General features: G+C 50.3%; 181 protein-coding genes, 1 tRNA gene, 5 pseudogenes and 1 riboswitch. Of the genes and pseudogenes, 74 read left to right on the plus strand and 113 right to left on the minus strand.

Features of this window, described 5'->3' with window-relative positions:
- Positions 1-124 precede the first annotated feature (124 nt).
- The gene (locus tag HZB62_06615) at positions 125-367 is read right to left on the minus strand and encodes a hypothetical protein (GenBank protein ID MBI5074824.1); all 243 of its coding nucleotides are present in this window, start codon (positions 365-367) and stop codon (positions 125-127) included.
- Between the two features lie 249 nt (positions 368-616).
- On the opposite strand from HZB62_06615, the gene HZB62_06620 reads away from it, so the two are divergent.
- From HZB62_06620 to HZB62_06650, 7 genes are all read left to right on the plus strand, one after another.
- Positions 617-853: a type II toxin-antitoxin system VapB family antitoxin gene (locus HZB62_06620; GenBank protein MBI5074825.1), complete on the plus strand. Its 237-nt coding sequence runs from the start codon at positions 617-619 to the stop codon at positions 851-853.
- Positions 828-1,220 (plus strand): PIN domain-containing protein, encoded by a 393-nt coding sequence (locus tag HZB62_06625; GenBank protein ID MBI5074826.1) that lies wholly within the window; start codon positions 828-830, stop codon positions 1,218-1,220. Before HZB62_06620 ends, HZB62_06625 begins: the two co-directional genes overlap by 26 nt.
- A 98-nt stretch (positions 1,221-1,318) precedes the next feature.
- Positions 1,319-2,248: a diguanylate cyclase gene (locus tag HZB62_06630; protein MBI5074827.1), complete on the plus strand. Its 930-nt coding sequence runs from the start codon at positions 1,319-1,321 to the stop codon at positions 2,246-2,248.
- 178 nt (positions 2,249-2,426) lie between these two features.
- Complete coding sequence (locus tag HZB62_06635; GenBank protein ID MBI5074828.1) at positions 2,427-3,548, plus strand: efflux RND transporter periplasmic adaptor subunit; 1,122 nt, start codon at positions 2,427-2,429, stop codon at positions 3,546-3,548.
- Positions 3,549-3,562: 14 nt separating this feature from the next.
- The gene (locus HZB62_06640; GenBank protein ID MBI5074829.1) at positions 3,563-6,658 is read left to right on the plus strand and encodes an efflux RND transporter permease subunit; all 3,096 of its coding nucleotides are present in this window, start codon (positions 3,563-3,565) and stop codon (positions 6,656-6,658) included.
- A gap of 62 nt (positions 6,659-6,720) precedes the next feature.
- On the plus strand, positions 6,721-7,686 hold the full coding sequence (gene rfaE1, locus HZB62_06645; protein MBI5074830.1) for a D-glycero-beta-D-manno-heptose-7-phosphate kinase: 966 nt from the start codon (positions 6,721-6,723) through the stop codon (positions 7,684-7,686).
- Entirely contained in the window at positions 7,686-8,795 is a 1,110-nt protein-coding gene (locus tag HZB62_06650) for a hypothetical protein (protein MBI5074831.1), read from the plus strand. Before rfaE1 ends, HZB62_06650 begins: the two co-directional genes overlap by 1 nt.
- 337 nt (positions 8,796-9,132) lie before the next feature.
- Here HZB62_06650 and HZB62_06655 read toward each other — a convergent pair whose 3' ends face one another.
- Complete coding sequence (locus HZB62_06655) at positions 9,133-11,064, minus strand: hypothetical protein (GenBank protein ID MBI5074832.1); 1,932 nt, start codon at positions 11,062-11,064, stop codon at positions 9,133-9,135.
- Between the two features lie 219 nt (positions 11,065-11,283).
- On the opposite strand from HZB62_06655, the gene HZB62_06660 reads away from it, so the two are divergent.
- The gene (locus HZB62_06660) at positions 11,284-11,547 is read left to right on the plus strand and encodes a hypothetical protein (GenBank protein ID MBI5074833.1); all 264 of its coding nucleotides are present in this window, start codon (positions 11,284-11,286) and stop codon (positions 11,545-11,547) included.
- A complete protein-coding gene (locus HZB62_06665; protein ID MBI5074834.1) occupies positions 11,537-11,902 on the plus strand; it encodes a hypothetical protein in 366 nt (121 codons plus the stop codon). Before HZB62_06660 ends, HZB62_06665 begins: the two co-directional genes overlap by 11 nt.
- Positions 11,903-12,515: 613 nt before the next feature.
- Here HZB62_06665 and hisF read toward each other — a convergent pair.
- A complete protein-coding gene (gene hisF / locus HZB62_06670; protein MBI5074835.1) occupies positions 12,516-13,448 on the minus strand; it encodes an imidazole glycerol phosphate synthase subunit HisF in 933 nt (310 codons plus the stop codon).
- A gap of 96 nt (positions 13,449-13,544) precedes the next feature.
- Positions 13,545-14,273, minus strand: coding sequence for a 1-(5-phosphoribosyl)-5-[(5-phosphoribosylamino)methylideneamino]imidazole-4-carboxamide isomerase (gene hisA / locus HZB62_06675; protein ID MBI5074836.1), 729 nt, complete (start codon positions 14,271-14,273; stop codon positions 13,545-13,547).
- A gap of 90 nt (positions 14,274-14,363) precedes the next feature.
- Between hisA and HZB62_06680 the strand changes: the two genes are divergently transcribed.
- Both HZB62_06680 and HZB62_06685 read left to right on the plus strand, forming a co-directional pair.
- A complete protein-coding gene (locus tag HZB62_06680; protein MBI5074837.1) occupies positions 14,364-15,128 on the plus strand; it encodes a DUF3108 domain-containing protein in 765 nt (254 codons plus the stop codon).
- Positions 15,129-15,218: 90 nt separating this feature from the next.
- Positions 15,219-16,937 carry an ATP-binding cassette domain-containing protein gene (locus tag HZB62_06685; protein MBI5074838.1) on the plus strand — a complete coding sequence of 573 codons (1,719 nt, stop codon included), beginning with the start codon at positions 15,219-15,221 and terminating at the stop codon, positions 16,935-16,937.
- Between the two features lie 75 nt (positions 16,938-17,012).
- On the opposite strand, the gene HZB62_06690 is transcribed toward HZB62_06685, so the two are convergent.
- On the minus strand, positions 17,013-18,149 hold the full coding sequence (locus HZB62_06690) for a glycosyltransferase family 4 protein (GenBank protein ID MBI5074839.1): 1,137 nt from the start codon (positions 18,147-18,149) through the stop codon (positions 17,013-17,015).
- Positions 18,150-18,253: 104 nt separating this feature from the next.
- Between HZB62_06690 and HZB62_06695 the strand changes: the two genes are divergently transcribed.
- Positions 18,254-20,146, plus strand: coding sequence for a sulfatase-like hydrolase/transferase (locus tag HZB62_06695; GenBank protein MBI5074840.1), 1,893 nt, complete (start codon positions 18,254-18,256; stop codon positions 20,144-20,146).
- A gap of 30 nt (positions 20,147-20,176) precedes the next feature.
- Here HZB62_06695 and HZB62_06700 read toward each other — a convergent pair whose 3' ends face one another.
- Genes HZB62_06700 through mqnE form a run of 8 tightly spaced genes read right to left on the minus strand, consistent with a single transcriptional unit; the run spans position 20,177 to position 28,078 of the window.
- Entirely contained in the window at positions 20,177-21,166 is a 990-nt protein-coding gene (locus HZB62_06700) for a glycosyltransferase family 4 protein (GenBank protein ID MBI5074841.1), read from the minus strand.
- A gap of 3 nt (positions 21,167-21,169) precedes the next feature.
- Positions 21,170-22,168, minus strand: coding sequence for a class I SAM-dependent methyltransferase (locus HZB62_06705; protein ID MBI5074842.1), 999 nt, complete (start codon positions 22,166-22,168; stop codon positions 21,170-21,172).
- Between the two features lie 29 nt (positions 22,169-22,197).
- Positions 22,198-22,968, minus strand: a complete 771-nt coding sequence (locus HZB62_06710; GenBank protein MBI5074843.1) for a glycosyltransferase family 2 protein — start codon at positions 22,966-22,968, stop codon at positions 22,198-22,200.
- Positions 22,958-24,082 (minus strand): O-antigen ligase family protein, encoded by a 1,125-nt coding sequence (locus HZB62_06715; GenBank protein MBI5074844.1) that lies wholly within the window; start codon positions 24,080-24,082, stop codon positions 22,958-22,960. Before HZB62_06715 ends, HZB62_06710 begins: the two co-directional genes overlap by 11 nt.
- A 34-nt stretch (positions 24,083-24,116) precedes the next feature.
- The gene (locus tag HZB62_06720; protein MBI5074845.1) at positions 24,117-24,905 is read right to left on the minus strand and encodes a glycosyltransferase family 2 protein; all 789 of its coding nucleotides are present in this window, start codon (positions 24,903-24,905) and stop codon (positions 24,117-24,119) included.
- Positions 24,906-25,853: an FAD-dependent oxidoreductase gene (locus tag HZB62_06725; GenBank protein MBI5074846.1), complete on the minus strand. Its 948-nt coding sequence runs from the start codon at positions 25,851-25,853 to the stop codon at positions 24,906-24,908.
- 9 nt (positions 25,854-25,862) lie between these two features.
- A complete protein-coding gene (gene mqnC / locus HZB62_06730; protein MBI5074847.1) occupies positions 25,863-26,972 on the minus strand; it encodes a dehypoxanthine futalosine cyclase in 1,110 nt (369 codons plus the stop codon).
- Positions 26,972-28,078 (minus strand): aminofutalosine synthase MqnE, encoded by a 1,107-nt coding sequence (mqnE, locus tag HZB62_06735; protein MBI5074848.1) that lies wholly within the window; start codon positions 28,076-28,078, stop codon positions 26,972-26,974. Before mqnE ends, mqnC begins: the two co-directional genes overlap by 1 nt.
- A 172-nt stretch (positions 28,079-28,250) precedes the next feature.
- Here mqnE and rpsF point away from each other — a divergent pair, with 172 nt between their 5' ends.
- The 10 genes from rpsF to HZB62_06785 all read left to right on the plus strand — a co-directional run bounded on the left by rpsF (position 28,251) and on the right by HZB62_06785 (position 34,950).
- Entirely contained in the window at positions 28,251-28,640 is a 390-nt protein-coding gene (gene rpsF, locus HZB62_06740; GenBank protein ID MBI5074849.1) for a 30S ribosomal protein S6, read from the plus strand.
- The gene (gene ssb / locus HZB62_06745) at positions 28,641-29,039 is read left to right on the plus strand and encodes a single-stranded DNA-binding protein (protein ID MBI5074850.1); all 399 of its coding nucleotides are present in this window, start codon (positions 28,641-28,643) and stop codon (positions 29,037-29,039) included.
- Between the two features lie 32 nt (positions 29,040-29,071).
- Positions 29,072-29,302: a 30S ribosomal protein S18 gene (locus tag HZB62_06750; protein ID MBI5074851.1), complete on the plus strand. Its 231-nt coding sequence runs from the start codon at positions 29,072-29,074 to the stop codon at positions 29,300-29,302.
- A 1-nt stretch (position 29,303) separates the two neighbouring features.
- The gene (locus tag HZB62_06755) at positions 29,304-29,585 is read left to right on the plus strand and encodes a DUF507 family protein (protein MBI5074852.1); all 282 of its coding nucleotides are present in this window, start codon (positions 29,304-29,306) and stop codon (positions 29,583-29,585) included.
- Positions 29,582-29,869 (plus strand): DUF507 family protein, encoded by a 288-nt coding sequence (locus tag HZB62_06760; GenBank protein MBI5074853.1) that lies wholly within the window; start codon positions 29,582-29,584, stop codon positions 29,867-29,869. The genes HZB62_06755 and HZB62_06760 overlap by 4 nt, the downstream gene beginning before the upstream one ends.
- Positions 29,803-31,833 (plus strand): diguanylate cyclase, encoded by a 2,031-nt coding sequence (locus HZB62_06765; protein MBI5074854.1) that lies wholly within the window; start codon positions 29,803-29,805, stop codon positions 31,831-31,833. The genes HZB62_06760 and HZB62_06765 overlap by 67 nt, the downstream gene beginning before the upstream one ends.
- A gap of 4 nt (positions 31,834-31,837) precedes the next feature.
- Positions 31,838-32,146 (plus strand): HNH endonuclease, encoded by a 309-nt coding sequence (locus HZB62_06770; GenBank protein ID MBI5074855.1) that lies wholly within the window; start codon positions 31,838-31,840, stop codon positions 32,144-32,146.
- A gap of 62 nt (positions 32,147-32,208) precedes the next feature.
- Positions 32,209-33,672 carry an OFA family MFS transporter gene (locus tag HZB62_06775; protein MBI5074856.1) on the plus strand — a complete coding sequence of 488 codons (1,464 nt, stop codon included), beginning with the start codon at positions 32,209-32,211 and terminating at the stop codon, positions 33,670-33,672.
- Between the two features lie 78 nt (positions 33,673-33,750).
- Positions 33,751-34,449, plus strand: coding sequence for a tRNA (5-methylaminomethyl-2-thiouridine)(34)-methyltransferase MnmD (mnmD, locus tag HZB62_06780; protein MBI5074857.1), 699 nt, complete (start codon positions 33,751-33,753; stop codon positions 34,447-34,449).
- A 321-nt stretch (positions 34,450-34,770) separates the two neighbouring features.
- Positions 34,771-34,950, plus strand: coding sequence for a hypothetical protein (locus HZB62_06785; GenBank protein ID MBI5074858.1), 180 nt, complete (start codon positions 34,771-34,773; stop codon positions 34,948-34,950).
- A gap of 135 nt (positions 34,951-35,085) precedes the next feature.
- On the opposite strand, the gene HZB62_06790 is transcribed toward HZB62_06785, so the two are convergent.
- From HZB62_06790 to HZB62_06810, 5 genes are all read right to left on the minus strand, one after another.
- Positions 35,086-35,421: a hypothetical protein gene (locus HZB62_06790; GenBank protein MBI5074859.1), complete on the minus strand. Its 336-nt coding sequence runs from the start codon at positions 35,419-35,421 to the stop codon at positions 35,086-35,088.
- A gap of 184 nt (positions 35,422-35,605) precedes the next feature.
- Entirely contained in the window at positions 35,606-35,806 is a 201-nt protein-coding gene (locus tag HZB62_06795) for a hypothetical protein (protein MBI5074860.1), read from the minus strand.
- Between the two features lie 209 nt (positions 35,807-36,015).
- Positions 36,016-36,228, minus strand: a complete 213-nt coding sequence (locus HZB62_06800; protein ID MBI5074861.1) for a dodecin domain-containing protein — start codon at positions 36,226-36,228, stop codon at positions 36,016-36,018.
- A 139-nt stretch (positions 36,229-36,367) separates the two neighbouring features.
- Positions 36,368-36,916, minus strand: a complete 549-nt coding sequence (locus HZB62_06805) for a hypothetical protein (protein MBI5074862.1) — start codon at positions 36,914-36,916, stop codon at positions 36,368-36,370.
- Between the two features lie 490 nt (positions 36,917-37,406).
- Positions 37,407-37,491 (minus strand) — tRNA-Leu (locus tag HZB62_06810).
- A gap of 132 nt (positions 37,492-37,623) precedes the next feature.
- Between HZB62_06810 and wbaP the strand changes: the two genes are divergently transcribed.
- From wbaP to HZB62_06835, 5 genes are all read left to right on the plus strand, one after another.
- Entirely contained in the window at positions 37,624-39,060 is a 1,437-nt protein-coding gene (gene wbaP, locus HZB62_06815) for an undecaprenyl-phosphate galactose phosphotransferase WbaP (GenBank protein ID MBI5074863.1), read from the plus strand.
- 120 nt (positions 39,061-39,180) lie between these two features.
- Positions 39,181-41,535, plus strand: coding sequence for a glycosyltransferase (locus HZB62_06820; protein MBI5074864.1), 2,355 nt, complete (start codon positions 39,181-39,183; stop codon positions 41,533-41,535).
- Positions 41,535-42,776, plus strand: a complete 1,242-nt coding sequence (locus HZB62_06825) for a glycosyltransferase family 4 protein (GenBank protein ID MBI5074865.1) — start codon at positions 41,535-41,537, stop codon at positions 42,774-42,776. Before HZB62_06820 ends, HZB62_06825 begins: the two co-directional genes overlap by 1 nt.
- A 15-nt stretch (positions 42,777-42,791) precedes the next feature.
- The gene (locus tag HZB62_06830; GenBank protein MBI5074866.1) at positions 42,792-43,778 is read left to right on the plus strand and encodes a glycosyltransferase family 2 protein; all 987 of its coding nucleotides are present in this window, start codon (positions 42,792-42,794) and stop codon (positions 43,776-43,778) included.
- A gap of 213 nt (positions 43,779-43,991) precedes the next feature.
- Positions 43,992-45,812, plus strand: a complete 1,821-nt coding sequence (locus HZB62_06835; protein MBI5074867.1) for a hypothetical protein — start codon at positions 43,992-43,994, stop codon at positions 45,810-45,812.
- Between the two features lie 516 nt (positions 45,813-46,328).
- On the opposite strand, the gene HZB62_06840 is transcribed toward HZB62_06835, so the two are convergent.
- The gene (locus HZB62_06840) at positions 46,329-46,478 is read right to left on the minus strand and encodes a hypothetical protein (GenBank protein ID MBI5074868.1); all 150 of its coding nucleotides are present in this window, start codon (positions 46,476-46,478) and stop codon (positions 46,329-46,331) included.
- 51 nt (positions 46,479-46,529) lie between these two features.
- Here HZB62_06840 and HZB62_06845 point away from each other — a divergent pair, with 51 nt between their 5' ends.
- Together HZB62_06845 and HZB62_06850 are read left to right on the plus strand one after the other, a co-directional pair.
- The gene (locus tag HZB62_06845) at positions 46,530-47,417 is read left to right on the plus strand and encodes a hypothetical protein (protein MBI5074869.1); all 888 of its coding nucleotides are present in this window, start codon (positions 46,530-46,532) and stop codon (positions 47,415-47,417) included.
- A gap of 263 nt (positions 47,418-47,680) precedes the next feature.
- Positions 47,681-49,528 (plus strand): hypothetical protein, encoded by a 1,848-nt coding sequence (locus HZB62_06850; protein MBI5074870.1) that lies wholly within the window; start codon positions 47,681-47,683, stop codon positions 49,526-49,528.
- Between the two features lie 153 nt (positions 49,529-49,681).
- On the opposite strand, the gene HZB62_06855 is transcribed toward HZB62_06850, so the two are convergent.
- The 16 genes from HZB62_06855 to HZB62_06930 all read right to left on the minus strand — a co-directional run bounded on the left by HZB62_06855 (position 49,682) and on the right by HZB62_06930 (position 67,041).
- Entirely contained in the window at positions 49,682-50,629 is a 948-nt protein-coding gene (locus HZB62_06855; protein ID MBI5074871.1) for a GNAT family N-acetyltransferase, read from the minus strand.
- A 46-nt stretch (positions 50,630-50,675) separates the two neighbouring features.
- Positions 50,676-51,464 carry a methyltransferase domain-containing protein gene (locus HZB62_06860; protein ID MBI5074872.1) on the minus strand — a complete coding sequence of 263 codons (789 nt, stop codon included), beginning with the start codon at positions 51,462-51,464 and terminating at the stop codon, positions 50,676-50,678.
- A gap of 90 nt (positions 51,465-51,554) precedes the next feature.
- A complete protein-coding gene (locus tag HZB62_06865; GenBank protein ID MBI5074873.1) occupies positions 51,555-52,721 on the minus strand; it encodes an ABC transporter ATP-binding protein in 1,167 nt (388 codons plus the stop codon).
- Between the two features lies 1 nt (position 52,722).
- Positions 52,723-53,490, minus strand: coding sequence for an ABC transporter permease (locus HZB62_06870; GenBank protein MBI5074874.1), 768 nt, complete (start codon positions 53,488-53,490; stop codon positions 52,723-52,725).
- Between the two features lie 73 nt (positions 53,491-53,563).
- Positions 53,564-54,562 carry a PIG-L family deacetylase gene (locus HZB62_06875; protein MBI5074875.1) on the minus strand — a complete coding sequence of 333 codons (999 nt, stop codon included), beginning with the start codon at positions 54,560-54,562 and terminating at the stop codon, positions 53,564-53,566.
- Positions 54,523-55,623 carry a glycosyltransferase family 4 protein gene (locus HZB62_06880; protein MBI5074876.1) on the minus strand — a complete coding sequence of 367 codons (1,101 nt, stop codon included), beginning with the start codon at positions 55,621-55,623 and terminating at the stop codon, positions 54,523-54,525. The genes HZB62_06875 and HZB62_06880 overlap by 40 nt, the downstream gene beginning before the upstream one ends.
- Before the next feature lie 42 nt (positions 55,624-55,665).
- Complete coding sequence (locus HZB62_06885; protein MBI5074877.1) at positions 55,666-56,205, minus strand: hypothetical protein; 540 nt, start codon at positions 56,203-56,205, stop codon at positions 55,666-55,668.
- Position 56,206: 1 nt separating this feature from the next.
- Positions 56,207-56,758, minus strand: coding sequence for a hypothetical protein (locus HZB62_06890; protein MBI5074878.1), 552 nt, complete (start codon positions 56,756-56,758; stop codon positions 56,207-56,209).
- The gene (pilM, locus tag HZB62_06895; GenBank protein MBI5074879.1) at positions 56,745-58,286 is read right to left on the minus strand and encodes a pilus assembly protein PilM; all 1,542 of its coding nucleotides are present in this window, start codon (positions 58,284-58,286) and stop codon (positions 56,745-56,747) included. The genes HZB62_06890 and pilM overlap by 14 nt, the downstream gene beginning before the upstream one ends.
- Complete coding sequence (locus tag HZB62_06900; protein MBI5074880.1) at positions 58,283-59,284, minus strand: general secretion pathway protein GspK; 1,002 nt, start codon at positions 59,282-59,284, stop codon at positions 58,283-58,285. Before HZB62_06900 ends, pilM begins: the two co-directional genes overlap by 4 nt.
- 3 nt (positions 59,285-59,287) lie before the next feature.
- The gene (locus tag HZB62_06905) at positions 59,288-60,034 is read right to left on the minus strand and encodes a prepilin-type N-terminal cleavage/methylation domain-containing protein (GenBank protein ID MBI5074881.1); all 747 of its coding nucleotides are present in this window, start codon (positions 60,032-60,034) and stop codon (positions 59,288-59,290) included.
- Positions 60,031-60,450 (minus strand): prepilin-type N-terminal cleavage/methylation domain-containing protein, encoded by a 420-nt coding sequence (locus HZB62_06910; GenBank protein MBI5074882.1) that lies wholly within the window; start codon positions 60,448-60,450, stop codon positions 60,031-60,033. The genes HZB62_06905 and HZB62_06910 overlap by 4 nt, the downstream gene beginning before the upstream one ends.
- Positions 60,451-60,888 (minus strand): prepilin-type N-terminal cleavage/methylation domain-containing protein, encoded by a 438-nt coding sequence (locus tag HZB62_06915; protein MBI5074883.1) that lies wholly within the window; start codon positions 60,886-60,888, stop codon positions 60,451-60,453. It abuts the gene before it with no gap.
- Between the two features lie 17 nt (positions 60,889-60,905).
- On the minus strand, positions 60,906-62,099 hold the full coding sequence (locus tag HZB62_06920; GenBank protein ID MBI5074884.1) for a type II secretion system F family protein: 1,194 nt from the start codon (positions 62,097-62,099) through the stop codon (positions 60,906-60,908).
- Complete coding sequence (gene gspE, locus HZB62_06925; GenBank protein MBI5074885.1) at positions 62,100-63,641, minus strand: type II secretion system ATPase GspE; 1,542 nt, start codon at positions 63,639-63,641, stop codon at positions 62,100-62,102.
- Between the two features lie 175 nt (positions 63,642-63,816).
- Positions 63,817-67,041 (minus strand): carboxypeptidase regulatory-like domain-containing protein, encoded by a 3,225-nt coding sequence (locus HZB62_06930; protein MBI5074886.1) that lies wholly within the window; start codon positions 67,039-67,041, stop codon positions 63,817-63,819.
- 333 nt (positions 67,042-67,374) lie between these two features.
- Here HZB62_06930 and HZB62_06935 point away from each other — a divergent pair, with 333 nt between their 5' ends.
- Positions 67,375-68,094, plus strand: coding sequence for a serine/threonine-protein phosphatase (locus tag HZB62_06935; protein ID MBI5074887.1), 720 nt, complete (start codon positions 67,375-67,377; stop codon positions 68,092-68,094).
- Between the two features lie 3 nt (positions 68,095-68,097).
- Positions 68,098-70,077 carry a tetratricopeptide repeat protein gene (locus tag HZB62_06940; GenBank protein MBI5074888.1) on the plus strand — a complete coding sequence of 660 codons (1,980 nt, stop codon included), beginning with the start codon at positions 68,098-68,100 and terminating at the stop codon, positions 70,075-70,077.
- Between the two features lie 41 nt (positions 70,078-70,118).
- Here HZB62_06940 and HZB62_06945 read toward each other — a convergent pair whose 3' ends face one another.
- Positions 70,119-70,379 carry a hypothetical protein gene (locus HZB62_06945; GenBank protein MBI5074889.1) on the minus strand — a complete coding sequence of 87 codons (261 nt, stop codon included), beginning with the start codon at positions 70,377-70,379 and terminating at the stop codon, positions 70,119-70,121.
- Between the two features lie 315 nt (positions 70,380-70,694).
- Here HZB62_06945 and HZB62_06950 point away from each other — a divergent pair, with 315 nt between their 5' ends.
- The 3 genes and pseudogenes from HZB62_06950 (at position 70,695) to HZB62_06960 (ending at position 75,757) form a co-directional block, all read left to right on the plus strand.
- A complete protein-coding gene (locus HZB62_06950) occupies positions 70,695-71,804 on the plus strand; it encodes a glutamate synthase (GenBank protein ID MBI5074890.1) in 1,110 nt (369 codons plus the stop codon).
- Positions 71,783-73,353, plus strand: a pseudogene (locus HZB62_06955) (4Fe-4S binding protein). The gene HZB62_06950 and the pseudogene HZB62_06955 overlap by 22 nt, the downstream one beginning before the upstream one ends.
- Positions 73,343-75,757, plus strand: coding sequence for an FAD-dependent oxidoreductase (locus HZB62_06960; GenBank protein MBI5074891.1), 2,415 nt, complete (start codon positions 73,343-73,345; stop codon positions 75,755-75,757). Before HZB62_06955 ends, HZB62_06960 begins: the two are co-directional and overlap by 11 nt.
- Positions 75,758-75,852: 95 nt before the next feature.
- Here the strand turns inward: HZB62_06960 and HZB62_06965 are convergent, their stop codons facing one another.
- Together HZB62_06965 and HZB62_06970 are read right to left on the minus strand one after the other, a co-directional pair.
- On the minus strand, positions 75,853-76,395 hold the full coding sequence (locus HZB62_06965) for a hypothetical protein (protein ID MBI5074892.1): 543 nt from the start codon (positions 76,393-76,395) through the stop codon (positions 75,853-75,855).
- A gap of 192 nt (positions 76,396-76,587) precedes the next feature.
- On the minus strand, positions 76,588-77,148 hold the full coding sequence (locus tag HZB62_06970) for a hypothetical protein (GenBank protein MBI5074893.1): 561 nt from the start codon (positions 77,146-77,148) through the stop codon (positions 76,588-76,590).
- Positions 77,149-77,297: 149 nt separating this feature from the next.
- On the opposite strand from HZB62_06970, the gene HZB62_06975 reads away from it, so the two are divergent.
- Together HZB62_06975 and HZB62_06980 are read left to right on the plus strand one after the other, a co-directional pair.
- Positions 77,298-77,633, plus strand: a complete 336-nt coding sequence (locus HZB62_06975; GenBank protein MBI5074894.1) for a hypothetical protein — start codon at positions 77,298-77,300, stop codon at positions 77,631-77,633.
- A gap of 17 nt (positions 77,634-77,650) precedes the next feature.
- The gene (locus HZB62_06980; GenBank protein MBI5074895.1) at positions 77,651-80,956 is read left to right on the plus strand and encodes an AsmA-like C-terminal domain-containing protein; all 3,306 of its coding nucleotides are present in this window, start codon (positions 77,651-77,653) and stop codon (positions 80,954-80,956) included.
- 72 nt (positions 80,957-81,028) lie between these two features.
- Here HZB62_06980 and HZB62_06985 read toward each other — a convergent pair whose 3' ends face one another.
- The gene (locus HZB62_06985) at positions 81,029-81,871 is read right to left on the minus strand and encodes an RNA methyltransferase (GenBank protein ID MBI5074896.1); all 843 of its coding nucleotides are present in this window, start codon (positions 81,869-81,871) and stop codon (positions 81,029-81,031) included.
- A 75-nt stretch (positions 81,872-81,946) separates the two neighbouring features.
- On the opposite strand from HZB62_06985, the gene HZB62_06990 reads away from it, so the two are divergent.
- From HZB62_06990 to HZB62_07010, 5 genes are all read left to right on the plus strand, one after another.
- Positions 81,947-83,677, plus strand: a complete 1,731-nt coding sequence (locus tag HZB62_06990; protein ID MBI5074897.1) for an NAD+ synthase — start codon at positions 81,947-81,949, stop codon at positions 83,675-83,677.
- A 160-nt stretch (positions 83,678-83,837) separates the two neighbouring features.
- On the plus strand, positions 83,838-84,089 hold the full coding sequence (locus tag HZB62_06995) for a hypothetical protein (protein ID MBI5074898.1): 252 nt from the start codon (positions 83,838-83,840) through the stop codon (positions 84,087-84,089).
- Between the two features lie 43 nt (positions 84,090-84,132).
- Positions 84,133-84,969 carry a 16S rRNA (cytidine(1402)-2'-O)-methyltransferase gene (rsmI, locus tag HZB62_07000; protein MBI5074899.1) on the plus strand — a complete coding sequence of 279 codons (837 nt, stop codon included), beginning with the start codon at positions 84,133-84,135 and terminating at the stop codon, positions 84,967-84,969.
- A 14-nt stretch (positions 84,970-84,983) separates the two neighbouring features.
- The gene (locus HZB62_07005) at positions 84,984-86,102 is read left to right on the plus strand and encodes a DUF362 domain-containing protein (GenBank protein MBI5074900.1); all 1,119 of its coding nucleotides are present in this window, start codon (positions 84,984-84,986) and stop codon (positions 86,100-86,102) included.
- A 160-nt stretch (positions 86,103-86,262) separates the two neighbouring features.
- Positions 86,263-86,931 (plus strand): Crp/Fnr family transcriptional regulator, encoded by a 669-nt coding sequence (locus HZB62_07010; GenBank protein MBI5074901.1) that lies wholly within the window; start codon positions 86,263-86,265, stop codon positions 86,929-86,931.
- Positions 86,932-87,086: 155 nt separating this feature from the next.
- On the opposite strand, the gene HZB62_07015 is transcribed toward HZB62_07010, so the two are convergent.
- Positions 87,087-87,503, minus strand: a complete 417-nt coding sequence (locus HZB62_07015) for a hypothetical protein (GenBank protein MBI5074902.1) — start codon at positions 87,501-87,503, stop codon at positions 87,087-87,089.
- A gap of 213 nt (positions 87,504-87,716) precedes the next feature.
- Between HZB62_07015 and HZB62_07020 the strand changes: the two genes are divergently transcribed.
- The 5 genes from HZB62_07020 to HZB62_07040 all read left to right on the plus strand — a co-directional run bounded on the left by HZB62_07020 (position 87,717) and on the right by HZB62_07040 (position 90,806).
- Positions 87,717-87,932 (plus strand): DUF1858 domain-containing protein, encoded by a 216-nt coding sequence (locus tag HZB62_07020; GenBank protein ID MBI5074903.1) that lies wholly within the window; start codon positions 87,717-87,719, stop codon positions 87,930-87,932.
- A gap of 206 nt (positions 87,933-88,138) precedes the next feature.
- Positions 88,139-88,984: a deoxyribonuclease IV gene (locus HZB62_07025; protein ID MBI5074904.1), complete on the plus strand. Its 846-nt coding sequence runs from the start codon at positions 88,139-88,141 to the stop codon at positions 88,982-88,984.
- 69 nt (positions 88,985-89,053) lie between these two features.
- Entirely contained in the window at positions 89,054-89,278 is a 225-nt protein-coding gene (locus HZB62_07030; GenBank protein ID MBI5074905.1) for a sulfurtransferase TusA family protein, read from the plus strand.
- 11 nt (positions 89,279-89,289) lie between these two features.
- Positions 89,290-89,829: a DsrE/DsrF/DrsH-like family protein gene (locus HZB62_07035; GenBank protein MBI5074906.1), complete on the plus strand. Its 540-nt coding sequence runs from the start codon at positions 89,290-89,292 to the stop codon at positions 89,827-89,829.
- A gap of 416 nt (positions 89,830-90,245) precedes the next feature.
- Entirely contained in the window at positions 90,246-90,806 is a 561-nt protein-coding gene (locus HZB62_07040; GenBank protein ID MBI5074907.1) for a winged helix-turn-helix transcriptional regulator, read from the plus strand.
- A 255-nt stretch (positions 90,807-91,061) separates the two neighbouring features.
- On the opposite strand, the gene HZB62_07045 is transcribed toward HZB62_07040, so the two are convergent.
- Positions 91,062-91,949: a UDP-3-O-acyl-N-acetylglucosamine deacetylase gene (locus tag HZB62_07045; protein MBI5074908.1), complete on the minus strand. Its 888-nt coding sequence runs from the start codon at positions 91,947-91,949 to the stop codon at positions 91,062-91,064.
- Between the two features lie 129 nt (positions 91,950-92,078).
- Positions 92,079-93,464, minus strand: coding sequence for a TldD/PmbA family protein (locus tag HZB62_07050; protein MBI5074909.1), 1,386 nt, complete (start codon positions 93,462-93,464; stop codon positions 92,079-92,081).
- Between the two features lie 91 nt (positions 93,465-93,555).
- Here HZB62_07050 and mtnP point away from each other — a divergent pair, with 91 nt between their 5' ends.
- The 9 genes from mtnP (at position 93,556) to HZB62_07095 (ending at position 103,675) form a co-directional block, all read left to right on the plus strand.
- Positions 93,556-94,347, plus strand: a complete 792-nt coding sequence (gene mtnP / locus HZB62_07055; protein ID MBI5074910.1) for an S-methyl-5'-thioadenosine phosphorylase — start codon at positions 93,556-93,558, stop codon at positions 94,345-94,347.
- A 15-nt stretch (positions 94,348-94,362) separates the two neighbouring features.
- A complete protein-coding gene (locus HZB62_07060; protein ID MBI5074911.1) occupies positions 94,363-95,736 on the plus strand; it encodes a sigma-54-dependent Fis family transcriptional regulator in 1,374 nt (457 codons plus the stop codon).
- 243 nt (positions 95,737-95,979) lie between these two features.
- Positions 95,980-96,735, plus strand: coding sequence for a YebC/PmpR family DNA-binding transcriptional regulator (locus tag HZB62_07065; protein MBI5074912.1), 756 nt, complete (start codon positions 95,980-95,982; stop codon positions 96,733-96,735).
- A gap of 72 nt (positions 96,736-96,807) precedes the next feature.
- Entirely contained in the window at positions 96,808-97,437 is a 630-nt protein-coding gene (locus tag HZB62_07070) for a DUF502 domain-containing protein (protein MBI5074913.1), read from the plus strand.
- Complete coding sequence (glmU, locus tag HZB62_07075; protein MBI5074914.1) at positions 97,434-98,825, plus strand: bifunctional UDP-N-acetylglucosamine diphosphorylase/glucosamine-1-phosphate N-acetyltransferase GlmU; 1,392 nt, start codon at positions 97,434-97,436, stop codon at positions 98,823-98,825. Before HZB62_07070 ends, glmU begins: the two co-directional genes overlap by 4 nt.
- 51 nt (positions 98,826-98,876) lie before the next feature.
- Complete coding sequence (gene glmS / locus HZB62_07080; GenBank protein MBI5074915.1) at positions 98,877-100,703, plus strand: glutamine--fructose-6-phosphate transaminase (isomerizing); 1,827 nt, start codon at positions 98,877-98,879, stop codon at positions 100,701-100,703.
- Positions 100,704-100,796: 93 nt separating this feature from the next.
- On the plus strand, positions 100,797-102,893 hold the full coding sequence (locus HZB62_07085) for a UvrD-helicase domain-containing protein (protein MBI5074916.1): 2,097 nt from the start codon (positions 100,797-100,799) through the stop codon (positions 102,891-102,893).
- 4 nt (positions 102,894-102,897) lie between these two features.
- Positions 102,898-103,176 (plus strand): Asp-tRNA(Asn)/Glu-tRNA(Gln) amidotransferase subunit GatC, encoded by a 279-nt coding sequence (gatC, locus tag HZB62_07090; GenBank protein ID MBI5074917.1) that lies wholly within the window; start codon positions 102,898-102,900, stop codon positions 103,174-103,176.
- A 139-nt stretch (positions 103,177-103,315) separates the two neighbouring features.
- Positions 103,316-103,675: an aspartate 1-decarboxylase gene (locus tag HZB62_07095; protein MBI5074918.1), complete on the plus strand. Its 360-nt coding sequence runs from the start codon at positions 103,316-103,318 to the stop codon at positions 103,673-103,675.
- 83 nt (positions 103,676-103,758) lie between these two features.
- Here HZB62_07095 and HZB62_07100 read toward each other — a convergent pair whose 3' ends face one another.
- Positions 103,759-105,195, minus strand: coding sequence for a DegQ family serine endoprotease (locus HZB62_07100; GenBank protein MBI5074919.1), 1,437 nt, complete (start codon positions 105,193-105,195; stop codon positions 103,759-103,761).
- Between the two features lie 317 nt (positions 105,196-105,512).
- Between HZB62_07100 and HZB62_07105 the strand changes: the two genes are divergently transcribed.
- Positions 105,513-106,613, plus strand: a complete 1,101-nt coding sequence (locus tag HZB62_07105; protein MBI5074920.1) for a VacJ family lipoprotein — start codon at positions 105,513-105,515, stop codon at positions 106,611-106,613.
- Between the two features lie 11 nt (positions 106,614-106,624).
- On the opposite strand, the gene HZB62_07110 is transcribed toward HZB62_07105, so the two are convergent.
- Genes HZB62_07110 through HZB62_07125 form a run of 4 tightly spaced genes read right to left on the minus strand, consistent with a single transcriptional unit; the run spans position 106,625 to position 109,240 of the window.
- On the minus strand, positions 106,625-107,233 hold the full coding sequence (locus tag HZB62_07110) for an ABC transporter substrate-binding protein (protein ID MBI5074921.1): 609 nt from the start codon (positions 107,231-107,233) through the stop codon (positions 106,625-106,627).
- Positions 107,234-107,238: 5 nt separating this feature from the next.
- Positions 107,239-107,679 (minus strand): outer membrane lipid asymmetry maintenance protein MlaD, encoded by a 441-nt coding sequence (mlaD, locus tag HZB62_07115; protein MBI5074922.1) that lies wholly within the window; start codon positions 107,677-107,679, stop codon positions 107,239-107,241.
- 11 nt (positions 107,680-107,690) lie between these two features.
- Entirely contained in the window at positions 107,691-108,440 is a 750-nt protein-coding gene (locus HZB62_07120) for an ATP-binding cassette domain-containing protein (protein ID MBI5074923.1), read from the minus strand.
- Positions 108,441-108,469: 29 nt separating this feature from the next.
- Complete coding sequence (locus HZB62_07125) at positions 108,470-109,240, minus strand: ABC transporter permease (protein ID MBI5074924.1); 771 nt, start codon at positions 109,238-109,240, stop codon at positions 108,470-108,472.
- Between the two features lie 177 nt (positions 109,241-109,417).
- Between HZB62_07125 and larB the strand changes: the two genes are divergently transcribed.
- Positions 109,418-110,155, plus strand: coding sequence for a nickel pincer cofactor biosynthesis protein LarB (gene larB, locus HZB62_07130; GenBank protein ID MBI5074925.1), 738 nt, complete (start codon positions 109,418-109,420; stop codon positions 110,153-110,155).
- A 272-nt stretch (positions 110,156-110,427) separates the two neighbouring features.
- Here larB and HZB62_07135 read toward each other — a convergent pair whose 3' ends face one another.
- Positions 110,428-110,790: a cupin domain-containing protein gene (locus HZB62_07135; protein MBI5074926.1), complete on the minus strand. Its 363-nt coding sequence runs from the start codon at positions 110,788-110,790 to the stop codon at positions 110,428-110,430.
- A 246-nt stretch (positions 110,791-111,036) separates the two neighbouring features.
- A riboswitch (TPP riboswitch) is annotated at positions 111,037-111,148 on the plus strand.
- A 40-nt stretch (positions 111,149-111,188) separates the two neighbouring features.
- Here HZB62_07135 and thiS point away from each other — a divergent pair.
- The 7 genes from thiS (at position 111,189) to hrpB (ending at position 120,785) form a co-directional block, all read left to right on the plus strand.
- The gene (gene thiS, locus HZB62_07140; GenBank protein MBI5074927.1) at positions 111,189-111,389 is read left to right on the plus strand and encodes a sulfur carrier protein ThiS; all 201 of its coding nucleotides are present in this window, start codon (positions 111,189-111,191) and stop codon (positions 111,387-111,389) included.
- A 258-nt stretch (positions 111,390-111,647) separates the two neighbouring features.
- Entirely contained in the window at positions 111,648-112,418 is a 771-nt protein-coding gene (locus HZB62_07145) for a thiazole synthase (protein MBI5074928.1), read from the plus strand.
- Positions 112,419-112,588: 170 nt separating this feature from the next.
- A complete protein-coding gene (gene thiE / locus HZB62_07150; protein ID MBI5074929.1) occupies positions 112,589-113,215 on the plus strand; it encodes a thiamine phosphate synthase in 627 nt (208 codons plus the stop codon).
- Positions 113,212-114,498: a phosphomethylpyrimidine synthase ThiC gene (gene thiC, locus HZB62_07155; protein ID MBI5074930.1), complete on the plus strand. Its 1,287-nt coding sequence runs from the start codon at positions 113,212-113,214 to the stop codon at positions 114,496-114,498. The genes thiE and thiC overlap by 4 nt, the downstream gene beginning before the upstream one ends.
- A 42-nt stretch (positions 114,499-114,540) precedes the next feature.
- Positions 114,541-115,164 (plus strand): nucleoside monophosphate kinase, encoded by a 624-nt coding sequence (locus tag HZB62_07160; GenBank protein ID MBI5074931.1) that lies wholly within the window; start codon positions 114,541-114,543, stop codon positions 115,162-115,164.
- Between the two features lie 89 nt (positions 115,165-115,253).
- Complete coding sequence (locus HZB62_07165) at positions 115,254-118,235, plus strand: ChaN family lipoprotein (GenBank protein ID MBI5074932.1); 2,982 nt, start codon at positions 115,254-115,256, stop codon at positions 118,233-118,235.
- A 24-nt stretch (positions 118,236-118,259) separates the two neighbouring features.
- Positions 118,260-120,785 carry an ATP-dependent helicase HrpB gene (gene hrpB / locus HZB62_07170; GenBank protein ID MBI5074933.1) on the plus strand — a complete coding sequence of 842 codons (2,526 nt, stop codon included), beginning with the start codon at positions 118,260-118,262 and terminating at the stop codon, positions 120,783-120,785.
- A gap of 43 nt (positions 120,786-120,828) precedes the next feature.
- On the opposite strand, the gene HZB62_07175 is transcribed toward hrpB, so the two are convergent.
- A complete protein-coding gene (locus tag HZB62_07175) occupies positions 120,829-121,095 on the minus strand; it encodes a hypothetical protein (GenBank protein MBI5074934.1) in 267 nt (88 codons plus the stop codon).
- Between the two features lie 46 nt (positions 121,096-121,141).
- Positions 121,142-122,596: a DUF853 family protein gene (locus HZB62_07180; protein MBI5074935.1), complete on the minus strand. Its 1,455-nt coding sequence runs from the start codon at positions 122,594-122,596 to the stop codon at positions 121,142-121,144.
- Between the two features lie 209 nt (positions 122,597-122,805).
- On the opposite strand from HZB62_07180, the gene HZB62_07185 reads away from it, so the two are divergent.
- The 4 genes from HZB62_07185 to HZB62_07200 all read left to right on the plus strand — a co-directional run bounded on the left by HZB62_07185 (position 122,806) and on the right by HZB62_07200 (position 127,128).
- Entirely contained in the window at positions 122,806-124,032 is a 1,227-nt protein-coding gene (locus tag HZB62_07185; protein MBI5074936.1) for an ankyrin repeat domain-containing protein, read from the plus strand.
- A gap of 77 nt (positions 124,033-124,109) precedes the next feature.
- Positions 124,110-124,490 (plus strand): hypothetical protein, encoded by a 381-nt coding sequence (locus HZB62_07190; protein ID MBI5074937.1) that lies wholly within the window; start codon positions 124,110-124,112, stop codon positions 124,488-124,490.
- Between the two features lie 509 nt (positions 124,491-124,999).
- Positions 125,000-126,172: a hypothetical protein gene (locus HZB62_07195; GenBank protein ID MBI5074938.1), complete on the plus strand. Its 1,173-nt coding sequence runs from the start codon at positions 125,000-125,002 to the stop codon at positions 126,170-126,172.
- A gap of 170 nt (positions 126,173-126,342) precedes the next feature.
- Complete coding sequence (locus HZB62_07200) at positions 126,343-127,128, plus strand: dienelactone hydrolase family protein (protein ID MBI5074939.1); 786 nt, start codon at positions 126,343-126,345, stop codon at positions 127,126-127,128.
- Positions 127,129-127,277: 149 nt separating this feature from the next.
- Here HZB62_07200 and HZB62_07205 read toward each other — a convergent pair whose 3' ends face one another.
- Together HZB62_07205 and HZB62_07210 are read right to left on the minus strand one after the other, a co-directional pair.
- Complete coding sequence (locus HZB62_07205; GenBank protein ID MBI5074940.1) at positions 127,278-128,792, minus strand: radical SAM protein; 1,515 nt, start codon at positions 128,790-128,792, stop codon at positions 127,278-127,280.
- Positions 128,793-128,810: 18 nt separating this feature from the next.
- Positions 128,811-129,551 (minus strand): diguanylate cyclase, encoded by a 741-nt coding sequence (locus HZB62_07210; GenBank protein ID MBI5074941.1) that lies wholly within the window; start codon positions 129,549-129,551, stop codon positions 128,811-128,813.
- Positions 129,552-129,653: 102 nt separating this feature from the next.
- Here HZB62_07210 and HZB62_07215 point away from each other — a divergent pair, with 102 nt between their 5' ends.
- Positions 129,654-130,334 (plus strand): PilZ domain-containing protein, encoded by a 681-nt coding sequence (locus HZB62_07215; GenBank protein MBI5074942.1) that lies wholly within the window; start codon positions 129,654-129,656, stop codon positions 130,332-130,334.
- A gap of 15 nt (positions 130,335-130,349) precedes the next feature.
- On the opposite strand, the gene HZB62_07220 is transcribed toward HZB62_07215, so the two are convergent.
- The 8 genes from HZB62_07220 to HZB62_07255 form a co-directional block, all read right to left on the minus strand.
- Positions 130,350-131,006, minus strand: a complete 657-nt coding sequence (locus HZB62_07220) for a YceH family protein (GenBank protein ID MBI5074943.1) — start codon at positions 131,004-131,006, stop codon at positions 130,350-130,352.
- 38 nt (positions 131,007-131,044) lie between these two features.
- Positions 131,045-133,312, minus strand: coding sequence for an RNA-binding transcriptional accessory protein (locus HZB62_07225; GenBank protein MBI5074944.1), 2,268 nt, complete (start codon positions 133,310-133,312; stop codon positions 131,045-131,047).
- A gap of 27 nt (positions 133,313-133,339) precedes the next feature.
- Positions 133,340-135,307, minus strand: a complete 1,968-nt coding sequence (locus tag HZB62_07230) for a UvrD-helicase domain-containing protein (protein MBI5074945.1) — start codon at positions 135,305-135,307, stop codon at positions 133,340-133,342.
- 229 nt (positions 135,308-135,536) lie between these two features.
- Entirely contained in the window at positions 135,537-136,205 is a 669-nt protein-coding gene (locus tag HZB62_07235; GenBank protein ID MBI5074946.1) for a glycerophosphodiester phosphodiesterase, read from the minus strand.
- A 2-nt stretch (positions 136,206-136,207) separates the two neighbouring features.
- Positions 136,208-136,954, minus strand: a complete 747-nt coding sequence (locus tag HZB62_07240) for a DUF1499 domain-containing protein (GenBank protein ID MBI5074947.1) — start codon at positions 136,952-136,954, stop codon at positions 136,208-136,210.
- Positions 136,955-136,994: 40 nt separating this feature from the next.
- Positions 136,995-137,360: a hypothetical protein gene (locus HZB62_07245; protein MBI5074948.1), complete on the minus strand. Its 366-nt coding sequence runs from the start codon at positions 137,358-137,360 to the stop codon at positions 136,995-136,997.
- A 46-nt stretch (positions 137,361-137,406) separates the two neighbouring features.
- Positions 137,407-138,261 (minus strand): prohibitin family protein, encoded by an 855-nt coding sequence (locus tag HZB62_07250; GenBank protein MBI5074949.1) that lies wholly within the window; start codon positions 138,259-138,261, stop codon positions 137,407-137,409.
- Positions 138,262-138,377: 116 nt separating this feature from the next.
- The gene (locus tag HZB62_07255; protein MBI5074950.1) at positions 138,378-138,761 is read right to left on the minus strand and encodes a hypothetical protein; all 384 of its coding nucleotides are present in this window, start codon (positions 138,759-138,761) and stop codon (positions 138,378-138,380) included.
- Between the two features lie 139 nt (positions 138,762-138,900).
- Between HZB62_07255 and HZB62_07260 the strand changes: the two genes are divergently transcribed.
- On the plus strand, positions 138,901-139,128 hold the full coding sequence (locus tag HZB62_07260; GenBank protein ID MBI5074951.1) for a hypothetical protein: 228 nt from the start codon (positions 138,901-138,903) through the stop codon (positions 139,126-139,128).
- 73 nt (positions 139,129-139,201) lie between these two features.
- Here the strand turns inward: HZB62_07260 and HZB62_07265 are convergent, their stop codons facing one another.
- The 5 genes from HZB62_07265 to HZB62_07285 form a co-directional block, all read right to left on the minus strand.
- On the minus strand, positions 139,202-139,588 hold the full coding sequence (locus tag HZB62_07265; GenBank protein MBI5074952.1) for a DsrE family protein: 387 nt from the start codon (positions 139,586-139,588) through the stop codon (positions 139,202-139,204).
- Positions 139,589-139,776: 188 nt separating this feature from the next.
- Positions 139,777-141,141 (minus strand): DEAD/DEAH box helicase, encoded by a 1,365-nt coding sequence (locus HZB62_07270; protein MBI5074953.1) that lies wholly within the window; start codon positions 141,139-141,141, stop codon positions 139,777-139,779.
- A gap of 100 nt (positions 141,142-141,241) precedes the next feature.
- A complete protein-coding gene (locus HZB62_07275) occupies positions 141,242-142,483 on the minus strand; it encodes an SPOR domain-containing protein (GenBank protein ID MBI5074954.1) in 1,242 nt (413 codons plus the stop codon).
- A gap of 58 nt (positions 142,484-142,541) precedes the next feature.
- A complete protein-coding gene (locus HZB62_07280; protein ID MBI5074955.1) occupies positions 142,542-143,570 on the minus strand; it encodes a rod shape-determining protein in 1,029 nt (342 codons plus the stop codon).
- Positions 143,554-144,564, minus strand: a complete 1,011-nt coding sequence (locus HZB62_07285; protein ID MBI5074956.1) for an N-acetylmuramoyl-L-alanine amidase — start codon at positions 144,562-144,564, stop codon at positions 143,554-143,556. Before HZB62_07285 ends, HZB62_07280 begins: the two co-directional genes overlap by 17 nt.
- A gap of 149 nt (positions 144,565-144,713) precedes the next feature.
- Between HZB62_07285 and HZB62_07290 the strand changes: the two genes are divergently transcribed.
- Both HZB62_07290 and HZB62_07295 read left to right on the plus strand, forming a co-directional pair.
- Positions 144,714-145,184 (plus strand): DUF4149 domain-containing protein, encoded by a 471-nt coding sequence (locus HZB62_07290; GenBank protein ID MBI5074957.1) that lies wholly within the window; start codon positions 144,714-144,716, stop codon positions 145,182-145,184.
- Positions 145,185-145,188: 4 nt separating this feature from the next.
- Positions 145,189-147,156: a DUF2207 domain-containing protein gene (locus HZB62_07295; GenBank protein ID MBI5074958.1), complete on the plus strand. Its 1,968-nt coding sequence runs from the start codon at positions 145,189-145,191 to the stop codon at positions 147,154-147,156.
- Between the two features lie 41 nt (positions 147,157-147,197).
- Here HZB62_07295 and HZB62_07300 read toward each other — a convergent pair whose 3' ends face one another.
- Positions 147,198-148,010: an RluA family pseudouridine synthase gene (locus HZB62_07300; GenBank protein ID MBI5074959.1), complete on the minus strand. Its 813-nt coding sequence runs from the start codon at positions 148,008-148,010 to the stop codon at positions 147,198-147,200.
- 162 nt (positions 148,011-148,172) lie between these two features.
- On the opposite strand from HZB62_07300, the gene HZB62_07305 reads away from it, so the two are divergent.
- On the plus strand, positions 148,173-149,789 hold the full coding sequence (locus HZB62_07305) for an AAA family ATPase (GenBank protein MBI5074960.1): 1,617 nt from the start codon (positions 148,173-148,175) through the stop codon (positions 149,787-149,789).
- A gap of 2 nt (positions 149,790-149,791) precedes the next feature.
- Positions 149,792-150,538, plus strand: coding sequence for a general secretion pathway protein GspB (locus HZB62_07310; protein MBI5074961.1), 747 nt, complete (start codon positions 149,792-149,794; stop codon positions 150,536-150,538).
- Between the two features lie 134 nt (positions 150,539-150,672).
- Here HZB62_07310 and HZB62_07315 read toward each other — a convergent pair whose 3' ends face one another.
- The 47 genes and pseudogenes from HZB62_07315 to HZB62_07545 form a co-directional block, all read right to left on the minus strand.
- Positions 150,673-151,746, minus strand: coding sequence for an undecaprenyl/decaprenyl-phosphate alpha-N-acetylglucosaminyl 1-phosphate transferase (locus tag HZB62_07315; GenBank protein ID MBI5074962.1), 1,074 nt, complete (start codon positions 151,744-151,746; stop codon positions 150,673-150,675).
- Between the two features lie 52 nt (positions 151,747-151,798).
- Complete coding sequence (locus tag HZB62_07320) at positions 151,799-153,151, minus strand: phosphomannomutase (protein MBI5074963.1); 1,353 nt, start codon at positions 153,149-153,151, stop codon at positions 151,799-151,801.
- Positions 153,152-153,342: 191 nt separating this feature from the next.
- Entirely contained in the window at positions 153,343-154,215 is an 873-nt protein-coding gene (locus tag HZB62_07325) for a mannose-1-phosphate guanylyltransferase/mannose-6-phosphate isomerase (protein MBI5074964.1), read from the minus strand.
- Positions 154,152-154,883 (minus strand): NTP transferase domain-containing protein, encoded by a 732-nt coding sequence (locus tag HZB62_07330; protein MBI5074965.1) that lies wholly within the window; start codon positions 154,881-154,883, stop codon positions 154,152-154,154. The genes HZB62_07325 and HZB62_07330 overlap by 64 nt, the downstream gene beginning before the upstream one ends.
- Before the next feature lie 132 nt (positions 154,884-155,015).
- On the minus strand, positions 155,016-156,128 hold the full coding sequence (locus HZB62_07335; protein MBI5074966.1) for a GDP-L-fucose synthase: 1,113 nt from the start codon (positions 156,126-156,128) through the stop codon (positions 155,016-155,018).
- 98 nt (positions 156,129-156,226) lie between these two features.
- A complete protein-coding gene (locus tag HZB62_07340) occupies positions 156,227-156,601 on the minus strand; it encodes a four helix bundle protein (protein ID MBI5074967.1) in 375 nt (124 codons plus the stop codon).
- Between the two features lie 127 nt (positions 156,602-156,728).
- Positions 156,729-157,904 carry a GDP-mannose 4,6-dehydratase gene (gene gmd, locus HZB62_07345; protein ID MBI5074968.1) on the minus strand — a complete coding sequence of 392 codons (1,176 nt, stop codon included), beginning with the start codon at positions 157,902-157,904 and terminating at the stop codon, positions 156,729-156,731.
- Between the two features lie 233 nt (positions 157,905-158,137).
- Positions 158,138-159,481 (minus strand): nucleotide sugar dehydrogenase, encoded by a 1,344-nt coding sequence (locus HZB62_07350; GenBank protein MBI5074969.1) that lies wholly within the window; start codon positions 159,479-159,481, stop codon positions 158,138-158,140.
- Positions 159,465-159,920: a type II toxin-antitoxin system VapC family toxin gene (locus tag HZB62_07355; GenBank protein MBI5074970.1), complete on the minus strand. Its 456-nt coding sequence runs from the start codon at positions 159,918-159,920 to the stop codon at positions 159,465-159,467. The genes HZB62_07350 and HZB62_07355 overlap by 17 nt, the downstream gene beginning before the upstream one ends.
- The gene (locus HZB62_07360; GenBank protein MBI5074971.1) at positions 159,911-160,192 is read right to left on the minus strand and encodes a type II toxin-antitoxin system Phd/YefM family antitoxin; all 282 of its coding nucleotides are present in this window, start codon (positions 160,190-160,192) and stop codon (positions 159,911-159,913) included. Before HZB62_07360 ends, HZB62_07355 begins: the two co-directional genes overlap by 10 nt.
- A gap of 511 nt (positions 160,193-160,703) precedes the next feature.
- Positions 160,704-161,597: a nucleotidyltransferase family protein gene (locus tag HZB62_07365; GenBank protein ID MBI5074972.1), complete on the minus strand. Its 894-nt coding sequence runs from the start codon at positions 161,595-161,597 to the stop codon at positions 160,704-160,706.
- A complete protein-coding gene (locus HZB62_07370; GenBank protein ID MBI5074973.1) occupies positions 161,594-161,884 on the minus strand; it encodes a hypothetical protein in 291 nt (96 codons plus the stop codon). Before HZB62_07370 ends, HZB62_07365 begins: the two co-directional genes overlap by 4 nt.
- Positions 161,881-162,309, minus strand: a complete 429-nt coding sequence (locus HZB62_07375; GenBank protein ID MBI5074974.1) for a type II toxin-antitoxin system VapC family toxin — start codon at positions 162,307-162,309, stop codon at positions 161,881-161,883. The genes HZB62_07370 and HZB62_07375 overlap by 4 nt, the downstream gene beginning before the upstream one ends.
- Positions 162,309-162,551: a hypothetical protein gene (locus HZB62_07380; GenBank protein MBI5074975.1), complete on the minus strand. Its 243-nt coding sequence runs from the start codon at positions 162,549-162,551 to the stop codon at positions 162,309-162,311. The genes HZB62_07375 and HZB62_07380 overlap by 1 nt, the downstream gene beginning before the upstream one ends.
- Positions 162,552-162,744: 193 nt before the next feature.
- Positions 162,745-162,960, minus strand: a pseudogene (locus HZB62_07385) (type II toxin-antitoxin system HicA family toxin).
- A complete protein-coding gene (locus tag HZB62_07390) occupies positions 162,961-163,179 on the minus strand; it encodes a type II toxin-antitoxin system HicB family antitoxin (protein ID MBI5074976.1) in 219 nt (72 codons plus the stop codon).
- Positions 163,180-163,307: 128 nt separating this feature from the next.
- Positions 163,308-163,454 (minus strand): annotated as a pseudogene (locus tag HZB62_07395) (WecB/TagA/CpsF family glycosyltransferase).
- A complete protein-coding gene (locus HZB62_07400; protein ID MBI5074977.1) occupies positions 163,414-163,677 on the minus strand; it encodes a putative toxin-antitoxin system toxin component, PIN family in 264 nt (87 codons plus the stop codon). Before HZB62_07400 ends, HZB62_07395 begins: the two are co-directional and overlap by 41 nt.
- A 13-nt stretch (positions 163,678-163,690) precedes the next feature.
- On the minus strand, positions 163,691-163,933 hold the full coding sequence (locus HZB62_07405) for a type II toxin-antitoxin system Phd/YefM family antitoxin (protein MBI5074978.1): 243 nt from the start codon (positions 163,931-163,933) through the stop codon (positions 163,691-163,693).
- A 617-nt stretch (positions 163,934-164,550) separates the two neighbouring features.
- Positions 164,551-165,720: an ATP-binding protein gene (locus HZB62_07410; protein ID MBI5074979.1), complete on the minus strand. Its 1,170-nt coding sequence runs from the start codon at positions 165,718-165,720 to the stop codon at positions 164,551-164,553.
- A gap of 401 nt (positions 165,721-166,121) precedes the next feature.
- Positions 166,122-166,769, minus strand: a complete 648-nt coding sequence (locus HZB62_07415; protein MBI5074980.1) for a transposase — start codon at positions 166,767-166,769, stop codon at positions 166,122-166,124.
- Positions 166,770-166,900: 131 nt separating this feature from the next.
- Positions 166,901-168,103, minus strand: a complete 1,203-nt coding sequence (locus HZB62_07420) for an ATP-binding protein (protein MBI5074981.1) — start codon at positions 168,101-168,103, stop codon at positions 166,901-166,903.
- Between the two features lie 290 nt (positions 168,104-168,393).
- Complete coding sequence (locus HZB62_07425) at positions 168,394-168,621, minus strand: hypothetical protein (GenBank protein ID MBI5074982.1); 228 nt, start codon at positions 168,619-168,621, stop codon at positions 168,394-168,396.
- Between the two features lie 354 nt (positions 168,622-168,975).
- Positions 168,976-169,314, minus strand: coding sequence for a DUF5615 family PIN-like protein (locus HZB62_07430; protein ID MBI5074983.1), 339 nt, complete (start codon positions 169,312-169,314; stop codon positions 168,976-168,978).
- Positions 169,315-169,339: 25 nt separating this feature from the next.
- A complete protein-coding gene (locus HZB62_07435; GenBank protein ID MBI5074984.1) occupies positions 169,340-169,570 on the minus strand; it encodes a DUF433 domain-containing protein in 231 nt (76 codons plus the stop codon).
- Between the two features lie 209 nt (positions 169,571-169,779).
- Positions 169,780-170,052, minus strand: a pseudogene (locus tag HZB62_07440) (WecB/TagA/CpsF family glycosyltransferase).
- Positions 170,053-170,147: 95 nt separating this feature from the next.
- Positions 170,148-170,441: a hypothetical protein gene (locus HZB62_07445; protein ID MBI5074985.1), complete on the minus strand. Its 294-nt coding sequence runs from the start codon at positions 170,439-170,441 to the stop codon at positions 170,148-170,150.
- A gap of 229 nt (positions 170,442-170,670) precedes the next feature.
- Positions 170,671-171,804 carry a nucleotidyltransferase family protein gene (locus HZB62_07450; GenBank protein ID MBI5074986.1) on the minus strand — a complete coding sequence of 378 codons (1,134 nt, stop codon included), beginning with the start codon at positions 171,802-171,804 and terminating at the stop codon, positions 170,671-170,673.
- A 115-nt stretch (positions 171,805-171,919) separates the two neighbouring features.
- Entirely contained in the window at positions 171,920-172,198 is a 279-nt protein-coding gene (locus tag HZB62_07455; GenBank protein ID MBI5074987.1) for a hypothetical protein, read from the minus strand.
- A complete protein-coding gene (locus HZB62_07460; GenBank protein MBI5074988.1) occupies positions 172,180-174,069 on the minus strand; it encodes a polysaccharide biosynthesis protein in 1,890 nt (629 codons plus the stop codon). The genes HZB62_07455 and HZB62_07460 overlap by 19 nt, the downstream gene beginning before the upstream one ends.
- A 267-nt stretch (positions 174,070-174,336) precedes the next feature.
- Positions 174,337-174,684, minus strand: a complete 348-nt coding sequence (vanZ, locus tag HZB62_07465; GenBank protein ID MBI5074989.1) for a VanZ family protein — start codon at positions 174,682-174,684, stop codon at positions 174,337-174,339.
- A gap of 143 nt (positions 174,685-174,827) precedes the next feature.
- Positions 174,828-175,064, minus strand: a pseudogene (locus HZB62_07470) (sugar transferase).
- A gap of 51 nt (positions 175,065-175,115) precedes the next feature.
- Complete coding sequence (locus HZB62_07475) at positions 175,116-176,252, minus strand: aminotransferase class I/II-fold pyridoxal phosphate-dependent enzyme (protein ID MBI5074990.1); 1,137 nt, start codon at positions 176,250-176,252, stop codon at positions 175,116-175,118.
- Positions 176,242-176,655 carry an acyltransferase gene (locus tag HZB62_07480; GenBank protein MBI5074991.1) on the minus strand — a complete coding sequence of 138 codons (414 nt, stop codon included), beginning with the start codon at positions 176,653-176,655 and terminating at the stop codon, positions 176,242-176,244. Before HZB62_07480 ends, HZB62_07475 begins: the two co-directional genes overlap by 11 nt.
- Positions 176,652-177,272 carry a sugar transferase gene (locus tag HZB62_07485; protein MBI5074992.1) on the minus strand — a complete coding sequence of 207 codons (621 nt, stop codon included), beginning with the start codon at positions 177,270-177,272 and terminating at the stop codon, positions 176,652-176,654. The genes HZB62_07480 and HZB62_07485 overlap by 4 nt, the downstream gene beginning before the upstream one ends.
- Positions 177,247-178,296, minus strand: a complete 1,050-nt coding sequence (locus HZB62_07490) for a glycosyltransferase family 4 protein (protein MBI5074993.1) — start codon at positions 178,294-178,296, stop codon at positions 177,247-177,249. Before HZB62_07490 ends, HZB62_07485 begins: the two co-directional genes overlap by 26 nt.
- A 106-nt stretch (positions 178,297-178,402) precedes the next feature.
- Positions 178,403-180,514 (minus strand): hypothetical protein, encoded by a 2,112-nt coding sequence (locus tag HZB62_07495; GenBank protein ID MBI5074994.1) that lies wholly within the window; start codon positions 180,512-180,514, stop codon positions 178,403-178,405.
- Positions 180,515-180,539: 25 nt separating this feature from the next.
- Positions 180,540-181,427 carry a glycosyltransferase family 2 protein gene (locus HZB62_07500; GenBank protein MBI5074995.1) on the minus strand — a complete coding sequence of 296 codons (888 nt, stop codon included), beginning with the start codon at positions 181,425-181,427 and terminating at the stop codon, positions 180,540-180,542.
- A 54-nt stretch (positions 181,428-181,481) separates the two neighbouring features.
- On the minus strand, positions 181,482-182,567 hold the full coding sequence (locus HZB62_07505; protein MBI5074996.1) for an EpsG family protein: 1,086 nt from the start codon (positions 182,565-182,567) through the stop codon (positions 181,482-181,484).
- A 49-nt stretch (positions 182,568-182,616) separates the two neighbouring features.
- A complete protein-coding gene (locus tag HZB62_07510; protein MBI5074997.1) occupies positions 182,617-183,804 on the minus strand; it encodes a glycosyltransferase in 1,188 nt (395 codons plus the stop codon).
- A gap of 19 nt (positions 183,805-183,823) precedes the next feature.
- Positions 183,824-185,713 carry an asparagine synthase (glutamine-hydrolyzing) gene (gene asnB / locus HZB62_07515; GenBank protein MBI5074998.1) on the minus strand — a complete coding sequence of 630 codons (1,890 nt, stop codon included), beginning with the start codon at positions 185,711-185,713 and terminating at the stop codon, positions 183,824-183,826.
- A 65-nt stretch (positions 185,714-185,778) separates the two neighbouring features.
- Positions 185,779-186,618: an FkbM family methyltransferase gene (locus tag HZB62_07520; GenBank protein ID MBI5074999.1), complete on the minus strand. Its 840-nt coding sequence runs from the start codon at positions 186,616-186,618 to the stop codon at positions 185,779-185,781.
- Positions 186,615-187,634, minus strand: coding sequence for a glycosyltransferase family 2 protein (locus HZB62_07525; protein MBI5075000.1), 1,020 nt, complete (start codon positions 187,632-187,634; stop codon positions 186,615-186,617). The genes HZB62_07520 and HZB62_07525 overlap by 4 nt, the downstream gene beginning before the upstream one ends.
- Positions 187,634-188,644 carry a polysaccharide pyruvyl transferase family protein gene (locus HZB62_07530; protein MBI5075001.1) on the minus strand — a complete coding sequence of 337 codons (1,011 nt, stop codon included), beginning with the start codon at positions 188,642-188,644 and terminating at the stop codon, positions 187,634-187,636. Before HZB62_07530 ends, HZB62_07525 begins: the two co-directional genes overlap by 1 nt.
- 105 nt (positions 188,645-188,749) lie before the next feature.
- A complete protein-coding gene (locus tag HZB62_07535; protein ID MBI5075002.1) occupies positions 188,750-189,796 on the minus strand; it encodes a class I SAM-dependent methyltransferase in 1,047 nt (348 codons plus the stop codon).
- A gap of 48 nt (positions 189,797-189,844) precedes the next feature.
- Positions 189,845-191,386 carry a polysaccharide biosynthesis C-terminal domain-containing protein gene (locus tag HZB62_07540; protein MBI5075003.1) on the minus strand — a complete coding sequence of 514 codons (1,542 nt, stop codon included), beginning with the start codon at positions 191,384-191,386 and terminating at the stop codon, positions 189,845-189,847.
- 159 nt (positions 191,387-191,545) lie between these two features.
- A partial coding sequence (locus HZB62_07545; protein MBI5075004.1) for a fibronectin type III domain-containing protein occupies positions 191,546-193,130 on the minus strand: 1,585 nt, incomplete at its 5' end.

The following is a 193,130-nucleotide window of genomic DNA, read 5'->3' on the forward strand; positions in this document are numbered from 1 at the left end:
CCGAGCATTGAAGGGTTATGGGTTATTGCAGAATGTTTACGAAGAAAAACAGTTTGTCGACGGGATTATGAAATGCGAATCGAAGGTGCTTGAAAGGATGGCCGCCTGATGGCTTTTTACACACCTATTGACAAGACCTCAAATTTCTCCATTGAAACGCTTGCTCCTTAAGCATTTGTTTTAGGATTTTTTGCCTGGCTTCATCGATTCTTTTCTGCTTTTTGCCCTTAAACCACTCTATGGCAAAGTTCCCGATGAGGGTTAGAACGGAACCCACAATAGCCCCGATGAAACCGACAAGAGCAATCCAAAACTTTGTGTCATTAACAACCTTTGTAGCAATCAGAGACAATTCTTGCTCAGTCATTCATCTTCCCATGCTGCGCGCTGCATAGTTATTACTACACGGCCCAATATTTTTCGAATTCATGATGAACTATATCACATTAAATGCTCTGAAAACAGAAAACCAAAAAAAAGCCCCGAAATCAAAAGGCTGGAGTAGGACTGATTCGGATGAGAAGAGGTTCTAACATAAATTCTGGGGCACATAAACCTTTCTTGACAGGCATATAAATAACGCATACAATAAAAGCATATCAAGGAGGTGTATGATATGCGTGCGACATTAAACATACCAGATGACCTTGTTGCTGAAGTTCAGAAGCTTTCAGGAGAAAAATCCAAGACCAAGGCTATTGTGACTGCCATGGAAGAGTTTGTCAGGGATAAAAAGATCAAGAAACTGCTCTCCCTGAGAGGAAAGATACAGATCGAGGACGTTACAAAAGAGCTTGATGAGCTTGAGTTGAAGGAGATGGAAGATAATGATAAAAGATGGCGTAATAGTTGATACGTCTGTTCTGATTGATTTTTTGAAAAATACAGAGCCGAATGCCGGGGCAGTTGAAACTCTCATTACTGCAAAACGAGTTTTCACAACCGGAATAATTATGGCTGAGTTGTTGCAGGGGATCAAGTCTGCAAAAGAAGAGGGGTATGTTACCGAGCTTCTTGACGGCATTCCCGCAATCGAGGTGAACTCTGCCACCTGGGTCAACGCCGGCAAGCTGGCTTGTTCTCTGCGCCGCAAGGGGCTTACGCTACCTCTTACCGATGTTGCCATTGCTGCCGTCGCCATCGAACATAACCTCTCGGTCTTTACTCTCGACAAACACTTTGAGCAGATACCGGGAGTTCAGATTTATAACGCTTCATAGCCTTAATGCTGGTGGGGAGGTCTTGTAAGCTTAACGCATAGTTTGATAGTCGGATTCACAAAAATGTCTGAGACAATAAAAAGCTTTTGGAGGTTTGATTGATTCCGTCAAGAATACTTCTCGTAGAGGATAGTGAGATACAGGGAACGATTACCAGGAAGACCCTTGAAAAAACAGGCTATGAAGTAATTTGGGCCAAAGACGGTATCTCTGCGCTTAAGGCTGTCGTAACAGCTTCCCCGGATGTTGTGCTTCTGGACCTTAACCTCCCTGATATGAGCGGCACAGAGATCTGCCAATGGATGAAGCACAACAATAATGTAAAAGGCATCCCGATCATCATGCTCACTGAAAAAAGCTCGCTGGATGAAAAGATCTCCGGCATCGAGGCGGGCGCTGACGACTATCTTCCAAAACCATACAACGCTGCCGAACTCAATGCCAGGATATATGCCTCGCTGAGGACCAAGGCGCTTCAGGATGAGTTAAGACACAAAAATAAACAACTCAGCGAGCTCCTGGCAAAGGTGGAGGCCCTTTCCGTCACAGACCCTTTGACCGGGCTTTATAACCGAAGACAGATTGATTCCACGCTTGATACTGAATTTAAAAGGATGGCGAGACACGAATTTTCCGTTACATGTCTATTATTAGACATCGACCATTTCAAGTCAGTCAATGACAATTGTGGTCATGATGCTGGAGACTCGGTCCTTAGAGAGATTGCGCAAATACTCAGAAGCAGTATCAGGGAAGTAGATACCGCTGGGAGGTGGGGAGGCGAGGAGTTTGTTGTTATACTGCCTCATACGGACAAGCCTCAGGGAATGATAGTCGCAGAGAGAATATTGGGGAAGGTGTCTTCATATGTATTTGCCGACATCCCTAAGCGAAACATTACCGTAAGTATAGGTCTTGCTGTCTCAAGCTCCTTGATTGACACAACTGATAAAATAATTCATGCAGCCGATATGGCCCTTTACGCAGCAAAAAGGGAAGGCCGAAATAGGGTGAGGACCGATTTATAATGAGAAATTAAGGCATTTGACATATGCGCCAAAGAATAACAGTCTGAGCAAGACTGACCGGCAGTATAAAATACCCCAGTCATTACCTATATTGAGAAAATCGCTATGACGTGCTAATCTTTTAAATGTCGAAAAATAATATTCTCCTGCATAAAGTGTCAGCCGAGGTGAACTCCCCATGAAAAAGCGCATTATTTTCGCCGCCATCGGCCTGGCTATTCTCATTGTCATACTGGGAGGCATCAAGACCTTCCAGATCAGGGCTATGATCGACCAGGGCAAGAAGTTCGTCCCTCCGCCCGAGACCGTAACAACCGCGTCAGTAAAGTCTGAGACCTGGGATACTGCTCTGACCGCTATCGGCACGCTGAATGCCGTGCAGGGGGTTACCGTGGCTGCTGAACTGTCAGGTAAAGTGGTCAGGGTCGAGTTCGAGCCGGGCACCAGAGTGAAGAAGGGTGACATGCTGCTCCGCCAGGACACTACGTTCGAAGAAGCGCAGCTTCCGGGTGCGCTCGGCCAGGTAAATTTGTATGTCACAAATCTTGAAAGAGCGGATCAGCTGTTCACGAAGGGGCTCATCTCAAGGGCAGACCGCGATATGGCGGTCGCAAATGCAGAGCAGGCGCGGGCCCAGGCTGAGACCATCCGTGCCACTATAGGCAAGAAGACGATCCGTGCCCCGTTCAGCGGCCATATCGGTATCCGTCAGGTGAATCTGGGCCAGCTCCTCCGCGAGGGCGATCCGATCGCCACGCTGCAGTCACTTGATCCCCTGTATGTTGATTTTACGCTGCCGCAGCAGCAGGTCGCACAGATACGCCAGGGCCTGCCGGTGCGGGTTACCGGCGATGCACTGCCGGACGTGACGATCGAGGGCCGGATAACGACCATAAATCCGAAGATTGATGTTGAGACCCGCAGCATAAAGGTGCAGGCAACCGTCTCAAACCGCATGGATAAACTTCGACCCGGGATGTTCGTTAATCTGTCTGTCGGACTGCCTGCGCGTCAGAAGGTAATGACCATCCCTGCAACAGCAGTTATGTACGCTCCGTACAGCGACTCGGTCTTTGTGGTCGAGGAGAACAAGGATGGCAAGGGCGGCAGGACGCTACGCCAGCAGTTCGTTCGGCTTGGAGAAAAGCGCGGCGACTTTGCAGCGGTCACCAGCGGGCTCAAGGAAGGCGAGACCATCGTCAGCACCGGCGTTTTCAAGCTGCGCAACGGCCAGTCAGTGGTGGTTGACAACAAGCTCGCACCTGACTTTCAGCAGGCGCCCAAACCTGAGAACAACTGACCAGTGTCCTGTCAATGAATATCACTGATCTGTTTATCCGCCGCCCGGTCCTTGCCCTGGTGCTGAACCTTCTTATCATCATTGCAGGCCTTCAGGCGATCCGCACACTTAATGTCCGCCAGTATCCGCGCAGCGAAAACGCAGCGGTGACAGTTACTACAGTGTATATTGGTGCCAGTGCCGACCTCGTGCGCGGCTTTGTCACAACACCGTTGGAGCGGGCAATTGCTGCAGCAGATGGCATCGAGTATATGGAGTCGCAGAGCAGTCTCGGCCAGTCAATCATAAAAGTGAGGCTCAAGCTCAACTACGATGCAACCAAGGCCCTTGCAGAGATCAGTTCCAAGGTCGATCAGGTCCGACGCGACCTTCCCCCTGAGGCTGAGGTGCCGGTCATCAACATCGAGTCTGCAGACAGCCAGTTCGCCTCTGCATACCTCAGTTTCACCTCTGACATGCTCAAGCAGAACGAAATTACCGAATATCTGGTGCGTATTGTCCAGCCCCGTTTATCAGCGATCGAAGGTGTGCAGCGTGCAGATATCCTCGGCGCCCGTACTTTTGCAATGCGTATCTGGCTCAAGCCGGAGCGGATGGCAGCGCTGAACATCAGCCCGGCACAGGTGCGGCAGGCATTAGCGGTCAATAACTTCCTGTCAGCGCTCGGCCAGAGCAAGGGCTCGTTCATCCAGGTCAATATGACCGCTAACACCAACCTGAGCACAGTGGATGAGTTCAGGAACCTGGCAGTGCGGGAGCAGAATGGCAGCATCGTACGTCTGGGGGAGATCGCAGACGTACAGCTTGGGGCCGAGAACTATGATGCTGAAGTGCGTTTTTCAGGACAGGCCGCGGTCTTCATGGGCATCTGGCCTCTTCCCAATGCGAACTCCCTGGATGTTATCAAGCGTGTGCGGGCAGAGATGGATGCCATGCAGCGCGACCTGCCGAGCGGCATGAAGGCAGTTATTGCCTATGATGCAACCAACTATATAACGAACGCCATCCAGGAGGTGCTTAAGACCCTTGGCGACACGCTGCTGATCGTAGTGGTTGTCATCTTTCTCTTCCTCGGCTCTTTCCGGTCGGTCTTTATCCCGGTCATTGCGATCCCGATCTCCCTGATCGGCGCTGTCTTCCTGATGCAGTTCTTCGGCTTTACGGTCAATCTGCTTACGCTTCTGGCGGTGGTCCTGTCTGTCGGTCTGGTCGTTGACGACGCCATCGTGGTGGTCGAAAACGTGGAGCGCCATCTTGGCGAGGGCAGATCACCCCTTGATGCAGCCCTGATCGGAGCGCGTGAACTGGTCGGGCCGATCATCGCCATGACCATCACCCTGGCAGCGGTATATCTTCCGATCGGTCTGCAGGGCGGATTGACCGGTTCTCTTTTTCGTGAATTCGCCTTTACCCTGGCAGGTGCTGTCACCATCTCAGGGATCGTTGCCCTGACCCTGTCACCGCTCATGTCTGCCCGGCTGCTCAAGCCCGAAGTCAGCGAACACGGATTGGCAGGCCGCATCTCCCGCGGCTTTAACCGCCTCAAAAATGCGTACGGCAGGCGGCTTGACGCAACCCTGAACGCACGGCCTGCAGTGTATGCGGTCTGGATCGTTGTTTCGCTGCTGACCGTGCCGATGTTCATCATGTCTGCACGGGAGTTGGCCCCGACCGAAGACCAGGGGGTCATCTTCGGCATCCTGGACGCATCGGCCAATTCGACCCTGGACCAGAACAGCCGGTACGCAGCCGCAGTAAATGAGGCGTTCATGAGTGTGCCCGAGACCGACTTTACCTTTCAGATCACCTTTCCCAGTTCCGGGTTCGGCGGCATGGTCACCAGGCCGTGGGACAAACGTAAACGCAACGTCTTTCAGATCATGCCGGAAGTACAGCAGAAACTCCAGGCCATACCGGGTATTCAGATATTTCCGCTGACACCGCCTGCGCTCCCTGGCGGCGGCCAGTTCCCGGTCGAGTTTATCCTGGCATCGACTGCCGAAACCGGCCAGATCCTCGACTTTGCCCGTCAGTTGCAGATGAAGGCAATGCAGAGCAACATGTTCGCTTTTCCGCCGGTGATCGATGTGAAGATCGACCAGCCCCAATCCGAGTTCGTCATAGACCGCGATAAGGTGGCGGCACTCGGACTCAATCTGGCACAGATCGGCACAGACCTGGGCGGTATGGTCGGCGGCGGGTTTGTCAACCGGTTCGATATAGCCGGACGCAGCTATAAGGTCATACCGCAGATACAGCGCATCGGCCGCCTTAACCCTGAACAGCTCCAGAATATCCATGTCACCGGTCCCAATGGAAATCTGATCCCGCTCAGCACCATTGCCACGCTGCGGGATTCGGTCGTGCCGCGCTCGCTTAACCGTTTCCAGCAGCTCAATGCGGTGAAGATCAGCGGTGTAGCGATCCGGCCTTTGGACGAGGCCCTGCGCTTTCTGGAGGATGAGTCAGCCAGGATACTGCCGAAGGGATATGTGCTCGACTACACCGGCGAGTCGCGCCAGCTGCGCACTGAGGGGAACAAATTCCTGTCTGCCTTCGGACTGGCCGTCATCCTCATATTCCTGGTGCTGGCTGCCCAGTTCAACAGCTTCCGCGACCCCTTTGTGATCCTGGCAGGTTCTGTGCCGCTCGCCATGTTCGGCGCCCTGATCTTCACCTTCCTGAAGATACCTGACCCGAACACCCCTTTCTGGACCCACGGCTGGACAACAACGCTCAATATCTACTCGCAGGTCGGACTGGTCACCCTGGTCGGACTGGTATCAAAGAACGGCATACTGATCGTGCAGTTTGCCAATCAGCTTCAGCTGAAGGGACACACCAAACTTGAGGCAGTGCGTGAGGCATCCATGACCCGTCTGCGGCCGATCCTTATGACCACTGCAGCTACTATTGCCGGTCATTTTCCTCTGACACTGGTCACGGGGGCAGGTGCTGCTGCCCGTAACTCGATCGGTCTGGTGCTGGTGGGCGGCATGTTTGTCGGCACGCTCTTCACCCTCTTTGTTGTCCCCTCGATCTATATGCTGATAGCGCGTGACCACAGCAAAGACCTCAAGTCAGAAACAGTCATATCTGCAGCTCCTTAACAACCCTGCTTTGTTTCCCTCAAGTTCATTTTTCTCATCTGCCTCAGGTATCATAAAGAACCATGAATATTCAGAAGATCGTTAAAGATTTCAGGAAGAGAAAGATCCTGGTCATCGGCGACATTATCCTTGACCATTACATCCTGGGCAGAGTGAACAGGATATCTCCTGAGGCGCCGGTGCCGGTTGTAGAGGTAACAAAGGAGAATTTACTTCTTGGCGGCGCTGCGAACGTTGCGAACAATATTGTTTCGTTGGGCGCACATGCTGCAGTGATCGGCATCAATGGAGATGATATCGCAGGAGAGGCGCTGAAGAGCATCCTGCTCCAGAAGGGTGTTGACTGCGCCGGTCTTTTTACTGAGAATAGGCCGACAACGGTCAAGACACGCGTCATAGCCCATAACCAGCAGGTGGTCAGGTTCGATCGCGAGGACAGCAAGTATGTGGACGGCAGGATATTGAAAGGCATCCTGTCTCATATCCACAGCATTGTCAATGACTTTGACGCGGTGATCATATCTGACTATAAAAAGGGCATGATTACGGCAGATCTGGTCAGGGGCATCCTGAAAAAGACAAAACCGAAGAATATATTCGTTGCGGTCGACCCCAAGGTCGGCCATTTTGATTTTTATAAGGGCGTGTCGCTCATTACGCCGAATCTCATGGAGGCTGCGCTCGGCGCAGGCATGGAGATTACTGACGACAGATCGCTGAACAAGGCAGGCCAGGCCCTTCTGAAGAAGCTGTCGCTCAGAGCTGCGCTTATTACAAGAGGCGAACAGGGCATGAGCCTTTTTGAAAAGAAGAAGGTTACCCACATCCCGACCGTTGCGCGGAAGGTCTATGACGTTACCGGCGCAGGCGACACGGTCATATCTGCGTTCACTCTTGCCACTGCATCAGGCGCAAGCCTTGAAGATTCTGCGGTGATCGCCAATCATGCAGCAGGCATTGTTGTCGGTGAGGTCGGCACTGCCGTTGCCACCCCTGAACAACTTTTAGCAGTAATGGGTAATGGGTAATGGGTAATGGGTTAAAAAAAAATGGCAAGTCTGTTACGCATCACCCATCACTCATTACGCATCACCCCTCACGTCCTGTAAAAGCCATTGCCCTGTACTCAGGCGGTCTTGACAGTACGCTCGCGATCCTGGCGGTAATGAAGCAGGGGGTCGAGGTGAAGGCTGTTACTTTTTTGAACCATTTCGGCTGCGACATTACCGACAAGTCGTCCTGCTCTAAAAATCCCTTTGCTGCAGCGCAGCAGTTCGGGTTTGAGGTGAAGCTCTGCCATCTTTCCGACAAGTTTATCGATATTGTAAAAAATCCGAAGTTCGGCCATGGCAAGAACATGAACCCCTGCATGGACTGCAGGATATTGATGCTCAGGGAAGCCAAAGAGTTCATGGATATGGTCAACGCGGACTTTATCATCACCGGTGAGGTGCTGGGACAGAGGCCCATGAGCCAGCGCAGGGATGCCCTTGATATCATAGACAGGGAGACAGGCCTGCGCGGCCGTATCCTGAGGCCGCTTACCGCAAAACTGCTGAAGCCTACCATTGCCGAACAGGAGGGGCTTGTGAACCGCGAGCTGCTCTACGGCTTCGGCGGCCGCACGAGAAAACCCCAGATGGCGCTTGCTGCTGAATTCGGTCTGGTTGATTATCCTTTGCCTGCGAGCGGCTGCCTTCTGACAGAGCCGAACTATTCTTATCGTCTGAGCGAATCGCTCGCCCATGACAGGGATCCGTCTCTTGACGACCTGAACCTGCTTCGTGTTGGCAGACATTTCAGATTATCAGATACCTGCAAGGTAATTGTAGGAAGGGATGAAGGGGAGAACAACGCCATTCTTCTGATCCTTGGAGAAAAGGGTACCTTCCTGAAGGCACAGGACCATGCCAGTCCGATTACGGTGATCAGGGGAGAGGCAGACGATGAGATGATCGGAATAGCAGCATCCTTATGTGCACGCTATTCAGATGGCAAACATCTTTCTGAGGTTAAGGTGAAGATATGGAACGGAGACGATGTCCGGTATCTCATGGTGCCGCCTGCTGACCAGGCCACGATAGATCAATACAAGATAGAACGCAAAGACAAGAGTAAGGTGCCGCAGAAGGCGTAAGTTATTTGAAGCATATCTTTGCATGAATGCGAGGTTATGCTTCAATGGATTTGGGAATCTTTAACTGCGTTGCCTTCTTTCGGACATTCACAGGTGCACTTGCTTTCTGTAAGTCTACGCCTCTTGAAATCACTCAACGATGCGCATTTTACCTCCAAACTAACACGTATCAGGCTTTTAAGCTATCGCGCCTTTCCAAATGAAACATGTTTAATGACATGGTGCAAATGGCACCGACAAAGTGTGAAAGTGGATGAGGGAAATCTGTATACTTCCAATTGCAGCGAGAACCAGATAAAAACTATACTACGCTGCCCTCTCTGAATACTCGCTGCAATTAATGCACAGGATCTGATTGGATAACGGTGCCATTATCCCCCACGGCCACAAAGGTGCCATTGCAATAGGTCACCCCATCCAAGGTCACCCCATTCAAAAAACCAGTTGAACCATTTGTGCCCAAGTCTCTGGACGTCCACGTTACTCCGTCAGGGGAGGTGTAGATCGGACTTAAAAAGCTGGAGGCATCACGTCCCACTGCCACAAAAGTGCCACTACCATATGTTACTCCCCTAAAATAATTAGTTGAACCAGTTGTGCCCAAATTTCTGGGTGTCCACGTTATTCCGTCAGGGGAGGTGAGGAAAGGGCTTGCGAGACTAGAGCTAGAAGAACCCACGGCCACAAAGGTGCCATTGCCATAGGCAATACTCAACAAAGAATCTTGTGCCATTCCCCCGGTTCTGGGTATCCACGCTACTGCGTCGGTGGAGGTGAGGATAATCGGCCTTATAACGTTAGAGATATCATACCCCACGGCAACAAAGGTGCCGTTGCCATAGGTTACCCCAGTCAAGACACCAGCGGCACCAGTTGTTCCGGAGTTACTGGATGTCCACGTTACTCCGTCAGAGGAGGTGAGGACGGTGCCAGAATCCCCCACTGCGACAAAGGTGCCGTTGCCATAAGTCACCCCCTTCAGGATAACAGTTGTTCCGGAGTTACTGGATATCCACGCTACTCCGTCAGAGGAGGTGAGGACGGTGCCAGAATCCCCCACTGCGACAAAGGTGCCGTTGCCATAAGTCACCCCCTTCAAGATAACAGTTGTTCCCGAGTTCCTGGATATCAAAGTTATTCCATCAGAGGAGGTGAGGATGGTGTTCCCCACGGCCACAAAGATGCCGTTGCCACAGGCAACACTCAACAAAAAATCAGTCCTTCCCACGGTTCTGGATGTCCATATCACTCCATCAGGGGAGGTGAAGATCGTGCCATGATCCTCCACGGCGACAAAGATGCCGTTGCCATAGGCCACACTCACCGAAGCACTAAAATCAATATGCGAGTCTCCGGATGTCCACGTTACTCCGTCAGGAGAGGTGAGGATGGTGCCATCTTCGCCCACTGCAATAAAGATACTGTTTCCAAAGGTCACCCCCTTTAAAAAACGAGTTCTTGAGCCACTGGACGTCCACGTGACGCCATCACGGGAGGTGAAGATGGTGCCAGAAGTCGTCACAGGGACCCTATGCCCCCCCACTGCGACAAAGGTGCCGTTACCATAGGCCACACTCACCAAGAAATCCGTTGTTCCAGAGTTACTGGATGTCCACGTTACACCATCAGGGGAGGTGAGCATGGTGAAATTACCACCGAATCTCTCCGCCTGTCCTCCCGCCCCCACCGCGACAAAGGTGCCGTTGCCATAAGTCACCCCATTCAGGATAGCAGTTGTTCCGGAGTTACTGGATGTCCACGTAATTCCATCAGGGGAGGTGAGGATGGTGCCGACAGACCCCACTGCGACAAAGATGCCGTTGCCATAAGTCACCCCATTCAAGATAACAGTTGTTCCGGAGTTCCTGGATATCCACGTAATTCCATCAGGGGAGGTGAGGATGGTGCCGACAGACCCCACGGCGACAAAGGTGCCATTGCCATAGGTTACACTCACCAAAATATCCGTCGTTTTCGAGTTTCTGGATGTCCACGCTACTCCATCAGGGGAGGTGAGGATGGTGCCGACAGACCCCACTGCGACAAAGATGCCGTTGCCATAGGTTACCCCGACAAGGGAATTGCCTTGCGGTAAAGGATATCGCCAGTGCCATGAGTCGAGTGGTGAGGCAAGTGAAGGTGGAGCGACTGGTGGAGGTGGAGTGACTGACTCACTGCTTCCGCCACCCCCGCAACTTGCCATAAGAAGAGAAAAGCAGAGCATAAATACTGTAGTGGAAAAAAATAATAAATCCCGTTTCTGTAACATTTGTCCCCCAAGTGCCTCATTATAGCACACGGATCTTTTCAACGAAACAATAGTTGTTGCCAATTATCGCACATAGTAGGCACCATTTTATCGCTTCTTGACACCTCTTTTATGTCTGCCTGATAAAATTTGCTGCCAAGTAAAATAATGTTGCCCGATCACGCTGGTTGGTATACAATACCAACCATGAAGGCACGTCTTATCCTGCACACAAAGGAAATGAAAGATGACGAGATCGTAGAGATCAAACTCTGGCAGGTGCCAGTAACGCCGGATAAACCAAATGGGGTGAAGATATCACTTATATATGTGAAGGCCGGGAAACGACTTGTCTGTTATGACAATGCAGAGGGCAAGGGGTATCATCGGCATTTTCTCGAGGCAGAGTCGCCGTATAGGTTTCACGATATCTGGAAATTGCTGAATGATTTCAAGAAAGACGTTACACGGATAAGAGGAAGGAGATGGGACGATGAAAGTTAAAACGATACATATTGAGGTGAAGAGTCTGGACAGCGCATTAAAGGAGGCCGGTGAGGTCTTTGAAAAGATTGCACAGGGCAAGGTCGTGAAGAAAAAAGATGCCATTTATTTCAGCAATCTCAAAGAGATGCGGCGGGCGCTTACGGAGAAAAGGCTGGAACTGCTCCATATCGTGAAGAAGCAAAAACCGTCTTCGGTGTATGAACTGTCAAAGATGCTGCACCGCGATCTCAAGAATGTGCTCCAGGATGTCGAATATCTGCGTGAGCTCGGAGTCCTTGAGGTGGAAGAGACGAATGACAGGAAAATCCCCAAGGTGGAGTATGACAAGATAGCACTTGAAGTGGCGGTTTAGCTTTAATAGGTTCGGAAATCCTTAACTGCGTGTTACGTTCTTTCGGACATTCACAGTTGCACTTGTTTCTTAGCACAATAATTTAATGAAAAAAAGCTTTAATGTGATTGTTAAGAACTTGCAGGGCATCGCTTTTCCAGCATACTGCATTGTATGCGGACGACCGCATAATAATCAGCATGGCACGATAGAAGTTACTCCGCGTGGTGCCTACTGGCATCATCTTATCTCTTCTATTGACGACATATCCTCAAAGAGACATGTGATATCTGTGCCTGGACATCCTAAATGTTTGAGATCGGTGCGACAGTCTTTTTGGATCCGCTGGCTTTTCATAATTTCGATTATTATTCCTACTACTATTTACGGTGCAGCAAAAGATTGGAGTAGATTTCACATATTAGGAATCGATTTGATAATCGCGTCGCCCTTTATTGTCTGGCATCTCGCAAATCCTCTGCCGATCGAATACACTCATATGAGCGGCAAATATATTTTTTCATTTACAGATAGATATTATGCTGAGCGTTTTGCCACATTAAATAACTCGAAAATCGAGGAGCGACGCTAACGACTCAATCAACCCGACGCGGATTAAATGGAGAAAATTCTTTTAGAGTCTTATCGGTACGTTTCGTTCCCTGAGGTATTCCTTTGCTTCGTGTACCGAGTATTCCCTGAAGTGAAAGATCGAGGCTGCGAGTGCTGCATCTGCCTTCCCTGCAGTAAGACCCTCATAAATATGTTCAAGGTTGCCGACGCCGCCTGAGGCGATCACCGGTATCGAGACCGCCTCGGAAATGGTCCGGGTCAGCTCGATATCATACCCGTCTTTTGTGCCGTCCTTGTCCATGGAGGTGAGCATGAATTCTCCTGCGCCAAGCTCTTCCATCTTCTTCGCCCATTTCACAGCATTGATCAGCTTCATCTGACGGCCGCCATGGGTCGAGATCGCCCAGGATAATGTCTGGTCGCTTTCTTTCAAATCCCCCCAACCCCCCTTTTCTAAAGTGGGGCTTTCTGAAGTTCCCCTCTTTGACAAAGAGGGGCGAGGGGAGATTTTTCCAGTGATATCGAGGATGACATCTTTCAGCGATGCATCATTAAACCAGTCTTCACCGGTTGCCTTGGCCATATTGTCAGCGACCCTTTTTGCATCGATCGCAACGACAATGCACTGGCTGCCGAACTTCTCTGCAGCGCGGCTGATGAAATGCGGGTCTTTCACTGCGGTCGTGTTGATAGAAACCTTGTCACAGCCTGAATTGAGCAGGTTGCGTATGTCCTCAATGGTCTTGATCCCGCCGCCGACTGTCAGAGGCATGAATACGTCCTCAGCGGTCTTTTCGACAATATCAAGGATGATCTTCCTTTTTTCGTGGGAAGCGGTTATGTCGAGGAATATGAGTTCGTCAGCGCCCTGTTCGTCATAGAACTTTGCGTTTTCGACCGGGTCTCCGGCATCACGCAAGTTGACGAAGCTCACGCCCTTGACCACGCGGCCGTCCTTGACATCGAGACAGGGGATGATGCGTTTAGCTAACATGGGAGAGACCGTAATGGGTGATGAGTAATGAGTGATGGGTGAAAGGTGAAATGAAAAATGGCAAAATAAAATGCATGATCTTTTGCGGATAATTGGTCATTGCGTATTTTGTTCCGTCAGTTTTATTGCTTCTTTAAGGTCGAGGGAACCGGCATAGATTGCCTTTCCGGTGATAGCGCCCCAGAGGTTCGGGATCTTCAGAAGGTTGCGAATGTCATCTATATTTGCGATGCCTCCTGATGCAATGACCGGGATAGTTACGGTCCTTGCCATCTCTTCCTGTGCCTGGATATTCGGACCTGTGAGCATGCCGTCGCGGGCGATGTCAGTATAAATAATGCCTCCCACGCCGACGGTCTCGACCCGCTTTGCCAACTCGATCGCATCAATGCTGCTCACCTCTTCCCACCCCTTCACCGCCACCTTGCCGTCCTTGGCATCAATACCGATGAAGATCTTGCCGGGAAACTGTTTGCATGCCTCCATGAAGAAGGAGGGGTCTTCTATGGCTGATGTGCCTATGATCACCCGGTTGATGCCGGCCGAAATAAGCCGGTCTACAGTAACAATATCCCTGATGCCGCCGCCGACCTCGATGATCATTTTGACACTCTTTCTGATCTCCATGATCTTGCTGAGGTTCTGCTGGCTGCCGGTAAAAGCGCCGTCAAGGTCTACGACATGGAGTACTTTTGCACCCATGGCCTCCCATTTTTTTGCCGTGCCTGCGGCATCGCGGGAATAGACCGTGACAGCCTCTTTCCGCCCCTGTTCGAGCCTTACGCAGACGCCGTCCTTCAAATCTATTGCAGGAATAATAAGCATGTATTACTATACCAAAAACCTTTTTTAAATTATAGTGTTAACCAATCCATGGATACCATGAAGAGAAAATCAGAATATACAGCGGCAGGGATGCCGTTTTCCCGGAACAGTGCTGCGGCAGGTATAGTTCTGGCTGCCGGTGTTCTCTGCCTGATACTGTTGCTGCCTGCTGTTTCGCCGGCTTTTACCGTTCCCGAAAAGCTCATCTTTGATCTCAGCTGGACGGGCGTGAAGGCAGGGACTGCCGTACTTGAGGCAGTGGATGAAAAAGAGACGATACGACTGATCTCTACCGCAAACTCTGCTGCGTGGGTCTCGGTATTCTACACGGTTGACGACAGGGTGGACTCGGTGCTCGCCAAGGGCAAGTCCCAGGTATTCATCGGACAGACCAGGAACTTCAGGCTGAAGATCAGGGAGGGTAAGCACAGAAGAGACAAGGAGATCGTTTTCGACCATAGTAGGCATACAGCCCTGTACATCGATCATCTTGATAAGGACAGAGAACGGAAAGAGCAGACTGTTCACGAAAATGTATTTGACCCTCTGTCGGTCCTCTACTATGTGAGGACCCTGAAGCTTGAGGTCGGAAAACCGGCCTATGTGGATATCTTTGACAGCAGTAAACTCTGGAATGTCGAGGTCCAGGTGCTCAGAAAGGAAAAGATCAGCACGATCCTCGGCGAAGTGGAGACTATAGTCATCAAGCCCCTGATGAGATCAGAAGGCATCTTCAACCGCAAGGGAGAGATGCTTATCTGGCTGACCGACGACCAGAAGAGGATCCCGGTCAAAATGCAGACCAAGGTCGCTGTCGGGTCCATTACAGCCACACTGGCCGGAGGGCGTTATTGATCGGTTTGTGGTAAGAGCAGTTCTGAATTCTCTGCATAGAAAGTTTGACGTGAGGGCGATGGCCCGCCGCTGACCATAGGGAGATATTTTTTGTCGGAAGATTATAAAAAAATTGTTCAGCTCGTAAAACCGTATTGGCGCAGGGTTGCCCTTGCCGGGATAATCAGCGTCATAGTATCGGGACTCAACGCATCTCTTGCCTGGCTGGTAAAGCCTATGATGGATGATATCCTGATCAAAAAGAACACGACGCTGCTCTGGCTGCTCCCTGCGGCAATATTCCTTATCTTTGTGCTGAGAGGGATGTTCCTTTTTTTTCACGAATATCTCATGAAATCTGCGGCACAGAAGATGGTAATGAACCTCAGAAATACCCTGTATGCTCATATCCTGGACCTGCCGATAGGGTATTTCGGCAAAACGTCGAGCGGAGAACTTATCTCAAGGACAATAAACGATACCTCTATCCTGCAGGGAGTCATATCGCTTACGGTCAAGGACCTGTTCATCGAGAGCACCACGGTGATCGCGCTTTCCGCTGTCGCTTTCTGGCGGAGATGGGACCTGACGCTCATTGCGCTCCTGGTCCTGCCGTCCGCTTTTTATATCGTTGGGCGGCTGGGGAAAAGAATAAAACTTATCAGCCGGCGCACCCAGGAAAAAATATCTATTATTACGGCATTCCTGAACGAGAGTTTTTCAGGCATCAAGATCATAAAGGCGTTTTCCCGTCAGTCTGATGATCAGGAGCGCTTCGAACGTATAAACAAGGATTTCTACCGGGAAAACATGCGCGCGACCAGGGTCTCTGAATTTGCTGCCCTGATCATGGAAGCGGTTGGCGGGATAGGGATCGGGTTTGTCATCTGGTATGGCGGCAGACTTATTACCGGCAATGTCATTACGATCGGGGACTTCACCTCATTCCTGACCGCTATTTTTCTGGTCTATACGCCCGCAAAGAGACTTGCCAAGGTCAGCGTAGGCATACAGCAGACGCGCGGTCCGCTGGAAAGGATATATTCTTTGCTGGCGGAGAAAAAGGAACCGGAAGGCTTTGTTGAACTGAAGCCGATCTCAAAAGAGATCGAGTTCAGAGGGGTTTCTTTTCAATACCCTTCAGCCAAACAGGAGGCGCTGCGGCATATAGACCTGCATATAAAAAAGGGCGACGTGCTTGCCATAGTCGGAAAGAGTGGCGGCGGCAAGACCACTCTTATTAATCTGCTGCCCCGGTTTTACGTGCCGACAGAAGGAGCTATTTTTATTGACGGCACGGATATATCTTCTGCCACGCTTCATTCATTGAGGAGCCAGTTCGGCATCGTAAGTCAGGAAGTGATACTTTTTGATGACACTATTTTTGCCAATATAGCATATGGAAAACCCGGTGCAGTCATGGCAGAGGTGATAGCCGCGTCAAAGGCTGCTTATGCGCATGACTTTATTATGGAGCTTCCTCAGGGGTACGATACCATGATCGGTGAAAGGGGGGTGAGGCTTTCCGGAGGGCAGCGCCAGAGACTCTCGATCGCCCGGGCCATACTCAGTAACCCGCCTGTTCTCATACTCGATGAAGCGACCTCGTCCCTTGACACCTCGTCGGAGATGATGGTGCAGAAGGCTCTTGAGAATCTCATGGAGAACAGGACGACCTTTGTGATCGCACACCGGCTTTCCACCGTGAAAAGAGCGGACAGGATAATTGTTCTGGACAAGGGCATGATCGTCGAGTCCGGGACCCATCAGGAGCTCTTTGAACAGAACGGGATATACCGGGACCTGTATGACCTCCAGTTCAGCCGATAGCGGTTGGGTACAAAGAAAAACGGGCTGGGAAATGCCGGACAGGAGCAGACAGGTCAGAGAACAGAGCTGCTGTTTTCAGTGAGGCGCTTCTGCTGAAAGGCACCCGTCGACTATCTTGCCTAACTGTCCGTCGAACTCAAGATGTCTTACTGATCCTCTGATCTCTGCCTTTGACAGGTGTTTCTGCATGGCAGTACTCATGGCTTCAGCAACAGACCCGATCTTCTTCAGATCTTTGATCACTGTGCCCGCTCCCTTTTGAATGACCTCGGAACAGCCGTTTGCATTGCTGGTCACGGTATAGAGCCCCATTGCCAATGCCTCCAGAGAGGCGTTGGAGAACGGATCGTAGATGGTCGGCAGGACAAAGGCGTCGGCTGACTGAAAATAGGGAATGACATTCTTTTGCGGTCCGCAGAAATTGACCCTTGCTGAAAGTCCAAGCCTGTTCGCCAGCCTTCGGTACCGCTGCTCATGTTTGTCTTTTCCCACGATGATCAGCCCTGTCTTCTCAGGGAGCATTGTCAGTGCTTCTATCGCCTTTGCGACTCCCTTCCGCTCATACCCGCTCCCCACATGAAGGAAGTAAAACATATCGTCGCGCAGCGAGAGCTCTCTGCGCAGCGTATCCCTTTCTCCGAGCGCCTGCTCGAAGACCCCGGAGAACTCAGCCCATTCCACCCCATTGTGTACAACGGTGATTTTTCCGGCTGCGGCAGGATAATACCTGAGCATATCGTCGCGCACAAGAAATGAGTTGCAAAAGATCCTTTTCAGGGTATCTGAAACAAAAGCTTTCTTTTCCATCCGGAGCATCATCCGGTGAAAGGGGTTGATGCGAAAGCTGAGGCACCTGAGGGGGGAGGTTTCAGCGCATCTTCTGTCGAGCCATCCCGCATGGCAGCCACCCCCGGCACGAAGGTGTGTCTGATAATCCGTACGGTCCATGCCGAGCACACAATCGTATCCGGTGGTTTTAAAGTGCCTGTTGGCCGAGGCGTTGAACGAAAGAAGCCTGAGCAGGTTATTGTGTTTAAACTGTTTCAACGTCACCCAGTTGACATTCGAGGAGGTCATCTCCCATCGTGCAGGTTCTGCGGTGACAACATCGACAGTAACATCTCTCTGCACAAAGGCATTGATCAGGCGCGTGGTATATTTCTCCCCGCCGCCAAATGGGGTATAGTTACTTTTGATTATTGCAACCCGCACAGGGTGTTCACCAGACAGGACTGAATATGATATTTCGGCCCGTGCTTTTTAGTATAATAACGCATGCGTAAGCGTAACATTTTCCTTCCTCTAAGAACAGAAAAATGAAAAAGCATCGTATCTCTCCGCTGTTCTTTTTCTCCCTGTTCCCTGTTGTGGCGGCTAACACGGTCCTCTCAATGGGTATCTCTTACCCGCTGTTCGCCTTTGGGGCGAAGAACAGCACTCTGTTTGGGCTGGCGGCCGGCCTTGTATCATTTGCAGGTCACTATTTCCTGCTCAATCTTGCTGCCGGAATGATCATACTGCTGCTGACCAGCTTCCTCCCCCGGAAGATAATGCTTGCTCTCAGGATAGTGCTCTTTGCCCTCTTGCAGACACTCCTTCTCGTGGATACGAAACTTTATTCCATCTTTCGCTACCATGCAAATTCACTTGTACTCAATGTGATCACTACTGAAGGGGTAAGGGATTCCGTGGTGCTTGGAAGCGGTACGATAGCAATGCTTGTTCTCTGGATCGCGGTGATCCTATCTGCGGAGTTCATCACGAACGTATATGTCGCAGGGTACTACAGAACCATGGCTCCGGTCATGCTTGCCCGGGCGATAAGGATCTCACGGGCGGCCTTTATTGTCGGTCTGCTGTTCGTTGCGGCTGATAAGGGGCTTTATGCCTATGGTGACCTTTACAACATAACCGGCATTACCGGCAACGCCAAGCTTTACCCCTTGTATCAGCCCCTGACCATAAGGAAATTTGCCTCCAGGGTCCTTCATATGCAGGTCAACCGGGAGGAAGGGTTTGCGTTTTCACCCTCTGCCACATCCCTGAATTATCCCCGGAAGCAGCCTGTCTTTGATCCGGGCAGCGGCCATAAGTACAATATTGTCATTATTGTACTCGACGGTCTCCGCTTCGATATGCTTGATGCAGGGGTCATGCCCAACCTCTCTGCTTTCGCAAATGAGAACATCGTATATGCCGAACACTACAGCGGAGGGAACGGCACGCGGTTCGGCATGTTTTCGCTGCTGTACGGGATCCATGGGTCATACTGGCACACGTTCCTTGCCCAGCGCAGGTCCCCGGTACTCCTGGATACCCTGCAGGACAGGGGATATGATTTCACCATCCTCTCGAGCACACGACTGTCATTCCCTGAATTCAGAAAGACCGCTTTTATCAGGATCCCCGACCATATAAAGGATACCTATAAGGCTGAGACCGCCATACCGGAACGTGATGAGCTGTTGACAAGGGACTTTGAGGATTATCTCGGGTCCAGGGATCTTCAGCGGCCGTTCTTCGCCTTCCTTTACTATAATTCCTCCCATGAGCCGTTTGTCTTTCCGGATGAATTCACAAGGTTCAGTCCGGTCATCAGGGGAGAGATAAACTATTTCAGTGATATGGAGAGGTCAAAGGTCCCGCTGCTCAGGAACATGTACAAAAACGCTGTCTTCTATGAGGATCATCTCCTGGGGAAGGTCATCAGGTCTTTGAAAGAGAAACGCCTGCTGGACAATACGATCGTCGTTGTTACCGGCGATCATGGAGAGGAGTTCTTCGAAAACGGCTTTTGGGGACATACGTCATCTTTTGATGACTACCAGCTGAAGACAGCCTTTGTCATGCATTACCCGGGTATCGGCCGCCGTACCGTTCAGAGGATCACCTCACATCATGATCTGGTGCCGACACTGATGGAGTCCCTTGGATGCGTCTCTCCTCCCGGGGAATACTCCCACGGATTTTCTCTTCTGCGGGATGAAAGCCATGCCTATATCACGGCGGCAAATTGGGATACTGCTGTCATGATCGACAAAGAGGTCAAGATCGTCTACTCGACCGAGATGTACAATATGGGTTCCTTTACCGTGCATGCCAAGGGGGACTATGCAGTTGTCAGCGCCCCGGCTGAGCTGCTGAGGCAAAAGAATGCCCAGCTGCTTGATGTCCTGGTGAGGATGTCGGAATTTTACAAAAAAATGTAGGGGGCAGACCCGGGGCAGAGGGTTATTCCCTTATTTACCCGGCATGCTGAGCAGCAGGTCTGCAAGGTTCTTGCCGATCACTTCGACAGAATAATGTGTTTCTGCTTTTATCCTGGCATTTCTCCCCAATTCGATCCTTTGCTCTTTGTTTTCCAGTAAAGACCGTATGGCGTCATGGAAACCTTCCGGAGCCGGTACTACAAGCCCCTCCTTGCCATGCCCGACGACGTCCCTGTTGATGCCGACATCCGAGACAACCGGCGGCACCCCTGCCGCCATATACTGCAGCGCCTTGTAAGCACACTTGCCTTCGCTCCACTTATTCAGGGGAAGCGGCATGACGCCGATGTCAAAAAGGGAGATCTCTTTTTCCTGCGTTTCAAGATCCCAGGGCACGAAGTCGACCTGCACGCCCGGGATCTGCACGGTATCACTGCAGATCACTCTCAGCCGAAACCTGCAGCTGCAGGCCAGTCTTTGAAATGTTTCTGACAGCATTGCCAGATGGCGAAGGTTCCCTTTCCCGCCTACCCAGCCGATAACGATATCCCTGTTTCCGCCGGCATGATCTCTCACAGGAGTTCCGCGGGTCTCTACGGATGAAGGCAGTACGAGCACATGGTTATTGTACTTATCGGCATAGTCGGCCAGCACCCTGTTGCCGGCAATGACCATGTCCGCTGCTTTGGCGATACTTCCGAATTTTGTCCGTCTTGACCTGCTTTCAAATGACGCGTGCGAATCATCCCGGTAATAAATGGCGTCATCAAAGTCAAAAATAAGCAGTCTGGAAAAAGACCTGAGCAGTTTTAGTTCGATGGGTGAGGGCAGCTTCTTCTGGAGATATACGATATCGAATTTTCTGAGGTCCCTCCAGAGGAGTATCTTATCGGAGAGGCCTTTCGGATAGACCTTGGCTTCGGCGCAGATCCCTGCTTTTCGTATCTCGGGAAGGAGGTTGGAGACCCTGATCCTGCTGCTCGGCATCTCCATTTCCTGACAGAGAAATAAGACATTCATCTGTCAGATCTCCTTTTTTGATGCAATAACGGTCATTCTGCTCGTTCTGCCTGCTGCCGACAGTATGCAGATCAGCCATTTAAAGAAAGGCTTAAAGATCCCTTTGGTCAGATACTTCAGCCAGGACAGGCGTTTTTTTTCATCCAGGGCATTATCGAGACTCTTGATAAAGTCCCTGTCCGTCCTGTGGTGCAGGATCCCCTGCAGCGTAAAGCCGTATGTGACCAGATACTTCGAAATCGTCCTGGGTGAAAAATGATATACATGGTTAGGCAGGTGGAGACCGTAGAAAAAACCTCTAAAAAGTCTGGCCTCGGCCCCCGAGATATCCGGCAATACCAATATGAGCCTGCCGGAGGGCTTTAACCATCTGTTTATTTTCCTGAGGGCTTCTGCAGGCGAAAAGACGTGTTCGAGGACCATTCTCATGACAACGACATCAAACGAATTTTCTTCAAAGGACACACTATCCAGATCCTGACATATCAGATCGATATCAAACACCTTCTTGCAGGCAGCCGCCGCTTCGCTGCTCATTTCTATGCCCTGCACGTTCCATCCCATGCTCTTCATGCCATGCAGGAATTTTCCGTATGAACTGCCGATCTCAAGCAGTGCCCCGTTCGGGACATAATCCGGTATCGCTTCAATGGCGAACTTATGTCTTTTGATCAGATAATAAGGGAGCAGAAGAGCCCTGCGAAAAGGCGAACTTTTTTTTGCGCCGGGATAACCCCTGAAATACTGCAGCATTGACCTGTAGCTTCCGCTCAGGACCTTCATCGGCTCAAGGTCCTTTTCGGTGAATACATAATAAGAGGTGGACGCAGGATAGAAAGCAGACATCTCCGTTCTGTTGGGCCGGGGATTGGTATAGATCAAACCGCACGCCCTGCATTGGACAACGGAAAATATCCCCTCAATCCTGTTGATATGATCCCTGGCCCTCAGATAGGGCTGACAGTCGAAGCTCCCGCACAGATCACATGAAACCGTTTCCATCAGGGCATATTTCCGTTGGTCCCGACAGCTCAGCCGGCAGCGGTATGATCGCGCTGCAGCTCAAGGAGTTTGGCATACTTCAGGAAGGAACCTCCCGCCCTGGTGATTGCAATGACAAAACCGTCAAGGCCGTCGAGAAAACCCCGCTTTAGGATATAGACCTGAATGAACATTGTGGCCCCATGCAGGAATGGAGTAAAAGCATTCACGCGCCTGCCTGCATCAAAGAGTTCTTTTGCCATGTCCGTAGATCTTCCCTCCATGATCTTAAGCATGTCAGAATAAGAACCAAAGCTGAAATGTTCAATCGGTGCATGGGTCAAGGCCAGCGTGCCACTGGTGGCCCAAATGCCGTGGGTTATGGATCTGTAGCGCCCTTTGCTCTTTTTGACGAGACGTATTATTCTGTCCGGCCACCAACCGCAGTGTTTGATCCATCTGCCATGGAAGTAGTTCTTTCTCGGAAAGCTGTATGCGTCCGCACCCTGGTCATTGTCCAGGAGTCTTCTGATCTCAGCCTTTGTCTCCTCAGGGATTCTTTCATCAGCATCAACGATAAGGACCCATTCATGGCTGCATTTATCTATGGCGCTGTTCTTTTGGGGACCGTCACCCTTCCAGTCTTCTACAAATACCCTGCAGCCGAGATCAGTTGCTATCGCAACCGTTCTGTCGGAGCTCCGGGAGTCGACAACTACTATTTCATCGGCAAAGGAGACGCTTCTCAGGCAGTCCGGAAGATTCTTCTCCTCGTTCTTTGTGATGATCGCAACAGAAAGAGGGATTTTTTCAGGATACATGTAATGCCTCGGATCGTCCGGCAAACAGAGAAAGGGCTGTAGCCGTTGCAAAGGTGAGTACCTGGGTATCGCTCAGGCTTCCGATGATGAAAACTGCGGTAAACGCGAATACAGAGAATCCCGGCATTGAATGCCGGCCTTGCCAGCCTTTTTTCAGCAGGAGATAGAGAAGGTAACAGAAGGCTGCCAGCCCAACTATGCCATAACTCACCATCATGTGGAGAAAACTGTTATGGGGATGGTCATGAAAGGGAAGCGAGGGGTCTTCCTTGTAGCTTTCCCATGATCTCCTGAAGCCGCCGGTGCCGATACCGGTCAATGGGTTTTTCCTTATCTCGGATACGGCGATCCCCCACATCTGGAACCGCAGCCCCAGAGAGGTATTACTATTACCCGCGCGGTAATGAACAATATCTTCCTTGGCCTGTATAAAACGCGAACGTATGACAGGGGAAACAAACAGAAGGGATGCAGCAATGATACTGACCGCAATTATTTTTATGATATGCTTTTGCCCTATGATGTTGTACACGACAAAAGGGGACAATATTATCAGGGAGATATAGCCGCTCCGCCCGCCGACGTATCCGATGGTGAAGAGATACTGGAGCATGAGCGACGCGTACAGCAGGCGCTCTCTTGTTGATTTCGATTTCAGGACGCCGAAAGACGCAATGAGTATTCCGGTCGTAAGGAGCAGGGAATAGGTGATATGCGGCGAACTTCCTCCGAGAAGACCGGTTGCAAGCCCTTTCCTGAGAGAAAGTATCCCTGCGAACTGCAGCACTGAGATGACACTGTTGACCGAAAGTCCGGCGAGAAACATCCTGATGATCAGGTCAGGCTGCCGCTCTTTATCCGGGAGAGAAGCAAGGGCTATTGCGTACAGCCAGTAGTGGGTTTTCAGGGCGATAGGGAGTCCGTATGAGGGCACGGGGGAGTAGAGGAGTCCGATCCATGGGACACTCACGATTATTATGACAGGAAGCATCAGGTCAGATCTGGAGAAGGCCTGTATGCCGGCGAGAAATTTTCCGGACAAGACCCAGACGATAAGGACAAAGGCACCACAAATGACCGTTGGAGATGTCGCCAGCGGGAGGGAAAAGAACATGCCCGAGTATCCTGCCCGGAGCAGCGTCTCGGGATCAATTTTTCTTAAAAATGCCATTTTCACAAAAGTATATATCCGCGTTGATCGTATCGTCCAGAAGTTTTTTATTCAGGTCTCCTACGGTTTTGTTTGTCGGATGCCAGAGATGAAAGCAGATGGCGCTGAAGGGAGAGATTTTCTTTGCCAGACCGTATCTGATAAATCTGCAGGCAAGATCAGAGTCTTCATTTCCCCATCCGACATAATTTTCATTGAAGCCGTTTACGGCCATTACATCCTTTCTGAAAAAACTCATGTTGCATGATTTAATCCCTACGAGCTTTTTATTCCTGACCGACATTGAATAAGGAAGGCGTATCAGATGGTGGATATTGGAAAGTTTGCCGGTCGCGGCCAATTTCAATAACATCAGAAAAGAATTGGCCTGATGATGGTCGAAATATTCCATGGACTCTTTATTGACAAGGACCCTTTTGCCCTGGATGAAATATCCTTCTTCAGCAAGGGAAAGGTGATCCAATACAAAGTTCCTATCAACCACGCAGTCGCCGTCCAGAAGGATAATATAATCGCCGGAAGACCGGGCTATACCCGAGTTGCGGATCTTTCCTGCCCGGAAGCCTTTATTTTCCTGCCAGACATGCAGCAGCGGGAAACTGAACAGGGCGGATGATCTTTGGATCAGCTCCGCGGTATCTTTCCCTGAACCGTCGTCAGCGATAATGATCTCATCAGGAGGTTTTATTTGGCAGAGAAAACCATCGAGCACCTTCTTTAAGTACGCAGGACTGTTATAGGTCGATACGATAACGGATACTTTCAATCATTTGCCCCAGTCGAGCCTGGTCTTCGTCCTGTTATGCAGGAATTTTTCTGCGGAAAGGGCTGCCTTTGCACCGTCTGACACGGCTGCTACCACCTGGCGCACTTCAGTGCATATGACATCGCCGGCAGCGAATACGCCTGAGAGGGATGTTTCCATCATCCTGTTCGTATCGATGCATTCCTCTTCCGTAAGGGGCACAGCACCATACAGAAAATCTACGATAGGCTTGCTGCCCTGAATATAGACAAATACGCCTGCCATGGCGAGCTGGAGCTCCTTTTTATCGGCATCAACAAGGTTGATCTTTTCGACCGTGTCTCTGCCTTCGATGGATGTGACCGTATGGCTGAGAAGAACCTTCAGATTTTGAGCTTCAAGGGCAGGGTGATCTTCGACCTTCAGTTTTGGTGTGGGCGAGATGAGATAAACCGTCTCCGCAAAGCGGGTAAGGTACCCTGCTTCCTTGACTGCCTCTTCTGAACTGCCGATGACGCAGACGGTCCTGCCTTTGAAAAAGGCGGCATCGCAGACAGCACAGTAACTTACCCCCCTGCCCAGGAACTCCGCCTCTCCCTTGATCGCAGGCTTTCTGCCCATTGAACCTGTTGCAATGATCACACTCCTGCCCTTATATCCTCCTTCCATGGTGAAGACTTCCTTGATCTCGCTGCCGAGATTCACACCTATGACCTGAGCTTCCACGTATTCTGCGCCGAACCTGATTGCCTGGTCCCTGAAAAGATCGAGCAGTTGCCTCCCCGAAACAGGACCCGGCACGCCCGGATAGTTTTCGATATGGCCGGTGTACGCAAGTGCGCCGGCGGTCTTTGATTTGTCCAGAACAACTGTCCTGAGTTTGGACCGCGACGCATACTGGGCTGCAGCAAGGCCTGCCGGCCCGCCGCCTATGATCAGAACGTCATATATATTCTCTGTGTCAGACATGGGTCCTCCCTACAAAAGTCTCAAAATATTGTAATACGTATCCCGCTGGGCAGGGACAAAGCCGGCCGAGCGGATGGCGCTGATGATGTCATGCATGGTGACCGCATAGCTCACGCCGGTAGCGGCCACGACATTCTCCTCGATCATGGTCGAACCGAAGTCATTCGCACCAAAACGGAGGGCTACCTGAGCCATTTTCAAGCCCTGGGTCACCCACGAGGCCTGGATGTTCTCGACGTTGTCGAGATAGATCCTTGAAAGCGCCAGCACCCTGAGATAGTCAACAGCTGTTGCTGCATGAAAAGTTGACTTTTGAGTTTTGAGTTTTTTCACGGCTGACGGCTGATTACTGACGGCTGATTGCTGATTCAATTCCGTATTGCCCGGCTGGAATGACCAGGGTATGAAGGCCGTAAATCCGCCTGTTCTGTCCTGAAGCTGCCTGACGGCATCAAGGTGGGTAATGATGTCCTCAGGTGTCTCGATACTGCCGAACATCATGGTCGCTGTTGTCCTCATGCCAAGCCTGTGCGCTGCTTCCATCACCTCGAGCCAGCGCGAGGACTTGATCTTCCTGGGGCTCAGCACCTCCCGCACGCGGTCAGAAAGTATCTCTGCGCCGCCGCCGGGGATCGAGTCCAGACCTGCAGACCTCAGTATCCCGAGAGTTTCCCTTATGGTCAGGTCTGATGCATCTGCGATATAGCAGATCTCCGGCGGTGAAAAGCCGTGGATATTGATATCGAACCGATCCTTGATAGAAGAAAGAAGATCAGTGTAATAAAAAATATCGAGTGCCGGGTGGAGGCCGCCCTGGATAAGTATCTGTGTGCCGCCGAGCTCGACCGTCTCTTCGATCTTCCTGAATATGGTATCCGTGTCAAGCAGATAGGCATCCGCATCATCTTCATCCTTCCAGAATGCGCAGAAGGTGCACTTATTAATGCAGATATTTGTGTAGTTGATGTTCCTGTCTACAACAAAGGTGCAGATCTTATCAGGATGGAGCGTTCTCCTGATAGTATCCGCCCACATGCCCAGGCCAAGCAGGTCGGCATTTTTGAATAAGGCAAGCGCCTCTTTACCGCTTATCCGGCTGTTGATCCGTTGTGTCGTCATCAGTATGTCCTGACCGCCTTATAAAATGAATCCCGCTCTACAGCTGTTTTGCCTGCCTTCTGTATCAGGTTCACCAGCTGTTCTGCCGTGAGCTTTTCACCGGCCAGTCCCCCCGCCGAATGGGTGATCTTCTCCTCAACGATTGTGCCGTCAATATCGTCAGCCCCGAACAGGAGAGCAAGCTGGGAGATCTTTTCTCCCAGCATGATCCAGTAGGCCTTGATATGAGCAAAATTATCGAGGAAGATGCGGCTCACTGCTGCTGTCCTGAGATCGTCGATGCCGGAGGTATAGCTGCCCTTGATCTCCGTATTTTTGGGGTGATAGGCAAGGGGGATGAACGCCTGGAAGCCCTTTGTCCTGTCCTGCAGACCTCTCAGGCGCGAGAGATGATCGACCCTGTCAGCAAGGTCTTCAACATGTCCATAGAGCATGGTCGCATTCGTCCTGATGCCGACCCGGTGGGCTGCTTCCATCACCTCGATCCAGCGGTCACCCGGGATCTTTTCCGGACAGAGCCGGTTCCGTATGCCTTCTCTGAAGATCTCTGCGCCGCCGCCCGGCATGGAGCCGAGCCCGTTCTTTTTCAGGGCGGTAAGCGTATCGTGAAGAGAACGTCCGCTGATCTTCGAGAAATAATCGATCTCCACTGCAGTGAATGCCTTGATATGGAGCCTTGGAAAATGTTTTTTTATGGCAGAGATCATGTTGAGATAATGCTCAAAGGGCCATTCAGGATGAAGGCCGCCAACGATATGGACCTCGGAAATGCCGAAAACAGCCTGCCTGCCTGCCGGCTTGCCCGCCCGCCCGCCAGTTTGCCCTTCGCCAATCTTCTTGATTATTTCATCTATGGTGAGCTCGTATGCGCCCTCCTGCCCCTGAGACCTGCTGAATGCGCAGAACTTGCAGCGGTTCACGCAGATGTTTGTCGGGTTGATATGCCTGTTCCGGATGAAATAGGCCTTGCTTCCGTTTTTCTTTCCGGCCACATGAGATGCGAGAGCGCCGAGGGTGAAGATGTCGTCGGTCTCGAAAAGGCGCAGAGCGTCCTCTTCGGTGATGCGTTTGCCTGCGAGGACTTTTTCCCGTATTCCGGAGAGCATGGAACATTATAAATCAAAACACCGGTCAAAGACCAAAAGGCTCTCGGCCAGGACTGCTTTTATTGACCTGCTGTTGTGGCCTATGGTATAACAATTAGCTCCTTGCTCTTCCCTTGGGGAAGGGCTTTAATCTCCCGGTCTGCGGGAGAACAATCCATAAGGAGGTGTTTGCATGAACATCTACGAGAACGTCGTCATCCTCAACGCCTCACTCTCTGATGAAGAGATCAATGCTGCTGTTACAAAGATTAAGGACGTGGTCGCAAATTCCGGCGGTGAGACAATCAAGGCAGATCTCTGGGGCAGAAAAAAACTTGCCTATGAGATAAAGAAGCAGCAGAAGGGCTTCTACGTGCTTTTTATCTTCAAGACCCCGGCTGCCTCGATCAGAAAGCTCGAAGAACTTTACAAGGTCTATGATTCGGTCATTAAATTCATGGTGATCAAGCTCGGGCCAAAGCAGGTCAAGGCACTGGAAGCTGCGCAGGCTGCGGCGGAGGCTGCTGCCCAGGCGGCTGCGCAGGCTGCTGCAGAGGCAGAGCAGGCACCGAAAGAGGCTTAAATGTTCAATAAGGTCATACTCATAGGCAATCTTACGAAGGACCCTGAGCTCAGATATACTCCGAAGGGAACGCCGGTATGCACCTTGAGGCTTGCCTCCACTACAAGATACAAGTCCGGCGACAGCATGAAGGATGACACGTTGTTCATCAATGTTGTCGTATGGGGCAAGCAGGGCGAGACCGCGGCCCAGTACCTTGCCAAAGGCAAGTCTGTCCTTGTTGAAGGAAGACTGCAGGAGCAGCGCTGGGAGACTGACGGCCAGCAGAAGTCCCGGTTTGAGGTCGTTGCGCAGGGAGTCCGCTTCCTCAGCAAGAAGGATGAAGGAGGCTCTCACGACAGCGGTGCTTCCGATGACTTTGCCCCCCCTGACGAGACAACGGACCTTGAGCCGTTCTAAAAAATAACGATCGAATAAAAAAAGGAGATACTATGGCAGCACCACAGAAAAGATTTCAGAGAAGAAAGTTCTGCAGGTTTTGCTCCGAGAAGGTGGATTTCGTAGATTACAAGGACATCAAGTTCCTCAGAGGCTACCTCACGGAGAGAGGAAAGATACTTACCCGCCGCATGACCGGAACGTGTGCGCTCCACCAGCGGGTGCTGAGTGAAGCGATCATGAGGGCAAGAAGCATTGCTCTCATCTCTTTTATCGAGAGATAAGATGCGCATACCGAAATCATGGGTTCCGATCATGGCAAAAAAGATCATTGACAACCTTATTGCCGGACAGATGATCACGCCGAAAATCCCTGTAGAGAAGCTCATTGAACAGGCGGACGCGATCATTCTTGCGGAACTCATGATTGAGGACAGGCTGAACAACGAGGTGCGGGAGCTCCTGAAGAAGCACGAGACGGATATCGAGCGCAACCGGATGGACTACCGCAAGCTTTTTGAGCTTACCAAACAGAAATTGGTAAAGGAAAGGAATCTGGTCCTATGATGCTCTCTGAAGACAAGGTCTCGCATCTCAGCCATATCCTTCTGAACAAGCTTTATGATCTGGACATCATCGATATGGATGAGGATGAGGAAGCGACCGTCAGGAAGGAGATCAAGCGCACGATCGTGGGCGAGCTCAAGATCGGCGAGGAGATCGACCAGATCGTCAGGAAGAAGCTTCTGTCATTCTCAAAGAAACTCGTAGAAGGTAGCGCTGAATGGGAAGTTCTCTACAACAAATATTTCCGGGAAGAGGAGACAAAAAAGGGAAGAGCTACTGGCTGAGGGGAGCATCTGTTCTTCTGCTCGTTGCCTCCTGGGCCGGCCTGCTGCTTAATTATCCTGTCCAATTTCCCCGAATCTGGTTTCCGTTCACTGCAGTTACCCTTATTGCCTGCGGTGCGTTGCATCTGCTTTCGGGAAGGCGTGAATATGCGATAGAGTTCCTCTACGCTATCCTTCTCATTCTTGCCGGCATAATAGATATCTCGGCCTTTTTGTGGCTCAAGCTTGCCTATTTCCCCTTTATCATCGCCATGACCAGATTTTACCGCATGAACGTCATCATTCCTCTTGCGGTTCTTGTACCCTTCAATGCGTTAAGGTCATTTACGATAACCAGGGAAAACATTGCAGGGGAAGCGGCATTCTCTTTTTTTTTGATCCTCACGTCTGTCGTTGCCTCGTTTATGTTCAGGGTACTGCGCAGTGAAAAGGAGAAGGCGGTCAACGAGCTGGCGAAGATCACGACCGGCGCACGCGAGAGGACGCAGGACACCGAGATGGAGTCCCTCGGCAGCGATGAGCTTATCTCCCACTACTTTGCGTCGAAGATAAGGGCAAACGAGGAGATCCAGGAGCTGCTCCATGCGATAAAGCATGCAGTGTTCGCTGATGCTGCATACTTTTTCGAGTCACACGGCGATACCATTTCCCTGCGGTGCTCCACAGACGACAAGGGGAAGGTGATCATTACCGGCAAGGGAGTACTGGCGACCTGCCTGAGGGAACGCAAGCCTTTTCTGTCCGGCGAAGTTGATGAAAAGAATATCGAGGTCGGCTACATCAAGGACGCCAGGATCCTTTCGCTCATTGCGGTACCGGTTATGGAGGGCTCCACGCCGGTAGGACTTCTTACGGTCGACTCCTCTCGGTACCATGCCTTCAACGAGCCCGGGCAGATGACCGTTAAAATGTTTTCCGGCCAGATCGCAAAGATACTGGAGCGCGAGAGAGTTTACACGATTATCAAGCATGACATCACGGCGCTCAGGATCATCAAGGAGTTCAGCTCAAGTCTTGCCGCATCGATCCATTATGACGATGTGGTCAATAAGCTGTGCCACTATTCCCGGCAGGCGTTTTCCGGAGCCCCGTTCTTTTTTGAGCATGGCATGCAGGGTTTTCAGGCAAAGCAGTTCCCGGGTGAAATCTCCGGAGCGCCGAAAGAGATAGACTTCCGGGGGACTCTGGCAGGCCTTGCTATAGAGAACAGACATAAGGAGTATGTCAGCGACATCAGGCAGTTTGTGATGAAGGTGCTGCCTCCCCAGTTCAGAACAGAAGATGCGCGCTCGGTGATCGCGGTGCCGCTTTTTTTTGAAGGCGACCTGATCGGTATTTTCGGGATGCTGTCAACACAGAAAGAATTTCTTGACAGCAGACAGATCAGTCTTGTCGAGGTGATGTGCAACCAGGCGGCGACGTCGATCGCCAATGCCAAGATGCATGCGGAGATCGAGCGGATGGCGACAACAGACGGTCTTACCGGCCTGTACAACCACAGGGTCTTCCAGCAGAAACTGACCGAGGAACTCAAGCGGTCTGAGCGGCATGAAACGCCGCTTTCCCTGCTGCTGACTGACATAGATTTTTTCAAAAAGGTAAACGACACGTACGGCCATCCTGTGGGAGACCTTGTGCTCAGGGGCGTTTCAAAGATCCTGCTGCATGAGATCCGGGACATCGATATCGCAGCGCGGTACGGCGGCGAGGAGTTCGTTGTGATCCTGCCGGGCACGGACAGCGTCGGCGCAAAGAACATTGCGGAGAGGCTGAGAAAGGCGATCATGGCAGAGACGTTTTCTTCTGACAACAGGACCCTGAAGGTCACGACGAGCATCGGTATTGCTACCGTGCCTGCTGATGCGCGGACCAAGGAAGAGCTGATAGAGAGAACAGACCAGGCACTTTATCATGCTAAGCATAATGGCAGAAATCAGAGCGTGAACTGGGAGATGATCCGATAACCGTATGGACTATTTTATCTCCGAAGTGAGCGATGCTGAGATCAAAAAAGAGCGGGCCAAAGCGCGCGAAATGAGGCATTCCCCGTGGTGGAAGAGGAGGCTTGCAGAGGGCCGCTGCTATTATTGCAGCCAGCCGTTTCCTGTACAGGAACTGACCATGGACCATATTGTGCCGCTCGTGAGAGGCGGCAGGTCGACCAAAGGGAATTGCGTGCCTGCCTGCAAGGAATGCAATAATAAGAAGAAGCATATGCTGCCCATTGAATGGGAGGAGTATCTCACTGCCATGCAGCAGGGCGAAGAATTGGAATAGGGCATGATGCAAGACGATCGCTTTGTTATCCCTGCCCCATGATCAGTCTTACGCAATACATTATGATAACAGGAAAAGATACCGTGCAGAATAAAGGATGGACCGTAACGCTTGCAGGCATAGGCATCAACCTTGCTCTCGGCGTACTCTACGCCTGGAGCGTTATCAAAAAGGCGATACCGTCAGAGTGGGGCTGGTCTGACGCGGACAAGGCGCTTCCGTACTCGATCGCCTGCATTGTCTTTGCGCTGGTGATGGTGCCGGCCGGAAGACTGCAGGACCGGGTCGGGCCGCGGTGGGTCGCAACTGCGGGCGGCCTCCTGACCGGGATAGGCTGCATTATCGCGTCCTATGCCGTTACCGTGCTCTGGTTCGTGATCGGCTTCGGGATCTTCGCCGGTGCCGGCATCGGTCTGGGATATGCATCTGCCACCCCGCCTGCGGTCAAGTGGTTCTCTGCACGCAAGACCGGTCTTATCGCCGGCCTCGTGGTCGCAGGCTTCGGCCTTGCCTCGGTCTACATCTCGCCTGTTGCGAACTACCTCACCGGCTTCAGCCTCACCGGCCAGCCGCTTCCTGAAGTGGTGGAGCTGGCGCGGGCTAAGGATCTGGCCGACAGGGAATACGAGAAGGCGCGGACAGAGCTGGCAACGACCCAGGCCGAGTTCGGCGGATTGGACATTGCGCATGTCGTATCAGACCTTACTGACAAGGATATTGCCCGCAAGGATGCAGCAGCTCAGCTGCTTGCTCTGAAGGAGCGCAATATCCACCGGACGCTGCTCTTTTTCGGCGTCGGCTTCCTGATCGTGGTCACACTGCTTGCCCAGTTTCTGATCGCGCCTCCGGCAGGGTATCAGCCCCCTGATGCCGGACCCGGTGCTGCGAAGGCTGCTGCTGCCGCCGCAATAAATCTTGGGCCGGGTGAAATTCTGCGGACGCCGCTCTTTTACCTCCTTTGGACCATGTACGCCTTTGCTGCAGGCGCCGGCCTTATGATCATCGGCAACATCACCACGATTGCGAAGCTCGGCAAGATCGAGGCAGGCTTCATCCTTGTTGCCCTGCTTGCGATCGGCAATGCCGCAGGCCGGATCATCGCCGGGATGCTCTCTGACCGGATCGGACGCCTCTGGACCATGTGCATCATCTTCCTGTTCCAGGCCGGTCTGATGATGGTGCTCCGCACAGGACTGGGCAATATGACCGCCTTTGTTGTTGTCTCGATGCTCCTGGGATTCAATTACGGCGCCTGCCTCTCGGTCTTTCCCTCAGCAGTAAAGGACAACTTCGGTCTCAGGAACTTCGGTATAAACTACGGCCTTGTCTTTACGGCCTGGGGTGTCGGCGGCTTCATCTTCCCGCTTGTTGCCGGCAGGCTGTTCGAGACGGCAAAGAAGAGTACAGGCACCGGTAGTTATAATGAGGCCTATCTGATAGCTGCCGTGGTGCTGGTGCTTGCTGCAGTGCTGACCTTTGCTGCGCGGACGATCGAGAAGAGGCACAAGGACCGCTTTGCACGGTGAGGGCGGAATACTCTGCATCCGCTGCAGAGGTGCTGTTGTCAGCGGACTGACCGGGTTGACTTCCGGGGATTCATAACCATGCAGATCCCTCCCTATCTTCTGAATGAACATTATGACGACCGCTATTTCGATGTGGTCAGTGCCATTGAAGAAGCAAAGCATATCTTCTTTCAGGGCTGCAGCCTCCTTGATGCCTTTTCAGCCATGGGGCCGGGCAGCAGGGAATTCAGGATAGGTGAAACAGGCTTCGGCGCAGGCCGTGTCCTGATCGCCCTGATGGACTTTCTGGAGAGCAGCGCCTTGAAGGATCTGTCCATAACGTACAACTCCGTTGAACTGCATCCGATCTCTGCTGAACGGATGGCCTCGATCCTCGAACCGTTCAGGCCCCAGGTCGGCCCGCTCATAGACCTGCTTGTCCGGACCTATGGCTGCCTTGAAACCACCAGATCGGGCTGGCACCAGATGCAGGTCACGCGGTCTTTCGGCATCCTGACCCTTAATCTCTGGATCGGCGAGGCGCTTGAAATGGTCCAGGCACTTGCTGCGCCCTGTGACGCATGGTTTCTCGACGGCCACGGGCCGAAGAAGAACCCTTTCATCTGGCGGCCTGAGCTTCTCCTGGCGATCGGAGAGAAAAGCGTGTCAGGCGGTGCCTGTGCCACCTATACAGTCGCCGGAGCGGTGAGGCGGGGACTTATGGCCGCAGGTTTTGCCGTTGAGCAGGTCCCCGGTTTCGGCGGGAAAAAAGCAGTGCTCAGGGGTATAAAGCAGTAGTTCAGAGATGGTCCCATGGCGGCCGGGATCGATAGACCTCCGTGCCCGCTGGCAAAGATGGCTGACCTTAACCCTCAATATGTAATAATTAGTTAAACTGCAATCCCAATATCAATTTGACAAGCAGGGATCTCCCTGTTACTGTTTAGCTGAATAAAGGTTTCCGAATTATTATTTATCAGGGGGAGTATTATGAAAAAAAGAAAACAGGTTGTCTCAGCTGCTCTGGTCTTTCTGTTCCTGACATTGGCCGCCCTTGTCCATGCCGAAGAAATAAAGGTCAGATTGAATGTGCCTACGGTATTTTGAGCATCAGCTGCAATGACGGCAAGTTTTGCCGTGGAGGCCCTTGCAGGGGTAAAGAAAGTTGATGATGATCAGGAGAAGCGTACGCTCACCATTATTTTTGATGACAGCAAGGTTACGGTTGAGGCAATTAAAGAAGCATTAATAAAAGCCGATCACAGAGTTGAGGGTAATGGTGAAATATTGTCAAAGTGACCAATAGGAGCATCGAACAGTAAGAAGTCAGTATCTGCCACCGGTCCCTGAACAGCTCTCGAGCATCTTCTCCTGGACCCCGGCCTCGCGGGTTGCGGGCCGCGACGTGCAGCGTATGTTCTGTCCTGTCATTATCTAAGCAGGGAACCAGCCGTACCCGCCTCTGCCGAGCAGACGGGTGAGTCCGATGAAGATCACATACCATCCGACCAGGAGGACCAGAAGGTCGAGCACCAGCCACAAAAGAGCAGACCATTTGAGGGAGAACCGGTACCTGGTATCCTTCTCAAAGAAGAACATATCCAGAAAGCCGGCGGCAGGATGGGCAGCGATGAAGAGGCCGAGCATAACGCCGGTGATCCCGTCACCCTTGGCCGTTCCGGTCAGGGTCTGAAAATAATAGAGCAGACCGCTGTACGCGATCCCCAGCGCAGACGCAGCAAGCATCATGATCATGCGTCTTCTGTTCATAGCGCCTCCTGCCTGATTTCCGTGTGTCTCACCGTCAGTCCGTTCCCCGTGATTCAGTCTATCACATGTTCAGTCGGGACAGGGTTGAAGAGTCCGGGGCAGGTGACGGGCGATTCTGATCTGCTTGAGATCAAAAAGTATCAAGGGTCAAGGTCCTGCCCCCCGAGGGATTTTGAGGCACTTTTTATAATTTAAGATCCAGGGCGCATCTTAAACGAAAACCGCAGAAACGCCCAAAAGTGACAAAGGCCACACCGCCTATCCAGATGACCACGCCGAGGACATGTATTGCAGTAAGAGCTGAAATAAGCATGGCAACCTCCCTTTCCTGCTGCATCTGACGTTCTCTCACAGCAGCTTCAGCAAGTTCGGCGAAACCTGCCAAATACCCTGATGCATTTCAGGGACTTGCTCAAACTTTCGTTACAATCAAAGGTGCAGCTCTGTAATGCGTAATGCGTGAAGAGTAAACTGTAATCGCCCTCCGGAGCGGGTCCGCCGGGGCGGATGAATCGTGAAGGTTCTCAGAATTGCATAAGCAGGGATGCCAGGGTGACACCCCTGCTTATGACGGATAATCGCTCTCAGGCCCTATTACTTATCGTGATACTTGAACGAGAGCTTTACTTTTGCCCGGTAAGCCTTTATCTTTCCGTCCTCGATATGCATATCGAGCTTCTCAACCTCAGCAACGCGCAGGTCCTTTAACGTCTTGGATGCCATCTTGACCGCAGCAGTTGCAGCTTTTTCCCATGATTCCGTACTTGTTCCTACCAGCTCAATGACCTTGTAAACACTTTCAGGCATGGTCTGCTCCTTCCGGCACATCTCCCCTGAGGAGGCGGGGTGCGCCCGGTTGCGTATTTATCGCGGCGGCAAGGCCGCCGTTGAAAGGCCGTAAGGCGTAAAGCGTGAGTCGTGAATCGTAGGGCGTAAGCAGTTCAGATCATTTGGCCACCGGCGCAGCAGGGTAGTATTTTTTTATATCTGTCAGGATATCCTGCTTCAGTTTTTCGAGCTCTTTTTTGAAGGTATCGCTGGCCAGTACTCGTCTGGACAATGCATCGACCCTTGTGGAGATCGTGTCATGCATAAGCTCCCCAACCTGGGCCGTCTGCTGATTGATCGATGTCTGGGTCTCATTGATGGAAGTCTGAGTATTGATCGTGGCCTCAATAAGCCGTTCCATCTGAGCGTTGTTGTCCGCCAGCTTCTGATCAATGGATTCAAGGAAAATGAGCAGTTGATCGAGCTTGTCTGCTGTCTGTCTGGCGGAGATCGCAGTCAGCTGAGACGGATCTGCCATCTGTCCTTCGCAGTACCCGGGCCTGCCGGGATCGGTCGACGGCACCCATCTGCCGATGCAGATTATCGATCCGGAGCCGCCGCGGACGACGGTATAGCCGCCGATCTCCTGGGTTTGGGACTGGGCTGACGAAGCGCAGATGATAATGAGCGCAAAACAAACTGTAGCAATACCGATGATCCTCTTCACGATCCCTCCTGCATTGCAATAATTTGACTCTGAAGTCAACTCCTCTTTCAGCTTCATTTATAACATACAACAGGCAATTAGTCATTATGTTTAGTTCAGCATGTCAAACCATAGTTCATTCTGCTGCTCATGGCTTTCTGAAATGGGGCCGGGAAGTGGGACCAGCCTGCATTATCTTGATAAGACCGCATGGAGACGTGCCATAATAGAAAGTATGCAAAGAGCTTCTTCACCTGCTGCGTTGTCTGTGCAGAGGGCAGATCAGATATCTGCTCCGGAAGTTACGATATGGTGTATCCATTTCGAGTGCTATAAATACCTCAGGGTCTGCAATAGATGCCGTGTCCGGATCAAGTGCGGGAATTATCTGGATTACTGGTCCCCGCGTTTTGATTTTTGATTTTTTGCGCTTCCAAAACAGCTGCAGGCCTTCACCGTGAAGCAGGTCTGAAGATTATGCCGGGAAACACGCAACCCCTTGATTTTAAAGTGGTGCGGAAGAGGGGAGTTGAACCCCTACGGATTGCTCCACTGGATCCTAAGTCCAGCGCGTCTGCCAGTTCCGCCACTCCCGCATGATTAATTGTAAGAGAATTTTTTGCATGAGGTCAAATATCCCGCTGTCTGACAGGGCTTTCAGCTGTCTTTATAAAATAAATTATTCATTGTATGATAAGCGATCATGCATAAGATGAGCGCTGCTATTATTGAAAAATAGAATCAGAAAAATTGGCGAATTACTGGCACTCACGCTTGCTGATACCGGCGCCGTTCTTCTCGTTTTTGAACTGGCGGTATCGATCAGAAAAGTCTTGCCTCTTCTCTTTCATTCCAGCTTTCCGGATGATGCGCCGATTGCCGGCCCCTTGCGTCTGTGGTGGATATTTGTGGTCTGGATATTCTTCTTCTATTATGAAGGTCTCTATACACGGATGTTTTCCTACTGGGATGAGATCAGGATCTTATGGAGGGTTTCATTCCTTTCAACGATAGGGATTTTTACCATTGCTTCAGTTGGCAAAATAAGCGATGAAATATCCCGGACCGTTATTGTCCTTATGGGCCTGCTGGCGGTTGTGTTGCTGCCTTTGATACGAATGACCGCAAAAAAAGCACTGAGAAGATCTGGTCTCCTGAAGAGAAGGGTTCTGATCCTCGGCGCCGGCAAAACAGGAAGGCTTATGCTGAAAGCGCTGATGAGAGAGCCGAATTATGGCTATACCATTATTGGTTTTGTGGACGATGACCCCGAAAAATGCGGCAAGATGATAGAAGGCATAAAAATCCATAGAGGCGTGGACAAGGTAATGCATTACATAAACCGGTGCAGCATTGAAGATATTTTTATTGCCATGCCGGGCGTGGGCAAAGAACGGCTTCAGACGCTGATAAACAAGCTGCAGCATAAGGTTAAGAATATTCTGTTTGTGCCTGATATATTCGGCATTGCAGTATTGGGAACGCATTTGCGGCATTTTTTCTATGAAGAGGCCTTTGCCTTTGAGATGAATAATAACCTCTACCGGCCGGTCAATATCCTGCTAAAGAAATGTTTTGACCTGGTTATCAGCTTCGTGCTGCTGCCCCTGCTCTTTTTCCCCATGATGGTATTGATCGTTCTTATCCATCTCGATTCAAAAGGGCCGGCCATATTTTCTCAGGAAAGGGTCGGGAAAAACGGAAGAACGTTCAGATGTTATAAGTTCAGAACGATGTATGCCGATGCCGAAGAACGGTTAAAGGATCTTCTGGAAAATAATCCTGCAAGAAAGAATGAGTGGATTACTTTCTGGAAGCTCAGGGACGACCCGAGAATTACCCGCGTTGGGAAATTTTTGAGAAAGACATCACTGGACGAACTGCCGCAGATAGTGAATGTTCTCAAAGGTGAAATGAGCTTTGTTGGGCCGCGGCCGGTGACCGTGGATGAAATACAGGAGTATTATAAAGAAGCTGCTGATATATGCTATAGTGTGCTTCCCGGTATAACAGGCTTATGGCAGGTCTCCGGACGCAGCAATACGGTCTATGATTACCGGATCGCCATGGATTTATGGTACGTAAAAAATTGGCAATTATGGCTGGATATTGTTATCTTGTTCAAGACCGTAAGAATAGTATTGCAAAGGGAAGGAGCTTATTGACCGGGCACTTGGGGCGCGGTATAGGACATGCGGATGGCTGTCTTTTCTGTAAGTCCCTGCAGGGCTGTTGATTTCCCAAATCTCAGTTCATAAAGAGAGAAAAAATGAAAGGTTATACGCGTGATGAAGGCTAAAGACGTGCTCGTCTCCATAATCGTCAGGACAAAAGACCGGCCCGGGCTTCTGAGGAGGGCGCTCATGAGCGTTGCTGCCCAGACCTACAGGCCTGTGGAAGTTGTCCTGGTGAATGATGGCGGCTGCGACCTTGACATCGCTGAGATTAAGGATATCCTTGACGACGTCTCGCTCAACTATATCCGCCTTGAGAAGAACATGGGGAGGGCGCATGCAGGTAATGTAGGCATTGAAAACGCAAAGGGACGATACGTGGGCTTTCTGGATGATGATGACGAGCTTTTTCCTGAGCACGTTTCTGTACTCGAATCTTTTCTGTCGAAGGGGTCCTACAAGGTCGCCTATACTGATTCTTTAATGTCATATAGAGAATACGACGCGGACTTTAGGGACTTCAGGCTCATAAAAGAGGAATTGGTTTTTTCGCAGGATTTTGATGCAGACATGCTGCTTTTTGAAAATTACATCCCTCTCATGTGCCTGCTCTTCGAAACCGGAGTTTTGTCCATTTCAGGTGGCTTTGCTGCAGAATTAGATCTGTATGAGGACTGGGACTTTCTTGTGAGGATCGCACGGGAAGCCTCTTTTTGCCATATACCCAGGATTACCGCATATTACATCCAGTGGAATCCGGAATTGCAGATAGCTCAGGGGAATCAGGACATTTCTTTTCTGGACATGTCTTATCTCAAGGTACTGTCACGGCATTGGGACCAAATCACGATCCATCAGGTGCAGAGCTATGTCCATGAAGCTGTGGCTGCCAGGATGCTGCTGAAAGACTATAGAAAGGAATGTGATCCGCTCGTGCGCGGAATCGACAAACTTGAATCTGAACTGAGGGAAAAAAAGAGTCTCGTGACTGATCTTCAAATTGATCTGAGGGATAGGGATGTCCTCATCAAGGCAATGACTGAGACACTTGGATGGAGGCTTCTTGATAAATACCGGCTTACGCGCAAAAAATTATTCTCTTTCGTGCCGCAACAGATGAAGAATCAGCTTGTTCAGGGGATCAGCGTGCTGAGGAAGCAGGGACTGAAGGCGGTTTTGCGGAAGGCAAACAAAAAATTGCTGTTTAATAAATCCATTAAACAGACGATGAAGCCTATCAGAATATCCGAACTGTCTGTTCTCACTATTGGCAACCCTGTAATTGAAGACCCTCTGAAGGCAAAGGTATCTGTTATTATTCCCACAAAAAATGCAGGGGATGAATTCGATTATACGCTGAGAAGAATCATGCAGCAGGAAGGCATTGAAGACATAGAGTTGATTATTATTGATTCGGGTTCGCAGGACAGCACTCTGGAGATAAGCAGGCGATATACGAAAAATGTATTTCAGATCTTTCCCGAGGAATTTCACCATGGGGAGACGAGAAATATCGGGGCCGGTAAGGCGGGAGGCGAATTCCTTGTTTTTACGGTCCAGGATGCGATTCCGGTCGGGACCCAGTGGTTATATAAACTTATCCATCCGATACTCGCCGGGCAAGCGTCTGCTGTAACGGTCAGGCAGATCCCCCGCTCTGATGCGGACCTTTTCGCCAGTTGGTCAATCTGGGGATACAACCTCTATCTCGGATACGACAATGACCGTTTCGCCGATGACTCGCTGTTCAAGAAATTTGACGATCTTGATCTGAAGGCAAAAAGAACCATGGCAGGTCTCGACAATGTCTGCCTGGGAGTCAAAAAAGAGGTCTTTGACAGGTACCGTTTTACAAAAAGCTATGGGGAAGATCTTGACCTTGGGGTGCGTCTTATTCAGGACGGTCACGTCTTGATGTTTCAGTCCTCCAATGCGGTCATCCATTCACATACGAAGCCGTCACTTTATCTATTTAAAAGGTATTATGTCGATACCATCTCATTGCTGAATACTTTAGGGGTCAGCCGGAGGAGTCTTCCGAAGGAATCCATTCTGGGCGCGGCGAGTTATCTGTATTGCTCGGTGAAAATGGCCGTTGCCAAAATGCAACATGAAAAGGAATACACGACCTCTCCCGAGATGCTCGTCCGTTCATTTGTGAGCAGTCTGAAAGACGGAATCACGGTTTTTGACCGTTCGTGGATGTCTCTGCAAGGGGACCCGTCTCTGGATGAATATTTCTCCCGCATTGTTCCGGAAGATCGCCAGGATATCATCGCTGAGATGTTTGGGGCACTGACGGGAGACATTATGAGTTTTGCCGACTTCATAAAAAACGTCGAGGCCATCAAGGATATTGAAGGAGATTTTATGGGCGGTATCTACAAGTTTTTCAGCACAAGCGCAGGTACTTATCTCGGCGCGAACAGTAACGACAGAATAGATTCATTCTTCAGGGGGATTTAATGAGGATTCTTCTGGGTGTGCATCAATTTTTTCCTGATCACTATACCGGGACCGAACGGTATGTCCTGAATCTCGCAAAGCAACTTCAGAGGATGGGGCACTATGTAAAAGTACTGACGTACGCCTTCAGAGACAAGGGTGAATTCAGGGAGGATACGGCAACAAAATTGCTTTATAAGGAATACTCCTATGAGGGGGTTCCGGTGATTGCCATAAGACACCGGGACCAGCCTGATGATCTGGTCTTTGTTTTCGATTTCCTCGATATGCAGCTTTATCGTATGGTCAAAACTATTTTTGAATCGAAGAAGTTCGACCTTTACCATTGTGCGCATCCCCTTCGGATCGACGCGTCCATCAAGGCAGCGGCGGATGCCGGCGTTCGCGTTGTATTGATGGTGACGGATTACTTCCTGATGTGCCCTATGGGGATCATGCTCCGTTCGGACAACACGCTCTGTGACGGGCCTGACCATGGTCGGAACTGTCTTAAGTATTGTTTTACGCAGGTCAGTGAAAAAAGGATGAAGGACCGGATTGCGCGTGCTGAAGCTCTGCTTCAGAGTTGCGATCAACTGCTTTCCCCTTCCAAGTTTCTTATCGGGTTGTTTAATATTGCCCAGTTCATACCGGTTGAGCGGTTTATACTTTCCAGACATGGATTTGATTACCAGAAAAAGAAAAAATACTTTTCCAAAGAGCCGGGCGAGGTTATTACATTCGGGTATATCGGTACTGTCCAGTATCACAAGGGAGTCCATGTGATGGTGGAGGGGTTTAAAGCAGCCAATTGTCGCAATACCCGTCTTAAGGTGTGGGGTGGATGTTTTCATGAGGAGGCATATCAGAAGACCGTCATGAAGATTGCCGGGAATGATCCGCGTATTGAGTTCAAAGGATCCTACAACTTTAATGATATCGAAACTATTCTGGAGGAGATTGATGTTGTTATTGTCCCTTCCATCTGGTATGAAAACGCGCCCCTGACCATATCTACGAGCCTTGCTTACGGCATACCGGTTATCACCTCTGACATCGGGGGCATGAGCGAGGCTGTGGAGGATGGAAGGACAGGTCTGACCTTCCGGGTGGGGGATCCGCTCGATCTCGCCGAGAAGATCAGATTGCTTGCTGACAATCCGGATATGATTTCCGGTTTCAAGGAACAGATACAGTATCCGATCAGGGTAGAAGATGAAGCTTTCAATACCGAACTGGTTTATAAAAAGCTGGTTTGCTAGGCACCGGCGATTTATTTGAAGACTGTTTCCCTTATCATCGTCAATTACAATGGTCTGCATTTGCTGAAGGAATGTCTTGCGTCGCTCCGCCTTCAGACCTTCAGGGATTTTGAAATTATTGTTGTTGATAATGCATCCCGGGATGGGTCAGCAGAATATATTGCAGCGAACTTTCCGGAGGTAAAACTTGTTGTACTCCCCCGGAACATCGGTTTTGGCGGAGCCAACAATGAGGGACTGAAACAGGCGGAAGGGGAATTTATCGCACTGCTCAATAATGACGCTGAAGCAGACAGGGATTGGCTGAGAAAGCTTGCAGATGCGATTGCAGGGAACCCGGCTGTCGGCATCTGTGCTTCTAAAATGCTCGTTTACGGGACGCAGATAATTGATAGCGCCGGTGATGGATTTGCAACGAACCTGAAGGGATTCAAGCGAGGGGAAGGTCTGTCTGCAGACCAATACTCTCAGGAAGAATTTGTCTTTGGAGCGTGTGCCGGGGCCGCCCTGTACCGGAAAAAGATGCTGGATGAAATCGGTTTTTTCGACGAGAGTTTCTTTCTGCTCCATGAAGATACTGACCTGAACCTGCGCGCCCAGCTTGCGGGATGGAAGGTCCTCTATGTCCCTTCAGCGCTTGTGCATCATAAGGTCAGGTCATCAATCGGAACCATGAGTGATCTGGCAGTTTATTATACGCTCCGCAACAGTGAACTGGTCAGGCTCAAGAATGTTCCTGCTTGTCTGTTTTTCAGATGTTCCCCTGCCTGCATTATTGGAATGATTGCAGATTTTTTATTTTTTGCGGTAAGATATCGCAAAGTAAAGCTCTATATGCAGGCGAAGTCTGACGTTCTGAAAAACCTGCGTCTTATCGGTGGTTCGAGAAAAAAAATAATGCAATTAAAAAAAGCAGATATATCCTATTTGCATCGCATGATGACACCGGTCTGGAGCAAAGAGTTCTTTCGTCAAAAAGCCGGAAAGCTTTTTGGGCGGTAATGTGATGGAGAGCAGCAGGCCATTGCCTGCCTGTCAGGAATCTTTAGTCGTGCCTACAGGCATTATGTTTGAACGAGGTGTTTTATGTATAAAAAATTGAGCACGAGTTTGTTTGCTGTAATTGCCGTCCTGGCGTTGTTTAATGTCAGTTTATCGATTGCCGCCGGGATTGAGTTAACTCCCGGACCAGGGGCGTTGGGCAGTGGACAACAGATGACCGTCCCCAAATCTCCGTCGGAGCCTCAACAAACATTGACTGCACCTTCAAAGGTCACAGTCGCTGAAGCCGCCGTTATACAGGGCAATGTCAGTTTTAACTTTGATGACGCGGATATTTTTGAGGTTGCAAAGACAGTTTTTGGTGATGTGCTCAGGGTGAACTATATTATAGATTCCAGAGTTACGGGAAGAGTCAACTTCAGGACCGTTACTCCAATAGCGAAGAGTGATGTGCTGTCTGTAATGGAAGTTATTTTCAGGTTGAGCGGTATAGGATTCCTTGTTGAAGAGGGACTTTATCGGATTGTCCCCATAAATGAAGTCTCCAGGGAGCTTGTCTTCAGCCAGGTCGGCAAAGAGCCTGGCAATGTGGCAATGGAGCTTTTTACCTTTAAGAACCTGAACCTGAAGGATTCCATGAAGGATATAGAGAATGCCTTAGGTTTATCGGTTAAAGGAGGTAAGATCAGGGTCCTTCCGATATACAGGCTGAATGCCCTTCTCGTTGTGGCTTCTACAAAGGAGCAGCTTGATTATGTCAGGAAATGGGTGACCACGTTCGATCAGATCTTCAACGGCGCAAAACCCAAGGTATATGTTTACCCTGTTCAAAACAGCAAGGCCGCTAATGTCGCAACCTTGCTTCAGGAAATATTTCTCGGGGTCAAGGCACCGGGGCAGACCTCATCGAGTTCAAAAAACGTGCAACAGGCATCCAGGTCTTCATCGGAGCCGGCAAAGCCGCAGACCTCAGCGGGCGGGAATGTACAGTCTCCAGCTCAGTCGCCCCCTGCTCTTTCGATGACGCCATCGGGCGGGGAATCGCTTGTCTCCGAGGTTACCAGAATATTTCCTGATGAGATTGCGAATTCAATAATTATATTGGCAACGCCTGAGGACTATGAACTGATTTCCGAGACCATCATGAAAATCGATGTTGTGCCCCGGCAGGTGATGATAGAGGCGCTGGTTGCAGAGATCAAACTGACGGACGACATGACGTTTGGCCTGGCATGGTCCTTAAAGACCGACCTTAAAATAAATCGGGACATCAATCTCGACGGTAACCTGGGGTTTAATTCGTCTAAATTATCAAAACTGGATGTCTCAAGCCTTGCAGGCTTTGCTTTTGCGGGAGTGGATTCCGCAGGTGTTGTACGGACGCTGCTTGAAAGTCTTGCCTCAGACGCAAAGGTCAAGGTTCTTGCCTCGCCCCATATTCTTGTGTCGGATAACCGCGAGGCAAAGATACAGGTCGGCGACCAGGTCCCGATCGCAACGTCACAAACAAATGTTGCAGGGACGACTGATATACAGACGACCATACAGTATAAAGACACGGGAATAATATTGAAGGTGAAGCCTCAGATCAACGAAGGTGGGCTGGTGGCGCTTGACGTATCTCAGGAGGTCTCAAATTTTTCGACACAGAAGATACTGGGAAGTGACCAGGTGGTGATAAGCAAGAGAGAGGCTGCCACGAATCTTGTCATACAGGATGGACAGACAATAGTGATTGGAGGACTCATAAGGGAGGATAGTTCTAAATCAAGAGACGGGATACCCTTTCTCAGCAAAATTCCTCTGCTGGGGTATCTTTTCGGCAGTACCTCAGACAAATATACAAGTACCGAGCTTGTTATTCTGATTACCCCTCGTGTTATCAGGAACCAGGCGGAGGCAGCGCGGGTTTCCTCAGATTATATGCGGAAGGCGAAAAAGACCAGGCAAGAAATAGATCGGTTTAGATCGACGAACGAGAGTGACGGGGAAAACAGTGCAATCGAAAAGCAGGACGCTCCGGATGTCCGCTGAAGCAGGCGCTACGTTTAAGTATTGCAGAAAAAACACAGGTTAAGATTAATAAGATACACAGGAGCATATGTCCCGGACAATATTATCTTCTAAAATCACAATGTTTAACAAAGAAAAAGTGCGGCATGGTTATTGCAAGTTGGATGATTTACATGTTACTAAGAATGACAGCAGAAGGGGTTGTAATTGCGCTTGACAAAGAGAGATCCTTTCATTAGAATACAGGCTAATTATGCATCATTGGCAAAAATGTCATTGAATCTTTTGGAAATTCTTTCTATGCGGGAGGTGAGCGAAAAACGGGTAGGATGCTTTTTGCAGGGGCCGAAATGAAAAGAAGTCAGATACTACTTTATTAAGGGGGGTGATACATCAGAGGAGAGCAGGCGCTGGAAAGTTATTCTGTTTCAGACGGCCGAGGAATTTAGGCATAATATTCTTAGTGTTAGACTAAGAGAAATCGAAATTAAACTTAGGAGGTTTTTATCAATGAAGAAAGTATTTGTATTAATGGTTTTAGTCCTGGTGATGCTTTTCGGCGTCAACCAGAAAGCAGATGCCGCTTCTAACATGCTTGAGGCCGTGAAGGTTGGCGGCGGTTGGGTGAGCGTCGTGTCCTACATCAATACCCACACCCCACCTGCCGGCGGCTCGGTATTCATTCATGCAACTCATCAGTCAAAGAACCCAAATAACCTTACTGATGCTTGCTTGCACTTGGATGGACGTAGCGCTACAACGGTTAATGACCTCACCACCACCGTGCTTTCATTAACTGGCGGCGGCGTTGGATCCGTATTCCCTGTAGCGGATACTGTCGGCAGTGCTCTTATCAACCCGTCGACCATGCCTGCACCAGGAATTGCTGAGGGCTTTTTGATCCTTGAGAACTACAACAGCGCTGGCGTATTGGGTGCTGATGGTACTCTCACATCTGAGGCTATAGTCTTCAACCTTGCATCTGGCTTCCTGTATGGCCAGAGAGCATTAACCGTGAGCCACGCTGTTGCTTCTCCGGGTGGAACCACGACTATTGATGCTCCTGGCTGCGGCGTATGTAACTACCTGCCTGGAACACCAGCAGGTTATGTATATGCTGTTGCTGACAACGGTACTGCTGGAACCTTGACCAGATTTGCGTTCCTGCCGCCGGCGACTGCTACAACCGGCGCATACGTAATCGCAATCAACAGGCCTGGCACTGCCGAGGCTGCTGACTCTGCAACCACCACGAACCTCGTTGCAGCTGGCTTTAATGCCAGGATCGGTCTTGAAGCTAGAATGGATTTTACTCAGAGCTATGCGCTTGGCGTATATGACAGACTTGAGAACTTTAGAAGTCTGACACAGGTTAACGATATTGTCTGCCTTGCCCAGCTCTCACCTGCACAGCTGACAGGCTCTGTCGTGCCTACCTTCATCGATAACGGTGGATGGATGAACCTCGCACCAAGATGCAGAGAGAATGACGGCGCAATTCAGCTCTGTGACGTTGATGGTGCAGGTACCGAGCTTGGTGATGCAGCTATCATTTACAAGGTGGAGACCGCAGCCGGTTACGGTATGGCCATAACACCTGCACATCAGCAGTGGTTTGTAAAGTAACATAGCACTCTGTAGGCTTTTCTTTAAGCCTGTTACCCCTCCCCATATCGGGGAGGGGTAATTTATTTAAGAAGGCAGTCAAGTAACTCAGCCCGCCATAGTTCTGAAATTATCGAAGTCAATTCAGGCTATATTATGTAGTAAAAATTGAGCAACTCAGTGCGTAATATTAGAAACGCTTCCCTATCTATGTATCGTTTGAGCAAAGGTGAATTTGACCTATTACGCGATTATATTTACTTATAATAGAAGGAGACCTCTTCATGTTGAAAAAGCTGTTTTTAGCTGTTGTGTTCCTTTCCCTTGTTGCATCCTGCGTTAAAAAACCATCCATATCGGCCTTAGACATGCCCTCATCAGATACATCTTCATTAGATGCGCCTTCAGTGGTGCATTCTGACTTTAGTCCCGAGAAATATATGCTTGTAAAAGAGCTGAGTGCAAAAGGTAAGGCGGTTTTTTTCTATCAGGACCAGGATGGTTATATGCATTATCACAACGGCAAGAAAGACAGAATTATAAACAGGGAGATCATGGACAAGTACAAGAAGATGGGCGCTGTTCCCATGGGCATGTCATACGGCTATGACGGGAAGTACGTCTACTTTTCCCAACCATTGAGGTGGGGACCCAAGAAGCTCATCTTCATCAAACTTGAGCAGGACGGAAGCGTGGTCTATACAAAGGAATTGTCTGCACTGGAGCAGGTGTTAAGACCTGCATCCATGGCCTTTGACGGGAAGGGGGGCGTCCTCTTGTCGTGGCTTGACGAGACCCCTCCCCTTATGAATGCAGTCTACAAGCTTATTAAGGAGGACAACTTTTCGGAGCAGGAGGCGCTTATATCCTACCAGGATAAGGCAGTACTTTTTGCCCAGTCCGTCCATACAGATAAAGGCTTAGCCGTGGTTTATTCGACGACGAGTACAGCGGGATATACAACAGGAAGCACAATGGGAAACACAGTCGGAAGTACAGCGGGCATCACAATGGGAAGTGCAACGGAAAAATCAGAGCGAAGAGGGGAGATAAGGGTAAGATTTCTCTCGGACGGCTCTGAAAAATTGCTTTACTCCGGCAAGTTGTATGACGCAGACCTGATAGAAGGCAAGGGCGTCTTTCTTTTAAGACCTTACGAACAGTCATTGAACATAAAGCTTATTACCTTCAACACCGCCTTTGACAGGATAAAGGAACACACGATAGAAAAGCCGAAGGAGCTTGGAGAGGCGTTCTCCCTCTTCAGCAACGGAGGCTTTTCCGGAGGAGAGCCCTTTGTTCTTGGCGCTGGCTCGCCGCCACTGAGCGTGGAAGTTGAAGGTCGTTCCCTTCCTCAGAAGCCGAATCTCTTCTATTCATACGCAGGCAAAAACTTTGAGAGGTTCGGGGGACAAATGCCATTCATGTTCTCAAGCGAGCTCCCCTCTTTTGACAGCTCAGAAAAATATACGGTTGTCGCCTACATGGACAGGAGAATAGTAACTCCCACTGTCATGGTGGCGGTATTTAGCAGCGGAGGAATGCTCGTAAAGAAGGATGTTATCATAGAGAAGCCGGGGGTCAGCACGGGCAGTCCGAGAGTGGCCCATCTTGGAGGAGACGTTTTCAGGGTCTTTTACCCTGTTGAGGATAAAGGAGAGAAAGTTTGGATATACAGAGCAAAGGATATAAAGGCTGACAGCATCGAGAGCCTCTACGAACTTCCTTCCGGAAAGGACAAGATGAGGCTGCTGACAGAGTCGGTCGAGACCTTCTCGAATTGCAGGAAGAATAATGATTACGGGTGCGTTTATGATTTGCTTGACCCTGCTTACAGATCCCAAAAATCGAAGGCCATACACGCGGAGATGATGAAGAGTATTGGCGCAACTATCATGGACTTCAAGTTCGAAAACTGCAAGATACTTGCGGACTCAGTTTTTGCCGCATGCGATGGCTACATTAAAGCGAAGCTGCCCGAAGAGATGAGGGGTGATAAGTTTACAAATCGCCTAAGGGAAAACGAGAGGATTGTAGAGCAGGAGATAAAAGGAGACCTATGGGTCTTCATAGATGGAACGTGGTACTACGTGCTCAATATGCCCATGCTCGGGTATGCCCTTCAGTGGTAAGCACCTGGCAGAATTCTTCGAGCCAGCGGGCTTCTCAGTAGTTTTTTTATGGCACTGAAGTAAGGAGTATGACGAAGGGGACGGCCTCCCGGCCGTCCCTGGATCTAACAGACCGAGCAGTCTCTCACCGCGCAAACTGTAATATCATCCGGACTACAGAAAATCTGTGTCGCCCATGGTATAGAAAAACTGATCTTTTATCTCGTCTTTCTTAAGCCATGCCGGATGTGTTGTTCTGGGGATACAGGTACCAGATTTGCGCACAGTGAAACCGAGTTGTTTGAGGCTTTTATTGAGGTATTCCGGATGCCAAAGCCGGAGGTTCCTGCATCCGGATACGACGGCATAATTTTCGGTTTTTTGAAATAATGCGGCAAGCTGCTGAAGCGGGCAGAGGAAATCAACAAGCAGAAGATCCTCTCCATCTTTTCTGAGGAGCACAAAACCAATCAGTTTTTGCTGCCAGCGCCTCCTTATACCCCATAGCTCATATGTAAAAAATGGATGCTCTTTATAGCGCCATTTCAGGTAGCTCCTGTTTCTGATAACGGCAAGGTTAAAGCGGTTCTTCAGGGAATCCCAGAGTGCGTCAATTCTTTCATCATCAAAATGCAGCGGAAATAATTTATAGAGAAAGCGCACAGGATTGTTGATGGGCTTCACTTCTTTGACAGACTCCCAGACATCTTCGACTTTTTCATACACACCCAGTATTTCCGGCAGGCGCATGGCGCGCTCATTAGGAAAGCCATATCCGAGCATAAAGCCGTCCTGGGCGGAAGCATCAGGCAGCAGCTCGGCGATTTTTTTGAAGAGCTTGGTGCCGCGGTATGACGGATGCACCATGACGTCACCAATTGCCATGCCGAACATTTCCCTGCTGTTGTGTACCATCTGTTGAGGCATGCCGCCGTAGTGGGCGATTACAGCCCCATGGACGTCTACGGCAACAGAGGCATATACGCGCGGCTTTCCGATGACATATTTCCACTGCCATTCAGCAAGAGACATCTCCCTGCCGAATATCTCCCTGAAAAGTTTGACGATACCATGCTCATCTCCCTTTTCATAAAGGCGTACTGTTAAAGACTCTCCCGGCATGCAGATTCCTCACAGGGTAAAGATAACATAATCTCTCAGGCGCGTGTCAGGAGCCCTGAAATAGAAATACCTCGTATCCCAATATATTATTTTCAAACATTGCGGTGTGCGTCTTCCAGCCTTCAATCAAAGACTCTATTTCCTGTCTTGCATTGCCCCTGATCGGAGAAAATTCGCTGATAAGGGAATCTTTATGATTAATAATATTCTTTAGCGCGATGTGCCTTGTCTTCATTACCTTAAGGGTAATATCTTTATTGAATCTAATACCAAAACCGTATTCATGGGCAATACTCTCAATCTCCTTTTTTTCATGGAAAGAATTACCAGCTGAATTTTCACGCCGGATTTCATCACATATCAAAATAAAGCCCCCTTTGTTCAAAAGCTCTTTACTGTGCGAAAAAAGAAATCTAATATCTTTTATATATTGAGCGGACTCCTGGAAAAGAATCAGGTCGAACAGTTCAGCGCTCTGGTAATCTTCGAATGAGGAGATTACGAGTTGAGACTTACATTCTCCGTATTTAACCTTTGCCATTTCCATGAGTTTCGTATCAGGAGAGATGCCGATTACACTATAACCTGCTGCTGCCAGGTCACAGGTTGTCCTGCCCAATCCGCAGCCGGAATCAAGAATCCTTTTCACCCCATCAGGTATTAAGGATTTCATCAGGGAGGCCAAATTTTCCTGGGCATCTTTTAATTGACGTGTGTCGTCTTCCCAAAGCCCATAATGCATATAGTCTATCAGGCCCGTACGATCAATTATGTAAGCATAATAACAGAAAGGAAATTCAAGAGTTTTTATGAGTTCCGTAAATTGATTATTCATCTGGAAATAACATTACAGCAAGTCAGGTTTTTAGTCAACGACTCTATAAAAGCCTTCTCCTGTCTCTGCCCGGGAAAAATCACATGCATCTCAGATCGTCCACTTGTAGGGTATATTGATGAATCCCATTTCCACACTTTCTTTCGGGACGGTAAATGGATCTGAGACCTTCATATCAAAGACATGAACAAATTGGTCGTCCATTGCATAAAGCTCGATAAAAAAAGTGCCTTCCTTTAACTGCAGAGCGGGGAAACAGAGATTGATTTCCCGGTTTCCGTATAAAGGATCGTAATCCTTCGTTCCTATCCCGATGATGTCAATCCCATCTATTCTCTTTAGTATCGCCGCTACATGATAGGATTGGGAGCTGTCCCGGGCCTCGATTTCAATTACGATATTCAGGTCATCACCGCATCTCACGGTCGGAAAAGGCGTAACAACGACGTTACGGATCAATACCAGGGAGGATGATGAAGACTCCACCGCAGTTGTTGCCTCTGCTGTTTCACTCCGATTCAGCGCCTCTTTTTTCAGCTGATACGTTTCGTAAGCCTGTGTGACCGCATGGGGAGTGCCATGCATCGTAACTGAGCCGTTCTTCAGCCAAATGACCCTGTCACACAACCTGTTGATATAGTACATATTGTGAGAGCAGAAGACGATTGTCTTCCCCTGCTTTTTAAACGCAAGGATCTTCTCCGCGCTCTTCTTTTGGAAATAGAGATCCCCCACAGAGAGCGCTTCGTCAACAACAAGTATGTCCGGATCCACTGCCATGGCAACAGAAAAGGCGAGCCGCACATGCATCCCCGAAGAATAGGTCTTAATGGGATAATTGATATGCTTACCTATGCCGGCAAAAGAGATTATATTTTCAATCCTCTGCTTCATTTCCGAAGAGGATATGCCGAGAAGGGAACCGTAAAAGTATATATTCTCAATGCCGGTAAACTCGGGATGAAATCCTGAACCGAGTTCAAGCAACGACGAAACCCTCCCCTGAACATGAACTTCGCCTTCTGTCTGTTTAAGGGTCTTCGATAGTATTTTCAGGAGAGTAGACTTTCCGGCCCCGTTTTCTCCGATAATGCCGAAGGTCTCTCCTTGCTTCACGTCAATATTAATCCTGTCAAGGGTGACGAATTCGTCGTGATACTGCTTGCGGAAGAGCATCTCTTTAAGCCTGTCTATCGGCTTCGCATATAATTTGTAAGCCTTTATGAGATCTTTTGTGGTTATTACGGAAATTTCCATGTTAGAGTATGTCTGCAAAGCCTTCGTTCAGTTTATTAAATACCCTTATGCCGAGGAACAAAAACAATCCGGAAACAAAGACCATCCCTCCCATATGCCACAGACCCGGCAAAGATCTCTCGAAAATTATTATGTGATAGGCTTCAATATATAGGGTGACAGGGTTCAGATATGCAAGGCTTCTGAATTTATCAGGAATGGCGTCAAGACTATAGATCACAGGGGATAAAAAGAACATCCCCTGGAGCAGATACCCTATAACCTGCTGGAGGTCTCTCACATAGGGAATAACTGCCGCCATGAGCATACCTGCTCCTAAAGAAAACAGAAGCTGGAGCAAGAGCACAGGAATTATGAAAAACAGGTGGAAGTGTGATAACCCGGAAACAGTATAGATTATGATAAAAAAGATAACCCCGATCATGTTGTGCAGATAACCCGAGAGTGTTACTGATATGGGCAGGACGATATTCGTGAAGGGGACCTTTTTCACCAGTTCGGCATTCTCGATGATCACCGTCCCTGATCTCAGAATTCCATCAGGAATGGAGAGCCAAAAAAAATAGGTCGACAGAAGATAATAGATGTAGGGAATCTGGGCATTGGAATAAGGTCTCACCCGCATTATTGTCGAAAAAACAAACCAGTAAAGGAGTATCTGGAATATCGGCATGGCAACAGTCCAGAGAAGCCCCAGGCCTGAACCGGCATATCTGACTTTTATGTCCTTAACAACGAAGTACTTAAGAAGGTTAAAGCGTGTTGACATAATAAGCCTTAAGTATACTTTATTTATACCGTGAATATCTACGCGCGATACTCTGTTTTACTAACAGAGGTGTTCAATCACTCTTGAGATAACTTACCAATTTTTTGTAATACACCCGGGACCGTGCTCCCTCAGGAAAGAGGGCATCTCTCAGCCGGTAGTATCTCTTTGCCAATTTCCAGAACAGACTTTTCTCCCTCTGTTGCCGTTCGCTCTCATATTGTTCCTTTTGGGACAGCAATGCGCTTATTTCCGCATTCTTCTCTCCTAATTCGAACAGAAGCGTGTCCAGAGTCTTCAATCTCGGCAAAAAAGACTTCTGCGGATCAGTAAAGTAAAAATCATAGGTAATCCAGCTTAACATTGTATTTCTGGATAATGGTTTGGTGATAAACCAGAATGCTTCAAAAAACCCTGTCTCCCGGGCAAAGAGCATTCTGAAACGTGCAAGGCCTTTCACTGCCTCACAATATAGATCAGGATTATTTTGCAGGCTCTGCCTGTATAAGGTCATGGCTCTTTCTTTCTGAGGCATTGTTTTCGAAATATTTACGAGGAGATTGAATCGTATCGGCTGATAGACTTCATAGAAGGCGATGCCGGCATTATGTCGTTCCTCAAGAAATCTTAAAGCTATACCGGCAACCGCAATATGGTCTTTGTGATGATCCAGCGGAGATGGTGCAAAGATGATGTCAGGAAGAAATTCTCTGGTCAATGTGTCGACTTTCGACCATATTTCAGTGGTGAAGGCATCCAACCTACCATCCGGAAAGTCCCAAAACTGTACCTCTCCTATGCCGAGCACCTTTGATGCCTGCATTGCCTCCTGCTTGCGTATTTCCATTAATGCCCGGTTGCTGATGTCAGAAGACAGCTCATTGGCGTTAGAAATAACTACTAAGCGGATATCAGCACCTTGTAACGCATAGAGTGCAATAGTACCCCCGCATCCGATAGTCTCATCGTCGGGATGAGGGGCAAGAATCAGGACGCGTTTTGCCTCAGGCGGATCTGAGTAAGTGAGCGATGTCATGTCAATTGTAAGACCGCTGCCATTTTCTCTTGCCACAATTCGATGGTGTACTGTTGTTCAACAGTTTCACGCGACTCCGCTCCTATTCTGCATCTCCATTCTTCGTTTGCCCTTAGCAGTTTTATTTTATCAAGAGCGGAAGCAGCCAACCGTTCTGATCCTTCAGAAAAATCAGGGAGCAGGAGTTCCCGAAACGGTTCGCACTTATAGATAGTCTTGGCTACACCGACATTTGTTGTAATAACGGGAAGTTCGCACGCCATTGCTTCAATAATAACATATCCAAATGCCTCATACCTTGAGGGGAAAAGCATGAAGTCGGAAGCAGAATAGACCTGGGTCAATTTCTCATGGTCCATCTCCTCAAGCACGAGGATATTGCTGCTGGCGGGCAAGATATTTCTGTCACTGCCGGTGCCCATCACTAAGACCCAGAATGTTTCAGGGTCGGCTGCTATGACTTTTTCCAGCACGGACGCTCCCTTGGTTTCATCCCATCTTCCAACATAAAGACCGACAAAGGAATCCTCGGGGATGCCGAAGGATCTTCTGGCCCTCTGTTTATTCAATTTTCTGAAGGTGCCTGTGTCAATACCATGCGGAATGAGTTCGATGTCCTTAAAATTGTAATAATCCCTTAATTCATCCCGAACGCTCTCACTTACGGCAATGTTCAATCTTCCGAATCCGCTTGTTGCTTCACAGAATTCTCCGCATAACAGCTTCCATTCGAGATAGACAGAATAGGGGATTACATTCAGTAGTTTCTCTGCAAATGCGGCATGGGTTGAGTGAAAAATGTTCAGAGTTCTCACTCTGGGGGGGAAATACCCGAACCCGTAAAAGGAGTTTGCAATTATGACATCATATTCAAGGTCGAATTTGAACATTTCCCTGCCCAAATGATAGAGCTTGCCAATGAAATTATTATGAAAACCGGGATCTTCTTTGATCATGCCAGTGTGATAAATATCAACCGAGGCATTATTTTTAATCAGAAAATTGATGAGCTGAATCGTATATGTCTCAATTCCGCCTTTAAAGACAGAAGGGTCAAATGCCGTAATTATTGCTACTTTATACTGTGGAATGCTCATGGTAACGATACCTTTTGCAGAATTGAGAGAGACGTAACGATTCTATGATTTCTTTACCCTTTTGGGTTTTGATGGGTCTTTGACCGAGACCTCAATCCTCTCCTCTCCTCTGACCATCACAACCCTGTCAGTGAAGACCTCGGTCAACATATAGCCGCTCAGGCTTTTGCCCTGGGATACGGTATGCTGCCTTTTCCCCCTCCCGGGGGTAGACTGCGGGGACTTTAGATCGTCCATAAAGGCGAGTTTCAGTGTGTCTGAGATCAAGGTTCCGTACAGCACAAAATCGGCTTTAGGGACTGCCTGCGCTTCTGTTGCCGTAAGAGGTATTTTTCTTTCCGGGTGAAAAACGTTCTGCTCTGTTATCGTCACAAAGTCAAAAGGCGAAGGTGTCTTTGTCAGATCAGCTCTGTTTTCGGCGCCGAATTCAGGCTTTTCCTGTTTAACGGCAACCGGAGGCGCGTACTGATTGTCCTTGTTCAATAATGGAAGCAGCTTATAGCCGACAAGAAAAATGAGTATCCCTGTCAGTATTATATTCAGCAGATTGATATGGGAAAGCAAATGTCTTGCCCTGCTCATTTCATTTAGCGCCGGTTAATGCAGATATATCTATTTTTACCAACAGGTCTTTCGGACTGATGGGGTTTTTCACCCTTGTTTCAAGCTCTTTTACAACGAGATATGGAGTGCGTGTTTCTATTGAATATAAGATCTCGCTGAGGACATGAGTATCGGGCATTACAGCATCCAGACTAACGGTTATAACTTTATACTTGCCCAGGTCTTCGGGTCGGCCTACCCTTTGACTCGATATCGCACCTCCCTTCTCAACAACGATCCCTGTGACAATTTCCTGAAGAGTTGCTGCAGCGAGGGAAGGAGTCTGTCCTTCGATCAGTTTGGAAGCATCTGACTTGCTTTCGGTTTTTAATAAGCTGATCTGCTTTTCTATCATGGGTTTTTCTGCTATCAGGGCCATGTACTTCTGCATCAGTTTAAGCTTGATCTCCTGTTCTTCTTTTACAGAAGCCTTGTCAGTTCTTATGCCCTGATAGCCATACTTGTACGCAACCATGAAGACCAGGATGAGCATCAGCGGGACCGCAAAAAAAAGTGTCTTATTTCTTTTCATTATTTATTTTTTCACCGGTGCTGTTATTGAGGTCTTCCAACTCCATCTTTATATTGAACCGCTCGGCATTCATTCTCTGATCCCTGATAGTTGGAGACGAAAACTCCACCTTTCTGAAATATTTTGAGGCCTCTAATTTAGGCAAAAGCTCGGTTGCTGTGCCTGCATACCCTTCGATTTCGACTGATGTTGTCGTGAGCCTTACCCTTGATAGCCAGGCTGTTTTGGGGAGTGTCGAGGTAAGTTCTTTTATGATGTTCAGTGTCATAATCCGGTCATGCTTGAAATTCTGTATGGAGGAAATATCTGAACGGAGAGATTCAGCTTCCTTTATTAAATCTTCGACTTTTCTTGCCTCTTCTTTTTTTGCGGCGATTTTTTCGGATATTTCCTGAAGCTTCCTTTTCTCTATCTTGAGGGGCGCAATCCTATATCCCCCCAGGACTGTCATGATTATCAGCAACAGCAGTATCGTCAGGGCGTAGGGGACTTTTTGTTTTTCATGACACCCTTTCTTCAGCAGATTTATCTCCTCAGTCTTCTTCCCTAAGGATTGCAATACACTTCCGACTGCGGCCCAGGGCACATCGTTCAGTGGTTGCGGCAAGCGCAGACCAATGTCTGTTTCCTCCAGAAATCTGAGCGGCATACCCACCTTTGCCTTGAGCATCTCTTTAAAGACAGGGTTATTATCTCTTAACAATGCAATAATTTCAGGGGCGCTGTTTCTGCCCTTAGACGACTGAAGCAAGGACGTAATCTCTGCACAGAGTATCGTAACCTTTGCTGTTTCATCACTCCCCGTGAACGTACCCGAAAAATTGTGTGCCGGCAGGCCATTGCTGAAAAGAGCTCCCTCGTAACTGCTCTTTCCTGCTTCCAGAAAAAGGAAGTCCGATTTATCAGCTCTATGGCTGTATAAGGTGCCGATTGCAGACAGATTTACGGTGATCCTGTCCACAACATAACCGCCTTCCTTCAGAACATCCAGATATGGCTTAAGCTGGTCGGTTTTTACTGCCATGAGCAGTATGGATAACCGTTCCCCCTTGTCTTCAACTACCCGAAAATCAAAAAAAGCCTCTTCAGCAGCAAAGGGAGTCAGCCGATCGAGTTCATAGGCTATTACCTCGTTGAGATTATCTTTCACCGTTGAGGGGAGGTCTACAGTTCTGACAATCGTCCATTCCTTCGGGATGCTGAGGGTTATACCTGACTTTGGGAGGTCAAATTCGCTGAATGCCAATGACAGGGAAGACAACAGTTCTTCCGGTTGCGGGTAGTGGTCTTCTGTATACAGGTATTTCTTTATTCTTTTAATGCGAATTGCTGAAAGAACACGAGTCCCGTACGCCAGAGAAACATTTCCTCTCTGTAAGGCAACTGAGATTTCTTTCAGGGGAAAGATACGGTCGTCTGCAGGACTCAAGGTGAGCACCTTCAGGATGGCATCCCATATTCCGGACAGTTTAGCTCCCTGCCTGGGAGGGACGATGAGTATATTCCTGATATTTTTCATATGGCTCATGGTGCACTATCGGCAGGACTTTTATAGTAATTGTATTTGAATCTATTATTACCATCAAGAGTGATCGTGGCCCGGAGAGGATAACCGGCACGCTCTGTGCCAATAAATCCGGCTGATTCAATGGTAAATGAAATGGCCTGCATCAGGCCAATATAACGTGATGCCAGAGAATAGTTATTTCCGAGAACTCCCTGGATATCCTGTATCTCCCTGGTCTCCCTGACAGCAAGCAGAGCATCAGCAAGCTCAGGAGTTATTCCGGGTATAGCCAATAAGACCTCTTTAGGTGCGGCATTTATATTGATCTGTTTCGCTCCTGAATGGACCGTAAGAAAATCAATTATTCCCTTTTTTCCCCGATCTCCATAAAGTATCTCAGGGGTCATACCTTTGATCAGAAGAAGCTCCTCCAGGGTTTCAAAGTAAGCATTTTTTGCCTTATACGGGTTTGGTAAAGACATATAATAGTCATCTTCTGCACCATGCAGCCGGTGAAGGTTGTCCGGATCCTTCCAGTCCATGATTGAATCCACAATAGTCTCTGTGTGATCGGCGTTTACGCCGAGATTTAGCAATAAAGTTTTTAATATTAACTCAGGCGTTGTATTTATGTCTACCTTGCCGCTTTCGTTCACAATGCTGATCGTGTAGTACCCATTGTCGGTTAATAGCTTGTACCGTCTGCCGTCTGTTCTCCAAACCTCGCTTCCTGCTATTACCGTTGGTGCATTCCTGTTTTCATTCAGATAAAATAACTCGGCTATCCCTCTTTCTATTCCGGCTTCAGCAAGGAATTTCTTTTCGACTGTCTGCCTGAAGGACAGGGCGGCATAGGCTTCTGTCCGTGCCATATACGAAAACGAAAAAACAATAACGGTCAAAATGGTCAGAACCCAAAGCACCATGAGCAATGCAATGCCTCGCTCTGTCCCCGAAGCCGCTCCTGTCCAGTCACGGGTTCCTGACTGAATGACTGTATTGAGACGTATCTTCCGCACGCTCTACTTTCCTTTTTTTTCAGATATGCCTTGCTTGTCAATAGCCCGGTTTGGCATAGTCTGCGATAGTGTTCCGGCTGTCCTCAGCGGTATGATCATCGAAATATCCTTCTCTCCGTAAAGAAGATGCAGTTTTATTTTTCCGGGGATATTCGCCATATCTGTCCAGGCTTCCACCCATCTCCCCTCTTCCTCCGTAGGGTCCTTGAAAAAATACTCGAAATGTATTGCATCAGCTGAGCGGAACAGTTTTGATTCCCTATTGCCGGTCATGCCTATAATATTCTCGGATATTGATAATAACTGTTTCCCTGTATCATCCGACTCGACCTTGTATCTGACCAGTACATACCCCTTCTGGCCTCCCCACAGGGAATAGTTGGTGGCAAGCTGCAGCGAACCCCTGTTCCCCTGAAAATAGTATTTTCTTTCACCCTGTTCCTCGTAAGAAAGCGGGATCTGGGACTGGATCTGCGAGTCGATGATAGTAAAAGATGCCCGTATCCTTTCAAGGTGGTCGATCCTTTTTTCTCCAGCGCTGACCGTGCGCAGGCCAAGCCGCATGGCACCTGTCGCAATTAAGGCGATGGCCCCTATCATAACAAGCGAGATAAGCAGTTCAAGAAGCGTGAACCCACGGGAATCATTACACAGCAGAAGATATCTTTTCTGACAACCCGTGCCCGGGCCGGCCGGTTTTATCCCGGGAATAGGGTAATTAGCTTTCCACATATTCAGCTGAGGGCTCATATCTGTTTCTTCACCATCTTCAGGGTTTTGAGGTTAAAAGTCCTTTCTTTTGAGCCCTTAGACCAGAAGACCGTCAGGCTGATCTCAAGCAGTTCAATCTGAAGATTTTTCGTCCTGTCACTTTCAGTCCTTCTCACAACAGCATCTATTCGGTAGCCATTCCCCGTTGACTCAGTCCAGACGCGCTCTGCCAGGGTCTCGCTATCGAGGATCTCTCTCATCTTTGATTCTGCCAGGATAACGGCATGGGATATATCATCCGACTTCACTATCCCTTTCAGATTTGCCGAGAAGAGTTCAAAAATAGCAGCTAATGCAATGCTCAGCAGTACCAGGGCAACAAGTACTTCGAGAAGGGTAAATCCTCTGTCAGTACTGCTGAATACAGGATATCTTTTTTGTCTGTTGGGTTTCATCTATCGAATTATCACGGCACCTGCAACAGGGTCTATATCTATTCGTGCCACCCTGGCGTTATTCCAGAGAATGACTGTTCCGCCTTCGGTGCTCCCTGTCGCCTGGAAGGCGATAGGGTAGCTGCCGCGTGTAAGTTCACCTGCCAGCGGGTCTATTATTTTGAAGAATATTCCGGATGGCAGGGTTTTTCCGGTCTGTCCTTCCATGCCATAGCTCTTTGCGTCCATATTTATTATGACGATCTGCTTTTCTCCGTTACGCTGTGCAAGATGTTTAGCCTGCCGCATGGTGGCTGCAATTTCTCTTGCCGTTGCATTAAATCTGCCGGTCGGGAGTGTATTTGCAAAAAAAACCGAAGAGAGGCCAAGCATGAGCGTAATCAGGAAGAGCACAATTATCAGTTCAAGCAGTGTAAAGCCGGTTCTGTCGAGTTTCATGCCTTATTGCCGGGCATTTATAACGGCAGGTCAGTCATGCTGAATATGCCCATCAGCATCGAAAGAACGATGAATCCTATGATCAGCCCCATGCCCAGGATCAGTGCCGGTTCGAGAAATCCTATGAACCTTTTCATGGCAGTTTTGAGACCCTTTTCGTATGTGGATGCGACCTTCAGCAGCATTGTATCGAGTTGACCCGTCTCCTCGCCTACCTTTATCATGGACAGGGCAAGGGGAGGAAAAACATTTGCATTGGATAATGGCCCTGCTATACCCTTGCCCTCTTTTGCGCCTTTTGTAACCGCATCGATTGTCAAGGCTATGACCTGGTTATTAATGATATCCTTTGCGTTTTTCAATGCCTGAAGAAGGGGCACCCCGCTTTTTAAAAGTGTGCCGAGGGTCCTGGTAAACCTTGCTGTTTCAAGCTTGACGATTACGTCTCCGATGAGTCTTAGCTTGAAAGCATCCCATCTGTGCCTGCCATCCGCAGACCGCATGTAGTTTCTGAAGGCAACCCATCCTGCCACGGCTGACAAGAGGATTATCCACCAGTATGATTTCATGATAATGCTGAATTTGATAAGAGCCCGAGTTGGCAGCGGCAGGGATGCGCCCATTTCGCTGAATATGATCGAGAATTTTGGAAGGACATAGACCAGAAGAATGATTATCGAGAACCCGCCTGTAATAAGCAGGATAGCCGGATAGATCATTGCAGAAAAAATATGTTCCTTGAGCTCTCTTGAGGATTCAAGGAACTCATTCAATTTATCCAGGACGACGTCCAGTACACCGCCGACTTCGCCTGCCCTTATCATGTTTATATACAGTTTTGAGAACATTTTGGGATGTTTCTGCAGGGCATCAGAAAAGGAACTGCCCTCCCTGATCGATTTGAGGATAGACTGGATGACGACTTTCATCTCTTTGCCTTCAGATATCTCAGCGAGCATATTAAGGGATCTGTCAATCGGCAAGCCTGCACTCAACAGTGCGGAAAGCTCTGTAGTGAATGTCAGCATATCGCCCTTTGACGACCTGAACGATAACTTTCTTTTGGTGCCTTCGGATGAGGCGCCGATTTTTAAGGGGATAATACCTGAGTTTTTCAGCCTGTTAATTGCAGTCGGTTCATCAGCAGCTTCTATTACACCTTCAACAATTTGGCCGTCCGGGGTGGTGGCCCTGTACGAAAAAATGGGCACTTATGTCTCCTGTGTTACCCTGAGTACTTCGCTCAGGGTAGTGATCCCCGCCCTGATTTTTTCAGCGCCATCTTCCAGAAGGGTCTTCATCCCATGCTGTCTGGCCATAGCTCTTATCTGATTTGAATCAGCATTTTTCAACCCAAGTTTTCGGATGTCGTCGTCAATAATCAGGAGTTCAAATATGCCGGCCCTGCCGAAATAGCCGGTATGAGCACACTGCTCACACCCTGCGCCTCTGTACAGTGAAGTCTCCCTCTCGATCCCGAGTTTCAAGAGCTCTTCTCTGTCAGCGGTTGAAGGGTCTGTCTCCTTGCAGGAAGGGCATATTAGCCTTACGAGTCTCTGCGCAAGCACCCCCCTGATTGTAGATGACAGAAGAAAACTTTCAACACCCATATCAAGGAGCCTCGTGAGAGCGCTCGGTGCATCATTTGTATGCAGGGACGAAAATACCATATGACCGGTCAATGCTGACTGGATGGCGATTTCGGCAGTTTCGAGATCTCTGATCTCGCCTATCATAATGATGTCAGGGTCCTGCCTGACAATATGTCTGAGCGTATTCGAAAAATTAAGGCCTATCTGCGGTTTGACCTGGATCTGATTGATTCCCTTGAGTTGATATTCAACCGGGTCCTCAACCGTGATTATTTTTTTTTCGGGTGAATTGATCTTATCCAGAGCTCCATAGAGAGTAGTCGTCTTCCCGCTTCCCGTAGGGCCGGTTACCAGGATGATCCCATTGGGCTTTCCGATCAGCTGCTGAAATTGTATGAGCATCTTTGGCGGAAAACCGAGAAGTGCCAGGTCTATTGTTATGCCTTCTTTGTGAAGAATTCTCATGACAACGCTTTCACCATGAAGGATCGGTATGGTGGATACCCTAAGATCCACCTCTTTTTCTCCCACCTTAAGTCGTATGCGTCCGTCCTGCGGCAGCCTTCTTTCCGCAATATTCAATTTTGCCATGATCTTGATCCTTGAAATGATTGCGGCCTGCAGTTTCTTGGGGGTGGATTCTGCATCGTGCAATACGCCATCGATGCGGTACCTGACCTTTAATTCATCATCGAACGGTTCTATATGGATATCGCTTGCGCGTCCCTCGACCGCTCTGGTTATTAGAAGGTTCACAAGCCGTATGATGGGGGCCTCTGAAGCAAGATCCTTCAGATGTCCGATATCCTCTTCATCTTCCCTGACGAACTCGAACCCCTTTTCCCCCATATCTTCCACAATCTTGTTTATATCCTGCGATTCCTGACCATAGAATTTGGCTATATATTCACCAAGGGCCCTGCGGTCAGCCGCAAAGACCCGGATTTCTGCAGACGTTGCGACCCTGAGGGCATCTATGGTCTCCCGGTCATCAGGGTCTGCCATTGCCACTTTCAGCACGTTTTGCTTCAATTCCAGGGGAATAACCATGTTTTCGCGAATAAAGCGGGGAGATATGGCAATAAGCACGAACGGCACTTTTGGGAGGTCTTCACTGTTAATAAATGGTCTTTTTAAGGCAGAATCTGCTGTGGTCAACATGTTGAAAATTATAACATACGGGTAGTTTTTTTACCAAAATCGGGGTCGTTCCATAGGGATTTCACGACCATGCTAAACCAAGAAATTTCTTCTCAATATCTCTGCGCGAAAGATAAGGCCGCACAAGCCCAAATCTGTGCCCTATTTATGCATGTGGCACATTACTTCAAACGAACTAATTGCCAGTAAAGTTCTGACCTGTGACATTGGCTCCGCTGACAGTGACTGCCCTGTTGACAGGAGTAAACGTATTTCCAGGCTTAGCTGGAGTGACCGTATAGTTGCCATTTGCAAGTCCCGTGAAAGAGTAATTGCCTGATGCATTGGTAGTTATAGTGCCACTGGCGGCCCCGGATAAGGTCATCGTAACACCGGACAACGGACCGCCTCCAGGACCAATGCCTCCCGAAGTTGCCACACTCCCGGAGATGGAATAGGTCGCTGCTGAGGCCTGGGCAGTAAAGTTCTGACCTGTGACATTGGCTCCGCTGACAGTGACTGCCCTGTTGACAGGAGTGAAAGTATATCCGGCAAGACCTGGCGTAACCGTATAGCTGCCATTTGCAAGTCCCGTGAAAGAGTAATTGCCTGATGCGTCGGTTGTTGTGGTGCCACTGGAGGCTCCAGAGAGTGTAATCGCAACACCGGACAACGGGCTGACGCCGAGCGTTACTGTGCCTGAGATTGAGTAGCTCCCAGGAACGGCAGCCTGGGCAGTAAAGTTCTGGCCTGTTACATTGGCGCTGCTGATTGTGACAGCCCTGTTGACAGGCGTGAAGGTATATCCGGTTCTGGATGGAGCAACGGTATAGCTGCCATTTGCGAGGCCAGAGAATGTGTAATTACCCGATGCGTCGGTTGTTGTTGTGCCACTGGAGGCTCCGGAGAGTGTCATCGTTACGCCGGACAACGGGCTGCCCGATCCCCCACCTGGACCAATGCCCCCACCTGAAGTTGCCACATTCCCGGAGATGGAGTAGTTCCCTGGGACGACAGTCTGAGCAGTAAAGTCTTGGCCTGTAACATTGGCACTGCTGATTGTGACTGCCCTGTTTGTCGGAGTGAAGGTATATCCGGCAAGACCCGGCGTGACTATATAGTTGCCATTGGCAAGACCGGAGAACGAGTAGTTGCCAGACGCATTGGTTGTAGTGGTGCTGCTTGCAGCCCCGGATAGGGTCATGGTGACCCCGGACAGGGGATTGCCGCCTGAGGTGACCGTGCCGGAGATGGAATAGGTCGCTGCTGAGGCCTGGGCAGTAAAGTTCTGACCGGACACATTGGCGCTGCTGATTGTGACTGCCCTGTTTGTCGGAGTGAAGGTATATCCGGCAAGACCTGGCGTGACTGCATAGTTACCATTGGCGAGGCCAGTGAACGTGTAATTGCCTGAGGCATTAGTAGTTGTGGTGCCACTGGAGGCTCCGGAGAGTGTTATAGAAACTCCGGACAAAGGACTACCACCGGAAGTGACCGTGCCGGAGATGGAATAGGTCGCTGTTGAGGCCTGGGCAGTAAAGTTCTGACCTGTGACATTGGCTCCGCTGACAGTGACTGCCCTGTTGACAGGAGTAAACGTATTTCCAGGCTTAGCTGGAGTGACCGTATAGTTGCCAGTTGCAAGTCCCGTGAAAGAGTAATTGCCTGATGCATTGGTAGTTGTAGTGCCACTGGCGGCCCCGGATAAGGTCATCGTAACACCAGACAACGGACCGCCTCCAGGACCAATGCCTCCCGAAGTTGCCACACTCCCGGAGATGGAATAGGTCGCTGTTGAGGCCTGGGCAGTAAAGTTCTGACCTGTGACATTGGCTCCGCTGACAGTGACTGCCCTGTTGACAGGAGTGAAAGTATATCCGGTTCTGGATGGAGTAACCGTGTAGTTACCGTTAGCAAGTCCGGAGAACGAGTAGTTGCCGGATGCGTCGGTTGTCGTGCTGCTGCTTGCAGCCCCGGACAGGGTCATAGTGACGCCGGACAGGGGATTGCCGCCCAAGGTGACTGTGCCTGAGATTGAGTAGGTTACTACCGCGCCTGCTGTTGCAGCAAGGAGATTAATGCGGGGTTTGGTGATAAAATTTCTTGAATCAGTAACCAATACCCCTGTGCCTGTCATGCGCTGGACAGTCTGGTCTGGAGTGTCTGAAGGAAAGGCTCCTGCTCCTTTCAATACCGCAATAGACCCGGCAATATGGGGTGTTGCCTGCGAAGTGCCATACATTATCCACCCTCCGGCAGTAATATCAGCACCCGGCGCCAGTATGGTCAGGAAGTTGGAGCTGTTCGAAAAACAGGTCACTTTGTCAGGAGCCGTGGTTGAGTCAGTACAGCCCGAATAGCCGACCCCCCCAATATTACCGTCATAAACTGCGCCTACCGAGACTGCAGCAGGCACACACGCAGGAGAAGATATACCGTCAATATATGAATCATTGCCTGATGCGATAGCCGCAAGAATCCCTGCTGCCTTCGCATTGTTGATCGGTGGAGCAAAGACATCATCCGGACAGGGCGCAGGGTTATTGGCCCCATCACCAAGACTCAGGTTCATGGCCACAATGTTATACGCTGACTTCTTCGCAATAACCCAGTTGATGGCAGCAATAATGTCCGAATCCCATCCTGAGCTGCCGGTGAAAACATCAAGCCCTATGATTTTTGTATCAGGTGCAACACCCGCCACAATGCCTGAAACATTACTTCCGTGACCGTTATCATCGAGCACCCCGTCGCTGGGTGCAAAATCATGAACACAGGCAACCTTGCAGCCTGCAGGGGCTGCAGGTGGCGCTGCCAAGCAATTCCCACCTGGACAGCAGTCAGCAGGCGGTGTTGTGCCGCAGGAACCTGGGGAGTTATTAAAAGCAGAGTGCAGATAATTTACGCCAGTATCAAGAACTGCTACTGCTGTGTTGCCACCCTTTAGGCCTAAGGCAGCTACCTGAGGCTGATTGATAAAAGGAAGACTTGACGTGAGAACCGGATACTTTACTCCATTAGGAAAAATCTTCAGCACACCAGGTTGGGACAGCAGTCTCTGCATGCTATTGAGGGAGTCCACTCGCATAAATACCATCGGAAGATGACTGTAGTCTGTTATGACCTCCTGCTCTCCAACAGGCAGAATACCCATGATTTCTTGCTTCAGGACTTCATATCTTGCCTTCTTCACCTCAAGTATCTCACTTGTGTCATGACTGGAGCCGATAGCTGATCGCATTGTTGCTGCTTCATTCTGAACAGCAATATCGTCGAAAAGAACTATGATCTCCTCGGACTGTCCTGCGGCCACAGCCTCAAGGACCTCAAGAGGAGCCTTGTCAATACCTGCAGCTTGAGCATATGCCCTGGTTACGTTAAACAACGTAACAATTGCCACCAGATACACCAAAAACTTCATATACAATCTATCATTTACCGATATAATCATTTCAAGAACCTCCTACTTTACTTATTTAGTATAGTAATCACTAAGAGAATTAAGCAAACTTTTTGCTGCGTCTGTAACACGCTGCCTGAAGGTACATGAAACAGCCGGAAATCGACGGACTTTTTCTCCATGGGGCATATTATTACCACAATTAGGAGCAGCTTTAATCCGGAGACAATATTCTGCGAAATCTCCTGTGTGATACAATTACAGATAATGCGCGAAAAGTGGCAATGCTGGCTGGTTTGGTGAGTGATAGTGATCGCGGCTCAAAATAACACAAGTCAGAAAAGGTCATGCAAGGTGAAGGTAGCCTGGAAGACAGCGTTGGGGCATGTCAGAGAGAACAATGAAGATGCCGTCCTGGTCGATGAACAGCATCGCATCTTTCTGCTTGCAGACGGCATGGGCGGACACAATGCCGGAGAAGTTGCAAGCGATATCGCGGTAAAAGAGGCACATGCCTTTATCCTGAAAGAAATAGAGCAGGCAGGGGATGAACGTGCGGTGCTGGCTGTCATGGAAGAGGCTTTGTACCGGGCGCACCGCGCTGTTCAGGCCAAGGCAGCATCCGATGAGGCGCTCTATGGCATGGGAACAACGCTTGTTGAACTGTATATCAGAGACGGAAATGCATTTGTCTGTCATGCCGGTGACAGCAGGGCCTATCTGTTTCGGGACACATTACGGAGAATTACCAGGGACCATACCTTCAGCGATGCGTATGCCGAACATGGTCCCCGGAAGGGTGAAAAGGTTCCCCAGCGCATGTGGCATGCTCTTACGCAGGCGGTTGGACCTCGTGCATGTCCTGTCCCGGACACAAAAACTGTAGCACTGCTTCGCGCGGATATTCTGCTTCTCTGCTCTGATGGACTGACAGACATGCTGGGTGATGACGATATTCAGGATATCCTGTCAGTGCATAACGGGGAGATGAGCAGTGTGGTGGATGCCCTGGTCCGCAGTGCAAATAATAAAGGTGGCAAGGATAACATATCTCTGATTGCGGTGATGCAATAATCCATGACTGATCCAATAAAGGGCGAGACTGCCGTACCGGAAGCGGTCATCATCGCCTGCAGCAGTTGTCAGGTAAAAAACAGGGTTCTCAGATCAAGACTGCCGGAACAGCCGAAGTGCGGAAAATGCGGGTCTTTGTTGAACTCTGGCCTAAAGCCTCCCACCGGCAGATCTGAGCCGCGGTCTGCCGAAAAACCCCGATTCGGGCAAGATCGGGAAAGCCCTGTTTGTTCCGGGGAACGAAGCTATAAGGTCGATGACGTGATCGGTGGAAGATATCAGGTCCAGGAAATATGCGGCGGCGAAGGCAAGAGCGCCATGGGCATTGTCTATGTCTGTTACGACTGTGAGCACCAGAGGTCGCTGGCACTGAAGACATTGCAGAACAGATATCTTGACTCAAAAAAAACCATGGATAATTTCAAGAAAGAGGCGCTCGCCTGGATATATCTTGAAAAACATCCCTATATCGTCAGGGCATACTGGGCCCGCGAGATCGATCACCATATGTTCATCGGCTGCGAGTACATATCTCCTGACGGGTTGGGCAGAAATACGATCACGCCATATCTGAAGAGCCCGTTCTCTCTTAAGCAGACATTGAAATGGGCGATCCAGTTCTGTTACGGCATGGAATATGCCTGCTCAAAGGGTGTCACACCTCACCGTGACATAAAGCCGGATAATATCATGATAACTATGGACGGCGATGTGAAGATCACGGATTTTGGTCTTGTCGGACTATGGAACAAGGCTGAGCAGACAGAGGAGATCAGGGATCTGATACAGAAGAACCAGAAAGGGCTGACATTCCTTTCGACCTATAACAACAGGATAGTTGCCGGTTCGCCTCCGTGGATGGCTCCGGAACAGTTTTACGGCGTTTCTGAGGTGAAAAGTGATATCTACAGCTTCGGCATCATTCTTTTTCAAATGGTGAATAACGGAAAACTCCCCTTTGAACCGCGGAAAGGCGATACCTGGAGGCATGCTCATAAGGACTATCCGATACCGAAAATACCCGGAAAAGGAGAGGTTCTTGCCGACGTTATCACAACGTGTCTGCAGAAGAGACGTGATAAACGGTATGAAGATTTTCGTTCCCTGAGGATGGACCTTGAGAAGATATTTCATCGGGAGATCACAAAGAGAACAGGAGAAAAACCTCCGCCACCGCCCCATATTGAGGATCTTAAAGATGGCGAGCTTATCAATAAGGGCATGTCGCTGACCAATCTTGGCCTTGTTGAAGAAGGGATCAGGAACTACAGAGAAAGCATTCGGCTGAACCCAAAAAATGCGGATGCACACTATAATCTTGGCAATGCATTAGCACAGAAGGGTCTTTTTAAGGAGGCGATCATCTCTTATCGCGAGGCTCTCCGCATTGATAGTGATCTGAATGCTGCGCATTTTAATCTCGGGATCGCCTTGTTCAATAGCGGGCATATAGACGCGGCAATAACGGAATACAAAGAGGCATTACGATCCAATCCCGATTTTGATGCAGCCTATGTGAATCTTGGCGTTGCGCTGTATAAAAAAGGCTTGACCGATCAGGCAATTGCTGCGTACAAAGAAGCGGTCAGGATCAATCCGTACTTTTCCGAGGCTTATTATAAACTCGGCATTACCTATCTTGCAAAAAATGATCTTGACGATGCGATACAGTCGTTCAGGGATGCGGTGAGAATTGCTCCCCAATATGCTGATGCCCATAACAATCTCGGCACAGCCTATATGAGGAAGGGGCAGACCGATGAGGCCGTCATTGCGTATGGAAAAGCTGTTGTGAAAAAAGCCGGCTTTGCAGATGCCTATCACAATCTGGGCAGCGCCTTTATCAGAAAAAATATGTATCGTGAGGCATTAGGCGCATATGAGGAGTTTGTCAGGTATTCGCGTCCGCAGGACAACCGTCGGGACAAGGCAAAGGAAATGATCGGGAAATTGCGTGATCACCTGCAGAAAGGCCAGGGGTGATCGAACAGCCTGACAGAATACAATGAAGGGGTCGCCTGTTCTTAGGGTAATGCCTTCCAGGTTATATTGGAATCGCTATCCGGCCAGGTGCACCATGCCCGGTACTGCTTACCCTGGCTTTCCCATATTACATAGGCTGTACCGTCAAAGGAACATTCTGATCTAATGATCTTGCCCCTGGTCTGCAGGATATGGTGTTTCAGCCTGTCTATGGGGTGCTCAAAGGATATGGACGCAAACTGGTCCATTGTATCTCTTTCATTTTCGAAGTTTTCGACTGCCTTAGGCTTGCCGCTCATCATGTCCCCCTATCATAATTAGATACGTTATTTGTCCCGTATTACGATACAATATTTCGTCCATCCCGGGCCAGTCTGAGACAAATGGCAGCAATCTTCCAGAGTTTTGAATTACCCGCATCAAAGTATATGTCAGCCTTCTGCCGGAACGCCGCGGTGCGCTGGCCGGTAATGCCTAAACTTTCCTTGAAATGAAAATCAGCACTTTTATATAATAACAGACGGCATGCGGCTAACGTATGGGCGTCTTATGCCAGAGTATGGGCAGAGACGCTTTTTTTGCCTATTCTTAAAGAACAGAAGGTAGAGGTAACAGATATGTGCAGACTTGCCGCGATTACATCAAAAGAATACATCTCGCCCATGGAGCCTGTCCTTGCCCTTGAGACCATGAAAGAGGGACATGACGGATCAGGTCTCGGTTTGACGCTCAAGGATCTTGGGGGTGAGTTCGAGAAGCTGAAGAAGTATCCGGTCCTTTCGGGCATCTGTTCCCGGGACGGCAGGAAGGTCCTTGACGACTATATGAAGAGACAGGGCTTCAAGCTCAAACATGAGTGGAAGCCGAAGACGCGTCCCGTGGACGATATCATCAGCCGCGGCCATTATTTTGCCCGTGCCTATGATTACCCTGAGGCTTGCAGGAACAAGCCTGTAAAGGACAAGGAAGAACTCCTGATGTGTACGCGGCTTGCCCTGCGGAGGCTGGGAGAGTCAGACGGCTCCATCTTCGCCTTCTCTTTTTATCCTGATGTGATCACGATCAAGGAGGTCGGTGACCCGCTTCAGGTCGCAGAATTCTTCGGTCTTGACAGAGACAGTCTTAAGGCAAAGATCATCTTTGCCCAGGGAAGGCAGAACACCAATTATGCGATCTATCTCTATGCCTGTCACCCTTTCTTCATCCAGGGGTATTGTTCCATGACCAATGGCGAGAATACGGCATTTGTGCCGATCAGGGAATACCTTTCGAGCAGGGGTTTCGCCGGGTACACAGGATACAACAGCGACAGCGAGGTCTTTACCCACATCCTTCACTACACGGTGAGGCAGCTCGGGTTTCCGCTCCATTATTACAAGGATGTCATAACCCCTCTCAAATCGGCAGAGATCGTAAAAAGATCCGACGCTGATGCGGTGGGGCTGATGAAGCAGTCCATGCGGCAGCTCTGTATTGACGGCCCCAACATGGTGATCGGGTTTACACCTGACAACAGGGTATTCATGGTGCAGGATTCGAAGAAGCTCAGGCCGGGTGTTGTGGGCGGCATGAAGGGCAGATACGCCCTCATGTCGGAAGAATGCGGCGTTGACAGCGCTGTGCCGAAAAGGGACAGGACAAAGGATATTTTCCCGATGAAATACGATATGGTGATCATTTCACCGGATGCACAGGAGGTGAAGGTATGGAACCAGCTGCACGGTTAGACAATAATCATAAACTCTCGCTCAGGGAGTTCCCCTATATCATCCGCTGGAGGGATGACCCCCTCTGCCGACGCCGTCTTCTGTTCGGCAGGTTGTCCAGATGGTCGAGCAGGTGAAGGATATGGAACGCTACTGCACAGGCTGCGGTTCCTGCACACTGGTATGCCCGAACGAGGCGATCGAGCCGGAGCTTAATCCCCAGTCCAAGTTCCTCCACTATAAGAACAAGGGCGGTGATGGATATAAACGGGGCGGAAGAAGGAACGATCCGGCTGTATCAACGCTTGACAGGCTGAAGTTCACCAGGATATCGATGCTCACTGACCCTGCGCTTGATGCGGGAAGGCATGAGTTCCGGATCAGGACATTGTTAGGCCGGGTCATGTCGCCCGAACAGATGCCGCTTTCGGTGGTTGGCGACAGGCTCCGGATGGACAAGAAGAGCGATATCTTTATCCCGCCGGTCCGGGAGATATACCCGATCATGATCGGCTCCATGTCTATCGGCGCGCTTTCCCCGCCTATGTGGGAAGGCCTTGCCATGGGAGTGGCATACCTCAATGAAGTCGAGGGAATGCCTGTTGTGATGTGCTCGGGAGAGGGCGGTATGCCGCCACGGCTGCTCAGATCCCGCTATCTTAAATATTTCATAATCCAGATAGCCTCGGGCTATTTCGGCTGGGACGAGATCGTCAGATCGATCCCGCATATGATCGAAGACCCTGCTGCCATTGAGATCAAATACGGTCAGGGAGCAAAGCCCGGGGACGGCGGTCTGCTGATGGCAGCGAAGGTGCTGAAGCTGATCTCGAAGATCCGCGGCGTGCCCCAGTTCGTTGACCTTGCATCGCCTCCGACTCATCAGACGAAATACTCGATCGAAGAGGCGGTCGCAAAGATGATCCAGTCCATGTCCATGGCCTGGGGCTTCAGGGTGCCGGTCTATCCGAAGATCTCAGGGTCCAAGACCGCAAAGGCAGTCCTGAATAATCTTGCAAGGAACCCCTTTGCCGCAGGACTCTGCATTGATGGTGAGGACGGCGGTACAGGCGCAGCATACAATGTTTCGATGGACAAGATGGGACATCCGATCGCATCGAACATCAGGGAGTGCTACCTTGACCTGGTAAAGCAGGGCAAGCAGAACGAACTGCCGCTTATTGCAGCAGGTGGTGTCGGCAAGAAGGGTAATCTCGCGGCAAATGCGGCCGCGCTGATCATGCTTGGCGCATCAGGCGTGGCGATCGGAAAATACATTATGCAGGCTGCAGCAGATTGCTTTGGCGATGAATACAACCGTTGCAACCTCTGCAATGTCGGCAAATGCCCGCGCGGTATCACGACGCAGGACCCGAAGCTGTACCGGCGGCTTGATCCAGACAAGGTGGCAGAGCGCGTTGTTGAGGTTTTTAAGGCAGCAGACACTGAGCTGAAGAAGATCTTTGCTCCCCTGGGGAGATCGACAGAGCTGCCTATCGGCATGTCAGACGGCTTGAGCGTTGACGACAAAGCAATTGCAGAGAGGTTGGGAATAAGCTATGCGTGCTAAAGGCGGCAAGAAGTTAACAGTAATGAGTAATGAGAAGAAAAACACAAAGAAAAAAGATTCTTTACCCATCACCCATCACCCATCACCCTTTACCATTAAGGGTAATGTCAGCGGCAATCGTGTTCCTTCCCGGATACTTGAGGAACAGATCCAGGAGGCTGTGAAGAGCGGTGTTCGCGAGCTGCGCGTGATCGCTGAGGGTCAGCATGGCATTGGCGGCCGCATCTGGCCGAAAGGCGAGACCATAAAGATCACGGTTGAAGGTACGGCAGGCCAGAGGATCGGCAGCATGGGCATGGATGGGACCGAGATCCTGGTTAAAGGCAGCGCTTCTGATGATGCAGGCTGGATAAACTGCGGTGCAAAGATCACGGTGCTCGGCGATGTTACGAACGGCGCGTTCAATGCTGCTGCGCAGGGCATTCTTTATGTGCAGGGCGGCGGCGGTGCGCGCTGCGACACCATGACCAAACGCAATCCGCGCTTTGAACCTCCGCAGTCCTGGTATTTCAGGAATGTCGGGGACTCCTTTGCAGAGTTCAAGGCAGGGGGCATTGCAGTAGTCTGCGGCGTAAATTCCCGGAATCCCGAGAACATATTAGGATACCGTCCCTGTGTCGGCATGGTCGGCGGCACTATCTATTTCCGCGGCCCGATCCAGGGTTACAGCGAAAAGGATGTGAAGCTTCTTGACCTTACTGAGCAGGACTGGGAATGGCTGACGACGAACATGAAGCCCTATCTCGAAGCGATCGACCGGACTTCTCATTACGAAGAGCTCACCAGCTCTGTTTCAGACTGGAAAAAGCTCATGGCTTACACGCCTCAGGAGAAGAGGGCGAAAAAGCCGCTTAAGATGTCCACGGTCGACTTCCGCAAGAACAACTGGGAAAAGGCTGTTGGCCAGGGAGGGATCTTTGCCGAATACCTTGACCATGACCTTACCCTGCTTCCTTACATTACGACCGGCAGAGAAAGAAGAAACAAGCCGATCTGGGCGAATGAGAAATATAACCCTCCCTGTGCCTATGCATGCCCAACGCTCATTCCTTCGCACAAAAGGGCAACGCTTATCAGGCAGGGTCTGCTTCAGGAATCTCTGGACCTGGTGCTCAGATACAGCCCGCTTCCTGCAACGGTCTGCGGCCAGATATGTCCGAACCTCTGTATGACAGGCTGCACCAGAGGCCTCATTGACAAGCCTCTTGCGATCGATAAGCTCGGCAGTCTTGCCCTTGATCTGCCTGCTCCGAAAAAGGAGAAGCCGACCAATCATAAAATAGCGGTCATCGGCGGCGGGCCCGGCGGACTCAGCGCTGCCTGGCAGCTTGCCCTTAAGGGACATAGCGTAGATCTTTATGAGGCATCAGGAAAGCTCGGCGGAAAGATCGAACATTGCATACCGCGGGAGCGTCTGCCGCACCAGATCCTTGAGAAAGAGCTGTCGAGGTTCAGCGAGCTTGGGGTAAAGGTTCAGCTTAATGCCGAGATCGACCGGAAGAAATACGGTGAGATCTACAAGGAGCATGAGATCGTGATCGTTGCTGTTGGAGCACAGAAGGGCCGGATGATCCCATTCCCCGGTTCCGATCATGTGGCTACTGCGTACGATTTTCTGAAGGAGACGAACAGCGGCAAGATCCACGACCTCAAAGGCAAGAAAGTCGTGGTGATCGGTGCCGGTAATGTAGGTATGGACGTGGCGTCCGAGGCGTACAACTTCGGCGCAGAGTCGGTCATTGCAGTTGATATCCAGAAGCCTGCTGCATTCGGCAAGGAGATGGAAGCTGCAACGTCAAAAGGCACGCAGATCCTGTACCCGAAGATCACCGAACGGTACGATCATGCAGGGAAGATGATCTATTTCAAGGACGGTTCTTCTCTTGACGCGGATGTGGTGATCATCTCTGTCGGCGATGTGCCGGTGCTCGATTTCCTCCCTTCCGACGTCCATACAGAGCGCGGCTGGATCGCGGTCAACAACATCAACCAGACCTCCGACGTAAAGGTCTTTGCTATCGGCGATGTAACCGGCCTTGGGCTGGTGACCCACGCGATCGGCCAGGGAAGACTTGTTGCAGAGACCGTGCATTATCAGCTCATGCATGCACCGCGCGCGCCGGAGATCAAGCAGGTCATTTCGTATGAAAAGATCAAGCGGGAATACTATGAGGCAAGCACCGGAGACTTCACGGTCGAGAAAGAAGGGCATAAATGTCTGTCCTGTGCGTCCTGCCGTGACTGTCACATGTGCGAGGCGACCTGCTACTGGGGTGCTATCAGCCGGAATGAGCTTGAAGGCGGGGCGTTTGAGTATGTGGTTGATGAGGAAAAATGCATCGGCTGCGGATTCTGCGCAGGTATCTGCCCGACCGGGGTCTGGGAGATGATAGAGAACGTATAAACAGTATCTTCATGATGATTAAAAGGGCCTGCAAACTTGCAGGCCCTTTTTTTATTGTTGATCGTGATGAGGAGCAGGCCGGTCTTCAGAAAACCCTACTTCATCTTTCTCGGGTTAACGCCGAAGGTGATTGCGCCAATCACCTTGCTGCCGTCCTTTACGGGGACTGAGACCTGTACGATCTCCTCGCTGATACTTTTGTCGAAATTGACTTCGGAAATATGGATCGCCCCTTTTCCACCCTTGTAGGACTCAATGAATTTGTCTTCGTCGCCCTGCCAGTAATCAGATGTCTTGTTGGTCATGCAGACGTTAGCTCCCTGATTATCCATCGCAAATATCTCGACGATCTGCGGCAAGGTCTTTGTTATCTCTTTCAGACGTTTAGCACATTCAGAGTCCATAAGACTCCTCATGAAGTCGTTAACACCGGATACAGCCATCCATTTATTATCTGCTTCCTGGATCTGAGATAGGGTCTTGCCCCTGGCATTTTCTTCTTTCACGGCGGCTACGATTACCGCGTCTGTTCCGTATTTCGCAAGCGTTGCGGCGAGATCAACTACCTTCTGCGGTGCTTTGTCGCCGGCGAATGCGCAGGTCACAGAAACGGAAAACCAGATAGCACAGAGCAGCATTGCAGTCTTCTTCATGGCATGTTCCTCCCTTTTTTGCTATGGATATTCATGTAATACCAGACAAATTTATGATACTCCCTGTGGTGCGGATTTGTATAGATATGCTATGGTTGCTGCCATCAGTGAGGCGATGAAGGAGAGAAGGCTGACATAACGGTCAACCATGGAGGGGACTGAGGGGCTATTTTATTTTCAGAAAAGTTTGCTGACCGGCTTTTCTCTGCCCAGAATTCGACAGATCGCCTGGGCAAGATCTTTTTCAACAGAGAAGGCTCCTTCGATATGCAGTTCAAGGATAAAATCGATCTTGTCGATCAGGCGCTTCATGTTCTTGATGCATCCGGTGATCTGTATGATCTGGACGTTCTTCATGTCCAGCAGCCTGCTGATCTGGGCGTACTCTGCGTCGCTCCTGCCATAAACCTCATCAATGATCAGGATGACCGGCTGGGTGATCGTTAAAAACCCCTCTATGTCCTCGATGATCCTGATGTCTTTCTTTAATGAATTGATATACGTGAGGTATTTTTCATAGCTTCCCGGCCGCATCTTGCCCTCATAGTCAAGAGGGTTTCCCAGGTAATAGACATTGGTCGCATCTTTTACCGCCTGTACCGTGTTTGTGATCTTGCCGACACCCTCGACACCGCAGATAAGGATATTCTTGCCCTGAGCGATCGCCTTCCGTATGTTTTCGATGTTGTTTCCGGTGAAGGAATTCTGGACCGGATGTTGTGTATTTTCTTTCTTCATATATCAGGTTATAAAGGATTGGCTACATTTTAGCATATTAGCTATCCTGATATCGGGCGTATGGATGTCATATCAGCACCGTGGCCGGAGAACGTTCTATAATAAAAAAAGCAGCGATAGACAACTGAGCGATGGAAGGATGACACAACATGGATGACGTAAAGAGAATCCGCTACTACCACTTTATTGCAGGGGTGCTTGCGAATCAGCAGAATGACACTCTATGCAGTGACTGCAAGGCATTTACAAACAGTGTGCAGCATGTCCGGGAAGGCGTGGCTGAGTTTCTTGATGTCCAAGCAGCCGAACTGCCGGCCCTTTCGGAACAGGACTCGGCCATGCTTGCCGACATCAGGACGATGCTTGCCGATCTTCATCCTGTGCCGGACGCTGTCGGTCAGAAGAAGGCAGGAAACTGCAATCTGCCGCAGGGCGTCTGTTTTGTGAAATCCTCGAAGGCACTTATCGAAAGGGTCTGCTCCTGATCAAATGAGAAACGGTTATGCTTTCCATCAGCAGTAAGAAGCTTCTCAGGCGGCTGTACATAGCAGCAGGGTTGATCCTGCTCATCGGTGCTGTTGCCGCATTTCTTCTGCCGCGCTTCATCAGCAGGGAAATGGTCCGGGAGAAGATCGTGTACATCCTCTCTCAGAGCATCGCCGGCACAGTCACTTTTCAAGAAGCGGATATATCCGTGTTTCCCCTTCCGCGCGTCATTATCCGGAATGCGGGCCTGACCATTCCGGATAAGGTGAGCGGAACGATCAGGACCGTCACGATCTTTCCTGCGCTGAGACCTCTTTTCCGCGGAGAAGTGAGACTTGCAAAGATGCAGATAGATGAACCGTCTTTTACCCTCCGTATCCCTGCCGAAAGAGATGATAAGATAGAGACTCTTGATGAGATAGTCGTCTTGATGCGTTCGCTGACCCTCGGTGCGCCGGATATCAGGCTCAGCATTAACCATGGGGGCATTGTTCTTGAGAAGCCTGGCCGCTCTCCGGTTTCTGTGAAGGATATCTGGCTGCGCGCAGAGCTTACAAACACGAAAGACGAAGTTGTACTCACCATCGACAGACTGAGCAGCACAGACCCCGGCATGTTCCTGTCCGGAGCATTCAGGGTCAACCCTTCTGCAAATATGATCGGCCTTGAGGCAAAGGGAAAGGGTCTTGATATCCCTTCTGTGAGACACGCGACCCTTGCCTTTGCAGATGATGTCCCGGTGCTGCTGGAGATCTTTGATATCCTGAGAGGAGGCACCGTAGAGCAGATCTCTTTTGTGAGCAGCGGCAGTGCCCTTGCTGACCTGGGGAAAGCGGCGAACATGAAGATCAAAGGAAGACTGAATAAGGGTGCCGTTATGCTTTCCCGGCTCGGTCTTGATTTCAGGGATGTCAGCGGAAACTGCGATATAACAGAAGGCATTCTCCAGGGCAGTGAGCTCAGGGGTGAGCTTATGCATTCGCGGATAAGCGACGGCAAGCTCAGGATCGGCCTGAAAGGAAAGGATGCGCCATTTCAGGCTGATGCAGCTGTCTCTGCAGATATGAAGGACGTTCATGCTGTTCTGAACCGCGTAGTAAAGGATCCCGAATTTCATCAGGAACTTGGTCATATACGGACAATGGACGGCAAGGCAGAAGGAAGACTTGCTCTGGGCGAAAGTCTGGCATCAGTCAGGGCAAAGGTGGATATTACAAAACTGAAATTTTCTGTCAACTATGACAGGGTTCCCTTGCCCATAGCAGTTCACCAGGGAGGCTTTTCCTATGATGATACGGGAGTTGCTGTGAAGGACCTGGCGGGAACGATAGGAACGTCTGCTTTTTCCGGGTTGGCTGCAGGGCTGCAGACCGGAGACAGGGCTTTTCTCAGGATCCTCTCAGGGAAGGGGACCATTAATGCTGCAGAGGTGCATCGCTGGCTTTCGTCTTATGAGAAACTGAAGGCCCTGCCCGGCAAAATAACCTCTGTCAGCGGCAGGTTTAATCTGTCTTCCCTGGCCTTTCAGGGGCTGGTTATGAATTCGCAGAACTGGGATCTCACACTGTCTGGTACAGCCGAAAAACTGATGATTACTACTCCGCTTTTACCGGGCTCCCTGACCGTGAACAGCAGCAAGTTTGCCCTCAAGACCGGTCAGCTCACTTTTTCCGGTGCCGGTGTCAGATTTCTCGATGCCTCTCCGCTGATATCAGGTTCTCTCAATACATCGCTTGAGAATGTGAGAAAGGCCGATATCAGGCTTTCAGGGATGGTCGGTCCAAAGGCATTGCAATGGATAAAAACTGCCTTCAGTATTCCTGAATACATAAGGACCGACCAGACCATTGCCGTTTCAGATGCGCATCTGACATGGCAGGAAAAGGGGGAGACAGCATTTCAGGGTGCAATGAGGACAGAGACCGGGCAGGCTGTCGTGATAGAGCTTGCAAAGGGTCTGGACCGCCTGACGATCAGCAGACTCGAACTGTCAGATGCAGTATCAAAAGCATCGTTCAGCATTGATCTTCAGGAAAAGAAAAAGCAGCTGAGCTTCAAGGGCAGACTTGATACGTCTACTGCAGCCAGGATCATTACCACGCCGCAGATACAGGGCGGCATGGTGCAGGGCGATATTTCTGTCGGGTTCAGCGAGAGGGGCTCATCGGATATCATCGCCCAGGGCAGGCTCCGGGGCGAAAAGATCGTTCTGCCGTGGAAAAAGGATCTGTCGGTCATGATCGATTCAGTGGCATTAAACGCTGACAGGGGCAGCATTATCGTAGACTCTGCCCGCATCAGGCTCGGCGAACATGCTGTCTTTCTGAAGGGGAATGCAACGCCAGAGGCGGGCGGCGTGGTTGTTGACCTGGATATATCTTCTGATCGTATTGTATGGGATACTGTCATGAGGTCGGAGGGTGACAGCTCCAGGGAGCGGCTGCAATCAGAAAAGAAGAAAAAGCCGTTGAATGTTCAGGGTGTTGTCAGGCTGAAGGCTGAGAGGTTAGATTACCAGGGATTTTTGATTGCACCGTTCAGTGCGGACGTTACGCTGAATACGGGAAGAACGGATGTCAAGATAGGCAAATCCCGGGTCTGCGGCGTAGCGACGATCGGGGATATCAGCATTTCATCTGATAAGGCGGACCCGGAAATAGGCATTGACCTGCATTTCGACGCATCAGATCAGGAATTGAAGCCGACTGTCACCTGCCTCTCCGGGGGAAGGAGCGACGCCACGGGGCGGTTTGCGCTCAACGGCCATCTGAAGGGCCGCGGCAGGGTTGAGGATCTCAAGAAGCTCGTCGAAGGGAAGGTCGAACTGATCGCAAAAAAGGGGATCATTTATCGCTACAAGACACTGGATACGGTCCTTGATTTTCTTAACAGGGGCGAGGAGCTCAGCGGACAGATGCCAGACCTTGATAAAAGCGATCTCTCCTATGAATTGCTCAAGGTCACTGCTTCAGTCGGCAAAGGGTCCCTTGTTGTCGAGGAGGCCATTATTGACAGCGCGCTTATTGAAGTTGTTGCCCAGGGCTCGCTGAATCTCATGGATAACCAGCTTGATCTGAACGTCATGGTAGCTCCGCTGAGACAGATGAACAAGTTGATCGGAAAGACCCCTATCATCGGTGATCTGTTGGGCGATTCAGTGATCTCAGTGCCTGTTAAGGTTACGGGAACCCCGGCCGAGCCGAAGGTAACATATCTCTCGCCCTCAGCGATTGCTTCCAGCCTTGCGGGCATGATGAAACGCACCTTGAACCTGCCGGTGAGCATACTGTCCCCCCTGTTTCCAAAGGCAAGGCAGGAGTAAGAGGCTGAACCTTGCCGGAACTCACGGGGTTCATGGAAAGTCAGCTTAAGGCACGGCTATCATCCGACTGCGTTAGTTCTTTGCCTTCTTCTCTATCTGGCTAAGGATGCCGTGCAGCATATTCAACTCCCAGTCTGTGAGGCCTGCGCGGGCGATGAAGTGCTTCAGGTTCTGCATGATCTTTGCCTCGATATCCCGGTCACCGCGCGGAATGTATTCAAGCAGTTTCAGTATTTCTGCCATGCGATCGTAGAGTGTATGTATCTCTTCGTAACTGACGAGCTGTGTACCGAACTCCCCTGATTCCATCATCCTTGGCGACGGTTTCTTCCTGCTGTTTCTCGTTCTGCTTTTTTCTGCCAACCCCTGATCCCCAACCCCTGACTCCTGACTTTCATATCCCGCCTTCAAAAGCTCATAGGCAACGATCAATACAGCCTGCGCAAGGTTCAGCGATCTGTGCTCTTTGCTCGTCGGGATCGTGAGCAGGAGACCGCATTCGTCAACCTCTTCGTTAAGGAGTCCCTTGGCTTCTCTGCCGAAAAGTATAGCGACCTTGCCTGCCTTTGCCCTCTCAATGATCTTTTTTGCCCCCTGCTCAAGCGGAAGGATCATGCCCCTGCGCTTGCCGGTCCTCCTGCTGGTGCCGACCACAATCGCCTTGTCCGCTATCGCGCTCCTGAAATCGGGATATGATCGTGCTGTTTCCAGAACATCAAGGGCATTGCAGGCGAACCAGCGGGCCTCATCCGTAAGCTGTGAAGGAGGGTTCACCATGCAGAGGTTCATAAAACCCATATTTTTTATCGCACGGGCAGAAGCGCCGATGTTGCCCGATTCCTTTGGTTCGACAAGAACAAAGGAGACATTGTCTTTCCAGTTTACCATACAGTAGTTTATCAATTTTCTGGCCATATTTTCAGGGATTCCGATTCTTTACAAAGGCTCTGCTATGCTTTATTATGTACCCATGCTGCAAGGGATTTTTGCATGAAAACGCTTCGCATTGCGCTCGCTCAGATGAACTCAACGGTCGGCGACCTGAAGGGTAATTCCCGCAAGATCATCTCCTTTATCGGGAAGGCAAAGAAGCAGAAGGCTGATGTTATTGCCTTTCCCGAGCTTGCGATAACCGGGTACCCGCCGGAAGACCTTCTTCTTAAACCTCAATTTATTGCCGACAACAAGGAAGCGCTCAAAAAGATCATCAGTAAAACAACAGGCATTGCCGCTGTCATAGGTTTTGTCGACAGCTTGAATAGCAACCTGTATAACGCTGCTGCGGTAATAGCAGACGGCAGGATGAAGGACAGTTATCACAAGATCCTGCTGCCGAACTACGGTGTCTTTGATGAGGTCCGCTATTTCAGGCCGGGGAGCCGTTTCCCGCTTTATACGCTTAATGGCATCAAGGCAGGTATAAACATCTGCGAGGACATATGGCACAGGAACGGTCCTGCCCTGACTCAGTCAAGGGCAGGTGCGGATATTATTATTAACATCAATGCATCTCCGTATGAGATGGGGAAACCGGCGATAAGAGAAAAGATCCTTGAAGAGCGGTCGCGCGAAAACAGGGTCTTCATTGCATATCTGAATGCTGTGGGCGGTCAGGACGAGCTTGTCTTCGATGGCTGCAGCATGGTCTATGATTACGAGGGCAGATTGATCGCCCGGGCAGCACAGTTCGAAGAGGCCATGCTGCTGCTCGATATCGATGTGAGCAGAGAGCAGAGATATCGAAAGGACCTTCTGCCTGTGGATACTGGGCAGACGGGACCCCCTCGCTCTATCAGGAAGATCAGCATTGCTCTCCCTGACCATGCAGCGAGAAAGTCTTTACCCTTGCCGCTGACAGAATCATTCAAGGAAAGGGAAGAAGAGGTTTATCAGGCGCTGGTATTGGGCACTGCTGACTATGTGAGGAAGAACGGGTTTAAGGGCGTTGTGATCGGCATGAGCGGCGGCATCGACTCATCGCTTGTTGCGGCCATAGCAGTTGATGCGATTGGCAGCGAGAACGTGACCGGCATATTCATGCCTTCGCCCTATACCTCAAAGGAGAGCAGAGAAGACGCTGAACAGCTCGCGAAGAACCTCGGCATTAAGCTCAAAGATCTTCCGATCAGAGGGATCATGGCAAGCTACATGAAGGTTCTGGACCCTCACTTCAAGGGCAGGGGAAGGGATACCACGGAAGAGAACCTCCAGGCGCGCATACGCGGCAATCTGCTTATGGCGCTCTCGAACAAGTTCGGCTGGCTGGTGCTGACCACAGGCAATAAATCAGAGATGAGCGTAGGGTACGCAACGCTCTATGGTGATATGGCGGGCGGATTTGCGGTGATCAAGGATGTCCCAAAAACCCTGGTATATGATATCTGCAGGTGGCGCAATGCAGTTAACAAGCAAAAGATCATTCCGGAGAGGGTCCAGGTAAAGGAGCCAACTGCAGAGCTGAAGCCGAACCAGAAGGACACAGACTCGCTCCCTCCGTATGATCAGCTTGATCCGGTGCTTAAGGCATACATCGAATATGAACTCAGTTTTGATCATATCCTTGATCTCGGCGTATCCCAGGAGCAGACAAAACGGGTCATAGGCATGGTTGACAGAAGTGAGTACAAAAGAAGGCAGTCTCCTCCCGGCATCAAGATAACAGCGCGGGCCTTTGGACGGGACTGGCGGTTTCCGATAACGAACAGGTACAGGAGTTACTGATGCGTCTGGCGCAAAGAAGTTCAAAAGCATGAAGATATTGGCTAATAAATCCCTCCTATCCTCTCCCCATTCGGGGACAGGCCTTTGCCAAAGGGAGGTATCATGCCCCTCTTTGGCAAAGAGGGGTGAGGGGAGATTTTTTAAGTGTGTAAATTTACTTGTGACCCTATTGCTAAACATGACTGTGGTGGTGGGTTTTCTGTCCTTTGCCCTGCTTTCCCACGCATCTGAAAAGGATGCGTTTGTTTTCAAAAAGCAGCCTGAACTTCAGCAGATCAAGCCGAAAAAACCGGTAAAGATTAAGCTCAGGCGGTCGCCGAAGGACGAGTACACCTGGGAGCTTAGCGGCGATGATGCTGACGAGATCGTAAAGGCCGACAGAAGACTGCGGAAAATGCTTAATCTGAAGTGAACAGAATGCGCATTGCCCTCCCTTATGCCTCTGTCCTCCCCGGATGCCCTTATTCGATATGAAAGGCACGCTCTACATCGTCTCGACACCTATCGGCAACCTTGAGGATATTACGCTGCGTGCCTTGCGCATCCTCAAAGAGGTTGACCTCATTGCAGCAGAGGATACCCGTCATTCGCTTAAATTGCTGAACCACTTTAATATCAGGAAACCGCTTGTCAGCTACTGGGGAGAGAAAGAGAAGGTCAAGGCTGAAGAAACGCTCCAGCGACTGAAGGACGGCCAGTCTGTTGCCCTTATATCGGATGCCGGCACGCCCGGCATTTCAGACCCTGGAACCGTGCTCATAGGAAAGGCGATTGAAGAGGGCATAAGGGTTGTTCCTGTTCCGGGACCGTCTGCAGTAATAACAGCGCTCTCTCTTTCAGGATTTTCGACTGAGGAATTCACCTTCTGCGGTTTTCTTCCTGCAAAGGAAACACAGAGGAGAAAGGCGCTTGAACAGGTCAGCCTTGAACAGCGCACGCTTGTATTCTACGAGGCCCCGCATCGGATCCTTGAGACGATCGCAGACATTGCGGAGATGATGGGAGAGCGAAAGGTCGTTGTGATCAGAGAGCTGACCAAGCTCCATGAAGAGGTCTTCCGCGGCACGGTTCCTGCAGTTCTGGATGGCCTGGAGCATTCGACCATTGCCGGAGAATATGTGATCATTCTTGAAGGAAGGCCTGAAAAAGGGGAGCTGCATATGGATGACGCCCTGAAAGAGGTCAGAGAATTGATGAGAAAAGGGCTGGGTAGAAAGGAATCAGTGAAGAAGATCGCAGAGGCATATGGGTTCAGCAAGAAAGAACTGTACGACAGAAGTCTTGAAGGCTAAAGAGGAGATCGATAATGGCAAAGGTTTATTTTGCATCGGCACGGGCCAGAAAATGGAAATATGATGACAGCATGCCGGGGAAACTTGAGCACCTCCTGAAAGAGATAGGTCTGATGAACTATTTCAGTCCAGAAGAATGGATCGCGGTGAAGACACACTTTGGCTCAGAGGGCGCTCACCGGATCGTGAGGCCTGTTTTTCTCAGAAAGGTTGTTGATGCGCTCAAGCGGATCGGCGCAAAACCCTTTGTTACGGACACGGTTCGGATAAAAGGGCTGGACTATCTTGAGGTGGCAAACCAGAACGGCATCAATCATCTGAGTGTCGGAGCCCCTCTTGTGATCGCTGACGGCCTGTACGGCAATGACAGCATCATGGTCAAGGCTGGCGAGATTCTTGGCCAGATAGCGGTGGCATCGCTGGTCCATGATGTGCCTGCCATGGTCGTCTGCTCCCACGTTAAGGGCCATATCAACGCCGGGTACGCAGGAGCCATAAAGAACCTTGCCATGGGAGGCGTGAGCAGTTCGCATCGCACCTGCGGCTGGAAATGCGGTAGAGGGGCAATGCATACAATCGGCGAAGGGGAACTGGTCTGGGACTCTGACAAATGCGAACTCTGTCTTCAGTGCAAGGAAGTCTGCCCGCTTGATGCCATTACCTTCAAGGATGACGAGATCGTCTGGAACCGCGACATCTGCTGGAGGTGCGGAAGGTGTGAGAGGGTCTGCCAAAATGAGTCGCTGACCCTGCCTGGTGATGACCAGCGGTTTATGCGCTCGCTGGCTGAGGCTGCAAAGGCGGTAATTGGAACGTTTGAACCGAGGAAGATCATCTATATCAACTTTTTGACCGAGATTCAGCCTGAGTGCGATTGCATGCCATCTGCAGACGTCCCGGTAATCCAGGATTTAGGTATCCTGATATCTGAGGATCTGGTGGCAATAGAGCAGGCAAGCATTGATATGCTGTTACATGCAGGGCCGCTTGAGCAGTCCCTTGCTGCTGACCGGAACCTTCAGAAGGGTGACGATATATTCATGAAACTGCATGCCAAGCCCTATATACTGCAGGTGGAGGAGGCTGAAAGGCTCGGCCTTGGGTCACGGCAATACGAATTGGCAGAAATCTGATAAAAAAATGCTGCTGTCCGTGGAATATGGACAGCAGCTTAGGGGAGGTAACGAGGCGCTTACTGATTATATGTAACCAGAATAGTACTGACTTGTCAAGAAAAATATACAGGCTGACTGTTAATTATAATTTTAGAAAAAAGCACGGAGGTGATCTGCCATGTTTGATATCAAAAAAGTTTCCATTTTCAATACGTTAAGCGCTGAGGAGGTGAGAGAGCTATCCCGATACCTTCTGTCCGAGACCTTTGCAAAGAAAGAGTCGATATTCTCTGAGGGTGACCCTTCAGAGTGGCTCTACATTGTAAAAACAGGCAAGGCCAAGATCACCAAGCTGTCGAATGAAGGCAAGGAGATCATCCTTGAGATCATTTCGCCTTATGAGATGTTCGGGGGCATTGCGGTTGTTCGTGGATTCCCCTACCCGGCGAATGCTGTTGCGATGGAAGACAGCGAGATGCTGAAGATCTCTCGGAAGAACCTTCTTTCCCTCATGGATAAATTGCCGAATCTTATGTACTGCATGGCAATGAATATTGGGGACAGGATTAAGGACACTCATGAAACCCTGAAAAGCATTGCCCTTGAAAAGGTCGAATCGAGGATCGCATCGCTCCTGATCAAGCTATCCGAAAAATCGGGAGAGAAGGTTGCCGAAGGCGTTGCAATTAACATGAAGCTGACCAAGCAGGATATTGCAGAGATGGTCGGTACAACCGTCGAGACATCCATAAGGACCATGAGCAAGCTTGCCAAGGCAGGTCTGGTTGTTTCAAAGTCCGGGAAGATCGTCATCAGGGACCTCGAAAAACTGAGATCCCTGACCTGATTGCATCTATAGTGCTTCCTCTCTCACTCTTTGTAACAGATGTGATAAGAATTTTCTTTGAACAAATCTCCCCTCGCCCCTCTTTGCCAAAGAGGGGTTACGAATGCCTCCCTTTAGCAAAGGGAGGTTAGGAGGGATTTAAGGATTACCCCTCCTTATCTCTGGGGCGGCGGTGCGGCAGGCAGCAGGGTTGCCAGCATGTTGTAGAAGAAGATGCCGATCGAAAAGGCATGGGCAATGCCTGCAAGCGTTGCGATCGTGATGTAGCTCGATGTTGGGCTCAGCACATTCATCGTGTAGAAGAGCAGCATCACGATAAGGCTCGCATTGGCTATCCAGAACTGCAGTTCTGCAAGCCTGGGCGACTTGAGAAACTTGCCTGCGAACTTCGGCAGGATATGGTAGCCGACACCGTAGATCATCATCGATACCCAACCCAGCATGTTCAGGTGCGAGTGCACGAATTTGAAAGAAAGCGCCCGCGGATGATGAAGCATCACAATGCCCAGTATTGTCGAAACCGCAAGGTACATGATGCTCATGATGATGAAGTTTTTTACGAATCTGTCCATATTCCCTCCTCAGGATACTGTTATGATTTCTGCTTACATCATAAAACAGAATGAACAGGGTGTCTATGATGAACGTCATACGTCAATGATCATGCTCTTCAATACATCCTTATAAACCGGCGGTGCCCATATGATGAAGGTCATAGTATCCGTCTGTATCATGAGGTAGAATAAAAAACAGAAAAGCGAATAATTTCCAGGGAGGATAACGAAATGGCAACAACGGATAAGAAGATAGTGACAAAGGAAACTCTTATAGGAGATGTTATCAGGGATGTGCCGGGAGCAAAGGACATCATACAGAAGTATTTCGGCGGCGGGTGCTTCACCTGCCCTGGCATCAACGTGGAGTCGCTTTCGTTCGGCGCCATGATGCACAATCTTGACCCGGACAAGATCGTCAAAGAAATTAACGAACTGGAGGGATGACCATGGCGCAATGTTTTGTCTGCAATGCTACTGATAAGGAACGGGTGCTTCTGCCGTGCCTGCATGAGGGAAGCCAGAAGTATGTATGCGTAAGATGCCTGCCTGTGCTGATCCACGGCGGCCACTAATCAAAAAGGCAGGAACGCGTACCTGCAGGAGCCCTTTGGTTTATCATCAGAGGGCTTTTTTTGTTATGCTATGCCATCATGGAGCGACGAATCGGCGTTCATGTTTCTATTGCCGGCGGCATTGATAAAGGCCTCGAAAGAGCCAGGGACCTTGGATGCTCAACCGTTCAGTTTTTTTCGCACAACCCGCGCGGATGGGGAATTGGCATCAGAGATCCCATCGAGATCACGAGGTTCAGAACCTTAAAGAAACAGTTTGACATCCAGCCTGTCTTCATTCATACCTCGTATCTGATCAATCTCGCATCTGCCCAAAGAGACCTGCAAAGAAGATCCGTTGCCATGATCAGGTCAGAACTGGATATAGCAGACGCGATCGCTGCTGAATACGTGGTGCTTCACACCGGAAGCGCTTCAGGTGATCTGCCTGATGCCGCCCGCGTGAGGGCAGTGGAAGCGCTGAAACAGGTAGCTGAACAGGGCAGATGGAAGGCAGGACTTCTGCTCGAAAATACGGCCGGCGAGCGGGGAGACATTACTTCGCGCATAGCGGAGATAGCAGGGATCATGGAAAAGGTTCCATCCGGCCTTATCGCCGGTCTCTGCCTTGACACCTGCCATGCATTTTCTGCGGGTTATGATATTGCCACTGAAAACGGCGTACAGGGGTTAGCGAAAGAGATCGGTCAATATATGGCCAAGGAGAGCCTCAGACTTATTCATCTGAATGACTCGAAGAAGCCTGTGGGTTCTGGTGTGGACAGACATGAGCATATTGGAGAAGGCGCGATAGGAAGTGCCGGGCTGAAGAAGTTCCTTGCGCATCCTTTTTTTCTGAATATCCCCCTGATCCTGGAGACACCCAAAAAATCTGACGAAGACGACGAGAGGAATCTGAACAATGTCAGATTGCTTATAGCATAAATTATTTTTAGTTGCTAAACTTATTGACAATTGGTTATAGTAAAAAATAATACGTTTGAGGAGGAAAACATGGCAAAGACTACATTGGATCTGAAGGGAATGAGCTGCCCCATGCCGATCATGAAACTGGCAGCAGCAGTAAAAAAGGGTGTTTCAGGCGACGTATTTGAGGCTACCAGCGATGATGCCGGCTTTGAGCCTGATATTCTTGCCTGGGTCAAGGAGACCGGTCATCCTATGAGCGGGATTGTAAAGGACGGTAAGAACATTACTGTTACCGTCACAAAGAAGTAACGGAGGACGTTATGACTACAGATGCTGTCCAGGAGAAGATTAAGGAGCTTGAGACGCGGCTAGAAAAGGTAGAGGCAAACAGGTCAAACCTCACCATGGTGCTTTTCAGCGGTGATTTTGATAAGGCTTTTGCAGCCTTTATTATTGCGAACGGCGCGCTTGCAATGGGCAAGGAAGTGACGATCTTCGTTACATTTTGGGGGCTCGATGTGCTTAAGAAGCCGACCATGACCGGCGCCGGGAAGAATTTTCTTGAGAAAATGGTTACGATGATGCGGCCCAAGGGAACAGCCAATCTTCCGACCTCGAAGATGAACTTTGCCGGGATCGGGCCGAAGCTATTTAACTACATGATGGGCAAAAAAAATATTGCTTCGCTCCAGACCCTCGTAGATACGTCCATCGAGTTCGGCGTGAAGATTGTTGCCTGTCAGATGTCCATGGATGTTATGGGCATCAAGAGGGAAGATCTGATAGATGGCATTGAGGTCGGCGGTGTTGCGGCCTACTTGGGCAGTTCTTTTAATTCAAATACATCGCTTTTTATTTAGCTTCAATTTTTCCATACGGGCAGCCTGCCTGAATCTTTATTGATCTCGTCAGGCTGCCCTTGGCATTATCCTGCAGAACTGCTGCTGCCTTACTGGCCATACGCTGTCGAACTAAAATCCCATAAATAGTTGTTAATAACTTCTGACCGCAATATATAGATAATGCATTTATCAGTGTGCTTCCATCACTTCCATAGAACGAATAATGCTGTTCCCACACTTACTGTTGTCTATACAGTAATATCCATATAGTAATAATAATCGTTCGTTGTTATAATCAGCAGAATCGTTCAGATAATTACAGACATTGTTTATTTGTAGATAATGGTCTGTATCAGAAAAAATACGTTCTGTATTTATTTGTCATTTTTTTGTTGACAAGAGGGATACTCCTGTTGTATAAATATACACAAGACATGAGCAAGCAGGCACGTGATACACTCAAGAGTCTTTTTTCCTCAGCGATCAGAGCTGATGTTCTTGCGCTTCTGCTTAATAATGCTGACGAAAGGTTCTATGTCAGGGAAATTGCCACGCTTCTGAGAAAAAACCCCTCCGGTGTAAAAAGAGAACTCGACAATCTTGAAAATATGGGCATCCTTATAAGCAAGAAAGTTGCTAACCTTAAATATTTTCAGGCTGATAAAAAATCCCCTTTCTTTACTGAGCTGAAAAGCATCATTGCCAAATCATTAGGCGTGCCCGGGGCGCTAAAGGCCATGCTAAAGACAACCGGAGTGAAGATAGCGTTCATTTTCGGTCCCTACACGGAAAGTGAGGAGGCGGACACGGTTAATGTGATGATCGTCGGCGCGGTATCACTTGATGGTATAAAGGATATAGAGGAGCGCTTCATCAAGAAGATCAGCGTCACTATGATGGATGAGGCCGAGTTCAAGAGCAAGAAGGAAAGCGGAGACCCGGAATTTGAAAAGCTCCTATCAGGAGAGAAGATTATCCTGATGGGGAAGCTTTAATCTCAACATCCCCCGACAGTTGGGGTAAAGAAAGGTGGTGACCAAACATGGCAGCAGCAAAGAAGCCCGCAGCAAAGAAGGCAGCAACAAAGAAGGCAGCTCCGAAGAAGGCAGCAGCAAAGAAGAAGAAATAACTTAGAGATACTTGGTCACTATAGCTGGGGAACAGCAATTCCCCAGCTTTTTTTTGTTTATATTAGCACAAGCCAAACACAATTAGGAAAATGTTTTTTTGATGCTGCTAACTTATTGATACTAAATACTTATTTGCGCTTCGTGGGTATGATGCAACTGCTCTTCAACAATAATATCCCAAGTCTCAGGAGAGGACATAAGTTTCTTCAGAAACTTGATATTGCTTGAGTGGCCTGACTTACTTGCAACAATGTGGCCGTAGATCGGGAATCCGATAAGAGAAAAATCTCCAATAGAATCAAGAACTTTATGTCTGACAAACTCATCCTTGAATCTGAGTCCCGTCGCATTGATTACGCCGTTTTCTCCCATGACAACGGCATTGTCCAGAGAACCGCCCTTTGCGAGACCGTTGCTGCGAAGGTATTCAATATCCTTCAGAAACCCAAAGGTCCTTGCCGGAGCGATCTCTGTCACAAAATTTTCCTCAGTAATGTCAATATTGATCCTCTGTTCGCCAATACCGTTATGATGGAAAAAGATGCTTTGGGTTATTTTGCTCCCGCAATACGGAAATGCTGCTATATGCGCATGGCCATCTTCGAAAATAAAGGGTTTATTGATCCTCAGGTATGGTCTTTTTTTGCCCTGTTTCGCAATACCGGCTCTGAGAATAATACTGATAAGCTCCGTTGCACTGCCGTCAAGAATTGGTATCTCGGGACCAGCCACTTCAATGATAATATTGTCAATTCCAAGCCCGGCGAGTGCCGCAAGCATATGCTCTATCGTCCTGATCTTTATACCATTAATTCCAATTGTGGTTGCAAACGCAGTATCAATGACTGCTCCAACATGAGCTTTGATGACGGCCGGCTTGTCTGTTCTTATAAACGTTATGCCCGCATCGCGCGAAGCAGGTTTAAAAGTCACCGATGAATGCTTGCCGGTATGGAGGCCTATACCTTCAAAAGACACCTCATTTTTTATGGTTCTCTGTGCGCGCATAGCATGTCAGAGATGCAAGTAGAATGCCACCATGTATATTCTTTGTTTTCAATGGGTATGCTGGAAAGTTGCGTTGATAAATAACAATAGTTGTCTTATTTTTGCATCAGTATATGACCAGGAAAACTGCTATTCGTGAGCCCCGCCTACCACGATTTCAGGTATCCTGACCGTTGGCATCGCATCTGTAACCGGCACGCCCTGCGAATCCTTGCCGCACGTTCCGATAGAGAAGCCGAGATCGCTGCCGACCATATCGATCGCTTTCAGCACTTCCGGCCCGTTGCCTGCAAGTGTTGCTCCTCTTACCGGTTCCGCCTTCCTGCCGTTATTGATAAGATAGCCCTCCTGAACGTCAAAGACAAAATCACCCGTGACCGTATTTACCTGGCCGCCCCCCATTTTTACTACGAGCAGGCCCTGGTCAACTGACCGGATAATATCCGCCGGCTCATCAGTTCCCGGCGCAATGAACGTGTTGGTCATCCTCGGGATGGGCCTGCTTTCGTATGATTCGCGTCTGCCATTGCCTGTTGACCGAACATCGTCTTTCATGGCAGTGAGTCTGTCATACATGAAACTCTTCAGAATGCCTTTTTCGACAAGAACCGTGCGCTGTGACGGTGTTCCTTCATCATCAAACCTGAACGATCCCCTTCTGCCGGGAAGGGTTGAGTCATCTATGACCGTGACCAGTTCGGATGCAACGCGCTGCCCAAGCTTCCCTGAAAAGACCGAAAGACCCTGCTGGGCAAGGTCCGCCTCCAGACCGTGGCCGATGGCCTCGTGGATCATGGTCCCGCCTGCACGGGATGAGATCACCACCGGCATTCTCCCTGCCGGGGCCTTGCGCGCGCCCAGCATCATGACGGCACGCTGAGCAGCCTTGTGGCTGAGTTCTTCGACATTTTCCTTTTCGAAAAGTTCAAAACCGGAAAATCCGCCGACAGCCTCATACCCTGTCTGCACGACCCCATCCTCTTCTGCGATGACCTGGACTATCAGCAGAGTGTAGACGCGCTTATCCTCCGCAATGAACCCGTCAGAGGCTGCTGACTGAACATCCTGGACAGAATCCCTGTATATGACCGTGACCTGCCTGATGCGCTGATCAATGGATCGGGCGGTCTTTTCAGCGTTTCTGACAAGGGCTATCTTTTTTTCAAGCAGAATGCTCTCCGGCATGGACCGTATATCGAACTGCGCAGAAGGATCTCTCTGAGCAAGAGATGTCATGGCCTTCACCGGGTGTGCTGAAGCCATTCTGCTTGCATCTGAGGCTGACTGCAGTAACACACGGGGGGAGAGGTCATTGCTATACGCATAGGAGGTCTTGCCGTTGATCAGAAGGCGAATGCCTGCCCCTGCTTCAGTGCCGGAAATGATCTTCTCAAGCCTGCTGTCCTCTATGACCAGCGATGTCATTTTTCGTGATTCAATAAAGATGTCAGCGTATTCGCCGCCCCGGGAGAGGACCGTATTCAGGAGGTCAAGGTGCAGGTCTTTTTCGATCATTTTCTGTTCACCATTTGTGCCAAGTAGGTTATTATAGCACTATTGAATGGCAGGGCTGCTGCATATGCCCCTGTGAACAGAAGGAGATCCATTGCCTGAGTTTGGCGTAATTGCGGGAAGCGGCATCTATGCTATCCCTGAACTTGAGATCATTGACTCAGTGAGGGTGAGTTCGCCCTATGGCGAGTCTTCTGATCATTATCGTATCGGAAGGCTGTTTGGGAGAGAGATCGCTTTTCTGCCGAGGCATGGCTCCCTGCATCATATTCCTCCTCACAAAATAAATTACCGGGCAAACATCTGGGGGTTCCGCGCACTTGGCGTAAAGAGGATACTCTCCATTGGTGCAACCGGCGGGATCAGCAAAGAGATGAAGCCCGGTTCTCTTGTTCTGCCTGATCAGATCATTGACAGGACAAGCGGAAGGGAAGCCACCTTCTATGATGAGAATGATGTTGTGCATATTGATCTTACGGAACCATTTTGTCCTGACCTCAGAAAGACGCTGCTTGCGTCCGCTAGAGGGGCCGGGCTCCGTGTTCTGGAAAAAGGCACGTATATTACCGTGAACGGTCCGAGGCTGGAGACCGCGGCAGAGATCAGGGAATATGCATTGATCGGCGCTGATGTCGTCGGCATGACCGGCATGCCTGAGGCGGGTCTTGCCCGTGAACTGGAGATCTGCTTTGCCTGCGTGGCAGTTGTTACGAATATTGCCGCAGGTCTGACAGAAGGGAGGCTTACGGCAACAGAGGTCATAGATTCCATGAAAGCCTCCATGGAGCAGGTCAGGGCATTGCTCAAAGCCTTTTTCAGTCTCAGCCCGGCAGAGCCTGTCTGCTCCTGCGGCAGCAGTCTGAAGAACGCCAGGATGCAGGCCTGATAGAATAATAATCGTATGCAGACCATTCTGATCGTTGAAGACAAAGATTCCATGGCACAGATGCTCAGGGAAACCCTGGAAGCAGAGGGGTACCGCGTTGCTCTTGCAGGCGATGGCCAGGAAGGTATCCGTCAGATACGGGAAGGCCGTTTTGATCTGATCATCACTGACCTGAAACTTCCCCGGAAGGACGGCCTCGATGTTTTGAAGGCGGCGAGAGCAGAAAATCAGCTTGCGCCGGTGATCATGATGACAGCTTTTGGAACCGTAGAGACCGCTGTGGCTGCAATGAAAGAAGGGGCCTTTGATTTTATTACCAAACCCTTTGATACTGACCATCTTCTTCTCCTGATCAAGCGGGCGCTTGAGAACCAACGGCTTGTCACCGAAAACATGCTGCTTAAGGATGAACTGACGGGTAAGCTTGGCACACCGAAGATAATAGGGATGAGCCGGGAGATAACCAACGTTGCCCAGAAGGTTCAGAAGGTTGCTTCTGCAAAGACAACCGTGCTCCTCCTGGGGGAGAGCGGCACCGGCAAGGAGCTCTTCGCGCGCGCGCTTCACAACCTGAGCGACAGAAGGGATCATCCGTTTGTTGCCATTAATTGTGCTGCCATACCGAAGGAACTTCTCGAAACAGAACTTTTTGGCCATGAGAAGGGATCTTTTACCGGCGCCGAGGCGCGGAAGATCGGCAAGTTCGAACTGGCTGACAAGGGGACGGTCTTTCTTGACGAGATCGCTGAGATGGACCTGCTGCTCCAGGCAAAGATCCTGCGGGTCATCCAGGAAGGCGAGATAGAACGGGTGGGCGGCATCAAGGCTATCAGGATCGATGTGAGGATCGTTGCTGCAAGTAACAAGGACGTTGAAAAGGCTGTTGAGGAGAAGCTCTTCAGGGAAGATCTTTTTTATCGGCTGAACGTCTTCCCGATCGTGATACCGCCGCTCCGGGACAGGAAAGGCGACATCCCGCTTCTGGTCGATTTCTTTATGGACAAATACTGTCGTGAACTCAAAAAACCGCACCTGCATATTGCCAGGGCTGCCCTTGATCTGCTCACCAACTATCCCTGGAAAGGAAATGTGCGGGAACTGGAGAACTGTATCGAACGCGGCATCATCCTTTGCGAGGGAGACACTGTTACCGATGACCACATTGTGCTGAACAGGCAGATGGCTGTCGAGAGTTCTCTGAGGAGCCTTCCGGCCGACGGCACACTTGAAGAGGTCATGAAAGTGGCGACCCGCATTGTCGAAACGCAGCGCATCACAAAGGCCCTGAAGGATACGAAAGGAAACAAAACGAAGGCAGCGGAGATCCTTCAGGTGAGCTACAAGACCCTGCTGACCAAGATCAGGGATTACGGGATCGAGAACCCCTGATCGCCCCGGATAAAGAAAAAAAAGATTTTTCATTGTGGGCAAAGCGAAGCAATCCAGGCTTCTTTTTTGAGGTTGCCGGCAGAAGCTCGGGTTTTTGCAAGGACAGACCGATCAAGACCTGATAGATCCTGAGTTCCGGGAACGTGTTCGGCCTGATTCCTTGACAGTCTGAACAGCTTGCCATTATTATTAAAATTACGAATAATTTATATTTCAGTATTTAATTACTTTTCAGGGGGATTTGTGTCAGGACATTCGAAGTGGGCATCAATAAAACATAAGAAAGCGATCACCGACGCCAAGAGAGGGAAGGCCTTCACCAAGATCGTGAAGGAAATAAGTACAGCAGCCAGACTCGGTGGAGGAGACGCTGACAGTAATCCTCGCCTGCGTACTGCCATAGACGCTGCCAAAGAAGTGAATATGCCTCACGATAATATAAAAAAGGCGGTCATGAAGGGAACAGGAGCACTTCCGGGCATGTCGTATGAGGAGTATCTGTACGAAGGGTACGGCCCCGCAGGTGTTGCGGTCATGGTCGAGGTGATGACGGATAACAAGAACAGGACCGTTCCGGAGATCCGTTTTATCATGTCAAAGAACGGGGGAAGTCTCGGCGAGTCGGGATGTGTTGCCTGGATGTTTGATAAAAAGGGCTATATCCTGGTCAGTAAATCAGGAGCAGCTGAAGATGCGGTAATGAATGCCGCGCTGGACGCCGGCGCAGAGGACATGAAGAACGATCCGGAGGAAGCCAACTTTGAGGTCATTACTGCTTCTGAAGACCTTGTTGCCGTGAAAGAGGCGCTTGAGAAGGCGGGCATTCCCCTTGAGTCTGCTGAGGTAACGATGCTGCCGAAGAATTATGTTGTTCTTGACCAGAAGGCCGCTGAGCAGATGCTGCGGCTTATTGATGCACTTGAGGATAATGATGATGTGCAGAACGTGTACGCCAACTTCGACATTCCTGATGACGTGGCGGAAAAGATCAATAAGTGACCGGTGGTTGCGAGCTCCGCAGGGATGTGGTCTTTTTCAGGGCAGTAATATGCTTCGGGAGCGGGTGGTAAGATGTATATGACGGCAACATCGATCAGGGTTACGTTCAAAAGAAAATTCATCGCCGGACTTTTTATCTCGATTCCGGCAATTATAACCATCCTCGTAATCGCCTGGTTCTTCAGGTTTGTTGATGGTCTGCTTGAGCCGATCTACTACCAGATCCTCGGGTATCACACGCCCGGTCTCGGCTTCATCTCAGCGGTCATTCTTGTCTTTGTCGTCGGCATCGTTTCTACGAATGTCTTCGGTAAAAAGATCATTCTTTTCTTTGAACGCATATTTCTCAACATCCCTGTGTTCAAGAGTTTCTATACGGCGATAAAACAGCTTGTTGATGCCTTCTCGCCGGAGAGCACAACATCATCATTCAGGAAGGTCGTGATCATTGAATATCCCCGGAAGGGGGCCTATGCCTTCGGATTTCTTACCAAAGAAAGTACGGTTTTGGCTGAGGGCAGCGGAAAAGAATTGAACCTCAGGGCCGTATATGTACCGACGAACAACCTTTATATGGGAGAGATCGTACTGGTGCCTGAGGGGGATGTTTTTGCTACGGATATCCCGGTTGATGAGGGCATGAAGATAATCCTCTCCGGTGGGATCGCAGCGCCTCACCGGATAGGTGAATCCAGGGAATGAGAACTGCCTGCATCATACTTGCCGCAGGTCAGGGCAAGAGAATGAGGTCTGCTCTGCCAAAGGTGCTCCACAGGGTCTGCGGCATGCCCATGCTTCAGGCTGTCATAGACACTGCAGCGAAGCTGAAACCCGAGCGCGTAATCGTGGTTGCCGGCAGACAGATCGATATTCTCAGGAAAGAGATCACGGTTTCTGATGTTCAGTTCATGCTTCAGAAAGAACCTAAGGGTACTGGTGATGCGCTGAAGAGTGCCATGCCTGCTTTGAAGAACTTCAGGGGGACGGTGGTCGTCCTGAACGGCGACACACCGCTCATTGAGCCGCAGACGATCAAACGACTTCTTGCACTTCATCAGAAGAACCATAATGCTGTTTCCGTGCTTTCGTTCCATGCAGAAGACCCGAAGGGTTATGGCAGGATAATCAGGGACAGGACCGAAAAATTCCTTGCTATTGTGGAAGAGAAGGATGCTGATAACAGCCAAAAGAAGATCCATGAAGTGAACAGCGGAGTCTATGCCATCGATCATGATGCCTTTTCTCTTCTTGACCGGCTGGTAATGAACAGGCAGAAAGGCGAATATTATCTGACCGATATCGTGTCCCTTTCGCTCATGCAGGGCCTGCGGACGTCCGCCTTTGCCATAGGTGGGGAAACAGAGTTCATGGGTGTGAATACAAGGGAAGAACTGCTCAGGGCCGCTGAGGTCATGCGGCAGGGTGTGGTCCGGAACTGCATTGCCAGGGGAGTGAACTTCCTTGATCCTGCCTCAGCGTTTATCCATCCTCATACTTCGATCGGCAGGGACACGACCATCTATCCGAATGTTTTTATTGAAGCCGGCACAAAGATAGGCAGCAACGTGACCATTTATCCTCACGTGCGGGTCCTCCGCAGCACGATCGATGACCATGCTGTTATCAGGGACTCGACCGTGATCGAAGACTCACATGTCAGCACGGGTGCAAGCGTAGGACCTTTTGCACATATCCGGCCCGGCTCCGAGATCGGAGCCCATGCGAAGATAGGGAATTTCGTTGAACTGAAAAAGGCTGTCATAGGGAACCGTGCAAAGGCATCTCACCTCAGCTATCTCGGAGACGCTGTGGTCGGCCGTGAAGTGAACATTGGCGCCGGCACCATAACCTGCAACTATGACGGAGAGAAAAAGCATCAGACCATTATCGGTGACCATGTTTTTGTGGGGAGCGATACGCAGTTTGTTGCGCCGGTGAAGATCGGCAAGGGTGCTTATATCGGTGCTGGATCAACGATCACAAAGGACGTTCCTCCCGGATCTCTTGCAGTAAGCAGAACGGAACAGAGGAATATCAAAGACTGGGTGAAGAACAAACAGGCCAAGGCCAAGGGGAAGGCAAAAAAATGAGTTTTTCTTTGAACTATTCACGATTCACGCTTCACGCATTGCGGTTCTGAAATGTGCGGGATCATTGGATATATCGGGAACAGGAATGCGGTTTCCGTCATGCTGGAGGGCCTGAAGCGGCTCGAGTACCGCGGATATGATTCAGCGGGCATAGCCTTCCATACCGGCAAGGGGCTTGAGGTCGTTCGGTGCAAGGGCAAGATCAGGGAACTTGCCGCAGTAGTCGAATCGAAGAATCTTTTCAGTACGGCAGGTATAGGTCACACACGCTGGGCAACGCATGGAAAACCCTCTGAAGAGAATGCCCACCCCCACAGGTCAGACGACATTGTTATCGTTCATAACGGTATCATCGAGAACTACCTGCCTCTCAGAAAGAAGCTTCTGGAAAAAGGGTATACCTTTACCTCGGATACGGATACCGAGGTGCTTTGCCATCTCATCAGGGACTATGCAGGTCCCCTGTCCCTTGAAGACGCTGTCAGGGCTGCGCTCAGGGAAGTAAAAGGTGCCTATGCCATTGCCGTGGTCAGTGAAAAAGAACCGGGCAAGATAGTCGGGGTCCGCAAGGACAGTCCTCTGGTGGTCGGTCTTGGCGAAGGCGAGTTCTTTATTGCGTCGGATGTCCCGGCCTTTCTGAGCTACACAAGGAATGTCATGTTCCTTGACGATGAAGAGATGGTGGTGATCACGCCGGAGGGAGTCATGGTCACGACCCTTGACGGCACTATGGTGCAGAAGGAAGTAACTGCGATAACCTGGAGCCCTTCGATGGCTGAAAAGGGCGGGTACCGCCATTTCATGCTCAAAGAGATCTTCGAACAGCCTCGTGCGGTCAGCGATACGATGCGGGGAAGATTTTCAGCTGAGACCGGCGAGGTGAACCTTGAAGAGTTCGGCCTGTCGCAGCAGATCCTGGCAGGGATAAAGAAGGTCTACATCGTGGCCTGCGGGACATCATGGCACGCAGGTCTTATCGCCAAGTATATGATCGAGGAACTGGCGCGCGTGCCTGTCGAGGTTGACATCGCGTCAGAGTTCAGATACCGGGACCCGCTGATCGGCAGCAGCGACCTTATGATCGTGATAACCCAGTCCGGGGAGACTGCTGACACGCTTGCAGCGCAGCGTGAGGCAAAGCTCAGGGGCGCGCGAACGCTTACGATCTGCAATGTTGTGGGAAGCACGTCTGCGCGTGAAGCGGATGCCGTATTTTACACCCACTCAGGGCCGGAAATAGGCGTTGCATCGACAAAGGCATTTCTGACCCAGGTCATGTCACTGTATCTCCTCGCGATCGCCCTTGGCCAGACACGGGGAACCGTGAACCGTGAAAGGTCAAAGGAGCTTCTGCAGGAGCTGCTTGAGCTGCCGGGCAAGATAGAGAGGACGCTTACGGCAGAGGACAAGATCAAGACGGTCGCGCGTGACTATTTCAAGGCACGGGGCTTTATCTATCTGGGCCGGGGGATCAATTTCCCGATAGCCCTCGAAGGTGCGCTCAAGCTCAAGGAAATATCCTATATTCATGCAGAGGGATATCCTGCGGGAGAGATGAAACACGGTCCCATAGCGCTTATCGATGAAGAGCTGCCGGTCGTCGTTCTTGCGCCGAGGGACAGGCTCTATGAAAAGATTATCACGAACATACAGGAAGTGAACAGCAGAGGCGGCAGAGTGGTTGCCATATCGAATGAAAGCAATGGCGAGGTCTGTGACATTTCCCGCACCTGTATCCTGGTGCCTGACTCAAATCCCTATCTTCAGCCGATGCTTCTTGTTATCCCTCTCCAGATCCTCGCTTATCACATCGGGGTGCTGAGAGGCTGCGATGTTGACCAGCCCCGTAATCTTGCAAAGAGTGTAACGGTTGAGTAGGAGAGCACGCAGAAAGCCCGTAGAAAGTGGATTTGCAGGGGTCATATCTGGTATTCTATACCGAACGGCAAATCGATGTATAACGAGGTCTTCATGCAAGATTTGAATCCCCAGCAAAAACAGGCACTGGAAATCACTGATGGTCCGATCCTTGTTCTGGCAGGCGCGGGTAGCGGGAAGACACGGGTCATCACCCACAAGTTCGCCCATCTTGTTAAAGCCAGGAAGGTGTCCCCGGATTCTGTCCTCGCGGTGACCTTTACGAACAAGGCTGCAAACGAGATGAGGGAGCGGATCAGGGGTCTGCTGGGCAAGGAAATGAAGACTTCCTGGATAGGCACGCTCCATTCGCAATGCAGCAGGGTGCTCCGCAAGGATATCAAGGCCCTTGGATATGGCAACGATTTTTCTATCTATGATGAAGATGACCGCTGCACGCTGATCAGACATATCCTCAAGGAGTTCAAGATTTATGAGGCGCTGTATAAGGGAGTTTCATCCCGCATGAACCTCCTGAAAGCGGCTCTTGTCGGGTCGGAGGAGTTTCTTTCTGCCGGTGAAGGGTTCGGTTTTGATGAAAAGCTCGCAAAGGTTTATGTGCGCTATCAGGATGAACTGAAACGTTCCAATGCCGTTGATTTTGATGACCTTATCATGCTCACCGTTAAGCTCTTTAAAGAGCATCCGAAGATACTTGAAAGATATCAGGAACAGTTCCCCTATGTGCTTGTTGATGAGTTCCAGGACCTGAATAATGCCCAATATCAGCTGGTAAAGATGATGGCCCAGAAGAACAGGAACATCTGCGCAGTCGGCGACGACGATCAGAGCATATACAAGTTCAGGGGTGCTGATGTGAAGCATATCCTTAATTTTGAAAAGGACTTTCCCAAGACCAGGGTCGTGCGGCTTGAAAGGAACTATCGCTCTACACAGAACATTCTTGATGCTTCCCATGGGGTCATTTCGATGATCGCCGACCGGAAGAGCAAGAAACTCTGGACTGAACGGGGTACCGGCGAAATGGTCAATTTCTGCTGGCTCAGTTCGGAAGAGGAAGAGGCAAAGCATATCGCCAAGGTCATCAAGGAACTTTATCTCAAAGGTTCGTACGCGTTCAGGGACATCGGTATCCTTTACCGCGTGAATCTTCAGTCACGTGCTATTGAAGACGCCCTTCGCGAGTCGGGGCTGCCCTATCATATTGTCGGCGGCGTCAGTTTTTATCAGAGAAAAGAGGTCAAGGATATCATTGCATACGTGCGCCTTGTGCTGAATCATGGGGATAATGTAAGCCTGAGAAGGATCATCAATACGCCCGCAAGAGGGATCGGTGCAGCTACCCTGACAAAGATCGAGAATGAGGCAAAGAAACAGTCTATCTGTCTTTACGATGCCATAAAGAACAGCATCAAAGGCAATGGTATTATTGCCTCTACCAGGGAAAAACTGAGCTCTTTTATTGCTCTCATCGATAAACTTTCCTCTGTCCATTACAAGAGCGCCGGCGATCTTCTCAAGGCGATCACGGACAAGGTCGATTGTCTTGGCCAGCTTGACGAAGAGAGAAAGCAAAATGTGATCGAACTTATCGCGTCCGGCGAAGGGCGGGACATGGAAGATTTTCTTGATAAGGTTTCGCTCATGTCCAGCCCTGAGCAGGCAGCCGGCGGAAACCTTGTTTCTCTTATGACACTTCACAATGCAAAGGGTCTTGAGTTTCCGGTGGTCTTTCTTTCCGGTATGGAAGAGGGACTTCTCCCCTATTTTAAATCGATCGGGAACCCTGAAGAGGTCGCTGAGGAACGGAGGCTCTGCTATGTCGGCATGACGCGGGCCAAGGATATCCTCTTCCTGTCCGGTGCACGGAAGAGGAAGCTCTATTCAAAGCTCCAGGAACAGGAGCCGTCGCGTTTTCTGAAGGATCTCCCCAAGGCGTGCTGCAGATGGATCGAGAAGATCTCTGCACCGCAGACGATCAAGGTTGTCTGCGATAACCGGAAAAAATATGACGTCAGGAAAACGCATGTCCCGTTTGCTGCCGGCTGCAGGGTCAAGCATCCTGTCTGGGGGGTGGGTGTTGTTCGGGACTGCTATGGGGACGGCGAGGAGCAGAAGGTCATGGTTAATTTCCCCCAGATCGGGCTGAAGAGACTGTCGCTGAAAATGGCTAATCTGACGAAGATCTGAACGGATGAACATTGCTATCGAGCATCTTTCGCGGCTTGCCCGCCTGTCGCTGACGGAAGAGGAAAAGTCGGTGTACGGGAACCAGCTCGACCATATCCTTCAGTATGTGGAAAAGCTTAATGAACTTGATACAACCGGTATTGAACCTACTTCTCATGTTATCTCGATCAGCAACGTCATGCGGGAGGATGCGCTCAGGCCCTCTCTGGACAGGGAAGTTGCCCTGATGAACGCGCCTGACAAGACAGACGCCTTTTACCGCGTGCCGAAGATAATAGAATGAAAAAGCTAACAGTAAACCGCTATCAGCGGTCAGCCATCAGCAGTCAGCCATCATCTGTAAAGCTTGAAAAAAAGTGTTTGGGGAAATCTGAAGCAGTTGTTATGCTTTCTCTGACAGCTTTTTATCTGCCGGAGGCAGCATGCTGAGGTGCATGCTCAGGACGAAGATCCATATGGCAACGGTTACGGAATCGAACCTTGCGTATGAGGGAAGTATTACGATCGACCAGTCGATCCTCAGGGAAACAGATATCCTTCCCTACGAGCAGGTGATGATCAGCAACATGAATAACGGCGAGCGCTTCGAGACCTATGTCATCCCGGGCAAGAAGAAAGGCGAGATCTGCCTGAACGGCCCGACTGCCCGCAAGGGAGCTGTCGGCGACAAGGTCATTATTTTTTGCTACAGTTACTTCGACGATGCCAGGGCCAAAGAGATCAAGCCAAAGATCGTTTTCGTCGATGCAAAGAACCGGATCTCAAAGAAGAAGAAAAAGTAAGATTATTTATATTCGCGTGACCTGTGTCCGAAAAAAAAGGCCGCTGAGATCATTCTCAGCGGCCTTTTTTACTTATTGAACGGCTATTTTTGCGAGAGCGTAACGAAGAGGGAAGACCCTCCTCTGAATATGAGAAGCAAGACAGATTCCTCTTTCTTAATTTTGGCGACCACATCCTTATAGCTCTTCACATCAATGACTTTCTTCCGGTTGACCTCCTGGATCACATCTCCCTGCATCAAGGCTCCCGCAGCAATGCTGCTTTCTTCGATGTCACTGACGATGACCCCCCTGATCTTGTCCGGGACCTTCAGTTTCTTTGCGAGTTCGGGATTCATGTCCTGAACACTGACTCCCTTGAGGGCGTTCTGAAAATCACCCGCTTCAAGAGGCTGCGACGCGTCAGCAGGAAGCTCGCCAATGGTTATCGTCATGGTCCTCGCCTTGCCGTCTCTCAAAACCTTTGCCGTATGCTGTTCGCCGGGCAGTGCGTTTGCGACCATATTCCTCAGAATATAGGGCTCTTCGATCTTTTTGCCGTCATACTCAAAAATGATGTCTCCCCTCTGCAGTCCGGCCTTTTCGGCCGGGCCGTCTTCAACAACATCCCCTACGAGCGCACCGACCTCATCCTTCAGGTCGAACTGTTTTGCAAGCTCCGGCGTCACCTTCTGGATCGAAACACCAAGCCACCCTCTTACAACCTTGCCCCTCTTAATAAGACTTTCCATAATGGACTTCACCATATTGCTCGGAATGGCAAAGCCGATCCCCTGGTAACCGCCGCTTGTGCTGTATATAGCGGTATTGATGCCCACAACCTCACCTTTTACGTTGACGAGTGCACCGCCTGAGTTGCCGGGGTTGATAGCTGCGTCTGTCTGGATAAAATCTTCATAGTCAGCTATGCCGACGTTTGCCCTTCCGAGGGCGCTCACAATACCCATAGTTACGGTCTGATTGAGGCCAAAAGGGTTTCCAACGGCAAGGACCACTTCGCCGACCTGCAGTTTGTCTGAGTTGCCCCAAGGAACAATAGGAAGGCCCTTTGCATCGATCTTTATCACGGCTATTTCGGTCTTCAGATCAGAGCCGATGATCTTGCCGATAAATTCCCTTTTATCGGTGAGGGTAACCTTGATCTCATCAGCGTCCTTCACTACATGGGAATTGGTGATGATATATCCGTCCGGGGAGACGATGACACCGGAACCAAGGCCGGATGACTTCTGTTCCCTGGGCTGCTGTCTCTGACGTCCAAACTGGTCACCGAAGAACCTTTTGAAGAAAGGGTCATCAAGAAAGGGGTCCTGTCCGCTGCCAACCTTGACCGTTCTGGTCGTCAGGATATTTACAATGCCTGGTTTAACGGCGGCTGTTACCTCTGCCATTGCCTGTCCTGTTCTGGTAAGAAGATCAACAGACTGCTCTGAGATCTTAGGCCCCTGGGCATCGGACACGGTGACCAGAAACGGCAGTGTTAACAATATGCCGGTTATTAAGACGACCAACGAACGCATTGTTTTATCCAAGAATGATGAGCGAAAGTTCATGACTTCCTCCTGTTTGCCGGCTCATAGCGTTTAACCCGTATCGTCCAGAAAAGTTTCCGACATGTATTGTGTTCCCGGACCGATCTTTGAACGCAATGCGGTACATAACATAGCAATTACCGCCGCTGCTTTTTCCTCCGGGAACGGGTAATGATCCGGAGGATAATGTTTCTGCTTAAAGAAAATATATACCATCCATGCAGCGTTAGTCAAAAAACGCAATTTGTAGTACAATAGCACGTAAAGAAACGTGTAAAATTTTCGTGAAAAGGCCGGTAGTAAATATGAAAACAGATAAAAGATCATCCGTGCGGTTCATTGCGGTGCTGGCAGTTTTTTTGTTCTCTGTCGTGCCGGGCAATGCCGGCGCTCGCCTTGCAGCAGAATTAGAGCATAGTGATAATGCCGGCAGCAGTATCCCTAATCCCTCGGGGCGGCTTGAAACAGCCGTTATGCCTGGGGCATCCTCGCAGACGTATTATGTAGTCAGTGACAACCTCTATGTCCTTGTCCAAAAACCGATGGCTAAAGCATACGGCGCATTTTCCATGAAACCGGTTATCGTGTCTGATGTTGCCGGCTACAGTGACGAAGACACAGGGCCTGCAGGTTTGGCATCAGGAGATACGCTGCGTGCCGGCGAAAGCAGTTCCTTTGATCGCGCTGAGCAGGGGAGTGAGAAGCTTCAGGGGACAGAGGTAGCCATTAATATGAATTTCAGGAGAGCAGCAGACAAACCGGAGAAACCTGGTGCCGGAGCTGATAGTTCCCAGGATAATGAAGATATTGCAGACCCGTTGGAGCCGATAAACCGCGTTTTCTTCACCTTCAACGATAAGTTTTATTTCTGGGCGGTGAAACCTGCGGCCCGTGTCTATGGACTTATCGTGCCGGAATGGGGCCGGATGAGAGTACGGAATGTATTTGATAACGTGCAGGCTCCGGTAAGGCTGGTCAATGCACTCCTACAGCTAAAGATGCATAAGGTTGGAACAGAATTCGCCAGGTTTGTTCTCAACAGCACCGTTGGCGTTGCCGGATTATTCGATATCGCTTCCAGACACCCTGAACTCATCACCAGCGAAGAGGACCTGGGCCAGACTTTCGGCGCCTATGGATTAGGGGAGGGGTTCTATCTTGTTTTGCCGTTCCTGGGGCCTTCTTCCCTGCGGGATACGGCAGGAACGGTCGGTGACTATTTTCTTGACCCCATAGGGCACATAACGCCGGTGAGGGATGCGATAGTCGTGCGGTCTTTTGATCGGGTCAATGATACTTCTTTCAAGATCGGCGATTATGAAGACATCAAGGAATCTGCAATGGATGCGTACATTTCAATACGGGATATGTATAAGCAGTTCAGGAGAAACAAAATTCGGGAGTAATTGCCCCCGGATTACTTGACTACTTTTTCCCTCAAACGCCTTACCAGGTCGTTGTACGAACTTGACCTTATGATCTGAGTGAACTGTGTCCTGTAGTTGTTCACGAGGCTTACGCCCTCGACGATAATGTCATATACTTCCCATTTATCCTTTTTCCTGAGAATCCGGTATTCAACCGGGATGCTGAGCCCTTTTTTGTCAACGATCTTCGTTTTAACCACGGCGTAATCGCCGTCTGATTTCTCGTCGTAATACACGACTTTTTCATTTTCGTACCGCTCAATTTTTTTGATGTAGGTGTTTTCAAGGAGATCGGAATAAAGGGCCACGAACTCCTTCTGCTCGGCAGGAGTCCGGTCCTTCCAGTGGGCGGCAAGTGATCTTTTTGCCATCTCCTCAAAGTCGAAACGCTTTATTACCGTCTGGCGGATGCCGGAACGCCGCTCTTTTTCCTTTTCCGGCTTCCTTAATTCCTTGTCATTGAGGATCTTCATGACCGCATCGACCGTTTCCTTCACCTGATCGGTCGGTTCGCCTGCCTTTGCACTGAGAGGGAAGCAGGCCAGAGAGAGTCCTGCAATGAAGGCCACAAGGGCCAGGGAGAGCCTGTTTTTTTTCATGAATGCTATACCTTTCCGAATACGAATTTTGAGATCAATTCCTCGATATCAACGGCAGATTCCGTGTCCCTGATCTTCCCGCCGGTTGGGAGGATTTTGTCCGAGCCGCCCGGAGTTATCTGGATGAACTTCTCGCCGATCAGCCCCTTTGTTTTTATGGAGGCAATTGCGTCGTCATGGACCTTTACGCTGTCATCAAGGGTGAGTTCCAGTAATGCCGTATTATTGCTCAGACGTATATTTTTTATCGAGCCCACTTCAACCCCGGCTATCTCGACAACCGCTCCGGGCTTTATGCCGCCGGCCTTTTCGAACTCGGCGAGGAGAGTATATCCTCTTTTGCCGGTGAGGTCCAGGTTGCCGAGCTTCACGGAAAGATACCCGACTGAAAGAATTCCTATCAGCAGAAAGATGCCCACTGCAAGTTCAAGATCGAATTTTTTCATCGTTGTTCTCCTCAGGATATGATATCGATAGGCCCTTCGAGCGAGCCGGTGATGAACTGTTTTACGACAGGATTGGTCGAGTTCCTGATCTCATCAGGAGTCCCTGCCTGTTCAATGATCCCATTATGCAGCACGGCTACCTTGTCGACGATCCCGAAGATGCCGGGAACCTCGTGGCTTATGATCACTGCCGTAAAACCGTATTTATCATGTGTTGTTTTTATGAGCTTATGGATCGAACTGGTGATGACCGGATCGAGGCCGGTCGTCGGTTCGTCAAAGATCACCAGGGAAGGTTCTGTTATGAGTGCCCGCGCAAGGGCCGCACGTTTTTTCATGCCTCCACTCAATTCTTCCGGAAATTTGTTTCCCCGGTCTCCCAGGCCTACGTCCTCAAGCGCACGCATGACCCTTTCCTGTATCTCAGCTTTCCTCATGCTGGTCTTTTCTTTCAGGGGAAAGGCTACATTTTCTGCCACGGTCATGGAATCGAACAATGCCCCCCCCTGGAAAAGAACACCGAGTTTTTCCCGTATCCGGTCAAGCTCAGCCAGCGGGAGTTTTGTGATATCGATGCCGTCTATCAGGACCTGCCCTGCATCCGGCCTGAGAAGACCCATAATGTGCTTGACCAGGACGCTCTTGCCGCATCCGCTCTTGCCCACGACCGTAACGATCTTGCCGGTCGGGATGAGCAGGTCTGCGCCTTTCAGCACGTTCTGACCCTTAAACGATTTATAAAGACCGATGAGTTCGATCATATCTCTTCCCTATTCGTTCCCTCTGTCCTCTATATCAGAAATGATCCGAGTGAATAGTCCCATATGAGGATCAATATGGATGACAGAACAACTGCCTCGGTCGTTGCCTTGCTCACGCCTGCAGCCCCAAAGCCTGAGTTGAAACCCTTATAGCAGGAGATCCACGAAACAATGAGACCGAAGCTGACGGATTTATAGAACCCCAGGAGGACGTCTTTCATCTCAACATAATCTTCCATGAGAGAAAAATACGTGCCGCCGCTGATACCCAGAAGCTTTACCCCGACAAGGTATCCCCCATAAATGCCGATAACGTCGAATATCGCCGTGATAAGGGGGAAGACGATCAATGCCGCAGTGATATTCGGAACGATCAGATACCGGATCGGGTTGAGGGCCATGGCGGTGAGCGCATCGATCTGCTCTGAAATTCTCATCATGCCCAGTTCAGCCGTAAGAGCTGAGCCGGCTCTGCCGGTCACCATGAGCGCTGAGAGTACAGGGCCCAGTTCGCGGATAAGACTGAGCGCTATGCCGGGGCCCAGAAGGGCTTCGGAGCCGAATTTTCTGAGAATGTAATACAGCTGAAGAGCCAGCACCATGCCGGTAAAAGACCCTGTCAGAAGGATGACGAGCATGGATTTGTTCCCGAAGAAGCGCATCTGGCGCAGCAGCTGTTTGAACTTAAAGGGAGGCTTGAATATCATCTTGAGAGCGCTCAGGAGGAAAAGGAACATCCTGCCCATTTCTCTGAGCGTCGATAACGCATATCTGCCGGCCATCCTCAATAAATTCGCCATATTAACGCTTTATTATACAGGAAGGTGGCAAAAAGTTGTCGTCAGAATAACGGGCTCTGCAACCGATCTTTCATGCCGCCAGACACCGGAAGCTTGCTCCCGTTTGTCCCGGTATACTATTCTTTAAGCTGGCGGATCGTGCAATATTCCGATGTCGTCAGGGGGGCAGGTTATCGCATGAATAATGATCAGATAAAAAAAATCATTCAGGCTGTGCAGAAGGGTGAACTGGCTGTAGAAGAGGCTGTAAGGAAGATGCAGCATCTCCCCTATGAAGATATCTCCTTTGCCAGGGTCGATCATCACCGCCACCTGAGGCAGGGTGTGCCTGAGGTGATCTTCGCTTCCGGCAAGACCGAAAAGCAGGTGATCGAAATAGCGCGGACCATGTATAAGAAGAGCAGAAGTTTTTTGATCACCAGGGCAACAGAGAAGATATACAGGTCTCTGAAGATCAAGGGCGCTTCTTTTCATGCCCTGTCAGGCGTGATCTCCATTGGCGGGCAAAAGAAGAAGACCGGTAATGTGCTTGTCCTCACTGCCGGGACCTCGGATATCCCTGTTGCTGAAGAGGCTGCAGTTACTGCAGCATTCCTTGGAAGCAGCGTAACTACCGTCTATGATGTTGGTGTTGCCGGCCTTCATCGTCTGATGGACAGAAAAGAAGAACTCGGAAAAGCGCGGGTGATCATCATTGTTGCCGGCATGGAGGGTGCGCTTCCTTCTGTTGTCGGCGGCATGACAGACCGGCCGATCATTGCAGTGCCTACATCAATCGGTTATGGCACCAGTTTCAATGGCCTTACCGCGCTTTTTGCGATGCTGAACTCCTGTGTTCCCGGCATTGCAGTGGTGAACATAGACAACGGCTTTGGCGCCGGCTGCCTTGGGCATAAGATAAATACCATTCGTTGATTGTAAGGTTTCAGTGGATGCGGTAACATAACGCACCCTACACCTGCTTAAGGCACCTACTGTTTGGCTCTTACCTCAAGAGGGGGTTTATTCCTCCCCTTAAGATAAGGGGAGGCGAGGAGGGGTTATGATTCTTCCGCGCTTTGCTGAAGAGTTACCTTTGATTCCCAAGCATGCCGGATCGGGAAACGAAAATCCCCTCTGCTTTTATGGCCGGAACCTCTCTACCTCAAAAGGCATGCCAGAGTTTATATCGATACCCAAGTGACTATTTACTTCGACCTTGCATAGTCGATCATCCCTTGAAAATCAATGACAACTGCTTCCTCGTCTCCTACGACCCAAGCGTCATGACCAGAGGGGAGTAAGGAAACATCACCAGCCCTACACTCGATCTCTGATCCATCATCCATTCGAATCATTAGCACACCCGAAACGTGATACTGGAAATGTGGTGCTTCGCAACTCTCTGTTTTAGCCAACGGCTTTACTGAAGTTGACCATCTCCAGCCGGGCTCAAAGACTGCACGACCCACGGTCGCCCCACCAATGTTAATAAGCTCCACTTTTCCCTTTGGGAAGTCGCGTACTTCATCCGGCTTATTAAAACTTTTTAATTCGGCTTTCTCTTCCATATGCACCTCCTAAGTAGTAATGTACATTTTATCACAGATAAGATATCATGCAATTACAAGCTTGTAGCGTGTAGCGCCTGCTGAGCTCTCAATACGACATTCTGATCCTTCATTAACCAGCGGCCGTTAAACTGAATGGTGTTATCTGGAGAATCAGATCGATTTCTGATTGCCCACGCCCATTGAGTGACTGTCACGTGTGCCTGAGTCAAATTGACATTATCTTTTCTGCTCCACTATACTTTAATCAACCCTTGGGGGAGGCTGCTGAGGCCTGAGAGTCTCTCGATAAAACGGGAGAGACCCCTTGTACCTGATACGGATAATTCCGACGGAGGAAACAGGGAATTGATCAGAAAAGGCAACCGTATCCTGAAAGGGATGCGGTTTTTTGTTTTATGAAACTGAAAATTAACGGCGAAGACAGAGACAATATCAGCGCTCAAACAGTGCAGGAACTGCTTGAAGACCTGAAGATCACAGTCGGCAGGGTGGCTGTTGAGGTAAACATGGTCATAGTAAGAAGAACGGAATATGAGCAGTTCAGGCTCAATGACGGAGACGTGGTCGAGATCGTTAACTTTGTTGGCGGGGGATGAGGTTGTTCAAAGTTCCGAGTTTGTCATTCTCTCGAAAATACCCCTCACCCAACCCTCTCCCCCAAGGGGCGAGGGACCAAATGTTTCCCTCCCTTGAGGGGAGGGATTAAGGGCGGGTGAAAGTAAAGAAGGATTCCGAATACCCAGACTTCGATCAAGCTATCCGGAATGACTGAATAGGCTGATGTGTAGAATTACGTTCAATCTCATTATCAGAATGTGGAACTTTGAATATTGAACGAAGTTTACGGAGGAAATATGGAAGATACGCTTATCATTAGAGGGATAGAGTTCAAGTCCCGGCTCTGGGTAGGGACAGGAAAATACAAGGATTTTGAGGAGACGAAGAAAGCTATCGAGGCATCGGGCGCTGATGTGGTGACTGTAGCAGTCAGGCGCACGAATATCACGGACAGGAAGTCTGAGAACCTTCTCGATTTCCTCGATCCGAAGAAATACAAGATCCTTCCTAACACTGCGGGCTGTTATACGGTCGAGGATGCGCTCAGGTATTCGCGGCTTGCGCGCGAGGCAGGGGTGTCTGACCTTATCAAGATCGAGGTGATTGGCGACGAAAAGACACTTTTCCCTGATGTGATCGGCCTTCTGAAGGCGACCGAGATCCTTGCAAAGGAAGGGTTTATCGTGTTCCCTTATACGAACGATGATCCGATCATGGCAAAAAGGCTTGTTGATGCAGGCGCTGCTGCGGTCATGCCGCTTGCTGCGCCGATCGGCTCAGGTCTCGGGATCAGGAACCCTTACAATCTCAAAATTATTCTTGAGCAGGCAACCGTCCCGATCATTGTGGACGCAGGAGTGGGAACAGCATCCGATGTTGCATTTGCCATGGAACTGGGCTGCGATGCAGTTCTGCTGAACACGGCAATAGCAGGCGCAAAGGACCCGATCGCCATGGCATCGGCCATGAAGTATGGGGTGATCGCCGGCCGGCTTGCATACAAGGCAGGCAGGATCCCGCGGAAACTCTATGCAACAGCAAGCAGCCCCTTTGACGGCATGCTGTAAAGATAGTGATGCGTGATCAGTAATGAGTGTTGATTGGTGAGTAAAGCAGCTGTTGATAAAGAGCCCCTCCTTACCAAGGAGGGGTGCGGGGAGGTTATGATGGTTATTTATTCATACCCCACCCGACCTCCCCTTGTAAAGGGGAGGAGTCAGCACGTGTGTAAGTTGTAATGGCGACACCCGATTTCAGGTTGTATCTCATAACCGACAGAAAGTTATTCGGCTCTTCAGACGCGATGCTGGACGCCATTGAAAAGGCCCTCCGGGGCGGCGTGAAAGCTGTTCAGCTGAGGGAAAAGGACCTTGGGATCAGGGAACTTCTTGATCTGGCATACAGGATGAGGGCACTGACCGCGAGATACGGTGCAAAGCTCTTTATCAATGACCGGGTCGATATTGCGCTGGCTGTTGATGCGGACGGCGTGCATCTCAGCCGGACGAGCATACCGGTGCAGGCAGCCCGCAAGGCATCTGGCGAAAGATTGATGATCGGTGTTTCAACGCATGGAGTACAAGAGGCTCAGCAGGCCGAGGCAGATGGCGCCGATCTTATAACACTGGGGCCGGTGTACGAAACGCCTTCAAAAATGCAGTACGGCATGCCGATCGGCATTCATCTGCTGAACGAAGCGGCAAGAAATTGCAATATACCGGTCTTTGCGATAGGCGGCATAACGATCGGACGAATAGAGGAAGTATTGAGACAGGGAGCATTCGGGGCAGCGCTCATATCAGCTGTCCTGACGGCTGAGGATATTCAAAAAACCACAGAGGAGTTTATAAGGAAACTATCATGACAAGACTTGAATTAGCCAAAAAAGGGACGATCACTGATGAGGTGAAGCTCGTTGCTGCTTCCGAAGGATTGACCGCTGAGCAGCTTTCAGCAGATATCGCATCCGGCGTGAGCGTTATCCCGATCAACCGGAATCACGCGATAACGCCTATCGGCATCGGCAGGATGATGCGCACCAAGATCAATGCAAACATCGGAACGTCAAAGGACAGGATCTCGATCGAGGAAGAGATGGAGAAACTCGCAGTGCTGGTGAAGTATGGCGCTGATGCGGTGATGGACCTTTCCACCGGAGGACCGATCAAAGAGCTGAGGCAGATGATGCTGAAAAGGTCCCCTGTGGCAGTGGGAACCGTGCCTATTTACGAGACGATCGTGAGGACCGTTGCACAGAAAGGTTCGATTGCGAAGATGACAGCAGACGACCTTTTCGCCGTTATCGAGGAGCATGCTGCAGACGGCGTTGATTTTGTCACGGCACATGCAGGCCTTACCATGAAAGCGATCGAGCGGCTGAAGAACGAAGGCAGGATCCTTGACGTGGTGAGCAGGGGAGGCTCCTTCCTTGTTGAGTGGATCATCTACAATGAGAAAGAAAATCCTCTGTATGAGCAGTATGACAGGCTGTGCGATATTGCATACAAGTATGATATGACCCTGAGCCTTGGTGACGGCATGCGGCCGGGATGTCTTGCTGATGCGACTGACCGCACCCAGCTTGAGGAGTTGCTTACGTTGGGCGAGCTGCGCGACAGGGCAGTAGAGAGGAACGTGCAGGTCATTATCGAAGGGCCGGGCCATGTGCCGCTCAATCAGGTGGAGCTGAACGTAAAGATCGAAAAAGAGATCTGCAAGGGCGCGCCTTTTTATGTGCTCGGTCCGCTGGTAACTGACATAGGCATGGGGTACGACCACATTACTGCTGCTATTGGCGGGGCCGTAGCCGGAGCAGCAGGAGCGGACTTTCTCTGCTATGTGACGCCCTCTGAGCATATCAGGCTTCCGACCATAGAGGATGTGAAAGAAGGCGTTATCGTATCAAAGCTTGCGGCACATGCTGCTGACATTGCCAAAGGCATTAAAGGCGCTATGGATGCTGATATGAAGATGGCAAGGGCGCGGAAGGCATTGGACTGGAACGGCCAGATAGCCTGCAGCCTGAACCCTGACAAGGTGAGAGAGTGGAGGGCTGAGGTCCCGCCTACAGAAACTGAGGTATGCAGTATGTGCGGAGAGTTCTGCGCCATCAGAACAGTTGAAAGGGCGCTGCACAAGAAGAGTTAATTCGTGAAAGCGCGAAGCGTTTATGCGTGAGACAGCAAGAAGATGAAGGCGGTGGCGGCCATACTGCTGATCGGACCTACGGGTTCGGGGAAGACCCCCTTGGGCAGTTGTATCGATCAGCTCGGCATAACTGGCCGTAAATGTCATCACTTTGATTTCGGTCATGAGCTGCGGTCCATTGCAAATGCAGAAAATCTTCCTGAAGGTTTTACTGAGACCGAACATCAATTCCTGAAAGATGTACTGGTCAAGGGGCTTCTTCTTGAAGACCGGCATTTTCCTCTTGCAAAGAAGATCGTCAGGGATTTTCTTGCCAAACGCTGTTTCAAAGAAACCGATATGCTTATCCTCAATGGTCTTCCCCGCCACATTGGACAGGCGCGGGACATGGAAGAACTGGTGAATGTTACCTCACTGCTTGTTCTTGAGTGTGCAGATGACGACGTATCTGAGAGGATCAGCCGGAACACGGGAGGCGACAGGACTGATCGCATTGATGACGCTGACGAGATGATCAGGAGGAAGCTCGAGACATTCCATAGCCGCACATCACCGCTTATCGCTTACTATGCCGAACAGGGCATCAGGTTCATAACAATACCGGTGCATGCCTCATCAACTGCTGAATCTGTATATTCCCGATTTATCTCTCTGCTTGCACGATAACTGTTTTTGTCTGATCAGCAGCAAAAGGCTATAATTGGTCATGCACCTCTTATTTCTGAAATGCATTACCTCAAGGAGAATTCATAGCCATGAACCGGATACAAACATTTTTTCTTTCTCTGTTTTTTCTTGTCGTTCCTGCGATATCAGGAGCTGAAGAGAGCATGCCCCTCCATACCCTGCAGGTGCGATTTGATCTCGAAAAGAACAGGCTCCTGGGGCGATCGAGCATAGCCCTTCCGGCAGGCAAGGCCTGGACCGTTCATATTGAAGGGCTGACCATAACATCAGCACTTGTCCAGGGAACATCGGTGGCAATAGAGAAAGATGCACAGATCATCAATCTGAATGCCTCTTCTGCCCCAATAGTTTTGGCCATTGAGTATGAGGCATCGTACGCATCTGTTCAGAAGAGGGGCAGGGAAGACGGCATCGAGACTGCCAATCTGGCAGGCCCGGAGGGGATCGCGCTGATCAACGGCTGGTATCCTGCGATAGAGGGTCTGGCCAGGTTCAGGCTTTCTGCAGAGGTCCCGCAGGGTTTCCAGGCTGTTTCAGAGGCTGACGAGATCATCATGCAGGAGCGTCAAGGGTCGAGGGAGTTCTCCTTTATCTTCGACCATCCGGTTGAGAGCATTAACTTCATTGCGGCGCAGTACGCTCTTAATAAAGAACAACATGGGACAGTTACGGTCCATACCTATTTCTTTCCTGAGGACAGGGAACTGGCTGCGAACTATCTGGAGCAGGCGAAAAAATATATTACCCTGTATGAAGACCTGATCGGCCCATTCCCATTCAAACGATTTTCTGTTGTAGAGAATATCCTTCCGACAGGGTACTCCATGCCGACCTTTACGCTCCTTGGCAGGGATGTTGTCCGTCTCCCATTTATTGCCGAGACTTCGCTGGGGCATGAGATCCTGCACCAGTGGTTTGGCAACGCGGTATATGTTGACACCAAAGGCGGCAACTGGTCTGAAGGGCTGACAACCTATCTTGCCGACTATCAATATGAGGAGATGAAGGGCAAGGGAACTGAGTACCGGAAACAGATACTGGCCAACTATCAAAGCTCAATAACACCTGAAAAGGATCTTGCCCTGAAAGACTTTATCTCACGGACTGACAAGGCCACTGCCTCCCTGGGATATGGCAAGACGGCAATGGTCTTTCATGCACTGAAAGGATCGCTTGGACAGGATCATTTTCGCAGCGCATTAAAGGAGTTCTACGAAAAGAACAGGTTCAGGCCAGCCTCCTGGCAGGATCTGCAGAAGGCCTTTGAGACGGTCTCCGCAAAAAACCTTGACTGGTTCTTTCAGCAATGGGTCGAGGGGAAAGGAGCCCTGGACTTTGACATCAAGGATGTCATGGTGAGGTATGAGGGTTCGAAGGCGCGCATATCGTTTGACATTAAACAGGAGACGGTTCAGAGATTTCAGCTCCCGGTGATGCTGAGAACAGACAGGGGAGAAATTCACAGGACCTTTGATGTGGAAAAAGAAACTGAATCTTTTGAGGTAGAGACAGGGGATATCCCTCATGAACTGGTGATCGATGAACAATACGATCTCTTCAGGAAGCTCACGGACGATGAAATTGTGCCGATCGTCTCCATGCTCCTTGGTGACCAGAGCAGGATATTCGTGCTTCCTCAGGGCAGGGAGAAGGATTATGAGGAAATCGGAGATCTTCTGAAAGAGCAGGGGTATACTGCCAGGAAAGAGGAAGATCTGAAATATGAAGATATAAAGGGGTCGTCGCTGCTTGTCCCTCATGATGCGGCATTCTTAAAGCGGTTATATGCGAACATTGCAATGCCTGAAGGCGACTTTGCACTGGTCATGAAGGAGAATCCGTACAGCCGGACAAGGGTCATTGCGGTTATCACTCCCCTGCCTGCGGCCGAGACCAGGAAGTATCTCAGGCGTATCACCCACTATGGTAAATACAGCACACTGGCCTTCAGGGACGGCCGCAATATCACCAGGACCATCAATGAGAGTGAGCAGGGCATACGGATCTTATTGGCCGATGAAATTACGGCCGTCGAACTGCCGCGCCTGACGACCGCTGCCCAGGTCTTTGAAAAGGCAGGCACAAAGGATATTGTCTATGTCGGCGAACATCACGACCGTTTTGATCATCACCGCCTCCAGTATCAGGTGATCCGGTCGCTGTATAAGAAAAATAACAAACTTGCCATTGGCATGGAGATGTTCCAGAAGCCATTTCAGAAGGCGCTTGATGATTATATCTCGGGAACGATCGATGAAAAGGCTTTTCTGAAAAAGTCCGAGTATTTCAAGCGCTGGGTGTTTGATTATAACCTTTACCGCGAGATCCTGCTCTTTGCACGGGAGAACAGGATCCCGGTCATTGCCCTGAACATCCAGAAAGAGATCGTGACAAAGGTCTCGAAAGACGGGCTTCAGGCATTGAGCAAAGAGGACATGAAAGACGTGCCCGAGGATATGGACCTCGCTGATCTGGAGTATAGGGAAAGGCTCAGGACTGTCTTTGAAAAGCACGCGGGTTCAGAGTCACGAAACTTTGACTTCTTCTATCAGTCGCAGGTGCTCTGGGACGAGTCCATGGCCCACAACCTGAACGACTTCATGATAAAGAACCCCGGGCACCAGGTCGTAGTGCTGGCCGGGTCGGGTCATATGGCCTTTGGATCGGGCATCCCGAAGCGGGCGCACAGGATAAACCGGAAGGACTACTCGGTGATCCTGAACTCGGACGATATTGAAAAAGATATTGCTGACTATATCCTCTATCCCTCTCCGCTGTCCTTTACCGAGTCGCCGAAGCTCGGCGTGATGCTGAAAGAGGAGAACAAGGCTGTCAGCATCAGCGGTTTTTCTGCTGAAAGCATTTCAGAAAAGGCAGGGCTTACGGCAGATGATGTTATCCTTTCGCTCGACAACGAAAAGATCGAAACGGTTCAGGACATAAAGATCCATCTGTTCTACCGGAAGAAAGGCGAAACAGTTGCCGTGAACGTTGCGAGAAAGAGTTTTTTCTTCGGGGTTAAAGAGCTGGCGTTCAAGGTTGTGTTGTAAGAGATCTTCAGCGCGCGGACTGTGATGAGATCCTATCCCATTGACCATATCCTTCCGTCACTTAAAGAAGCGGTGTCCGACAGCAGGGCTGTTGTTCTGCATGCGCCGCCCGGTGCGGGAAAGACCACGAGGGTCCCGTTGGCCCTGCTTGATATCATTACTGCGGAACAGGGCCGTATTATCATGCTTGAGCCCCGCAGGATCTCGGCGGTATCTGCAGCCCGGTGGATGGCCCGTCTTCTTGGGGAGGAGGCTGGCGAAACCGTAGGATACACCATACGGTTTGACAGCCGTGTTTCCGGCAGAACGCGGATAGAGGTTGTGACCGAGGGCATACTTACCCGCCGTCTTCAGACTGACCCGGGCCTTGAGGGTGTTGCCATGATCATCTTCGACGAATTTCATGAGCGGAGCATTCATGCAGACCTTGCTCTTGCCCTCTGCCTTGACATTGGCCAAAGTATAAGGCCTGACCTCAAGCTGCTCGTTATGTCTGCCACGCTTGACTGCGGTCCGATCTCAGCTCTCCTCGGCAATGCGCCGGTGATCTCTTCTCCCGGAAAGGCCTTTGCTGTTGAAGAGCGCTATAGCTCGGACAACAGGAGCATGACACTGAAAGAAAAGGTCGTTGATGCTGTTGTGACGGCAGTCAAAGAAACGACAGGCGACATCCTTGTTTTTTTACCGGGGTCAGGCGAGATACAGCAGTGCAGCGATGCGCTCAGGACCATTATCCAGGGGAAGAACAGGGATCTCTCGATCCATCCCCTGTATGGAGACCTTCCGTTTGAAGAGCAGGAGCGCGCAATACTCCCCTCTGAAAAGCGCAGGATCATATTCGCCACGAACATCGCCGAGACGAGCCTTACGATCGAAGGCGTGAGCGTTGTGATCGACAGCGGACTGACCCGCAGGATGCAGTATGACCCCTCAACCGGCATGAACCGCCTGATCACGGTCAATATTTCACGGGCGTCTGCCGAGCAGAGAAAGGGCAGGGCAGGCAGACTCGGCCCCGGCGTCTGTTATCGTCTGTACAGCAGGCATGCGTTTCAGTCCATGATACCGTTCAGTCCTGCAGAGATCCTGGTATCTGACCTGTCTTCGCTCCTGCTTGAGCTTGCCCTTTGGGGTGTAAAGGAACCTTCTCTGCTGGCATGGCTTGATCCTCCTCCTGCTGCAGCCCTTGACTCAGCCAGGCAGCTGCTGATCATTCTGGGGATATTTGATGAGTCATGCTCGGTCACGCCGGAAGGCAGGCGGGCAGCCCGGCTGCCGCTCCATCCGCGGCTGGGGAGTCTGTTGCTGAGAGCTGATGAGTCAGGGTGTATCGGACTTGGCGCTGACCTTGCCGCAATTGTCTCGGAACGGGATATTGTGCGGCGCAGACCTTCCGTATCGAGCGAGCCGGATATAGGAACAAGAATAGAGATGCTGTCTGCATGGCGCAGAACTAAAAAAGTGCCTGACTTTGCTGATCTCTGGGCTCTGAGGGCAGTGGACAGGACATCAAAGCAGCTCTTGCGGCTTCTGTCAAGAGCGGACAAGGTTGCTGATAAAGAGGTCAGCGATCCGGATATGATCCCCCGGCTTCTGCTCAGCGCTTTTCCGGACTGCGTAGCTAAAGGGCGTGAAGAAGCCAATGGCAGTTTTGTCCTTATGCAGGGAAGGGGCGTACGGCTGTCTGCAGAGAGCAGCCTTGCCAGAAGCCCCTATATTGTTGCCGTGAATCTGGATGCAGGAGACAAGGCAGAGGGCAGGGTGCATATTGCAGCTTCTGTTTCAGAAGCCCTCATCCGGCAGGAATGCAGCAGAGGGATAAAGACGCTCCGCAGAATCGCATGGAGCAGGAGGGAGAGAAAGGTCATTGCTGCTGCTGAAGAGAGCCTCGGCGCGATCCTGCTTTCTGAGAAGCCCTTTTCGCCGACAGAGGAAGAAATCCTGCCGATAATCTGCGAGGCTCTCAGGAATGATCATTCTCTCGTCATATTCAGTGGTGAGGCGAGGAGATTCCAGGCACGCGTCGATCTTATTCGAAGGTCTTTTTCCGGGCAGAACATGCCTGACCTGTCAGATGAACGTCTTTTATTGCATCCGGAGGAATGGCTTTTACCCTGGCTCGGCAGAATGCGAACAGCCCGGGACCTTTCGAATCTGGACCTCCTTCCCGCGCTCAGGGCTCAGCTCTCATGGAAACAGCAGCAGTTCCTTGAGGAACAGGCTCCAACCCACCTGTCAGTGCCGAGCGGCAGCCGCATCGCTATTGACTACATTGCAGGAGAGATGCCTGTGCTCGCGGTCAAGCTTCAGGAGATGTTTGGCCTTGCCGACACGCCGACAATAGCCGGGGGCAGGGTCAAGGTGCTTCTGCATCTTCTTTCTCCGGCGCGCAGGCCAGTGCAGGTTACCAGGGATCTGGAAGGTTTCTGGAATAACGGATATCAGCAGGTCAAAAAAGAACTGAAGGGCAGATACCCAAAACATCCCTGGCCGGACGATCCCTGGAACGCAGTGCCGACGAGAAAAGTGAAAAAACGCGCAGGTTTGTGATGCAGGAGGGCCGGATCGTCCCTCCTGCATCCGGTCCTTCCTGCTATTTTTTCTTGTCTGTTTTTGCTTCGATCTCAGTTGCTTTCATCTGATACTGGATTGTCACCTTCGATCCGACCTTGAGATCGCCGGTGACCTTTGTGGTCTTGTCGCGTGCGATCTCCCATTTTTCCTTTCCCTTCTGGACAACGATCATATCGTCTTTCAGCTCCAGCACCGGACCTGTCACCTGGTAGTTCTTAAGCGATCCGGCGAATGCAAAAGAGGCCATAACCATACACAACACCACAACCATAATCACATACTTCATATATGCTCCTCCTTGTACGGAAAATGATCCGCCCGTCCGGGCAGTGCTATCTCTTCCCCTTGCCGAAGATCGAGCCAAGTACGCCGCGAATGATCTGTCGGCCGATCTGACTGCCGATGGCATGTGCGGCGCTCCTGGCCATGGCCTGAAATATCTTTGTGCTTTCTGAGACAGGTTCGTGGCCTGTCTGAGGAGACGCCGTAGGGGGCATTGCCTCTGCTGCCTTTTCCTTAAGTTTTTCGTATGCTGATTCTCTGTCCACAAGCCGCTCATAATGACCCGCGAGCACGGAACTGCTGATAACAACAGAGCGCTCTGCATCCGAGAGCGGAAGAAGCCGGCTTCGGGGCGGGCATACCAGTGCCCGTTCTACGATGCCGGGCACGCCTTTTTGATCGAGGAATGAGACCAGTGCTTCGCCGACGCCGAGTTCCATGATAACCGTTGCAACATCGAGATCCGGATTGGCGCGAAATGTTTCTGCTGCTGCTCTCACTGCCTTCTGTTCCTTTGGCGTGAAGGCGCGCAATGCGTGCTGTACCCGGTTGCCAAGCTGGCCGAGCACATCTTCCGGGATATCGAGCGGGTTCTGCGTTATGAAATAGACCCCGACCCCTTTGGACCTTATAAGGCGGACGACCTGCTCGATCTTGCCGGATAAGGCCTGGGGAATGTCTTCAAAGAGAAGATGCGCCTCATCAAAAAAGAAGACAAAGACCGGTTTGGGAGGATCTCCCACTTCCGGCAGCTGCTCAAAGAGTTCCGAGAGCATCCAGAGAAGAAACGTCGCATACAGTTTGGGTGACTGCATAAGCCTGTCAGCTGAAAGGATATTGACCATGCCCCTGCCCCTGCTGTCTGTCTGCATCATGTCCTGAAGATTGAGTGCCGGTTCACCAAAGAGATGTTCCCCTCCCTGCTCTTCCAGTGCAAGCAGGCTCCGCTGTATTGCTCCGGTGCTTGCGGCAGAGATGTTCCCATACTCACTCTTGAACTGATCAGCCTGCTCGCCTACGAATTTCACCATGGAGCGCAGGTCCTTGAGATCGAGAAGAAGCAGGCCGTTGTCATCGGCGATCTTGAAGATCATGGTGAGCAGGCTGCTCTGGATCTCGTTCAGATTCAGGATCCTGCCCAGAAGAAGAGGGCCGATCTCTGATATCGTTGTCCTGAGCGGATGACCTTTTTGGCCGAAGACGTCCCAGAAGATCACCGGCAGCTCCTCGAATTTCATATCTGCCATATTGAGCTGCGCAGCACGTTCCCGTATCTTTGGGTGTTCACCCCCTGCCATTGCCATGCCGGTGAGGTCACCCTTAATATCGGCCATGAAAACCGGTATGCCGATGGAGCTGAACTGTTCGGCCAGGACCCGAAGCGTGACTGTTTTGCCTGTTCCGGTGGCTCCGGCAATGAGGCCGTGACGGTTTGCCATACGGGAGATAATGCCTATCTCGTGGTCGGTTTTGGCAATGCAGAGTGATTCAATAACTCCTGCCATGAAGCCTCCTCAGTAACGCTGGATAGTGAAAAAATAATGCATCATAATATCACGTCATCAACGAAATGTGAATAAGACTGCCTGCTTCCCGCAGAAACTGCGCAACAGCACCGGATGTCCGCCCTTTCAGGGTCCTGTTGTTTATGCTTACGTATCTCATGTGTATAATAATCATCGTGACAGGGATCTGAGAGCTCAGGGGGACTAATATGGCAGGAGAACTAAAACGATCAAAGGCCGGATTGCGGCGGGGCACGGCAAGGATCATCGGCATTATCTTCATTCTCATCATGCTGGCTGCAGGGCTGATGCTCGGCACCGAGTCGACGCTTTCACTCAGACGGGACGATAATGGCGCAGTCACGGCGGTGAATGCCTGGCGCATTGGCGGCCATATCACCCTGCTGAAGCGGACGGTCCGGAATCTGCGTGAGGTAAAGATGCAGGCAGTGTCTCTGACCGAGCAGGAAAAGCGCTCCTCAGCATACCGCAATACCTTTGGGATGCTCAGCGTACCGGAGCAGGTCGTACTGCTCGGCGACAGCATGCTGCCGTATCCGTACCGGGAGGATTTTTCACTCATCAGGGCGTTTCTGGGGAACAAGGCAAAGAAAGCGGCCTCGCTGCTTCATCCGCTTGATATCCGCCGCAAGGTCGCTTCGTGGGTGCTGCTGGCATTTGCCGTGTTCAGCATTGCAGGCATGATCGTGAAAATGGTGACCGGCAGGGACCCCCTTGCCAATGCACCCAGAAAGGTGAAGCCCCTGCCGCCGGCAGTCGGTCAGGCAGTATTTATCTGCACAATCGTTGTTCTTATATGGTTCTTCTCGGCCGGACATCGGGTGTTTGGTCCGGTGGCGGCGAACAAGGTCCGCCAGCTTTTCGAATCTGCAAAGGCGGATAATGCGGCGGGTATCGAAAAAGCAGCGCGTACCGGGGTGTTTCCGGATGTACGCGATGATCAGGGTACAACCGCCCTGATCGTCGCAGCGCGGATGGGAGCGGCAAAGGCAGCGGAGGCTCTGCTCAGGGCCGGGGCCAATCCTGATGCGAGCGATCTGAGCGATAATACCGCCTTACTGCTTGCTGTGCGGGGCAGCCATGTTGATACTGCGATGCTCCTTCTTGATGCCGGCGCGGATGCCGGACTTGCTGATATGAACGGAAGAAACGCCCTCCATATGGCGGCTGAAGGGGGTGATCCGGCAATGATCAGGCTTATGCTTAAGGCCGGTCTCAAAGTCGACGGAGCAGATGCTCATGGCTGGACCCCACTCTTTTTTGCGGCCGCGAGCGGAAGTGCTGATGCGGTCACGACCTTGCTGAATGCGGGCGCCGATGCCCGCAAAAAACTGCCTGACGGCCGTACACCCGTAGACCTTGTGCAGGCTGACCCTGCAGTGAGTGCGGTACTCATGAAGGCAGCAGGCCGCTGAAAGGGCTGTTTACCCAGGCCCCTGCGCTCCGTAGGTATAATCTGAAAATGAATGAGTGGTGTGGCACCATTGCATAAATGAAAAAGACAATAATGTACGTGGAACTCAAATCGGGATTTAATGACAATGGCCCAGCGTGGATCGGCTACATTGCATATTCCAAATCCGGACAGACATTTTACTTCAACGGCAAGGCATTCAAAAAAGGCTCGGGAATAAGCGGAAATTATTATGATCTGGAGACCGGAGAAGAATACTGGATATCAGGAGTAAAAAAGAATCGACAGGACAGACACTGGACAGGTTCAGGCAAAGTAATGATAGATAAGAACTGCATAGATGAATACCTGAGAATTATCGGAAAAAGCAATTTAGACGAAAGACATTTTGAAATTGTGTCACTCGAGCCTTCAGCATCGTCCAAGGAATTTCATGAAGTCGAAAATAGAAAACTATAACAACGGCGTCAACCAGACGCGGAATAACCGCTTTTGGTTTTTATCTTTGGTTTTTTCCCGCGCTGGTTACGCCCGGCGTTCTCCGCTCGCTTCGCGAGCATTCGCGCCGCTGCGGTTTCCGCTCAATTCCGCCATTGTGGATAATAAAATAAATGTATTTTACTGAATTAATACTACCAATAATTCTCTATGGTATTCTCTGGGGTGCGTTCCATTTCTGGGGCTACAGTAAAACAATTCAGAAAGTAAAGACAAATCCTGAAAAATACTCAAAATTCACCATACTCATCTGCCAGAGACTTACTCTTTTTCCGAAAATTGTAATATCATTCCTCACGGCCGTTTTGATCCCGTTTCTCGTGATTGCCATAATCAATCTAATCTCATTTCTATTGGGTTTAATGATGTGAAAACATTCCACAACAAGCAAATCAACCCGATGCAGAATTGCGTCGGTCGGTTTTCGCAGGCCGCTTGCCTGCGCAGGTTATTTAAGTCGTAAACATAAAATGATAAAGAAAATACTACAACAAACATTTGCCGCCAGCCTTCTACTTTTTTCAATTGGCTGTGCCTCAACCAGTGGCCGTGTCCCCCATCCGCCGACATACAATGATTTTATTAAACTACAAACGCCAAATTACGACGAAATGAATGCCGAGTTTTTCCTGCGCCGCATTGAGTTAATGAACTGCATTTCTGCCTGCGACAACTCAGAAGGAAAAGAAATCGGATCAACAGAGCAACGCAAGAAAGAATGTATTAAGAACAAAGAAGATGAACAAACTATAAAAGAGATACTTCAGAATTTGCAGTTCAAGGAAGCTATGCAGCTTACCGAAGAAGAAATCAACAGGATTCGGCGTTTAAACAATTCACACACAATCATAGGAGCTGCTATACAAACCGAGACAGACAATTCTCTCGGCACTGTGCTTCTGGAATCCGTAACCGCATCGGAAAGGCCATCGGCGGTCGCCCTGTTATCCTTAATCGACCGCTATTTTGCTTCCAAGGAAATTGCAGGCAGCAATCTAACGGCAAAGTTGCAGGAAACCATTATGAAACTGCTTCAAGCAGCTCCAGATAATGCTCTTTCCTATTATCTCAACGGCTACAGATTGCAAAATGAAAAGAAAGCGAATGATGCGCTAATACAAATACAAGAGGGTAATGCAAGAAAATTTACCAACTACTCTAAAGAAAGATTTTATGGAGTAGTAGAAGCAGTAGAGTCGGTAGGCTATTCTCAGTTTACTGCACGCCAACATGCAATAAATTTTGCCAGTCCTGCGGAACTCTACTCTCAATTACTCAAAGCGTGCAAGGCGCTCATCTCAACAGGCAAAAAGGAAGCTGCGAAAAAGGAATGTCTCAGCATGGGCGAGAAAATTGAATCATCGAGTCTGACTACCTTTGAGAAACTTCAAGGGCTGATGATTCAGAGTCTTGCATATAGAGACTCTACTGATCCGAACGATATCGAACTCATGGGTAAAATCAGTGACAAGCAGAGAGGAACTCTGGAGAACAGCCCAAAATTACTAAAAATACCTTTCAGCGAAATCCCGGAGACCGTATGGCTGCAATATTTTGAAATATACGTTTCAAAGGATGAAAAGGCGGCAGGCTCATTTATCGAAGACTATTATTCAAAAACAGGACAAGGACACGGCAAATAAAGAAAATGTTTAACAAAAGCGTCCACACCGACGCGGAATAACGCTGGTTTGTTTTTGGCAAAGGTACTTGCCCGCGCGGGTGAGGCACGGTCGTTCCCCTTTCGCTTCGCTCGGAGGGAAGGCGACGTTTCACTAAACGCTGTCAGATTACAACAACCACAGGAGGAAGAATGAAGACGATTATAACAAAGCCCATGAATCGAAGACTGTGGATTCGACGAATCGCGACTGTGCTGTTTATTGGATGTATATTTTCCGTCATTGGCGCGCCGACATTTGCGGCGGACGGTGTGTCAACCGAGGCGGGTCCGGAAGGTCCGGCCCAGACTGCCTATGCCCCGGACACCGGGGTTGGACCGGTGATCATTGTCATTTCAGGGCAGAGTGGCCCCAATTCATATCAGAGTTATGCTGCAGCGCTGGCTAAGCTTGGCTACTACGCGGTTCTCCTCACCGGCAAGGATATCCTTAACCCTGAACTTACGGGCGAGGCCAATTTGAAGAAGGCAATTGATCGGGCGCAGCGATCCCCCCATGCCATACGGGGTAAAACTGCGGTGATCGGATTTTCTCTGGGCGGAGGCGGCGCACTCTATAACGCAGCGCCGCTATCGGAGCTCGTTTCGGTGGTGGTGGCCTATTACCCGTACACCAAGACCTGGGCTAACAAGATGGGCTGGTTTGTCAAGCGCTTCCAGGTTCCGGTCCTGGTGCTTGCGGCGCAGCTCGACCGGTATATGGACTGCTGCGTGGTCGAATCGATGCAGGCCATGGAAGCTGCCGCGAAGCAGAACGGAAAACAATTCGAACTCGTGGCATACCCCGAAGCGAACCATGGCTTTAATCTGCAAACAGGTGCCAAAGGAGTGCCTGCCGGAACCTATCGTCGCGAAGACGACCGCGACGCATGGCGTCGCACTGTCGAAATGCTCAAGCTGTACCATCCGTTGCCGTAGAGGTCAGCCATGCGGCAGGTTGCCGGATTCACCCGGCCGTTAGAACTGCCTCGATCAAAATTAATGCTGCGACCTTAGCAATCGGGACGAGATAGAGATCGGCCATAAAAGACTTGGAAGACGGTGAAGAGGAACGGATATAAGCCGGTTCACCGTGCAAAAAACGGAGCATGATTCGAGGTGAAGACCGGGACTTCCTGTTTCAGGATAGCTGATATTGCCGGATGCCGCTTGAATTCCCTGTCGAGGAATAACCTCACCTTCTTTCTGTCCCACCCTTGAGGATGCAGAAAATCGGCGTAGAGTGAGAGGTCTCCCTCGGAGAAAGTTCGGCTCGATAGAGCAGCAGAGGCTTTGCCGCAGATCGGCATATTGAATATTGCAAGGTTAAGATAATTAATGCAGTCACTGTGCTGCGCTGTGAATTCAAGTGTCTTTTTTGCCGACGCCTCTGTCTCGACCGGCGTGCCGAAAAGAAGATATACGTAGGTGGCTATCCCTGCTTTTTTGAGGTTCCTGAGCACGCGGGAGGTCGTTTCAATGTTTATGCCTTTATCAAGTGCATCGAGGACCTTCTGGTCTCCTGACTCTATTCCCAGTTTAAGCATTACGCAGCCGGACCTTTTCAGGGCAGCACAAAAAGCCGGATCTGCCAATTGAGTACTCACCCGTGCGAAGCCGTACCAGGGCGCGGCCGGTCTTTCCGTGCAGAGAGCTTCAAGAAGGGCAGGGCTTATGGCATTATCGAGCAAATGAATGAGGGACGGATCGTGCCTTGCTGCCAATTCTTTCAGATCCCCGATCACCTGTCCGGGCGGAATGGGGATGTAAGAATTTTTTTCAGCCTCCTCCGGGCAGAAATCGCAGCGGTTCCAGTAGCAGCCTGAAGAGGCGCTGTAAGGAAGAATGAACCCGGGCGACAGATATTGATGAAGGGGAAGAGACGAATAGTCCGGGCGCGGCAGGTGTCTGTCCTGAGTATCAATGCCGAGGAGAGACAGAAGCTGAAATTCACCTGGCCCTGCAACAACATGGTCCACCAGACCGGCAAACGGCTCCTGCCATGCGAGGTTCTTCATCCAGGAGGTTACCAGTCCGCCGCCCAGGACCACCTTCACAGAAGGAAATTCCCGGCGCATGAAGCCGATCATCGAAAACGTGCATAATGCCTGACTCAGATAGTTCAGTGATATGCCCGCCGCAGAAGGCGCTTTTTTATCGAAAAGCTCCCGCAGCCTCGATGAAAAATAGGGATAAAAAGGGTTCAGTTCAGGCCTGTCTGCTGCGGCCAGAAGATCTCTGCTTCTAACCGGAGAGAGGGCCAGGTCTGAGTAATCCGCAAGACCTGCAGTTACGCCGGCCGGGCTTGTTGCACTGAGAACCCTGCTGATATCCTTAACCGCTCTTTTGTACCGATCGGGATGCCGGTAAAGACGGGGATCTCTCAGGGCGGAACTATTCCTGTCGCAATTCCTGAATGCCCTTTTTGTCCAGGCACTGTCAGATCCGGAGGGGAGGGGCAGGCCGAGGCGATAGAGAAGACCCTCAAGATTTGCATCCAGCAGGGCATGGGCAACACCGTGTCGGTTGAGCATGCCCGACAAGCGGGTAATGCCTGCCGGAGGTTCGCAGGGTTTGGCAACAGGCGGATAGATGAGGAGGATCAAGGCGATGCCGGTAAATTATTTCTTTTTCTTTTTATTTCGATACATCTTTTTGTCAGCTTCATTAAGCACATCAACGAGGTCTTTGCCGGACTCCCAGACCGAGCAGCCGATGCTCAGGGAAAGGCTGTAATCGAAGCTCGAATAGGCAGAGTTCCAGTCAGAGAGATGCTCCTCAATACGCTGAAAAAGAGCCCCATTCTCCGTGCAGGTCTGCATGGGAGTGACGATCAGGAACTCGTCTCCGCCGTACCTGCAGAGAAAATCGGATTTTCTTGCACACTTTTTCAGGAGATCTGCACATTCACGCAGTACACCGTCGCCATGCAGGTGGCCATAGGTATCGTTGATATACTTAAAACCGTCGACATCGATTATGATAAACGAAAGTTTTTCGTTGAGCCGTTCAGCCTTTTTGATGTCCCTCACGATGGTCTCATTAAAAAAATTCCTGTTGTACAATCCGGTCAGAAGGTCTCTTGTCGCAAGCTTTCTCAGCCTCGTCTGTGATGCCTTCAGATTTCTGACCAGCATGCCGAGATGGTCGTAGATCTCGGAAATAAGCGTCTGGTAAACGATGTCTCCTGTCCGGCCTCGCTGTCCTGCATGCCTGTGCACCTCATCGGCTATTTCCTTCTTTACCGTATCGATCATCTTGTCCCAGGATTCGTCGGTCTCGTGCACCGAAAGATCGATGAGGACCTTGAGGTCCGTTGAAAGTTGTTTTAGTGCGTCATGGAGCTGGTTGTGGTCTGTCATTGGGGGATTCCATTCCTGTTTCAAAAGTAAGAAATTTTACCATACTATGCAGGGGAAAAAGGGCAGAACAACAAAGGGGTAAGGTATACTAAAAAAAGTGCCATGAAGAAAGTCATTATGCCCCAGGACATCTACGAGCTTCTCCGGCCCGAGCAGAGCTTTCTCAGCAGGGTTGACGTGAGCGTACGAACGGCAGCTTCCAACAGCCTGACACTTGCCCTGCACCGGGCTGAAAGGGCTGACCTCATCATCGCATACCTTGATACGGGGGAGACGGGCGGAGAGGAACTCTGCAGGCAGATACGGGACGATGCCGGGACGCGCGCGGTCTCGATACTGCTCATCTGCCGGGCACAGGACCCGGAGATCGAACGCTGCGTCAGCTGCAATGCCAATGCCTATATAACCATGCCGGTCGTTTCTGCCGTATTGCTGCAGGAGGCGCATCGCATGCTGAATATCGCTCCCCGCAAGGCCTGCCGGATTCCGGTGAAGATCAGACTGGTATGTCAGACGCGGGGCAAACGATTTACCGGCATGATCGAGGATATCAGCATTGCAGGGCTCTTCTTCAGGTCTTCCGGTGTAATGCCCGAAGGCGCCACGGTCCATTGCACCTTCGCCATAGCAGACAGCCGGCAGCTGACCGTCCCCGGTGAGATTGTGCGAGTCCTGCCTGACAAGCCGGGGGCCGGTTATGGGGTTAGTTTCTTCGATATCAGTACCGAGGCAGTATCTGCGATCAGGCGTTTTTCAGGACCGGATAACGCTGATCAGACCTGAACGGTCCTGTAGAGTTCAGAACTGTGATCTGAACTCTGCGAAGGCCTGCTTCAGCTCTTTCAGCTCTGTTCTCAATTTTTCGATCTCTTCCTCCAGCAAGCTGAGGCGTTCATCACTCCTGAGCGGCAACGCTGACGGTGCATCGGATTGGTCTGCATCGGACGCAGCAGTACTCCTGCTGCCGGACAGAAGGTGCATGAATCTCCGCTCTTTTCTCCCGGCTTCTCTCGGCAGTTGGATGACCAGTGCCGGAGCGTGTTCTGTCAGTCCCCTGAGAGTTTCGTCCATTTTATCAAGGTTCTCAAAGGGGGTCATCCTTTCGGCACGGGAACGCAGCTCTCCGGCTGTCTGGGGACCGCGCAGCATCAGCTCGCAAAGCACTACCATTTCCGGTTTTGACAGATCAAATTTGTCCAGGATGGTATGCAGATATTTGTCGACGCGGCTGCCTGCCGTGAGCGTTTTTCGCGCAAGACCTTTTGACTGCAGCCTGTCCAGCGCCTCCTGTACAATGGTCTCCTCGTATGAGACCATTGGATTGCGGTTGGACTTCTGATTGCAGGCATTGGTCAGACTGTTCAGGGACAAGGGATAATACTCAGGTGTTGTCAGCTCCTTTTCGATAAGGCAGCCAAGAATGCGTATCTCTCTGTCGTCAAGAACTGGATCCATATCTCCTCCTGCATGCGGGTTTTAAAGAATATGATACATCATTTTTTTCTGAGCGCTTCATAAAAGGGATTATTTGAGAACTGCGCAGGTTTCCTGTCCTCTTTTTTGCGTGTTTTCTCAGACCTCGGCAATGGTTTTGCAGCTTCTTTTTTTGCAGCACCCTCATTGTTTGCGTGAGCGCTCTTCATCGAGAGCGAAATGCGCTTTCTCTGCAGATCGATCTCCAGCACCGTGACCGTCACCTTCTGATGCACCTTCACGACATCTCCCGGATTCTTCACAAACCTGTCTGCAAGCTCGCTGATATGCACAAGACCGTCCTGATGGACCCCTATGTCAACAAAGACACCAAAGGCAGCTATGTTCGTAACGATGCCCGGCAGCTTCATGCCCGGTGTCAGGTCCTCAACCTTCTGTACATTCTCTGCAAAGTTGAATGACTCGAACTGCTCCCTTGGGTCGCGCCCTGGTTTAGCCAGCTCGGACATGATATCGTTCAGGGTCGGCAGGCCTGCCGTATCGGTCACATAGAGGGAAAGGTCTATCCTTTTCCTGAGACCATCGTCTTTCATCAGGTCAACCACCGAGCATCCGAGGTCCCGTGCCATGGTATCGACAATATGATAGCTTTCCGGATGCACGGCTGATCCGTCCAGAGGGTTTTCAGCGTCCCGTATGCGGAGGAAACCTGTTGCCTGTTCAAAGGCCTTCGGCCCCAGACGGGGGATCTTTTTCAGTTCTTCCCGTGACCTGAACGGGCCGTGTTCGTTCCGGTATTCAACGATGCCTTTTGCAAGCTGAGGCCCGAGGCCTGATACATAGGTGAGGAGCTGTCTGCTTGCGGTATTTACTTCCACGCCAACGCCGTTGACGCAGCTGCTGACAACGTCATCGAGACTCTTCTTCAGTGCGGTCTGATCCACATCATGCTGGTATTGTCCTACACCAATGGATTTTGGATCGATCTTCACGAGTTCCGCAAGAGGGTCTGTGAGACGACGGCCGATCGAGACCGATCCCCTGACCGTCAGATCAAGGTCAGGGAATTCCTCCCTCGCCACCTCTGACGCAGAGTAGATGGATGCACCGCTTTCATTCACCATAACAATGTTTATGCCGGATGCAAGACCGAGCCCTCTGACAAAGGCTTCTGTCTCCCTCCCTGCAGTGCCGTTTCCTATGGCGATTGCCTCGATGTTGAAGCGGCTGCAGAGGTCTTTGATCTTTGTGCCTGCCTCACCGATGCCTTTTTCTGAGAAGTGGGGATAGATGGTGTCATTATGAAGAAGCTTCCCCTGCTGATCGAGACAGACCACTTTGCAGCCTGTCCTGAAGCCGGGGTCGATAGCCAGTACGTTTTTCCTGCCCAGAGGAGGGGAGAGCAGGAGTTGCCTCAAGTTCTCGACAAAAACACGAATTGCCTCTTCGTCAGCTCTTTTCTTGGCAGCAAGGCGGATCTCGCCTTCCATGGAAGAGGTGAGCAGTCTCTTATAGCTGTCATGCAGAGCAAGCTTCACCTGTTCAGATGTTGATGTAACTCCTTTTATGAAGACTTCTTCGAGCAGGCTGAGAGCCTTGTCTTCAGGCGGTGTTATGCGCATGATCAGAAAACCTTCAGTTTCTCCGCGGCGAATGGCAAGTATCCTGTGTGAAGGGGCCTTTGCTATCGGTTCTTCCCAGTCAAAATAGTCACGGTATTTGTTTGCTTCCTCTTCTTTGCCGGACATGACCTTTGACCGCAGTATGCCCTTTGCTGCAAAGAGCTCCCGCAGCCACTGCAGTGCCCTCGGGTCCTCGCTTATCCATTCCGCAATAATGTCCCGCGATCCTGCAAGGGCTTCTTCGACAGATGAAACGCCTTTTTCTGCATCCAGATAGGATGTTGCCGCTGCTTCAATATCCATTTCTTCCTGCGCAAACAGGGCGGCCGCAAGAGGTTCGAGCCCCTTTTCCTTTGCCATCATCGCCCGTGTGCGGCGCTTGGGTCTGAACGGCAGATAAATATCCTCCAGCACGGTCAGAGAATCTGCTCCGTCGACTTTAGTCTTTAATTCGTCTGTGAGCAGGCTCCGCTCTTCCAAAGACTTCAGGATCGCTTCCCGCCGCTTGTCCAGTTCCCTGAGCTGCTCCAGCCTGTCCCTGATAGCAGCAACAGCCACCTCGTCAAGGCTTCCGGTCGCCTCCTTGCGGTACCGGGAGATAAAAGGGACCGTTGATCCGTCGTCGAGCAGAGCTCCTGTTGCCTTTACCTGTGCGGGCGCTATGCCAAGCTCTTTTGCGATTATTAGTAAATGTGATTCTTTCATCCAGTTCCCTTCATATCAGGTTGATACTCATTTTCCAATCATGGCGCGTATGTTCGCAAAGCACTTTTTGGCATAGAGCTCTTCCTCTTCAGGGGAAAGTTTCTCGAAACGATCGAGCTTTTTTATGACCTCCTCATCAAGCTCCTCAAGGAAGCGTGAGGGGACAGAAGGCGCGTCTTTTCCGTATTTCGTTCTCTGGTTCGTATAGGTGATAAACAGCTCGTGCATGGCCCGCGTTATCCCTACATAGAAAAGCCTTCTTTCCTCCTCGAGCCCTTCTATGGTGTCGGCAGATTTCTTGTGCGGCAGAATATCCTCTTCAGCGCCTGCAATGAATACGACCGGGAACTCAAGGCCTTTTGAGGAGTGGAATGATATGAGCGTAACGCCGTACCCGCCTTTCTCCTCTTTTTCGTCCATCAGGTCTGTAAGCGCCATGGTCTCGAGAAACCCATGAAGAGAGGGTGATACTTCAGAGGATTCATAGTGCCGGAGGGATTCGACAAAGCCGTCCAGGTTTTCCATCTTCCTGAAGGACACCTCAGGTGTTTTATAAAGTTCACTGATGTAGTCACGGTAGTTGACCTCATCAATAAGGGCCCTGAGAGTCTTGTCCATTTCCCTTCCTTTTCTGAACATATCGCGATATCGCCCAAGCAGACCGAAAAGGGCATTGGCTGATGACGCAGGTTTTGGGCCGAGACCGGGCACCTCGATTGCTTTGCCAAAGGCATCGAGAAGGCTCAGGGCATGGGCGCGGCTGAATTCGGAAAGGAGCCCCAGTGCAGAAGGGCCCAGACCGCGTTTCGGCGCATTTGCCGCACGGAGAAGGCTCAGGTCGTCAGAAGGATTGGCGATGATCTTGAGGTACGCTGCGAGGTCTTTTATCTCCTTGTTCTCGAAATAGCTTGTCCCTCCTACCACCGAATAGGGTATGCGCTGTTTTCTGAGCGCCTCTTCAAAGGGTTTGGAAAAAATATTGGCCCGGTAGATCACGGCGAAATGCTCGTAAGGAGTATTCTTTTCGAGCCTGATCGTCGAGATTCTGTCTACGATCCAGGCTGCCTCGTCCTCTGTGTCCCGCGCCTTCAGGATATTGACCTTTGGGCCGTCGCCTCTTTCCGACCAGAGGGATTTCTCCATTCTCTTTTTGTTGTTCTTGATTACGCTGTTTGCGGCGGTCAGGATATTGCCGAAGGAGCGGTAGTTCTGCTCAAGCCTCACAATGACCGTTCCGGGGAAATCCTTCTCGAAATGGAGGATATTGCCGAGGCTGGCTCCCCGCCATCCATATATGGACTGATCGTCATCGCCGACAACGCAGAGGTTTTTTCTGTCGCCGGCAAGAAGCTTGATGAAATTGTATTGGACCCGGTTCGTGTCCTGGTATTCGTCCACCATGATATAGCGGAACATATTCTGATACTGCGCAAGCACATCAGGATGCTCTTTGAAGAGCTTCAGGGTAAGCAGGAGAAGGTCGTCGAAATCGAGTGCGTTCAGCGATTTGAGTGCGTCGAGGTAACGGGGATAGAGCATGGCCGATGCCTCTTCAAGCGGATTATCTGACGGGCCTGTCTCAACAGGAACGAAATCGTTCTTTGTCCTGCTGATCCTTTCGAGAATATTTTCGGGCTTGAAGCTCTTGTCGTAGAATTTAATATCAGAAAGGATGTTCCGCAGAAGCGAGACCTGCTCGGACGTATCATAAATGGTGAAGTCTTTGCGGTACCCGAGATGCTCGATCTCACGCCGCAGTATTCTCAGGCAGAGAGAGTGAAACGTGGAGATCACCGGTGTGCCGGTTTCTCCCTTGAGCATGGATTTGACCCGCTCCCGCATCTCTTTTGCCGCTTTGTTGGTGAAGGTGACCGCAAGCACAGATCCAGCCCTGCTGATCCCTGTCTTTATCAGGTATGCAGTCCTCATCGTGATGACCCGCGTCTTGCCTGAACCGGCGCCGGCGAGGATGAGAAGAGGGCCGTCGGTCTGCATGACCGCTTCCTCCTGCCGGCGATTGAGCCGCGCAATTTCTTTATATATATCCATCGTGACTTTTTAGTTCCTCTGAACTTTTTTCCGAAGCTGATCCGGATCCTTGTTACATGGGGCGAGAGATAGTTAATGCCTACAGGCCGCCGGGGAAAAACATCTGACCATCTATATTACCGGGCGAAAAACAAGAAGGCAACAAAGGGCGCAGGGAGCGGGCTCGCAGGCGTGGTTACGCTATCTCCTGAAAGATATCCGGCCTGTCAGTTGCAATGCCGTCAACGCCTTTTGCGATGTACGCCTCTGCTTCTTCTGTTGTATTGATTGTCCAGACAATCACCTTCAGATCGTTCTTATGGGCCTTTTCGATATCTTTTGTATGAACGAACCGGTAAAGAGGGACAAGATACTGAGCTTGAAGTTTCATGGCTGTTTCTATCGGGTTCCTGAATTTCGTATAGATCAGTCCGGTCTCGAGCTCCCTGTCCAGCTTTCGAACAGCGGCAAGAGCCTCTTCATGGAAAGAAACGATAATGACCCTGTCTTTCAGTTTCGCCCTGTTCACCTCATCAAGAACTCTCTTTTCCTGTCCGGTCTCCTTTAATTCCACCAGGATCTTTTCGACCTTTTTCCCGATATAGCCCAATGCTTCTTTGAGAGAAGGTATTCTGTCCCCTGTTGCCTGCCTGAGCTGCTTCAGTGTTGCCTCGTTTATCAACAGGTCAATGCCGAATACCCTTTTCAGGTTATCATCGTGGCATACGATCAGTTCTCTGTCCTTTGACTGGCGGACATCGAGTTCTATCGCATTGGCGCCAAGCTCAACAGCTTTCTTAAAGCTCCCGATCGTATTTTCGACCTCATATGCCCGTGCACCCCGGTGGCCTGTTTTGAGGAACATTGCTATGTGTCTTTCCTCAGGGCGGTCAGATATCTGCGTATCCTGTCTGCATTTGCCCCGACATCGCTCCTGCCGACGCGTGATAACGAACGCAGATCGACGCGGCTGCCATTACCCTGAGCAGTGATGCGGATCACGATATCGTCCTTGAACCCGAACCAGAAGGTCGTATCTGTTGCCTCGATACGCCCATTTGCAGGATCAACGCTGACGATTTCCCATCCCAAAGTCTGGACTGCTGAGAGGGCCTTTTCAAAGGTCCGGGCAGGGGGTACATTCAGCAGCAGCGGTGCAATGTCAGGATATGCCTTTTTCTGCTGGAGAGCGATCTCAGGGCCTCCGTATTCAGCCGGGTTCAGGGCCGCCTTGCGCATGCTGAGGACAATATCGAATTTGGGCGGATCTTCCGTGTCGGTCGTGATGTCATGGATAGCCGGGACACTGCGGGCAATGAGATACACGCGAAACGGAACAATGACTGCAGCAATACTGATGATGCCTGCGAGCATAAACAGGGAAAGGCTGCTCCCCTGTCCCCGGGAATAGGCAAAAATACAGCCGATGACTGCAGCTGCTGCGACTGCGAGTTCAGCATATGCAGACCATCTCAGAAGCGAAAGCCCTGTCCGAAAGCCCCACCAGCCGAACCGCGTGCCGAGGCCTGACACTGCAGTGGTGAGGACGAGGGCAGCGGCAAGGACAAGGCTGCAGACAGCAACGAAAGGCAGAGTTCTGTTCGTATCGATCATCTTAGTTTCAGTATAGCAGAATATTTCTCTCTGCCAAGGTTCAGTGTTTAGGGTCTGGCGGGGTCGTCTTTGCAGCGAAGAAAAGTCCGAGAGATATCAGCAGCGTAATAACTGTTATGGTGAATGCCAGAGTTTGTCCGTGCCAGAGGCTGCTGAACCAGCGCAAGAACTCATCAGCAGCAACACTGTATTTGCCGCCATAGACCTGCAGATCATGCCTGTACATCCTGGAGTCTTCCGGCATGATCGGATAGGCCTGTCCATCAACTATGGTATAGCCCACGGCAGCCTTCGGATCATCCCCGGCTGTCAGGTAAATGACGATGGAACCGGCCAGGCCCAGCAGCAGTACGAGTGCGGCTATGAGGTAAAGGCGTTTCTCCTGATCCAGGGTTTTCCAGAACATGGTAATAGTCAGTCCGGCTCTGATCTCTTATGCTCTGTGATCTGCCTTATTCCAATGACTTTATGTCTATGAAGGGGACAGCACCTGAACTCACCTTCGGCATATGGCCGTCCCACTTTTCTATGGCCTTGATAGATGCCTCGATTTTTCTAAGCTGTATGAGCTGGGGCGTGACATTTTCTTTCTGGAGCCTCAATGATTCTGCCTCTGCTTTGGCGCTGGCGATCTTCTGGTCAGCCTCAATCTTTATCCTTTCGAGGTCCCGCTGTGCCTTCAGGGCGAGCTGCTCAGCGGTCTGCTTCGACTCGATCGCAGCCTCGAACTGCTGTGAGAACCTGAAGTTTACGATTGAAAAATCGTCCACCACAATATCATAGGTAATGAGCCGCTGTTTGAGCAGGTCCTTGATCTCGTTGCGCACCTTCTCGCGCTGTGTGATAAGCTCGACTGCCGTGTATCGGGCAGTGATGGCCTTGACCACCTCCTGGACAGCAGGGTCTATTACCCGTTCCTTGAACGAGACGCCGATGGTCTGATAGATCTTGTTTACCTTATCAGGCGACGAGTGATAGTTCACTGCTATGGTTGATTTCGTGTCCTGCAGGTCTTTTGAGACAGATTCTGCGTCTGTCTGGGATTTCTGAATGCGCACATCTATCATGATCACCTTCTGCATGAAGGGCACACGCAGATGCAGTCCTTCTCCGAGCACGGCGTCCTGAACCGCCCCAAAATTGAGTACAACGCCTCTCTCTCCGGCGCTCACCACCACAAAAGGATTCAGGATCCGGATTGCGAACCAGAGCGCTATCACGATGGCTGCAATGAGTGCGAGCTTTTTCCCTCTGCCGCCGAATTTCTTTGCATTTTCTGCCAAGGCATCTACATTAATTTCTTTCATCTGTTACCCCCCCCTCTGTTATTTTTTCCTCAGGCAATAGTGGCATGATATCACGTTGCAGGAGAAATTACGAATGGATTTTTGCGCTCAGGAGGACGGTCATTGAGCTGCCATTGCTATCTCAAATAGTGCTGGACCGGTTTAATGACTCCGCTCTTCACCAGCAGGACCATGAGAGCTGTGTAGCAGAGCGATATGGCGATGTCCTTTGCCAAATGCTTTCCGGTATAGCGGACCTTTTCGTGGTTATTTTTCGAGAGAGTCCTTGTAATTCCTTTCTGGAGCAGCACAAAGCCCAGAATATTGGTCATGAGATATGAGCCGGCAAAGGCGGGCAGAAAGAGATGGGGATACAAAAAGCTGACCAGCCATGCGCAGGCATATGCGATCGGGATGTTAACGTATGCATCGTTCCACCACGAAAGCGGAGACAGCATATATCCTATGCAGGCTATGGTGCTGCCCTTCAGTTTATCATAATAATGATTCAGATCGTTCATGGGGTCTCGCTGCTTTTGGACAGTTTACCCTTTTTATGACGCGGATTCAATCGGCGGCGTTGAGCGCCGGAGATCTCCTCATCTTTTGTCAGCTGGCAGTTGTTCGTGGTATTCTATACTGCTTTTTCGGGAGATCAGGATGAAAATATCACAATACGTCATATGGCTGGGAATAGCGACTGCGGCAGGGACTGCGCTGGGTATGCTGTCTGACCGGAGACATCCGGCTAAAGGGAGTCTGCTGGGAGCAACAGCCGGCATGGTTGCCGGTTCTGTTGCGGCCGGTGTTTATGAATATATCTCGTCTGAAAAAGTTCCTTACTACTCGACAGAATCATCGCTGTACGACGATATCGACGCAGTATAATTTTCTCCGGATGCCATAAAAAAGGCTCCTCATGTTCCCATGGGAGCCTTTTCCTGTTTATAGCGCCTGATGCTTAGAGGCTGAGAGAGAAGGGCACATATCCCTGAAGGAGCAGTTCCCCGAGATAGGAACTGGATTTGATCTCAGCTCCCTCGATCAGGTTCTCCGGGGTGAGGCCATAGCCGGGCATGAAGGCGTGGCAGACGTAGAACTTTACGCCGAAATCGATCAGCAGTTCGAGCATCTCTCCGAAATTGACCTGCTTGCCCTCAAACTCCATCGAGATATTCTCGACAACACCTTTCTTGGCAAGCTGCACGCCCTCGCCGATCAGGAATATCGCGACCTCAGATTCGTCCGAAAATGCCTTGATGTTCGAAGCGATCTTCATAATGCCCAGGACTTCAATGGGGTTGGTGGTTGTGTGCGATAAGGTAAAAACGAATTTCTTGTCTGACATGGATGCCTCCTTGTTTAATAGTTGCAATGTTTAGATATTATATCAAACTGTCTCTTGTTGTCAATTGGTGACTAAATGTGACTAAATGTGACTAAAGCACCTGCTTCAATGCCTAAAGCCAACTGCAAGAGCCTTAGGCTCACCTGCTGCCGGTGCCTTTATTTCGGCAAGACGTATTGCAGCTGCTGCTATGCGTTGGAGGGATCGGGTTTGGCAGAGGGCGCCGGTTTTCTGCTGTCCCTCTTCTGTTGGTCAGGCCTGCGGCGGTTTTCCGAGCTTCTGGAGCCGCTGCTCCTGCTGCCTGAGCCGGATGCATGTCTTTTTGCGCCTTTGTCAGCAGGTCTTTTCCCGTGAGGAGAGGGAGACCCTTTTTTTGCAGAAGGCTGATGCAGTGAAACTCTCTTGTAATCGGTAACGATCAGGTCATCGGTCACCGGCACCGACGGTATCTTCTTCCTGATATACTCTTCTATGTCGTGAAGCGACAGCACATAATTTTCACAGGCCAGGCTGATCGCCTTGCCGCCCGCTCCTGCACGTGCGGTCCTGCCGATGCGGTGGACATAATCCTCAGAGTCCTGGGGAAGATCATAATTGATCACATGGGTGATCCCATCGACATGCAGGCCCCTGCTGGCAACGTCGGTTGCGATCAGAATGGAAAGGTCTCCGCTCTTAAAGCGGTTGAGCACCTTTATCCGCTTGTCCTGAGGCAGGTCACCGGTGATGGCTGCAGCAGCATGCCCATTGGCGTTCAGCATGGTCTTCAGCTTGTCAGCCGTGGATTTCATGTTGCAGAAGATGATATAGTGGCCGCCTGCTTCCCGCTTCAGCAGTCCAAGGAGCAGACCGAACTTCTCCTCCCTGCTCACATGATAGAGTTCCTGCTCGATAATATCGACCGTCATCTGCTCGGGCGTCACGGAAAAGCGCTCGGGGTTGTTCATATGCTCATAGCAGAGCTCCATGACGCGATGCGAAAGAGTTGCTGAAAAGAGCATGGACTGGCGCTCGTTGTACGGCGCCATTCTCCTGAGCATGAACCGGAGGTCTGCGATAAAGCCCATGTCGAACATGCGGTCAGCCTCGTCAATGACCAGGTACTCGGTTTTTTTCAGGCTGTAGACCTTCTGCTTCAGATAGTCGATGAGACGGCCCGGTGTACCGATCAGCATATCAACGCCCTTTGCGATGTCATCTCTCTGCTTCAGATAATCAATGCCGCCGTATGCAGAGACGATCCTGAACCCTGCAAAGCTGCCCAGCAGTTTTGCCTCTGCCTCTATCTGAACGACCAGTTCGCGGGTGGGGGCAATAACGAGGGCTCGCGGGGAAGGGCCCGGTGACGGAGCAGGCATGGACAGCATTCTTGAGAATACCGAGATCAGAAATGCAGCGGTCTTGCCGGTGCCGGTCTGCGCCTGGGCTGCAATATCTCGGCCTTTCAGGGCCTCAGGCAGGGTCAATGACTGGACCGGCGTGCATGTAGAAAATCCTGCAGCTCTTATTCCTTCAAGGACCTTTGGATGGATATCCAGTTCATCAAAACGCATACCCTTATACTCTACATCATGTCTGTTCCGAAATACAGGTCTGTTTGGCTGTTTGTGCTGCCCAACCCCTCATGGTCCGCGGCTGCCTGCACAGAGCTGATCACTCGGTGAAGATCGTGGTCTTGATCTGTTCTTTTGTCTGGATCTCACCTGCCAGCTTTATTGCGGCCTTCCTGTCCGAAAAATTGCCGATGAGGACCCTGATGATCGGAGACTTGTCCTTGGTAACGCCTTTCTGTGCAGAGGCCTCGTACCCTTTTGCCTTCAGCTTTTTGACCAGTGCGGCAGCGATCTCTTCGGTCTTGAAGGCGCCGGCCTGCACTGCATACATCGGCTTTTTCGATGCCGGGACAGGCTGGCTGGCTGCAGGTGCAGCGGGAGCCGGTGCCGGTTCAGGGGCCTTGGCTGGCGCAGGGGGCGCGGTAACAGGTGCAGCAGGCTCCGGAGCAACAGCAGGAGGAGCTGAGGGAGCACTGGCAGCTTCTTTCTGCTCGGGCGCAGCAGGCGTGACAGCTTTCTTAACCTCACGCGCAGCCGGTTTCTGCGTCGGCATGAAATATTGATATGCAAAAAAACCGCCGCCGCCCAATACTGCGAGGATCAGCAGGCCGATCAGCCAGGGAAGCAGGGAAGGCTTCTGTGCTCTGCCCCGCCGGTAAGTCCGGCTTGGCAGGGGCTGTCTTACCGGCGCGGGTTTTGGTTCGTCATCTTCCCAGGGGAATTCCTCCTCCACGGCACGCGCGGCCTCCGGTGTTTTTTTGAGAGGTGTTTCCTGCTCTGCAGGAGGCTTATTCATGGAGAGTGGTTCATCGGCAGCGGGCGGCTCATTCCGGACCAGAAGTCCCTCATCTGCAGCAGAAGGCTCATCCATGACCATAGGCTTCTCAACAGCAAGCGGCTCATCGAATGCAGACACCTCTTCATTCGGCATGAATGCTCCCCTGTCCGATTCCGGTTCGGCCTGTGGCCTGGCAGAGGCGAGCACAGAGCTGGTCTTTGCGATCAATTCCTCGCCGGTAAAATTAGGTCTGAGGAAATCGACAATGCCGTAATACTCGGTATACTGCGGTTCAACCTTGCCTTTCAGTGCGGCCAGCAGCACAATCGGGACATGCTGAAGTTTTGCGATGCCGTGGATCGTCCGGCACGGCTGAAAGCCCGCAGCATTTGCGGAAAGCGGTTTTATGTAGATGAGAGAGGGGTTGAGTTTACCGGCCATTTCATCGGTCACAACATGACTGACACCCGAAAATACCAGATACCCCTCAGCCTCGAGCGTGGAAGTGATCTTCTGGTCTGTCTCATGGTCTGCGTCAACGACAAGAATAGTTTCGTCTGCCATGTCTTACCTCATTTCTGGATTTTGGTCTACAGCGTCAGTGCAGGATGCCTGTGTGCCCCTACAGTTTTTCCCAATACTTTGCCGGCATATCGGTAGCGAGCTTCAGCGCCCCGTCAGAACCTGCGAAGAGCGGGTCTTTGACGCGGGTGACCTTGCAGGCCCCGTATTCCTTGAGCGCATCCTGCAGGTATTCGTCAATGCCCCTGATCAGGCTGCCGCCGCCTGCCATGACGATATTGTTCTTGATCTTCATCTGAAACTCGGGGTCGAACCGGGCGATCATCTCTGTCGTGGTATCCACGAGGGCCGGCAGGATGCTTTCGCAGGCGCGGCGCACCTCGTTCTTGATGTCATGCATGACCGGCTTGCCGTCAACCGGGAGTTCAACGCGGATATCTTCGTCGAGCGTCCGCACAAAACTGAACTTTTCCTTGAACTGGCGCACCATGTTCTTGTTGAACCTCGAATTCGGATATTTTTCGATCAAATAATTGAAGAGCTGCTCGTCAATATAATCGCCTGCGGTGAAGATGGTCTTCTGGTCCTCTTCCGAAGGGATCGTCCCGTGCATGATGCAGAAGTCGGTTGTCCCGGCGCCTATATCGATGACCAGGGCGTTGTTCAGCAGGTTCATGCCGTACGCGATCGCAAAGGGCTCGGTCACGACCATAAGGGCCTGCACGTGCTCTGCAACAGCCCGCCTGATGGCAAGCTTGTTCACCTTCAGCGAATCCGAGGGCACGCCGACAACCGCGTGGATCTGTTTGCCCGGCTCGGATTTGGCCAGGTCGATCAGGTGGCGGATGATCTCCTTGACCGCTCGCTCGCTGCTTTCGATACCCTCCTTGATAATGCCCCGTTCGAGCGGCCGGCAGAGGTCAAGGGAAAGCCGGTGCTGCAGGGCCTCTTCTCCGAAGAGCACGGGTTTGCCGATGACCTGCTCGGCGATAAAATCCTTCGGCCAACCGACATAACTCTCGATCCATTCCCGTTTGCCGTTGCTCGCAGAGATCGCGCTCCGGGACGTGCCGAGATCGATACCTACAAACAGTACATTTTCCTGATTCTGCTCATCGTTTTGCTTCATGCGTAAGGTCTCCTTTATTGAGATAATCAAATATTCCGAGTGCAAGGGAGCGGGCGATATATTCGCGGTGGCCTTCCTGCTGCAGCTCTTTTTCTTCCTCCCGGTTGCTCATGCACGAAACCTCCGCAAGCACGGAAGGCACCTCCAAGCCAAGGAGCACGACGAACGGGGCCCTCTTCACCCCGAAGTCCTGGATGCTGCTGTTTTGCTTCCTGCTGTACCGGACCATGTTCGACTGGATCGATTCTGCGAACTCCCTTGATTCCTGAAGCTTCATGGTCTTGCCGAGTTTTTCGACGATGGCCCTGAAATCGCTCAGGCCCTGTTCCGATCCCGCGTTCTCCTGTTCAGCGAGCCTGAGGATATTGGCGTCCGTGGAAGGTCCGAAGTAATACGTTTCGATTATGTTGATCGGTTTCTGCGGCAGGTAATTGATATGCACGGAGATGAACAGGTCGGCCTTTGCCGTTTTTGCCAGCTCAACGCGTCTGTTCAACGATACGGCAGAGTCATCTTCCCTGGTCATCAGGATACGGTAGTTGCCTTTGGCCTCAAGGTGCTGACGCAGCCTCCGGGCGATGTCGAGCGTAATATCTTTTTCCTTGGTGCCCATCTTCCCGACTGTCCCTGAATCAGAGCCACCATGGCCTGCGTCGATCATGATTGTCTTGATCTTCAGGCCGAACATGCGGCTGAGAGCTACATTGCCGGAACCTGCCACAGAGTTCAGTTCAGCCGGGTTCGGTACTCCTTCCGGGGCCGGCGGGGGCAAGGCCGGGGCCATGTTCATCATCGCTGTCTGCGCGGTCAGTTCTGTGGGCGAGAACGAGATATTCACATGCCGGCCGTTCACCAATACGGCGATAATGCAGAGCAGGGCTGCAATAAGATATTTCTTCCCGAGGTACAGCCGGCGCTTTGTCAGAAGAGAACGGCCCTGTCCGAGCATGACAAGATTATCCTCATACACGCTCCGGAGGATCTCCCGCCGCATCTTGAGTTCCTTTCTTCTGGGGAAAAAAGTGATCATAATACTGTACAACTTTAGCAATTTGTGCGCCAAAACTCAATGTTTTCAGTCATTTTTTCGAATAAGGATCATATTGGCAACCGTATCGGAGATAATTCGGATATAATATCGGCATGCGGGCGGTATTTACCCAATGTTATATTCTGCTCCTTTCTCTCTGGGTCGGCGGCATCTTTCTCTTCACCTTTGTTGTCACGCCGGTGATCTTCAGATCCTATGGCAAGGACATGGCCGGTGAGATCGTGGGAAAGCTCTTTCCGTCCTATTTCCTTTTTTCCGTTGTTGTTTCTGTCCTTTCTCTTGTCTTTTTTCTGATAGCGTTTCAGAACAGGGCTGTTTCCGGTCATACCCTGTCCCTTCTCCTTTTGACAGCGGCTGTAGTGCTGTCGCTGTATGTGAGTGTGAGGCTGCATCCGGAGATCAAAAAGGTCAAGCAGGAGATCGCATCTTTTGAAAAGACCTCTCCTGATGATCAGCTCAGAAAGAAGTTCCGGGCTCTGCATGGACAGAGCGCAATTCTCAATCTCCTCATACTGGCAGACGGCATTGCATTGCTGGTCATCAGTTCCCGTCTCAAGACATAACGGCATGAAGACCTTCCTGCTTTCCCTGCTCCTCATCCTCTGTCTGCTTATCCCGCTTGCGCAGGCGGATGAGCGTATCCTCAGCTTTCAGAGCGATATCACGGTGCATGAGGATGCCCACCTGATCGTGAAAGAGACCATACTTGTGCTCAGTGAAGGGAAGAAGATCAGGCACGGCATATACAGGGATTTTCCTCAACGCTATGAAGAGGCCTCAGGGAAGATAAGGAAGGTAGGGTTCCGTGTGGTCGGGGTGAAGAGGGGCGGAAGGCCTGAATCATATGTTACAAAGGATAATGAGAATGGGATCAGGGTCTACATGGGGGACGATGCAATCACCCTTGCTCCCGGGACCTATGAGTTTGAACTGACCTATGCGACAGACCATCAGCTCGGCTTTTTTGACGATTATGACGAGCTGTACTGGAATGTAACAGGGAATGGGTGGGAGTTCTCTATTGATAAGGCCGCTGCTGAAATACATCTGCCCGGAGATGCAGGACGTCATATCCTCAGGACTGCAGGATATACAGGAGCTCAGGGTTCGAAAGACCAGAACTTCACGAGTGAGCGTGCCGGGGACGGCACGGTCAGATTCAAGACCACCGATACGCTCTCTTATTCTGAAGGCCTTACCGTGGCGGTCGCCTGGCCAAAGGGTTATGTCAGGCAGGAAGGCCCGCCCGAGCTGATAGAGCCTCTTACGGATATGGACAGGTTCATTAACAGCATCAGGCCCGGGAGCCCGACCGGGATGTTTCTTGCCCTTGCCGGACTGCTTCTGCTTGCGGGCTATTACGGGATCGTATGGATGCTCGTCGGCAAGGACCCTGAGTCAGGCACTATAATGGTCCTTTATGAGCCCCCTGCAAAACTTTCTCCTGCGGTGATGAGGTTCATATCGCGGATGGGGTATGACAACAAGGCCTTTACTGCAGCGCTTATCGATCTTGCGGTAAAGGGACTGATCACGATACAGGATGATGACGGGGAATATACGGTCAGAAAGAAGGCAGGTGCGGAAACGGGCCTTTCGCCCGAGGAGAGCAAACTGTACCGCCGTCTCTTCAGTGCAGGCGCAGCACTTAAGCTCGAGCAGAAGAACCATAGCCATATCAGGGCAGCGCTTACCGAGGTTGAGGAATATCTGAAGCTGAAGTGCGAGCGGATCTTTTTTGTTACCAACAGGAACTATTTTGTTATCGGTCTTCTCCTGACAGCGACCTTCCTGCTCGTGAGCGGTATCAGCTCTGCGATCGACAAGGGCGGCCTTCCGGTGTTCCTGTTTATCGGCATCTGGCTTACGGGCTGGAGCGCAGGCGTTATCGTGCTGCTTAAACAGGTAGTTTCCCAATGGAAGATGGTCATTTCGTCCCGGGGCTGGAGCAGATTGGGAAATGTCGGAGCTGCCGTATTCATCACCTGCTTTACCCTGCCTTTTCTGGGCGGTGAGGGCTTTGGCATGTACATCCTGGCAATGAGCACCTCCTATGTGATGCCGCTGTTCCTTCTTGCGGCAATGGCAGTCAATTATATCTTCTTTAACCTCCTGAAGGCGCCGACACGTGCAGGCAGAAAAATGCTCGATGAGATAGAAGGCTTCAAGCGGTTTCTTGCTGCAACGGAACAGGACAGACTGAATACCATGCACCCTGCAGACCGCACCCCTCAGCTGTTCGAAAAATTCCTGCCCTATGCCCTTGCACTGGATGTTGAGCAGCAGTGGGCAGAGCAGTTCTCGGGGGTCATAGACAAGGCCTCTGCTGCCGGCGGGACAGGTCAGTATCGTCCTGTCTGGTATTCCGGCTCTTCGGCGGGGTCTTTTGGCGCAGCAGCCTTTGCCTCTTCTCTTGGCGACTCGTTCTCTCATGCGATATCGTCGTCATCAACAGCCCCGGGTTCAAGTTCCGGCAGTGGCGGCGGCGGTTCTTCAGGCGGCGGTGGCGGCGGAGGAGGAGGGGGCGGATGGTAGGCCTAAAGGTGTTGTCCGCAAGATAAGCGAGCGAACTATCGTCAGATCGTGAACGAAACTTCCTGCCTGTTAAACGGGCACTGAAATCTCAGGGATACTGCTGTAAGCTTCATCCCTTCTTTGTTCTTGTTCCCTCTGCCGTATTTCGGGTCACCGATCACCGGAAAGCCTGTCATCTCGAAGTGGCGGCGGATCTGATGCAGACGGCCTGTGCGGATGAAGGCAGAAACGAGCGTGCTGTTCTGCTGCGGATCGTATGATATCACCTCATATTCTGTGACAGCTTCTTTATTGTCAAGCGGCAGATTGATGACACCCTTATTGCCCTGCGTCTCAAGATTTCCGAGGACCTCAACGCGGTATTCCTTGGTGATCAGCTTTTTCTGGAAGAGCTCGGAAAACCGCGCTGCAGCTTCCCTGCTGTGTGCAATGATCATGATGCCGTCTGCCTCCCTGTCCAGGCGGTGCACCAGAAAGACCTGCCTCAGCGTCTGAAAATGGAGTTCTGCCTGCCTCAGGAGCGAACAATGGTCGCCGAACATGGTGCCCTGGGCCATGAGGCCTGACGGCTTGAACCATACGCTGTAATATCCCTGATCGCTCACCAGCCTTGGCTCCGGCGGCTTGAGCGAAAGCAGCTTCTCGTCATAATGTATCTCAACATGGTCGTGGGGCGAGAGCACGGTCGTTGCCTTCCTGAGACGCTTCATGCTGCCTTTTCGTTTTACCCAGACAGCGCCTTTGGTCATCGCATCCTTGATCCTGCTCTTCGAAAGTCCGGTCCTGAGCGCAAGGATATCTGCTGCCTGAGACGGCGGGTTCGTGCCTGTTGTCTTGATAACTATCTTTTCCATCGTCTTCGTATTATAAAGGGAATAAGCAGATAAAGGGGGCAGGGGGAGTTATGAAGCCCCGGTAATTGATGGGCTGCCTTTAGGGATGATTGTCTTTTCCCTGGATTTTATTGTACGCTGTACTTCACAGAAGAGCTTGTAACAACAGAGGATCCGCCGTCTATGACTGTTTTATATCAAGAATATTTCGGACTGAAAGAACCGCCGTTTTCGATCGCTCCTGACCCCCGTTATCTGTTCATGAGTGAACAGCACCGGGAGGCGCTGGCACACCTTACCTTTGGCATCCGAAGCGACGGCGGATTTATTCTCCTGACCGGCGATGTCGGCACGGGAAAGACCACGGTATCGCGCTGTCTTCTCGACCAGATGCCGCCTGACACGCATATCGCTTTTGTGCTCAACCCAAGGCTGTCGGTAGAGGAACTGCTTGCCGTGGTCTGTGATGAGCTCCGCATCCCGTATCCTGAAGGCGCGGTAAGCAACAAAGTGTTCATTGACCGCATCAATGATTTTCTGCTTGCCTCCTGTGCAAAGGGTCATAAGACCGTGCTGATCATGGAAGAGGCCCAGAACCTCAGCCCTGATGTGCTGGAGCAGGTGCGGCTGCTTACGAACCTGGAGACGAATCAGTATAAACTGCTCCAGATCATCCTGCTGGGGCAGCCTGAGCTGAAGGAAATGCTGGCACGACCGGGCATGAGCCAGCTGGAGCAGAGGATCACTGCCCGGTATCACCTCGGGCCTCTTTCAAAAAATGATGTGAAAGATTATGTCGTGCATCGCCTTGCCATTGGCGGTGTTGACCGTCAGCTGTTCCCTCCGTCGCTCATGCCAATGCTCTATCAGCTGAGCCGCGGCGTGCCGCGGTTGATCAACCTGATCTGTGACCGCTCATTGCTTGGTGCGTATGTTCAGGGCAAAGACAAGATTGACAGGGCCACGTTAAAGAAGGCGGCTCAGGAGGTTTTTGGAAGGGTTGAAGAGGGTGGGCCGCGCCTTAAGGTCATCGGCCGGATTGTTGCAGGCATAGTTCTGTTTGCTGCGGTGGCTGCGGTCGCAGCGTTTTCGTATCAGCAGGTCTTCTTTCAGCCTGAGCCTCAGCCGGTCAGGGAAGTTCAGATCCAGGAAAAGCCGCAGCCGGCGCCCCCTGTCACTATTCAGTGGCCGCCTGGGCAGCCCCTTGACCGAAGCGAAGAGATGGCATATCAGGAACTGTTCAGACAGTGGGGTTCTTCCTATAAGGTCGTTGGGATGAAGGCTGTCTGCAGACAGGCGGCAAGTGAAGGACTGCAGTGTCTTAAGGGCTTAAGCGATCTAAAACGGCTGATAGAACTGAACAGACCTTCTGTCCTTAAGCTTTTTGATGATAAGGGGAACAGTTTTTATGCCCTGCTCAGATCTGTGCGCGGGCAGAACGCTACGCTCCATCTTGCTGACCGCGATCTGACCGTCGATGTCAGGGAGCTTGAGAAGAAATGGCTTGGTGAATATGTCCTGTTCTGGAAGGTCCCGCCTTCGTGGCGCGGTGAGATCCGGCCCGGAGAGACCGGCCGGCATCTGCAGTGGTTTACAGCGCTCATGGCGAAAAAAACAGGAGACAGCCGTTTTGCCCTGAAGAGGACCTATGACGAAGAGATCGTGAATGAGATAAAACGCTTCCAGCTTGAGGAAGGCCTTGTGCCTGATGGTGTTGTCGGCTCGCAGACCGTGATCCATCTGCATTCCCGCTATGGTGAAGGGGAGCCTCTTCTCAGCAGGGGCAGCGAAGGGATCTGACCATGTCCTATATCCTGGATGCACTCAAGAAGCTCGAAAAAGAACGGAGGAGGGGGCTGATCCCGGGCCTCAGTGAACAGGACTCTGTGGTGGATTATTCCCAGCGAAGGGCTGTATGGCCGTATCTTCTTGCCTCATTTCTTCTTCTCGGTGCAGGCGTAATGATCGCGTGGTTCGTCCTGGCACCGTCAAAAGAGAGAGCTCACCGGGATACGGCAAAGACTGTAAGAACAGTCAGTCAGGACCTGCCGAAGAAGACGGACACTGCCGCGGTTGTCCTGCCGCCGGCCCAGCCTGTGCCTGACGTCAGGAGCGAGATCAAAACGCCTGTCATAAAGAATGACAAGGTCCAGGAAAAACCGGAAAAAGTGGTTGCAGGAAAGAGCGACCTGAACAAAACACCTGTTGTTCCTGTAGAGCAGACCCCAATAAGCAGCAAGGAACAGGGAGCAGTGAGCGAACCGGCACAGACAGAGCCAAAAGGCGAAACTCCTGCGGAGCTTCCGGTCAGGGATAAGCTCTATAAGTTCTCTGAACTTCCGCCGTCAGTAAGGGACAGCCTCAAAAAGTTCTTTTCGATCACAGCCTATATGTATTCGTCCATCCCTGCAGAGCGCATGGTACGCATCAATGATCACATGATGCGGGAAGGACAGGTGCTGGACCCCGGCATCAGGATCGAAGAGATCACTGTTGACGGTGTGATCCTTTCGTATAAGAAGTTCCGCTTTTTTGTCAGCGTAAAGTAAGCTGCATGAGCAAATCTTAAGTGTATTGCAGAGTGTTCCGAAGGCTTTCGGGACCATGACAACCTGATTAATTGAATATCGCGTAAATGCAGATTCAGAAGAAAGCTTGCCAGCCTGCAAGCTTGCAGGCATTTCTATCTCTCTATTGTCCCTGCACGAAGCCGGGCATTCCTCTTCCGCCTGAGCAGCACATTCCTGACGAAAAAAGATGCGATGAAATAGAGGAAGAAATAGGCAAGGAACAGGAAGAACAGGTAGTATTCCGGCATTTCCAGCAGCGTGCCTGCAACAGCGATAGACGAAAATGCAGCAGACATGCAGAGCATGATCGCGACCGTCTGTCGTTTGCTGAACCCGAACTTCAGCAGCACATGATGCAGGTGTGTCTTGTCAGGATAGAAAGGGCTCCTGCCTTTTATCAGCCGCTTGGTCATGACGGTCAACGTGTCAACAATAGGAACTGTAAGGATCAGCAGGGGCGCCACAGGCCGGGCTATGCTGTTCTGCTCCTGCGTCAGGGCAATAGATACAAAGGCAGCAGAGAAGCCCAGGAAGAGGCTTCCCGCATCTCCCATAAAAAGGCGGGAGGGATGCCAGTTGTATCTCATGAAGGCCGCGAGCGCGCCTGAAATAGCCATGCAGAGCAGCATGAGATCCCGGTGATGGTCGATATACCCGAGATAAGCGAATGAGATAAAGGCTATGAGCGATACGCCTCCTGCAAGACCGTCAACGCCGTCGATCATGTTCATTGCATTGATCACTCCCACAAAACCGATCACGGTCATCGGCAGTGACAGGGCAGGGAAGTCGATATCCCCGAGATGAAGCAGATCACCAAACGTATGAAGAGAAACATTATTGCTGAAGTATACGACCAGGACAGCCGACAATATCTGGGCAGCGAACTTCATCCTGTGATGCACTTCCCTGAAATCATCGAAAAAGCCTATCACCACAAGCAGGATCGCGCCGGCATAATAGCCCCTCATGTGGGTGAGTGGCAGAAAAAGAAGGCAGCCGAAGGCAACACCCAGAGACATGCCAAGGCCCCCGACCAGCGGCTTGGCAACAGCATGCATCTTGCGGCGGTTCGGAAGGTCGACCAGTCCCACCTCAGCGGCAAGGCGGGCGAACCTCGGCAGTATGAACATGGTGACAGCGCACGGTATCAGAAATATCAACAGCTCGGTAAGTATCGCGGGCATCTCCACTCCAGGATTTTTCTATTCTATGAATAACATCCCGAAAAAACAAGCATTATGGCCTGCTGTCAAGCATTGCGAGGATCTCGGCTGTCTTGTCACGCATCAGCAGTTCATCCCCTCTGGATTCGACATTTAAGCGGACAACCGGCTCTGTGTTTGAACTTCTCAGGTTAAAACGCCATGACCGGAACTCCATGCTGAGGCCGTCCGTGCGGTCTGTTGAAACAGCATCCCTGCGGTAGTGCTCCTCTATGGTTCTGATCGCGCCTTCAGGATCGGACAGCGTTCTGTTGATCTCGCCGCTTGCAGGGAACATCGCCATCCGCTCACTGACGAGTGCCGAGAGGGATCTTTCTGTTCTGCATATGATCCCGGCAACAAGGAGCCAGGGTATCATGCCGCTGTCGCAGTATGCAAAGTCCCTGAAATAGTGATGGGCCGACATCTCACCGCCGTACACCGCATCTTCGGCGCGCATCCGTTCCTTGATAAAGGCATGCCCGGTTTTGGACAGCATTGGGATGCCGCCGGCCTTTTTCACGATATCGATTGTGTTCCAGGTCAGCCGGGGATCGTGAATGATCCGCGCTCCCGGGTGTGCTGCAAGCAATGCCCGGGCAAGGAGCCCGACAAGGTAATAGCCCTCGATGAACCTGCCTTTTTCATCAAAGAAGAAGCAGCGGTCAAAGTCACCGTCCCAGGCAATGCCGATATCTGCACTATGAGCCTTCACTGCCTCGGCTGTTGCTGCCCGGTTCTCAGGCAGGAGCGGATTGGGAATGCCGTTGGGGAATCTGCCGTCAGGTTCGTGCTGCACCTTGATGAAGCTGAAAGGGAGATGCTTTTCCAGGAGATCAATGACAGGGCCTGCAGATCCGTTGCCCGGGTTCACCACGATCCGCAGAGGTCTCAATACCTTTTTATCTGCATAACCGAGCAGATGGTCAATATAGTCGCTGCGGTGAGCAAGGGGATAGACGCTGCCTTTGCCGGGCGCTGCAGTGAATTTGTTCTGCTCCGCCAATTCCCTGATCTCACGGAGGCCGGTATCGTTGCTCACCGGCTTTGCTGCGTCCCGCACAAGTTTCATGCCGTTATAGTCAGCAGGATTATGGCTGGCAGTCACCATGATGCCGCCGTCCATCCTGAACCGGAACGTGCTGAAGTAAACCTCTTCTGTGCCGCAGACCCCGATATCATGAACATCATTGCCTGAGTCAAGCAGACCCTTTGTGAGGGCTGCGGTCAGGGATGCACTCGACAGCCTGATGTCCCGTCCTATGACCACACGCCTTGTCTTCAGAAATTCGGCATAGGCCCTGCCTATGCGATAGGCAATATCCTCATTCAGCTCATCCGGAACCCTTCCCCGTATATCGTATGCTTTAAAGCAGGTCAGCATCATAGAGATAGCAGGTTGAGGTTAAGGCTAAGGCTGAGGATAAAGCTGAGGATAAAGCTGAGAGAATTGAATGATGAGATTACGGAAAATGCCACTATAATAGCCTCCTATTTATACTCTTTCGCATGATTTCCGCTTTTGTTTTTCATAGCCTGAATCTTATCTTGTGTCCACTCTCAACCTTAACCTTGACCTTAGCCTCTCTTCTTTATTGACCTTCCGTACTCATCTTTGAACCGCACAATGTCATCCTCGCCAAGGTACGTGCCGGACTGCACTTCGATCAGCTCAAGGGGTATCCTGCCCGGGTTTTCCAGCCGGTGTTTTACGCCGAGGGGGATATAGGTTGACTCATTTTCTCCTACAGTCATCACGTCTTTGCCGCGTGTAACACGTGCTGTGCCCTTTACCACGATCCAGTGTTCAGCCCTGTGCCTATGCTTCTGAAGCGAAAGGCGCGCCCCGGGGTTAACGGTGATGCGCTTCACCTGGAAACGGTCAGCGCTGTCAATGCACTCGTATGTTCCCCAGGGCCTGTTCACCCTGAGATGCAGCAGAGCCTCATCGCGTTTCTGTTTTTTGAGCTCTTCGACGATATGCTTCACCTTCTGGGCCTCGTCCTTATGCGTGACGAGCACGGCATCAGAGGTCTCGACGATAATGCAGTCTTTCATGCCGATAGCGGCCACAAGCCTTTCGCCCGCATATATGAACGAGTTTTTCAGATCATGAGCTATCACATCACCGGAAAAGGCATTGCCCTGCCTGTCCTTTGGCAGCACTTCCCATAACGATGCCCAGGAGCCCACATCACTCCACCCTGCGTCAAGAGGGATCACGACAGCAGACTCTGTCTTTTCCATAACCGCATAGTCGATCGAATCACCGGGACATTTTGAAAAGGCTTTTTTGTCCAGCCTCAGGAAATCAAGGTCTTTCACTGAATGCTTCAAGGCCTTTTCAGCTGCCCTGAGCATTTCAGGGGCGTGGCGTTTCAGCTCCTTCAGATATGCAGATGCCCTGAACATGAACATGCCGCTGTTCCAGAGATAGTTGCCTGACTGCACGAAAGACTTTGCCTTTGCAGGCGAGGGCTTTTCTTCAAAACGGGCAACTTGAAAGACAGTAATGGGTGATGAGTGATGGGTGAAGCGTGAGGCGTGAATCGTAAATCGTGAATCGTGATGAGTGCTTCTTTGCCTTCAACCTTTCGCCTTTTGCCCTTAACCTCAACCTTAGCCTTAACCTGTATTTCCTTGCCTTTTTTTATATACCCGTATCCGGTCTCAGGAGATCCCGGCTCAATACCGAAGGTGATAAGTTTTCCCTCTATCGCATAGTTCACGCCTTCTGCAACAGCAGCCCGGAACGCTGCCGTATCCCTGATAACATGATCAGCCGGGAGGACGAGGAGCAGGGGATCTTTCCCTATTGACAAGGCATGAAGCGCAGCAACAGCAACAGCAGGTGCAGTGTTCCTGCCGACAGGCTCGAGTATAAGGGCTGACGGTGCAGCATTGATCTGCTGCAGCTGCTCAGCGATCATGAAACGGTGGTTTTCATTGGCAACGATGAGCGGCTTAGTGATATCAGGGATGCCTGACAGCCTTGCTATTGTTGCCTGCAGCATGGTGCTTTTTCCGACAAGAGGCAGAAGCTGCTTTGGATAGAGCTCCCGGGAAAGCGGCCAGAGCCGTGTGCCGGACCCGCCGGAAAGGATAACAGGGACTATCATTTAGACACCTTGCAGATGTGTAGAAGCGTAGAAGTGTTAATGCGTCTTTCTGTTTTGCTGTTTATCAGCATCTGGTTTTCCTGCCTTTGCTTAAATTGCCGGTTCGCATTCACGCCTGTCCGCTTTCACGCTTTATAGCTTGCCAGCTTGTAAGCTATTAACGTACCATTCATACGTTTTTCTGATGCCGTCTTCAAGAGCTGTTTTTGGTTCCCAGCCGAGCGCCTTGAGCCTCGATATATCAAGGAGCTTCCTTGGCGTGCCGTCCGGCCTGGTTCTGTCCCATACTATTGCCCCTTCAAAACCGACTATCTTTCTTATCATCTCAGCAAGGTCTTTGATGGTCAGGTCAGAACCTGTGCCCACATTCACGAATTCTCCGATCTGCGCTGCATTGTACCGCTCCATAAGAAAAACGCAGGCGTCGGCAAGGTCGTCAACATGCAGGAACTCGCGGCAGGGCGAGCCTGTGCCCCAGAGCGTTACGGCAGAAGAATCGCAGGCCGAGGTCGAGGTTAAGGTTGAGGAAACAGGCACAGCCTCTTCACTGGTGTCTGCCATCATTTCCTTGCTCTTCATCTTAACCTCAGCCTTAACCTTGACCTTTTCTTTATCCTGCCTTTTTTTCGCTTCATGGAACTTTCTTATCATTGCCGGCAGCACATGGGAGTTCTGAAGATCGAAATTATCATGGGGTCCGTACAGGTTTGTCGGCATGACAGAGATAAAGTTCGTGCCATACTGCTCGTTATAGTATAGGCAGAGCTTGATCGCTGCGATCTTCGCAACTGCATAGGGTTCATTCGTCGGTTCGAGGGTCCCGGTGAGAAGGTGCTCCTCTTTCATCGGCTGGGGCGCGAGCTTCGGATAGATGCAGGACGAGCCGAGGTTAAGCAGTTTTTTTGCATTGAACCTGTATGCCGCGTGGATCACGTTCGACGCGATCATGATATTTTCGTAGATAAAATCAGCCTTATACGTGCTGTTGGCCAGAATGCCGCCGACCTTTGCTGCTGCCAGAAAAATATATTCAGGCTGCTCTTTTTCAAAAAAGGCCTCAACATCAGCCTGCCGGGTGAGATCGAGCCTGATGAACGTGACTCGTGATTCGTAATTCGTGACAGGTTCTTTGCTGAAGCAGTTCGCGATGATATTTTCATATCCGGCTGCAAGCAGCCGTTTAATGATCGCTGTGCCCACCATGCCGGTCCCCCCGGCTACGAAGATCTTAGATGTAGGATTCATTGGCTCCAGTATGCACAATGCAGTAAGCAGTAAGCAGATTTACATCATAAAAACAGAAAGAATCATGCAATATATCGATCATAATGTAAGAACACGCGCTATCTTTTGCAGAACTTTTCATGTTTGTCAATCATACCAAAAAGCATTCGATTAAGTTCGTCATATCTGGATTTAAGCTCTTTGTGAACTTCTGGTGTAAGATATCCGGCATCTTTTGACATGTCAATCCAGACCTCTGTTTCGCCTGCTTCTCCTGCCGAATCCACAACCTTGCTAACGAACATTTTGGGGTATAGTCGTTTCTTCCATGCTTCGGCCAGGTTAGCAGGAACACTTCTTGACGATCTTCGTATCTGGTCAGTGAGCGAATATCTTTCTTCTTTTGGAAAGGTTTTCGTAATCTCAAAAATATCCATGGCTAAGGCATATGCCATCTGATAAGCTTTCAGATCCTTATATCCGTTATATATCATCTAATCTTTTCTGTCATGCGCTTTCTATTTTGTTTTCTCGCCACTTTCCTTTTGTAGTATGAGAGCTTACTGGTTACTACCTACTGCCTACTACCCACTGCCCACTGTCTACTCTGTCTATTTATCTTCACTCATGGTATCTCATGATCTTAAAGCCTTTGCCTTTGCAGAACTGGTCCTTTTCAGCCTCTTTCAGGTCTTCGCATACCATTTCTGAAACGAGCTGCTTAAACGTGATCTCGGGTTTCCAGCCCAGTTTCTTCCTGGCCTTTGAAGCATCTCCCAGCAGGGTCTCAACCTCGGTCGGCCTGAAATACCGCGGATCTATCTCCACCACAACGTCTCCCGGCTGAAGGCCGTGATGGGTGATGAGTGATGGGTGATGAGTATCTGAGCGGTCTTTACTGCCTACTGCCTTCTGCTTACTGCTTACTTTACTTACGATGCCCTTTTCTTTTACTCCCTTGCCTGTCCAGGTTATACCGATGCCGACCTCTTTGAATGCAAGCTCGACAAAATTCCGAACTGAATACTGCCTGCCTGTTGCAATCACATAGTCATCCGGCTGTTTCTGCTGCAGCACGAGCCACATGGCCTTTACATAGTCTTTTGCATGGCCCCAGTCCCTTTTTGCATCGATATTGCCGAGATAGATCTTTTTCTGAAGGCCGAGACAGATGCGGGCAACTGCCCGGGTGATCTTTCTGGTCACGAAGGTCTCGCCCCGGACCGGCGATTCATGGTTAAAGAGAATGCCATTACTTGCGTGCATGGCGTATGCCTCGCGGTAATTCACCGTGATCCAGTATGAATAGAGCTTGGCAACCGCGTACGGGCTTCGCGGATAAAAGGGCGTTGTCTCTTTCTGGGGCGTCTCCTGAACCTTGCCGTACAGTTCGCTTGTGGAGGCCTGATAGAACTTCACCTTTTTCGTCATGGTTAAAATGCGCAGGGCTTCAAGGAGTCTGAGCGTGCCGAGCGCATCGGCATTTGCCGTATATTCAGGCGTTTCAAACGACACATGCACATGCGACTGGGCAGCAAGGTTGTATATCTCGTCCGGCTGTGTCTCCTGAATGATGCGAATGAGGTTGGTCGAATCAGTAAGGTCGCCGTAATGAAGTTTGAACCCGGTTTTCTTTTCGTGGGGGTCCTGATAGAGGTGGTCGATCCTCTGCGTGTTGAAGAGCGACGAACGGCGCTTGATGCCGTGGACCATGTATCCCTTGTTCAGGAGGAGTTCGGCCAGATATGCCCCGTCCTGCCCGGTGATCCCTGTAATGAGTGCGGTCTTCTGTTTCATCGGTTTCCCCTTTAAGGCTGCGTATATACTGACGGATATTATACTTTGAGCGGATATGAATCGTCACGCTTCATGGCAAAGGCAGAGATGAAGATGGCCAAGGGTTATGGCTACAGGGATGAGGCAGGCTATAGGCTTATGGCTAAAGGTAGCAGCCCTTCTCCGTATGTACTCAGCACTCTTCACGAATTACGCTTTACGCTTCACGGCCTTTCCCTGCTTTGGGGCCTTTATCACGCCTTTATGATCTTCTTATTTACAATCCCGGCCTTATGAAAGGCATTTCGCGTATCAATGATGCAGGCAGCATAGCGTGCGATGAACGGATAGTCGTACGCAGAGTGGTCGGTCAGAAGCAGCACAATATCAGCTTTTTTCAGCGCTGCAGGCGTCAGTTTTTTCGATTTCATATCAATATCAGGATAGTGGCGGTGTCCTCTGCATAGGGGGACCAGGGGATCGTTATATTCCACTCTGGCGCCCTTTTCCTTCAGAAGCTGCATAATGCGCAGGGACGGTGACTCCCTCTGATCGTCTATATCCTTCTTGTACGCAACCCCCAGGACCAATATCCCGGCCTTGTTGATGCTCTTTCCTTTTTGGTTCAGGGTCTCGATCGTCTTCTGCACCACATAATACGGCATGCTGGTATTGATCTCGCCTGCCAATTCGATGAAGCGTGTTGAGAAATCATACTCCCGGGCCTTCCAGGTGAGATAAAAAGGATCGATCGGTATGCAGTGGCCGCCAAGGCCGGGGCCGGGGTAGAAGGCCTGGAACCCGAATGGCTTTGTTTTTGCCGCCTCGATCACCTCCCAGATGTCGATATCCATCTTGTCAAAGAGCATCTTCATCTCATTTACCAGGGCGATATTGACCGAGCGGTAGATATTTTCGAGAAGCTTTGCCGCCTCTGCGACCTTTGGCGATGAGACGGGAACTGTCTTTGTAACAACCTTGTCATACAGGGCCTTTGCAGCCCTGAGGCATTGCGTTGAATAGCCGCCGACCACCTTCGGGATGGTTGAGGTCGAAAAGTCCCTGTTGTTGGGGTCTTCGCGCTCAGGGGAAAAGGCGAGATAGAAATCCTTCCCGGCCTTCAGTCCTTTTTCTTCAAGTATGCGCCGCAGGTCCTCATCCGTGGTGCCGGGATAGGTGGTCGATTCCAGAACCACAAGCTGGCCTTTTCTGAGATGCCGGGCTATGGCGCGGCCGGTGTTAAAGACATAGGTCATGTCAGGTTCGCGATTTTTGTTCAGCGGCGTAGGAACGCAGATGATAATGCAGTCCATGTTCGACAACCGGGCAAAATCGGTTGTCGGCTGGAAAGCTGAGGAGCTTGCAGGCTGGCCGGCCCTCGTATCCTTTCTGCAGATAGCTGCAATAGTTTCACTCGGGATATGTTTTATATAGCTCCTGCCCTTGTTCAGAAGATCGATCTTTTTCTGATCTATATCAAACCCGGTGACCTTAAATCCGGCCCTGCAGAACTCGATAATGAGCGGCAGGCCGACATACCCGAGCCCGATAACGCCTATCCGAGCCTTGTTATTCTTTATCTTATCCAGAAGTTCCATGCATTACCCCCGTTGAAATGCTGACAATTTGATCTATAGATCGCTTTTCGATTCTAATGCCTTCAATCTTGTCGAAGTCCCGCGCATTTGCAGTGACAATGGTGTAATCCATGGAAAGCGCAGTTGCCGCTATGATGAGGTCGTGGGCTCCAACACGTACGCCCTTTTTTGCCAACGTTGCCCAGAGCCGCGCATAGATGCGAGCTACTGCGGTGTCGAAAGGAAATGCCGGGAAAAGTTCTATGACCTTTTCAACGAATGCCAGCCTTTTTGTCTTGCGTGATTCGGTGTCTGCGCGTTCAACCCCATGCAGAAGCCCGGCAACGGTAACAACGCTTATGCCAAAAGGTTCATCTTCACGACCGCGAACAAGCGTATCTATATCGTCCGCGTTGCGTTCAAGCGAGATGATCTCGCTGGTGTCGAAGATCACTCCCATGAGCTGCTATCAGGCATTGCAGGTTGATCATGGCACAGGTCATTAATATCGCGCGCAAACTGCAGACTATCGTCGCCGAGGCGGGGAAGATTCTTAATGAGAAGCCGAAGCTCGCCCATGGTCCGAAGAGTTCCTATTGATTCAACAGGCACGATCGCAGCCGTCGGTTTGCCCCCCCTCATCACGGTAAAGGAATCTCTTTTATATTTTACAGAGTTCAGTATATCCGAGAACTCACGCGCAGCATCTGTTGCATTAATCGTTTTTATCATACAAATATCCTCTCTGATAATCTGATTATAATATTATCATATATTAATCTACTATGGGCCATTCATCCTGTCAATATTACTCGACCAAAGAGTAATATTGCTCAATGAGATGAGTAACTGTGCAGGTCATATGCAAGCCCTTGGTCTCATGTCTTTTCATACAAGTAATGAATAGTTATCAAGAATAGATCAGTCTCAATAACTTGTCAGATCATCATATCCCGAACGCTCCCCATACGCGATGGGTCGATTTTTCGGCAAAGCTATCGAAGGTGATGACATCCACCGAAATAGAGGGATTTCGTTCCCGGAAGCCGGCATAAGTGGCGGGGGAAAATGTCTCCGGATTTGCTTTTATCTCAAAACCGTACTGCCCCAGCACCACAAAATCCAGCTCTGTTTTGTCCTGTGTTCTCCAAAAACAAATGTCATTATAATCCCTGCACCTCCGGGGTGCAAGGATTTGGGTTAGGGGGCTTGGCTCTCAGCTTTTGAACTCACACTTCACGTTTTACAGTCTCTTTGTTTTCTTGAACAGCATGATGAAGGGATTCAGGAGGTAATAGGGGAGTGTCCTGAGGGAGCTCTGGGGGAGGTTGTACCTGAGGCGGATCTCGGCTGAAGAAGGGAATATCCTGCGAAGGAGGACCCTGAAGATATCGAGCGGGGAGTCAAGAAGGGCAAGAAGCACTGCCATTCTGAGGTGGGGTTTGACATCCTGACGAAACAGGCCCTTGATGACATACCGTTTGAGAAAAGCATACCCGATCAGATTTCTCTGCGTTATCTCATTTGGGATATCGATGCCGGATGCATCATGCATGAGCTTCAGGGTGAACAGCGCAAGCCTCTTCATCTTCAGATGATCGGCAGAGGCCATGAACTTATCCCAGTCGAACTTCCGGCTCAGAAGCGCCGGCATGAGCACCGCATGGTGAAGCGGCATAAAGCCCTTGGAATACAGCCTGAATATCAGATACAGAAGATACTTTTCATTTGAAAGACAGGGGAGTGCCGCGCCCCGGAAAATCATCTCTTCTGCATCTTTCCACCAGTATGCAGAGGATGCCTCAAAATACCTTCTCACCAGGTTCCAGTGCAGCTCCAGCACATGCGCGCCCTTATGCAGGTGGAGGTGATAGACGCCTGCCAACTGGTCCTGCTCACCAATCCCTTTGCTGAGATCATATCCGGCTGCAATAAGGGTCTCCCGTGCCGTATCCAGATCGTCCCTCCGGACCAGCAGATCTATATCCGAGGTGGGGTACAGGCCCATATCGCCAAGCAGGGTCTCTGCTGCAAAAGAACCTTTGAGCGGGATGGAGTTTATCCCATCCCTGCGCAGGATATCGATCAGGTGCAGGGTCTCTTCGAGATGAGCTGCATTTCTTTGTAAGGTCGCTATATAGTGCTTCTCAGCCGTTCCGTGATCAGAGCAGGAACGATCTGGATCGAAGCAAGGTTTTTATAGAGAAGCGGCGTCACCTGGTTCAGGGTTGCCAGTTGGATCAGCCGGTCATAGTCGAGCGGCCTTGCTGTGTCGGACAGGATTGTCTGAACCTCCTGCATCACCATATCAGATGGCACAGGTTGAGAAATGAGGAGAACAATACGCTCTTCAGGAGATAACTTCATGGGGGTATTGTGTAATCCTCGCACCACTTCAAGGCCGAAGGGACTGCACTTCTTCACAGTGGTCGGGTAAAACTCATGCCTACGTGGGAGAAATGATCATCTTCGGTGAGGATTAAGGGAATCCCTTGTCCTTTCATGACAAGCATAGATGTAAGATCAGTAAATGATATCCCTGGTTTATCATGGAGTTTCAGCCGTAACTGTATCGCTTTTTCAAATACCTTCGGGGAAACCGGGACTATTTCAACATATCCCTGTGTGCATGCTAACTGAATCAAGCGTAATGCGTCAGCCGCGGACTTTCCCGCAACACGTTTAAACAAGAGAGTGAACGTTTCATCAAGAACATAGTCAGATGTGTATATTTTGCCACCATGCAGACGGAACTTTCGATAAAAAGTATTTACTTCTTTATGGCGGGGCTCACGTTTATTGTAAAGTACGATCCAACCCCATGTGTCAATGAAGAGCCTATCCGGCATCAACCGTACAGTTCCTCATCAATCGCACAGGAGAAAGGCTTAATGCTGATCTTTCCAATCAGCTTCAAAATGGGATCTTTTTCTGGAACAAGACGCTTGACCGACGTTGATGACCCGATTTGATGGCGTTTGGTCAGAATAAACTCAGTAAAGTCCAGTATCTCCTGCAGATCATCTGCGGAGAGCTTGCTTAAGTGCTGAACCACCTGCTTTTTGTAAGAAAGGGATTTCGCTGCCTGCATCTTATTGCCTCCTTGTCAATGCGCTATTATATCAAATTGACGCAGAACTCATCATAAAAGTTTGGTCATGGCTTCACATCGCCCGTGTAAAAATCAAAGACAGCGCCGGGCATGTATCCATGATCTTCAGGGACTCTTGGCCCTGTGCACTCCAGGGTGGGAGGATTCGGGCTTTTACGGGGCCAAAGGAAAATTACCTGAATTTCAGGAAGTCGTCCAAAGAGATGCCGCTTTTCTTATCAGTCCTCGCAATAATCCAGGGGCTAATTCGTTATGATTAGGAATTGAAAGAGTGGGTCTTGATTGATGATAGAGTATCATGTGGCTGCCGGTCTGATGATCCACAGTAACCAAACTGCTCAAAGATCCTGACTGTATCCTTTCCGGAAAGGTTGGAGAGCACCCCCACCTAAACAGTAACCTCTCCCAAAAAGACTTCTTGTTCTTCGTGACGGACCAGCCTTCCGTGTTTTTCCTCTACAAACAGCCATCCCTTTATTGCATCTCTTACGTTTTGGAGTGCCTCATCCATAGTCTTACCCTGGCTCATGCAGCCGACGAGGTCAGGAACATCCACAACATAGCCATCATAATCGGTGTCATGGGTAATAACGACCTTGAATCTCATAGCAAACCTCCTCGCAGATATTTCTTTTGTTAGTATATCACATCTGCACCTGCGCCTCGTGTCTCTACGCTTCATCCTCCCCGGCGAAACCGCCTGTGGCGGGCGCATTACGCATCACGCATTACGCATTACGCATCACGGCCTCTAAAGATGACACGGAGGAGGAAGGAGGGGTTTGATATGAAATTGCGGTACCAGAGGCGGCGGGGTTCGCGGAGCAGGCGGGGCAGCCATTCAAGCCCCAGTTTCTGAAATACAGGATGGGAACGCTTCAGTGCGAAGCAATTGCACAAAATTCTGAAGTTCTGCATCGGAAGCAGCAAGGCGTTTTCTGATCTTGGGATAAGCCAGAACTCTGGAGATCTCGTCGCAGATGGCATCGGACATCAGCAACAAAACCTTTTCGTCCTTGACCATATTGATAATCCTGTCCGGGTTGGAGCCTGAGATGAGAAGAGCGCTGATAAGCTGATTGGTATCCAGAACGATTCGGATCATCGCCGTGCGGCGGTCAGGGCATCTGAAATATCCTCATCAACAGGGGTGGAACGATCCGCAGTTTCCTGCAGAGAGCTGTATAATCTGAAAAATTCTTCACGCTTACCTTCATGTTCAGATACTTCTCAATCGGAATGATAGCCACCAGCGGTTTGCCGGAACGCTCAACAATATACTCATCATCCTTGAGAGAAACCTCGTTCATTACCTGTCCGAGATTCTGTCGTGCTTTGATGGCTGATACCGTTTTTAACATAGCACCTCCTATGACCATTATGGTTGATATGATTACACTGGTTATTAGTTGATGGGGTCAAGGGGAAGCTTACAGTGTGATAGAAATTTTATAGCACCTGTGCTCCAAGCTTTTTTGTGTCTCTCATGTCATCCTTGCACCTCCGGGGTGCAGGCAAATGGGAGGCTGGAGATGATTTACTCCAGATGCAGGGATTTCATATGGGCAAGAGAGCGCTGATATTCCTTTTGATCGAGCACAAAATCGCGGTAAGCAGAGCGGCTCCGAAACAGCCCCTCATCCCGAACACACAACGCATCTTTGGTTTCGTCCACATAGTACATTGCCCATGAAGGCCGAAATACCATTGCCCTTACGCTGCTGCAGTGCAATATGCAGGTGTGTCGGCATGATGCAGTACGAAATGCAGTAGCCTGCTATGCTCTTGGTAAAAACGTGATAGAAAGCATCGGTGGATAAATGATCTCTTTTTCATCCACCGAAATAGAGGGATTCCGTTCCCGGAAGCTGGCATAGGTGGCGGGGGAAAATGTCTCCGGATTTGCTTTTATCTCAAAACCGTACTGCCCCAGCACCACAAAATCCAGCTCTGTTTTATCCTGTGTTCTCCAAAAACCTTATTCCTTGCCTTTTGTGACTTCTGCAGCCAATGCCGCCAGTGGAATAGCCTCTGTGTCGGGCGCGAGCCGGTAGCGTTCGACGCCAGGATACACAACAAACTTTTTCGCAGGAGACATATCTGCACAGGCAGCGTAAAACCCGCGCTCCAGCTTCGGACTGAGGCTGCGTTTTATCTCGATGGCCCAGAGAGTTCCATCCGGCCATGACAGCAGCAAATCTACTTCGGCTCCTCCTCCGGTACGATAGAAAAAGCCCTGAACCTGCCCCATTCCGGCGGCAAGCAGATTTTCAATCACAAAACACTCCCAGCTTTGTCCAACTACCGGGTGGGCAAGCAGGCTTTCCTTGTCAGGTATAGCAAGCAAAGCATGAACAAGGCCGCTATCACGCACATACACCTTGGGTGACTTCACCTGTCTCTTGCCAATATTGGCATGCCAGGGCTGAAGACGTCTCACCAGCATCAGATCAACAAGGAGATCCAGATAGCTATTGACCGTTTTTACATCGATACCAAGATTGCGGGAGAATTGAGCCGTGTTCAGCAGACTACCCTGATTGTGTGCCAACATGACCCAGAAGCGACGCAATGTTTCCGCGGCAATTCGAGGACCAAACTGTGGGATATCTCTTTCAAGGTAGGTACGGATAAAATCCTGTCTCCAGCGCAGACTCAGCCCGGCATCCTGGGCAAGCAGACTTTCCGGGAACCCGCCGGCTACCCAAAGATTTTCTGATGCCAGTTCGCCGGTCTCCAATATATGAAAAGGGGATAGTTCAAGGTACGCTATGCGCCCTGCCAATGTTTCGCCGGACTGTTTCAGCAGATCAAGTGAAGCAGAGCCCAGCAGCAGGTAACGCCCGGCACGCTGGCCGTCGCGACGCCCCTGGTCAATGAGACCTCGCAGAACTGGAAACAGTCCAGGGACGCGATGCACCTCATCGAAAATTATCAGCCTGTCTATATGATCTGCAAGATACAGCTCTGGCTGAAGAAGTTTGGCACGATCCTTCTCTGATTCAAGGTCGAGATAAAGTGCATTGAGCTTTCGCCCTATTTCAAGAGCCAGCGTGGTCTTGCCCACCTGGCGAGGCCCAAGCAGGGCAACAGCAGGAGAGTATGCAAGCGCTTCTGCTATTTTTGGATACAGCAGACGGTATATCATATATGCAATTATGGAATATAACTCCCTGAATTGCAAGGATAAGGCGACAAGATGGCTGGTAACGTGCTGTTCACTATTCGCTATCAATACAAAATGCAAAATTATATTAACACAGGGTCTTCACGACATCCTTGCCAAAAGATTTCTTTAGCTCAAGTTGGAGAGATTCTTACCCGCTTCGATCTGCAAAAGAAAATCGTATCCTAACCCCTGCCGCTTATCCTCATACCGTGAAAAAGTTTCTGTCAGATCAACTTCTGCTTCCGGCCTGATGATGAAGGGATTCAGGAGGTAATAGGGGAGAGTCCTGAGGGAGCTCTGGGGGAGGTTGTACCTGAGGCGGATCTCGGCAGGAATCCTTGCACCTCCGGGGTGCAGGCAAATGGGAGGCTGGAGATGATTTACTCCAGATGCAGGGATTTCATATGGGCAAGAGAGCGCTGATATTCCTTTTGATCGAGCACAAAATCGCGGTAAGCAGAGCGGCTCCGAAAAAGCCCCTCATCCCGAACACACAACGCATCTTTGGTTTCGTCCACATACTCTCTATAGGAGGAATATTTCCATTGATCAGGGTCTTCGCACAAGTGTTCAGTTACCGGGTTCAGATGGATATATCGCGTAAGATGGCTTAGTTGCTCGTTGCTTTCGACCGGAACGTGTTTGAATCTGCTCTGCCATAAGGGTCCTTTTCTGCCGGAGCGTGTATTAAAGTATCGGGTGTAGCTGTTCAGCACATTGCCCATGAAGGCCGAAATACCATTGCCCTTACGCTGCTGCAGTGCAATATGCAGGTGTGTCGGCATGATGCAGTACGAAATGACATCAACAAGCAGATCCCTTGTCAGGCAGTATTTACTAAAAAACAGCTCTTTGTCCTGTAGTGATATATATGAGGAAAACCTGGTCGGGGGTTTTTCCAGGCGGTAATACTTGATGAGGTTGATCATGCGGGCATAGTCCTGGTCGTCCCTGAATATGCAGTAGCCTGCTATGCTCTTGGTAAAAACGTGATAGAAAGCATCGGTGGATAAATGATCTCTTTTCATGCAAATCATTATAATCATTGCACCTCCGGGGTGCAAGGATTTGGGTTAGGGGGTTAGTTTTTGACGGATGACACGGAGGAGGAAGGAGGGGTTTGATATGAAATTGCGGTACCAGATCACTTGTCAGATCATCATATCCCGAACGCTCCCCATACGCGATGGGTCGATTTTTCGGCAAAGTTATCGAAGGTGACGACATCCACCGAGATAGAGGGATTCCGTTCCCGGAAGCTGGCATAGGTGGCGGGGGAAAATGTCTCCGGATTTGCTTTTATCTCAAAACCGTACTGCCCCAGCACCACAAAATCCAGCTCTGTTTTATCCTGTGTTCTCCAAAAACAGATATCTTCATTCGCAACATGTGTGCTTAATTGTCTGAAACAGAGGTTTTCAAGAAAAGCTCCCCGGTCACTGCGAAGACGAAAATCACGAAAATCCCCTACGAGATAATTCCGCATTCCCATATCGGCAAAGTAAAGCTTCGGCATCTTGGTTAGTTCTTTACGGACATTGGTGTGGAAAGGTTTTATCATCACGGCATGAAATGACTTTTGCAGCACATACAGATAATTATCGATTGCCTGTACTGAAACCCCGATGGATTTTGATAGTTCATTGCGATTCATGAGTGAACCGACTTGCGCAGCAAGCATCTTGATCATCATGAAATAAGGTTCCGGATGTCTAATCCGCGACTCTAAAATATCCTTTTTTACCGAGGAGTTGATCAGGTCTTCCAATATCAGAAGCTTTTCAGCTTCATCGGTTGCAAGCACTACCGCCGGATACCCGCCGAAGCGGGAAAATTCGATAAAGAGCCGCACCAGTTCATCCCGTTGCAGCAAGGGGAGTTGCGACATTGCAGTAAAATTATCCGGAGAAAAGCGTGTTGGGAGCAGGTTTGCCAGATCTTCGCGCAGTTTGAACAGCAGAAACTCACTGAAAGAGAGGGTTGGCAGATGAAAAAGGCGTTTGCGTCCGGCAAGGGAGTCCGTGAATTTTTCGTCAATATAAAATGCCGAAGAGCCGGTTACCACCAGTTTCAGCCGAGTCCGATATTCATCAAAGAGGAGTTTCAGGAAATTTGAGGGGTTGTCCAGATATTGGATCTCATCAATAAACACCGTAGCCCGTTCACCTTCGGGGGGCAGAGGCAGGATTGAAAAGATGTTTTCAGGTGCCTGGTTAAGCAAAGCCACATATTCAAGGCGTTCCAGATTGATGAAATGTGCCGTATTTCCGTGCTGCAGGCAATCCTTGTAAAGCTGACGCAGAATGGTTGTTTTGCCGGTCTGCCTGGCACCAACAATCACCAGGATCAAATCGCTTGCCATTGCATCGCTTATGGGATTATAAAGGCTCCTATTTGTCATGCATTAATAATAACCGATATTTAACGTTTAGTAAACTAAAATAAGCAAAGAATATAAGGCTGGCAAAGTGGATAGCATTGTCATTATAATCATTGCACCTCCGGGGTGCAAGGATTTGGGTTAGGGGGTTAGTTTTTGGCGGATAAGATGTCCTTGAAAGGATTCAGTGAACTGAACAGCCCTTTCATGCCAACTGTCGCCCCCATCTGCAAGAGCATACAGAAACCCGGTATCAGCGACAACCGGCCCTCTTATGCGCGCTTTTTCCAAAGCAGCTCCTCGTGCCTTTCCGCTACATTTTTTCTGCCGCTTTTCCCTATTGCAACAAAGCTCAATTTTCTGCCATCGGGTCGCTTCTTTTCAAGATATAATGACATTGCTTCTCTGACCGTCTCAGCAAGACTTTTGCTTTCACGACGGGATACGGACTTCAGCTCCTCAATCATGGAGTCGTCAGCAAAAATAGTTGTTCTTTTCATGTAAACCTCCTCGCATATTTTATGGCATATATATGCTATATGATATCATAATTAGGCAGTTCACGGGGATTAATGCTTAACCTGCCGCGCAGGACAAGAGGCCAGCGTGACCTGTTCGGCTTGCACAGCCGAAGCAGGCATCTGTAAAGCAGTGCGGTAATCTTTTCGCCTAACAGTGACTGCCCGTGAATACGATATTTCGGTTCAAGCCGGAAAGATATCATTTTGAGGTGAACTGTGTTCAATAAGAGCGAAATGTCATTATAATCCTTGCACCTCCGGGGTGCAAGGATTTGGGTTAGGGGGTTAGTTTTTGACGGATGACACGGAGGAGACGGGGCGATGCCTGCGCTATTAAGCCGTAGAGATCCATTTTGCGCGCTTCTCAGAAAGGATGACAAGGTGATTCTTAAATAAATGCCCACTATGGGAGCTTAAAAAGGGAATGAGGAGATTAATGATCTTTTCCGAAGTCGTCGGATGGACTTTTATGCGAACTACTCCGGGATGAATGCTCAGAGGAAGCACTGTCCAATCGCCAAAATGTTCATCAAGGGTTATCAGAATGCGGCTATCATCAATAGCTTTCCGCAGGATCTGAGCATCATCTGATCGGGCATCCCCTGTTTCCGAAGCCCGTATGACATCGTGACCGTCACCGCGCAGAGCTTCAGCAAGATCGAGATGGAACATCTGGTCGAGATAGAGTCTTAGAGGCTCAGGCGCCAATGGTCTCTAACTCGGAATGGTCGAGGGATGCCTTTGCATACATGAGCGCAGCATGGATATCTTCCCTCTTGAGCTCAGGGTAGCCTTCAAGGATGGACTCCCACGATGCTCCTTCTGCTATCTGCTCAAGAATGACGGTTATCGGAATGCGGGTACCCTTGATTACCGGTTTTCCATTACAAACCCTTGGGCTAAGTTCAATGCGGCTATCGTCATCCATATCTGACTCCTTTCACGCGATTATTTTCATTATAGCATAGTTAGAGAGAGCGCTCTTTGCCATTGGAGGTGTGCGCATCTACGAACTGATACCTTATCCGCCCCAGCGGCTTTACTTCCATTACCTCTACGCTTCCACGACTTACGTCTTTACGCCGTTAAGCGAAATGTCATTATAATCCCTGCACCTCCGGGGTGCAAGGATTTGGGTTAGGGGGTTAGTTTTTGACGGATGACACGGAGGAGGAAGGAGGGGTTTGATATGAAATTGCGGTACCAGAGGCGGCGGGGTTCGCGGAGGAGACGGGGCAGCCATTCAAGCCCCAGTTTCTGAAATACAGGATGGGAACGCTTCACATTGCCTGTGTAGAAATCAAAGACAGCGCCGATTGCACCGATGAATTTTACCTTAAGCCGGTGTCTGTTCTGATATATCCATTTTTCCTGCTTCGGTGCAGTCATGCCGACCCAGAGCACATCCGGCGCTGCAAGATTAATTGCCTCCACCATCAGTCTATTGTAGGATAAGTTCGGTTTTTGCGTATTGTTCAACAATTCCTGTAAGGTCTTTCAGATACTCAGTTATGAACATACTCAATACTTTTCAATTTCTGGATATCCTCAATTATGCGCTTGCGCAATTGCAATTCCCCTGACCACTGAACATATTCTTCATCTCCTCCATGCAGATCATCAGCTGAGGCATCTTTGAGAAAGACATCAGAAGCAATGTTATGCCGCTCTTCGAGCTGGCTTATTATCTTGTCTGTTTTGTTCAATGCCAACGCAAGTCTGCTCAGCTCCGCCAAGACGGCTGTTCTGACCAGTTCAGCACTTTCCTCCCGATCCGATATGATTTTGACATTGCTCATAGTCGCCTCCTCTTCGCTTGCTTTCCTTCAGGATAATATAGCTTTTTTAAATATATCCATCAACATTTTAAAATTGTGCTCAGCAGTGTATTTGGTCTGAAACTCAGCATGGGCATTCCTGGCGAATGTGCCCGACAAGCGAAATGTCATTATAATCATTGCACCTCCGGGGTGCAATGATTTGGGTTAGGGGGCTCGGCTCTCAGCTTTTGAACTCACACTTCACGCTTTACGGCCTCTTTGTTTTTTTGAACAGCATGATGAAGGGATTCAGGATGTAATAGGGGAGAGTCCTGAGGGAGCTCTGGGGGAGGTTGTACCTGAGGCGGATCTCGGCTGAAGAAGGGAATATCCTGCGAAGGAGGATCCTGAATATATCGACAGGGGACTCAAGAAGGATCAAAAACATGACCATTCTGAGACGAGAATTCACCGGAGGCTTGAAAAATCCTGTAATGACCTTATCTTTAAGAATGGCATAGCCAAGCATCCGGTTGCACTGGAAAGCTTCCGGGATCTGTATAAAAAAAATATCATGCAGGAGATTTATGGTAAAGTTTGCGAGTCGTTCCATCTTTAATGCCCTGGCAGATCTCATAAACGTCCCCCAGTCAAAGGCGACATCCTGCCTGGAAATTACAATAAGGGGAAGCATGAAAAACCGGAGCGGCAGAAAGCCATGGGAAAATAACCGCGAGATCAGATAGAGAAGATGTTTCTCATTTGACAGCTGAAAGAACTTTTGTTCGCGATATTCGATCTCCTTCAGATCCTCCCACCAGTAATCTGGATCAGCACTGAAGTAGCGCTTCACCAGGTTCCAGTGCAGTTCCAGCACAGTGTTATCTCTGTAAAAGCGGAGGTGATAGGAAGCTGTCAACTGGTCCTGCTCACCAATCCCTTTGCTGAGATCATAGCCGGCTGCAATAAGGGTTTTCTGTGCAACATGCAGATCATCCCACTGGACAAACAGATCTAAATCAGAAGTGGGGTAAAGACCCATATCGCCAAGCAGGGTCTCGGCTGCAAAAGAACCCTTCAGAGGGATGGAGTTTATCCCAGCCCTGCGCAAGATATCAATGAGCTGCAAGGTCTTTTCAAGATGGTCTGCATTTCGCTGGATGTTCATTATGTAGTGTGTCATCAGCCGCTGCATGACTTCATGAGGAACGATCTGAAAAGTTGAAAGGTTTTTATAAAGCAGCGGCGTCACCTGGTTCAGGTTAGCCTGCTGGATCAACCGGTTATAGTCGAGCGGCCTTGCTGTGTCGGACAGAAGGGTCTGAACCTCCTGCATCACCATATCAGATGGCATAGGCTGGGAGAGGAGGAGAACAATACGCTCTTCAGGAGATAACTTCATAGGAGTATTGTAGCAGCAAGCTGAATGTGTCCGGCAAGAGACACGTTAGGATAATCATTGCAGCACCGGGGTGGAGGGATTCGGAGATGAAGCTAAGTGGCCAAAAACGACAGCGTTACCAGTGTTTCTCGATCGCTTTTTGAAGCAGGGCCTGCATCCAACCTGAGATGTTTTCAGTCTGGTACAATCGGCCCATGACATCCCTCGCCCGGCCTGCATCGATGAGGGCCTCCTTTGCAGAAAGAACTGCCTGTTCAAGAAGCGCTTCAAGTGCGGCGTCATCAGTTTCATAGAGGTCAAGGTGATCAACAAGCTGATCCTTTTCTTTATCTGCGAGTCTGTAAAAAAGATAGCCCTCCTTTTTTGAGAGCTGCTCTATGCCAAAGGTGAGCATTGTGCCTGCGGGGTATTCTGACGGTAGTTCGGGACGATCTTCTGAAGGGTGGGGATCACCTCATCAACTGCATTCTCTTTGATAATGCGTTCGAATTCATCAATATGGCACTGCAGTGCCTGGTAGCTGGGAATATATGATGGGATCGCTGCACGTATCTTCTCGTGAGGCGTAGCTGTTGCCAGTTCTGTTTCGTCGAACAGCTCCTCATATAACTTTTCCCCGGGTCTCAGACCGATAAACTCTATCTGTATATCTTCATACGGCACCATGCCGGAGAGTCTTATGATGTTTTCGGCAAGCTCCACGATCCTTATCTGGTCGCCCATCTCGAGAACGAAGATGTCACCGCCCTTGCCCAGGGCTGCGGAGATAAGCACCAGCTGAACTGCTTCTGGTATGAGCATGAAAAACCGCTTTATGTCAGGGTGGGTTACCGTGATCGGGCCACCGTTTCGCAACTGCTCCCTGAAGGTATTGACAACGCTGCCATTGCTCCCCAGAACATTGCCGAACCGCACGGTCGTGAACTTTGTTGAAGAACTATCGTTTATACAGAGGCCCAGGAACTCTGTCACACGTTTCGTTGCACCCATCACATTGGACGGGTTGACCGCCTTGTCAGTAGAAATCGTCACAAAGCTCGCCGTCCCGTATTGCGAAGCTGCCTGTATCAGATTTCGCGTGCCGAAGATGTTGTTCTTCACCGCCTCAAGAGCATTCAGTTCCATGAGCGGCACATGTTTGTGCGCAGCAGCATGGAACACCACCTGGGGTCTGAACTCGGAGAAGAGTGCGGCAACCGATGCGGCATCCCGCATATCGCCGACAACAGTCACTATAACGGGTAATGTATGAGGGGTAATGGGTGAAGGGGTCTGTGCGTTGCTCTTTGCTCTTTGCTCTTTGCTCCTCAGTTCCATATCAATAGCGAAAAGCCCATTTTCATAGCGGTCAAAAAGTACAAGTTTTTGCGGACCATAAAGCATGATCTGCCTGCAGAGTTCAGAGCCGATCGAGCCGCCCGCGCCGGTAACCAGCACAGTTTTGCCTTTGATATGAGCATATACCTCCTCGATATCCGTGCGTATCTGCTCCCTCTGGAGAAGGTCTTCAAGAGACAGCGGCCTGATATGAGAGACGGTCACATTCCCCTCAACAATATCATGCAGACCGGGAAGGGTCTTTACCGGAAGGTTAAACTGCTTGCAGTATTCATAAACCTCCCGAATGACCTTTGCGCTCATTGCAGGTAGCGCGATCAGGATCTCATCCGGTTGGTGTTGCGCCACCACTGCGGCTATTCGCTCTCTTGGGCCGAAGATCGGCAGACCGTGGATCTGCATCCCGCGCTTGTGCAGATCGTCATCGATAAACCCGATCGGTTCTATGTTATAACGGGCATTGTTCAGCATATCCCGCACGATCATCTCACCGGCATCTCCCGCACCAATAATAAGTACTTTTTTTGAAGAGACCTGCTTCTCAAGATATTCGCGGAAAACCCTGAAACCGAGCCTTGTGCCGCCTGAGATCATCAGGAGCAGCAGACCGTCAAGAATATAAATGGACCGAGGATAGTGTGTATCGTTCAGAATGAGTCTGACCAGAACAAAGAAAAGGCCGCTTCCAAGAAGGATTGTCCAGACGAGCTTGACAAGATCCCGGACACTCGAATATTTCCAGAGGTCCTTGTACAGGCCAAAGCCTGTGTACATGGCAAGACGGATCGCGAGCAGGGCAGGAAGATAGCCGATGAAATTTGAGAACTGGTCGTTATGCGATAGTGGGGAAATAAACCCGTCGAACCTGAGAACAAAGGCAAAGTAATTCGCTGCAGCGACCTGCAGCAGATGAAGTAGAGCGACCATAATCCGCCTATAGCGGAATATCGCATTTCTGAGAAATGTGTAGATTTTTGTAGTAAGAAGTTGCCCCATTTTTGTCCGTTACCTGCTTCTTCTTTCGTATGTTACAGGCATATCCAATGAGAATAATTTACCAGAAAAAGAGCTGCCATTACAAATTAAAGGGCTTGGTTGATAAAAGGAGGAAACCTGACAGGTCTGCACTACTGAATTTCCTTCTTAATAAAATCGATAAGGGCATTGTCAATCCAAAGGCCTGGGTGCTGTCAGTCAGAAATACCCGGCTATTTTTCGGTCGATATGTTCCAACGTATTCACCAGGGGAGTTTTTGAAACAATAAATCCGATAGAGACGCCCATACAATTCGCGAACATATCGTAATAAGAAAAGGTCCGGTACCCGGACATCCCCTGAAGATACTCAAGAACGATACCCATGAGAACAAAAAAACCGGCAATGAACCATCCAATACGAGAATTAATAATCAACTGGGCAAAGTAGAACATCAGAATAGCGTACGCAATGATATGGCCCGGCTTAAGATCATTTTCGATCTGCAGATAATCCAGGAACGTATCGGTCAGCGATAAATATATAACTGCCGCTACCAGCGCCATGCCAATAAACAGCCATAATAATTTAAGTTTCAAGGGACGAAATATATTCATTCAGGGCTAACAAGGAGTAAATTGCGAAGCGTAAGGTATGAGGTGTAAGAAGCAGGGAGTAAGGAGTAAAAACATGTCAATCATCACTTCCTCTAATGCTTTACTCCTTCTCGTTTTACCACCTTGAAGAAGGTGCGGAAGAGGATCTTGATATCAAGGGCAAAGGATCGGTGCTTCAGATAATACGCGTCAAAATCGACCTTAACCGGTATCGGCAGTTCATCGCGGCCGTTAATCTGCGCCCAGCCGGTGAGGCCCGGAGTCAGTCGATGGATGCCCTTATTGGTTCGCAGTTCGATCAGATCGTCCTGATTGAAGAGGGCAGGGCGGAGAGTTTACAGATTTGTACTTACATATCAGCTTGCCTGCTTGTTAGCTTGTTAGCTTGTCAGCCTTCTGATTGTCTCAACGATTCTCTCTAAATCAATTTCTGTCATCGCTGTGCCGGAAGGCAAACATAACCCTCGGGCGAAGAGGTCTTCGCAGACGCTGCCACCGCGCATAGGCGCACCTTTGAAGACCGGCTGCAGATGCATCGGCTTCCAGACAGGGCGAGACTCGATATTCTCTTTTTCGAGGGTCTGCCGAACTGCCTCGCGATCAGCACCGAAAACTTCTGGTGTGACCAGAATGACAGTCAGCCAGCGGGTGGCCCGTCCGTAAGAGGCCTCAGGCATGAATTCTATTCCTGGAATTTCAGATAGGGCCTTACGGTAATAGTCACATATCCAGCGCTTTCTTTCTACCCGCTCATTAAGAACTTGCAGCTGGCCTCGGCCAATAGCAGCCACAATGTTGCTCATCCGGTAGTTGTAGCCTATCTGCGTATGCTCGTAATGAGGGGCTGCATCCCGCGCCTGATGGGAAAGGAATTTTGCCTTTTCTATGAGCGCAGCATCGTCAGAGGCCAGCATGCCTCCGCCGGATGTGGTGATGATCTTGTTTCCATTGAAGGAATAGACTGTAAAGGCTGCACCGCGTCCTGCCTGCCGATCCTTATACGTTGCCCCAAGGGCCTCTGCAGAGTCTGAGACCACAGGGATACTATACTGATTGCAGCTATCGAGTATCCGGTCTATATCAGCAGCCTGCCCCAGGATGTCTGCGGTAATGACCGCCTTCGGCAGTCGCCCCTGCTTATTTCTGAATGTCAGCTCTTCCTTCAGCAGATCGGGGTCAATATTCCACGAATCCCTGTCAGAATCGATGAAAGAAAGCGTTCCACCCAGAAAGGTGACTGGGCTGACGCCGCCAATGAAGGTAAAAGAAGGCGCGATAACTTCATCGCCCGGGCCAACCCCCAGCAGGCGCAGGGCAAGATGCAGGGCAGCCGTGCCGCTCGAGACGGCAAGTGAATGGGGAATACCGATTAGCGCAGAAAATTCCTTTTCAAATGCATCAACGTGCGGCCCTAATGGCGCGATATAGTTGCTTTCAAAGGCCTGTTTGACAAATTCAAGCTCCTGTCCGCCCATGTGGGGAGGGGAGAGGAAGATGCGTTTATGGTTATTCGACATTCTTCTTTTTGCGTTTTTTTACAACTTTAGCCGGAACACCAACTGCCGTTGCATTGTCAGGGATATTCTTATTCACAAAGCTGAAGGCCCCTATTACAGCATTTTCGCCAACAGTCACTCCGGGCATTATGACACTGTGGCTGCCGATCTTACAGTTTTTCTTTAATAGAACCTGCCCGATTTTATTGTCAATGGTAGAAATGGAATAGATTGAACAGTGCGAGCCGAGCTGCACATAATCTTCTATAACAACGCCGTGCTTTGCATTAATATAAGTAAATGCGCCGATGTCGGTTTTATATCCGAGTTTAAGATTGTCCTTGTGCTGGATCAGCCAGTTGTATTTGGTCAATTTCCCGTCCTTGATAACCGGCGGCTTCCAGTCTTTGAATCTCTCGCTCATATTTCTTTTTTGCTCCCTTTAAATTTTTCCATTGTAGCATGTCCCTCATGACTAATACCCTCCCGTTTAAGCACACTTAAAATTGTAAGCCCTAATATCTTCAAGTCAAGCCAAAGGGAGCGATTGTCAACATACCAGACATCAAGATCAAACTTCTCCTCCCAGCTGATTGCATTCCTGCCGTTAACCTGTGCCCATCCTGTTATGCCGGGTTTAACCTCGTGACGACGTGCCTGTTTGGGCGAATACAAAGGGAGATATTCCATCAGAAGCGGTCGTGGACCGACCAGGCTCATATCACCTTTAAGGACATTCAGCAGTTCAGGCAGTTCATCAAGGCTTGATGCTCTCAGAAACTTCCCAAAGGTTGTAAGTCTTTGCTCATCGGGGAGAGAGTTGCCCTGAGCGTCAACCTGCATAGTCATGGTCCTGAACTTATAGATCTGAAATGGGACGCCATTCAAACCAGGTCTTTCCTGCGAAAAAAAAACCGGAGAACCGAGACGAATTCTTACAAATAAGGCAATGAACAGCAGTATGGGAAAAATAAGAAACCCGCCTGTCATCAGCAGACACAGGTCGAATATCCGCTTACTCGCGATTGATTTTATGCTCATAATATTCTAAAAATGACTTGACCAACAGGTCTTTCGAAAAATATTTTTCGGCTCTCTGACGCGCATTATTGCCCATCATATTGGTTTTCTCCCTGTCTGTCATGAGCATTTTCAAGCAATTGTACAGCTCTGCCACATTCTGTCTTTCGTGTAACAGGCCGGTTATTCCATCAACAATTGCATCTGATATTCCGTAAATATTTGACCCAATTGAAGGAATACCTGATGCAGCCGCCTCAATAATTACTGAACCAAATCCCTCCCGATGACTCGGCAGACAAAAAACGTCTGCAGCCGCCATATACTTTTCAGGGACATCTGTGTAACCTTTATAAATTATTCTTCTCGTGTCGATATTGTCACATGATATTTCATCCTTCAAAATACCTTTTTCATCCGGGCCGACAAGGAGGAGATAGGCGTTATGGTATTCAGCAGACAACTGTTTAAATGCCCTGAGCAATTCCGGAATGCCTTTTTCCCTATTAAGCCGTCCCAGAAATAAAAAAAGAAACGCCTCCGGGGGAACACCTATTTCCATTCTTATGGTGCTTCTCGCAGCACTGTCGGGATGAAAGCGCTGAATATCTACACCACTTATCGAACCCTGGGCAAGGACTGATGAGTTCTTTTCATAGATAACCCTCTCGCTTAATAAAAAAGCCCGTTGAGATACACTATCGACCAGAACATCTGTCGAGCAATAGTAAATTATTCTATCAAACATCTTTAAAAACCAGCGAAAAAAGCCGGTCCTCGTCGCCCATACCTGTCCGGTAAACGTATGGAACCGCAAGGGAATTCCTGCCGCCAGTGCCGATACCATAGCCAGCAAACCGGCCTTTGGCGTTACCGAATGCACTATGTCGAAGCGTTCCTTTCGAAACAGATCATAGAGTGCTTTCAGCGCCCGCAGATCTTTCAGGGGAGATATACTTCTCTCAATCGGAATGTGCAACGACCCGACATTGGGCAATTGAAGCCGGCTCATACGTTCTCCCGCATAGTTTGCGACAACAACCACCTTATGATGAGCACTCAATGCCTCTATATAACTCAGCAGAAAACTCGTTATCGTCAAGGGCGACGAAACAACAAAACAGATTTTTGGGGTCAATCGGTCTTCCCTGTCAACGGTCATGCGTTATCTCATACACGGCAACACCAAGCGGTGGCAGCTTTATAAAAACAGCCCCGCGTCTGAGCCGGATATTTTTTTGGCTGCATTCATCAAAGAGACAATTTCCTGTTGAGTCGGTCATACCCTCAACAGTCAGCTCCCCCTCTGTCTTGCGTCTTGAGTCACTGGCGATAAAGAGATATGTCTTGCCCTCCGCCTCTTTGATTGAGGCGTGAAGGGCGTTGTTCCGGGGTGAAAAAACAGCCCTCTTCCCTGAATTAGGTATTAGCAGGATTGGCTCAAGACTTTTCAATTCTCTCATTACCGTGCGAAGCACTTCGACGTCCTGCGGGTGTTCCTTCGTGTACCAGCCACTCTTTTTGTCCAGCCGGTCATCCCATGCGTAAATGCCAAGCCCATTAGCCCCTGAAATGACAGCCAGATAGGCCATGCTTCTCAATTCCTCAATTGACGGCCGCTTATCTCCATATTGGTCCAGAATAGTCCATACCGGCTTTAAACCGGCAACAGCCCTGACTGCAGCCTTCGTGGCATCAGCTACATGACGAAGAGAGACATTGGGCAATGGATAGGGATCACAGGCAAGAATATCGGCCCCTTCTGCAGTCTCTGCAAACCTTGTCTCATTGTTCTGGGTGCAATACACCGGGCCGTCAGGAGCCAGTAATTTGACGACATTGTAGCTCTCCTGGACCTTCTCAAGTGAACCCCACGGCTCGTCGAAGCCGGACCATGCCAAGAGGGCCGGATGATCCTTAAAAAGGGGTACTCTGTTGAGATTCCCGAATACCGTGTTCCCCTCTATCATAAGATACACCTTCTGCTTTAGCGCTTCGTCCAGGCATGTTTTGATATCTGCCATGGTTTTTTCGTTGGTACCTCCAATACCCATGAACCCAAGACTCGGGCCCCTCGGTGCGATAATATTAAAACCCATTCCTGCAAGTTCCTCGTAATCTTCGGGGAAGGCATGATAGATCATCAGAGGGAATAGTTTTCTCCTGTTTACCGAAATAGATTTATCGGGATTTATCCCTACTTTGCCCGACGGAGTAACGTTAGAAATCCTCACGGTTTTTGAAAATATCATCTCATTGCCGGCATAGGATTTGACACTCAGCGTATGGAGGGCCCCTTTCCATTTCGGGGCCTCAATATCGATGATCTTTCTCTCATATGAATCGAGAGCCACTCTCTTCACTACCTTGCTCGCACCGTTAGGCGCCTCCAGGAGGATCGCAATATCAAGCGGCAGTTTGAGTTTGCGGTCAATATGGTCTACAACTATTGCGATCTTGCCCTCATAGGGCAATTGGTGCACATACGCCTCCATTGGCGGCACGGATCCCATCGGACGGACACCTCTTGAAAGCCTGATCTCTGCAACGCAGACGTTCCTCATATCGCGCAGGAATTCAAGCGGCCGGGCCGGTTCTGTCAGTAGCGGAGCAGGCTCTGTTCTTGCGAGGTACCGGGTCCTGTCAAGGCCGCCGTCAATCCACGAGCGGATGACCTTCATATCCTGGTCATAAGTGACTGCTACATGGACCCACTGGTTGGCAGGGATGCTCATGGCTCCATAAAAGGCTTCGCCTCCGACAGGATAGTATTTGTATTGCATAAACGAAGTCGTCGCGACGTTCTCTGTCGGAAAACTCATCCATGAGTTGTTTAATTTATAGTCCTTGATAGCAAAGGCAAAGGAACCCATCTTAAGCGCCAGCAAGCCACCCTGATTGATGCTGCTTCCCTCCTCAAGATAAAGCCGGGCCTCAAGGGTAAAGCCTCCATTAAAGCTGATTTTGCCACCATCTTCAACGGTAATCCCGTTGCCTATGCTGTCACCGAATTTCAGGCACTTGCCGAATCTCAGATCACTGACAACCTCACCTCCATTGACCACGGGCTGGAATCCGCCTCTCCTGTCCACCAGCCTGTTTTCAGTCTGATCAACTTCAAGCAGGAAGAGGGTCTGATCATTCTGGCCTGAAGCGGCATGCGCTATCGTGTAGCCTGGAAAGATGAGAAGAGCGATAAAGGCAGATAAAGCCGTCAGGAGTAAAAGCAGCGCTTCTAACATCCCATCAGCTCGGGTTTTCATTTTGACCATCTTCATATATGCTTTCTTAGTCCAGGCCCGGCACCCTGGTAGCGAGCACCTGCGCGATTTCCGACTGTATCTTTTCCAGCATCTGAGGGTCGCTTATATTTCTGTTCCGTCCCTTTGCTGCAGCAAGCGGCAATAACCCAAACAAGGCAGCCACCCGCAGTGCGTTGCTGCGCGCATGAGATCGTAACAATTCCAATACTGTTTTGCCGATACCGAGTGAAGCGGGACCGTATTGCCTTATCAAACGTCTTAAGACAGAGTGAGAAGCGATCACCTTTTCCAGAGAGAGCCCGCTTTCTTCGCGACAGAAATAGAGGGGCTCGCTGATCATATGGACATTTTCCGCTCTCAGCTGCCCCTGATGATAGGTGCGGCACCAGAGCTCAGCGTCCTGTGACCGCGGACAGTTGAGGTCGTAGGGATTTCGCCTGAACCAGGACCTGCGGCCAAGCAGAGGAGCGTGGGCTATCGCCTGCCCTCTTAACAGCCCTATCATGTCGATAAATCCGGAACCACCCCGATACCCGACAGGTTGATTGTCTGCAGAGAGCATAGCCATGCCGGAGGTAACGATCTGTATTTTGGGATCAGACATGAACCGGAGCTGTTTAAGAAAACGGGAAGGGGACATCATGTCGTCCGCATCCATGCGGCTGATAAGATCATATTTTGCCTCTGAGACAATCTGGTTGAGCCTGGCCGGGAGCCTCAGGTTCATCCCATCAGAAACAACACGGACCCGAGGGTCCTTAACCGATCTTGCCAGCTCAAGCGATCGATCGGATGAACCGTCGTCCATCAGGATCAGTTCCCAATCTTCATACGTCTGTGCAAAGACAGAACGGACGGCACCCGGCAGTGTGGCTTCGTTATTGTAAAAAGGAATTCCTATCGTGATCGGCATAGTCAGTTCTGTCCCGGGATTTCCAGAAATAGCTTAATCACTGCATATACATGGTTAAATCCCTATCCTGCTGACCCATTCTGCAAGGGCAGGATTAAAGGTATAGGGAACCATATTGCTGAACCTGGTAAGGCTCATGCCATAATACATCAAGTAGAGCGGCACAAAATAAAAGAGGAATATCGGTCTTTGCCTGTTCCTGATATTTTGATAGACAATCGGCCATAGCAGTATTTCGCTCAGGGTAAAATACCAGCCTAAGCGACGAATGCCCGAAGCGCTCGTTTCCAGGATTGCCGACGCAATGGCGATGACCGTCGCCAGCAAGAACATATTCAGCAAGGCATCGTATTTGTCGCGGTCCACAACAACAAACCTCTTGAACATAAGGAAGAAGGCACACAATGTGCTGGTGAACGCCAGTGAAAGCAGGCCTAAGCCCTCTTCTGAGGCTTCACCGTATTGACCATAGCGCGGGTCGATGTATTGGCCTATTTCAATAAAGTATTCGAAAAAGAGAACCCCCACGATCCCTGACAGGAGAATAATGAAGTATATTCGCGGCGTGCTTTTTCGCGTAATAAGAAAGTAGGCCGGCAGTGCAATGAGGACGCTTTTATGAAAGAAATAGGCTGCTGCTACTACAAGAAGATACAGCCAGAACTTTCGTCTATAGATTGCTCCTATAGACAGAAAATAGATTGAATTTGCCAGCCCGTGTCTAATGCCATTATATGAGACAAATAAATAGCCGGCCACGAGCAGCACAAAAAAAGAGAGCTCCGGTCCTGAGGAATATTTTCGAATCACCCAGACAAAGCATGAAGTAACAACCATGGCAATCAGGAAAAAGAGGGCCATGTAATTGTCTGAAATAAAATGCGCTGTCCAGGCCAGGATGAAAAACCCGGGTTCCAGTGGTATCTCAAAGATGTCTGAGAATTCCCTCAGGTGCTCGAACCATCGGACATAATTCCCTGAGTCTGTGCCTACATAGCTGCTGCGCAGACCGGCAACGATGACCATTGCGGCAAGTGCAATAAAATACAGGATGCTCAGTGGCAGCCTCGCTGCAGTCAACCTATGGGCAAAATAAATTGAAGTTATTACGATCAGAAGAAGGACAAAATAAATGATCATGACTCCTCCGGAAATATCAGGGCATCGGGCAGTTCCATGGGGCAATTCATCATGTTACTGCCAGTCGCTTTTTATAGGTATCCACTAAATTGTTCAACGATGACTCGATCGAAAACGGACTATTTCGCACAAGAGCGGTCCCCTCGGCCACGGCAATCCTTTTTCGGATAGCCATTTCAACGCTGTCTGCCCATACAGAGGGGGGGGCCGTCAGCGGAACGGTTATTACACGGCCTGAAAAGTATTCGGTATAATCCCGGGTAATCGTATCGGAACAGACCGTACAGAGTCCGCTTGCCACCGCCTCGAGACCTACAACAGGCAGGCCTTCAAAAAGGGAGGGAAGTAAATGGACATCGAACCCGTGGACCATGAGAGAAGGAACATCGTCGCAGAGACCGGGCAGAAGGACCCGATTATCGAGTCCAAGCGATTCTGCTTCCTCTTTCAGATAGGGACGTCGGGGCCCGTCTCCGGCCAGGCAAAGAATATATCTTTCATCTCTCCCGGCCAGTTCCCGAAAGATCTGCAAAAGAAGGGCATGGTTCTTCTGCGGCGTTAGGTCCATACTCCCCACATGGCCGATAACAACCGCATCTTCAGGGATCCCAAACATTTTTCGGAATTCCTGCCGCGTCCATCTGTCTTTGCTGCAGCCGAACTGGTCGGTCGGGACGCCACAGTAAATTGGCTTGCAGCGGGGATCTGATTTCCAGTGACGCCCCATGAAGTGCTGTCCCGCGTCGCTGCTGCAGGCCACAATATCTGTTGCATTCCTGAGGGTCAGAAAACGGTCCCACGTCTTAAAGCGCCAACGCCGCACCTGCATCTCGATTCCCTTCTTGCCCCGTGCTATTTGGGTATTGTGGCAATGAGCGACGCGGACAGGAACTCCGGCAGCAGCCGCCTCTTTCATCGCATCACCAAAAAACTCATCACCATGAACGTGAAACACATCGTAATTATTTTCTCCCAGAACACGCTTAAGAAAATGAGGGGCCTTCCCCAGGCCGACCATATCCAGCCTCTTTTGGACCCTGCTCCTTACCGGATGATAGTATATCCGGCAGCCGTATTTCTTCGCCTCATCTTCGTAGGCTCCGTTTGGCATGCCGAGGATAAAGTCAATTTGCAGTTCTTCGGAACGCTGGCGCAGGATGTTCATGAGCCACGTCTCTATGCCGCCACGATTCAGACTTCCTACACTTTGCAGAACGCGGATTGGCTGCTTCAGCATGACCTGTCTCTCCGGCGATTCAGGCATCGATCCACTCGCGATGCCATAGTTCGAGGATGAGGAGGGCCCAGAGTTGTGCCGCGTGGTCCTGCCGGCCGCTTATGTGTTCGTTCAGTATCCCTGTAACGGCAGAGGTATCAAAAATGCCGCGTTGCACAGTTCGACGGTCAGTCAGGACTTCGCGCGCGAAATTTGCCAGTGGTCCGCGCAGCCAGTGGACTATCGGGACGCCAAAACCCATTTTTGACCGGCTCTGGACTTCTTTTGGCAGAAATCGGCGAAACGTGTCCACCAGAATGCGTTTAGTGCGTTCTCCTCGCAGCTTATAGTCTATCGGCATCCTGGTAGCGAGTTCAACAACCCGATAGTCCAGAAAGGGCTGCCTGCATTCGAGGCCATGAGCCATGGATGCGATGTCGACCTTTGTCATCAAATCGCAGGGCAGATACGTTATCAGGTCGGTAAGCATGGCTGATGTAACAGGATCACGCTTATTGCTCATCCGCATGGCTTCGTGAATAAAGGTGGAGGAATCGAACAGCCCCAGAGTCTCAGAAAACGCACCGGTATAAAGAGCCTTACGCTCCGCAGCCTTGCATAGCGATATCATCGATACGTAGAGTTCCCGGGGCGACTGGTCAATCACCCCTAAAAAACGCTTGAGGCGTCTCAGAAACGAGCGTTTGTGCGGTGAAACGGGGATATGCTGCCAAAGCCGCGAACCAAGCAGGGTCCTGACGAAGGCCGGGAGTCGCTCTAATGCCTTACTCAGCCTTATCGCCTGATACCGGTGATAGCCTGCGAACAGCTCATCGCCCGCATCACCTGTCAATGCAACCGTGACATGTTGTTTCGTGAGTTTCGAGACATACCACGTCGGAATCGCGGAACTGTCGGCAAACGGCTCGTCGTAATGCCAGATCAGCTGTGGCAGGATCTCCAGCGCCTGCGGTTCGACAATAAACACTTCATGCTTTACGCCAAGATGCTGCGCAACACTCCTTGCATACCTGGTTTCATCAAATTCTGCAATCGGAGAGCCGATAGAAAATGTATGAACCGTTTTATTGCTCAGTTCCTGCATCAGTCCGACGATGATGCTGGAGTCGATTCCGCCGGAAAGAAACGCACCAAGGGGCACCTCGCTCTGCATCCTCAGCCGCACGGAATCGGTCATCGCTTCAGCGAGACGCTCTGACCATTGGGCTTTAGTGGTGACATTGTCCTGGAGATTATAGTCCGGAGTCCAGTACTGCTGAATATTCAGGCTCCCATTTTCCCATGTTGCGCACGCGCCTGGCGGCAGTTTTGCGATTCCCTCATAAATCGTCATGGGATGGGGCACATACATGTAGGTGAGATAGGAATCTATGGCTTTTGGGTCTACACGCCTGGGCACATTATCAAGCTCAACGATCCCCTTTAACTCACTGGCAAAGACGATACGATCGTTATTTGCATAGTAAAAAAGCGGTTTTTTCCCAAAGCGATCACGGGCCAGAACAAGCCTCTCATGGCGAGAGTCCCAGATGGCCAATGAGAACATGCCGTTTAGCTGTCCGAAGGCACCCAGCCCGGCTTCTTCATAGAGATGGATGATTACCTCGGTATCGGTGTCCGTACGGAAACGATGCCCTGAGGCCTTGAGCCTCTGCTTCAACTCCCTATAGTTATAAATTTCTCCGTTGAAAACAATAACAATGGTGTCGTCTTCGTTCGCAATAGGCTGTCGTCCGCTATCAATACCGATAATGGAAAGCCGCCTGTGCCCAAGTGCAACCGACCTGTCCATATAGGTACCGGACTGGTCTGGTCCCCGGTGAGTGAGCTGCGACGTCATGCGGACCAACGTTTCAAGGTCTATTGCCCAGGCAGGATTCGACCAGGCAGTACCAACTATTCCGCACATTTGAATTTTCTTCTTTTCTTAATCATGGGCCTGCTTATCTCCGACCCTGTCAGATCTGTCAGGCATCATTGCAAGGAACTCCTTGAGCCGATAAGCGTGTCCCGAATCCAGGGAGAGTTATCGTCTTTGCGCTGCTGCAGAATAAACCCTTCGTCCCTCAGAAATTCACGCACAAAATCGAGGGTGCGATAGCTGTCACTATGGCCGAGATCTGCTATCCAGTCGTGGCAGGCTATTGCAACATTTCTGACACAGCTGAATCTGCGCCGGAAGCCTGAAAGCGCCAGCCGCTCCGCTCCCTCTATGTTCATTTTCAGCAGGTCGATACGGCTGATGTCGTTTGACTCGACAAAGTCATCAAGGGTGATGGCATCAACGTTGATCGATTGTTCACCTTCATTTATGAAAATGGAATTGCGAACATGGGCCTCTGCATCGGCAATTGCTATCGTGCCGGGCATGTCTGATACGGCAGCAGCAATTACCTTTACCTGCATCAGACCGCTCCTCTGAACAGTCTTGGTCAGGCATCGGGCTGTCCCCGGATTGGCCTCGAAGGAGAAGACTCTGCCTTGACTGCCGACATACCCTGCAAAGACGACTGTATCCTCACCTATACCTGCCCCGACGTCGACAACAACGTCGCCCGGGCCCGGAACATACCCGGCAAACCAGTAGTCAGCAACGCGCGCGCGCATCTTCCGGAGGTCCGTACGGTGCGGCACAGGGCTGACAATTACACCGTCGGACTGCGCGTTTACGTAGTCGCCATCCTGGTCGATTGTTAATTTTATCAATCGCAGGCCGGCAATGCTGCGTATCGCAGACACAAGGGATCTGCCGGCAGAGCCGCTTTCAAAGATATGAGATTCCAGCGTATAGAGAGATTGAATGAAATTATTCATGTATATTCTTCAGCCTTTCGTTTCAGTCTTCTGTACCCGGCCCTTGCAAACAACCAGAGACCATGTCGGATTTTGGCAACGCGGGAACCCTGTAAGGCCTTAAAGAATGCCCTTGTCTTCCAGCTCAATGGATTGCCTGAATCTATATAGTCCAGATGTTCCTTTGCGAGGTGATCCTGAATCAGGACCAATGCCCTCTCTTTATGGTCTGAGGCTATTGTATCGTAAAGCCAGCAAAACATTTCAAGTTGGGATTGTAAAAATAAATCACAATAGTCCTCATAAAGTTTCCGGGAAATAAGAAATTCCCGAACCCTATCAAAAATCAGTATTCTGTCTGTTATTGACCAGTTTCTCCTATACGTAATTGAGGTTTTACGCTGGCGATAATAATAAAGCGGCTCCGGCAAAATGGCAATTTTTGAGGCCTGCGTTATGATTTGCCAGTGTACAGGAAGGTCTTCGTAGATAAGCCCTGCGGGGAACAGGATATGCAGCGAGCGTACTAAATCAGACCTGATGAGTTTGGTCCACGCAAAGGCATGGCATTTTAGCAGGGCGACCCTGTCTGTGGGGGCTATGGCAGTCAGGCGGGAGGACTGTTTACTGTTTTCTTTCAGGTCTTCCTGACGATAGAAAGCGGCATAGTCATAGATTACAAGATCGGCATTAGCTGCTTCGGCGCACTCGGCCGCTTTGCGGCAGAGATCCGTATCAGCAAAATCGTCTGAATCCATGAAAAGCATGTATTTCCCGGTGGCCTCTGCCATGCCAACATTGCGGGTAGTTGCTAATCCTTCATTCACCTGCTTGTCGATTACCTTGATCCGGTTATCTTTTGCCTCATATTCCCGAACGATGGAAAGTGATCCGTCTGTTGAACAATCATTTACGCAGATAATCTCTATTTCACGCAGCGTCTGGTTGACAACAGAGTCAAGACAGTCGCGGAGATACGTTTCCACGTTATAAATGGGAATAATTATGGAGATATGCGGGAAAGAAGCTGATTTCATTATGATAGGCCTGTCACAATGCTCTTAAGTTTTTGATACTGTTCTGCAAGATCAGGCAATGTAATCTTTGCAATATCTAAATCCTTTAGTGTCGCGACCATGTCAATTGTCTTTTCCGCATTAATTTGATTTTGAAATGTAATGTGTGGGAGGGAGCGAAGCCAGGCCTCGTACGTTGCTCGTATCTTATGGTTGGCACTCGGTATTGCGATGCAGGGGGTTCCGGTGATTGCAGCAAATATCATTCCGTGAAGACGATCGGTAATAACTACCTGAACGCTCCTGAAGAGGTCCCACATTTTATGAAGCTCTGCTTCGCGCACCTGTAACGCAAGGCCGCTGCCGCCGATATGCGTGTCGGCTTCGAGGACATGAGGAATGGTGCTAAGGATATCTCTGAGGAAGGCAGTCCGCTCCAGCGATGAGAAAGAAGATTCATTGTCTTTTCTGATGCAGAGCAGGACGCCATGACGTTTTTGTCCGGCCCGGATCTGATTCAGGGACAATACGATATCAGGGACCAAGTGCACCCGGTTGAGCGGAAAAGTATTTTGCATGATCTTGAACGAGATGGGTTCTCTTGCACACAGGTGAAGATTTTTATGTCTGCTGTATGTCCTGATCGTTTTGTTTAGCTCGCGTTGTCCCTCAGGGGTGTCAGAAAAGTCCATGGTCTGCGGAAATGAGATGATTCTGTTTTTCGGGAAATGTCCGATGACAAATCTCCGGCAATCCTCAATAGAGTGATGCAGGTCCCCCATATTACCGCCACCCGTAATGGTAATTACGTCATCCGGGGTCACAATGCGCTTAAGTGCTTTCAGATGGGTAAAGGTCGAGCTGATGGGAAAATCTATTATTTCAGAGCCGGGAAAACATGATTCAAGGAAACGTTCCTGAGCATAGGTAATCGCAACATCACCCAGATTACCGTAGTCTGCTGCGAGAGCGACAATTGTTTTGTGACTGTCCTTAATACGAATAAGCTCTGCATCAGCCGTGCTGCTCAAATAGTACAGTGCTCGAGCCTTTATCCCTACGGGAATAACCCGTTTGATTTCTCTTAGGATTCTCCTCACGTGCGAATTACCGAAATTCTCTCAAACAAAGGCAAATCAAGTCTTCTTACGAAAGACTGCTACCATTTGATTTTGTGCAAACAGGGCATTCATTCCTTTTGTGTATACCTGTCTTAAGAAGCGGCGCAACGTTTGTCCGCGATCATCCCTGGCGACATCCGCATCAAATGAACGGATCGGCGGCAGTTCAACATGATCTTCCTTTCCGCGACGATAAACTACGTTTCCTCCGTTTTGCGTCGGCACTTCGGGACTCCAGAAGTCAACCTCCTGATTTCTCGTACGCCACCAGTGTCGAATATTAATAACGCCGCCTCGGTACCAATAGTCGGTTCTCTGCAAGCCTGCTCGGGCTGCAAGCAGCGACAGGGTCTTAAGGCCAAAGAAGTTAACATGGGACGGAGCGCAGAAGTGACCACACCTCTTTCCATACATATAATAGTCAAGACTGTTAATGTTAGGAGTAGTAATTACCAGATGACCGGACGGCCTTAACAACTGAACAAGATCCTGCATCCATGCTAAAGGATCCGACACATGTTCAATAACCTCCACTGCAGTGACCAAATCGAATGTTCCCTGCTCGCTTGCGAGATCATCCAGATCTGAGACAATCCGCAGTCCATAATGATCCCGGGCAAATTGTGCAGCTATCTCGTTATATTCAACACCTACCCGCTCAAAGTCTTTTGAAGGCATGCTTGCCAATAGTCCGCCAAGGCCGCATCCAATATCAACAATGCGACCTTTGGAACAGATGGAGCGAAGATATGTCGCGAAATCTGACAACTGGAATCCAAGGGTTCGACAGTATGGCCCGAAGCGTTCGTTAACAGGCCGCTCATTGTTCTGGCAGTAGTGCCTGTAATATTCCGAGTTGTAGTAGATGCGTGCGCCCTCCTCGTTAAGGCGGGGATTCACAAAAATAAAGCCGCAATTTCGGCAGCGACAATGGGCAAACCCCCTCAGCACAAAGAGTTGCTTTGAAGAGTTGCTTCCGCATACCGGACAATTATCAAGTCTGTGGGGATAGAGAAGTTCCCCGTCTGCAAATAAAGGTTTTACAGCATCCGATAAAAACATCTATTAACTCACCTCATTTTTACTCGAAGCATCAGAATATATTATTCCTCAGGATCGAATCTGGCTCCGCTGGCGCAGTTCACGCAGAGCAATGGGAAACAACAGAAGCAGGCATATTGCCCCTGATAATGTCAACGAGCCGGCCAGTTGGAAGAGAGAATCAGGAACAATTAATCTGTTCATGGTTATGCTTATCAAATAAAAGACAACACTGTATACTGTGCCGTATCCCAACTCGCGCCAAAATGCCCAAAAGCTGATGTTGCATACTCGAGAGATGTACCACGGCGTGAACAATGTATTCCGCAGGGTCAGCATGATACAGCCTGACAGGGCAATTCCCATTAATCCCATCTTGTTGGCGAGTATGATACTGAGAAGGACGTTCACAACTCCCAAAAACAGGGTAACAACTGCCGGCACCTTAACCCGCCCTATTGCAAGTGCGGCATTCCATGAAGGAAGGATGCCGAGACTGATGACCAGATAGGAAGTGAGCAACAGAGCCACCGGCGTCAGGGAAACAAACTCCTGACCAAGCCAAAGCGAGAGAATTTCTTCAGCAGAGCCGCAGAAGATGCCTACAAGCAGTGCCATAAATAGCGTTGTTATCCTGATTGATCGGAGAAGATACCTTGAGAAGGCAGGCTGATCTCCCCGTGCCCATAGCGCTGCCTGATTGGGAGCAAATAGCCCTGAAACAAGCGAAGCAAGAGATCGCAGTTGCAGGGAGATGACCGATATTGCTGCTAACTGGCCGGCAGCAGTGGCACCGAGAACCCGGTTGGCTACCAGAAGATCGGTCTGCAGAAAAAGAAGTCCGCCTATTTGAGCCACTGTCATCCATCCGCCCAGTGCTATGATTTCACGCAATATCGAGCGATCGAACCATTGCATAGAGATCTCTATCCCGGGTAACAAATGCCGGTGTATCCGCAGATGAAGAAAGCAGATAAGGATGCTGCCTGCAAGCAGTGCAATGGCGTATGTCGTTAAGTTTGCACCGACCGTGCTGAAAAGAACAACAATGAGGGCAAGGAAAAAGACCGTTCTTGCAAGCGAGGTCCCGCTGAACAGGTCAAGTCTGTTTCGTACGAACATCGCTGCCCCAAGGGGCCCGCTTATCGTAGTGAAACCGAAGGCAACGACAGCAAGCAGATAAAGAATGCGCGCGTCAACAACCACCTCTGGCGGCATAATGATCAGTTTTTCTATAAAAATAGATAGGGCTAAGAGAGGAAGAAAAGAGATCGCAAAAAGGCGCAGCAACCCATAGACAGCAGTACTGATCTCCTTATTCGCTTTTTCGTATTCCTGCTGTTCAACAGCAAATGTTAAATTCCGTCCGACCGTGGCAATAAGCGAGGTAGTAGCGATAGCCATGAAACTGATCATTGTATTTATGACGCCGACAACACCATAAGACTCCACGCCAAGGTTCCTGATAATGTAAGGGGTTGCCACAAGATTGAGAAGGATGGATACGAACTGCGCGCCAAAACGAAAAACTGCATTCCAACCAGTTTTCCCGCGTGGTGCTACCAGAATGCCATCTGTTTGTTTGGCAGATTGAATGGTATTTATATCCACTTCGACCCTTGTACCTGTCAATAAATCTTTGATCCGAGACGCGGCAAATAACTATTGAATTAGAAAGATGGGATGGAGAAGCAAGACAATCCTGCAATAAGAAATATTGTGGAGAAGACTCCCGAGTTCGATAACCCGGGAGTCTTCTCCACTAACTTTTCAGGGTGTAATTGCCGTAGCGCAGTTGGAATACGCAGAGTACCCCGTGCCTGTCTTATACGCCCGTATCCGGTAGGAGTAATCTGTCTCAGGCGTAAGAGAGCCGTTTGCGTAGCTCGTTGTGTTTGCGGCCCGCACGGTTATGACTGCCCAGCCTGAGCCATCACACTCCCCTGCCTTCCGCTCAATACTGAAACTCGTCTCATCCGAGTTGTCTGTCCAGCCAAGGTTTATTTGTGTAGCAGAGACCGCCGTGGCCGTAAGCCCTGTTGGCGTTGCCAGTAATGTCGTAGCAGTGGCACAGTTGGAATATGCAGAGTACCCCGTCCCGGTATTGTACGCCCGTATGCGGTAGGAATACTGCGTGCCAACGCTCAGCGAGCCGTTTGCGTAACTCTCCGTATTGGCAGCCGGTGCATTTATCACTGTCCAGCCGGCTCCGTCGCATGCCCCAGCCTTCCGCTCAAGGCTGAATGCCGTTTCATCGGAATTGTCCGTCCACGATACATTTATCTGTGTTGACGATACCGTTACAGCCGTAAGCCCGGACGGGGCTTCAGGAGGAATTACCAGCGTTGTAGCAGTAGCACAGTTGGAGTAAGCAGAGTACCCCGTGCCTGTCTTATACGCCCGTATCCGGTAGGAATACTCCGTTTCAGATGCAAGAGAGCCGTTTGCATAGCTCGTTGCATTGACAGCCGGTGCATTTATCACTGCCCAGCCAGAGTCACCACATTCCCCAGCCTTACGCTCAAGGCTGTAGGCCGTCTCCTCCGAGGTATCGTTCCAGGACACGGTTATCTGCGACGCTGATACTGCTGTGGCCGTAAGCCCGGTCGGGGCTGATATGGACGTTGCAGCATTAGCGCAGTTCGAGTAGGCCGAGTAACCTATACCTGTTTTGTAAGCCCGTATCCGGTAGGAATATTGGCTGCCGGTCGAAAGCGAGCCGTTTGCATAACTCGTAGCATTGGCAGCGGGCGCGGTAATTTGAGCCCAGCCTGCACCGCCACATGTCCCTGCCTTGCGCTCAAGGCTGTAACTGGTCTCCCCGGAGGTATCATTCCAGGACACGGTTATCTGCGTTGAAGAGACAGCCGTCGCCGCCAGGCCAGTCGGGGTTTGCGGCAGTGTAGCTGCCGTTGCACAGTTAGAGTATGCAGAGTAGCCTGCACCTGACTTATATGCCCGTATCCGGTAGGAATACTGTGTGCCTGTTGGAAGTGATCCGTTTGCATAGCTGGTTGCGCCTGCAGCCGGTGCGTTTATCACTGCCCAGCCTGAGCCGTCACATGCCCCTGCCTTCCGCTCAAGGCTGAAGGCCGTTTCATCAGAGTTGTCTGTCCATGATACAGTTATCTGTGATGATGATACCGCTGTGGCAGTTAATCCGGACGGGGCTGCCGATACGCTGCTTCCGCTCAGGGCAGCATCCAAAATTGGCAGCTCGGGATCGTCTGAAGAGATCCTCAGGCTCGTTGCACTCTTGGCGCCGGACGTCAGCGGCGACATGGTTACATCAACCGTACAGGAGGCTGTCGGAGCTATCCCGCCGGAACAGGTATTATTCGTCGTCCCAAAGTCG

The sequence above is a fragment of the Nitrospirota bacterium genome (assembly GCA_016214855.1).
Classification (GTDB): domain Bacteria; phylum Nitrospirota; class Thermodesulfovibrionia; order Thermodesulfovibrionales; family UBA6898; genus UBA6898.

Coding starts and splice junctions, on each gene's coding strand:
- HZB62_06860 (MBI5074872.1), bottom strand. CDS start 51,464: ATGAATAATCAATTTACGGAACTCATAAAAACTCTTGAATTTCCTTTC.
- HZB62_07445 (MBI5074985.1), bottom strand. CDS start 170,441: ATGAGCAATGTCAAAATCATATCGGATCGGGAGGAAAGTGCTGAACTG.
- HZB62_06975 (MBI5074894.1), top strand. CDS start 77,298: ATGGATGACGTAAAGAGAATCCGCTACTACCACTTTATTGCAGGGGTG.
- HZB62_07235 (MBI5074946.1), bottom strand. CDS start 136,205: ATGTTCCTCAAAACAGGCCACCGGGGTGCACGGGCATATGAGGTCGAA.
- HZB62_06760 (MBI5074853.1), top strand. CDS start 29,582: ATGATGCTCTCTGAAGACAAGGTCTCGCATCTCAGCCATATCCTTCTG.
- HZB62_06620 (MBI5074825.1), top strand. CDS start 617: ATGCGTGCGACATTAAACATACCAGATGACCTTGTTGCTGAAGTTCAG.
- rfaE1 (MBI5074830.1), top strand. CDS start 6,721: ATGAATATTCAGAAGATCGTTAAAGATTTCAGGAAGAGAAAGATCCTG.
- HZB62_07105 (MBI5074920.1), top strand. CDS start 105,513: ATGAAAACAGATAAAAGATCATCCGTGCGGTTCATTGCGGTGCTGGCA.
- HZB62_06850 (MBI5074870.1), top strand. CDS start 47,681: ATGTTGAAAAAGCTGTTTTTAGCTGTTGTGTTCCTTTCCCTTGTTGCA.
- HZB62_07050 (MBI5074909.1), bottom strand. CDS start 93,464: ATGATCGAAAAAGACCTGCACCTTGACCTCCTGAATACGGTCCTCTCC.
- HZB62_07270 (MBI5074953.1), bottom strand. CDS start 141,141: ATGCGTTTTGATGAACTGGATATCCATCCAAAGGTCCTTGAAGGAATA.
- HZB62_07305 (MBI5074960.1), top strand. CDS start 148,173: ATGACTGTTTTATATCAAGAATATTTCGGACTGAAAGAACCGCCGTTT.
- HZB62_07480 (MBI5074991.1), bottom strand. CDS start 176,655: ATGAGCGAGAGATTCAAAGACTGGAAGCCGCCGGTTATCAAGGACGGG.
- HZB62_07070 (MBI5074913.1), top strand. CDS start 96,808: ATGTATATGACGGCAACATCGATCAGGGTTACGTTCAAAAGAAAATTC.
- HZB62_06785 (MBI5074858.1), top strand. CDS start 34,771: ATGACGGCAAGTTTTGCCGTGGAGGCCCTTGCAGGGGTAAAGAAAGTT.
- HZB62_06880 (MBI5074876.1), bottom strand. CDS start 55,623: ATGAGCATTCCACAGTATAAAGTAGCAATAATTACGGCATTTGACCCT.
- HZB62_06765 (MBI5074854.1), top strand. CDS start 29,803: ATGGGAAGTTCTCTACAACAAATATTTCCGGGAAGAGGAGACAAAAAA.
- glmU (MBI5074914.1), top strand. CDS start 97,434: ATGAGAACTGCCTGCATCATACTTGCCGCAGGTCAGGGCAAGAGAATG.
- HZB62_07015 (MBI5074902.1), bottom strand. CDS start 87,503: ATGGACAGATTCGTAAAAAACTTCATCATCATGAGCATCATGTACCTT.
- HZB62_06840 (MBI5074868.1), bottom strand. CDS start 46,478: ATGAATGAATACCGAGCCGCCGGCAGGTGGGGTGTGGGTATTGATGTA.
- HZB62_07215 (MBI5074942.1), top strand. CDS start 129,654: ATGAAGAAAGTCATTATGCCCCAGGACATCTACGAGCTTCTCCGGCCC.
- HZB62_07160 (MBI5074931.1), top strand. CDS start 114,541: ATGAAGGCGGTGGCGGCCATACTGCTGATCGGACCTACGGGTTCGGGG.
- gatC (MBI5074917.1), top strand. CDS start 102,898: ATGAACATTGCTATCGAGCATCTTTCGCGGCTTGCCCGCCTGTCGCTG.
- HZB62_07040 (MBI5074907.1), top strand. CDS start 90,246: ATGAGCAAGCAGGCACGTGATACACTCAAGAGTCTTTTTTCCTCAGCG.
- HZB62_07100 (MBI5074919.1), bottom strand. CDS start 105,195: ATGCGTTCGTTGGTCGTCTTAATAACCGGCATATTGTTAACACTGCCG.
- HZB62_07255 (MBI5074950.1), bottom strand. CDS start 138,761: ATGAACGATCTGAATCATTATTATGATAAACTGAAGGGCAGCACCATA.
- HZB62_07125 (MBI5074924.1), bottom strand. CDS start 109,240: ATGGCGAATTTATTGAGGATGGCCGGCAGATATGCGTTATCGACGCTC.
- HZB62_06710 (MBI5074843.1), bottom strand. CDS start 22,968: ATGTATCCTGAAAAAATCCCTCTTTCTGTTGCGATCATCACAAAGAAC.
- HZB62_07060 (MBI5074911.1), top strand. CDS start 94,363: ATGCAGACCATTCTGATCGTTGAAGACAAAGATTCCATGGCACAGATG.
- HZB62_07250 (MBI5074949.1), bottom strand. CDS start 138,261: ATGAAAGAAATTAATGTAGATGCCTTGGCAGAAAATGCAAAGAAATTC.
- HZB62_07030 (MBI5074905.1), top strand. CDS start 89,054: ATGGCAAAGACTACATTGGATCTGAAGGGAATGAGCTGCCCCATGCCG.
- HZB62_06715 (MBI5074844.1), bottom strand. CDS start 24,082: ATGTTCTTTTCCCTCCCGCTGGCGACATCTCCAACGGTCATTTGTGGT.
- HZB62_06985 (MBI5074896.1), bottom strand. CDS start 81,871: ATGGCCAGAAAATTGATAAACTACTGTATGGTAAACTGGAAAGACAAT.
- ssb (MBI5074850.1), top strand. CDS start 28,641: ATGTTCAATAAGGTCATACTCATAGGCAATCTTACGAAGGACCCTGAG.
- HZB62_07260 (MBI5074951.1), top strand. CDS start 138,901: ATGAAAATATCACAATACGTCATATGGCTGGGAATAGCGACTGCGGCA.
- HZB62_07285 (MBI5074956.1), bottom strand. CDS start 144,564: ATGCGGCGGGAGATCCTCCGGAGCGTGTATGAGGATAATCTTGTCATG.
- gmd (MBI5074968.1), bottom strand. CDS start 157,904: ATGAAACAGAAGACCGCACTCATTACAGGGATCACCGGGCAGGACGGG.
- HZB62_07180 (MBI5074935.1), bottom strand. CDS start 122,596: ATGGCAGGAGTTATTGAATCACTCTGCATTGCCAAAACCGACCACGAG.
- HZB62_06960 (MBI5074891.1), top strand. CDS start 73,343: ATGCGTGCTAAAGGCGGCAAGAAGTTAACAGTAATGAGTAATGAGAAG.
- HZB62_06775 (MBI5074856.1), top strand. CDS start 32,209: ATGATAACAGGAAAAGATACCGTGCAGAATAAAGGATGGACCGTAACG.
- HZB62_06725 (MBI5074846.1), bottom strand. CDS start 25,853: ATGTCTGACACAGAGAATATATATGACGTTCTGATCATAGGCGGCGGG.
- HZB62_07375 (MBI5074974.1), bottom strand. CDS start 162,309: ATGCCGGATAGGCTCTTCATTGACACATGGGGTTGGATCGTACTTTAC.
- HZB62_07520 (MBI5074999.1), bottom strand. CDS start 186,618: ATGAATAATTTCATTCAATCTCTCTATACGCTGGAATCTCATATCTTT.
- HZB62_07485 (MBI5074992.1), bottom strand. CDS start 177,272: ATGAGCATAAAATCAATCGCGAGTAAGCGGATATTCGACCTGTGTCTG.
- HZB62_06635 (MBI5074828.1), top strand. CDS start 2,427: ATGAAAAAGCGCATTATTTTCGCCGCCATCGGCCTGGCTATTCTCATT.
- HZB62_07200 (MBI5074939.1), top strand. CDS start 126,343: ATGAAGACGATTATAACAAAGCCCATGAATCGAAGACTGTGGATTCGA.
- HZB62_07190 (MBI5074937.1), top strand. CDS start 124,110: ATGAAAAAGACAATAATGTACGTGGAACTCAAATCGGGATTTAATGAC.
- HZB62_07355 (MBI5074970.1), bottom strand. CDS start 159,920: ATGGGAGTGATCTTCGACACCAGCGAGATCATCTCGCTTGAACGCAAC.
- HZB62_07195 (MBI5074938.1), top strand. CDS start 125,000: ATGATAAAGAAAATACTACAACAAACATTTGCCGCCAGCCTTCTACTT.
- larB (MBI5074925.1), top strand. CDS start 109,418: ATGAATAATGATCAGATAAAAAAAATCATTCAGGCTGTGCAGAAGGGT.
- HZB62_07005 (MBI5074900.1), top strand. CDS start 84,984: ATGGCAAAGGTTTATTTTGCATCGGCACGGGCCAGAAAATGGAAATAT.
- HZB62_06835 (MBI5074867.1), top strand. CDS start 43,992: ATGACCGTCCCCAAATCTCCGTCGGAGCCTCAACAAACATTGACTGCA.
- HZB62_07120 (MBI5074923.1), bottom strand. CDS start 108,440: ATGATCGAACTCATCGGTCTTTATAAATCGTTTAAGGGTCAGAACGTG.
- HZB62_07095 (MBI5074918.1), top strand. CDS start 103,316: ATGCTGAGGTGCATGCTCAGGACGAAGATCCATATGGCAACGGTTACG.
- HZB62_07525 (MBI5075000.1), bottom strand. CDS start 187,634: ATGAAATCAGCTTCTTTCCCGCATATCTCCATAATTATTCCCATTTAT.
- HZB62_06885 (MBI5074877.1), bottom strand. CDS start 56,205: ATGAGCAGGGCAAGACATTTGCTTTCCCATATCAATCTGCTGAATATA.
- HZB62_06865 (MBI5074873.1), bottom strand. CDS start 52,721: ATGGAAATTTCCGTAATAACCACAAAAGATCTCATAAAGGCTTACAAA.
- HZB62_07510 (MBI5074997.1), bottom strand. CDS start 183,804: ATGCTGAAGCAGCCAATCCGCGTTCTGCAAAGTGTAGGAAGTCTGAAT.
- pilM (MBI5074879.1), bottom strand. CDS start 58,286: ATGAGCCATATGAAAAATATCAGGAATATACTCATCGTCCCTCCCAGG.
- HZB62_07535 (MBI5075002.1), bottom strand. CDS start 189,796: ATGTTTTTATCGGATGCTGTAAAACCTTTATTTGCAGACGGGGAACTT.
- HZB62_06625 (MBI5074826.1), top strand. CDS start 828: ATGATAAAAGATGGCGTAATAGTTGATACGTCTGTTCTGATTGATTTT.
- hisA (MBI5074836.1), bottom strand. CDS start 14,273: ATGCTTATTATTCCTGCAATAGATTTGAAGGACGGCGTCTGCGTAAGG.
- HZB62_06770 (MBI5074855.1), top strand. CDS start 31,838: ATGGACTATTTTATCTCCGAAGTGAGCGATGCTGAGATCAAAAAAGAG.
- HZB62_06950 (MBI5074890.1), top strand. CDS start 70,695: ATGTGCAGACTTGCCGCGATTACATCAAAAGAATACATCTCGCCCATG.
- HZB62_07340 (MBI5074967.1), bottom strand. CDS start 156,601: ATGATATATAACGGATATAAGGATCTGAAAGCTTATCAGATGGCATAT.
- mlaD (MBI5074922.1), bottom strand. CDS start 107,679: ATGAAAAAATTCGATCTTGAACTTGCAGTGGGCATCTTTCTGCTGATA.
- HZB62_07330 (MBI5074965.1), bottom strand. CDS start 154,883: ATGATAGTCCCTGTTATCCTTTCCGGCGGGTCCGGCACACGGCTCTGG.
- HZB62_07290 (MBI5074957.1), top strand. CDS start 144,714: ATGCGGGCGGTATTTACCCAATGTTATATTCTGCTCCTTTCTCTCTGG.
- HZB62_06915 (MBI5074883.1), bottom strand. CDS start 60,888: ATGAAACTCGACAGAACCGGCTTTACACTGCTTGAACTGATAATTGTG.
- HZB62_06750 (MBI5074851.1), top strand. CDS start 29,072: ATGGCAGCACCACAGAAAAGATTTCAGAGAAGAAAGTTCTGCAGGTTT.
- HZB62_06680 (MBI5074837.1), top strand. CDS start 14,364: ATGCCGTTTTCCCGGAACAGTGCTGCGGCAGGTATAGTTCTGGCTGCC.
- HZB62_07495 (MBI5074994.1), bottom strand. CDS start 180,514: ATGAAAACCCGAGCTGATGGGATGTTAGAAGCGCTGCTTTTACTCCTG.
- HZB62_06615 (MBI5074824.1), bottom strand. CDS start 367: ATGACTGAGCAAGAATTGTCTCTGATTGCTACAAAGGTTGTTAATGAC.
- HZB62_06655 (MBI5074832.1), bottom strand. CDS start 11,064: ATGTTACAGAAACGGGATTTATTATTTTTTTCCACTACAGTATTTATG.
- HZB62_06640 (MBI5074829.1), top strand. CDS start 3,563: ATGAATATCACTGATCTGTTTATCCGCCGCCCGGTCCTTGCCCTGGTG.
- HZB62_07020 (MBI5074903.1), top strand. CDS start 87,717: ATGGCAACAACGGATAAGAAGATAGTGACAAAGGAAACTCTTATAGGA.
- HZB62_07425 (MBI5074982.1), bottom strand. CDS start 168,621: ATGAAAAGAACAACTATTTTTGCTGACGACTCCATGATTGAGGAGCTG.
- HZB62_07035 (MBI5074906.1), top strand. CDS start 89,290: ATGACTACAGATGCTGTCCAGGAGAAGATTAAGGAGCTTGAGACGCGG.
- HZB62_07420 (MBI5074981.1), bottom strand. CDS start 168,103: ATGGCAAGCGATTTGATCCTGGTGATTGTTGGTGCCAGGCAGACCGGC.
- glmS (MBI5074915.1), top strand. CDS start 98,877: ATGTGCGGGATCATTGGATATATCGGGAACAGGAATGCGGTTTCCGTC.
- HZB62_07350 (MBI5074969.1), bottom strand. CDS start 159,481: ATGGAACTTCTGGATAAGATAAAGAATAACAAGGCTCGGATAGGCGTT.
- HZB62_07230 (MBI5074945.1), bottom strand. CDS start 135,307: ATGCAGACCGACGGCCCTCTTCTCATCCTCGCCGGCGCCGGTTCAGGC.
- HZB62_07455 (MBI5074987.1), bottom strand. CDS start 172,198: ATGCTCACCTTTGGCATAGAGCAGCTCTCAAAAAAGGAGGGCTATCTT.
- HZB62_07275 (MBI5074954.1), bottom strand. CDS start 142,483: ATGGCAGACGAAACTATTCTTGTCGTTGACGCAGACCATGAGACAGAC.
- HZB62_06870 (MBI5074874.1), bottom strand. CDS start 53,490: ATGTCAACACGCTTTAACCTTCTTAAGTACTTCGTTGTTAAGGACATA.
- HZB62_07300 (MBI5074959.1), bottom strand. CDS start 148,010: ATGGAAAAGATAGTTATCAAGACAACAGGCACGAACCCGCCGTCTCAG.
- HZB62_07240 (MBI5074947.1), bottom strand. CDS start 136,954: ATGATCGATACGAACAGAACTCTGCCTTTCGTTGCTGTCTGCAGCCTT.
- thiC (MBI5074930.1), top strand. CDS start 113,212: ATGACAAGACTTGAATTAGCCAAAAAAGGGACGATCACTGATGAGGTG.
- HZB62_06905 (MBI5074881.1), bottom strand. CDS start 60,034: ATGAGCCCTCAGCTGAATATGTGGAAAGCTAATTACCCTATTCCCGGG.
- HZB62_07390 (MBI5074976.1), bottom strand. CDS start 163,179: ATGAGATTCAAGGTCGTTATTACCCATGACACCGATTATGATGGCTAT.
- HZB62_07405 (MBI5074978.1), bottom strand. CDS start 163,933: ATGTTAAAAACGGTATCAGCCATCAAAGCACGACAGAATCTCGGACAG.
- HZB62_07400 (MBI5074977.1), bottom strand. CDS start 163,677: ATGATCCGAATCGTTCTGGATACCAATCAGCTTATCAGCGCTCTTCTC.
- HZB62_07210 (MBI5074941.1), bottom strand. CDS start 129,551: ATGACAGACCACAACCAGCTCCATGACGCACTAAAACAACTTTCAACG.
- rsmI (MBI5074899.1), top strand. CDS start 84,133: ATGCCCTTATTCGATATGAAAGGCACGCTCTACATCGTCTCGACACCT.
- hrpB (MBI5074933.1), top strand. CDS start 118,260: ATGAGATCCTATCCCATTGACCATATCCTTCCGTCACTTAAAGAAGCG.
- HZB62_06990 (MBI5074897.1), top strand. CDS start 81,947: ATGAAAACGCTTCGCATTGCGCTCGCTCAGATGAACTCAACGGTCGGC.
- HZB62_06650 (MBI5074831.1), top strand. CDS start 7,686: ATGGGTAATGGGTTAAAAAAAAATGGCAAGTCTGTTACGCATCACCCA.
- HZB62_06705 (MBI5074842.1), bottom strand. CDS start 22,168: ATGGAAACGGTTTCATGTGATCTGTGCGGGAGCTTCGACTGTCAGCCC.
- HZB62_06695 (MBI5074840.1), top strand. CDS start 18,254: ATGAAAAAGCATCGTATCTCTCCGCTGTTCTTTTTCTCCCTGTTCCCT.
- HZB62_06945 (MBI5074889.1), bottom strand. CDS start 70,379: ATGATGAGCGGCAAGCCTAAGGCAGTCGAAAACTTCGAAAATGAAAGA.
- mnmD (MBI5074857.1), top strand. CDS start 33,751: ATGCAGATCCCTCCCTATCTTCTGAATGAACATTATGACGACCGCTAT.
- HZB62_06700 (MBI5074841.1), bottom strand. CDS start 21,166: ATGAATGTCTTATTTCTCTGTCAGGAAATGGAGATGCCGAGCAGCAGG.
- HZB62_06930 (MBI5074886.1), bottom strand. CDS start 67,041: ATGAAGTTTTTGGTGTATCTGGTGGCAATTGTTACGTTGTTTAACGTA.
- HZB62_06755 (MBI5074852.1), top strand. CDS start 29,304: ATGCGCATACCGAAATCATGGGTTCCGATCATGGCAAAAAAGATCATT.
- HZB62_07335 (MBI5074966.1), bottom strand. CDS start 156,128: ATGAATCCTACATCTAAGATCTTCGTAGCCGGGGGGACCGGCATGGTG.
- HZB62_07175 (MBI5074934.1), bottom strand. CDS start 121,095: ATGAAGTATGTGATTATGGTTGTGGTGTTGTGTATGGTTATGGCCTCT.
- HZB62_07165 (MBI5074932.1), top strand. CDS start 115,254: ATGAACCGGATACAAACATTTTTTCTTTCTCTGTTTTTTCTTGTCGTT.
- thiE (MBI5074929.1), top strand. CDS start 112,589: ATGGCGACACCCGATTTCAGGTTGTATCTCATAACCGACAGAAAGTTA.
- rpsF (MBI5074849.1), top strand. CDS start 28,251: ATGAACATCTACGAGAACGTCGTCATCCTCAACGCCTCACTCTCTGAT.
- thiS (MBI5074927.1), top strand. CDS start 111,189: ATGAAACTGAAAATTAACGGCGAAGACAGAGACAATATCAGCGCTCAA.
- HZB62_07315 (MBI5074962.1), bottom strand. CDS start 151,746: ATGCCCGCGATACTTACCGAGCTGTTGATATTTCTGATACCGTGCGCT.
- HZB62_06890 (MBI5074878.1), bottom strand. CDS start 56,758: ATGAAAAGAAATAAGACACTTTTTTTTGCGGTCCCGCTGATGCTCATC.
- asnB (MBI5074998.1), bottom strand. CDS start 185,713: ATGTGCGGAATAGTTGGTACTGCCTGGTCGAATCCTGCCTGGGCAATA.
- HZB62_07360 (MBI5074971.1), bottom strand. CDS start 160,192: ATGATAAAAACGATTAATGCAACAGATGCTGCGCGTGAGTTCTCGGAT.
- HZB62_07110 (MBI5074921.1), bottom strand. CDS start 107,233: ATGAAAAAAAACAGGCTCTCCCTGGCCCTTGTGGCCTTCATTGCAGGA.
- HZB62_07320 (MBI5074963.1), bottom strand. CDS start 153,151: ATGATGCTGACCTGCTTTAAAGCATACGATATACGGGGAAGGGTTCCG.
- HZB62_07310 (MBI5074961.1), top strand. CDS start 149,792: ATGTCCTATATCCTGGATGCACTCAAGAAGCTCGAAAAAGAACGGAGG.
- HZB62_07225 (MBI5074944.1), bottom strand. CDS start 133,312: ATGAAAGAATCACATTTACTAATAATCGCAAAAGAGCTTGGCATAGCG.
- HZB62_07430 (MBI5074983.1), bottom strand. CDS start 169,314: ATGTTCCATCTCGATCTTGCTGAAGCTCTGCGCGGTGACGGTCACGAT.
- HZB62_07135 (MBI5074926.1), bottom strand. CDS start 110,790: ATGGAAGAGAAAGCCGAATTAAAAAGTTTTAATAAGCCGGATGAAGTA.
- HZB62_06825 (MBI5074865.1), top strand. CDS start 41,535: ATGAGGATTCTTCTGGGTGTGCATCAATTTTTTCCTGATCACTATACC.
- HZB62_07145 (MBI5074928.1), top strand. CDS start 111,648: ATGGAAGATACGCTTATCATTAGAGGGATAGAGTTCAAGTCCCGGCTC.
- HZB62_07025 (MBI5074904.1), top strand. CDS start 88,139: ATGGAGCGACGAATCGGCGTTCATGTTTCTATTGCCGGCGGCATTGAT.
- HZB62_06980 (MBI5074895.1), top strand. CDS start 77,651: ATGCTTTCCATCAGCAGTAAGAAGCTTCTCAGGCGGCTGTACATAGCA.
- HZB62_07380 (MBI5074975.1), bottom strand. CDS start 162,551: ATGCAGGCAGCGAAATCCCTTTCTTACAAAAAGCAGGTGGTTCAGCAC.
- HZB62_07460 (MBI5074988.1), bottom strand. CDS start 174,069: ATGGTCGCTCTACTTCATCTGCTGCAGGTCGCTGCAGCGAATTACTTT.
- HZB62_07265 (MBI5074952.1), bottom strand. CDS start 139,588: ATGTCAGACAAGAAATTCGTTTTTACCTTATCGCACACAACCACCAAC.
- HZB62_06855 (MBI5074871.1), bottom strand. CDS start 50,629: ATGCCGGGAGAGTCTTTAACAGTACGCCTTTATGAAAAGGGAGATGAG.
- HZB62_07435 (MBI5074984.1), bottom strand. CDS start 169,570: ATGGATGACGATAGCCGCATTGAACTTAGCCCAAGGGTTTGTAATGGA.
- vanZ (MBI5074989.1), bottom strand. CDS start 174,684: ATGGCGCTGGTAGCGGCAGTTATATATTTATCGCTGACCGATACGTTC.
- HZB62_06800 (MBI5074861.1), bottom strand. CDS start 36,228: ATGCCTGAAAGTGTTTACAAGGTCATTGAGCTGGTAGGAACAAGTACG.
- HZB62_07185 (MBI5074936.1), top strand. CDS start 122,806: ATGGCAGGAGAACTAAAACGATCAAAGGCCGGATTGCGGCGGGGCACG.
- HZB62_07295 (MBI5074958.1), top strand. CDS start 145,189: ATGAAGACCTTCCTGCTTTCCCTGCTCCTCATCCTCTGTCTGCTTATC.
- HZB62_06965 (MBI5074892.1), bottom strand. CDS start 76,395: ATGCTGCTCTGTGCTATCTGGTTTTCCGTTTCTGTGACCTGCGCATTC.
- HZB62_07450 (MBI5074986.1), bottom strand. CDS start 171,804: ATGAAGTTATCTCCTGAAGAGCGTATTGTTCTCCTCCTCTCCCAGCCT.
- HZB62_06665 (MBI5074834.1), top strand. CDS start 11,537: ATGAAAGTTAAAACGATACATATTGAGGTGAAGAGTCTGGACAGCGCA.
- HZB62_07085 (MBI5074916.1), top strand. CDS start 100,797: ATGCAAGATTTGAATCCCCAGCAAAAACAGGCACTGGAAATCACTGAT.
- hisF (MBI5074835.1), bottom strand. CDS start 13,448: ATGTTAGCTAAACGCATCATCCCCTGTCTCGATGTCAAGGACGGCCGC.
- HZB62_07505 (MBI5074996.1), bottom strand. CDS start 182,567: ATGATCATTTATTTTGTCCTTCTTCTGATCGTAATAACTTCAATTTAT.
- HZB62_07500 (MBI5074995.1), bottom strand. CDS start 181,427: ATGCCGATCACGATAGGAATTCCTTTTTACAATAACGAAGCCACACTG.
- mqnC (MBI5074847.1), bottom strand. CDS start 26,972: ATGACGACACAACGGATCAACAGCCGGATAAGCGGTAAAGAGGCGCTT.
- HZB62_06970 (MBI5074893.1), bottom strand. CDS start 77,148: ATGAAGAAAGAAAATACACAACATCCGGTCCAGAATTCCTTCACCGGA.
- HZB62_06940 (MBI5074888.1), top strand. CDS start 68,098: ATGACTGATCCAATAAAGGGCGAGACTGCCGTACCGGAAGCGGTCATC.
- mqnE (MBI5074848.1), bottom strand. CDS start 28,078: ATGCTCTCCGGAATACGGGAAAAAGTCCTCGCAGGCAAACGCATCACC.
- HZB62_07245 (MBI5074948.1), bottom strand. CDS start 137,360: ATGTTCTGGAAAACCCTGGATCAGGAGAAACGCCTTTACCTCATAGCC.
- HZB62_07280 (MBI5074955.1), bottom strand. CDS start 143,570: ATGAAGCAAAACGATGAGCAGAATCAGGAAAATGTACTGTTTGTAGGT.
- gspE (MBI5074885.1), bottom strand. CDS start 63,641: ATGTTGACCACAGCAGATTCTGCCTTAAAAAGACCATTTATTAACAGT.
- HZB62_07475 (MBI5074990.1), bottom strand. CDS start 176,252: ATGTCGAATAACCATAAACGCATCTTCCTCTCCCCTCCCCACATGGGC.
- HZB62_07410 (MBI5074979.1), bottom strand. CDS start 165,720: ATGATATACCGTCTGCTGTATCCAAAAATAGCAGAAGCGCTTGCATAC.
- HZB62_07045 (MBI5074908.1), bottom strand. CDS start 91,949: ATGCGCGCACAGAGAACCATAAAAAATGAGGTGTCTTTTGAAGGTATA.
- HZB62_06790 (MBI5074859.1), bottom strand. CDS start 35,421: ATGAACAGAAGACGCATGATCATGATGCTTGCTGCGTCTGCGCTGGGG.
- HZB62_06660 (MBI5074833.1), top strand. CDS start 11,284: ATGAAAGATGACGAGATCGTAGAGATCAAACTCTGGCAGGTGCCAGTA.
- HZB62_06910 (MBI5074882.1), bottom strand. CDS start 60,450: ATGAAACCCAACAGACAAAAAAGATATCCTGTATTCAGCAGTACTGAC.
- HZB62_07415 (MBI5074980.1), bottom strand. CDS start 166,769: ATGAAAAGAGATCATTTATCCACCGATGCTTTCTATCACGTTTTTACC.
- HZB62_07220 (MBI5074943.1), bottom strand. CDS start 131,006: ATGGATCCAGTTCTTGACGACAGAGAGATACGCATTCTTGGCTGCCTT.
- HZB62_07010 (MBI5074901.1), top strand. CDS start 86,263: ATGTTTGATATCAAAAAAGTTTCCATTTTCAATACGTTAAGCGCTGAG.